Below are 225,274 nucleotides of genomic sequence, written 5' to 3'. Positions count from 1 at the left end.
ATCTTGTCGGCGCCGATCACCAGGGCGCGGGTGGCGGCACCGGCCCGCAGGGTGTGGTCGGCGGTGGCCAGGGCGTGGGTGAAGCCCGCGCACACGACGTTCAGGTCGAGGGCGGCCGGGGACGGGACGCCGAGCCGGCGGGCGACGCGGGCGGCCGTGTTCGGGGAGCGGTCGGTGGCCGTGGAGGTGGCGACGACGACGAGGTCGATCGCGTCGGCGGTCAGGCCGGCGGCGGCGAGCGCCTTGGCGGCGGCGTACGCGGCGAGCTCGTCGACGGGCTCGTCGGGCCCGCCGATGTGCCGGGTGCGGATGCCGACACGCGAGCGGATCCACTCGTCGTCGGTGTCGACCATCTCCGCAAGGTCCTCGTTCGTGAGGACGCGTGCGGGCTGGTAATGGCCGATGCCGACGATGCGTGAACCGTTCATGGGGCCCCCTTGGCCGATCAGTGGGCCCTCCAGTCTGGTCAGCGACTGACGAGTACGAGGTGACGTAAAGCGACAGGATTGGGGCGCACCTGTTGGAGAGTTCCACCCGGTCACCTGGTGAACACGTGTGCACCTTTTGTGCCGATTGGGGCTGCCGTCGGGCCGTGATCGAGCCGCCATCGAGTCGTCGCGGGGCGGGCGCCGGAACCGGTCATTGCGCGGACCCTTGTCGACCCAACTTCCATACTGTAGACAATATTCCATCGACCGTTCAACGGTCCTCCGTGCTTCCCGGACCGCCACTGCCCGTGCGAGCGGGGCGTATCCGGCACCCTCGACGAACGGAGCTCCAGTGAAAGTCGCAGTCCTCGGCGCCGGTGCGATCGGCGCGTATGTCGGAGCCGCTCTGCACCGGGCCGGTGCCGATGTCCATCTCGTCGCCCGTGGACCGCACCTCGCGGCCATGAGGCGCGACGGCGTGCGGGTCCTCAGCCCGCGCGGTGACTTCACCGCACGGGTGCACGCCACCGACGCCCCGGCCGACATCGGCCCCGTCGACCATGTCTTCCTCGGCCTCAAGGCGAACTCGTACGCGGCGTGCGGGCCGCTCATCGAGCCGCTGCTGCACGAGGGCACCTCGGTGATCGCCGCGCAGAACGGCATCCCGTGGTGGTACTTCCACGGGCACGGCGGGCCGCACGACGGGCACCGCCTGGAGAGCGTCGACCCCGGCGGCGCGGTCAGCGCCGTGCTCGCGCCCGAGCGGGCCGTCGGCTGTGTCGTCTACGCGGCGACCGAGCTGGCGGGCCCCGGGATCGTGCGCCACCTCGAAGGCACCCGGTTCTCCATCGGGGAGCCGGACCGGACCGTCTCGGCGCGCTGCACCGAGTTCAGCGAGGCGATGAAGGCCGGCGGGCTCAAGTGTCCCGTCGAGCCGGATCTGCGCGCCGACATCTGGATCAAGCTGCTCGGCAACATCTCGTTCAACCCCATCAGCGCGCTCGTGCGGGCCACGATGCGGCAGATGTGCCTGCACGGCGGCACCCGCCGGGTCATCGAGATCATGATGACCGAGACACTCGCCGTCGCCGGGGCCCTCGGCTGCAAGCCCGACATCTCGGTGGAGCGCCGCCTCGCCGGGGCCGAGCGCGTCGGCGACCACCGCACCTCCACGCTCCAGGACCTGGAGCGCGGCAAGCCGCTGGAGCTCGACGTGCTGCTCGCCGCGGTGGTGGAGCTGGCGGACATCACGGGCGTCGAGGTGCCGACCCTGCGCACCGTGCACGCCCTCTCGGACCTGCTCGCCCACGGTATGAGGAGGGACGCCGCATGAAGCAGAAGCGGCGCGACCGCACCCCGAAGACCTACACCCGGCTCACCCGCCCCCTGGTGCGGGAGGTGCCCGGCGACCGCACCTCGCCCTTCCGGACAGCCACCTGGGACGAGGCGCTCGACGCGGCGGCCGACGGTTTCGCCCGCACCCGCGCCGCGCACGGCCCGGACGCCTTCGCGATGCTGTCCTGCTCCCGCGCCACGAACGAGATGAACTTCGTGGCGCAGAAGTTCACCCGCGTCGTCATGGGCACCAACAACGTCGACTCCTGCAACCGTACGTGTCACGCCCCTAGCGTCGCCGGACTGTCCGCGGCGTTCGGATCGGGCGGGGGAACGTCCTCGTACGAAGAGGTCGAGCACACGGACCTGATCCTGATGTGGGGGTCCAACGCCCGCTTCGCGCACCCGATCTTCTTCCAGCACGTCCTGCGGGGGATACGGAACGGGGCGCGGATGTACGCCGTCGATCCGCGCCGCACCTCGACCGCCGAGTGGGCGGAGAGCTGGCTCGGGCTGAACGTCGGGACCGACATCCCGCTCGCGCACGCCGTGGCCCGCGAGATCATCGCGGCCGATCTGCACAACAAGGCGTTCGTGGAGCGCGCGACCACCGGCTTCGAGGAGTTCAAGGCGCTCGTCGAACCGTGGACCCTGTCGCTCGCCGAGAAGGTCACCGGGGTCCCGGCCGCCGCGATCAGGCAGCTCGCCCACGCCTACGCGACCGCCGAGCGGGCCCAGTTGTGCTGGACTCTCGGCATCACCGAGCACCACAACGGGACGGACAACGTCCGGGCGCTCATCAACCTCTCACTGCTCACCGGGCACGTCGGCCGGTACGGCGCGGGCGTGCAGCCGCTGCGCGGTCAGAACAACGTGCAGGGCGGCGGCGACATGGGCGCCATCCCCAACCGGCTGCCCGGCTTCCAGGACCTGCTCGACGACGGGCTGCGGCTCAAGTTCGAGAAGGCCTGGGAGACGGTGATCCCGCCGCGCTACGGGATGACGCTCACCGACATGTTCGAGGCCATGGAGGAGGGCTCGCTGCACGCGGTGTACTGCGTCGGTGAGAACCCGGCGCAGTCCGAGGCCGACAGCGAGCAGGCGATCCGCCGCCTGTCGACCCTCGACCACCTGGTCGTCCAGGACATCTTCCTGACGAAGACCGCCGAACTCGCCGACGTGGTGCTGCCCGCGACCGCCTCCTGGGCCGAGAGCGAGGGCACCACCACCAACAGCGAGCGGCGCGTGCAGCGGGTGCGGGCCGCGCTCACCCCGCCGGGCGAGGCGCGCGAGGACATCGACATCATCTGCGAGGTCGCGGGGCGGCTCGGCCACGACTGGAAGTACCCGGACGCGGAGACGGTGTGGAACGAGCTGCGGTCGCTGTCCCCCGACCACTTCGGGATGACCTACGACCGGCTCGCCGAGCACCAGGGCCTCCAGTGGCCGTGCCCCGACACCGACCGGCTGCCGTCCTCCTATCTGCACGGGCGGCTGTGGGAGAGCGACCCGGCGCGGCGCGGGCGGCTGGCCCCGTTCGGGCTCGTGCGGCACGATCCGCCGGTCGACCTGACCGACGAGTCGTACCCGATCCAGCTCACCACGGGCCGCCGCCTCGACTCGTACAACACGGGTGTGCAGAGCAGCGGGTTCGCGTCCCCGCTGCGGCGCGGTGAGTACGTGGAGCTGTGCCCGGAGGACGCCGAGCGGTACGGGGTCGTGGTCGGCGAGGAGGTCCGGGTGTCGTCGCGGCGCGGGACGGTGACCGCTCCGGTGTGGGTCGATCCGGGGCTGCGGCCCGGGCTCGCGTTCATGACCATGCACTTCCCCGACGAGGTGGACACCAACGCGCTGACGATCGAGGCGAACTGCCCGATCGCCGGGACGGCGGAGTTCAAGGCGTCGGCCATCCGCATCGAGAAGCTGACGGATATCGAGAAGCTGACGGTTAGGGGCTGAGCGGACGTGGATCTGCGCTTCGGTGACAGCAAGCCGACGGACGAGGAACGGACGGCGGTCGACGCGCTGCTCGGGCCGCCGGAGTCCGCCTGGGAGGGGGCCGACGACCGGTCGGACGCCGATCTGCGCTGGGCGCGGGGCGGGCGGGCCGCCCGGGACCGGCGGGATCAGCTGTTGCCGGGGCTGCACGCGATCAACGACCGGGTCGGCTGGATCAGCGAGGGGGCGCTCGCCTATCTGTGCCGGCGGCTCACAGTGCCGCCCGCGGAGGCGTACGGGGTGGCCACGTTCTACTCCATGTTCTCGATGCGGCCGCGTCCTTCCACGGTGCTGCAGGTGTGTACGGATCTGGCGTGTGCGCGGGTCGCCTCCGGCGGGTTGCCGGACGTTCCCGGGGTGCATGTCGAGGAGTCGCCCTGTCTCGGGATGTGTGAGCGGGCGCCGGCCGCGCTGCTGGTGCGGGCGGGGGCTTCCGCGTCAGCCACGCCTCTGGCACCGTTTCGGGGCTCCGCCCCGGACCCCGCTCCTCAATCGCCGGAGGGGCTTGAGGGTGCGGACCGGCTGGAAGGTGCGCATGGGACACAGGATGTGGCTGAGGCGCGGGCAGCCGTGCCGCAGGCCGGATCCCCCGACCTCGTCCTGCTCCGCCGCATCGGCACCGTCGACCCCGCCTCCCTCGACGACTACCGCGCCGAGGGCGGATACGCCGCCCTGCGGCGGGCGTTCGCGCTCGGGCCCGCCGGGGTCATCCGGGAGGTGACCGACGCGGGGCTCGTGGGGCGGGGCGGCGCCGCGTTCCCGACCGGGCGGAAGTGGCAGGCGACCGCCTCCCAGCCCGACGGGCCGCACTATCTCGTGTGCAACGCCGACGAGTCGGAGCCCGGCACCTTCAAGGACCGGGTGGTGATGGAGGGCGACCCGTACGCGCTCGTCGAGTCGATGACGATCGCCGCGTACGCCACCGGCGCCCACCACGGATACCTCTACCTGCGCGGCGAGTACCCGACCGCCCTCGCCCGGATGCGTCACGCCGTCGAACAGGCCCGCGCCCGCGGCCTGTTGGGGGACGACATCCTCGGCCAGGGCTTCTCCTTCGACATCGAGATCCGGCGCGGGGCGGGCGCGTACATCTGCGGTGAGGAGACGGCTCTCTTCCAGTCCATCGAGGGGTATCGCGGGGAGCCGCGCTCCAAGCCGCCGTTCCCGGTCGAGAAGGGCCTGTTCGGCAAGCCGACCGCCGCGAACAACGTCGAGACGCTCGTCAACGTCCTGCCGATCCTGACCATGGGCGCCCCGGCGTACGCGGCCGTCGGCACCGGACGGTCGACGGGGCCGAAGCTGTTCTGCGTGTCCGGCGCCGTCGAGCGGCCCGGCGTGTACGAACTCCCCTTCGGTGCCACGCTCGGCGACCTGCTCGCCCTCGCCGGCACCCCGAACCCGCTGAAGGCGATCCTGCTCGGCGGCGCGGCGGGCGGCTTCGTGCGGCCCGACGAGCTGGACATCCCGCTCACCTTCGAGGGGACGCGCGAGGCCGGCACCACGCTCGGCTCGGGTGTCGTCATGGCCTTCGACGACACGCTGCCGCTGCCCCGCATCCTGCTGCGCATCGCGCAGTTCTTCCGCGACGAGTCGTGCGGGCAGTGCGTGCCGTGCCGGGTCGGGACCGTGCGCCAGCAGGAGGCGCTGGAGCGGATCGCGGCGCGCGAGGGCATCGCGGCCGACGACGACATCGCCCTGTTGCGCGAGGTGGGCCGCACCATGCGGGACGCCTCCATCTGCGGTCTCGGGCAGACCGCCTGGAACGCCATCGAGTCCGCGATCGACCGTCTGGGGGCGTACGCGTCATGACCGCTGTCGAGCTGGGGATCCCCCGGCGGCTGCTCGAGTTCACGATCGACGGGGAGCCCGTGCGGGTGCCGGAGGGGGCGACGATCCTCGACGCCTGCCGGGCCGTCGGCAAGGACGTGCCGACGCTGTGCCAGGGCGACACGCTCACCCCGAAGAACGCCTGCCGGGTGTGTGTCGTCGAGGTCGAGGGCGCGCGCACGCTGGTGCCGGCCTGCTCGCGGCAGGCCGAGCCGGGCATGGAGGTGCGCACGGACACCGAGCGGGCCCGGCACAGCCGCAAGGTCGTCATCGAACTCCTCGCGTCCTCGGTCGACCTGTCGACGACGCCGCGGATCGAGGAGTGGATCGCGGAGTACGACGCGAAACCGGACCGGTTCGGCCCGGACGCGGAGCGGCTCGGCGAGGAGCCGCGCGTCGACAACGACCTCTACGTCCGCGACTACGACAAGTGCATCCTCTGCTACAAGTGCGTGGACGCGTGCGGCGACCAGTGGCAGAACACGTTCGCGATCGCGGTCGCGGGCCGCGGCTTCGACGCGCGGATCGCCGTGGAGCATGACGCTCCGCTGACCGACTCGGCGTGCGTGTACTGCGGGAACTGCGTCGAGGTGTGCCCGACGGGCGCGCTGTCCTTCAAGTCGGAGTTCGACATGCGGGCCGCCGGGACGTGGAACGAGGCGGCGCAGACACAGACGACGACGGTGTGCGCGTACTGCGGCGTCGGCTGCAATCTCACCCTCCACGTCCAGGACAATGAGATCGTCAAGGTCACCTCCCCGCACGACAATCCGGTGACCCACGGCAACCTCTGCATCAAGGGCCGCTTCGGCTACCAGCACGTACAGAACCGGGACTGATCGGGACATGGGACGAGTCACGCAGCGGCGCAAGGTGATCCGGATCAGGGACGGCCAGGTGTCGTCGCGGCCGGACACCCTGGTCGCCGAGGAGCCTCTGGAGATCCGGCTGAACGGGAAGCCGCTCGCCATCACGATGCGCACCCCGGGCGACGACTTCGCGCTCGCGGCGGGCTTCCTGGTGAGCGAGGGGGTGCTGGGCGCCGCCGCGGACCTCCAGAACATCGTGTACTGCGCGGGCGCCACCCAGGACGGCTCCAACACGTACAACGTGGTGGACGTGCGGACCGCGCCCGGCGTCGTCCTGCCGGACATCACCCTCGAACGGAACGTGTACACGACGTCCTCGTGCGGGCTGTGCGGCAAGGCGAGCCTCGACGCGGTGCGCACGACGGCCCGCTTCCCGATCTCCGACACTCCCCCGGTCCGGCTCGAACCGGAGGTGCTCGCGTCGCTCCCCGACCGGCTGCGCGAGCGCCAACGGGTCTTCGACCGGACCGGGGGCCTGCACGCGGCCGCGCTCTTCGACGAGGAGGGGAACCTGCTCGACGTGCGGGAGGACGTGGGCCGGCACAACGCGGTCGACAAGCTGGTCGGCCGCGCCCTGCGGGAGGGGAACCTGCCCCTGTCGCGCTCGGTCCTGATGGTCTCGGGCCGGGCCTCGTTCGAGCTGGCGCAGAAGGCGGTCATGGCCGACATCCCGATGCTGGCGGCGGTCTCCGCGCCGTCCTCGCTCGCCGTGGACCTGGCGGCCGAGACGGGGCTGACGCTGATCGGCTTCCTGCGGGGCTCCTCCATGAACGTGTACGCGGGCGAACACCGGGTCGCGCTGCGAGCCGCGGCCGCTCACTGATCCCGGTGCCACCCGCTGCACGGCGGCGGGGGCCCGGACCGGCGGGGAGCGCCCCCTGCGCCGGCCGGGCCCCTACGCCGACGTCCGCGCCCATGTCTACATTCGCGCGGTGATCCGGCGCAGCATGTCCATGAAGGCCGCTCGCTCGTCCTCGTCGAGCGGGGCGAGGAGTTCGTCGTTCGCGGTGCGGGCGGCGCGGGCACAGGTGGCGACGAGCCGGGTGCCGTCCTCGGTGGCGGTGACCGCGTTCTTGCGGCGATCCCCCGGGTCGGGGCGGCGCTCGACGAGTCCCGCCGCCTGGAGGTCGTTGAGGACTCCGACCATGTCCTTCGGGTCCAGCTGGACGCCGCGCACGAGATCGGCCTGGGCGACGGGCTGTTGATCGGCGACGGCGCACAGGACGACGTGGTGCCACATCTTCAGTCCGTGCTCGGCGAGCGCCTCGGCGACGAGGGCGCGGCCGCGGGCTGCGGCGCGGCCGAGCAGCCAACTGGGCAGGTCGCGGATGGTGCTCGGGACGGCATTCATGGACCCATCTTAACGAGAATTCATTGGACTCCCCAATGAACTTGCCCTACCGTTGGTGCTCCCAATGAATCGCGTCCTAGACCTGACCTGAGGCGGTGACGGCGCATGCGTCGTGTCCGGTACGAGCACAGCGGCGGGCCCGAGGTTCTGTTCCTGGAGGACACGCCCGTCCCCGAGCCCGGTCCGGGTGAACTCCTGGTTCGCGCCGAGGCGATCGGCGTGACGCTGCCCGTCGTGCGCAAGGTCCGCGAGGCCCGGGAGCCGATTCCGCTCGGCGGGGAGGTCGCGGGCGAGGTGGTGGCGGTGGGGGCGGGCGTGACACGGTTCGGGATCGGCGACCGGGTCACGGGGCTGGTGTTCGGGCACGGTTACGCGGAGTTCGCCGTGTTGCGGGACGCCATGGCCTCGCCGGTGCCGGAGGGGGCGGGTGCGGTCGCCGCGGTGGCTCTCGTGCGCAGCGGACTCGTCGCCTACGGGGCCCTGCGGGCGGCGCGGCCGGAGCCGGGCGAGCGGGCGCTCGTGACGGCGGCGGCGAGCGGGGTCGGCCATCTGGCGCTCCAACTGGCCCGGATCCAAGGGGCGTCGTGGATCACCGCGGCGGTGTCCGACGCGGGGAAGGCGGACTTTCTGCGCGGGCTCGGGGCGGACGCGGTGGTCACGTACGACGCGGAGTCCTGGGGTGATCCGGTGGACTACGCGCTGGACGCGGTGGGCGGGGCGCTGCTGAAGCCGGCCGTCGGGGCGCTGGGAGCGTACGGGCGGCTGGTGGCGTACAGCTCGGGGGGCGGGACGGTCGAGGCGTACGACCTGCTGGTCGGGGCGAAGTCGGTGATCGGGTTCCAGATGGCGCTGATCGCGCGGGAGCGGCCGGACCTGTACGAGGCGTGGCGCAAGGAGCTCTGGGACCTTCACCTGACGGGCCGTCTGACTCCGGTGGTGCACGGACAGTTCGCCCTGGAGGAGGCGGCTGCCGCGCACGCCCTGATCGAGTCCCGCGGCAACCTGGGCAAGGTGGTCCTGGTCCCTTAGGGCGCGGGGCCGGGATTCGGCGCGGGCGGTGGGCTGACCGAGGTCCGGCGGAGCCACTAGCGTGGCCCGTGTGGCGGACGGGCCGGGGACAGCGCGGGCGTGGGTGGCGGTGATCGCCGCGGCCGTGCTGCTCGGCGGGCTGGTCGCATGGCTCGGGGAGCGCCCCGGGGACACCGTGGACGGCGCCCGCTCCTGCGCGGGGCGGGGCATCACCTCCTGGCGGGAAGAGCCCGCGACGACCGGGGACTTCGCCCGGTACGGGGACGATCCGGCGCGGGTCGACGACTGGTCGGGCGGGGACGGCACGCATTCGGTGCGGCTGCCGGACGGCCGGACGCTGTGGCTGTTCTCGGACACGTTCCTGGGCGCGGTGCACGCACCGCCCAACCCCGCCGGGGAGCCGTACACCTGGCGGGACCCGAGCGCCCCCTTCGTACGGAACTCGGCCGTCGTCATGACCCCGGCCGACCGCATCGAGCGGACCCTGCCCGCCCCCCTGTTCCCCGACAGCGGCGTCGGGGAATGGCGCTGGCCCGTGTCCGCGCGGGTCGAACCGCGCGCGCCGGGCTCGCGCGAGAAGGTCGTACGGGTGCTGCTGTGGACGCGGGCCAAGGGCGTCGGGCCGTATGTCTACGGCGTGCCGGCGGCGACCGAGGTGGCCACGCTGTCGCTGCCGGACCTGCGGCTGACCGGCATCACCCAGGTGCTCGACCAGCGGCAGGTGGCCGACCCGGCGCGGCGCGTGCTGTTCGGCACGGCGGCGGTCGACGCGGGCGGCTGGACGTACGTGTTCGGCGCGGACGAGGGCCAGGCCCCGGCCCACCGGGCCTACGCGGCGCGGGCCCCCCGCGGCCGGCTCGGCGACGTAGGGGCCTGGGAGTACTGGGACGGCGACCGCTGGCGGGCGGAGGGAGGGCGCCTCGCGCCGGTGCTCGGCGACGGGCAGCGCCGCGGCGTGGGCAGCGCGTTCACGGTCGTCCGGGACGCCGGGACGTACGTGCTGTTCACGATGGCGGCGGGCCCGGCGGGGCTGCGGACGATCACCTCGTACTGGTCCTGCTCCCCCACCGGCCCCTGGCACGGCCCCGCGCGGGGCATCACGCCGCCGCTGCCGGACGCGACGGTCGCCGCGTACAACCCGCAGGCGCACCCGGCGCTCGGCACCGGGGGCCGCGTGGTGCTCAGCTACGACGTGAACCGGCTCGACGCGGCGCCAGGGACCGGGCAGGCGGAGCTCAACGCGAACGTGGCCCGGTACCGGCCGCGGTTCGTGTCCGTGCGGCTGGGGCCTCCGGCGCCGGGCTGAGCGCGGCCTCCTGCGGCTCCTCCGGGTCGTGCGAGCGGCGCTTGGCGATCACGGCGCAGACCATGAGCTGCATCTGGTGGAACAGCATCAACGGCAGCACGGCGAGCGAGGCGTGCGCCCCGAACAGCACGGTCGCCATGGGCAGTCCGGACGCGAGGGACTTCTTCGATCCGGCGAACTGGATCGCGATGCGGTCCGCGCGGTCGAAGCCGAGCGCCTTCGCCCCGTACCAGGTGACGGCCAGCATCACGGCGAGCAGCACCGCCTCCACGACGAGGAGCCCGGCGAGACGCACGGCGCTGACCTGGTGCCAGACGCCCTGGACCATGCCTTCGCTGAACGCGGTGTAGACGACGAGGAGGATCGCGCCGCGGTCCACGTAGCCGAGGACCTTCTTGTGGCGGGTGAGGAACCCGCCGACCCAGCGCCGCAGCAACTGGCCCGCCATGAACGGCACGAGCAGTTGCAGCACGATCTTGACGAGCGAGTCGGCGGAGAAGCCGCCGCCGGTGCCGCCGAGCAGCGCCGCGGCGAGCAGCGGGGTGAGGACGATGCCGGCGAGCGAGGAGAAGGAGCCCGCGCAGATGGCCGCCGGTACGTTGCCGCGCGCGATCGAGGTGAACGCGATCGAGGACTGGATGGTGGAGGGGACGAGGGTCAGGAAGAGCAGGCCCGCGTACAGGTTCTGCGGCATGAGCACCGGGACGAGCCCGCGGGCGGCCAGGCCGAGCAGCGGGAACAGTACGAAGGTGCAGGCGAGGACGGCGACGTGGAGGCGCCAGTGGCGCAGTCCGTCGAGGGCCTCGCGAGTGGAGAGCCGGGCCCCGTACAGGAAGAAGAGGAAGGCGACGGCCGCGGTGGAGGCGCCGGACGCCACGTCGGCCGCGCCGCCTCGGGCGGGGAGGAGCGCGGCGACGCCGACCGTCGCGATCAACGCCAGGATGTACGGGTCGATCGGCATCCAGGACGGCCAGGTCAGGCGTTTCATCGGTTCCTTGCTCTCGGTTCAGGTCGTGCCCTCTCCATGGTCCCCCTCGGGGCTGTGATCGGGAATCCTGCATACCGTTCTGACTGTCATCACGCATCTCGATGACCGGAGGTAGGGTGGCGGAATGTACGACCCGGGGCAGTTGAGGACGTTTCTGGCCGTCGCGCAGACGCTGAGCTTCACGCAGGCGGCGCGGCGGCTCGGGCTGCGGCAGTCGACGGTGAGCCAGCATGTGCGGCGCCTGGAGGACGCGACGGGCCGCACCCTCTTCACGCGGGACACCCACTCCGTGGAGCTGACCGAGGACGGGGAGGCGATGCTCGGCTTCGCCCGCCGGATCCTGGAGGTGCACGAGCAGGCGACGTCCTTCTTCACGGGGACCCGGCTGCGCGGACGCCTCCGGTTCGGGGCGTCGGAGGACTTCGTGCTGACGCGGCTGCCGGAGATCCTGGAGGCGTTCCGCGTCGAGCACCCCGAGGTCGATCTGGAGCTGACCGTCGAGCTGTCGGGGACGCTGCACGCGCAGCTGGACGCGGGCCGGCTCGACCTGGTGCTCGCCAAGCGGCGCCCGCAGGACCCGCGGGGCACCTCGGTGTGGCGGGACCGGCTGGTGTGGATCGGTTCGGAGCGGCTGCGGATCGACCCGGAGCGTCCGGTGCCGCTGATCGTGTATCCGCCGCCGGGGATCTCGCGGGCGCTGGCCATGGAGGCGCTGGAGCGGCACGGGCGGGCCTGGCGGATCGCCTGCACGAGCGGCTCGCTGAACGGGCTCGTGGCGGCGGCCCGGGCCGGCCTCGGCGTGATGGCCCACTCGCGCGGACTCGTGCCGCCGGGCCTGGTGCGGGTCCCGGAGCGGGCCGGACTGCCGGAGCTCGGCGAGGTCGACTTCGTCCTGCGGGGGACCAAGGAGGAGGGGCCCGCGCGGGCCCTGGGCGCCGCGATCCTCGCGGGCGGCGACCGGCTGCGCTGACACCGGCGGCCCGCCGCGACTCATGATCACGGACCTGGTACTGTCCTGCCGACCCGTAGCGGAACTGACCACTCCGTCCAAAAGTGCGGGTGAACGGGCCGGGGTGCCCTCTCCGTACAGATTCGGTGGAGACCCGTGAAGGCGGCCGGGAGATTGCGGCACCGAAACTTACTGAAGCGTAAGTAATCTGTCCCGCCCCTTCCCTTGTGGCCCCATTTAAATGGCTGACCTGTGCATATTCCGGGTGTCCGGGAACGGAGGCACCCCCTCCCGCCGGGCCGCGCGGTCCGGTACCGTCACCGACGCTGTGCGGAGCGCCACAAGGAGCAACATGCGCGAGATCACCACCCCTGCCCTGGCGTCGGCGCCGCCGGTGGGCGGCCTGGCCGACGCCGTGTTCGACCGCGCCCTGGACGACCCGGGGCACATCGCCCTCGGCCGCAAGGACGCCGCGGGCCAGTGGCACGACGTCACCCAGGCCCGGTTCCGCGACGAGGTCCTCGCGCTGGCCAAGGGCCTGCTCGCCCAGGGCATCCGGTTCGGCGACCGCGTCGCGATCATGTCCCGTACGCGCTACGAGTGGACCCTGTTCGACTTCGCGCTGTGGACCATCGGCGCCCAGGTCGTCCCGGTGTACCCGACCTCGTCCGCCGAGCAGGTCTTCTGGATGATGTACGACGCCCAGGTGACGGCGGCGATCGTGGAGCACGAGGACCACGCGATGACGATCGCCACGGTCATCGACCGGCTCCCGCACCTGCGCCGGCTGTGGCAGCTGGACGGCGGCGCGGCCGAGGAGGTCGCCGCGTCGGGCACCCACATCGACGACGAGACGGTGCAGCGGCACCGCCGCGCGGTCACCCCGGAGTCCGTCGCCACGGTCATCTACACCTCGGGCACGACGGGCCGCCCCAAGGGCTGCGTGATCTCGCACGGCAACTTCATGTTCGAGGCGGACACGGTCATCGAGCGCTGGGAGCCGGTGTTCGCCTCCAAGCGCGAACGCATCCCCTCCACCCTGCTCTTCCTGCCGCTCGCCCATGTCTTCGGGCGGATGGTGCAGGTCGCGGCGGTGCGCGGCGGGGTGAAGCTCGGCCACCAGCCGCAGCTGAACGCGGCGGCCCTCCTGCCCGACCTCCAGGCCTTCAAGCCCACCTTCATCCTCGCCGTGCCGTACATCTTCGAGAAGGTGTTCAACGCGGCCCGCCGCAAGGCGGAGAAGGAGGGCCGCGCGGGCGCCTTCGACAAGGCCGTGGAGTGCGCGGTCAAGTACGCGGACGCCCAGGAGGCCAAGGCCTTCGGGACCGGCCCCGGCCCCTCCGCCTCGCTGCGCATGCAGCACTCCCTGTTCGACAAGCTCGTCTACTCCAAGGTGCGCGAGGCGATGGGCGGGCGGGTGCGGCACGCGATGTCCGGCGGCTCGGGCATGGACCGCCGGCTCGGCCTGTTCTTCGCGGGCGCCGGGGTCGCGATCTACGAGGGCTACGGGCTGACCGAGTCGACCGCCGCGGCCACCGCGAACCCGCCCGAGCAGACCCGCTACGGCACCGTCGGCAAGGCGATCCCCGGCACCACCGTGCACATCGCGGACGACGGCGAGGTCTGGCTCTACGGGGGCAACGTCTTCCAGGGCTATCTCAACGACCCCAAGGCCACCGACGCCACGCTCCACGAGGGCTGGCTCGCCACCGGCGACCTGGGCGCGCTCGACGAGGACGGCTATCTGACCATCACCGGCCGCAAGAAGGAGATCCTCGTGACCTCCGGCGGCAAGAGCGTCTCGCCGCAGCAGCTCGAGGAGCGGGTGCGCGACCATCCGCTGGTCGCGCAGTGCATCGTCGTCGGCAACGACCGCCCGTACATCGCGGCGCTCGTCACGCTGGACTCCGAGGCCGTCGAGCACTGGCTCGGCATGCGCCACAAGCAGCCGATGAGCCCCGCGGACCTGGTGCGCGACCCGGATCTGGAGATGGAGGTGCGGCGCGCCGTCGTCGCCGCCAACACCCTGGTCTCGCAGGCCGAGTCGATCCGCACCTTCCGGATCCTGGCCCACCAGTTCACCGAGGAGCACGGGCTGCTCACGCCCTCGCTGAAGCTGAAGCGGAAGGCGATCGAGACGGTGTACTCGGCCGAGGTGGACGCCCTCTACCACGCATGATGGCGGGAAACCACGGTTACTGACGGTTCATCATTTTTCGATGCGTCAGTTATTGACGGTTCATCAGGTCGCCCACAGAATCACCCTCACTCCGACGGAGGGGGCTCGACCGTGTCGCGATCGATCCGCGCCATCACCGCCACCGTGGCGGCACTTCTGCTCGCCACCGCCTGCAACTCCACCGCCACGAACAACTCCCCGGAAGGCAAGGGGAGTTCGGCGCGCGGGGTGACCGCCGACAGCATCAAGGTCGGCGGCATCGTCTCCATGACGACCGCGAGCGGCTACAGCAAGAAGGACACCGACCTGGGCGCGAAGGCCCGCTTCGCGCGGGCCGACGCCGAGGGCGGGGTCAACGGCCGCCGCATCGACTACCTGGGCGCCGAGGACGACGGGCAGGACCCGGCGAAGAACCTCGCCGCGGCCCGCAAACTCGTCCAGCAGGACAAGGTCTTCGCCATCGCGCCGATGAGCTCGGTGACCTTCTCCGGCGCCGACTTCCTGCAGAAGCAGCGCGTCCCCACCTTCGGCTGGGGCACCCTGCCGTCCTTCTGCGGGCCCACCTACATCTACGGGTTCAGCGGCTGCCTCGTCCCGATGCCGGGCGGCACCATCTCGCAGACCTGGCCCGAGGGCCTCAAGAACGTCACCGGCGGCTCCAAGGGCAGGACCGTCGCGATCCTCGCCAACGACAACGACGCGGGCACGTTCGCCATCCGCACCTACAAGCAGTCCTTCGCGTCGGCCGGCTACAAGGTCACCTACGCCAAGGCCGCCGTGCCCGCGACCTCCGTGCCGAGCGACTGGTCCGCGTACACCAAGGAGATGCTGCGCAGCGACGGCGGCAAGGCGCCCGACGCGGTCGTCTCCGTGATGCAGACCCCGTACAACATCGGCCTGTTCACGGCGGTCAAGCGCACCGGGTTCAAGGGTGTGCTCACCGACCCGACCGACTACGACCCGGGGCTGCTCACCAAGAGCGCGACCCGGCAGGCGCTCGACGGGGTGCACGTGCTGCTGTCCTTCGAACCCTTCGAGTCGGCGACGGCTGACATGAAGCAGTTCAAGGCGGACATCAAGAAGGCGGCCGGCGGCAAGGACGTGCCGCTCAACATGCACATGCTGACGGGCTACATGTCCGCGGACCTGTTCCTCGCCATCGCCGAGAAGGCCGGCAAGGACCTCACCGTCGCCTCCTTCCAGCAGGCCGCGAAGGGCTTCTCCGACACGAAGACGCTCGTCGGCGACCGCCAACTCCCGCGCGGACAGAAGGAGTCCTTCGGCTGCGGCGCGCTCGTGCAGCTCAAGGACGGCAAGTACCGGGTGTCGTCCCCCTTCGAGTGCTACCCGCCGATCCCGTTCAAGTAGGAGGGCACCGGCATGGCTGACCTGCTCGCCTTCGTCCTCAGCGGGCTGGTGTCGGGCGCCCTGTACGCGCTGCTCGCCACCGGACTCGTCCTGTCCTACACCGCGTCCGGGCTGTTCAACTTCGCGCACGGCGCCACCGCCTACGTGTGCGCGCTCGGCTTCTACGAACTCCACTCGGGCTTCGGCTGGCCCGCGGTGCCCACCGCGCTGCTCCTCGTCCTCGTGGTGGCGCCGCTCATCGGCTGGGGCCTGGACCGGCTGATGTTCCGCAAACTGGCGCGGGTCGGCGAGACCGCGCAGATCGTCGCCACGATCGGGCTGCTCGTGGCGCTGCCCGCGCTCGGCCTGTGGCTGGTCGAGCTGCTCGACGACCTGTGCGCGCCCGTGAAGCCCGCCGAGAACCAGTTCGGACTGCCCGGGGTCGGCCCGAGCCCCGCGAAGAACTGGCAGATCCTGGACGGGGTCGGCATCGACTCCGACCAGCTGATCACCTGGGTCACGACGGCCGTCGTCGCGCTCGGCCTGTGGGTCCTGCTGCGCCGCACGGCCCTCGGCCTGCGGCTGCGCGCCGTGGTCGACGACCGCTCGCTCGTCGAGCTGCGCGGACTGAGCGCCGACCGGCTCTCGTCGGTGGCGTGGATGCTGTCGTCCGGGCTCGCCGGGCTCGCGGGCGTGCTCGCCACGCCCCTGCTCGGCCTGTCCGCGCACGACTTCACCCTGTTCCTGTTCGTGTCGGCGACCGCCGCGGTCCTCGGCCGCTTCATGTCGATCCCGCTCGCCTTCGCGGGCGGGCTCGGCCTCGGCGTGCTGCAGAACCTGGTCGCTGGGTACGCCTCGTTCGCCGAGAAGATCACCGGGTTCCGCACGGCCGTCCCGTTCCTGATCCTGTTCGCCGGGCTGCTGCTGCTCACGCGGCGGCAGCGGACGGCCGGGACGGCGGCCACGGACGTGCCCCCGGTGGACTATCTGGCGGGGCGCCCCTGGCCGCGCCGCTGGGGGCCGTGGGCGGTGGCCGGGCTGCTGCTCGGGATCGCCTTCTACACGGTGACCACCCCGTTCTGGAGCGGCATCCTCTCGCAGGGGCTCGCGATCTCCCTCGTCTTCATGTCGTTCACCGTCGTGACCGGGCTCGGCGCGATGGTCTCGCTCGCGCAGGCCACGTTCGTGACGGGCGCGGCGCTGGTGGCCGGGCTCCTGATGAGTCACGGCTGGCCGTTCCTCGGGGCGGCGCTCGTCGGCACCTGCGCGGCGGCGGTCCTCGGCGCCCTCGTGGCGCTGCCCGCGCTGCGGCTCGGCGGCCGGTCCCTGGCGCTCGCCACCCTCGCGCTGGCGTTCCTCGCCGACCAGGTCCTGTTCCAGACCGGCTGGTTGAGGAACGGCGACACCGGCTGGGAGATCCCGCGCGCCGTGTTCGGGCCCGTCGACCTCGGCGACGACCGGGCGATGGGCGTGGCCATGCTCGTGCTGTGCGCGGCGGCGGTGGCGGGGCTCAGCGCGCTGCGCGGCTCGCGGGCCGGGCGGGCGATGCTCGCGGTGCGCTCGGCGCCCGCCGCGGCGATGGCCTCCGGTGTCTCCGTCGTCCGCACGAAACTGCTCCTGTTCACCCTGTCCGCCGGGCTCGCGGGCTTCGGCGGCGTGATGTACGCGTCGTACAACACCCGCATCACGGCGACCGACTTCACCGCGATGACCGGCCTGATCTGGCTCGCCGTGGTCGTCGCGGCCGGGGTGCGGCGGCCCCAGTTCGCGGTGGTCGCCGGGCTGACCTTCGCGGTGGTGCCGCATCTGCTGGCGGACCACGTCACCGAGTCGGCGCAACTGCCGGTGATCCTCTTCGGCCTGGCCGGGCTCGCGCTCGCCAACGATCCGGACGGCTACTGCGCCGCGTTCTCGGTGCGCCGCCACCGGCGCGCGGCCGCGGGCGCCCACCCCGAGCCGGTGCACGAGCCGGGTCCCGCGGATCCGGAGGCCGCGCTCCAGCTCAGCGGGGTGCACGCCGGGTACGACGGGGCGCCGGTCCTCCAGGGCGTCGACCTGACCGTGCGGCCCGGCGAGATCGTCGCCCTGCTCGGACCGAACGGCGCCGGCAAGTCGACGGCGTGCAAGGTCGCGGCCGGACTCCTGACTCCGCTGCACGGCGAGGTGTACGCGTCCGGGCGCGCCGCCGGCCGGGAGGGCGCCGTGCGCCGGGCCCGCTCCGGGATCGTGCTCGCGCCCGAGGGACGGGGCGTCTTCCCGTCGCTCACCGTCGACGAGAACCTCGCCCTGCGCCTGCCGTCGAAGACGGACCGCGCCGCCGTGTACGAACGGTTCGCGGCGCTCGCGGCCCGGCGCACCGTACCGGCCGGTTCGCTGTCCGGCGGCGAGCAGCAACTCCTCGCCCTGTCCCCGCTGTTGCACCGGCCGCCGCGCGTCCTCATCGCGGACGAGCCCTCGCTCGGGCTCGCGCCGCAGGTCGTCGACGAGGTGTACCGGCTGCTCGCCGAGCTGCGCGACGCGGGCACGGGCCTGCTGCTCGTCGAGGAGAAGGCGTCGGAGATCCTCGGCGTCGCGGACACCGTCGCGTATCTCGCGCAGGGGCGGGTCACCTGGTGCGGGCCGCGCGACCAGGTCGAGGAGCAGCGGCTGACGGACGCGTACCTGGGGATCGCGGAGGAGGCGGAGAAGGCATGAGCGGCACGAGTGACACGAGTGTGCTCCGGGCCGAGGACGTCGGCGTCCGGTTCGGCGGGGTGCGCGCCCTGGACGGGGTCGGGCTGCGGCTCGCGGCGGGCGAGGTGTGCGGCCTGATCGGGCCGAACGGGGCGGGCAAGACGACCCTGTTCGACGTCCTGTCCGGCATCCGGCGGCCGGACGCGGGCCGGGTCCTGCTCGACGGGGCCGAGGTCACGCGGCGCTCACCGGTGTGGCGGGCGCGGCACGGGATGCGGCGCACGTTCCAGCGTCAGCAGCTGTTCGGGCAGCTGACGGTCGCCGACAACCTGCTCGTGGCGCAGGAGTCGCGGCGCGGCGGCGCGGACCCCGGACGGGCCGGTGAACTGCTGCGGGCCTGCGGTCTGGAGGCGCTGTCGGGCACGTACGCGGGGACACTGCCGGTCGGACGGGCGCGGATGGTGGAACTGGCGCGGGCCGCCGCCGACCGGCCCCGGGTGCTGCTCCTGGACGAACCGGCGTCCGGGATGACGGCCGACGAACGGGACCGGCTCGCCGCCGTGGTGCGGGAGCTCGCCGCGGACGGCTGCGCGGTGCTGCTGGTGGAGCACAACGTGGCGTTCGTGATGGAGCTCTGCTCACGGGTCGTGGTGCTCGACCTGGGGCGGGTCCTCGCCGAGGGCACCCCGGCCGAGGTACGCGCGGACGCACGCGTCCGGGAGGCGTATCTGGGCACCGGGGACCCCGCGCGGACGGCGCCGGACGCCCCAGGAATGCGCGGACGCGCGTGATCGTTGACGATGGGAGGACGCGGCGCGGACCTCCGCGCGCCGCTGAAGACCAGACGACCTAAGGACCGACACCTCGTGAGCAAGGTTCCCCCGATCATCCTGAACAACGGCGTCGAGATGCCCCAGCTCGGCTTCGGCGTGTGGCAGGTGCCGGACGACGAGGCCGAGAAGGCGGTCACGACGGCCCTGGAGGCCGGGTACCGCAGCATCGACACCGCCGCGATCTACGGCAACGAGGAGGGCACGGGCCGCGCCATCGCGGCGTCGGGCGTGCCCCGCGAGGACCTCTTCGTCACGACGAAGCTGTGGAACGCCGACCAGGGCCGCGACGCGACGCTCCGCGCGTTCGACGCGTCGCTGGCCAAGCTGGGCCTCGACCGTGTGGACCTGTACCTGATCCACTGGCCGCTGCCGTCCAAGGGCCTGTACGTGGAGACGTACAAGGCACTGGAGGAGGTCCTCGCGGACGGGCGGGCGCGCGCCATCGGCGTCTCGAACTTCCTGCCCGAGCACCTCGACCGGCTGACCGACGAGACGAACGTGATCCCGGCCGTCAACCAGATCGAGCTGCACCCGCAGCTGCAGCAGCGGGTCGCCCGTGAGCGGCACGGGGAGCTGGGCATCGCGACCGAGGCCTGGTCGCCGCTCGGCTCCGGCAAGGGCCTCCTGGAGGTCCCGGCGATCATCGCGATCGCGCAGAAGCACGGCCGCACGCCCGCGCAGGTCGTGCTCCGCTGGCACGTCCAGACGGGCAACGTGGTGATCCCCAAGTCCGTGACCCCGTCGCGGATCAAGGAGAACATCGACGTGTTCAGCTTCGAGCTGGACGCCGAGGACCTCGGCGCGATCAGCGCGCTCAACGAGGACCGGCGCCTGGGCCCGGACCCGGCCACGTTCGACGTCGTCTGAGCGGCAGGCACCAGGAGGCCCGGACCGGGAAACGGTCCGGGCCTCCGGTACGTCCGGGGGCGGTTGGTCGTGCGAGCAGCCCTGCGGTCAGCCCTCCTTCACGGCCGTATGGACCGTGTGCGCGGTGAGCAGGAACAGGTCCTTGCGGCGGTGCAGGCTCTGCGGGTCCTCCGGATCGAGCAGCCGGTCGAGCACGGCGGCGTCCTGTGCGGAGACGCTCTCGGGGAGCGTGTCGCGGCGGCGGCGCCACAGCTCGACGACCAGCTCGCGCGCCCGGGGGTCGAGCGGCGCCGGCAGGTCGAGCAGGAAGGTGCGGGAGGCCGGGCGCACCAGGCCCGCGTCCGTGAGCAGCTCCGCCCAGTCCTCAGTGTCGGGCTTGGAGTCCGGCACGGACGCGCGCATGTCGGCGAACCAGTCCTCCTCCAGGACGTCCATCCGGGTCTGCAGCCCGGCCCGGCCCATCCCGAAGTCGCGGGGCAGACAGCGCCAGGGCAGCCCGCCCTCGATCAGGGCGAGGGTGCCGCCGGGGGCGAGCCGGCCGGCCAGCGCGGCGATCGCGGCCCGCTGGTCACCCACGTGGTGCAGGGAGCGCGCCGCCCACATCAGGTCGGCGGCCGGCAGCTCGTCCATCGCGTGCGGCAGCTCGACACGCAGGGTGCTCACGCGTTCGGCGAGCCCCTCGCGCGCGGCCCGCTCGGCGGCGCGGGCGAGCAGGCCCTCCTCGGGGTCCGCGGCGACGACCCTGGCCTGCGGGAACTCGGCGGCGAGCTGGCAGGAGACCACGCCGGGGCCGCTGCCCACGTCGACGATCACCCCGGTGCCGCCCGGTCGCGTCCCGCGCAGCCACTCCATGGCCTGCGTGTACAGGGGCGCGTAGACCTCCGCGTTCCGCTCCAGGTGCGGGATCATCGCGACCCAGTCCAGGTGCGTGCTGTCGTGCCCGCCGTGTCCGTGACTCTGGTGTCCATGGTCCTGGTGTCCGTGGCCCTGGTGTCCGTGCTGGTGCCGGCCCTCTGCCATGCGTGCGTCGCCGCCTTCCTCGCTCACCGTTCTCGTCCAGGCCCAGCGTGCGCCGCACGACACGGAGGGGCAAGCTCGTTTGCCGTCCGAGCAAAAACGGCTCAGGGTGCCGGGTGACCGGGCCCCGCCGGAATCCCCGTGGCCCAGTCGTCCAGGCACGCGAAGTCGGCGTCGACGAGACCGATCCGGGGGCTGACGTGGTAGAGGAGGGCGGGCGCGGGGTGCCGGGCCGCCACGTAGCGGCGGTCGGCGTCCGTGACCTCGTCGTCGACCCAGGCGAAGGGACGGCCCGCCGCCCACCGCACGACGTGCTCCGTCTTCCAGAACCGGCCCTCCCCGCCGAGCCGGAGCGCGTCCTCGGGCCAGGCCACGTACGGCAGCCGGGGCAGTCCGAGGTGCGGGCCGATCCACTCGTTGGCCTCGTCCTGCCAGGTGGTGCACCAGACCAGCTCGTACGGCAGGGCGAGCAGGGCCGGGCCGTGCGCGGGGTCGAGCCAGACGCGCAGCGGCTTCACCCAGGGCTGCTCCCAGCCGGTGGGCCGCATCCGGTGTGTGCGGTACCCGGCGGGGCGCCGCTCGGGCTGCGCGGCGTAGGGATTCAGCGGGCCGTCCACGTCTATGAAGAGAAGAGGCTGCACCAGGCGATTATGCGCGGTGGCGCTTGACTTCGAGTGCGCTCCAACACGTTGACTCCTGTCCGTCGCCCGGCGCGCAGCAGGCCGCCGGGCCCGGCGAGGGGGAAGCGCATGAAGTACCGCACGATCGGCACCGACCCGGCGAACCGGCTCGAGGTGAGCGTGCTCAGTCTGGGCGCCATGCTGTTCGGCACGGCGACCGACGAGCGGACCGCGTTCGCGCTCCTCGACCGGTACGTGGAGGCCGGCGGCACCTTCGTCGACACGTCGAACACGTACGCCTACTGGTTCCACGACACGGTCGGCGGCGAGAGCGAGACCGTGCTGGGCAACTGGCGGCGCAGCCGGGGCGTCGGGGACGAGGTCGTGATCGCGACGAAGGTGGGGGCGGCGCCGAGGAAGGCCGGGACCGGGTTCGTCGACAACCGCGAGGGCCTGTCCGGGCCGACGATCCGGGCGGCCGTCGAGGGCAGCAGGAAGCGGCTCGGGCTCGACCGGCTCCCCGTGCTCTATGCCCATGTGCCGGACCCCGAGACCGAACTCGCGGAGACGGTACGGGAGTTCGGGGCGCTCGTCCGGGAGGGCGCGGTCGGACTGCTCGGGGTGTCCAACCACTGGGCGTGGCAGGTGGAGCGGTGCCGGGCGATCGCGCGGGCCGAGGGGCTGCCCCGCTACGAGCTGCTCCAGTACCAGCACAGCTACCTGCGCCACCGCACCGATCTGCCCAGCCCGCTCTCCCCGGACGGCGAACTCGGCACGGCCGACGGCAATCTGCTGAGCATGGTGCGCGCGGAGCGGGATCTGACGCTGGTCGCGTACTCGCCGCTCCTGTCGGGCGGCTATGTGCGCGAGGACAAGCCGCTGGGCCCCGGGCACGACCACGGCAGCCGGGACGCGCGCCTCGCGGCGCTGCGCGAGGTCGCGAAGGAGACGGGAGCGACGGTCAACCAGGTGGTGCTCGCCTGGCTGATCGGCGCGGAGGTCCCGGCGATCCCGCTGGTCGGGGCGTCGTCGGTGGCCCAGCTGGAGGAGAGCCTCGCTGCGGTCGACCTGGAGCTGACCGAGGACCAGCGGACGCGGCTGGCGGCGGCCGGCTGAACGAGGCCGGGGCTGAGCGGGGCCGGGGCGGGCCCGGCCGCGCGCGGGGTCAGCTCGCCTGGTGGCCCGGGGCCAGCGCCTCCACCCTGCGGGCCAGCTCGAAGTCCTTCTCGGTGACGGCGCCGCCCGCGTCGTGCGAGTTCACGGCGAGGGCGACCGTGTTGTAGCCGAGAGTGAGGTCGGAGTGGTGGTTCAGCTCCTCCTGGGTCTGGGCGATGTGCACGACGAGGGCGGTCGCCGCGAAGTGCGAGCCCAGGCGGTAGGTACGGGTGATCTTGGCGCCGTCGAGCGACCAGCCGGGCAGCTCGGTGAGACGGTCCTCGATCTCCTTCTGGGAAAGCGGTTCTGTAGCCATGGCTCCAGCCTGCCACCGCGACCGGGTTACGGTCGTGTCATGACGACTGCGGCGCGCAAGAACACGTCAGAAGTGGGCCGTCTGCTGCGCGGGTGGCGGGAGCAGCGGCGGGTCAGCCAACTGGAGCTGGCGCTGCGGGCGGACTCCTCGGCGCGGCACATCAGTTTCGTGGAGACGGGGCGGTCGCGGCCGAGCGAGGAGCTGATCCTGCGGCTGGCGGAGCACCTGGACGTGCCGGTGCGCGAGCGCAACGCGCTGCTCCTCGCGGCCGGTTACGCCCCGCGCTTCACCGAGACCTCGCTGGACGACCCGTCGCTGGGCGCGCTGCGCGAGGGCCTGGAGCGGCTGCTGCGCGGGTACGAGCCGTACCCCGCGTTCGTCGTCGACGCGACCTACAACGTCGTCGCGGCGAACAACGGCATCGCGATGCTCATGGACTCTCTGCCCGAGCATCTGCTGACCGCGCCGCTGAACGCGATGCGCCTCACCCTCCACCCGGAAGGGCTCGCCCCGCGCATCCGCAATCTCCGCGAGTGGCGCGGGCATCTGCTCGCCCAGATGGAGCGGCAGATCGCGCTGTCCCGCTCCGAGGCGCTGCGCGAGCTGTACGAGGAGGTGGCGGCGTATCCGGTGCCCGAGGACGCGGGGCAGGAGCCCGAGGAGCCCGTGCCGTACTTCGCGCTGCCGATGGTGATCGAGCACGAAGGCCACGTGCTGTCGTTCGTGGCGTCGATCTCCACGTTCAACACCCCGATGGACGTGACCGTCGCCGAGCTCGCCATCGAAACCCTACTCCCGGCGGACCCGGCCACCGTGAAGTACCTTCAGGCGGCCGCGGGCTGACAGCGCCCGGTCGCGGGGTCATGCGCCCCAGGACGAGGGTCGGCCGATTCGTGGGCGGCTACCGCTCCGGTGGGGGCTGGTCGCGCAGTTCCCCGCGCCCCTGAAATGCAGACCCTTCGGGTCGCATTTCCCCGACGGGGCACCGCCCGATGAGATCGCGCACGAAGTGCGCATCTCCAGGGGCGCGGGGAACTGCGCGGGAAGCCCCACCCACCCGCACCCGGCAACGGGACGCGCACCCGTACGGACCAGCCCGGTCGTGCTCCCGGCGGGCGCCGCTTAGCGTCCGGAGGAGGGATGACTAGGGAGCGCAGACGGTGACTGCTGACACGACGGGGACGCCCACCGAACCGGCCGCCGCACTGCTCCGCGCGGGCCGGTTCTTCCGGCGGGGCACAGCCGCGCCCGATCTGCACAGCGTGCAGATCAAGGGAGGCCGGGACGGCGACGTCTTCTACCGGGACCGCTGGAGTCACGACAAGGTCGTGAACTCGACCCACGGAGTGAACTGCACGGGTTCCTGCCGGTGGAAGGTGTACGTCAAGGACGGCATCATCACCTGGGAGACGCAGCAGACGGACTACCCGAGCGTCGGCCCCGACCGCCCGGAGTACGAGCCGCGCGGCTGCCCCCGCGGCGCCGCGTTCTCCTGGTACACGTACTCGCCGACCCGCGTGCGCTACCCGTACATCAGGGGCGTGCTCCTGGAGATGTACCGGGAGGCCAAAGCCCGACTGAAGGACCCGGTCGAGGCGTGGGCCGACCTCCAGAGCGACCCGGAACGCCGCCGCAGGTACCAACTGGCGCGCGGCAAGGGCGGGTTGGTGCGGGCCACCTGGGACGAGGCCGTGGAGATCGTCGCCGCGGCGCACGTGCACACCATCAAGAAGTACGGGCCGGACCGCGTCGCCGGGTTCTCCCCCATCCCCGCGATGTCGATGGTGTCGCACGCGGCCGGGGCGCGATTCATGTCGCTGATCGGCGCACCGATGCTGTCGTTCTACGACTGGTACGCCGACCTGCCCGTCGCCTCGCCGCAGGTGTTCGGCGACCAGACCGACGTACCGGAGTCGGGCGACTGGTGGGACGCCGCGTATCTGATGATGTGGGGCTCGAACGTCCCCGTGACCCGGACACCGGACGCGCACTGGATGGCGGAGGCCCGCTATCGCGGCCAGAAGGTCGTCGTCGTGGCGCCGGACTACGCCGACAACGCGAAGTTCGCCGACGAGTGGCTGCACCCCCATCCGGGCACGGACGGCGCCCTCGCACTCGCGATGGGGCACGTGATCCTCAAGGAGTTCTTCGTCGACCGGCAGACGCCGTTCTTCACCGACTACGTCAAGAAGTTCACCGATCTGCCGTTCCTGGTGACGCTGGAGCAGCGGGACGGCGCGTTCGTCCCGTCGAAGTTCCTGCGCGCCGCCGATCTGGGACAGAGCGGCGAGGGCGCCGACTGGAAGACGGCGGTGCTCGACGAGACGACCGGGCAGCCGGTCGTGCCGAACGGTTCGCTGGGCTTTCGCTGGACGGAGTCCGGCAAGGGCAAGTGGAATCTCGAACTGGGCACCATCAGCCCGCAGTTGAGCCTGCACGGCTCCGACGTGTCGACCGGCGTCGAGGTGCTGCTCCCCCGCTTCGACACCGACGGCGGCGACCACGGCCAGGGCGCCGCTGACACCGTGCGGCGCGGCGTCCCGGCGACCCGGCTCGGCGGCCAGGACGGGCCGCTGGTCACGACGGTGTTCGATCTGCTGCTCGCGCAGTACGGCGTGGGCCGCGAGGGACTTCCGGGGCAGTGGCCGTCCTCGTACGAGGACGGGGACACGCCTGGCACCCCGGGCTGGCAGGAGGCGCTCACCTCGGTGCCGGCCGCGAAGTGCGTGAAGATCGCCCGGGAGTTCGCCGCGACGGCCGAGAAGTCGCGCGGGCGCTGCATGATCCTGATGGGCGCCGGCACCAACCACTGGTTCCACTCGGAGACCATCTACCGGGGCTTCCTCGCGCTGCTCCAGCTCACCGGCTGCCAGGGCAGGAACGGCGGCGGCTGGGCGCACTACGTCGGGCAGGAGAAGTGCCGGCCGTCGACCGGCTGGGCCTCGCTGGCCTCGGCGAACGACTGGTCGCGACCGCCGCGGCAGATGATCGGCGCCGCCTACTGGTTCCTCAACGCCGACCAGTGGCGCTACGACCGCTTCGGCGCGGACGTGCTGGCCTCCCCGCTCGGCAGCGGCGCTTTCAAGGGCATGACGGGAGCCGACTGCCTTGCTCTGTCCGCGCGTTCGGGCTGGATGCCCTCGTACCCGACGTTCGACCGCAACCCGCTGGAGCTGGGCGAGCAGAGCGTCGAGGAGACCGTCGGCCAGCTCAAGGCGGGCACGCTGAAGTTCGCCTGCGAGGACCCGGACGCGCCGGAGAACTGGCCGCGTGTGCTGACTCTGTGGCGGGCGAACCTGCTGGGCTCGTCGGCGAAGGGCGCCGAGTACTTCACCAAGCACCTGCTCGGCACCCAGTCCTCGCTGCGCGCCGAGGAGGCCTCGCCCGAGGAGCGGCCCTCCACGGTGACCTGGCGGGACGAGGCCCCGGAGGGCAAGCTCGACCTGCTGCTCTCGCTCGACTTCCGGCAGACGTCCTCGACGCTGCTCTCCGATGTCGTGCTGCCCGCCGCGACCTGGTACGAGAAGCACGACCTGTCGTCGACGGACATGCACCCCTACGTCCACTCGTTCACCCCGGCCGTGGACCCGCCCTGGCAGGCCCGTACCGACTTCGACACGTTCAAGGCGCTCGCGGAGAAGCTGAGCGAACTGGCGGCCGGTCATCTGGGCGTGCGCAAGGACCTGGTGGCGGCGCCGCTGCAGCACGACACCCCGGGCGAGATCGCGCAGCCGGGCGGGGTCGTCCTGGACTGGCGCAAGGGCGAGTGCGAGCCGGTGCCGGGCAGGACGCTGCCGAACCTGGTCGTGGTCGAGCGGGACTACACGGCGATCGGCGCGAAGTTCGCCGCGCTCGGCCCGCTCGTCGAGAAGCTCGGCCTGCCCGCGAAGGGCATCGCGCTCCACCCCGACCAGGAGGTCGAGGAGCTGCGCGAGCGCAACGGCACGGTGCGCGGCGGCCCCGCCGACGGCAGACCGGCCCTGGACACGGCGGTCAAGGCGGCGAACACGATCCTCGCGCTGTCCGGCACCACCAACGGCCGGCTCGCCACCCAGGGCTTCCACACCCTGGAGGAGCGCACCGGCCAGGAGATGGCGCATCTGGCCGCCGAGCACGAGGGCAAGCGGATCACGTACGCGGACACGCAGGCCGCGCCCGTCCCGGTGATCACCTCGCCGGAATGGTCGGGCAGCGAGGCGGGCGGGCGCCGCTACACCGCGTTCACCCTCAACACCGAGCATCTCAAGCCCTGGCACACGCTCACCGGGCGGCAGCAGTTCTTCCTCGACCACGACTGGATGCACGAGCTGGGCGAGGCGCTGCCCGTGTACCGGCCGCCGCTCGACATGAACCGGCTGTTCGGCGAGCCGCGCCTCGGGGCGGACGGCGAGAAGGAGGTGACGGTCCGTTACCTCACCCCGCACAACAAGTGGTCCATCCACTCCGAATACCAGGACAACCTGTTCATGCTCGCCCTGTCGCGCGGCGGCCAGTCGATCTGGATGGCGCCGCAGGACGCGGACGCGATCGGGGTGAAGGACAACGACTGGATCGAGGCGGTGAACCGCAACGGCGTCGTCGTCGCCCGCGCGATCGTCTCGCACCGCATGCCCGCCGGCACCGTCTACATGCATCACGCGCAGGAGCGCACCGTCAACGTCCCCAAGGCGGAGGCGAGCGGCAAGCGCGGCGGCATCCACAACTCGCTGACCCGGCTGATCCTCAAGCCATCCCATCTCATCGGCGGATACGCCCAGTTGTCGTGGGCGTTCAACTACCTCGGCCCGACGGGCAACCAGCGCGACGAGGTCACCGTCATCCGGCGCCGCAGCCAGAAGGTGGAGTACTGACTCATGCGCATCATGGCTCAGATCGCGATGGTCATGAACCTCGACAAGTGCATCGGCTGCCACACCTGCTCGGTCACCTGCAAGCAGGCGTGGACCAACCGCAACGGCATGGAGTACGTCTGGTTCAACAACGTCGAGACGCGGCCCGGCCAGGGCTATCCGCGCCGCTACGAGGACCAGGACAAGTGGCGCGGCGGCTGGGAGCTGAACAAGAAGGGCGCCCTGAAGCTGAAGGGCGGCGGCCGGTTCCGCAAGCTCGCGGGCATCTTCTCCAACCCGAAGCTGCCCGAGATCAAGGACTACTACGAGCCCTGGACGTACGACTACAAGAACCTCACCGACGCCCCGCTCGGCGACGACTACCCGGTGGCGCAGCCGCGTTCGCAGATCACCGGCAAGCCGATGAAGATCGAGTGGTCCTCGAACTGGGACGACAACCTGGGCGGCGCCCCGCAGTACGGCGACCTCGACCCGATGGTCCAGAAGACCCGCGAGAAGGCCGCGGAGAAGGTGCGGTTCGCGTTCGAGCAGACCTTCATGTTCTATCTGCCGCGCATCTGCGAGCACTGCCTCAACCCGTCGTGCGTGGCGTCCTGCCCGTCCGGCGCGATGTACAAGCGCGCGGAGGACGGCATCGTCCTCGTCGACCAGGACCACTGCCGGGGCTGGCGCATGTGCGTGACCGGCTGCCCGTACAAGAAGGTGTACTTCAACCACCGCACCGGCAAGGCCGAGAAGTGCACGATGTGCTACCCGCGCGTCGAGGTGGGCCTGCCGACGGTCTGCTCCGAGACCTGCGTGGGCCGGCTCCGCTATCTCGGGGTGATCCTCTACGACGCCGACAAGGTGACGGCGGCGGCCGAGACGCAGGACGACACGGCGCTGTACGAGGCTCAGTTGGGCGTCTTCCTCGACCCGGACGACCCGGAGGTGCGGCGGGCCGCCGAGGAGGCGGGCATCCCCTTCGACTGGATCGAGGCGGCGCGCCGCTCCCCCGTGCACGCGCTGATCAGCAAGTACAAGGTGGCGCTCCCGCTGCATCCGGAGTACCGGACGATGCCGATGGTCTGGTACATCCCGCCGCTGTCCCCGGTCGTCGACGCGCTCAGCGAGACCGGCCACGACGGCGAGGACCACGCGAACCTGTTCGGCGCCATCGACACGCTGCGCATCCCGCTGGAGTACCTGGCGGAGATCTTCACGGCCGGTGACGTCGGCCCGGTGCGGGCGTCCCTGGAGAAGCTCGCCGCGATGCGCTCGCACATGCGGGCCGTCAACCTCGGGGACCGCCCCGAGGCGTCGATCGCCGAGTCGGTCGGCATGTCGGGCACCGAGATCGAGGAGATGTACCGGCTGCTCGCGATCGCCAAGTACGAGGACCGGTACGTGATCCCGACGGCGGCGGTCGGCGACGCCCAGCGCCTGGAGGAGTCGGCGCTGCCCGACTCCTGCTCGCTCGACTACGAGGACGGGCCGGGGATGGGCGGCGAGGGCCCCTTCGGCGGCGACTCCGGGAACACCACGACGGGCGGCCGCAAGCTGCTGCCCGTCGTCTCCGTGGAGAGCTTCCATCTGACGAAACGCCGCCAGACCGCCGACCAGCAGGAAGAGGCCTGATGACCGACCGTACCGCGCTGCTGCACCAGGCGGCGGCGCTCTGTCTCACGTACCCGGACGAGGAGCTGTACGGCCGGCTGCCGCTCGTGCGGGCGGCGGCCCCGGCGCTCGCCCCGTTCGTGGACCACGCCGAGGCGACGCCCCCGCAGGAGCTGGCCGCCCACTACGTGCGGGTCTTCGACTTCAAGAACCGGCACAGCCTGTACCTGACCTGGTGGCGGGACGGGGACACGCGCCGGCGCGGGATGTCCCTGGTGCGCATGAAGGAGATCTACCGGGAGCACGGCATGGAGTTCACGGGCGAGGAGCTGCCCGACTTCCTGCCGGCCGTCCTGGAGTTCTCGGCGCAGGCCGGGCCGTTCCTCCTGGAGGAGCACCGCAGCGGCCTGGAGCTGCTGCGGATCGCGCTGACCGACCACGGCACCCCGTACGCGGCGGTCCTGGACGCGGTCTGCGCGACGCTGCCGGGGCCCTCCCCGAAGGACCGGGCCGCGGCGCTCGCGCTGGCCCGCTCGGGCCCGCCGCGCGAGGACGTCGGTCTCGAACCCTTCGGCTTCCGCCCGGAGCTCGGCGAACTGCCGCTGCTGGTGAAGGAGCACGCCCCGTGACCACCCTGATCTGGGGCGTCCTGCCCTACGTCGCCTTCGTCCTGCTCGTCGCGGGCACGATCTGGCGCTACCGCTACGACAAGTTCGGCTGGACGACCCGCTCCTCGCAGGTCTACGAGTCGAAGCTGCTGAACATCGCCTCGCCGGTCTTCCACTACGGCATCCTGTTCGTCCTCGTCGGCCATCTCGTGGGCCTGTTCGTCCCCATGTCGTGGACGGAGAACGTGGGGATCAGCGAGCACACGTACCACTTGTTCTCGCTGATCGGCGGCACCTTCGCGGGCGTCCTCACGGTCTGCGGGATCTTCCTGCTGGTGTACCGGCGGCGCACGAAGGCTCCCGTCTTCAGGGCGACGACCCGCAACGACAAGCTCATGTACGTGTTCCTGCTCGGCGCGATCGTGCTCGGCATGGTCGCCAAGCTGACCCACTCCTCCGGGGACGGCTACAACTACCGCGAGACGATCGGCCCGTGGGCCCGCAGCCTGTTCACGCTGAGCCCGGACACCGGCCTGATGAACGGCGTGCCGGTGCTCTACCAGATCCACGCTGTAGTAGGCATGTCACTCATCGCGCTGGTACCGTTCACCCGGCTCGTGCATATGTTCAGCGCACCGGTGCAGTACCTGTTCCGACCGTACGTGGTCTACCGCAGCCGCGACCCGCGGCGCCTGGCCGCGCGGCCGGAGCGTCGGGGGTGGGAGCGCACCGGATCGTAGCCGCCGCTCGTCTTCGGCCGGCACGTGGGGAGACGTGACGTGAGTGAACGACGGCCCGCCCCCACCGTGGGTCAGGTCGTCCTCGGCAGACGCCTGCAGGACCTGCGCGAGGCCAAGGGCCTCAAGCGGGACGAGGCGGCCCGCGCGCTGCGCGTGACCGGGGCGACGATCCGCCGCATGGAGACCGCCGAGGTCGCTCTCAAGATCCCCTACGTGCAGATGCTCCTGGAGCTCTACGAGGTTCCGGAACCGGAGATCGAGGCGTTCGTCGCGCTGGCCGAGGAGGCGAACCTGCCCGGCTGGTGGCAGCGCTTCCACGACGTGCTGCCCGACTGGTTCAGCCTGTACGTGAGCCTGGAGGGCGCGGCCGAGCTGATCCGCTCCTACGAACCGCACTTCGTGCCGGGCCTGTTGCAGACCGAGGAGTACGCGCGGGCGGTGTTCGACGCCGGGACCGTGGGGCGCTCGCGGCCCGAGGAGATCGAGCGGCACGTGTCGCTGCGCATGGCGCGCCAGTCGCTGCTCACCCGCGAGGACGCCCCGCACCTGTGGGCGGTCATGGACGAGACGGTGCTGCTGCGGCCGCCGGGCGGACCCGGGGTGCTGCGCGGCCAGCTGGACCGGCTGATCGAGGCGGCGGCGCTGCCGCACGTGACGCTGCAGCTCGCGGAGTTCTCGGCGGGGCCGCACCCGGGCACGTACGGGCCGTTCAGCCTGTTCCGCTTCCCGGTGCGGGAGCTGCCGGACATGGTGTTCAGCGAGTACGTGACCGGCGCCCTGTACCTGGACTCTCGGGACGAGGTCAGCGCGCATCTGGAGGTCCTGGACCATCTGGCGGCCCAGGCGGCGAGCGCGGAGCGGACGCTGGAGATCCTGCGCAAGTTCCGCGCCTCGCTCGGCTGACGCGCCGCACTCGGCTGACGCGTCCTGCCCGGCCGACCTGCGCCGCGGCGGACCGCGGCGCAGGGTCCGGGGTCAGGCCAGCTTGGCCGTCAGGGTGATCGTCGTGCCGGTGAGCGCCTGGCTGACCGGGCAGTTCTTCTTCGCGTCCTCGGCGGCGGCCTGGAATCCCTGCTCGTCGAGGCCCGGTACCTCGCCCTCGACGGTGAGGTGGATGCCGGTGATGCCCTCGCCGGGCTGGAACGTCACGTCGGCCGAGGTGACCAGCTTGGTGGGCGGGTTGCCGGCGCCGGCCAGTCCGTGCGAGAGCGCCATGGAGAAGCAGGACGAGTGCGCGGCGGCGATCAGCTCCTCGGGGCTGGTCTTCCCGTTCGCCTGCTCGGCGCGGGAGGGCCAGGACACCGGCTGCTGACCGATGCCGGAGGAGTCGAAGGTGACGATGCCGCTGCCCTCGAGCAGGTTGCCTTCCCACACGGTGTGGGCGGAGCGCGTGGTAGCCACGATGGGTCCCTTCCCTCGGATGCCCGTCCGGAAGTGTCTCCGGGAGGCGTGCGCTCCCCATCCGACCACATCCCGCGGCGTCGTACCTGTCATCCCGTCGGACGTCACCTGGCGCGTCACGTAAGGTGCGGTGTCGCCGATCATCCGACTGTCGTGAAGAGGCACCGATGGAAGCTGTGGGACGTGTGTCGATCGTCGACGTCGTGATCCGGGAGCTGAAGACGGAGATCGCCCGCGGCACGTGGAAGGTCGGCGAGAAGATCCCGTCCGAGGGGCGGCTCGCGGACACGCTCGGGGTCAGCCGGCTGTCGATCCGGGAGGCGGTCCGGGTGCTGGTGCACATGGGGCTGCTGGCCACCCGTCAGGGCGCGGGCACCTTCGTCACCGCCTCCGAGGCCGACCAGACGCTGCTGCGCCGCCATCTCGCGGGCTCGGCCGAGACCGACATCCTGGACGTGCGCCGGGGCCTGGACATCGTGGCCGCCCGGCTCGCGGCCGTCGCCCGGACCGCGGCGGACGTGGACGCGCTGCGCGAGGCCCTGGAGCGCCGGGCCGCCGCGCGGGAGGCCGCCGACGTCGACGCGTTCACCGACGCCGACGTCGACTTCCACGTACGGATCGCCGAGGCCTCGCACAATCCGCTGCTGCGAGACCTGTACCGGAACATGAGCGAGGCGCTGCGCGCGACGGTCCGGTCGAGCCAGTGCATCGACGCCGGGGACGAGCCCTTCCACGACGAGCTGTTCGCCGCCGTGGACACCGGGGACGCGGGCGCGGCCACCGCCGCCGCCCTGGCGATCCTGGAGGGCTGGCCGCCGCCCCCGTCCGAGTCGGCCTGACCCGCGCGGCGCCTCACGCGCCGGGCACGGACCCGAGGATCGTGAGCGCGGCCTCGGTGGCGGCGAGCGGGTCACCGGCCTCGATCGCGACGGCCAGCACCTCGTGCCGGTCCTCACCCCCTGCGCCCGCCACAGCCAGGCAGCCGCCCGCGCGGACACTGTCGGCGAGCGCCTCCCAGCCGGCCTGACCCGCGCGGCGCCTCACGCGCCGGGCACGGACCCGAGGATCGTGAGCGCGGCCTCGGTGGCGGCGAGCGGGTCGCCGGCCTCGATCGCGACGGCCAGCACCTCGTGCCGGTCCTCACCCCCTGCGCCCGCCGCAGCCAGGCAGCCGCTCGCGCGGACACTGTCGGCGAGCGCCTCCCAGCCGGCCTGACCCGCGCGGCGGCTCAGACGCCGGGCACGGACCCGAGGATCGTGAGCGCGGCCTCGGTGGCGGCGAGCGGGTCACCGGCCTCGATCGCGACGGCCAGCACCTCGTGCCGGTCCTCACCCCCTGCACCGGCCGCAGCCAGGCAGCCGCTCGCGCGGACACTGTCGGCGAGCGCCTCGGTGAAGGTCGCGTACAGCTCGAACAGCAGCTCGTTGCGGGCGGCGCGGGCCACCCCGAGATGGAAGTCCACGTCCGCGGCGACGAACGCCGCCTCGTCGGGCACCTCCCCCGCCGCGGCCCGGCGCCGGGCCAGCGCGTCGCGCAGCATGGCGAGGTCGGCGTCGGTGCGGCGCGTCGCCGCGAGCCCCGCGGCGATCAGGTCCAGGCCGCCGCGCACCTCCCGGGCGTCGCCCCGGGGCGCTTCGGCCAGCCGGCGCCGGATCGCCACCTCGGTCGCGTCCCTGGCCGCGACGTAGGTCCCGTCGCCCTGCCGCGCGGCGAGCAGTCCCACCTCGACGAGGCCGTGGACGGCCGCGCGCACCGAGACCCGGCTGACCTCGAGGGTCGCGGCGAGTTCGTGCTCCGAGGGGATACGGGTGCCGACCGGCCATGCGCCGCCGGCGATGCGCTCCCTGAGCCGGTTCGTGACCACCTCGACCAGAGTGGCCCGCTCGATTTTCTTCATCCCACCCCTTCAAAAAGTCATCAGATGACTGCTAACCATGTCACTGTCGCCGAACCGTACGTTGCAAGGAGCGCAAGTGAACCGCAAGCCGCTGCTCGTCCTCGACCGCGCCCAGGTCGCCGGCCTGCTCGACATGGCGCAGGTGATCGCCTCCGTGGAGCAGGCCCACGCGGCGCTGTCCACCGGCGCGGCGCGTCAGCCGGAGCGCGAGGGGCTCTCGCTGCCCGGCGACGCGAGCCTGCTGATACCCATGGCGGCCGCGGTGGACCCGCTGGGCGGCGCGGGGGTGAAGCTCCTGACGGACACCCCGGGCAACGCGGAGCGGGGCCTTCCGGTGCAGCAGTCGATCATCACCCTGATCGACCCCGAGACGGGCCAGTACGAGGCGCTGCTGTTCGGCGCGCCGGTCACGCAGGTCCGCACGGCGGCGGCGTCCGCGGTGGCGACGAAGCACCTGGCGCGGCCCGGTGCGCGCACGCTCGGGCTGATCGGCGCGGGCGCGCAGGCGCGGACGCATCTGGCCGCGCACGCGCTGGTCTGCGACCTCGACGAGGTGGTGGTGTGGAGCCGCTCCCGGGCCACGGTCGACGCGTTCGCCGCGCACGCCCGCGAGGCGGGGTTCGCCGTCAAGGTCGCCGACGGACCGGAGCAGGTGGCCCGCGAGGCGGACGTGCTGTGCACGCTGACGCCCTCGCGCGAGCCGCTCGTGCGCGGCGCGTGGTTCCGGCCGGGGCTGCACGTCAACGCGGTGGGCGCGCCCCCGCGACCGGACCACCGGGAGATCGACACGACCGGCATCGTGCGCAGCCGCGTGATCGTGGACAGCTTCTCGGTGGCCTGCGGCGAGTCGGGCGAGGTACTGATCCCGCTGGCCGAGGGCGCGATCACCGAGGACCACTTCCGCACCGAGCTGGGCGACGTCATCACGGGCCGCGCCGTGGGACGCTCCGCGGAGGACGAGGTGACGCTCTACAACTCCGTGGGCCTCGGCATCCAGGACGTGGCCGCCGCCCGCCTGGTCGTCGACGCGGCCCGCCGTCAGGGCATCGGCACGCTGGTCGAGCTGTCCTGACGGGCGGGCCCGGCGCCCCGGGGTCAGGCCCGGGGCGCCGGAGTCTCGGCGGTGCGCTTCTTGCGGGCGGCCATGCACGCGTACACGAGGACGCCCGCGAAGAGGAACAGCACACCCTGGTAGACGGCCGCGTAGCCGGCGCCGCCGACCAGCCACATGGAGAAGCCGAACGCGGCGCAGGCGAGCACCAGGTCGCGGACCAGTCGGGCCGGCTGGACGCGGTCGCGGCGGCCGGACAGCAGGAAGTAGATCTGCGCGGCGGTGGCCAGGAGGTAGGGGACGGTGGCCGTGAACGTGGTGACCAGGACGAGCGTCTCGAAGACCCCGGCCGAGCCGAACGTGTAGTTGTAGACGGTCAGCAGGGAGGCGAGGCCGACGGCGACGACGACGCCGAAGGTCGGGATGCCGCGGCTGCGCCGGGTGAACGCGGCGGGGAAGAGCCCGTCCTTCGCCGCCGCGTACGGGGTCTGGGCGCTGAGCAGCGTCCAGCCGTTGAGCGCGCCGACGATGGAGACGATCGCCGCGATCGCGACGGCGGTGCCGCCCCAGGTACCGCCGAACATGGCGTTGACGGCGTCGGAGAGCGGGGCGTCGGAGTCGACGAGTTTGCCGTGCGCGACGGTGCCGAACACGGCGACGGTGCACAGCAGGTAGAGCACGGCGGCGAGGGTGGTGCCGAGGACGGTGGCGCGGCCGACGTTGCGCTGCGGGTCGCGGACCTCGCCGGCGCTGACGGACGCGGACTCGACGCCGATGTAGCTGAAGAGCAGGATCGCGGCGGACGCGGAGACGGCGCCGAGCGCGGAGTCGCCACTGGCCTGGAACGGGCCCAGGTTGTCGGCGTCGAAGAAGAACAGGCCGCCGATCGCGACGAGCAGCAGCGGCGCGAACTTCAGGATCGTGGAGACGAGCTGGACCGCTCCGAACCAGCGGGTGCCGGCGAGGTTCGACAGGGCGGGCAGCCACTGGCAGGCGAGGGCCGCGACGATCGTCCACAGGGTGGAGCCGTTCAGCGGGAACAGCACGTCGAGGTAGCCGACGGCGGCGACGGCGAGCGCCGCGTTCGACACCCAGGCGGTGATCCAGTAGCTCCACGCGGCGAGGAACCCGGCGAAGTCGCCGAAGGCCTCGCGGGCGTAGACGTAGGGGCCGCCGGTCTTCGGGTGCCGGTGCGCGAGCCGCCCGAAGACGAGCGCGAGCGCGATCGCGCCGACGGTGAGGACGCCGAAGGCGAGCAGGCTGATCGTGCCGTACGGGGCCACGGAGGCGGGGAGCAGGAAGATGCCGCCGCCGATGATGTTGCCCATGACCAGGGCCGTGGCGATCGGCAGTCCGAACCTGCGGGTGTGCCGGCTCTCGCCCTGCGGGGTCCGCGGGTCACCGGACGGGGGCTGCGCGGCCTCCCCCTGGTCGAGCTTCGCCGAGACCTGGAGTGAGGTTCCGGTGTCGTGCATGTGGGGAGTGCCTCTCGGTCGTGCCGTCACCGCCGCGGGATCGCCGGGCGACGCACCATGGTCCGGCGGGTGGGCACCGGCCGCCAAATCAGGCGGATTCCTCCCGCGGCTCGGGGGGAGCGACCGTAAAAGATGCGATGTCGGCGCCGCCCGCCGGGGAATTCTCCACCGGCACCTGCGGGCCGTCGCTCTCGCGCAGCCAGCGGCGCAGCACGTGGTGGACCTGCTCGGCGCCGACGAGTTCGGTGCCGTCGGCGACCGGCGGGGACAGGTCCGGCGGTGAGAGCAGGAAGGGCCGGCCCTGGGCGCCGCCGAGCCCGCCGTGCGAGCCGATCTGCTCCTCGAAGGCGAGCACCTCGCCGTCCACCGGGTCGTGGAAGGAGTTGACCATGATGTCGGCGGTGTGCGGGAAGGAGTGGGTGCGGCGGACGGCGTCGGCGGCGCCCGGGCCGAAGTCGGCGAGCGGGCCCTTGCCGTCGGCGAGCGTGTCGAGCGGTGCCTCGGTGCCGCGCGCGCCGAGGACGACGCCGCCGTGCTCGGCACTGCTCACGAGCAGGAAGCCGATGCCGGGGTGGTTGGCGAGGGTGGCGAGGAGCGCCGGGTGGCGGCGGTCGATCTCCTCCTTCGTCATGCGGTGCGGCACGTCGGGGAAGGAGACCAGGCCGAGGTTGCCGGAGGCGAGGACGACGGGCTCGCCGCGCCGGCCCCGGAAGACGGGCGGTTCGGTGCGCTCGACGGGCCGGTGCAGGGCGGCACGCACGGCGGACCTGGCCTCGGCGCCGCTGCGGGTGCGCCGCACCTTGCGCGGCACGGGCAGCCCGCAGCCGGCCCGCACCAGGTCCTGGAGGGTGAGTCCGTAGCGGGAGTGGAAGGTCTCGCCGGGGCTCTGGCCGTGGTCGGACAGGACGACGATCCGGTACGGGCGCGGCGCGTGCTCGGCGACCTTCGCGATCAGGGCGAGCGAGCGGTCGAGGCGTTCGAGGACCTTCTCGGCGTCGCGGCCGAACGGGCCGGAGTGGTGGGCGACCTCGTCGTAGGCGACGAGGTCGGCGTAGACGGCGCTGCGGCCGGCGAGGAGGTCGCCGATGACGGCGGCGACGACGACGTCCCGTTCGACGACGGTGGCGAAGGCGCGGATGAAGGGGTAGAGCCCGCCGCGGCCGACGCGCGGGCGTTCGCCGCGGACGCGGGCCCGGGTGGACTGGCCGATCTCGCGGCCGACCTCGGCGCAGAAGGACAGGGCGGTGCGCACCGCGTTGGCCGGGTCGGAGAAGTAGGCGAAGTAACCCGCGCGGGAACGGTTCTCCTTGCCGCGGCGGGCGGCGACGGACAGCACGAGGGCGACCTGCTCGGCGCCGCCGCTGAAGAGGTTGCCGCGGCTGGCCCCGTCGAGGGTGAGCAGTCCGCCGTCGCCGGTGCGCTCGACGGCCCGGCGCTGCAGCTCGGTGGCGCTGGTCGGGCGGTTGGACACCTGGATCTCACCAGTGTCCTTCTCGTACCAGCGGAAGGCGGGCACGTCCCAGGTGGAGCCGTGCAGGATGCCGAGCTGGCTGGCGCCGGTCTGGCTGGACCAGTCGGTGCGCCAGGGGGTGAGCCGGTGGCCGCCCTCGCGCAGCCAGGCGCCGACGGTGGGCATCAGGTCCTGGTCCGCGGCCCGCCTCAGGAGGTCGTGGCCGACGCCGTCGAGCTGGAGGAGGACGGTGCCGGGGGTGGGCGGGCAGGTGGCGTCGGGTCCGGCCCTGCGACGCCGCCGGGCGGCGAGCCGGTACAGGCGGCGCCGGTAGGCGTCGTCGTCGCGGACAGCGAGGGCGCCGCCGGTCGCCGACGCGACGGCGGACATCACGGCGGCCACGACGACGGCGGTCTCCGCGTTGATCTCGCCCCGGCCGTCGGGGACGAGTTGCAGGGCGACGAGCAGCACGCCGCCGTTGAGGAAGAAGACGACGAGGCCGAGGACGAGCGCCGGGACGAGGAGCAGGGCGCGGACCAGGAGCGGCCAGACCAGGGCGGACAGGACGGCGAAGGCACCGGCGCCGTACGCGGCGGTGATCGCGACCCGGGTCATGCTGTCGCCGCTCGCCGACTGCAGCTGGAAGTCGGGCAGGAGTCCGGCGAGGACCATCATCGTCAGGGTGCTCGCGGCCCACACCGTCAGGGAGCGCCACACCGTGCTCGCCGCCCGCCGCCACCACCGGCCCGATGCCACGTCTCCGGCTCCCCTCGCCCGATCCGCCCCGTTCGTCCTGTCGTCGGCCAGGCTTTCACACGGCCCGGCCCGATCGGTCCGGCCGCACCGACGTGGCCGGATTCAGCAGCCGTCGTACCCGGCGGTGGGCATCGACAGACGGCGGTGGACGCGGGCCTTCATCTCCGTGTCGTACGCGGGCTCGGCCAGGCCCGCCGTCTCCATCCGCACCCCGCGCCGCGCGCATTCCTTGGTGAAGGCCTCGGGCGAGCGGAGGGCCGCGTTCAGGACGCGGTCGCAGGGGACGACGAACAGGTCGACCAGGCCCGCGTCCACGTCGTCCCAGAGCACCTCGTGGTCGGGGCGCAGCGCGTGCACGAGCAGTTCACGTGTGACGACGTAGCCGCGCTCGGCGGCCCAGCGGGCGCACATGGCGTGCTGGCTGCGGGAGTCGACGAGGAACGGGTCCGCGTCCAGCTCCTCCAGCGGAGTCAGGCTGGCGATCGACGCGACCCGCAGCGGACCGGGTCCCGAGCCGTCCGGTGCGCCCATGGCGCCCATGGTGTCCCCCTCACCTCGTCTTTCGGGCTCGACCCTACTCCTGCACGTAGGCTCGGGGCAGTCGCACGGAGGAGGCAACGGGTGCCGGTGGAGATCACCTGGTGGGGTCATGCCACGTGCACGGTCGAGGACACGGGGACCCGGGTGCTCACCGATCCGCTGTTCACGCGGCGCCTCGCGCATCTGCGCCGGCGGCGCGGCGCGCCCCCGCCGCCGAGCGCCGCCCGTGCCGACGTCGTCCTCGTCTCGCATCTGCACGCCGACCATCTGCACGTGCCGTCGCTCGCGCGGCTCGCGCCCGGCACACAGGTGCTCGTGCCGCGCGGCGCGAGCCGTTCCGTGCCGGGGCTGCGCCGGCTGACCGCCCTGCGGATCACGGAGGTCGGGCCCGGTGACGTGGTCGAGGCGGGCGGCGTCTCGGTGCGGGTGGTGCCCGCCGAGCACGACGGGCGGCGGCTGCCGGTGGGCCCGCACCGCTCCCCCGCGCTCGGTTTCGTGGTGACGGGCGAGGCGCGGACGTACTTCGCGGGCGACACCGGCCTGTTCGACGGCATGGCCGAGGCGGTGGGCGCCGTGGACGTGGCGCTGCTGCCGGTCGGCGGCTGGGGCCCCTACCTCGGCCCGCACCATCTGGATCCGGCGCGGGCCGCCGAGGCGCTGGCCCGGATCGGGCCGCGCAGCGCGGTGCCGGTGCACTACGGGACGTACTGGCCGATCGGGATGGACGCGGTGCGGCCGCACGAGTTCCACACGCCGGGCGACGAGTTCGTGCGGCAGGCCGCGCTGGCGGCGCCGCAGGTGGCGGTGCACCGGCTCGGGCACGGCGAGAGCGTGCGTCCGGAGGTGGCCCGTTGATCCTCGCCACCGCCACGCAGGTGGCGCCGGAGTCCACCCAACAGGCCATCGGCTACCCGTCCTTGTTCCTGCTCGTGTTCGTCGGGGCGCTGGTCCCGGTGGTGCCGACGGGCGCGCTGGTGAGTTCGGCCGCGGTCGTGGCCTTCCATCAGACGGCTCCGCTGTCGCTGCTGTTCGTGTTCCTCGTCGCCTCGTTCGCGGCGTTCCTCGGCGATGTCGTCCTGTACTGGCTGGGGCGGCGCGGCATGGGGTCCCGCAACGGGTCGCGGTGGCTGGAGGCGATCCGCTCGCGGGCACCGGAGGAGCGGCTGGCCCAGGCGCGGGACAAGCTCGCCGACCACGGGGTGCTCGTCCTGGTGCTGTCGCGGCTCGTGCCGGCCGGGCGGATCCCGGTGATGCTGGCGTGCCTGCTGGCCGGGATGCCACTGCGGCGGTTCGCCCGCGGTGACGTCCCGGCCTGTCTGGCCTGGGCGGCGACGTACCAGGTGATCGGCATCCTCGGCGGCTCCCTGTTCCCCGAGCCGTGGCAGGGCGTGGTCGCGGCGGTGGCGCTGACCCTGGTGATCAGCGTGGCGCCCGGGCTGTGGCGCAGGCTGCGGGGCCGGGAGTCAGGCGGTCAGCACGCGTGAGCCGCCCACCGGCAGGTCCCACAGCGCGGCGCGGGACAGCCCGGCGCGTTCCCAGGCGGCCCGCAGCCGGGTGAGCGGCTCCAGGACCGGCTCGGCCGACAGGAGGAAGGTGGCCCAGTGCATGGGCGCCATCCGGCGGGCGCCGACGTCCTGCGCGGCGCGCACCGCGTCCTCGGGGTCGCAGTGCACGTCCCGCAGCCACCAGCGCGGGTCGTAGGCGCCGATGGGCAGCAGGGCGAGGTCGATGTCCGGGTGGCGGCGGCCGATCTCGCGGAACCAGTGGCCGTAGCCGGTGTCGCCCGCGAAGTAGATCCGCTGTCCGTCGCGGTCGGTGAGGACCCAGCCGCCCCACAGGGTGCGGCAGGTGTCGGTGAGGCTGCGCTTGGACCAGTGGTGGGCCGGGACGAAGTCGAAACGGACGCCCTTCAGCTCGGCGGCCTCCCACCAGTCGAGCTCTGTGACGTGGGTGAAGCCCCGCCGGGTGAACCAGCGGGCCAGTCCGGCCGGGACCAGGACCGGGGTGTCGCGCGGGAGGCGCTTGAGGGTGGGCCAGTCGAGGTGGTCGTAGTGGTTGTGGCTGATGACGACGGCGTCGACCGGGGGCAGCGCGCTCCAGGCGATCCCGGGCGGGGTGACGCGGGCCGGGGTGCCGAGGATCTTGCGGGACCAGACGGGGTCGGTGAGGACGGTCAGACCGCCGACGCGGATGATCCAGCTGGCGTGGCCCACCCAGGTGACGGCCAGGGTCCGGGTGTCGACGTCGGGCAGCGGGCCCGGCGCGAACGGCAGGTTCGGGATGTCGGCCAGGCCCTCGGCGGAGGGCCGCACCCGGCCCTCGCGGGCGAACCGGGCGAAGCCGCGCAGGCCCGGCAGCGGCGCGGTCAGCCGGTGCGCGAAGGTCTTGGGCCAGCGGCGCGGGATCCGCAGGACGTCCGCTCCCCCGCCGAGCGGCCGTGGTTCGGCGAGGGGCCGTGGCTCGGCGAGGGGCGGCCGGACCGCCGTGGCATCGGCCCGCGGTGCGGGCTCCTCCGTCGTCGGCGCCTCGGACGCTTGCGTCATCGCCGGTACTCCCATCCTTCGCCTGCCGGTCCACCGCCCGCGGGGCCCGCCGGGCCCGGCTCGCCGCGGATGTCGCCGAGCGCCGACCCCACCATGCTCAACAGCCTTTCCACATACGGCAATTCCAGGGGCTCCGGTGAGGTGAGAGACGCGGCCCGCTCCTGCGGGGTTGAACCGGCCAGCGGACCCGTGGACAGGCGCACCCGCAGGGCGGCCGGGGCGTCGCCGAAGCGGTGGCCGCCGGGGGCGGGCATGCCGAGCCGGCCGGTGAGGAAGTCCTCCAGCTCCTGGGCGTCCGTGACCCCGCGGGCGGCCAGGTGGGGGCGCAGCGGTTCCAGGTCGGCGTACAGGTGGCGGCCCGCGCGCGGGGGCCGGGCCAGTGCTCCGGCCGCGAGGACGGCCTCGTCCAGGGCGCCGGCGAGCCGGGCGTGCAGGGCGACGGCGGCGGTGCGGCGGGCGGTGACCGCCTCGGGTTCGCCCAGGACGTGGCCCGCGGCGGCCGCGACGGGGGCGGCGAGGAGGGCGCCGGTGGCGGTGAGGACGTCGCGGACCCGGTCGGCGAGCCGGGCGCCCTCGGCGGTCGCCGGGAAGCGGGCGCAGGCCGCGGGGAGCGAGGGCGGCAGGAAGGCGCCGGTCAGATCGGTGAGGACGGTGACGGCGTCCGGGTACATCTCGGCGGGCCCGAACAGGACGGTGTCGGCGCCCGGGTGCACGGTGTCCCGCCAGGTCTCGTCGCTGAGCACGTGCAGGCCCTCGGCCACGGCGGCCTCGACCGCCTCGTGCAGCACCTCGGGCGGCGGCACGGTCGCGGTCGGGTCGTCGGGGACGGCCAGGACGAGCAGCCGCGGGTCCCCGCCCTCGGCCCGCACCCGGCGCACCGTCTCCAGCAGGGCGTACGGGTCCGGGACGCCGCCGCACTCGGCGGGCGTCGGCACGTGGAAGACGTCCCGGCCGAGCAGCCGGGCCTGCGGCACCCACCAGGCGGGGCAGGGCCGGGGCACCAGGACGTCGCCGCCGAGCGCGGCGGTGACGGCGAGCAGGAGCGGGGCCCCTCCGGGGGCGGCGGTCACCTGGGTGCGCTCGGTCGGCAGGCCCCGGCGGCGCCAGTAGCCTCCGGCGGCCTCCAGGAGGGGTGGGGGGCCGCCGGGCGGTTCGGGCGTCTGGCGGCCGGCCGCCGCGGCGACGATCGCGCTCAGCTCCGGCAGTACGGGGAGTCCCGGCTCGGGCAGCACGGGCCCGTACCGCACCGGTCCCCGGTCCTCCGCACGCACCATCGGGCCTCCTGGGTTCGCCTGCCCCCAGGGTGGCATCCGGGCGGGATCCCGGCGCGCCGTAGCTCCGCCGGACGGTCGGCGACCACCGGGCGGTGGGGTCTGGTCGCGCAGTTCCCCGCACCCCTGGAGATGCGCACTTCGTGCGCGATCTCCATCGGGGCGGTCCCCCATCGGGGAAATGCGGCGCGAAGCGCCATGCATTTCAGGGGCGCGGGGCTGTGTCGATATGCGGCTCCGCCGCGTGGGCGCGAGAAGCCCCACCGGGCGGCACCCGGCGACGAAACCGGCGGAGCTACGGCGCTAGCGGGCCCGCTCAACCCTCCGCTCGTCCCACACAGGCTCCGGCGTCTCGCGGACCTGGCCGTCGGACCCGAACACGAGGAACCGGTCGAAGGACTTGGCGAACCACCGGTCGTGGGTCACGGCCAGCACCGTCCCCTCGAACGCCTCGAGCCCCTCCTGAAGGGCCTCGGCCGACTCCAGGTCGAGGTTGTCCGTCGGCTCGTCCAGAAGGAGAGCCGTCGCACCGGCCAGCTCCAGGAGCAGGATCTGGAAACGCGCCTGCTGCCCGCCGGACAGCCGCTCGAACTTCTGCTCGGCCTGCGCGGTGAGCTCGTAGCGCCGCAGGAGACTCATGGCCGCGCCCCGGTCCTTGGCGTGGTCGCGCCACAGGATGTCGAGCAGGAGCCGCCCCTGCAGCTCGGGGTGCGCGTGGGTCTGCGCGAAGTGGCCGGGCTCGACGCGGGCGCCGAGCTTCCAGGCCCCGGTGTGCGCCACGGACTCGTCGCCGGCGAGCAGCCGCAGGAAGTGCGACTTGCCCGAGCCGTTGGACCCGAGGACGGCGACCCGCTCGCCGTAGAAGACCTCCAGGTCGAAGGGCTTCATGAGGCCGGTCAGCTCCAGGCCCTGGCAGGTGACGGCCCGGATGCCGGTGCGGCCGCCCTTGAGCCGCATGGTGATGTCCTGGTCGCGCGGCGGCTCGGGCGGCGGCCCGGCCTCCTCGAACTTGCGCAGCCGCGTCTGGGCGGCCGCGTACCGGGACGCCATCTCGTGCGAGACGGCGGCGGCCTGCCGCAGGTTGAGGACCAGCTTCTTGAGCTGGGCGTGCTTCTCGTCCCAGCGGCGGCGCAGCTCCTCGAAGCGGGCGAAGCGCTCGCTCCGGGCCTCGTGGTACGTGGCGAAGCCGCCGCCGTGCACCCAGGCGTCGGCCCCGCCGGGTCCCGGCTCGACGCTCACGATCTTCTCGGCGGAGCGGGCGAGCAGCTCACGGTCGTGGGAGACGAACAGGACGGTCTTGCGGGTCTCGCGGAGCTTCTCCTCGAGCCAGCGCTTGCCGGGGACGTCCAGATAGTTGTCCGGCTCGTCGAGGAGCAGGACCTCGTCGGTGCCGCGCAGCAGCGCTTCGAGGACGAGCCGCTTCTGCTCGCCGCCGGAGAGGGTGCGGACCTCGCGGAACTGGGCCCGGTCGTAGGGCATGCCGAGCGCGGCCGTCGTGCACATGTCCCAGAGCGTCTCGGCCTCGTAGCCGTGGGCCTCGGCCCAGTCGGAGAGGGCCTGCGCGTACGCCATCTGCGCGGCCTCGTCGTCGACGGTCATGATCGCGTGCTCGGCCTTGTCGACGGCGCGGGCGGCCTCCCGGATGCGCGGACCGGAGACGGAGACGAGCAGGTCGCGCACGGTCGTCTCGTCGCGCACCGAGCCGACGAACTGGGGCATCACGCCGAGGCCACCGCTGATGGTGACGCCGCCTCCGTGCGGCTGCAGCTCGCCGGAGATCAGCTTGAGCAGTGTCGTCTTGCCCGCCCCGTTCGGCCCGACGAGGGCGACGACGGCGCCCTCTCCGACGCGGAACGACACATCACCGAGCAGCGCCCTCCCGTCCGGCAGGTAGTACTCGAGATGCGCGGCTTCCAGATGTCCCATGGTTCCGCATTCTGTGCGGCCGGGCGTGTCGCGGGCAAATGGCTTTCCCCCGGAACCGTGCCGTCCCGGTGGTCCCGGGACTCCGGGTGACGTGCCGGCGGGCTGCGCGGGTACACGTCCGGCATGCGATCCCTGCGTGACCTCACGTCCACGGGCACGGGCGGACCCGGCACCGGCCGGTCTCCGCGCGGCCGCCTCGCCGCCCTCGACCTGCGTCTCTTCGAGTTCGCCGCCGGAGCCCACTGGCCCGGCGCGGAGCGGATCCTGCCACGGCTGAGCCGGGCCGCGAACCACGGGGTGCTGTGGTTCGCGGCGGGCGGCGCCCTGGCGGCGACCGGTTCGCCCCGGGCCCGGCGCGCGGCGGTGCGCGGGGTGGCCTCGCTCGCGCTGGCCTCCGCGACGATCAACACGCTCGGCAAGCGGTCGGTGCGCCGGCCGCGTCCCGCGCTCGACGCGGTGCCCCTGGTGCGACAGCTGCACCGGCAGCCGTTCACGACCTCGTTCCCCTCCGGGCACTCCGCCTCGGCGGCGGCCTTCGCGACGGGCGTGGCGCTGGAGTCGCGCGGCTGGGGCGCGGCGCTCGCGCCGGTGGCGTTCTCGGTGGCGGCGTCCCGGGTCTACACAGGCGCGCACTTTCCCGGGGACGTCCTCGCGGGCGCGGCGCTGGGTGTGGGCGCCGCGTACGCGCTGCGCGGCCTCGTGCCGACCCGCGACCAGCTGCCGTCGCCGGGCAAGCCGGTGGTCGACGGGGTGCCGGCGCTGCCGGGCGGCGAGGGGCTCGTCATGGTGGTGAACAGCCAGGCCGGGAGCCCCGAGCGGGTCCGGGCGCTGGAGGACGCGCTGCCCCGCGCCGAGTTCGTGCACTGCACGGGTGCGGAGCTCGCGGCGGAGCTGGAGAAGGCGGCGCCGCGGGCCCGCGCGCTCGGCGTCTCGGGCGGCGACGGCTCGGTGAACACGGCGGCCGGGGTCGCGGTCCGGCACGCGCTGCCGCTGGTGGTCCTGCCCGGCGGCACCCTCAACCACTTCGCGTACGACCTGGGCATCGAGGACCCCGGGGACCTGCTGCGGGCGGTCGAACGGGGTCAGGCGGTGGCCGTGGACGTGGGCCGGTTCCGCTCGGGCGACACGTCCGGGATCTTCCTCAACACGCTGAGTCTGGGCGCGTATCCGGAGCTGGTGCGCGAGCGCGAGCGGTGGTCCGGGCGGGTCGGCGGTCCGCTCGCCGATGTCGTGGCGGCGGTCCACGTGCTGCGCCGGGACCATCCGCTGGAGGTGCTCGTCAAGGGCCGCCGGCGCCCGCTGTGGCTGCTGTTCGCGGGCAACTGCACGTACCGGCGCATGGGGTTGACCACGGGTCGGCGCACGGATCTCGCCGACGGGCTGCTCGACGTCCGCACGGTGGACGGCGGCCGGCTGCCGGGTCTGCGGCTGCTCGCGGCGGCCCTCGCGGGCCCGCTGTCCCGTTCCCCGTTCCACGCCGCGACCCGGCTCACGCGGCTCCACGTCGACGGCGTGACGCCCGGCACCCCGCTGGCCTACGACGGTGAAGTGACCGTGTGCGACGGCGCGTTGACGGTGCACAAGGAGCACGAAGGCCTGCGCGTGTACTGCCCGCCGACCGGAATCTGACACCCGATCACTTCACCTTCCCGCCCTGCGCTTGTCCACATCTCAAGACGGGTATCTCATCATGCGGCCGACCGGGCGTACGGTGATCACACACCCCGGGGCGTCCGCTCCGGGTGAGCCGTCGTTCCGTGAAAGGACCGGGCCATGTCGCAGGAGACCGCCGTGTACACCCACGGCCACCACGAGTCCGTACTGCGTTCGCACACCTGGCGCACCGCCGCCAACTCCGCGGCATACCTGCTCGGTTCGCTGAAGCCGCACATGAAGATCCTGGACATCGGCTGCGGGCCGGGCACCATCACCGCGGACCTGGCCGCGCTGGTCCCCGACGGGCACGTCACGGGCGCCGACCACGCCGAGGGCATCCTGGAGCAGGCCCGCGCCACCGCGGCCGAACGGGGCCTGACGAACGTCGACTTCACGACCGCCGACGTGCACGCGCTGGACTGGCCGGACGACACGTTCTGCGTCGTACACGCGCACCAGGTGCTGCAGCACGTCGGCGACCCGGTGCAGGCCCTGCGCGAGATGCGGCGCGTCACGAAGCCCGGCGGCATCGTCGCCGTGCGGGAGTCGGACTACGCGGCGATGACCTGGTACCCCGAGTCACCGGGGATGACGGCCTGGCAGGACCTGTACCAGCGGGTCGCACGGGCCAACGGCGGGGAGCCGGACGCCGGTCGGCGGCTGCGGTCGTGGGCCCTGGAAGCCGGTTACGGCGCGGCGGACGTCACGTCGTCGGCGAGCGTGTGGTGCTACGCGGCGCCGGACGAGATCGACTGGTGGCGCGGCCTGTGGGCGGACCGCACGGTGGCCTCCGCCTACGCGGACCGAGCGATCGAGGGCGGTCACGCGACGCGCGAGGAGCTGACAGCCGTGTCCGAGGCGTGGCGGGACTGGGGCACGCACGAGGACGCGTGGTTCATGGTGCCGCACGGGGAGATCCTGTGCCGTGAGTGAGCGCCGGGCGCGGGCGGTTCACTCGGGGTCCGCGGGCGGCGCGGGTCCCGGCTCGACGAAACTGTACGGCGGCAGCGGGCCGTTGACCTGGACCTCGACGTGCGGGTGGGTGCGCCGCACCTCCTCGACGGCGGTGAGCAGCGGTCCCGCGGCGCGTTCGTCCACGAGGAAGGACAGGTTCGCGAGGCCGCCCGTGTCGGCCGGTCCGGCGACGGTCGCGTCCGCCGCGGGTTCCAGCAGGTGCCGCAGCGCGGCGGCGTCCTGCTCCTCCCGCGCCCGCACGGCCGCGACGACGGTCTCGCCGAGCCGCTGCCGGTCCTCGTGCGTGCCGCCGCCCGCCGTGCGGTTACTCTCGGCCAGGTCGCGGATCCGGGTGTCCTCCGCCATGAGCCGGTGCAGGACGGCCTGTTCGTCGTGCTGCGCCCTGACGTTGTACTCGACCTTGCCGTCCAGCGCCCGCAGCCGCTCCAGCCAGTGTTCGGCACGCTCGGCGAGCACCGCCGCGACGGTCTCGTCGTCGGGGGCGACGCTGCCGAACCGCATCGGCAGCACCGGCCCGCCCCGCACCGTCCGGGAGAGCACCTTCTGGTGGGCGAGGAGGTCACGGCGCTCGGGGCGCAGCCCGTCGGGTGCCTCGCTGACGACGGCGGTCAGCGGGCCCCGGGTGACGGTGCGCACCGCGCGGGCCGGTTCGCCGATGCCGGCCAGGCCGTCGGGCAGGGCCGGGTGTTCCGCGTTGACGATTCCGTAGACGTAGGTGCCGGTCACTCGTACTCCTCCTGTCGACTGGTGCGACGTACAGACGGGCGACGTAGAAGCGGGCGAGGTACGGACGGTCACGCTCATATGCGTCCGGCGCCGGCCGGTGCGATCTCGTGCTCGACGAGCAGCTCGACGGCGGCCACGATCGACGCGGCGTCGATGCCGGCCTCGTGCAGCTGTTCCTCGGGGGTCGCGGAGCCGGGCGTCGAGCGGACACCGAGGCGGACCAGGCGCGGGGTCGGGGAGCCGTCGGAGAAGGCCTCGGCCACGGCGTCGCCGATGCCGCCCTCGGGGCGGTGGTCCTCGACGGTGAGCAGACAGCCGGTGGCGTCCGCCGCCTCGCGCAGCGTCTCCCGGTCCACGGGCTTCACGGAGTACAGGTCGACGACCCGCACGGGGATGCCGGTCCCGGCCAGCCGGTCGGCGGCGCGCAGCGCCTCGTGGACGGTGACGCCCGCGGCGACGACCGTGACGCGGTCGTCCTCCCCGGAGCGCAGCACCTTGCTGCCGCCGACGGGGAAGTCCTCGTGCGGCGGGTAGATCACGGGGGTGGCGCCGCGCAGGGTGCGCAGGTAGCGGATGCCGTCCAGGTCGGGCATGCGGGCGGTGAGCCGGGCCGTCTGGTTGGCGTCGCAGGGGTGGAGCACGGTCGAGCCGGGGATCGCGCGGAACATGGCGAGGTCCTCCAGGCCCATCTGGGAGGGGCCGTCCTGGCCGATGGCGACGCCGGCGTGCGAGCCGACGAGGTTGATGGAGGCGTCACTGACGGAGGCCATCCGCAGGAAGTCGTGGGCGCGGGTCAGGAACGCCGCGAAGGTGGCCGCGAACGGGGTCCAGCCCCGGGAGGCGATGCCGACGCTCGCGGCGACGAGCTGCTGCTCGGCGATGTAGCACTCGATGTACCGCTCGGGGTGGTCCTCGGCGAAGAGGTCCGCGCGGGTGGAGTCGCCGACCTCGCCGTCGAGCACGACGACGTCGCCGCGTGCGGTGCCGAGCGCGGCGAGGGCCCGGCCGAAGGCGTCGCGGGTGGCCACCTCGTCGCCGACCTCGTAGCGGGGCAGGTCGACGCGGTCGCGCCGCGCGGGGTGGCGGACCTGCACGGCGGGCGGCCGGGCCACCGCGACGTGGACGGCGCGGTCCCCGCCGAGCTCCTCGATCGCCGCGGCGGCGTCGGGCAGCGGTTTGCCGTGCCGGCCCTCCTTGTCCTCGACCTCGGCGACTCCCCTGCCCTTGAGGGTGCGCGCGAGGATCGCCGTGGGCTGCCCGACGGTCGCGCGGGCCTCGCCGAAGGCGCGGTCGATCGCGGCGACGTCGTGGCCGTCGATCTCGACGGTGTGCCAGCCGAACGCCCGGAAGCGGCGTCCGTAGGCGTCGAGGTCGTGGCCGTGCCGGGTGGGGCCGCGCTGACCCAGCCGGTTCACGTCGACGATCGCCACGAGGTGGTCGAGATGTTCGTATCCGGCCATCTCGGCGGCCTCCCAGACGGAGCCCTCGGCGAGCTCGCTGTCACCGCACAGCACGTACACGCGGAAACCGGCGTGGTCGAGGTGCTGTCCGGCGAGGGCGGTGCCGACGGCGACGGGCAGGCCCTGGCCCAGCGAGCCGGTCGCCGTCTCGACCCAGGGCAGCCGGCGCGGGGTCGGATGTCCTTCGAGACGGCTGCCGAGCCGGCGGAAGGTGAGCAGTTCGGTCTCGCCGATGGCCCCGGCCGCCTTGTACGCGGCGTAGAGCAGCGGTGACGCGTGGCCCTTGGACAGGATGAAGCGGTCGTTGCCGGGGTGGTCGGGGCGGGCGAAGTCGTAGTGCAGGTGGCGGGCGAGCAGCACGGCCATGAGGTCGGCGGCGGACATGGACGAGGTCGGGTGTCCGGAGCCGGCGGCGTCCGCGGCACGGACGGCGTCGACGCGCAGCTGTCGGGCGAGCGCCTGCAGTTCTGTATCGGTCTGGATGGTCACGACGGCCTCCGGTGTACGGGTCCGGTGGACGGGGCCGGGCGCGCGGCCGGCCAGGCTCTCCGCGTCCCCCTGCCTCGGGGTGTCAAACGTGCGCCGGTCCTCTCCCCCGGCGGCTTGCGGGAAGTGATCACGCGGCCGGAGCCCGCCAACTAGGCTTCCGGGCATGGAGATCCTGGGAACCACGCTGCGCATCTGCGTCGAGGACCTGGAGTCCTCGGTCGCCTTCTACGAGCGGCTCGCCGGCACCCCCGCCCTGCGCTTCGAGCGCGGCGGGGTCTCGGTGGCGGCTGTCGGCTGCTTCCTGCTGATGAGCGGCCCGGAGCGGGAGCTGGAGGTGCTGCGCAAGGTGTCCGCGACGATCGCGGTGCGGGACGTGGACGAGGCGAAGGACGCGCTGACGGCCTCGGGCGCCCAGGTCCTCGCCGGCCCCGTGGGCACCCCGGCGGGGCGCAACCTGATCGCGCTGCACCCGGACGGCTCGGTGTTCGAGTACGTGGACCGGCAGGCGGCCGAGACGGCCTGATCCGGCGGCCGCGCCACGTATCCTCGCCCCGAGTACGAGGGTGAAGGACGGGGTGCAGACATGGCCGGGAGCGCTAAGGACCGAGGGCGTGCGGACGGGACCGGGAAAGAGTCCGGGAACGGGCCCGCGAAGGACTCGAAGGACGCGAAGGAGAGCGGGAGCGGGGCCGGGAACGGTCAGGGGCACGTCTCCCTGAGCGACCGGGCGCGCGAGGCGGTGCGGGAGCGGATCGTGGACCGCCGCTACCCGATGGGCTCGCGCCTCGTGGAGCGCGAGGTCGCGGCCGAGCTGGACATGTCCCGCGTGCCGGTGCGCGAGGCGCTGCGCGCGCTGGTCGCGGAGGGCCTGCTCGAACTGCTGCCGCGCAGCGGTGTGCGGGTGCGCAGCCTGGAGCGGGCCGACGTCCGGCATCTGTACGAGGTGTGGGAGCCGCTCGCGGTGCAGGCCTCGCGGCTCGCGGCCCGCAAGGTGGCGGCGGCCGGTGCGGACGAGGAGCAGGTCCTGGCCACGCTGCGCGCCACGCTGGAGACGGCGGAGCGGGCCGCGGCGGCGGACCGGGGCAAGGAGGAGGTGGCCGCGCACACCGCCTTCCACGAGGAGATCGTCGCGCTGTGCGACAACCCGCTGCTCGCCCGCACGATGGAACAGCTCAGCTGGCAGTTGCAGCTGGTGTTCGGGCTGCGCGAGGAGCCGGCGCACATGCGGGCCCAGCACGCGGACATGTTCCGGCACATCGCGGCGGGCGACGCGGAGTCGGCCGCGGCCAGCACGCTGCTGCACGTGCGGGACAGCCGTGCGGTGGCCGAGCGCTCCCTGTTCGGCACGGCCGGTGTCGACGGTGGCGACGGTGACGGCCACATCGACGCCGAGCTGTATACCAAAACGGAGGAGGCCGCGCCCCCGAAGAAGCGAAAGTCCCGGCAATCGTCGTGAAATCCCCCTGAGCACTGCCATCCCTCGGACAGATCCTTGCCGCGCCTTCCCCGATTGGTATACCAATAGGCCAGCAAGACGATCCGCCCCCGAGGAGTCCGCAATGTGCGTCGAATCGACCCCGCCGCCGTCCGCCCGTCTGACCCGCCGCGGTGTGCTCGCCGCCTCCGCCGCCCTGGCCGGCACCGCGACCGCGTTCGCCGCCGGTGCCTCGCCCGCCTCGGCGGCCTCCGGCGGCGCCGCGCGCCGCTCCGAGAACCCCGGCCGCAGCGGTGACCTGGTCGTCGAGGGCGGCGCGCTGCTCGACCCGGCGACCGGCGACGTCGTCGAGGACGCGGTCGTCGTCATCCAGGGCGGCGTGGTCCGCGCGGCCGGCCGCCGCGGCCGCGTCGACGTACCGAAGGACGCGCCCCGGCTGGACGCGCAGGGCAGCTGGGTGCTCCCCGGTCTCGTGGACTCGCACATCCACATCAACACCGTGGCCGAGGCCAGGTCCGCGCTGCGTCAGGGCGCCACCACCGCGCGCAGCGGCTCCACGAACTTCTACCAGGACATCGCCGTGCGCGAGCTGGCCCGGCAGGCGCCGGAGCTCGCGCCGCGGCTGCGCGCCGCCGGTGTGTTCGTCTCGCCCGACCTCGGCGACACGATCCTCGGCGACCCCGACCTCACCGCGCTGGCCCGCCTCAAGGGCGGCGTCGTGTCCGCCGCGGCGCTGCGCCGCGTCGTCGAGGTGAACGTGGCGCGCGGCGCCGACGTCATCAAGACCCGGTCCAACCCGCGCGCGGGCCTCGCCGAGCAGGACCCGCTGGAGCAGGTCTACACGTACGAGCAGCTCTCCGAGATCGTCTCGACCGCCAAGAAGCACGGCAAGGGCGTCCTGTGCCACAGCTACAGCGAGCAGGGCTGCCACGACGCGGTGACCGCGGGCATCCGCTCGCTGGAGCACGGCGCGTTCGTCGGTGAGCGCACGCTGCACGAGATGCGCCGCCGCGGCACGTACTTCACGCCGACCATCGGCGCCATCGCCGGCATGATCGGCGACAAGGACCCGGTCCTCGACGAGCGCGGCCGCACCTACACCCCGCTGCTGAAGAAGGCAGCCCTCGCCGCGCACCAGATGGGTGTGCCGGTGGTCTCCGGCACGGACTCCTCCGGCGGCACCGTCGAGCCCATCGGCGGCGAGATCGAGCTCATGCACTCGGCCGGGTTCAGCCCGCTCGACGCGATCCGCACCGCCACGGTCAACGCGGCGAAGCTGCTCGGCCTCTCCGACACCGTGGGCCGCCTGGCCCGGGGCTTCGCCGGTGACCTGATCCTCGTGTCCGGCGACCCGCTGGCCGACCTCTCGGTCCTCAAGACCCCCACCCGCGTGGTGCACTCGGGCATCGCGGTCTGAAGCCCGCCGCCACGCACGACCCGTACGTCTCTCACACCCCCATGAGGAGCAACGTATGACTCCCCCTTCCCTGTCCCGTCGCGGTGTCCTGGCGGGCGCCGCGTCCCTCGGCGCGGCGACCCTCGCCCCGGCGGGGGCGGCACAGGCCGCGTCCGGCAGCGGGCGCGCGGAGCCGCGCAAGGCCGTGGTGTTCCGCAACATCCGGCCGTTCGGGGCCGACGAGGCCGTGGACCTCACGGTCATCAACGGTGTCTTCTCGGACGAGCCGGCGCCCAAGGGCGCCAAGGTCGTCTACGGTGACGGCCGCATCGCGCTGCCGTCGCTGGTCGACGCGCACATCCACCCGGACAAGACGAGCTGGGGCGGCTCCTGGGTGACCCGCAAGCCGGCGAACTCCATCGCCGAGTTCTGCGAGCAGGACGTCGAGCTGTTCAAGGCGCAGAAGCGTCCCGTCGGTGAGCGTGCCTACGGTCTGATGGCGCACGCCGTCACCCGCGGCACCCGCGCCATGCGGGCGCACGCCGACGTGGCGCCGGCCTTCGGTCTCGCCGGGCTCGAGGGCATCGCCGAGGCGCGGGAGCGGCTCGCCGACGCGCTCGACGTGCAGCTCGTGGCCTTCCCGCAGCACGGTGTCGTACGGACGCCGGGCACGGACAAGCTCCTCGCGGAGGCGGCCCGCACGGGGCTGATCGACATGGTCGGCGGCATCGACCCGATCAGCTTCGACCACGCCCTCGACGAGCAGCTCGACTTCGTCTTCGACCTCGCGGACAAGCACGGCATCGGGGTGGACATCCACCTCCACGACCGTGACGAGAAGGGCACGAAGGTGCTGCGCGGCATCATCGACCGTACGAAGGCGCTGTCGCTGCGCGGCAAGGTGACGGTCAGTCACGTGTTCTGCCTGCCGTACCTGTCGGAGGGCGAGCTCGACACGATGGCCGGCGAGCTGGCGGCGCAGGACATCGCGCTCACCACGGTGGCGCCGGGTCCCAACACGGTGCTGCCGATCGCCGCGCTGCAGAAGCACGGGGTACGGGTCGGGCTGGGCTCGGACGGGGTCCGGGACTCCTGGAGCCCGTTCGGCAACGCGGACATGCTGCACCGGGCGCACATCCTCGGCCAGATCACGGACGTCCGCCTCGACGAGGAACTGACCGCGTGCTACACGGTCGGTGCGAACGGCTCCGCCGACGTGATGGGCCTGCCCCACGTCGACTTCAAGCCCGGGTCGCCGGCCGACTTCGTCCTGGTGCGGGGCGAGTGCGTGCCGCAGATCGTGGTCGACATGCCGCAGCGCGACATGGTCGTCCACGGGGGCCAGGTAGTGGCCCGCGCCGGCGAGCTCGTCTGACCCGTCACCGCTAGCTCGCCAGTTCCCCGCGCCCTGGGGCTCAATCGCCGGAGGGGTTTGAGTGCGGCTCTCCCGCCGCGGGGGCTGGTCGCGCAGTTCCCCGCGCCCCTGAAGGCATGCGCTGCGCGCAGCCTTCCCCTGAGATGGCGCACGAAGTGCGCATCTCAGGGGCGCGGGGAACTGCGCGAGAAGCCCCACCGGGCCGCACCCGGCGACGATTCCGCAACCCGCAACGGCGCCGCCCCCCTCACGCGTCGGGCCGCATCCGGAAGTCGTACGCCGGAGGCAGAGGCTCGTCGGGGGCCACCCGAGCCCAGAGATCGGCCAGAACTTCCGCACCCTCGCGGAGATCTGCCACCTCGAACCCGGCCACGAAAACCTCCCGCGCCCCCGGGACGTCCCCCTCGGCCAGCAGCAACTCGGCCTCCAGCAACCGGAACCGCCCCCGCGCCCGCGTCTCGGGGTGCACCCGATCCCAGACATCCCGGGCCGCCTGAACCCGCCCCACGGACAAGAGCGCCGAGATGGCCTCCCGCCCGAGCGCCGCGGACACCGCGACCCAGACCTCACCCCCGTCACGCCGCTCCGCGCACAGGTCGTCGAACGCCTCCGCGTACCGGTCCGCGGCCCGTTCCGCGAACCCCTCCGCCGCGTCCGCGACCGCGAGACACCGCAGCAACGGCCAGAGCGACGGGGCGAGTTCGAGCCCGCGCTCCCAGCTCCGCACCGCCTGCGCCCGATCCCCGGCGTGCCACTGCGCGACCCCGAGGTGGTACTCGGACAGCGGCCTGGCCGGGGCCGTCTCCAGCATGTCCCGCCACTCCGGCGCGACGAGCGTGGGCCCGGGCGGCCCGACCCGCCGCGGCTCAGGGAACGCCCCGGTCTCGAGCAGCTCCCGCCACGGCTCCTGAGCCGCCCCGAGTGTCGACTCCTCGAACGGCGTTCCCGCCAACTTCCCACCCGTACGCAGCAGTTCGAGCGCACCCCAGCCCGACCCGTCGGCCAGCCGCTCCCCGGGTTCGGCGTCGGCGCACGGCAGCCACGCCGCGTACGCCGCGTCCACGTCCGCCCGCGGCAGCACCTCCCCGAGCCGCCGCTCGACCTCGCCGACGGCCGCGCCCCAGTCCCCCGCACCGTGCACGAGTGCCGGGTCGGCGGCCATCGGCCCGTAGGCCTCCAGCCAGCTGAACTCGCCCTCGGCCTCCAGGCGTACGTGCTCCAGCTGGGTCCGGGCGAGCCCCGCCTGGATCTCGCAGTAGCCCCCGGTGCCGGGCTCGGTCAGCCAGTCCTGCCAGCGCCGCCCTCCGGTGCCGCCGCCCCACACGAAGAGCTTGCGGCCGCGCAGCGCGTCGGTCGAGGTCTGCACGAGCCCGTGCCCCGCGTCGTCGAGCGCGGCGACCCAGCGCCGCCGCCCGTCCTCGACCTCGTAGAACCAGTCGGCGGGGTACTCGCTGTTCAGCGGGTACGTGCGGTCGGCGCCCTCGGAGACGGGGACCGGGACCCGGCGCAGAGTGTGGGTGTACCCGAAGTGCCAGGCCTCCTCGGCGGGGGCGAGGACGCGGCGCTCCTCGGGCACGGCGATGTTCGACCACCAGTACACGGGCGCGGGCTTCTCGTGCGGATTGCGGATCCGCACGCCCACGTAGAGGAAGTCGGAGCCGTCGGGGAGCCACAGGTCGACCTGGAAGGGGAGGTCGCGCAGTCGTTCCCACTCCCACAGGCGCAGCATCGCGGTGCCGTCGGGCGCCTCGACCCGGGCGGCGTGCAGTGGCGCGCAGGACAGGGTGGTGTGTCCGGTGGCGCCGATGTTCCATTCGATGCCGCCGGAGAACCAGGCCCCGTTGAGCGCGAAGTCGGCGGGCTGGAACACCGGGTTGCGGTACAGGAGTTCGCGCTCGGTGGGCTTGTGCCACAGGGAGGCGACACGGCCGCCGAGGCCGGGCAGGACGGTGGCGCGCAGCCGGTCGTTCTCGATGACGATCGTGTCGAGGGTGACGGGCGCGCGGTCGCGCCCGTAGCCGTCGCGGATCCGCTCGGGCAGGACGCTGGTCAGCGGCCGGTAGCCGAGCTGCCGGGCCATGCCGAGCGGCAGGCCCTCGCGGGAGCGCTCGTCGATGCGGTGCGCCTCGTCGAGGGGGTGCAGGGGTGGCAGCGGGTTCGTGGGTCCCAACGCGACGCCCGGCAGGGTCAGTGCCTCGCGGCGTATGTCGGTCACGGCTGCCTCCCGTCGCCTCGGGGCGCGGCCCGCCCCGATGACCATGGAACATGCTCATCGGGACGGTGACCAGGGGCCGCTCCGGTCAGGATTGCGCAAAGGCCGCGACGACGAGGTCGGTGAGCAGCGCGCCGGCCGTGCCGTCGGGGTCGAGGTCCGGGTCGTAGATCGTGATGTTCATGCCGACGCAGCGCGGGGAGGCGAGCAACGGGCGGAGCAGCGCGAGGAGTTCGTCGGGCAGCAGGCCGTCCGGGTCGGGGCTGTCGACGGCGGGCATGACGGACGGGTCGAGCACGTCGGCGTCCAGGTGCAGCCAGAACCCGTCGAGGACGGGGGTCTCCAGGCTCAGGACATGGCCGCGCACCAGCTCGTCGACGCCCCACTCGCGCAGTTCGCCGACCGTCGTGTTCGGGATCTTCAGCGCGGCCAGTTCGGCCCGGTCGTCCTCGAAGGCGTCGCGTCCGCCGAACAGCCGCACGTCCTCGTCCCGCAGGTACGGGCGCAGACCCTCGATGTCGGTGAGGTCGCTCTGGCCGCGTCCGGTGCCGAGCGCGAGCTCCTCCCCTCCGGCGGCGCCGATCCGGTCGGAGTTGCCGGGGTGGCGGAAGTCGGCGGAGGCGTCGACGGCGGCCAGTCCGTAGCGGCCGACGCGGCGCAGGGCGAGGGCCGCGCCGAGCTGGATCGAGCAGTCGCCGCCGAGCACGAGCGGGAAGTCTCCGGCCCACACGTGTCCCTCGATGCGGTCGGCCAGCTTGATCGTGTACGCGCGCAGGGCGGCCGCGTTGAAGACGCCGTCGCCCTCCTGCCAGTCGCCCCGGTCGTAGCGCGGCGGGACGACCACGCCGCCTTCGAGAGCGCCGAGCCGGCGCACGATGCCCTGCTCGCGCAGCGCTCCGGCCAGCTTGTAGACCCCGGGGACGGTGCCGGGGGCGGGCGGGCGCAGCCCCAGGTTGGAGGGGGCGTCGAGCGCGACGATATTCCGCATGCGCCTCACCCTGATCGACGTACCCTGGCCCCGTCAACGGACTCGTCGGCCCGCCGACGCCCCGTTCGCACCCCGCATCCCCCCGCCCGCCCCCAGAGGAGCACGACCCGTCATGGCCGAGCAGCACACCTACCGCGTGATCGTCCGCGGCACCTTCGACGGCCTGACCGAGGCGGCGCGCGAGCGGCTGCTCGCCGAGGTCGCGGAGCACGAGGGCATAGCCGGGATGCGTTTCGGCCCCGAGGGCTCGCTCGCCTACGACCGGGCGCTCAAGCACTTCTCGATGCGCTACGTCGTCGCGTCGGACCCGGCGGACGGGGACGAGATGGCGGGCGCGCTCGCGGAGGAGAGCGCCGGGACGTATCTGCGCGAGCGCGGGTACGGGCACGGGGAGCTGCGCTCGACGGTGACCGACATGGACACCATGAAGATCAACCGGAAGGCCGGCCGCTCCGCGCGCTGAGCAGCTGCCTGTCCCGCATCTGGGTGGTGAGCGCCCAGCGCTCGTGGTCGCGCCAGGCTCCGTCGATGAAGAGGAACTCGGGCGAGAAGCCTTCGAGGCGGAACCCGGCGCGCCGGGCGAGGGCGATGGAGGCCGCGTTGCCGGGCTGGGCGTTGATCTCCAGGCGGTGCAGCCCGAGCGGCCCGAAGGCCTGGTCCACGACGAGCGCGAGGCCCTCGCTCATGAGGCCGCGCCCCGCGGCGTGCGCGAAGGCCCCGTAGCCGAGGGCGCCGCAGCGGAAGGCGCCGTGCACCACGTTGTTGATGCTGATGTATCCGGCGAGGGCGCCGGTGTCCCGCTCGCACACCACGAATCCGTGCCGGTCCGGGGCGTCGATCAGCCGGTCGGCGTAGGTGGCGAAGGCGGCGGTGTCGGTGGGCGGGAAGAGCCAGGGGCGGTGCAGGTCCCGGCTCTCGCGCGCCCGCGCGACGAACTCGTCGCAGTCGTCGAGGGTGAGGGGCCGTATCGCGACGCGCGCGCTCTCGGCGGCAAGATCGTTCATCGGGCCAGCCTACGGATCTACTTGCGCCGCCTGCGCGTGAAATAGGCGCCGCAGCCCGCGCCGATGAGGGCGACCGCGGCCAGCGCCAGGTAGAGCGGCATGGACACCTCGGGGATCAGCAGCCGGATCTTCACCTCCTGGGTGTTCTCGAAGATGAAGACCAGGACGAGGACGGCGAGGACCAGCATCGCGATCCGGCCCGGCGTGAACATGCTGGTGCCGCGGCTCTTCGTGCTGCTCGCGGTGTCCTTGGGGCTCATCGGCCGTCCCTTCCCGTACCCGCCGGTCCCCCGGCGGCCGTCACCGTCTCCCCGCCCAGCATGGGCGGGGAGCGGGTGATCGCGCAGCGGCCGGGGGCCGTACGGGTGACGGGGCTGTTCGGGCTGTCCGGGGCTCAGGGGGCGACGACGGGCAGCTCCAGGGTGCCGGTGTCCTCGGGGGCGCTGACGACGGTGACGGGCTTGACGCCCTTGTTGCCGCCGTACGCGTCGTCGCTCGCCGCGATCACGAGCCGGATCCGGTGGCCCTTCTCGTAGCGGTGCACGATGCCGGGGAGCGTGACGGTGAACGGGCGGGTGACGTCCGGCACCCGGACGGGGGCGACGAGCCGGTGCACGAGCGTCTTCTTCCCGTCGGGCGCGACGTCGTACAGCTTCGCGAAGAGGACCAGCTTGTCGGCGGCGTCGCCGGAGTTCTGCACGCGTTCGCTGCGCGGCGACACCACCTTCAGGGTGGCCTTCGGCGCGCCGACGACGTCGGTGGGGCCGGTCAGCGGCTCGGTGGTCCAGTCGAGGTAGGTGCCGCGGATGTCGTACGGGGCCGGGTCGGGGAGCCCGATGATGCCGGCGAGGGAGGACTCGGAGTGGCTGGTCGGGACGAGCCAGTTGCGGTACTCGCGGCTGCCCCGGGCGACCTTCCGGCGGTTGTCGACGAGCTTGCCGTCGCCGGACAGGTACAGCTTCCGCGACAGGGCGGGCACGTCGGCGGCCGTGGCGTACGTCCCGTTCGGGTCGCCGATCCAGTCGCGGTAGTAGGCGAACGCGGGGCCGGTGTCGACGCCCTTCTCGTGGCGCAGGTACCGGTCGAACCAGGCGAGGACCCGCCGGCCGACGTAGCTCGTCTCCAAGTTGCCCTGCCCCAGGTTCAGTTCACCGCTCGCCGGGTCGGTGAGGCCGCCGCTGTGCCCCCAGGACTGCCAGATCATCTTGGCCGTGGTCCCCTGCGCGCGCAGGGTGTCGTAGGTCGCCCTGGCCTCGTTCAGGTTGAACAGACTGTCGGCCTGCCCCTGCACGAGCAGGGTCGGCGCCTTCACGTCCTTGAGGTACGAGACCGGGGACACGCTGCGCGCGTAGGCGAGCAGGTCCTTCGTCCGCTCCGCGGGGTAGCGGCCCGAGTTGAGGGTGCGGATCGTCTGGCAGGCGTCGTCGACGAAGTGCAGGCAGCCGAGCTTGTTGATGCGGGACGGGTCGAGGTTCGGCACGATGAGGGGCTGGCCCTCGCCCATGAGGAAGAAGCCGTTGCTCCACTGCCACTTGAAGGCGCCGGGCACCTCGCGGTCGGCCGCGTTCTGCGGGTCGAGCGAGTAGGCGAGGTCGTTCCAGGTGATGAGGGGGACGAGGGCGTCGACGCGGTGGTCGACGGAGGCCGTGGCCAGTTGGATCGCGCCGCCGTAGGAGCCGCCGATCATGCCGACGCGCGGGTCGCCCTCGCCGTCCTTCGTCACGTAGTCGGCCTTCGTGCCGTCGTTGGCGGCGCGGGTCCCGGCGAGGAAGTCGACGAGGGCGGAGGCGGCCTTGCCGTCGATGCGCGGGTCGTCGAGGGAGACGAGGCAGCCGGACTTGCCGAAGCCGAGCCCCGAGTAGACGAGCCCGACGTAGCCGCGCTGCGCGAAGGCCTTCCCGGTCGCGTCGGTGGACCCGTCGGACTTGCTGCCGCCGAAGCCGTTCGTGGTGAGGACGGCGGGGGCGGGGTGCGCGGCGTCCACGCCGGCGGGCCGGTACAGGTCGGCGTCGACGGTGCAGGTGCGGGTGCCGGTCTGCACGGTGAACTTGAGGGCGGTGACCGTGTACTGTCCCGTCGCCGCGGCGGGCGTGGCGCAGACGAGCGGAGTCGCCAGGGCGGCCGCGGCGGCGCCGAGGGCGATGGCCGGCTTGAGACGGGCTCTGGACACGGGGCCTCCACGCGGGCTTGTACCGACCGGTAAGTATGCGGGCGGAGCCATGGTGTGACACGTGTCATGGAGCGGTCAATGGGTGTGCGGGGGGATTTTGAGGCGGGCCGGAGCCTTCAAGCTCCGTTGCACGAACGGGAGTTGGGTCACGCGCGGGCCGGTGGGGGCTGGTCGCGCAGTTCCCCGCGCCCCTGGAAGGCATGCGGCTTCGCCGCGCCTTCCCCAGATGAAAGGCGCCCCGCACCTTGATCGGGGAAATGCGACCCGAAGGGTCTGCATTTCAGGGGCGCGGGGAACTGCGCGACCAGCCCCCACCGGACCCGCAGCCGCACACCAAGCACACCCCGCAGACGAAGACGCGCTCAGCGCAACGCAGGCTCGGCCAGACTGAGCGTGCCGGACTCCGCGTCGAGAACCGCCCGCACCCCCAAGGGCACGGTCAAAGACCCCACCCCGTGCCCGAACCCAAAGTCGTCCACCACAGGAACCCCGAGCCCGCCCAGCCGGTCCACGAGAAGATCCCGCACGGGCTCACACTCCGCCCAGGACCCGAGAACGAACCCCGCGGCCCCGTCGAACCACCCCGCCCGCGCCAACTGCGTGAGATACCGGTCGATCCGGTACGCCTCCTCCCCCACGTCCTCCAGACACACCAGCCCGCCCCGCGCGAAGGCCCGCACCGCCGGCGCCCCCAGCTCCGCCGCGAGCAGACACAGGCATCCGCCGAGCAGCAGCCCCTCCGCGACCCCGGGCACGAGGACCCGGTGATCCCCCAAGGCGGCGATCGTCCGCACCGACTCCGGTTCGAACAGCGTGGCCCACAGATGCTTCTGCGCCCGGTCGTCCGTGGGGAAGTTCGCCGCCGCAACCATCGGCCCGTGCAGCGTCGACACTCCGAGCCGGACCGCGAACGCCTCGTGCAGCGCGGTGATGTCGCTGAACCCGACGAACACCTTGGGCCGGGCCGCCCGCATCGCCTCCCAGTCGAGCAGCTCGACCATGCGCTGCGCCCCGTATCCGCCGCGCGCGCAGAACACGGCGTCGATGTCCGGGTCGCACCAGGCCGCCTGAAGGTCGGCGGCGCGGCCCGCGTCGGAGCCGGCCAGGTAGTCGAACTCCGGGTGGGAGTCGAGGACATGGGCGCCCACCACGGGTTCCAGGCCCCAGCCGCGCAGCACGTCGAGGCCCGCCGCGAGCCGCTCCCCGGGCACGGGCCCGCTCGGCGCGACGACGGCGACCCGGGCCCCGGGGGCGAGCCGCTCGGGACGGAGCAGGGACTCCGGCAAGGTCACTTGTTCAGCTCCAGGGTCGGGATCCCGGCCGGATGCAGCCCGAACACCTGGGCGTACAGGGAGAGTTCGGCCTCCAGCGCCCTTCTCATCGTGTCCGCCCTGCGGAATCCGTGGCCCTCGCCCTCGAACGCGATGTACGCGTGCGGCACCCGCCGCCCCTCGCTCTCGATCCGCGCGAGGAAGCGCTCGCACTGGGCGGGCGGGCAGATCACGTCGTCGAGTCCCTGGAGCAGCAGGAACGGGACGGTGATCCGCTCGGGGTGCTCGGCCGGGGAGCGCTCGGCGTAGCGGGCGCGGACCTCGGCGAGCGGTCCGACGAGCGACTCCAGGTACCGGGACTCGAAGTCGTGGGTCTCGCCCTCGGCCCAGCCGGTGAGGTCCAGGATCGGGTAGATGACAGTGCCGCACGCGTACACGTCCGTGCTCGTCAGGGACGCCGCGCTGGTCCAGCCGCCGGCGCTGCCGCCGCGGACGGCGAGCCGGTCCCGGTCGGCGGTGCCCTCGTCGGCGAGCGCGAGGGCTACGGCGGCGCAGTCCTCCACGTCGACGACGCCCCACTGCTCGCGCAGCCGCTCGCGGTACTCCCGCCCATAACCGGTCGAGCCGCCGTAGTTGACCTCGGCGACGCCGATGCCGCGCGAGGTGAAGTAGGCGATCTCCAGATCGAGGACGAGCGGGGCGTGCCCGGTGGGGCCGCCGTGCGCCCACACGACGTACGGCGGGAGCTCGTCGTCGGGGGCCGCGTGGGCGGGGCTGTGCGGCGGGTAGATGTGCGCGTGGACGTCCCGTCCGTCAGGTCCGGCGAAGGTGCGGATCTGCGGCTCGGGGTAGTACGCGGGGTCGACCGGGTCGTCGTGCGCGGCGCCGATGACGCGGGCCCGCCCGGTGCAGGTGTCGAGCTCGACGACCTCGGCGGCGGTGCGGGGGCTGGCGGCGACGCCGACGACGCGGGTGCCGTGCGCGGCGAGGGTCGAGCCCCAGGCCGTCCAGGGTCCCGCCGCGTCGACGACCTCGCCGGTCTCGGGGTCGAGGATGCCGAGCGCGGTGGAGCCGACGCCGTGCACGACGGCGATCAGCCCGCCGGGCAGCGGCGTGAACCAGTTGAGGCCGATCTTCCACAGCGGCCCGCCGAACTCCTCCTCGCGCGGACACAGCGGCCGGGCCGGCACCGGGTCTTGCCGTCCCGAGCGCAGGTCGAGGCAGTACAGGTTCCACCAGCCGTCGGCGTCGCCGGAGTACAGGAGTGCGCCGTCGGCGGTCCAGTCGGCCTGGCAGACGGATTCCTCCGGACCGCCGGCGACGACCTGCGCGGGGCCGAAGGTGCCGTCCTCGCGGACCTCGGCGAGCAGCAGTTCGGTGCCGTCCCAGGGCATGCGCGGGTGGTCCCAGGCGATCCACGCGGCGCGGCGGCCGTCCGGGGAGAGCCGGGCTCCGGTGACGAACCGGTGGGCGCCGTCGGTCAGTTCACGCACCGCGCATCGGTCCTCGGCGGCCGATCCGTCGAGCGGGACGGCGGCGACGACGCGGCGTACGTCGCCGGGGCCGTCGCCGGTGTACTCCTCCAGGACGCACCACACCTCGCCCCGCTCGGGGTGGAACACCGGGTCGGCCCAGCGCAGGCCGCCGCCGACGGCGGACACCGGGGTGAGCGGGCGCGGCTCGGCGTCCGGCGCGTCGGGCTCGTAGGCGTACAGGCGCTGGTCGGCGAAGTGCACGAAGACGACGAGGGGGCCTTCGGGGCGGTCGGTGCCCGCCCAGGGGACGCCGCCGTACTCGATGACGCGGCTGCGCACGTTCCACGGCGCGGGCAGCACCGAGTGCTCGGTGCCGTCGGGCCTTCGGCGCACCAGGGCGCGGCGGCCGCCCTCGGCCGGCCGCGGTTCGGTCCACCACGCCTCGTCGCCGACGTAGCCCACGTACTCCGGCCGGCCGTCGTGCGCGGCCGCCAGCGCGGCGTCGATCGGCGACGGCCACGATCCGTACGACTGGATCTCCACCATCTCGTCCCCGCCCCCCATGTGTCCTGAGGCCTCCATGTCCTTCGCGTCCGCCATCTTCGCCCAGTCCGTTCGCTTCTGTCTGCCTCGTGCGCTCAGGCCGTGCGCAGGAACCGGTCGAGGACGCGCACCCCGAAGTGCAGCGCCTCGACCGGAACCCGCTCGTCCACTCCGTGGAACAGGGCCTGGTAGTCGAATCCCTCGGGCAGCTTGAGCGGCGCGAAGCCGTAGCCCGTGATGCCGAGCCGGGAGAACTGCTTGGCGTCGGTACCACCCGACATGCAGTACGGGACGACATGCCCCTCGGGGGCGAACTCCTCGACGGCGGCCCGCATCTTCGCGAAGGCGGGCGCGTCGACCGGCGCCTGGAGCGCGACCTCGCGGTGGTGGTACTCCCAGTCGACGTCGGGCCCGGTCAGCGCGTCGAGCGTGGCCCTGAACTCGTCCTCGGTGCCCGGCAGGTACCGTCCGTCGACGTGCGCGGTGGCCTCGCCGGGGATCACGTTGATCTTGTAACCGGCGGACAGCATCGTCGGGTTGCTGCTGTTGCGGACGGTCGGCGCGACCAGGTCGGCGGCCGGGCCGAGCTTGTCGAGCAGCGTGTCGACGTCGAAGTCCGGTGCGTCGACGTCGGTGTCGATGCCGTAGACCTCGGCCATCTCGGCGAGGGCGGCGCGGACGGTGGGCGTGAGCCGCACCGGCCACCGGTGGTCGCCGATCCGGGCGACGGCTGCGGCGAGCCGGCTCACCGCGTTGGCCGGATTGACCTTGGAGCCGTGGCCCGCCTTGCCGCGCGCGGTGAGCTTCAGCCAGCCGGTGCCGCGCTCGCCCGCCGCGATCGGGTAGAGCTGCCGGCCCGCGCCGTCGTGGAAGGTGAAGGCGCCGGACTCGCTGATGCCCTCGGTGCAGCCCTCGAACAGCCCGGCGTGCTCCTCGGCGAGGAAGCCGGAGCCGTCCTCCGCGCTGGCCTCCTCGTCGGCCGTGAAGGCGATGACGATGTCCCGCCGGGGCCGGAAGCCGACCCGCGCCCAGTTCCGCACCGTCGCGAGGATCATCGCGTCCATGTTCTTCATGTCGACGGCGCCGCGGCCCCAGACGACGCCGTCGCGCACCTCGCCGGAGAAGGGATGCACGCTCCAGTCGGCGGCCTCGGCCGGGACGACGTCGAGGTGGCCGTGGACCAGGAGGGCGTCGGCGCCCGGGTCGGTGCCCTCGATGCGGGCGACCACGTTGCCACGCCCCGGGGTGCGCTCCAGGAGCGTCGGCTCGAGGCCCGCCTCGGACAGCAGCGCGGCCGCGTACTCGGCGGCGGGGCGCTCCTTGCAGTCGCCGCCGCCGCGGTTCGTGGTGTCGATGCGGATGAGGTCGGACGTGAAGGTGACGACCTCGTCGAGCGCCTGCTGATCGACGGCGCCGAAGTGGGTGGGCTGCTCAGCCATACTGCTCCTCCACCGCGGCCGAGGCGATCGTGGTGACCGCCTTGAAGGTGCGGATGCCCTCGTACATGGTCTCGTGGGTGTAGGCGATGCGGCGCTCGCCGGTGCGCTCGACGCCGGGCACGACGGTCGACGCCATGGCGAGGTGCTCGGCGTCGAACTCGACCTCGACGGTGAACGGCCCCGCCTGCACCGGCTCGTGCCGCACGGCGATCGACGCGGCGTCCTTGGCGGCGGCGCGGATGTCGGCGGCGGTGCGGGCCGGGGTGCGGCACACGGCGGCGTACCGGGAGACATGGTCCTTGACGGCGACCTTGCGGGCCTCCGGCGCGTACCCGAGCGCGTCGTCGCACGCGTGGTCGTCGCCGGTGACCAGCACGACGGGGACGCCGTACTCGGCGACCACGTGCGCGTTGAGCAGGCCCTCGCTCGCGCGCGCTTCGTTGACCCACACGCCCGTGATCTGGTTCGCCAGGTACGTGTGGGCGAGGACGCCCTCCATGCCGGCGCCCGCGTGGTAGCCGACGAACGCGATGCCGTCGACGTCCCCGTGCTGGACGCCCTCCACCATGGACAGCGACTTGTGCCGTCCGGTGAGCATCTCGACGCGCTCGTCGAGCCGCTCGAGGAGCAGATTGCGCATGCTCCAGTGCGCCTCGTTGATCAGCACCTCGTCGGCGCCGCCGTCGAAGAAGCCGAGCGCCGCCGCGTTGACGTCCGAGGTGAACATCGCGCGGCAGCGCTCCCACTGCGGGGTGCCCGGAAGCACGTCGGCGGGCCAGGTGACTCCGGTGGCGCCCTCCATGTCGGCGCTGATGAGGATCTTCATGGCCAGCACCGTACGCGGATCGGGCCGCCCCTCACCAGGCCTGTGGACAACCCCCAGTGGTGTAGTCCAATGTCCCACCCGGAAGGCCCAGTTCGCGCACGTCACAGCCCTGCGAACGGAAGGCTCAGGGGCGCCGGCCCACGACCATCCACGTCGACGGCAGCTCCAGCCACGCGCCGTCCGCGGCGCGCTCGGTCGTGGTCAGCGGCAGTTCGCCGGCGGCGAGGACGTCCAGGCCCGCGGCGGCCACGTACTCGGGGACCGCCGCGTCGGACACCTCGCCGGGCGCGATGCCGTGCGCGAAGACGGGGGCCAGCTTCGGCGGCGGGCCCGACGGCGACTGGGCGAGCCCCTGCAGGATCGGCCGGGCCCGCTCGGACAGCTCGACGACGAAGCCGCAGCCCCGCTCGCCGACGAGCGCCGCGACCGCGTCGACGAGCCGCTGCCGGTCGGCGGGGTCGCTCTGGTGCAGGACGCCCCGCATGTAGACGTTCACGTCGCCCAGTTCGGCGTGCAACATGCCCACCTGGTCGTTGTCGGTGCCGTCGATGCGCCGGTACTCGGCCTGTTCGGCGCGGTCGGCGGCGCGGGCCCGGTCGACGGCGGCGACGGACAGGTCGACGCCGACGACCTTGCGGTAGCGGTCGGCGAGGAAGCGGGTCTGCGTGCCGTTGCCGCAGCCGAGGTCGACCACGGGAAGGCCGGGAGACGCCAACCGCGGTTCGAACAGGGCGACATGGAGGGCGGCGGTGAGGGCGGGCTCGGCGTCCCAGAAGACGCCGCCCGGCTCTTCGGGCGCGTTCTCCCAGAAGCTCTCCCACGCATCCTTGTAGCGCTCGGTCACGCTCATGGGCCCTCCCGGTGGTCCGCACAGCGCCGTCGGTCGACGTGTCCGATCGGTCTACCGTGCCCCGCGCCGTCCCACAAGCGGGCCTCGGCCGGGCGCCCGGGTCAGCGTGCCGTCAGCTCGAACCAGACGGTCTTCCCGGTCGCGGTACGGCTCGTGCCCCACTCCCGCGCGAGGCGGGCGACGACCCGCAGACCGCGCCCGAACTCGTCGCCCGGACCGGCGTTGAGCAGCGTCGGCAGGGTGTGCTCGGCGTCCTCCACCTCGCACAGCAGGGTGCCGGACCGGATCAGGCGCAGCTGCACCGAGCCGCCCCGCGCGTGCCGCACCGCGTTGGTCACGAGCTCGCTCACCATCAGCTCGGCGGCGTACTCGGCACCCGGCAGCCCCCACAGGGCGAGCCGCTCCCGGACCAGGGCGCGCGCCCGCGCCACCTGGGCGGGCTCGGCGGGCAGCTCCCAGTGCGCGACGTCCCCGCCCTCGATGCCGGCCATGCGGACCATGAGGAGCGCGACGTCGTCCTTGCGTCCGCCACGCGTGGCGAGCGAGCGGATGATGGTGTCGCAGGCGTCGTCCATGGAGGCCGCCGGGTGCGCGGCGGACTCGCAGAGCGTCGCGAGCCCCACGCCGATGTCCTCCCCGCGCACCTCGACCAGGCCGTCGGTGCACATCACGAGGCGGTCGCCGGGCGCGACGGGCACGGTCACCGACTCGAAGGGGACGCCGCCCACGCCGATCGGCGCCCCCGTCGGCAGGGCGAGCAGCTTGCTGCGGCCGTCCTCCGCGCGCACCACCACGGGCGGGATGTGCCCCGCGTTAGCCAGGTGCAGCTCGCCCGCGATCGGGTCGTAGACGGCGTAGAGACAGGTCGCGAGGTAGGTGTCGCCGAGGCGGTGCGCCAGGTCGTCGAGGTTGCGCAGGAGCTGGGCGGGCGGCAGGTCGAGGGCGGCCATCGTCTGCACGGCGGTGCGCAACTGGCCCATCATCGCCGCCGAGTTGAGCCCGTGTCCCATCACGTCGCCGACCACGAGCGCGGTCCTGGCCCCCGGCAGCTTCACGGCGTCGAACCAGTCGCCGCCGACCCGTCCGAGCAGCGTGCCCGGCAGGTACCGGGTGGCGATGTCGCAGCCCGGCAGGCGCGGCGCGATGCGCGGCAGCATGCTGTCCTGCAGCGTCTCGGCCACCGACTCCTGGTACGTGTACATGCGGGCGTTGTCGAGCACGAGCCCGGCCCGCGCGGCGAGTTCGGCGCCGGTGACGCGATCCATGTCGTTGAAGACCGGCCGCTCCCGGTGGCGCAGCAGGATCATGAACCCGAGGACCACGTTGCGCGCCTTGAGCGGGACGACGAGCATCGAGCGGTGCGTGATCAGCGGCCGGATGTCCCGCTTCTCGAACTGGCTCGCGATCGCGTTGCCCATCTCCTCGGAGATGTACGGGACCAGGACCGGATCCCCGCTGGTCATGCACTGGAAGAACGGGGTGTGCACGGGGAACGGCATGGACTCGCCGACCGGCACCACGTCGTCCCAGCGCCCCGGTTCGTCGGTGTGCTCGAGGGCGACGCGGTGCCACAGCGTCGTCGCGTCGGGCGGCCCTTCGGGGAACCCCTCGCCCGCCACCACCTGCTCGCGCAGATAGGTGCCGGCCACGTCGGTGAAGCGGGGGACGACGGCGCGGCTGACCTCGACGATGGTGCGGGACAGGTCGAGGGAGGAACCGATGGCCCCGCTCACCTCGTTGAGGAACTCGAGGCGCTCACGCACCGCCACGTACTCGAGGTCCTCAAGATCCTCGGCATTCTCGGCGTTCTCGGCGTTCTCGGCGTCGTCGAGCGGACTGCGCGGCGACGGCAGCCCGGCCGCGGCGGCGCGGGCCGCCTCCGCGCGCCGCTGCTTGCGCTCGGTGCGGCGCGAGACACCCCAGTCGGCGGTCACGGGCACACGGTCGTGGTGGCTGAACTCCAGGACTGGATAGCCCAGTTCGAGCACCTGAGCGGCGATCCGGGCGCTCTCCCCGACGCTCATGCTCGGCAGGATCTCCGGGAGCGCCCGGGCCAGTTCGTCGGCGGCCGGGAAGTCGGTGTGCCGGGCGAACCCCGGGGCGAGCTGCTCGCTCACCGGTCCCGCACCGGCCGCGTCCGCCGCGAGCACGAGCAGCCGCTCGGGCCCCGGGCCCGCCAGGGGGTACGCCCACCAGAGCACGTCGATCCGGTCCGGGTGCCCCGCGCCCGCGTCCAGCCGGGCCCGCCCGCAGGCCGGGTACGCGGCCCGCCCGTCCTGCGGCAGGGCGCCGCTCACGGGCAGCAGATCGGTGGCGGGTCGGCCGACGGCGTCCTCGCGGGCGGGACCGAACAGGCGGCGGGCGCCGGTGCTCCAGTGGGTGACGTCGCCGGTGTGGTCGATGACGACCACGGCGAGCGGAACGTGGCCCTGCGGGGCTTGACCCGTTCCATTCATCGCCGCGCTCCCTCCGTCTGGCCGCCCTCTATTCACGGTACGGGTGGGATGACGGGCCCGGGGCCCGGACGCCGAAATTCGTCCGCGGCTCCGGTGGGGGCTGGTCGCGCAGTTCCCCGCGCCCCTGAAATGCAGACCCTTCGGGTCGCATTTCCCCGATGAGGCGCAGCCTCATCAGGGGCGCGGGGAACTGCGCGAGAAGCCCCACCGGCCGTCAGCCGACAACGAGAGGGTCGAAGTTACGGCGCGTCAGTCCTCGTGGCCGAGCTGGAGGTCCCGCTCGGTGCGACCGCCCCCGGCAACCTGAAGCACGGTAGCCACCGGAGGGTAACCCGCCGCGATCACCGTGTACTCCCCGGACGAAAGGTCGACGAACCGGAACGCCCCGTCCCCACCGGTGGTCAACGTGTCGACGACGTTCCCGGCCGCGTCCAGCAGCGTCACCCGCGCGTCCTCGACCGGCCGCCCCCCGAGCGCCCGCACCGTCCCCCGGAGCACCGCCCCGCCCGCGAGCTCGACGTCCTGCCGGGTCTCCCGCGCGGCCATGACCGTGACGGGCAGCGCGGCGGGCCGGAACGCGGGCGCGCTGGCGGCCAGCGTGTACTCCCCGGCGACGAGTTCGGAGATGACGTAGCCGCCCTCGCGCCCGCTGCGGGTGGTCGCGACGACCTCTCCGTGGACGTTCGTCAGCGTGACCGTCGCCTCCCGGACGGGGGATCCGTCGGCCGTGACGACGGACCCGGCGAGCCGTCCCGCGCCGCCGAGGACCACGTCGAGCTCGACGGGCCGCTCCCCCACCGTGACGGTGACGGCCTGCGGCTGGTGGCCCCCGGCCGCGGCGATCAGCACGTACGAGCCGGAGCCGGGCGTCGAGAGGGCGTACCGCCCGTCGTCGCCGCTCGCACCGCGCCCGATCTGGGTGCCGCCGACGTCGATGAGGGTGAGCGCGGCGCGCGCCACGACGGTGCCGTCGGGGTGCTGGACCGTGCCGCAGACCGGGATTCCGGCGGCGTGCGCGGCCCGCTCCTGGGCCGGGATCACCGGGTGCGCGGAGGAGGAGGTGGAGGCGGCGCTGGACAACAGAGGTGTCTCCTTGAGGAAGAAGGCGAGCAGCAGGCCGAGGACGAGGACCGGCACCAGGTAGAGGAAGATCCGGGGCATCGCGTCGGCGTACGCCTCGATGTACGGGGTGCGCAGCGCCTCGGGCATCGCGTGCACGAGCTGCGGGGTGATCGATTCGGCGTCGGGGCCGTGGCCGCCGGCGGGCAGCCGGTCGGCGAGGGAGTCGGCGAGCCGGTTCGCGAAGAGCGTGCCGAAGATGGCGGCGCCGACGCTGCCGCCGATCTGCCGGAAGTAGTTGTTGGCGCTGGTGGCGGTGCCGAGGTCGGTGGGCCGTACGGAGTTCTGCACGGCCAGGACGAGCACGGGCATGATCAGGCCGATGCCGGCGCCGAGGACGGCCATGTAGACGCTGTACTCCAGGCGCGGGGTGTCGACCTCGAGCCGGGAGAGCAGATACATGCCGAGCGTGGACAGGGCGCTGCCGAGGATCGGGTAGATCCGGTAGCGGCCGGTGCGGCTGATGAGCTGGCCGGAGAGGACGGAGGCGCCGACGACGCCGCCCATCATCGGGAGCATGAGGAGCCCGGACTCGGTGGCGCTGGCGCCGTCGACCATCTGCAGGAAGGTCGGCAGATAGCTGGCGGCGCCGAAGAGGGCGACGCCGACGACCATGCCGACGAGCCCGCTGAGGTTGAACACGGAGTCGCGGAACAGCCGCAGCGGGATGAGGGGTTCGGCCGCGTACTTCTCGGCGACGACGAAGAGCACGGCGCAGACGGCGGCGCCCGCGCCGAGTCCGACGATGACCCGGTCGCCCCACGCGTACTCGGTGCCGCCCCAACTGGTCAGCAGGACCAGGCAGGTGGAGGCGGCGGCGAGCAACAGGGCGCCCAGGACGTCGAGTCGGGCCTTCTTCGTCGGCTTGGGGAGTTTGAGGACCGCGGCCGTGACGGCGAGGGTGACCAGGCCGAAGGGCACGTTGATGTAGAAGCACCAGCGCCAGGACAGGTGGTCGGTGAAGTAGCCGCCGAGCAGCGGTCCCGCGACGGAGGCGAGGCCGAAGGCGGCGCCGATCAGGCCCATGTAGCGGCCGCGTTCGCGCGGCGGAACGATGTCGCCGATGATCGCCTGCACACCGATCATGAGGCCGCCGGCGCCGACGCCCTGGACGGCGCGGAAGGCGATGAGCTGGTCCATGCTCCCGGCCCGGCCCGCGAGTCCTGAGCCGATGATGAAGACGACGATCGCGAAGAGGAAGACGCCCTTGCGGCCGAAGAGGTCGCCGAGCTTTCCGTAGATCGGCAGACCGATCGTGGAGGTCAGCAGGTAGGCGGTGATCGCCCAGGACATCTTGTCGAGGCCGTGCAGCTCGCCGACGATCTTCGGGAGCGCGGTGGCGACGATCATCTGCTCCAGCGCGGCGAGCAGTAGCGCGAGCATCAGGCCGACGAAGACCATGCGCACCCGGCGCGGGCTCAGCCCGTGCCCGGGGAGCGGAGGCGGGGCGGCTTCCTGCGGCGGGTCGGCCGCGGTGACCGGTTCCGGGGCGGGGGCCGTCACCGGACTCCCCACCGGCTCGGTCTCCAGCGTCGTCGTGCCCACCTGCCACTCCCCTCGTCGCCCTTGCGCCGCCCATTTCTCGCATTACGCGACAACGGGGGGCAAGCGCGACGAGATGCCGCTCAGGAGGACAGGGGAGGCGAATGCGCCGGTCGGAGCCCTACGGCGTACAACCGGCGCGAAACGAAAACCACTCGAAACGGTGAGCGGTGAATCGGTGCGCGAGGCGCTTCTGCCGGGCTACTTCTCCACCTGGGTGGCGAGCTTGGCGAGGACGGCGTCGTAGATGCGGCCGAGCCCCTTGGGCGCGAAGGTCTTCTCGAAGAAGCCGCCGATGCCGCCCGCACCGTTCCACACGGTCGTGACGACGACGCGGGACTGCCCCTCGCCGGCCGGGGTGACGCGCCAGGTCGTGACCATCGAGGAGTTGCGGTCCTTCTCGACGAGCTCGCCGTCGGTGGGCTCGGTGACCTCGAGCAGGCAGTCGCGGACGCGCTTGCTGGTGGCCTGGAGCTTCCAGTGGACGAGGGTGCCCTCGCCGTCGCCGCCCTCGCGGACCTCGTACTCGCTGAAGTGCTCGGGCAGCAGCTTCGCGCGGGTGCCGTTGTAGTCGGCGAGGGCGTCGAACACGTCGTCCGGCTTCGCGGCGACGACACGCTCCGTGATGGCCTCGACCTGCGCCATGACTCTTCCTCCAGCACTTGAGTTCTTCAGGGGGTTCTTCAGGGGTCACCCCTTGACTGCGCCCAGCCAACCACCCGGCACAGCGGCCACCAAATCCGGCCCCGGAAAGGGTTCGCACGATCAAGGGAACATGTGTTCTATTCTGTGGCCAGTGCTAGCGAGGAGGCGTCATGCGCTGGGAGAACCTCACGGACCCCACGAGCTCCACGGACCCCACGGAGCCCACGGACGACGGGCGGACCGAACACGGCCGCGCGCCCGACGCCGCGCTGTTCGGCGCGGACGCGGTCACGACCCGCACGATCGACACCCCCGAGTTCGCCGGCGTCACGTTCCACGAGATCCGGGCCCGCTCGATCGTCAACCGGGTGCCGGGCGCGTCCCGGATGCCGTTCGAGTGGACGGTCAATCCGTACCGCGGTTGCACGCACGCGTGCGTCTACTGTTTCGCCCGCAACACCCACCGCTATCTCGACCTGGACACCGGCCTCGGCTTCGACAGCCAGATCGTGGTGAAGGTGAACGCGCCGACGCTGCTGCGCCACCACCTCGCCTCGCGCCGCTGGCACGGCGACCACATCGCGATGGGCACCAACGTCGACTGCTACCAGCGCGCGGAGGGCCGCTACCGCCTGATGCCGGGCATCCTGGAGGCGCTGCGCGACTACGCGAACCCGTTCAGCATCCTGACGAAGGGCACGCTGATCCTGCGTGACCTGCCCCTGCTGCGGCAGGCCGCCGACGTGACCGACGTCGGGATCTCGGTGTCGGTCGGCTTCGTCGACCAGGAGCTGTGGCGCACGGTGGAGCCGGGCACGCCCGCGCCCGAGCGCCGGCTCGACGTCGTCCGGGCGCTCACCGACGCGGGGATCGACTGCGGGGTCCTGATGGCCCCGGTGATCCCCTTCCTCGGGGACCGGCCCGAGCAGCTGCGGGCCACGGTGCGGGCGGTCGCGCAGGCCGGCGCCACCTCCGTCACCCCGCTCGTGCTGCACCTGCGCCCCGGGGCCCGCGAGTGGTTCATGGCCTGGCTCGGACGGCACCACCCGTATCTGGTGCGCCGCTACGAGCGGCTGTACGCAGAGGGCGCGTACGCCCCGAAGTGGTACCAGCGGCGGGTCACCCGTCAGGTGCACGAGCTGGCGGAGGAGTTCGGGATCGGACCGTCCCGGGCGGCGCTGCGGCGCCGGGTGCCCGAGCCGGAGCCGGAGGCGGAGCCCGGACCCGCGACACCCACTCAGCTGACGCTCCTGTGACCGCAATCGGGTCAAATTCCCACCGAACAGGTTCTTCCGGGCGCCCACTCCGGGACGATGCGGCTGGGCCGTGGACTCGCGGTCCTCCCCTTCACCCTGGGAGGCTCCATGAAGAAGCGCGCAGTCGCACTGTGCGGCGTCGCCGCCCTGGCCGCCGGTGCCGTCACCCCCGTCACCGCCGCCGCGGGCCCCGCGTCCACCCCGTCCACCGCCGCTTCCCCCACCTGGAAGAAGTGCGGCACCAAGAGCTACCCGACCCTCCAGTGCGCCTCCCTGAAGGTGCCGCTGGACCACGACGATCCGCACGGCCGGCAGATCACCATCGCCCTGTCCCGCGTCCCGCACACCGCGAAGAAGTCGCAGGGTCCGCTCCTGGTGAACCCCGGCGGCCCCGGCGGCAGCGGCCTGACCCTCGCCGGGTTCGTCGCGTCGAGTCTGCCGAAGAAGATCGCCGCCCAGTACGACGTGATCGGCTTCGACCCGCGCGGCGTCGGCAAGAGCAAGCCGGCCCTGGACTGCAAGCCGGGCCACTTCGACCCGGTACGCCCCTCCAGCGTGCCGACGACGCAGGCGATCGAGACGGCGAACCTGAACCGGGCCCAGGCCTTCGCGCGCGCGTGCGGCGAGAAGTACGGGGACCTCCTGCCGTTCATGGACACCGTCTCCAGCGTCAAGGACATGGACGCGATCCGCCGCGCGCTCGGCGCCCCGAAGCTCAACTACTTCGGCTACTCGTACGGCACCTATCTGGGCGCCGTCTACGCCAAGTACTTCCCCGAGCGGGTGCGGCGCTTCGTGCTCGACTCGATCGTGGATCCGACCGGGGTCTGGTACCAGGACAACATGTCCCAGGACCTCGCCTTCAACGCCCGCCACCAGGCCTTCCTCGCCTGGGTCGCCCGGCACGACGCCACGTACAAGCTGGGCAAGGACCCGGCCGTGATCGAGGCGAAGTGGGACGCGATGCGGGACGCGCTGGCGAAGAAGCCGGCCGAGGGGAAGGTCGGCGCCGGCGAGCTGGAGGACACCTTCCTGCCGGGCGGCTACTTCGACGGCTACTGGCCCTTCCTCGCCGAGGCCTTCGCCGCGTACGCGAAGAAGAAGGACACGGACCCGCTGGTCGAGGCGTACGAGAACTTCGCGGCGGTCGACGCGGCGGGCGACAACGGCTACAGCGTCTACACGGCGGTGCAGTGCCAGGACGCGCGGTGGCCGCGCAACTGGAACCGCTGGAGCGTCGACAACCGGCACATGAACGAGAAGGCGCCGTTCTCGACATGGAACAACGCCTGGTACAACGCGCCGTGCGCCTTCTGGCCGACGCGTCCCGGGCATCCGACGGACGTCGTGAACCACGCGGTGCCGCCGGTGCTGCTGTTCCAGGCGACGGACGACGGGGCGACCCCGTACGAGGGCGGCGTCGAGATGCACCGGCAGCTCGCCGGTTCGAGCCTGGTCGTCGAGGAAGGCGGCGGCAACCACGGCATCACGCTCAGCGGCAACGACTGCCTCGACGACCACCTGTCCGCCTACCTGGCGACCGGGAAGGTCCCGCGCGGTGACGGCGGCGCGGCGGACGCGGTCTGCAAGAAGCTGCCCGACCCCAAGCCGCGCACCACGAAGGTGCTCCCCCGCTCCTCGGGCGGCACCGCGCTGCACGGGCTGCTCGGCTTCCGCGGCTGAGAGCCCTCCCGCCCCCTCCCGCGCTCCCGGTCTCCGTCAGGAGGCCGGGAGCCGGGCCAGTGCCGCGGCCGCCGCCATCGCGAGCCGCGGATGCGCGCTCGCCTCGGTGAGCACCTCGCGGGCCCGGGGGTCGGCGAGACTGCCGAGGCCCTCGACGCAGGCGAGCGCCACCTTGCGGTACGGGTCGTGCGGGGCGAGGCGCCGGCGCAGCGTGGCGATCAGGGCCGGGGCCGATTCGGGGGCGCGCAGCCGGGTCAGCAGCCGGACCGCGTGGAGCGCGTAGGCGACGCGCAGTTCGTTCGTGGCGAGGGCGGCCGCCGCCCGGGCGGTGCGCGGGTCGCGTAACGCGGCGAGCGCGTCCGCGGCGGCCGCGCAGCGGTCCGGATCCCGGTGGTTGAGCAGCAGGACGAGGGCCTCGAACGCGCGCCGGTCGCCCGCGCACCCGAGCCGGTGAGCGGCCAGCTCCCTCGCCCACAGCGGCTGTTCGGGCGCGGTGAGCACCGCGGCCAGGGAGTCGCGGTCCTCGGTCGCGGCGAGCCGCTCGAAGGCGGGCGTCCCACCGGCTTCCTTCCGGATGCGTTCCGTCACCGTTCGCGACTCTTCGTCCATGGCGGCCAGGGTAGACGCGCCCGGCCTGCGGCGACATAGATCACAGCGAAAGACCAACCCCGAGGACTGGCGCGCTCGTTACTGGGTGGTTAAGCTCAGTTGAGCGGGGCACACTCTCCCGCAGCACCACTCCAGCGGCCTGGTGACGCAGCCGCCCGAGTGTCAGTCGGTTCGGTACCGCACTTCGCAGTACCAGCACTGCTTTTCTCAGTACGGCACGGCTCCGGGACAGGGCCGTCCGGCTTCGCCCCGCGACCCGCCCTGCACGGCCGGTCGCGCGGATCAACTCCCGTACGCCCTCCGCCTTCCCGGCGTCCGCGTACGACCCCTCAGTCGTCACCCTCACTCCTGGAGTTCCCGGATGGACGCTCCCCTGTCCCCTCTTTCGACGATCGCCGTCGTCGGTCTCGGCACGATGGGCACCGGCATCGCCGAGGTGCTCGCCCGCGCCGGCCGCGAGGTCATCGGCATCGACATCAGCGAGGCCGCCACGGGGCAGGCCGTCGCCGCCCTGGAGGCCTCGACGGCGCGTGCGGTGCGCCGTGAGCACCTCACCGAGCAGCAGCGCGCGGACCTGCTCGCCCGCTTCCGTACGTTCACCGACCTGCAGGCCGCGGCCGACGCCGACCTGGTCATCGAGGTCGTGCCCGAGTCGTACGAGATCAAGCAGCAGGTCTTCCGGGACCTGGACGCGATCGTGCGGCCCGAGACGATCATCGCGACGGGCACCAACGCGCTGTCCGTGACCCGGCTCGCCGCCGACTCGGCCCGCCCCGAGCGCGTGCTCGGCCTGCACTTCTTCAACCCGGCGCCCGCGATGAAGCTCGTCGAGGTCGTCTCCAGCGTGCTGACCGCGCCGACCGCGGTCACGGCCGTCACGGAGCTCGCCGTCGAGCTGGGCAAGGAGCCCGTCGCGGTCGGCGACCGTCCCGGTTTCGTCGCCGACGGCCTGCTCTTCGGCTACCTCAACCAGGCCGCCGCGATGTACGAGGCCAAGTACGCCTCCCGCGAGGACATCGACGCCGCGATGAAGCTCGGCTGCGGTCTGCCGATGGGCCCGCTGGAACTGCTCGACCTGATCGGCATCGACACCGCGCGCACCGTCCTGGACGCGATGTACGCCGAGTCCCGCGACCGGCTGCACGCCCCCGCGCCGATCCTCAAGCAGCTCGCCGAGGCGGGCCTGACCGGCCGCAAGGCGGGCCGCGGCTTCTACTCGTACGAGGAGCCGGGCAGCGAGGTCGTCGTGCGGGACGCGCTGACGCCGCTGACCGACGCGGACGCGACCGCGACCCGCACGGTGCGCTCCGTCGGTGTCGCCGGGTCCGGCACGATGGCCTCCGGCATCGTCGAGGTGTTCGCGAAGGCCGGCTACGACGTCGTGCTCGCCGCCCGCAGCGAGGAGAAGGCGGAGAAGGCCAAGGCCCGGATCGCCAAGTCGCTCCAGCGCTCCGTCGACAAGGGCCGGATGACCGCCGAGACCGCGGAGCAGACGCTCGCGCGGATCACGCCGGCCGGCACCTACGAGGCGTTCGCCGATGTCGACCTGGCGCTCGAGGCCGTCGCCGAGGACCTGGAGATCAAGCAGCAGCTGTTCGCCACGTTCGACAAGGTCTGCAAGCCGGGGGCGATCCTGGCGACGACCACCTCGTCGCTGCCCGTCGTCGCCTGCGCCCGCGCCACGTCGCGACCGCAGGACGTGATCGGCATGCACTTCTTCAACCCGGCCCCGGCGATGAAGCTCGTCGAGGTCGTGCGCACGGTCCTGACCGGCGACGACGTGCACGCGACCGTGCGCGACCTCACGCTGAAGGTCCGCAAGCACCCGGTGGACTGCGGCGACCGCGCCGGCTTCATCGTGAACGCTTTGCTGTTCCCGTACCTGAACAACGCGATCAAGATGGTGCAGGAGCACTACGCGACGCTGGACGACATCGACGCCGCGATGAAGCTCGGCGGCGGCTACCCGATGGGTCCGTTCGAACTGCTCGACGTGGTGGGCCTGGACGTGTCCCTGGCCATCGAGAAGGTCCTGCACCGCGAGTTCCGCGACCCCGGGCTCGCGCCGGCGCCGCTCCTGGAGCACCTGGTGGCCGCGGGCTGCCTCGGCCGCAAGACGGGCCGTGGCTTCCGCGAATATGCCCGGCGCTGAGTCGGGGACGGGAGTCGCGTCGGACGCGGGTTCGGACGCGGGTTCGGACTGGGGCGGGCTGCTCGGGGAACCGGGCGGCCCGCTGACCGGGGAGCGTTTGGGAACGTACATGCAGTACGTTCGGGTCATGCCCAAGGCCGATCAGACCTCTCGTACCCCAGCTCAGCCCGACGCTCCGGCGGAGATGAGCGCCGCGGGCACCCGCGCCGCCGCCCAGCGGCTCAAGATGCGCCGCGAGCTGGCGGCCGCGGCGATGGAGCTGTTCTCCACCAAGGGGTACGAGGCGACGACGGTCGACGAGATCGCGGCCGCGGCGGGCGTCGCCCGCCGCACCTTCTTCCGGCACTTCCGCTCCAAGGAAGAGGCGATCTTCCCGGACCACGACGACACGCTCGTGCGCGCGGAGGCGGTGCTCAACGCGGCGCCGCCGCACGAGCACCCGCTCGACACGGTCTGCCGGGGCATCAAGGAAGTCATGAAGATGTACGCGTCGTCGCCGACGGTCGCCGTCGAGCGGTACCGGCTGACGCGTGAGGTGCCGACGCTGCGCGAGGCGGAGATCGCCTCGGTGGCCCGGTACGAGCGCCTCTTCACCCGGTACCTCCTCGGGCACTTCGACGAGCAGGCCCACCACGACGGCAACGACGACCCGCTGCTCGCGGAGGTCGCCGCCTCCGCCGTCGTCACGGCGCACAACCACGTGCTGCGGCGCTGGCTGCGGGCGGGTGGCCAGGGCGATGTCGAGACCCAGCTCGACCACGCCTTCGCGATCGTGCGCCGGACGTTCGGCACGGGCATCGGCGCCGGCCGCACCCCCGCCTCCCCGCCGCCGGCCCAGGTCTCGACCTCCGGGGAGGTCCTGGTCACGGTGGCCCGCACGGACGCGCCCCTCTCCGAGATCATGCACACGATCGAAGAAGCCCTGCACAACCGCTGAACCCGGCCCCGGAGGCCCGCCCGGCCTCCGGGGGCTCGGACCGAGCGAGGACGAGGGACTCATGGAGACGAAGCCGGGGCACGTCCCGCAGCGCCAGGCCGCCGCTCTCGCCCTGTGGCGGTGGCGTGCGCCGCTGCTCCTGTTCGAACCCGACGCGGAGTGGGGCCTCGACCGGTCCGTGCTGGAGTCACTGTTCCGGCTGGCCGCATCGCCTCCCGGTGAGCAGTCGGACCGCGCCTACCTGCACGCCATCGCGGAACTGCGCACGGCCCCGCTCTTCACCTCCGAGGTCGACCCGGACACGGTCCAGCTCTTCCAGCTGGAGACCATCAGCAATCTGCTGACCTTCGGCGAGCTGCTCGACGAGCCCGCCGGGGACGCGGCCGACCGCGTGGTCGAAGCCTCCGCGAGCCTGGCGCACTACCTCGACGAGCTCGTCGAGGGCTCCTTCCACGCCCACCCCGCCGAGGAAGCCCACCACGCGTACCTCGCCGGCCTGACGGACCAGGTGCGCGGCGGCTACTTCGCCTCACGCCACGCCACCGTCGAGACCGCCTGCCACGACGCTCTCGGGGGTCTCCCCGATGCCGACCCCACCGGCCTGACCGACTCACCCGCGGGCCGCGCGCTGCTCGCCCTCTGCGAGAACTTCGGCGAAGAGCTCGTCACCACGATGCGCTGGCTCCGCACGACGGGTCACTAGCGATCACGCCCTGAGCCTGAGCCGGATGCCGCGGGCGCGCCGCCGGGGGAACGCTCCCGGGCAGCGTGCGCGCGGCGACCCGACGGCACAGCCCCACCGCACCCCCGTCACCCCCGTCACCCCATCGGCAGAACCCCCCGTGTCGCCGCCCGTGTCGCCCCCACCCCCACTGGCACGCAGTGCCATACATTCCGCGCCCTCGACACCCCGCCCCACCCCATCCCCGCCACCCGTGATCGATCATCGATCCCTTTCGGCGCCCGGAAACCCCCTCTGACCACGGATGATCGATCATCGCTCAGCTGGGGCGCAAAGATTTCAGCTGAGCGAAATTGATGGCACGCAGTGCCTTGTGCACCGTCACGGCGTGCCATACGTTGAAGGTGTCCGGGCGGCCGGCGTGCAGAGAACTTCCGTACGCCGGCTGTCCCCGCAAGCCTCGACCGACCGTGGCTCGCGCGCCCGGACGCCTGCGTCACAGGCAACCTTCCGCGCCACACCAAGCGCTGCCAGAGCACCACCCGCCGAACCGACGGCACCGCACCACCACCCGCAGCAGCCCCATACCGACCCCGACTCAGCGTTCCCCTCAGACGCTCATCGCCGGAGGCACCACCGTGAAGGAAATCCTGGACGCGATTCAGTCGCAGACCGCCACGTCTGCCGACTTCGCCGCCCTGCCGCTGCCCGACTCGTACCGCGCGGTCACCGTGCACAAGGACGAGCAGGAGATGTTCGCCGGGCTCGCGAGCCGCGACAAGGACCCGCGCAAGTCGCTGCACCTCGACGACGTCGCGCTGCCGGAGCTCGGCCCGGGCGAGGCCCTGGTCGCCGTCATGGCCAGCTCCGTGAACTACAACTCGGTCTGGACCTCGATCTTCGAGCCGGTCTCCACCTTCGGCTTCCTGGAGCGTTACGGCCGGCTCAGCGAGCTCAGCAAGCGCCACGACCTCCCGTACCACGTCATCGGCTCCGACCTCGCGGGCGTCGTCCTGCGCACCGGCCCGGGCGTCAACGCCTGGAACCCGGGCGACGAGGTCGTCGCGCACTGCCTCAGCGTCGAGCTGGAGTCCTCGGACGGCCACAACGACACGATGCTCGACCCCGAGCAGCGCATCTGGGGCTTCGAGACGAACTTCGGCGGCCTCGCCGAGATCGCCCTGGTCAAGTCGAACCAGCTGATGCCGAAGCCGGACCACCTGAGCTGGGAGGAGGCCGCGGCCCCGGGCCTGGTGAACTCCACCGCCTACCGCCAGCTGGTCTCCCGCAACGGCGCCGGCATGAAGCAGGGCGACAACGTCCTGATCTGGGGCGCGAGCGGCGGCCTCGGCTCGTACGCCACCCAGTTCGCGCTGGCCGGCGGCGCCAACCCGATCTGTGTCGTCTCCTCCCCCGAGAAGGCCGCCATCTGCCGGGCCATGGGCGCCGAGGCGGTCATCGACCGCAACGCCGAGGGCTACAAGTTCTGGAAGAACGAGCACGAGCAGGACCCGCGCGAGTGGAAGCGCTTCGGCAAGCGCATCCGCGAGCTCACCGGCGGCGAGGACGTCGACATCGTCTTCGAGCACCCGGGCCGCGAGACCTTCGGCGCCTCCGTCTACGTCACCCGCAAGGGCGGCACGATCGTCACCTGCGCGTCGACGTCCGGCTACAACCACGAGTACGACAACCGCTACCTGTGGATGTCGCTGAAGCGGATCGTCGGCTCGCACTTCGCGAACTACCGCGAGGCCTGGGAGGCCAACCGCCTCATCTCCAAGGGCAAGATCCACCCCACCCTGTCGAAGGTCTACTCCCTCGAGGAGACCGGCCAGGCCGCCTACGACGTGCACCGCAACCTCCACCAGGGCAAGGTCGGCGTCCTCGCGCTGTCCCCCGAGGAGGGCCTGGGCGTCCGCGACCACGAGAAGCGGGCCCAGCACATCGACGCCATCAACCGCTTCCGCAACATCTGATCCGCTGGGGAGTACGAGCAGATGACTGAGCGTCAGAAGGACCGGCCGTGGCTCATGCGCACGTACGCCGGTCACTCCACGGCGGAGGCGTCCAACGAGCTGTACCGGCGCAACCTCGCCAAGGGCCAGACGGGTCTGTCGGTCGCCTTCGACCTGCCGACCCAGACCGGCTACGACCCGGACCACGTCCTCGCCCGCGGCGAGGTCGGCCGGGTCGGCGTCCCGGTCTCGCATCTCGGTGACATGCGACGGCTGTTCCAGGACATCCCCCTGGAGCAGATGAACACCTCGATGACCATCAACGCCACCGCCATGTGGCTTCTGGCGCTCTACCAGGTCGTCGCGGAGGAGCAGGGCGCGGACATCGCGACGCTCCAGGGCACGACGCAGAACGACATCGTCAAGGAGTACCTCTCGCGCGGGACGCACGTCTTCCCGCCGGGCCCCTCCCTGCGTCTGACGACCGACATGATCACCTACACGGTGTCCCACATCCCCAAGTGGAACCCGATCAACATCTGCTCGTACCACCTCCAGGAGGCGGGGGCCACACCGGTCCAGGAGATCGCGTACGCGATGTCCACCGCCATCGCTGTTCTCGATGCCGTACGCGACTCAGGGCAGGTCCCCGAGGAGAAGTTCGGGGACGTCGTGGCCCGCATCTCCTTCTTTGTGAACGCGGGAGTCCGCTTCATCGAGGAGATGTGCAAGATGCGGGCGTTCGGGCGGATCTGGGACCAGATCACGCGCGAGCGGTACGGCATCGAGAACGCGAAGCAGCGCCGGTTCCGCTACGGCGTGCAGGTCAACTCCCTCGGCCTGACCGAGGCCCAGCCGGAGAACAACGTCCAGCGGATCGTCCTCGAGATGCTGGCCGTCACCCTCTCCAAGGACGCGCGCGCCCGCGCCGTCCAGCTGCCGGCCTGGAACGAGGCCCTGGGCCTCCCGCGGCCGTGGGACCAGCAGTGGTCCCTGCGCATCCAGCAGGTCCTCGCCCACGAGAGCGACCTGCTCGAGTACGAGGACATCTTCGCGGGCTCGCACGTCATCGAGAAGAAGGTCGACGAGCTCGTCGCGGAGTGCCTCGCCGAGATCGACCGGATCCAGGAGATGGGCGGCGCGATGGCCGCCGTCGAGTCCGGCTACCTCAAGTCGCAGCTCGTCTCCTCGCACGCCGAGCGGCGCGCCCGCATCGAGGCCGGCGACGACAAGATCGTCGGCGTGAACATCTACGAGTCGACCGAGCCGAACCCGCTCACGGCCGACCTGGACGCCGCGATCATGACCGTCGACCACGCCGTCGAGGCCAAGGTCGTCCGGGCCATCGGCGACTGGAAGACCACCCGTCAGGAGTCCTCCGACCGCCAGGGCATGGGCGACCCGTTCCACTACCCGACCACCGGGCAGGCCCTGGAGCGCCTCAAGGAGGCCGCGGCCGGCACCGAGAACCTGATGGAGGCCACGCTGGAGTGCGCCCGCGCGGGTGTCACGACCGGCGAGTGGGCCGGCGCGCTGCGCGAGGTCTTCGGCGAGTTCCGCGCCCCCACCGGCGTCTCGTCCGCCCCGGTCGCGGTGACCGCCGAGCCGGGCACCCCGCTCGCCGAGGTCCGCGAGAAGGTCCGCCGCACCGGCGAGGAGCTCGGCGGCAAGCTGCGCCTCCTGGTCGGCAAGCCGGGCCTGGACGGCCACTCCAACGGCGCCGAGCAGATCGCCGTGCGGGCCCGCGACGCCGGGTTCGAGGTGGTCTACCAGGGCATCCGGCTCACCCCCGAACAGATCGTGTCCGCCGCGCTCGCCGAGGACGTGCACTGCGTCGGCCTGTCGATCCTCTCCGGGTCGCACGCCGAGCTGGTGCCCGACGTCCTGGAACGGATGCGCGAGGCGGGCGCCACCGACGTCCCCGTGATCGTCGGTGGCATCATCCCCAACGCCGACGCCGAGGACCTGAAGCAGGCGGGAGTGGCCGCCGTCTTCACCCCCAAGGACTTCGGCATCACCGAGATCATCGGCCGTATCGTCGACGAGATCCGGAAAGCGAACCAGCTCGACCCTCTGGAGGTCCCCGCATGACTGTGAACCGTCTCCGTCCGCGCCGCTCCTGCCTCGCGGTGCCCGGAAGCAACCCCCGCTTCCTGGAGAAGGCCCAGGGTCTCGCCGCCGACCAGGTCTTCCTCGACCTGGAGGACGCCTGCGCCCCGCTCGCGAAGCCGGACGCCCGGCACACCATCGTCAAGTTCCTGAACGAGGGTGACTGGACGGGCAAGACGCGTGTCGTGCGGGTCAACGACTGGACCACCGAGTGGACCTACCGCGATGTCGTCACGGTCGTCGAGGGTGCGGGCCAGAACCTCGACTGCATCATGCTCCCGAAGGTGCAGACGGCCGACCAGGTCGTCGCCCTGGACCTGCTGCTCACCCAGATCGAGAAGACGATGGGCTTCGAGGTCGGCAAGATCGGCATCGAGGCGCAGATCGAGAACGCCAAGGGCCTCAACAACGTCAACGCGATCGCGGAGGCCTCGCCCCGCCTCGAGACGATCATCTTCGGCCCGGCCGACTTCATGGCCTCCATCAACATGAAGTCCCTGGTCGTCGGCGAGCAGCCGCCCGGCTACGGCGCCGACGCCTACCACTACATCCTGATGAAGATCCTGATGGCCGCCCGCGCCAACGACCTCCAGGCGATCGACGGCCCCTACCTGCAGATCCGCAACGTGGACGGCTACCGCGAGGTCGCCCAGCGGGCCGCCGCGCTCGGCTTCGACGGCAAGTGGGTGCTGCACCCCGGCCAGGTCGAGGCGTCGAACGAGATCTTCTCGCCCTCGCAGGAGGACTTCGACCACGCCGAGCTGATCCTGGACGCGTACGACTTCTACACGTCCGAGGCGGGCGGCAAGAAGGGCTCGGCCATGCTCGGCGACGAGATGATCGACGAGGCCTCCCGCAAGATGGCCCTGGTCATCTCGGGCAAGGGCCGCGCGGCCGGCATGCAGCGCACCAGCAAGTTCGAAGCCCCGGAGGCGTAAGCACCATGCAGTTCGGCCGCACCTACGAAGAGTTCACCGTCGGGGACGTCTACAAGCACTGGCCCGGGAAGACGGTCACCGAGTACGACGACCACCTCTTCTGTCTCCTGACGATGAACCACCACCCCCTCCACATGGACACGAACTATGCGGAGAAGACGACCGACTTCGGCAAGAACGTCGTCGTCGGCAACTACATCTACTCCCTGCTGCTCGGCATGTCCGTCCCGGACGTCTCCGGCAAGGCCATCGCCAACCTGGAGATCGAGTCGCTGAGGCACGTGGCGCCGACCTTCCACGGAGACACCCTCTACGGCGAGACCACGGTCCTCGACAAGACGCCGTCGAAGTCGAAGAACGACCGCGGCATCGTCTACGTGGAGACCAAGGGCTACAAGCAGGACGGCACGCTCGTGTGCGTCTTCCGCCGCAAGGTGATGGTGCCCACCGAGACGTACATCAAGGAGCGCGGCGGCGAGCAGCCCGGCCGCCCGGACCTTCAGGAGAAGCAGAAGTGAGCCGACTCGCCCAGACCCACGGCCTGACGGATGTGCAGCAGGAGATCCTGTCCACCGTCCGGGACTTCGTGGACAAGGAGATCATCCCCGTCGCGACGGAGCTGGAGCACCGCGACGAGTACCCGCAGCAGATCGTCGACGGCCTCAAGGAACTGGGTCTGTTCGGTCTCATGATCCCCGAGGAGTACGGGGGTCTGGGCGAGTCGCTGCTGACGTACGCCCTGTGCGTGGAGGAGATCGCGCGCGGCTGGATGTCGGTCTCCGGCATCATCAACACGCACTTCATCGTGGCGTACATGCTCAAGCAGCACGGTACGCAGGAGCAGCGGGAGTACTTCCTGCCGCGGATGGCGCTGGGCGAGGTGCGCGGCGCGTTCTCGATGTCCGAGCCGGCGCTCGGCTCCGACGTCTCGGCGATCTCGTCGAAGGCGGTCAAGGACGGCGACGAGTACGTCCTGAACGGTCAGAAGATGTGGCTGACCAACGGCGGAACGTCAACGCTCGTGGCGGTTCTCACACGAAGTGACGAAGGACACCCCGAGGGCACGGCCCCGCACAAGTCGATGACGACCTTCCTCGTGGAGAAGGAGCCCGGTTTCGGTGAGGTCCGTCCCGGACTCACGATCCCCGGCAAGATCGACAAGATGGGTTACAAGGGCGTCGACACCACCGAGCTGGTGATGGACGACCTGCGCATTCCGGCCAATCGTGTGCTCGGCGGCGAGACCGGCCGAGGGTTTTACCAAATGATGGACGGCGTCGAGGTCGGCCGCGTGAATGTCGCGGCGCGTGGCTGTGGTGTCGCGCAGCGTGCCTTCGAACTGGGTGTCTCGTATGCCCAGCAGCGCCACACTTTCGGCAAGCCGATCGCCCATCACCAGGCCATCCAGTTCAAGCTGGCCGAGATGGCTACCAAGGTCGAGGCCGCCCATGCGATGATGGTGAACGCGGCACGCAAAAAGGACTCCGGGGAACGAAACGACCTCGAAGCGGGAATGGCCAAGTACCTGGCCTCCGAATACTGCAAGGAAGTCGTGGAGGACGCGTTCCGGATCCATGGTGGATACGGGTTCTCGAAGGAGTACGAGATCGAGCGTCTCTACCGTGAGGCTCCGATGCTGCTGATCGGCGAAGGTACCGCCGAAATCCAGAAAATGATCATTGGTCGTCGACTGCTCGAAGAGTATCGGTTCCAGGGCTGAGCCTGGGCGCGATGTCCGGTTACGGGGTGTTTTCTTCGCAAGGAAGATCACACCCCGTCAACACTCTTCGGCCGTCGACTCGGCTTCCTGGCTTGCCCAGTTGTGGCTCGCAACCGATAGCATCCCCGGAAAAGCCGCCGTCCCCCCGTAACCAGCGCGGCCTCATCCGCTACGAAGGTCATCCATGCCCCACAGCCAAACCTCTGCACCACGCGACGGCTTCCTCGGTGGTCGCCTTGCGCGCGGAGCATCGCCGTGGCTCCTTCCGACCGTCGCCACGGCCGCCCTGAGCCTGGCCCGTTCGCGTCGGTCCAAGAAGGCCGCAGCACTCGCCGTCCCGACCACCGCTCTGGCGGCCGGCATGCTGTGGTTCTTCCGCGACCCCGAGCGCGAGATCGCTTCCGGCCGGGTCATCTCCCCGGCCGACGGTGTGGTGCAGAGCATCATGCCGTGGAAGGACGGCCGCACCCGCGTCGCGATCTTCATGAGCCCGCTGAACGTCCACGTGAACCGCGCGCCGCTCTCCGGCACCGTGACCTCCGTCGAGCACATCCCCGGCGGATTCGTCCCGGCGTTCAACAAGGAGAGCGAGAACAACGAGCGCGTCGTCTGGCACTTCGACACCGAGCTCGGTGACATCGAGATGATCCAGATCGCCGGCGCCGTCGCCCGCCGCATCGTGCCCTACATCCCCCAGGGCACGAAGGTCGAGCAGGGCGAGCGCATCGGTCTGATCCGGTTCGGCTCGCGCGTGGACATCTACCTGCCCGAGGGCGTCGAGGTCGACGTCGAGGTCGGGCAGAAGACGGTGGCTGGGGTGACTCGCATTGACCGTGACTGATCCTGAGACCCAGGCCTGGGCCTCCGACGCCGACGGCGCGGATGAGGCGGAGGAGATGCCGCTCTCACTGCGTCTGTCGATAGCGGACACGCTCACGCTCGGCAACGCCACGTGCGGCTTCATGGCGGTCTACTTCACGACGACCGGCATCCTGATCCCGCACATCCAGGGCAGCAACGACTCCGGCATGGCGCGGCACTCCGCCGCGACCGCCGTGATCCTGATGCTGGCCGCCGCGATCTTCGACCTGTTCGACGGTCTGGTGGCCCGCAAGCTGCGTTCGTCGCCGATGGGCGCGGAGCTGGACAACCTCTCCGACCTCATCAGCTTCGGGCTCGCGCCCGCCTACTTCGTGCTCGTCTACGGCATGGTCGCCGACGACGCGCACCAGAGAGTGGCCGCGGTCGGAGCGATCGTGGTGCTCCTGGCGGTGGTGCTGAGACTCGCGCGGTTCTCCTGCGTGACCGTGAAGGACGGCACGTTCCAGGGCATGCCGTCGCCGTTCGGCGCGCTGACCGTCGTCTCGATCGTTCTCCTCGAGCTGCCCTTCGTGGCGACGCTCCTGGCGATCATCGGTACGGCGTGGCTGATGGTGAGCCGGGTCGAGTACCCGAAGCCGCGGGGCCGCACGGCCGTCGCGATGCTGTCGTGGATCGTCCTGAGCATGGCTCTGCTGGCCGCGTGGGCCTTCGACGCCCCCGGGGGCCAGCTGCTCCTCCAGACGGGCTGTGCGCTCCAGCTGGTGCTCGGAGCGGTCATCCCGCTGTTCGCCACGGCTCGCCGCGTGAACAACTTCCGCGACAACCGCCGCGAGGCGCGTGCCGCGCAGCTCCCGTAGTTCGCCGGGTACGCATTTTTGAAGGGCCCCGAACCTTTGAGGTTCGGGGCCCTTCTGTATGCCCTCACGCGCGGCCCCGGTGGGGGCTGGTCGCGCAGTTCCCCGCGCCCCTGATGAGGCTGCGCCTCATCGGGGAGATGCCACCCGAAGGGTGTGCATCTCAGGGGCGCGGGGAACTGCGCGAGAAGCCCCACCGGGCTGCACTCATCGGCAGACCGGCGGAGCTACGGCGATGAAGCCCGGGTCAGCTCAGGAAGTCCCGGGCGATGCGCTCCGCCACGTCCTCCAGGATGGGCCCCGCCTCGGCGATGCAGCGAGCCACATCCGGCTCCAGATCCGTCAGCGCGTAGGCCCGGCGAATACCGGCCCGCCCGAGCGCCTCCGGCGGAAGCGCGAGCCGCCCGCACACCGCGACGACCTCGACCCCGGCCGCCCGGGCCGCCGCCGCGACACCCGCCGGCGCCTTCCCGTGCAGGGTCTGCTCGTCCAGCGACCCCTCACCGGTGATCACCAGCGTCGCCTTCGCGAGCGCGGGCGCGAACCCGAGGACGTCGAGCATGACCTCGATGCCGGGCCGGAAGCTCGCGCCGAGGCCGACCAGGGCCCCGTACCCGATACCGCCGGCGGCACCCGCCCCCGGCGACGCCGCGTACTCGAGCGCGGCGGGCCCGACGGACTCGCCGAGCACCTTCGCGAAGTGGTCCAGGGCGGCGTCCAGCTCGGCCACGTCCTCGGGCGTCGCGCCCTTCTGCGGGCCGTACACCGCGGGCGCGCCCTTCGGGCCCGTCAGCGGGTTGTCCACGTCGCTGGCGAGCACGATCTCGACGTCGGCGAGGCGCGGGTCGAGGCCCGACAGGTCGGCCGAGGCCAGCGTGGCCAGCGGACCGCCGCCGGGTGCGACCGGGTTACCGGACGCGTCCAGGAAGCGGGCGCCGAGCGCGGCGAGCATGCCCGCGCCGCCGTCGGTCGTGGCGCTGCCGCCGACGCCGAAGACGATGCTGCGCGCGCCCGCGTCCAGCGCGGCGAGGAGGACCTCGCCGGATCCGTACGTGGTCGACGTCAGCGGGGCGAAGACGCCCTCGGGCAGCAGCTGGAGGCCGGACGCCTCCGCCATCTCGACGACCGCGGTGCCCTCGCGCAGCGCGTACGCCGCCGTGACCTTCTCGCCGAGCGGCCCGGTCACCTCGACCTCACGGCGCTCGAAGCCCGCCGCGACGGCCGCCGCGACGGTCCCGTCACCGCCGTCCGCGACCGGCACCGACTCGACCTCGACATCGGGCGCGATCCGGCGCAGTCCCGCCGTCACACGCTGTGCGACCTGCACCGCGGTCAGCGAGCCCTTGAACTTGTCCGCCGCGATCAACACGTGCCGCGCGGCCTGTGCAGCGTCCGCCACCTTGCTCTCCCCTTGCTTTTCGGGCCTTGCTCGAAACAAGGCAGTCGCGCCGCTGCGACCTTAACCGCAGGAGGGCCTCCCTGCCCATGGTCGTCCGCCTCGCGGAACGCCCTCGCGCCCGGATAAGTCGGGGCATATGCGTTCACAGTAGGGTGTCCGGACCTGCGAAACGATCGATCAAGTGGCCCCGCGCTCGCTAGGCTGAGCCGGATGAGCACCCTGGACTACGCCACGTACATCGCCGGACTCCCCCGTGTCCTGGTCGGCGCCGCCGCGCTGTTCCGGGACGAGCGCGGGCACGTCCTGGTGGTCGAGCCGAACTACCGCGAGGGCTGGGCGCTGCCCGGCGGCACCGTGGAGTCGGACGACGGGGAGACGCCCCGGCAGGGCGCCCGGCGCGAGACGCTGGAGGAGATCGGGCTCGACGTGGACCTCGGGCGGCTGCTCGTCGTGGACTGGGTGCCGGGCCCGGGGCGGCCGCCGATCGTGGCCTATCTCTACGACGGAGGGGTGCTGGACACCGAGCGGATCGCCGCGATCCGGCTCCAGGAGGAGGAACTGCTGTCGTGGCGGTTCGTCCCCCACCACGAGCTGGGCAGCTACCTCCTGGGCACGCTGCACGGCCGGGTGAGCACCGCCCTGGACGTCCTCTCCTCCGGCTCCGGCACCGTCGAGCTGGAGAGCGGGCGCCCCATCGGCTGACCTCGGCCGCCGGTGCCCGAAATCGGTGGACGCCGGGCCGGGTGCCTGGTCTGATCTGTCCCCATGAGCGCCTCGACCGGAAAACCCCTCGTCGCCCTTCTGACCGGCGCCGGCATCAGCACCGACTCCGGCATCCCCGACTACCGCGGGCCGAAGGGGCTGTGGCGCGAGGATCCGGCTGCCGAGAAGCTCGTCACGTACGAGTACTACATGAACGACCCGGAGATCAGGCGACGCTCCTGGCTGATGCGGCTGCGGACCGGCGCCCTGAACCCCGAGCCGAACGCGGCGCACCGCGCGATCGTGGACCTGGCGGCGTCCGGGGTCCCGGTGCGGGTCGTCACGCAGAACGTGGACGGGCTGCACCAGCAGGCCGGGCTGCCCGACCGTAAGGTGATCGAACTGCACGGGTCGGCCCGCCGCGTCGTCTGCACGGCGTGCGGCGAGCGCGGGCCCATGGAGGCGGCGCTGGCCCGCGTCGAGGCGGGCGAGGACGATCCGGGCTGCCCGGTGTGCGGCGGCATCCTCAAGCCGGCGACGGTGATGTTCGGCGAGCGCCTCGACCCGATGGTGATCGGCGAGGCCGCCGCGATCACGAAGGCGTGCCAGGTGTTCCTCGCGGTCGGCTCCAGCCTCCAGGTGCACCCGGCGGCGGGCCTGGCCGGACTGGCCGCCGAACAGGGGGCGCGCCTGGTGGTGGTGAACGCGGAGCCGACGCCGTACGACGACGTCGCCGACACGGTCGTACGTGAGCCGATCGGGACGGCCCTGCCCCGGCTGCTGCGGGAGCTCGCTTCCTAGAAGCGTCTAGAACAGGGCGGTGCCGCGCTCGAAGTCGAGCAGGCGGCGCTTGCGGGGCAGTCCGCCTCCGTAGCCGGTGAGACTGCCGTCCGCGCCGACCACCCGGTGGCAGGGCACGATGACGCCGACCGGGTTCTTCCCGTTGGCGAGGCCGACCGCGCGGGAGGCCCCCGGTCTGCCGAGCGCCTCGGCGAGCTCGCCGTAGGTGCGGGTCTCGCCGTACGGGATCTTCCGCAGTTGCGCCCACACGGACCGCTGGAACGGGGTGCCGTGCAGGTCGAGCGGCAGGTCGAACTCCTTCAACTCGCCCTGGAAGTAGGCCTCCAGCTGCTCGACGGCGGCGCCGAAGGGCCGGTCGTCGCGCTCGCCGAAGGTCTCCTCGGCGGGGCGGTGGCGCTGGCCGGTCATGTAGAGGCCGGACAGGACGCCGTCGGTGGCGACGAGGGTGAACGGTTCGTACGGGGTTTCGATGACGGTGTGCTGTCTGCTCTGTCCCATGATGTTCGCCTTACGCGGGCAGGAAGTTGATCGGGTGGTCGTCGGTGGCCCAGAGGTACTGGGTCGCGTACGCGCGCCAGGGCCGCCAGGCCGCCGCCCGCGCGGTGAGCGCGGCCGGGGTGTGCGGCAGGCCCAGCTGCTGTGCGGCGCGGCGCATGCCGAGGTCGGTGGGCAGGAAGGCGTCCGGGTCGCCGAGGGCCCGCATGGCGATGGCCTCGACCGTCCAGGGGCCGAAGCCGGGCAGCGCGGCGAGCGCGGCCCGCGCCTCGTCCCAGTCCGACTCGGGGCCCAACGTGAGCCTCCCATCGGCCAGTTGCCGTACGAGTGTCAGCAGGGTGGTGCGGCGGGTACCGGGCAGTGCGAGGGACTCGGGGTCGAGGCAGGCGAGGGCGTCCGGGGTCGGGAAGAGGTGGGTGAGGCCGCCCTCGGGGTCCTCGACGGGGTCGCCGTGGGCGATGACGAGCCGGGCCGCGTGGGTGCGGGCGGCGGCCGTGGACACCTGCTGTCCGAGCACGGCGCGCACCGCGAACTCCGCCTCGTCGACCGTGCGGGGCACGCGGCGTCCCGGCGCCTTGTCGACGAGGGGGGCGAGCAGCGGGTCGGCGCGCAGCTGGTCGTCGACGGCGACGGGGTCGGCGTCGAGGTCGAGCAGGCGGCGGCAGCGGCTGATGGCGACGGTGAGGTCGCGCTGGTCGGTGAGGATCAGTCGGCAGCCGATGTGCTCGGGGCCGGGCGTCAGGGCCACGATCCCGTACCCGTACGGCAGGCGCAGCGTGCGCCGGTAGGCCCCGTCGCGCCACTCCTCGACGCCGGGCACGGCGGTGGCGGCGAGGTGGCCGAAGACGTTGTCGGGATTGAGTGGCGCACGGAACGGCAGGCGCAGGGTGATGGCCCCGGGCGCCCCCGTCCGGGCCCGCGGCGCCCGGTCGCGCAGTTCGCTCGGCGACAGGGCGAAGACCTCGCGGACCGTGTCGTTGAACGAGCGGACCGAGGCGAACCCGGCGGCGAAGGCGATGTCGGCCATCGCCAGACCGGTCGTCTCGATCAGCAGCCGCGCGGTCTGGGCGCGCTGGGCGCGGGCCAGGGCGAGCGGGCCCGCGCCCAGCTCGGCGCGGAGCTGGCGCTCGACCTGGCGCTCGCTGTAGCGCAGCCGGCGCGCGAGTCCGGGCACGCCCTCGCGGTCCACGACGCCGTCGCCGATCAGCCGCATGGCGCGGGCGGTGAGGTCCGCGCGCTGGTTCCACTCGGGCGAGCCCGGGGTCGAGTCGGGCCGGCATCGCTTGCAGGCCCGGAACCCGGCCTGCTGGCAGGCGGCGGCGCTCGGGTAGAACACCATGTTCCGGGGCCGGGGCGGTACGGCGGGGCAGCCCGGCCGGCAGTAGATCCGGGTCGTCACGACGGCGGTGAAGAACACTCCGTCGAACCGGCTGTCCTTGGCCTGCACGGCCCGCACGCACCGCTCGGTATCGGTGTACATGCCTCAAGCATCGGTCACGGAGGAAGCGCCCCGCTGGCGAAATTCCGACATGTACGTGCGGACGGGTCAGGGCCGCCGGTCACTCCATGTGTCCCGAGAACGCCTCGAAGGCCCGCTCGTCGAAGACCACGAACCGGACCTCGTCCAGCCCCGCCTGCCCGGGCCCCACGAACGCCCGCACGGCCCCGACAGCGACCCGCGCGCCGTCGTCCAGCGGCCAGCCGTAGATGCCGGTGGAGATCGCCGGGAACGCCACGCTCCGCGCCCCCAACTCCGCGGCCACCCGCAGCGACTCCCGGTAGCAGGACTCCAGCACCGCGCTCCGGTCCTCCGAAGCGGACCAGCGGGGCCCGACCGTGTGGATGACCCACCGCGCCGGAAGCCGCCCCGCCGTGGTCGCCACGGCCCGCCCGGCCGGCAGCCCCTTCCCGTAGTGCGAGGCGCGCAGCGCCCGGCAGGCCGCGAGGATCTCCGGTCCGCCCTTGCGATGGATGGCCCCGTCGACGCCTCCGCCGCCGAGCAGCGAGGAGTTCGCCGCGTTGACGACCGCGTCGACCTCCTGCTCGGTGATGTCGCCCCGTACGAGAGTGATCCGGGTGTCGCGTGTGTTCATGACCGGTCCCTCAGCCTCCGCCAGACGGCCTTCGCCGCGTTGTGCCCCGACATGCCGTGCACGCCCGGGCCGGGCGGCGTGGACGACGAACAAATGAAGACCGCCGGGTGCGGGGTCGTGTACGGGGAGAGGGACAGCTTGGGCCGCAGCAGGACCTGGAGCCCGGCCGCGGCCCCGGCGGCGATGTCCCCGCCCACATAGTTCGCGTTGCGCGCGGCGAGCTCGGGCGGGCCCATCGTCGCGCGGGCCAGCACGAGATCCCTGAACCCGGGTGCGAAGCGCTCCAGTTGGCGCTCGATCGCGTCGGTCAGATCCCCGTCCCACCCGTTCGGCACGTGCCCGTACGCCCAGAACGTGTGCTTGCCCTCGGGCGCCCGCGTCGGGTCGGCGAGGCTGGACTGCACGGTGATGAGGAACGGCGTCTCGGGCGCCCGCTCCCCGCCGGAGGCCTCCCGCAGCGCCCGCCCGATGTCGGAGCGGTACGGGCCGACCTGGACCGTGCCGGCGGATCTGGCCTCCTTCGCGGTCCACGGCACGGGCCCGTCGAGCGCGTAGTCCACCTTGAAAACGCTGGCCCCGTACCGGAACCGGTCGTAGTAGCGGCCGAGCCCCGCGATGCGCGCGAGGGCGGTCGGAGAGGTGTCGAAGACGTAGGCGCGGGCGGGCGGCAGGTCGTCGAGCCGCTTGACCTCGTAGCCGGTGTGGATCTCGCCGCCGAGGTCCTTCAGGTACGCGGCGAGCGCGTCGGCGACGGCCTGGGAGCCGCCGCGGGCGACGGGCCAGCCGCGGGCGTGCGCGGCGAGGGCGAAGACGAGGCCGATGCCGCCGGTCGCGAGGCCGTTCAGCGGGGCGATGGTGTGCGCGGCGAGACCGGAGAAGAGGGCGGGCGCCCGCTCGTCGCGGAAGCGCCGCATGAGCCAGGTCGCGGGCAGCAGTCCGTTCACCCCGAAGCGGGCGAGGCCGACCGGGTCGCGGGGCAGCGCGCTCAGCGGCAGCGACATGAAGTCCCGTACGAGGGTGTCCCAGCGATGCAGGAGCGGCTCGACCAGGCGGCGGTACGTGCCCGCGTCGCGCGGCCCGAACGAGGCCGCGGTCTCCGCGACGGAGCGGGACAGGACGGCAGCGGTGCCGTCGGGGAACGGATGGGCCATGGGCAGGTCGGCGTGCACCCACTCGAGGCCGTACCGGTCCAGCGGCATCGCCCTGAACGCCGGGGAGTTGATGCCGAGGGGGTGGGAGGCCGAGCAGGGGTCGTGGCGGAAGCCGGGCAGCGTCAGCTCCTCGGTGCGGGCTCCGCCGCCGATCGCCTCCCGCGCCTCGAACAGGGCCACGGAGAAGCCTCTCCTGGCCAGTTCGACGGCAGCGGTCAGCCCGTTCGGCCCCGCACCCACCACGACGGCATCGAACATCGACGGCACCTTCGGGCTCCTTCGTCAGGCGACGGCCACTGCCCGCCCAGGATATGCCGGGGTGCCGACAGCGCCGGGGTCAGGCCCCGGCCGACAGCGCCTGCACCACGCGCCGCGCGGTGGCGGCGTCCCGGGCGGCCGTGAAGGGCAGCACATTGCCGCCGGTCACGGCGAAGGGGACGCCCGCGCCGGTGAGGTGGGCGCCGCCCGCCTCCTCGACGAGGAGCAGCCCCGCGGCGTGGTCCCAGGCGAGCTCCCAGCTGAACGCGGTGGCGTCGAGCGCTCCGCGGGCGACCGCGAGGTACTCCAGGCCGGCCGAGCCGCACGGGCGCGGTGCGAAGCCGTCCGCGCGCAGGCCGAGCAGGGCGCGCTTCTGGTCGTCCGTCGTGTAGTCGGGGTGCGAGGTGGCGATGCGCAGGTCCTCGCCGGGGGCCGGGGAAGCGGAGACGAGCAGCTCGCCGTCGAGCCGGGCGCCGCGGCCGCGGACGGCGACGGCCATCTCGCCGAGCGCCGGCGCGTACGTCCACGATGCGAGGACGATGCCGTCGAGCGCGAGGGCGACGAGGGTGCAGAAGCCGGGGTCGCCGTGGACGAACTGGCGGGTGCCGTCGACGGGGTCGACGATCCAGACGGGGGCGGAGCCGCGCAGCGCCTCGTACGTCGTCGGGTCGGCGGCGACGGCCTCCTCGCCGACCACGACGGAGCCGGGCAGCAGCGCGGGCAGCTCGCGTGTGAGGTACTCCTCGGCGCGCTTGTCGGCGACGGTGACGAGGTCGTGCGGGGCGCTCTTCTGCTCGATCTCGTGCGGGTCGAGCTGCCGGAAGCGCGGGGTGATCTCGGCGGCGGCCGCGGCGCGGACGATCCGCTCGACGTCCGTGACGAGCCGGTCGGTGACATGGCGGGACAGAAAGTCGTCGATGCTTTCCGTGATGGTTTCGATCATGCGTCCATGAGAACACGCCCCACTGACATCGCGTTCCCGCGGGGTGAACCGGCGGTGGAATCGCCTTGAAATCGCGGTTCCACCGCCGTCCCGTGCCCGGGGTGGTCAGCGGCCGACGGCGTAGCCCTGCATGCCGCGCGGGTTCGCCGCGGCCGACAGGACGCCGGTGCGCGGGTCGCGGGCCACGGCGCACAGCCGGCCCTCCGACCAGGCGTCCCCGACGGTCACGTCGTGGCCGCGCCGGCGCAGCTCGGCGACGACGTCCTCGTCCGTGCGCGACTCGACGGTGAGGGATCCGGGCCGCATGCCGCGCGGGAAGAACGAGCCGGGGAAGGCGTCGGTGTGCCAGTTCGGGGCGTCGATCGCGCCCTGGAGGTCGAGTCCGCCGCGCACGTTGTCGCGCAGCGCCACCGCGAGGAAGAAGTGCACCTGCCACTGGTCCTGCTGGTCGCCGCCGGGCGTGCCGAACGCCATGACGGGGACGCCGTCCTTGAGGGCGAGGGAGGGGGTGAGCGTGGTGCGGGGGCGGCGGCCGGGGGTGAGGGAGTTCGGCAGGCCCTCCTCCAGCCAGGTCATCTGGAGCCGGGTGCCGAGCGGGAAGCCGAGCTCGGGCACGACGGGGTTGGACTGGAGCCAGCCGCCGGACGGGGTCGCGGCGACCATGTTGCCCCAGCGGTCGACGATGTCGAGGTGGCAGGTGTCGCCACGGGTCAGTCCGTCCTCGCGCACGTCGGGCTCGCCCGGCACCGGGGACGTCGGGCTCTTGGCGACCGTCGGCTCGCCCGCGCCCGCTACGCCGAGTGCGTCGAAGGCGTCCTCCCCGGCGGCCACCGCGCGGGCGTGCGCGCTCAGCCGCGGCTCCTGCCCCAGCGGGCTGCCGGGCCGCAGCTCGTACGAGGCCTTCTCGGGGTCGACCAGGGTGCGCCGGGCCGCGTTGTAGGCGTCCGAGAGGAGGGCGTCGACGGGGACCTCGGCGGCGTCCCCGTACCAGGCCTCGCGGTCGGCCATGGCGAGCTTGCAGCCCTCGACGAGGAGGTGGACCCAGTCGGCGGAGCCGTACGCGGGCAGCTCGGGCGGGAGCAGGGCGAGCTGCTGGAGGAAGGCCGGGCCCTGGCTCCAGCCGGCGGCCTTGCACAGGGTCCAGCCGCGCCAGTCGTAGGTGGCGGGCGCCTCGTAGGTCGCCTCCCAGGAGGCGAGGTCGGCGGCGGTGAGGGTGCCGGTGTGGCGGGCGCCGCTGGTGTCCAGGGTGGGGCGGCCCGCCTGGCGGGCCAGGGCCTCGGCGATGAAGCCCTCGCGCCAGACGCGGCGGGCGGCCTCGATCCGGGCCTCGCGCCCGGCGCCGCCCGCCTCCTCGGCCTCTTCCACGAGGCGCTGCCAGGTGGCGGCGAGCTGCGGGTTGCGCAGCAGCTCACCGGGGCGCGGGGACGCGCCGTCGACGAGGTAGATCTCGGCGGACGAGGGCCATTCGGTCTCGAACAGCTCGCGCACCGTCTCGACGGTCTCGCCGACCCGCTCGACGGGGGCGTGACCGTCGCGCGCGTATCCGATCGCGTACGAGAGGACGTCGGCGAGCTCCATGGTGCCGTGGTCGCGCAGGAGCAGCATCCAGGCGTCGAAGGCGCCGGGGACGGCGGCGGCGAGGGGGCCGGTGCCGGGGACCAGGTCGAGGCCGAGGGAGCGGTAGTGGGCGACGGTGGCGCCGGCCGGGGCGACTCCCTGTCCGCACAGCACGCGGACCTCGCCGCCGGCCGGGGCGAGGATGATCGGCACCTCGCCCGCGGGCCCGTTCAGGTGCGGCTCGACGACGTGCAGCACGAAGCCCGCGGCGACCGCCGCGTCGTACGCGTTGCCCCCGCGCTCCAGGACCGCCATCGCGGACTGGGAGGCGAGGTAGTGCGTGGAGGACACCATGCCGAAGGTGCCCTGCAGAGTCGGCCGGGTCGTGAACAAGAAGGCTCCTCGTGCTGCGCGGCGGCGTGCGGCGAACAAGCGGAACGTATTGCTCATCCCCCGCGTGCGACAAGGGACTTGTCCGCATCCCGGACCATCTCGCCGCGCCGGCCGGGCGCGGTGCCGGCAGGGCCTTCGGTCAGCTGTCGACCCAGCCGTGCTTGCGGCCGTTCTGCACCAGTTCGCGGCGCACGGCGAGGATCTGCTCGCCGGTGAGGGACGGGGCCGCGCGCAGCAGCAGCTCCGTGATCTCGTTCGTGAACTCGTCGACGCGCAGCACGTCGCACAGGACGTCGTCGCCCTCGGCGGCCACGTGCCGGCCCGGGGCCGGGGCGGTCGCGCCGTCGGCGAGGCGCACGGACGAGGCCTTGGGGCCGCGGTCGCCGTCCTCGATCTCGAACTCGACCTTCAGGCCTGTGCGCAGATACGACTCGGGGATGAGGAGGTCGTTCACATGCAGGAAGACGTCCTCGCCGCCGTCGTCCGGCGCGATGAACCCGTACCCGCGCTGTCCGTCGAAGCGCACCACTCGTCCTGCCGTCATGCCGACCACCCCCAACCACCTCGGCGGACCAGCCGTCCGTGTCCGCACCGATTTCTGCGGATCCTAGCGGGCCCGGTCCCGGGTGTGCGTCAGGGCGGGGGTGTCAGGGGCTGCGCCAGGCCGTGGTGCCGAGTTTCCCGGTGCTGCCGAGGTCGAAGGGCGCGTACGGGGTGAGCGTGGTCGTGCCGCGGCCGAGGCCGGGGTCGACGGTGACGTGGGGTGCGGTGACGGGGGCGCGGCTCGTGTCGTCGTAGGTGTTGCGCCAGACGAGGCTGGTGACGGCGCCGGCGCGGGGGCGCACGGTGATGCGGCGTGGGCCGTCGTCGCGGATGCCGGTGGTGATCTCGTCGGTGCCTTCGAGGACGGTGACGTGCTCGACGGGCTCGCGGTCGGCGTCGAGCAGGGTCAGGCGCGGGTAGCCGTTCAGCTCGACGGTGGTCCGGCCGCAGTTGGTGAGGGTGACGCGCAGGGCGCGCAGGCCCGAGGCCGCCTCGGTGGGCCCCGTGGTCAGACGGATGCCGGAGTCGGGGCAGGGGCGGGTGCTCGGCGCCACCTCGATGGTGTCGGGCGGTGCGGCGCTGTCGCAGCCGGCCAGGAGCAGGGTCGCCGCGGCGAGTGCCGCCGCGCGGGGCCTGAGCGTCATACGGTGATCCTACGGAGTGTCCACGGCGCCCCGGGTGCGGGCCGTGACGAGGCCCGACTCGTAGGCGAACACGACGAGTTGGGCACGGTCGCGGGCGCCGAGCTTGGTCATGGCGCGGCTGATGTGGGTCTTGGCCGTGAACGGGCTGATCACCATGTGCTCGGCGATCTCCTCGTTGGTGAGGCCGCGGGCGGCGAGCGCGGTGACCTCGCGCTCGCGCGGGGTCAGGCACTCCAGGCCCGGCGCGGTCGCGCGGTCCGGCGGCCGGGCGACGAACTCGCCGATGAGCCGGCGGGTGACGGACGGCGACAGGAGGGCGTCGCCGCGCGCCACGACGCCGATCCCGGCCAGCAGGTCCTCCGGCTCGCTGTCCTTGAGCAGGAAGCCGGAGGCGCCGGCGCGCAGCGCGTCGAAGACGTAGGCGTCGAATCCGTAGTTGGTGAGCATGACGACGCGGACGTCGGCGAGAGCCGGGTCCTCGGCGATGCGGCGGGTCGCCTCGATGCCTCCGGTGCCGGGCATCTGCACGTCCATGAGGACGACGTCGGGCACGACGCGCCGGACGAGCGCCACGCCGCTCTCCCCGTCCCCTGCCTCCCCCGCCACCGTGATCCCGTCCTCGGCGTCGAGCAGGGCCCGGAACCCGGCCCGCATCAGTGCCTGGTCGTCGACGAGCACGACCCGGATCACCGCTCGGCTCCCGCCACCGGTACGGGCTCGGGCGCGGGATCCGCGGCGCGGGGCTCCTGAAGCTGCCCCGGGTCGGGCGTCGGCCCTGGCGCGAACGGCAGGCGGGCCCGTACCTCGAAGCCGCCCTTCGGCCGGGGCCCGGCGACGAGCGTGCCGTCGAGCGCCTCTACGCGCTCCCGCATGCCGGTCAGACCGGTGCCCTCGACCGGCGGCCGGGCCGGGTCGGCGGCCCCGTCGTCGGTCACGTCGACGCTCAACTCCTGTGCGCCGTAGGTGATACGGACGTCGATGTGCGCGTCGCGGCCCGCGTGCCGGGCCGCGTTCGTCAGAGCCTCCTGCACGATCCGGTACAGGGTGCGCTCCACGGGCGCCGGCAGCGGGCGCTCGGTGCCCTCGATGCGCAGTGCCACCGACAGGCCCGCCGAACGGGCCCGCTCGACGAGCGGCTCGGGTCCTCCGGTGGGCTCGTCGGCGCGCAGCACGTCGAGCGTCGCGCGCAGCTCGCGCATCGCCTCGCCGCTCGCCTCCTGGATGGCGAGCAGCGCCTGCGGCACCTCCTCGCCGCGCTTGCGGGCCAGGTGCGCGGCCACGTTCGCCTGCAGCTTGACGATCGAGATGCTGTGGGTGAGGGAGTCGTGCAACTCCCGGGCGATGCGCAGCCGTTCCTCACCGGCCCGGCGCAGCGCGGCCTCCTCGCGGGTCCGTTCGGCCTCCAGGGCGCGCTGCTCGGTCTGGTGCAGATACCGCTGCCAGTTCCGGTCGGCGAGGCCGGTGACGACCGCGCACACGAACCAGCCGGCGAGCAGCATGCCGCGGTCGGCGGCGCCGTCGGCCGCGAGCGAGTCCCGGATCACGTAGAGGGTGAGAAACAGCCCGGCGATCGTCGCGCCGAGTCCCCGGTGCCCGGCCCGGGACGCCGTGTGCACGGCGCCGATCACGGGCAGCGCGGCGAGCGGGGGCGGGGCGGCGTGCACCACGTACACCGAGGTCAGGGCCGCGGTGACCAGGAGTACGGCGCGGGGTGCTCGGGCGTACGCGGCGAGCGGCGCGGCGGAGGCGGCCATGAGGACGTAGTCGACGGGGGCGGCTCCGTGGCCGATGGCCGCCCCGAACACGACGACGGCGCCCAAGGCCAGGGCGAGGGCGACTCCGGCCAGCGGGACCGGCCCCCCGGCCGGCTGCGGCGCGGCGTCGGCCGCTTCGCCCCTCGGCTCCTCGGTCACCTCGCGCCTCGCTTCTCCGCCCAACTCACGCATCGGCTCTCCGGCCAACTCGTGCCTCGACTCTCCGGCCACGGAGCCCCTTTCACGGTCGACTGCGGGCGTCCACGAGCAGGCTAGCGGGATCCGCGGCCCCGGCCACTCCCCCGTGGGGACCGTCCCGGTCCCCGATCTACTCCCCCGGGAGTAGGCGCAGCTGGGCTCCGTCGTACGACGCGCCGGCCGGGGCGGAAGAGCGAGGCTGAGCGGGTCCGGAGCACCCTGCCCGGCGGACCGACGAAACGAACGAGGAGCCCGTCATGCCCGGCCCGTACCGCTACACCTCCCCGCCCGCCCCCAAATCCGCCACCGGCACCACCGCGGCCGTCTACGCGCAGTCGACCACCGACTTCGGCATCGCCCACCCCGTACCGCTGGTCGCCCTGTCCTCCGCGCCCGAACTGCTCGCCCCCACCTGGGCGTTGATGCGCGAGTCGCTGATCGCGGGCGGCGGTTCGCGGACCGACCGGGAGCTGGTCGCGTCCGGCGTCTCGCTGGCGAACCGGTGCCCGTTCTGTGTGCAGGCGCACGCCGTGCTGCTGCATGCGAACGGCGACCACGAGCTCGGCACGGCCGTGGTCCGGGACGAGCGGCCCCGCGACGAGCGGGCGGCCCGGCTCCTGGACTGGGGCCGCGCCACGCGGGTCCCCGGCTCGCCGCTGCTGACCCCGCCGCCGTTCGGCCGCGCCGACCTCGCGTCGTCCGTGGGCACGGCGCTGTCCTTCCACTTCATCAACCGGATCGTGTCGGCACTGACCAAGGACAGACTGCTGCCCGGCGGGGGCGCGCAGTTCCAGGCCGTACGGTCCCTCGCGAGCCGGGGCATGTCCGAGGTCGTGCGCGCCGAGCACGCTCCGGGCGCCTCCCTCCCGCTCCTGGACGCGCCGGGTGCCGGTCCTGCGTGGGCGGCGGGCACGACGGTCGGGCCCGCCTACGACGCGCTGCGCAGCGCCGCGACGATGGGCGCGGGGCTCCTCGACGACGCGGACGTGGCGCTGGTGCAGGAGACCGTCGCGCGGTGGGACGGCACGCACCCGCCGGCCGGCTGGTCGGGGCTGCCGGACCGCGAGGACCGGCCGGGGGCACGCCTCGCGATCCTCGCCGCGCTCGCCCCGTACCGGATCACGGACCAGGACGTCGCCGCGTGGAAGGTGCCGCCCTTCACGGACCACTGTCTGGTGCATCTGATCGCGTACGGCGCGTTCGCCGCCGTGGACCGGATCGAGTCGGCGTTGCCGGTGGAGGCGCTGCTGTCCGCGGACGATGCCGCAGTGTGATGCGGATGTGACGGAAGTGGGCGTATACCCGCGCGGCAACTCGTGTGAGACTGACGGTCCCCCACCCCCCGATGTAAGGACGTACACCGTGCGTTCTCTGCCGCTCCCGGTCGCTCTGACCGTCCGGCTGCTGCCCGTCGCCGTGCTCGCCTGCGCCGGCTGGGCGTACTCCACCGGCCCGATGTCCACGCCGGACGACACCGAGAACAAGGCGGCGCCGCAGTCCTCGGCGCCGCGGAGTCCCAGTGCCAAGGTGGCGGCCAAGACATACGCCGAGCCGCCCGCGCCGTGCGGCACCGTGTCCGCGAAGACGGTCTCGGCGCTGGTGCCGGGGGCGAAGGCGGCGGGCAAGGAGCTGTCGGCGACGGACGCGAAGGTGCGGCGCGGCTGCTCGTGGAGCGCGCTGAAGGGGTACGACTACCGCTGGTTGGACGTCACCTTCGAGGTGAAGAGTTCCGACGCCCTGGCGAAGCAGCTGTTCGCCTCCGCCGGGGACGCGGCCGGGGCCGGCTCCGGGGCCAAGGCGCAGGACATCGGGGACGAGGCCCGGCTGACGACCGAGCTGATGAAGAAGGACGGTCAGGAGACCCGGGAGGCCGTCGTCACGGTGCGCAAGGCGAACGTCCTGGTGACGGTCACCTTCAACGGCAGCGACTTCGAGTCCAAGGGCGCGCCCTCGGCCGACACGATGACCGAGGGCGCGGTGCGGGCGGCGCGGGACGCGGCCGCCGGACTGGGCCCGGACAAGGGCTGAGCCCGGGGAAAGACCGAGCCCGGAGAAGGGCTGAGCGGGACCGCGGGGCGGGGTCAGGGTGCCGCGGTGAGCGAGGCGGTCTCCCAGGCGAAGCCGTCGGGGTCGGTGAACGGGCCGGACGCACCGCCGAGCACGATCCGGTGCGAGCCGGAGCCGTCGGCGGGCACCCCGGCGTCCTTGGCGAGGGCGGGCCGCTTGTAGAGGGCGAGCTTCACGGTGCCGGGCGCGGAGACGAAGTCGACGTACTTGCCGCCGAAGCTCTTGCCCACCGCCAGGCCCTGTTCGACGTAGAAATGCTTGCTGGCCTTGACGTCCTCGACGCCGAGCAGGAGCACGACGTCGTCGATCACGCCGGTGGCGGGGCCGGTGTTCTTCTTCGCGGAGCTGGCGAGCTTCCAGATGGTTCCGTCGGGGGCCTGGACGACTCCGCCGTAGCCCCAGAAGGACTTGGCGGCGGGCTTGAGCACAGTGGCGCCGGCGGCGAGGGCGGCGTCGACGAGGCGGTCGACGTCGGCGGGCTGGGCGACGGTCAGCGACAGCGTGAAGCCGCGGAAGCCCTCGCTCGGGGCCTCGGCCGCGCGGACCCGGATCTGCTCCGGGTCGAGGCCGAAGGCGCTGGTCAGGAAGGTGGCGGCGGACGCGGGGTCGGTCGCTTCGATGGTGAGGGACGCGAGGGAGTTCATGCGCTTCACGCTAGGCGGGGAGGTGGGGTCGGTGCTTCTCGATTCCTGACCGACTCGGGGAACGGGGCCGCCCAGGTGCCGGGCCCGCCCAGGTGCCCGGCCGGCTCAGGTGCCCGGCCGGCTCGGGAGTCGGACCGTGACGAGGAGGCCGCCGGACGGGCGTGCGGTGAGGTCGAGGGTGCCGCCGTGGGCGCGGACGACGCTGTGCACGATGGCCAGGCCGAGGCCGACTCCGGGGTGTTCGCCGGTGCGGACGCGTTCGGCGCCGCGCTGGAAGGGTTCGGTGAGGGTGGGCAGCAGGTCCGGGGCGATCGGGCGGCCCGTGTTCTCGACCGTCAGCACGCTCGTGTCGCCGTCCTGCGCGGTGTGGACGGTCACCGTTCCGCCGGTGGGGAGGTTGTGCACGACGGCGTTCTGGACGAGGTTCGTCATCATCCGGAGCAGGAGTTCCGGAGAGCCGTCGGTGCGGGTCGGTGAGCCGGTGACGTCGAGGATGGTCCCGCGCTGTTCGGCGAGCGGGAGCAGGGTCTCGACGGCCTCCTCGGCGACGAGGGAGAGGTCGACGCGTTCGCGGGTGACGTGGCCGCGGTCGCTGCGGCTGAGCAGCAGAAGGGCCTCGGTGAGGTCGATGGCGCGGGTGTTGACGGACTGCAGGCGGGCCAGGACCTCGTCGCGGTCCCGGGTGGGGTCGCGGCGGGCGACGTCGAGAAGGGTCTGGGTGACGGCGAGCGGGGTGCGCAGTTCGTGGGAGGCGTTCGCGGCGAACCGCTGCTGTTCGGCGACGTGCGACTCGAGCTGTTCGAGCATGGCGTCGAAGGTGTCGGCGAGTTCGCGGAACTCGTCCTGACGGCCTGCCATATGGATGCGGTGGGAGAGCGATCCGGTCCCGGCGGTCCGGGCCGCGTCGGTGATCCTGGTCAGCGGTGCGAGCATCCGGCCGGCCAGGAGCCAGCCGCCGACGAGGCCGAGGACGAGCAGGCAGCCCATCGCCGCGGCGGCTCGGGGGAAGAAGATGCGGACCAGGAGGTAGCGGTTGGGCGAGATCCCGAGCAGGCCCTTCTCCTTGTCCGGGACGTAGCGCAGCAGGTACAGCCACACCACGGCCATCAGGAGGGCGCCCGCGAGGGCGAGGAACCCGGCATAGCTGAGGGTGAGTTTCATCCGGGCGCTGAGCCCGGGGCGCCTAGCCATCGGTGCCGCCGGTGTCGGTGCCGCCGGCGTCGATGCGGCCCGTCTCGGTGCGGCCCGGGTCGGTGGCGCCCGTGTCGGTGCGGCCCGTCTCGGTGGCGCCCGTGTCGATGCGGTAGCCGACGCCGGGCACGGTGGCGATGACCCAGGGCGCGCCGAGCCGTTTGCGCAGGGCGGAGACGGTGATGCGTACGGCGTTGGTCAGCGGGTCGGCGTGCTCGTCCCAGGCCCGCTCCAGGAGTTCCTCGGCGCTGACGACGCCTCCCTCGGCGGTGACGAGGACTTCCAGGACAGCGAACTGTTTGCGGGTGAGCGCGACGTGCCGCCCGTCGCGGAAGACCTCGCGGCGGAACGGGTCGACGCGCAGTCCCGCGATCTCCCGCACGGGCGGCCGGGAGTGGGCGCGCCGGCGGTCGAGCGCGCGCAGCCGCAGCACCAGCTCGCGCAGTTCGAACGGTTTGGTGAGGTAGTCGTCGGCGCCGAGTTCGAACCCCGAGGCCTTGTCGTCGATGCGGTCGGCGGCGGTGAGCATGAGGATCGGGATGCCGCTGCCGGAGGCGACGATGCGCCGGGCGACCTCGTCGCCGGAGGGGCCGGGGATGTCCCGGTCGAGGACGGCGACGTCGTAGGCGTTGACGTCGAGCAGCTCCAGGGCGGTGTCGCCGTCGCCCGCGAGGTCGGCGGCGATCGCCTCGAGGCGCAGCCCGTCCCGGACGGCCTCGGCGAGGTAGGGCTCGTCCTCCACGATCAGTACGCGCATGTCCGCAGCCTAGGCAGCGGCGCGTATCGCCGCCGTATGCGCGGTCCGCACACGCCACAGGCGGCGGGAGGCGAGTCCGGCGAGAACGGCGCCCGCGGCGTTGACCAGGACGTCGTCCACGGAGGACACCCGGTCGAGGCGGAACACGTACTGCGCGGTCTCGATCAGGACCGAGCAGCCGACGCCGAGCGCGAGGATCCGCGGCAGGCTCGCGACGGCCGCCCAGCGCATCGGGGCGAAGAAGCCGAGCGAGGCGAGGACCAGCAGGTTGCCGCCGATGCCGAGCGGCCCCATCGTGACGAGGTCGCGCAGCGGCACCAGGCTCACCCGGGGCGGCGCGACCCCGACCCCGCCGCCCGGCATCAGGGTCATCCAGAGAAAGGGCAGCGTCCCGTGCACCATGCCCACCTCGGCCAGCGAGAGCCGCCACGCGTCCGGCACCCCGGCCGCACGGCGCCGGCTCGCCAGGGCCCACGCCACGAGCAGGGCGACGGGCAGCAGGACGAGCGTCATGAGCACCACACCGTTGAACGTGCCGAGGCAGCCCTGCCACCGCCCGGCCACACACGCCGGGGCGGCCATCATCAGCGGCCCGCGCAGCACGACGAGCACGGCGACGAGCACGCCGGCCGCGAGACCGGGCCCCAGAAACCTGCGGACCCGGCCGGGCGACGGCACGGTCAGAGATGTCTCGTGATTCATGCCTCCATTGGAGAGGGCGGGCTGTTGCGAGGGCGTATGCGGTTTTCGATACGCGGACGACAACCGGTCATCGGCTCGCGGGCTCGCCGCAGGTGGGGCGCAGCGGCCGCTCGGCGGTCTCTGTCGCCGGGCGTGCGCCGACGCCGCGCCGCCGGGCGGAGACCTCCCGGTGCGGACGCGCCGGGAGACCGGTCGCCGCAACCCCCGCGGGCCGGTCGGTGCCGGAGTCGACCAGTGTGTTGATCCGCTCCGCGAACTCCGATCCCGGCATGGGCAGGTCCATGTCCGGCTCCCTCAGATAGCCGGACGCGACCGCCGTGGGGATGTAGGCCATGAGATCGCTGACCACCGCGGAGCGTGGTCGCTGCGCCGCCCCGGCGAGCTGCCGCAGGACCCGCAGGACCGTGCCGGTGGTGGACGGGTCGATCTGGTGCAGGCCGGCCTGCCATTCGGCGGCGGCCGTCTCGCCCTCGGGCTCGGGAAGCGCCGGTGCCACCGCTCGGGGATCGCCGGAGGGCGGGCACTCGGCCTCGTCGGTCTGCGTGTGCCACCAGTCGGCGGTGTCCCGTTCGCCGAGCGCGAGGTGGTGGAGGTAGAGGCAGTAGGCGGCGGCGGGCTGCCCCGCACCGGCGGCGTACTCCCACCAGGACCGGGCGCCGTCGTGGGTGTCCGTCAGTTGGAGCACACAGGCGAGGACGAGGGCGCTGCGCGGCTGAGGAACCTGGTCGGTGACGAAGTCGGCCACCGCGGAGGCCGGCGTGTGGGTGACGACGGTCTCGCAGAGTGCGCGCAGATCCTCGGCGGCCCGGTCGGCCGCCGGTGTTCCACCGTGGTGCCGTGCATGTCCGGCGTCGACGGCGACGGGGCCGGACGGGACGACGTCGCAGGGGACGCTTCGCTCACGGACGAGGAGCGCCCTGGACAGGAGTTCGTCGATGTGACTCATGGTGAAGGGTTCCCTTCGACAGTCGGCGGGCAGTGGGTCTCCAGGAATCTGCGGGCGTGACGTTCGTCCGACCTCACGGCGGCGAGGGAGACGCCCAGCAGCGCCGAGGTCTGCCGGGTGGTCAGACCGCAGAGGTGCCGCAGGACGATCACGTCCTGCTGGTGGGCCGGGAGGTGGCTGATCGCCCTGAACAGTCGCAGCGTCTCGGCCAGTTGGGACTCCCTGGACTCGTCGGTCTCCGCCGCCCTCAGTGCGACCGTGTCGAAGGCGGCCGGTCCGAGTTCCGGCCTGCCGTCCAGGTGGTGGGTGCGGGACATGACGGTGGCCCGTACGACGTCCCAGCCGTAGCGCCGTGTGTCCGGGCTGGCGAGGGCGTTGTTCCAGCACAGCCAGAGGATGGCGAAGGAGTCGGCGACCGCGAGAGCGCTGAGTCGGTCGTCGAGGAAGCAGCGGGCGTACCGCAGATAGTGCTGCTCGACGAGCTCGCAGAACGCGGCGTGGTCCAGGGGCTGGGCGGCGGGTGAGGTGGTCAGGGCCGTCCTCTCGCCGGACCGCTCGACCCATTCGCGGCTCTTGTGCGCCTCCAGGGCCGCCTGCCGCCAGAGCCGGTGCAACGGCCAGTCGGGCAGGTCCAGTACGGCCGCGAGGCTCAGCACGATCTCCCAGCGGGGGTAGAGCCCGGTGCCCCGCAGAAGTTCGGAGAGCTTGGACTTGGCCAGCGTCACGCGCAGGCTGAGGTCGCCGAGGGTCTGACCGCTGGCGAGGTGAGCCTCGCGGACCGGTTCCAGCCATGCACGGTGAGCGCTGCCGACGCTGTCGGCTATGGGCCCGAGTTTGCGCCCGGGCCGGGCGTGGGGCCGGCCGGAGGAGACCGGCGGGGTCGGGGTCGTGGGGCTCGTCACGGGGCGTGCCCCTCCTTGTCGTGGAGTGCCGCCCCGAGTTCGGCCCCGGCCCGGGTGTGATCTCCCCGCGAGGCCTGGACTATCTGCTGGATGGTCAGCCCCAGCGCCGGCGCGAGCGTGGCGACGGCCGCCACCTGCCCCAGCGCGACCAGGACGATGCTCCAGACGAGCACCGCCACCGTGGCAGCGACAAGCCCTGCCTGTTTGCCCTTCATACCAACTCCTCATCGAATCGGCCTTGTTCGAGCCCCGCACCCCATCCGGAAATCGCGGGAGCTCTCCAGGAGCCGGGTGCCGTCCGACCCCTGGAGAGGTCAACCAGCATGGAGGGAAGGGAAGTTGGTATGCCACCCGATCATGAATTCACGGAACATTGACGGCCACACCGCGATCAGCGGACGGACGATCCCGAACCGTTGTGGGCAAGCCGACACGCCCGGGTGGAAGTTCCCGGCTTTCCTTGCGCTCCTCCCCCCGGCCCCCGTCCAATGGAGGAGGACGCCATCGGCGTCGGCCTTCCATCCGGAAGGGCTTGCTCCCGTGCCGAGCAGTGGGGAGTGGGCACACCGCTCTCGCCCGACCGTTTCCGACGATCGGGCGAGAGCGGGCCCGGAGGAGTCACGGCCCGGAGGAGTCGCGGGCCCGGGCTCACCGCACCGTGCGCCGCCCCGCCATGAGCACCACGTACACGAGGAGCGACGCCGAGAGGCCCACCGCCCAGCCGTAGTCCGCGAGGGGTTTCAGGAACGGGATCAGGCCGTCGACGGGGAACGGGCCGGCCTTCTCGCCCTTCGCGTCCAGCGTCGAGTAGGAGCCGCCGACCGCGAGGACGCCGCCGATGAGGAACGCGGCGACGGCCCGAAGGTTCCAGCCGCCCGTGTACCAGTAGCGGCCGCCGGCCACGTACAGGTCGGCGAGGTGGAGGACGGTGCGGCGGATGATCCAGTAGTCGGCGATGAGGATGCCCGCGACGGTGCCGAGGAGGCCGCCGACGACGCCGAGCCAGGTGAAGATGTACAGCTCGGGCGTGGAGGTGAGCTTCCACGGCATGACCAGGACGCCGATGACTCCGGTGATGATCGCGCCGGTGCGGAAGCTGATGAGCTTGGGCGCGAGGTTGGCGAGGTCGTAGGCCGGGGAGACGACGTTGGCCGCGATGTTCACGGAGATCGTCGCGACGAAGACGGTGATGAGAGCGAAGAGCAGTCCGAAGACGTTGTCGGTCTTGCCGGCGAGCGCGACCGGGTCCCAGATCGCCGCCCCGTAGACCTTCTCCGAACCGGCCGTGACGAGGACGGACATCAGGGCGAAGAGGGTCATCGTCGTGGGCAGTCCGAGGGTCTGGCCCCAGACCTGGGCGCGCTGCCCCTTCCCGAAGCGGGTGAAGTCGGGGATGTTCAGGGACAGGGTCGACCAGAAGCCGATCATGCCCATGAGGCCGGGGAAGAAGACCTTCCAGAAGTCCGGGCCCCAGCCGACCTTGGACGGCTCGTGGAGCAGCGGGCCGAAGCCGCCCGCCTTGTTCGCGATCCAGACGAGGAGGACGACGGCGCCGACGAGGACGAAGGGCGCCGCCCAGTTCTCGAAGCGGCGCAGGGTGTCCATCCCCCGGTAGATGATGGCGAGTTCGAGCACCCAGAAGACGACGAAGCACAGCCACAGAGTCCATGGGTAGCCGCCGACCTCGGAGGCACCGGCCCAGCCACCGAAGATCTTGCCGAGCAGGACGAAGATGCCCTGGCCGCCGATCCAGGTCTGGATGCCGAACCAGCAGCAGGCGACCGCCGCCCGCACCATGGCGGGCAGGTTGGCGCCGCGGATGCCGAACCCGGCCCTCGCGAGGACCGGGAAGGGTATGCCGTACTTGGGTCCGGCGTGGCCGGTGAGCAGCATCGGCAGGAGCACGATGACGTTGGCGAGGCCGATCGTGAGGACCGCCTGCTTCCAGTCCATGCCGAGCGCGACGAGCCCGGAGGCCAGCGTCCAGGACGGGATGCAGTGGGCCATGCCGATCCACAGGGCCACGAAGTTGTACGTGGTCCAGCGGCGTTCGGCGAGCGGGACGGGCCGCAGGTCGTCGTTGGCGTAGCGGCTGCCGGACGGGTAGGTGTCGGCGGTCAGTTCGACCGCGGGGGCGGTCGGCGGGGCCGGCGGGACGGTGTCGGTCATGGGCAGTCCGTTCACTGGCGGGCCCCGGCCGGGTGGGCGGGGCCCTGGGAGGACGGGGATACGGGGTGGCCGTGGGGATGCCGTGAACTGCCGTGCCTGGTACGGGTGTTACTACTGGTACAGGTTTTACCAGCGGTGCGGGTGGTGCGGACCGGGATAAGTCGGGGGCCTGCTCGGGCCCGTTCACGCGTTCACCGCCGGGATCACGTCCCGGCCGTAGAGATCGATCACCGCCTCCTTCGCGTCGTGCATGGCGTACACGGCGAACTGGTCGACGCCCAGGGCGCGCAGGGCGTTCAGCTTCTCGATGTGCGCCGACGGCGGGCCGATCAGGCAGAAGCTGTCGACGATCTCGTCGGGGACGAACGCGGTGTCCGGGTTGTCGGTGCGGCCGTGGTGGGAGTAGTCGTAGCCCTCGCGGGACTTGATGTAGTCGGTGAGGGCGTCGGGGACCATGCCGGAGTGGGCGCCGTAGCGGGAGACGAGGTCGGCGACGTGGTTGCCGACCATGCCGCCGAACCAGCGGCACTGTTCGCGGGCGTGGGCGAGCGCCTCGGGCGAGTCGTCCTCGGTGACGTAGGCGGGGGCCGCGACGCAGATCTTCACCTCGGACGGGTCGCGTCCGGCGGCCGCGGCGGCGTCGCGCACGGCCTTGACCATCCACTCGGTGAGGAAGAGGTCGGCGAGCTGGAGGATGAAGCCGTCGGCCTCCTCCCCCGCCATCTTGAGGGCCTTGGGCCCGTAAGCGGCCATCCACACCGGCACCTCGGCGCCCTCGCCGACCCAGGGGAAGTGCACGACGGTGCCGCCGAGGTCGGCCTCGTCGCCGCGGCCGAGCGCCCGGATCACCTTCATGGCCCCGCTGATCCGGGCGAGGGTGTTGGGCTTGCGGCCGGCGACGCGCATCGCGGAGTCGCCGCGGCCGATGCCGCACACCGTGCGGTTGCCGTACATGTCGTTGAGGGTGGCGAACGTGGAGGCGGTGACCTCCCAGGTCCGGGTCCCGGGGTTGGTGACCATGGTCCCGACCTTCAGGTGCCGGGTCTCGGCGAGGATGCGGCTGTAGATGACGAACGGCTCCTGCCACAGCACGCACGAGTCGAAGGTCCAGCCGTACGTGAATCCGGCGTCCTCGGCGCGGCGCATCAGGTCGACGACGGCGGAGGCCGGCGGGTCGGTCTGCAGGACGAGTCCGAAGTCCATGGTGCGGTTCCTCGTTCTTTCAGTTCAGGTACTGACAGGTGCCGCGCGGGGTGTACGTGCCGTGGCCGGCCCGCCCGGTGAACTCCCGCTCGGTGATGACGGGTTCGCCGCGCGAGAGGACGGTCTCGACACGTCCGGTCAGCCGCTTGCCCTCGTAGGCCGAGTAGTCGACGTTCATGTGGTGGGTGGCGGCGCCGAGGGTCTGCTCGGCGTGCGGGTCGTAGATCACGAGGTCGGCGTCGGCGCCGGGCGCGATGGTGCCCTTCTTCGGGTAGAGGCCGAACATGCGGGCCGGGGTGGCGCAGGCGATCTCGATCCAGCGGCGCCGGGTGATGTGCCCGTCGACGACGGCCTGGTGGAGCAGGTCCATGCGGTGTTCGACGCCGGGCATGCCGTTGGGGATCTTCGAGAAGTCGCCGCGGCCCAGCTCCTTCTGGCCGGTGAAGCAGAAGGGGCAGTGGTCGGTGGAGACGACCTGGAGGTCGTTCGTGCGCAGGCCGCGCCAGAGCGCCGCCTGGTGCTCCTTGGACCGCAGGGGCGTCGAGCACACGTACTTGGCGCCCTCGAAGCCGGGCTCGGCGAGGTTGTCGGTGGACAGGAACAGGTACTGGGGGCAGGTCTCGCCGAAGACCGGGAGGCCCTCGTCGCGGGCCCGGGCGAGTTCGGCGACGGCCTCCTGCGCGGAGACGTGGACGACGTAGAGGGGGGCGCCGGCGACCTGGGCGAGCTTGATGGCGCGGTGGGTGGCCTCGGACTCCAGGAGCGCCTTGCGGACCTCGCCGTGGTAGCGGGGGTCGGTCTCGCCGCGGGCCAGGGCCTGTTCGACGAGGACGTCGATGGCGATGCCGTTCTCGGCGTGCATCATGATGAGGCCGCCGTTCTCGCCGGCCCGCTGCATGGCGCGCAGGATCTGCCCGTCGTCGGAGTAGAAGACGCCCGGGTAGGCCATGAACTGCTTGAAGGACGTGACGCCCTCGCTGACGAGGAGGTCCATCTCCTTGAGCGTGTCCTCGTTCACGTCGGAGACGATCATGTGGAAGCCGTAGTCGATCGCGCAGTTGCCGTCGGCCTTGGCGTACCAGGCGTCGAGGCCCTCGCGCAGGCTGTGGCCCACGGTCTGGATGGCGAAGTCGACGATGGTGGTGGTGCCGCCCCAGGCGGCGGCGCGGGTCCCCGTCTCGAAGGTGTCGGAGGCGTACGTGCCGCCGAACGGCATCTCCATGTGGGTGTGCCCGTCGACGCCGCCCGGGATGACGTACTTCTGGCTCGCGTCGATGACGCGCGCGTCCGTCCAGGACGCGGCGGTGTCACTGCCGGTGGCCGCGAGGGCGACGACGCGGCCGTCCTCGATCAGGACGTCGGCGTGCATCTCGTCTGCGGCGGTGACGACGAGTCCGCCGCGGACGACGGTACGGACGGCGCTCATGCTCTCCTCCAGGAACTCCGGTGCTCGGGGTGCTACGGGCGGGTCAGCGGCTCGTACGCGTGCGGGGCGCGGTCGCGGTAGAACTGCCAGCGGTCGCGGACCTCGTGCAGCTTGGCGAGGTCGAGGTCGCGGACGACGAGTTCGGGCGCCTTGTCGTCGGCGACCTCGCCGACGAACTGGCCCTCGGGGTCGACGAAGTAGGAGGTGCCGTAGAAGTCGTTGTCGCCGTACTCCTCGACGCCGACGCGGTTGATGGCGCCGACGAAGTACTCGTTGGCGACGGCGGCGGCCGGCTGCTCCAGCTGCCACAGGTAGCGGGACAGGCCGCGGCTGGTGGCGGACGGGTTGAAGACGATCTGGGCGCCTTCGAGGCCCAGCGCGCGCCAGCCCTCGGGGAAGTGCCGGTCGTAGCAGATGTAGACGCCGACCTTGCCGACGGCGGTGTCGAAGACGGGCCAGCCGGAGTTGCCCGGCCGGAAGTAGAACTTCTCCCAGAAGCCCTTGACCTGCGGGAGATGGGTCTTGCGGTACTTGCCGAGGTAGCTGCCGTCGGCGTCGATGACGGCGGCCGTGTTGTAGAGGACGCCGGGCTGCTCCTCCTCGTACATGGGCAGGACGAGGACGATGTGGTGCTCGCGGGCCAGCTCCTGGAAGCGGCGCACGATCGGTCCGTCGGGGATGGCCTCGGCGTAGGCGTAGAAGGCCGGGTCCTGCACCTGGCAGAAGTACGGGCCGTAGAACAGCTCCTGGAAGCACAGCACTTGGGCGCCCTGGGCGGCCGCGTCGCGCACGGCCTGCTCATGCACCTTGATCATGGATTCCTGGTCGCCGGTCCATGCGGTCTGGAAGATCGCGGCGCGGATCACGGAACTCATCGGGACCTCCTGCGAGAGACGACAGAGGGGAGGGCGGCGGGGACGAGAGGTGTGCCAAGGACGATAGGAAGCGCGCCGCCGCCGGCCGAGTCGCACCGTGTCACGTCCGCCGCCCGCCGCCGTTGCACCGTGTCACGCCCCGGTCTGCGCGTCGTGCGCGAGCAGCGCGATGTGCACGGAGGCCGCTTCCTCGAAGTCGTCGAGGTCGACGCGGAGCAGGGTCTCGATGGCCTCGATGCGGCGGTACAGGGCGGGCCGGCTCATGTGGTGGAGCTGGGCGGTGCGGGACTTGTTGCGGCCGGTGGCGAGGTAGGTACGCAGGACCGGGAGCAGGGCCTCGCCCTCCTCGGCGTACAGCAGCCCGTCCAGCTCGCGTTCGGCGAAGGACTGCACGCGCGGGTCGTCGCGCAGCATCCGCATCAGGCCGCGCAGCCGTACGTCGCCGAGGCGGACGACGGCGGGCAGGCCGGGCGGGGCTCCGGCGACGGCGTCGCAGACGTGGAGGGCCTCGCGCAGGCCGTCGGGGACGTCGTCCCAGGCGGGGCCGGCGGGTCCCGCGGCGACGACGGGCGCGGCGCCGGTCTCGGCGCGCAGCCGGGCGGCGAAGTGGGCGGCGAGCGGTACGGGGTCCTGGTCGTGGGCGAGGCTGAGCAGGACGGTGGTGGCGTGCTCGGTCAGGTCGGCGACGAGCGCGGACAGGCCGAGCAGGCGCAGGACGCGGTCGAGGCGGGCGGGGTCGGTGTCGCGGACGGCGAGCGGGACGAAGGTGCGCCGGTTGACGGGGAGACCGGCCGCGCGGGCGCGCGGGAGGAGTTGGCGGGCGGGCACGGCGCCGGAGACGAGGTCGTCGAGCAGGCGGCGGGCGGACTGTTCCTCCCAGCTGACGGCGGTGCCGGACAGCAGGTGATGCAGGACGAGGGACTCGGCGGCGCGGTCGGCGAGCAGCCGGCCCGAGGCGCCGTCGCCCCGGTAGCCGCACAGCACGACGGAGCCCCAGCGTTCGCCGCGGCCGCCGAGTTCGGCGCGCAGCCAGCCCTCGCCGTCGACGCCTCCGGGCTGCCGCGCGATGCGGTCCCAGTCGCGCAGGACGTCGTCGACGGCGGGCCGTTCGCCCGCGGTGGCGAGGACGCGGTGGGCGAGGTTGGTGACGACGACGGGGCAGGCGCTGTGCGCGGCGATCTCGTCGAGGAGGCGCTGGAGCGGGGCGCCGGCCGTGACGAGCGCGGTCAGCGCGGTGCGGATGCCCTCGGAGAGGCGGACGGCGGCGTACTTGCGGCGCACGAGCCGGGACTGGACCTCCTCGGTGAGCTCGGCGAACGGGAAGGGGCGGTGGAGCACGACCATGGGCAGTCCGCAGCGTTCGGCGGCCCGGCACATGTCGCGGGGCGGGGAGGGAAAGGCGCGGCCGAGGCCCAGGACGAGGGCCGCGGCCTCGGCGCGGTGCAGGGACTCGATGTAGGCGGTGCGGCCGTGCGGGTCGCCGCCCGCGAGGAGCACGCCGGTGGTGAGGACCATCTCGCCGCCGCTGAGCATGACGCCGACGTCGGCGGCCTCGGCGACGTGCACCCAGCGGACGGGCCGGTCGAGGTGCTCGGCGGCGGCGACCACCTCGGGCTCGCCCGCGGCGACCCGTTCCAGGGCGAGTATCTGCCGTACGGACAGGGCGTGTTCGGGGGCCGTCGTGGAGGTGGTCATGGCGCCGCGCCCGCTACGAGGCGTTCCGGAGGGCCTGTTCGAGGATCGCCGCGCCCTGTTCGGCCTCGGCGACGGTCAGGGTGAGGGGCGGGGCGATGCGCAGGACGCTGGTGCTGTGGCCGCCGCCCTTGCCGATGAGCAGTCCGTGCTCGCGGCACTCCTCCAGGACGGCGGAGGCGGCGTCGGGGTGCGCCTCGTCGGTGCCGGGCTTGACGAGCTCGATGCCGATCATGAGGCCCCGGCCGCGCACCTCGCGGACGCAGGGGGTGCTCGCGCCGATGGCCCGCAGCCGCTCGATGAGGAGACCGCCGACGCGGCGGGCGTTGCCCTGGAGGTCGTGCTCCAGCAGGTACGAGAGGTTGGCGAGGCCCGCGGCCATGGTGACGGGGCTGCCGCCGAAGGTGGAGATGGAGTTGGCGTCGAGGCAGTTCATGACCTCGGCCCGGGCGACGACGCCGCCGATCGACATGCCGTTGCCGATGCCCTTGGCGAAGGTGAGCAGGTCGGGCGGGCCGGACGCGGCGTGCGCCTGCCAGCCCCAGAAGTGCTCGCCGGTGCGGCCCCAGCCGGTCTGCACCTCGTCGGAGATCCACAGGATGCCGTGCTCGGCGAGGATCTCGCGGAAGCGGGCGTACAGGCCGTCGGGCGGCGAGGTGAAGCCGCCGACGCCCTGGATCGGCTCGGCGATGAGCGCCGCCACGTTCCCGCGGGTCTGGCCGAGCATGTCGCGCAGGTCGGCGACGCAGGCCTCGGTGAACTCGGCGTCGGACAGGTGGGCGTAGGGGCCGCGGGTGCGGACGCCGCCGTGCACGTACAGGGTCTGCAGGGGCGAGAGGCTGGTGGGCGACCAGCCGCGGTTGCCGGTGATGCCGACGGCGGAGAAGGAGCGGCCGTGGTAGCTGTTGCGCATCGCCAGGATCTGGTTCGAGCGGCGGTACGCGGTGGCGAGGAGCAGCGCGGTGTCGTTGGCCTCGGTGCCGGAGGTGGTGAAGAAGACGCGGGCGTCGGGGATGCCGGACAACTTGGCGACACGTTCGGCGAGTTCGACCATCGGCCGGTTCAGGTAGAGCGTCGAGGAGTGGACGATCCGGGACGCCTGCTCGCTGACCGCCTTGGTGACCTCGGGCAGGGCGTGCGCGGTCATGGTGGTGAGGATGCCGCCGAAGAAGTCGAGGTACTGCTTCCCGTCGGCGTCCCAGACCTGGCGGCCCTCGCCGTGGGTGATCTCGATCGGCCGGTCGTAGTACAGGGCGAGCCAGTCGGGCAGGACCGCGCGGTGGCGTGCGTGGAGGTCAGGGGTCATCACGGCTGCGGAGTCCCTTCGTCGGTCACGGCTGAACGGATGTCGGGCGTACGTACGGGGCCCGCGTACGGATTCAGGGCTGGACGAGTCCGTCGTAGGCGTCGGGGCGGCGGTCGCGGTAGAAGGCCCACTGCTGTCGCACCTCGTCGATGACGTCGAGGTCGAGGTCGCGCACGAGCAGTTCCTCGTCCCGGTCGTCGGCCGCGTCCCCGACGAGCTGCCCGCGCGGGTCGACGAAGTACGAGGTGCCGTAGAAGTCGTCGTCCCCGTACTCCTCGACGCCGACGCGGTTGATCGCGGCGACGTAGTACGCGTTGGCGACGGCGGCCGCGGGCTGTTCGAGGCGCCACAGGTGGGAGGAGAGGCCGCGGCTGGTCGCGGACGGGTTGTACACGATCTGGGCGCCGTTGAGGCCCAACTGGCGCCAGCCTTCGGGGAAGTGGCGGTCGTAGCAGATGTAGACGCCGACCCGGCCGACGGCGGTGTCGAAGACGGGCCAGCCCAGGTTCCCGGGCCGGAAGTAGTACTTCTCCCAGAAGCCGGGGAGCTGCGGGATGTGGTGCTTGCGGTACTTGCCGAGGTAGCTGCCGTCGGCGTCGATCACGGCCGCCGTGTTGTAGTAGAAGCCGGGCTGCTCGACCTCGAAGACGGGGGCGACGATCACGAGGCCCGTCTCGCGGGCGAGTTCACGCATCCGGGTGACGGTGGGGCCGTCCGGCACGGGTTCGGCCCAGCGGTGGTGCTCGGGGTCCTGGACCTGGCAGAAGTACGGGGCGTTGAACACCTCCTGGAAGCCGATGATCCGGGCTCCCCGGCGGGCCGCCTCGCGGGCGTGCTCCTCGTGCTTGGCGATCATGGATGCGGTGTCGCCCGTCCAGGAGGCCTGGACGAGTGCGGCGCGAACGACGTGGGCCATGAGCCGCTCCTCAGCGTTGAACCTCTACGCCTGTAGAACGGGGCGTAGAGGGACGAACGTAAGCCCGCCCGGAGACCTTGCCAAGACCATCGTCGTCAACCCGCTGGAACGATCATGTTTCGGCACCCGTGCGGGTGATCCCGCGTTTCATCACACAGACTCCGGGGCTCAGGCGGGCTGGAGCGCGCAGTGCACGATCAGCTCGTCCATCGAGAGGCCCAGCTCGCGGGCGAGGGCCGCGACCGTGAAGAAGGCCGGGGTGGGGGCGCGCCCCGTCTCGATCTTGCGCAGCGTCTCGACCGAGACGCCCGCGCCGGCGGCCACCTCGGTCATGCTGCGCCCCTGCCGTGCCTCGCGCAGCAGCCGGCCGAGCCGCTCGCCGCGCTCGCGCTCTTCGGGGGTCAGGGGAGTTCGGACCATGCGCCCAGTCTAGCCGAGACTCAATTTCTGTACCGGATTTAAATACCGGTATAGTAATTGGCATGGTGGAACTGAAGACCGAACCGCAGATCGACGCGATGCGCGAGGCCGGCCGCATCGTCGCCCAGGCCCTGGCCGCCGCCCGCAAGCACGCCGCACCGGGCGTCACCCTCCTCGAACTGGACGAGGTGGCCCACGACGTGCTGCGCGACGCCGGCGCGTCCTCCCCCTTCCTCGGGTACCGCCCGCCGTTCGCCCCGACCCCCTTCCCCGCCGTCCTGTGCGTCTCCGTCAACGACGCGATCGTGCACGGCGTCCCGAACGGCACCCGGCTGCGCGACGGCGATCTCGTCTCGGTCGACTTCGGGGCCGAACTGGGCGGCTGGGTCGGCGACTCGGCGATCAGCTTCACCGTGGGGACCGCCCGGCCCGAGGACACCCGGCTGATCGAGACCGCCGAGCGGGCCCTGGCCGCCGGCATCGCGGCGGCCGTCGTCGGGAACCGGATCGGCGACATCGCGCACGCCATCGGCACCGTCTGCCGCACCGCCGGGTTCGGCGTCCCGGACGGCTTCGGCGGACACGGCATCGGGCGCCGCATGCACGAGGACCCGGGGGTGCCGAACGAGGGGCGGCCCGGGCGCGGCATGCGGCTGCGGGCGGGCATGGCCCTGGCCATCGAGCCGATGGTGATCGCGGGCGGCACGGACGACTACCACGCGGACCCCGACGGCTGGACGCTGCGCACGAACGACGGCTCCCGGGCCGCGCACGCCGAGCACACCGTGGCGATCACCGACGCGGGGCCGCGCATCCTGACCGCGCTCTGAGCCGCTTGCCGCTCCGGGCGTCAGCGGTCCTGCCGGTCGAGCACGTCCACGACGTAGAGCACCGGGACCCCGGGCGGCTGTTCGAGGCCGCCGGGGGTGCGGTGGAAGTCGGGGCGGTAGCGGGCGGGCACCGCCAGTTGCAGCCGGCTGCCGACCCGGATCCCCTTCAGCGCCTCGTACATCCCGGGCAGCAGCGCGGGCCGGGCGAGCACCATCCCGCTCGGGCCGCTGTCCCCGTACGTCGAGCGGAACGGGCGGTCCTCGCCCCAGGACCAGCCCGCGTACTGCAGCACCGCCACGTCGCGGTCCTGGAGCACCGGGCCGCGGCCCTCGCTGAGGGTGCGCACGTGCAGTTTCACCGGCGGGCCCGCGCCCCAGCTGACCACCTTCGGCATCCCGCCCGCGGGGAAGTCGACGACGGCCTTCGCCTCGCGGGCGCCCCCGGCGCCCGGCATCCCGCCGCTGCCGTGCGGCACCGGCACCCGCTGGTCGCGGTCGTAGCCGCCGATCAGGTCGAACACCAGGACCATGTGGTCGTCCGGGGCGATCCTGGCCGCCGCGGCGCTCCTCGGTCCGGCGGCGCGCGCCGCCGGAGCGATCATCAGGACGCGGCTGCCGCCCCTGCGGCCCACGAGCGCCTCGGCCCAGGACCGTTCGCCGACGGGCGAGACGGTCGTCGGCTGGGCCAGGCCCCACGAGCTGAGCAGCTCCTTCTTCCCCTCCCAGCTGCGCATCTCGACGTCGGTGACGGCGACCTGCCCCTTCTTCACCGCCGGGCCCGTACCGGCGCGGAGCACCTTCAGGCGGGCGGCCGCCGGGGCGGGCCGGTCCGGGATCGTGATCACGGGCCGGGTTCCGGCGGCGCCGGTGACCTTCGGGACGTTCTCGGGGCCCGGGTCGGGGGCGGCGCAGGCCGCGGCCGCCGCGAGCAGGACGGTTACGGCTCCGGTGCGCAGGACGGGTCTGGGGTCCACCGGTGACCTCCTTGGCGTGGGGGTGTCGCCAAGGAGCGTTCCGGTCTCCGGGGTGCGGGTGACGGACCTGCGGGGCGACACACCGAGGGGCGTACGTCCGCCGGGTGTACGAGGCCGCGCCCCGGGCCCCGGACGGGCCAGGGAGGGGAACGGCGCGACCAGGCCCGAGGCGGGGCGCCGCGCCGATGCTCGGAGCCGGTCAGCGACTCGGGGCGACCAGGCCCAACTCGTATGCTGTGATGACCAGTTGGACCCGGTCGCGCGCGGCGAGCTTCGTGAAGAGGCGGGCCACGTGGGACTTGGTGGTGGCGACGCTGATGAAGAGCTCCTCGGCGATCTCCTGGTTGGAGCGGCCGAGCCCGACCAGGGTCAGGACCTCGCGCTCGCGCTCCGTGATGCCCTCCACGGGCCGCTGCGACCGCGCCGCGACCGGCCCCCCGCGCTGCACGAAGTCGGCGATGAGACGCCGGGTGACCCCGGGCGCGATGAGCGCGTCCCCCGCGGCGACGATCCGGATCGCCGCGAGCAGGTCGTCCAGCGGCATGTCCTTGACTGCGAACCCGGCGGCGCCGGCCCGCAGCGCCCCGTACACGTAGTCGTTCTCGTCGAACGTGGTCAGGACGAGGACGCGCGCGCCCTGCCCGGAGTCGACGATGCGCCGGGTCGCCTCGATGCCGTCGACGCCGGGCATCCGGATGTCCATGACGACGACGTCGGGCGTGAGCCGCGCCGTCTGCGCGACGGCTTCGGCCCCGTCCCCCGCCTCGCCGACGACCTCCAGGTCGTCCGTGTCGCCGATGAGGGTGCGCAGCCCGGAGCGGACGAGCGGCTGGTCGTCGACGAGCAGCACCCGGACCCGCGCCGTCACGCGACCGCCTCCTCGGGCAGCGGTATCCGCGCCGTCACCCGGAAGCCGCCCTCCGGCCGCGGCCCCGCGCCGAACTCCCCGTGCAGCAGGCGCACCCGCTCCTCCATCCCCGTGATCCCGAACCCCGTGCCCGACGATCGTGCCCCGGCTCCCCGCCCCGCGTCCACGATCTCCAGGAACAGTTCGGCGTCCTCGTACGCGACACCCACCCGGCAGGCGGCGACGTCCGCGTGCCGGACGACGTTGGCGAGGGCCTCCTGGACGATGCGGTAGGCGGAGCGGTCCACGTCGGGCGGCAGGGGGCGCTCGGTGCCGGTGCGGGACAGGTCGACGCGGACGCCGGCGTCGGCGGTCTGCGCGATCAGCACGTCGAGTTCGGCGAGGCCGGCGCCGGGGGTGAGCGGCGCGTCGCCGTCCGGTTCGGCCCGGCGCAGGGCGACGAGGGTGCGGCGCAGGCCGCGCAGGGTCTCGCGGCTGGTCTGTTCGATGGCTTCCAGCGCGACGCGGGCCTCGGCCGGGCGGGTCTCGACGACGCGGGCGGCGACCCCGGACTGGATCGTGATGACGCCGATGCCGTGGGAGACCATGTCGTGCAACTCCCGTGCGATCCGGAGCCGTTCGGCGGTCACGGCCTCGGTGACGGCGCGGCGGCGCAGCGCGGAGGCGTGTTCGGCGCGCTCGCGGACGAACAGGCCGATCATGCAGGAGACCAGCAGGGCGAGCAGCGCGATGGTGGCGAGCGCCGCGAGGTTCTCGCCGCGTGCGAACACGGCGATGCCGCCGGCCTGCGCGAGGACGCTGAGCACGACACCGGTGACCCATTGGCGCGTGGGCCGGCGGGCGACGAGGAGGCCGAGCAGGATGTCGGCCACGACGAAGGCGAGCAGCGTCACGGACCGGCCCCCGTCGTACCCGCCGACGGGGTCGACCGGACCGGCCGGACCCAGTGGCCCGGTGGGATGGTACGGGCTGCCGCTGGGCTGCACCGCGGTCGCCACGAGCGTGCCGAGCAGGACGACGACCAGCGCGAGCAGCGGCGTCCGCCGGGCCACACCCACCAGGAGCACGGCGGCGAGGGCGACGCCCAGGGCGCGCAGCAGCGGCACCGTGTCCGGTGAGGCGAACAGCGGCAGGGTCAGCACGAACGGGTAGAGGGCCAGTCCGCACCAGGCGGCTGTCCCCCGGGATCCGGTTGTCTCGCTCATGCCGATGAGCGTACGAGCGCCGCCGGGCGCGGACATCGGCCCGCGGGATGCATCCCGTGGGCCGATCCCCGGCTGGTCAGGGTGTCAGTGGCCGGGTTCGACGACCATCGCCGAGCCGCCGCCGCGCCGTACCTTCTCGGCGGCGGCGAGCCACCGCCCGTCGGGCAGCCGCTGGACGCCGGTCGCGGCGCCGATCTCGGGGTTGAGTTTGAAGGAGTGCCCGATCGCCTCCAGTTCCGTGCGCAGCGGGCTGTCGTAGAGGCCGGGTTCGAGCTCGGTCTGCGCGGCGTTGCGCTGGCTGGCGCGCGGGGCCGCGATGGCGTCGACGAGCGGCAGGCCCCGGTCGAGGAAGCCGGTCAGGGTCTGCAGCACGGTGGTGATGATGGTGGCGCCGCCGGGCGAACCGACGGCGACGACCGGCTTGTTCGCCCGGTCGAGGACGATGGTCGGCGCGATGGACGAGCGCGGCCGCTTGCCGGGGCCGGGCAGGTTCGGGTCGTGGACGGCCGGGTTGGCCGGGGCGAAGGAGAAGTCGGTCAGCTCGTTGTTGAGCAGGAAGCCGCGGCCGGGCACGGTGATGCCGCTGCCGCCGGTGGACTCGATGGTGAGGGTGTACGCGACGACGTTGCCCCACTTGTCGGCGACCGTGAGGTGCGTGGTGTTCTCGCCCTCGTACGTCGTCGGCGCGGCCTGGTCGCCGCTCTTGCCGCAGGTCCCCGGGTGGCGGGGGTCGCCGGGGGCGAGCGGGCTGGTGAGCACCGCGTCGTCCTTGATCAGGCAGCCGCGCGCGTCGGCGAAGCGCTGGGAGAGCAGCTGCCTCGTGGGCACGTCCTCGGCGGTCGGGTCGCCGACCCAGCGGCCCCGGTCGGCGAACGCCACGCGGCCGGCCTCGATGAAGCGGTGCAGGTAGCGGGCCTGGGAGGCCTTGGAGAGGTCGGTGCGCTCCAGGATGTTGAGCGCCTCGGCGACGGTGGTGCCGCCGGAGGAGGACGGTGCGATGGAGTAGACGCCGAGGCCCCGGTACGAGGTCCTGGTCGGGGTCTGGAACTTGGCGGCGTAGGCGTCCAGGTCCTTGGCGGACAGCTCGCCGGGGCGGGCGTTCCAGCCGGAGGCCGGGTCGACGGGCGGCGCGTTCACCGTCTTGACGACGTCGGCGCCGATGTCGCCGTGGTAGACCGCGCCGACGCCCTCGCGGGCGAGCTGCGCGTAGGTGCGGGCGAGGTCGGGGTTGCGGAAGGTCGAGCCGACGACGGGGAGCTGTCCGCCGGGCAGGAAGAGCCGGGCGGTGTCCGGGAAGTTCCGGAAGCGGGCCTCGTTCGACGCGGTCTGGGAGCGGAAGGTGTCGTCGACGGTGAAGCCGTCCCGGGCGAGGCGCTCGGCGGGCCTCAGGACGGTGCCGAGGCCCTTGCTGCCCCAGGCGTCGAGGGCGGAGGCCCAGGTCGCCGGCGTGCCGGGGGTGCCGACGCTCAGGCCGCTGCTGACGGCGTCCGCGAAGGCGAGCGGTTTGCCGTTCTCCAGGAACAGGTCGGAGCCGGCGCTCAGCGGCGCGGTCTCGCGGCCGTCGATCGAGTGCACCTGCCGGGTCTTCGCGTCGTAGTAGACGAAGTAGCCGCCTCCGCCGACACCGGCGGAGTAGGGCTCGGTGACGCCGAGCGCGGCGGCGGTGGCGACGGCGGCGTCCACCGCGTTGCCCCCGTTCCTGAGGACCTCGATGCCGGCCGCGGAGGCGTCGGCGTCGACACTGGCCACGGCGCCGCCGTGCCCGACGGCTACCGGAACCTTCTGCGGCGCCCCCGGGGAGCCGCCGGAAGCGGACGAAGGGGGCGCGGCCGCCCCGACCGCCACCATGCTCACCGCAAGGGCACAGAGGGACAGATTCCGTGCAACTGAACGTCTCATCAGTACCTCCAGTCAACAACCGTCCGCGCAGCGTAACTTGCCTTCACCGCACCGTCAGGACCCCCTCGAACACCGGTACGCCGGTTGGCTAGAGTGCGCCCCCATGACTGAAGACGTGCGCAACATCGTCCTCGGCCTGATCGCAGCGGGCATCAGCGCCTCGCTGGGCTGGCTCGCCCGCACCTATCTGTGGAAACGGAAGCTCCGCCGCAAGCAGGCCTTCTTCGGGCTGCCCGACAACGCGGAGTCGCTGCTCGTGGTGAACCGCGACGCGGGCGGCCCCGAGCTGGCCGTCAAACGGCACGACGTGTTCGCGCTGCTCGAACTGGCGGCGATCGTCAAGGACTGCGGGGCGCACGCCCAGGTCGTCGCGCACGACACGGCCCAGCAGGGCTTCGGCGAGCGCACCGAGTTCTGTGTCGGCGGGCCGGCGTCCAACCGGCGGATGGCGGCGCACATGGTGAGCCTGCTGCCGGGGATCCGGGTCAACACGGACCCCGAGCCGGGTCCGGACCGCGGTGCGTTCCAGGTCGGCTCCGAGCGCTACCGGGTCGAGCCGGGCCGGACGGAGTACGTGATCCTGGCGCGGCTGACGGCCGGTGAGTCGCGGGAGGCGCGGCCGGTGTTCCTGTTCTGCGGGCAGCTGCCGATCACCAATCAGGCGGCGACCCGGTATCTGGCCCGGCATCACGAGCGGCTCGCGCGCAAGCACGGCAACGCCTCGTTCGTGCTGCTGCTGAAGGTCGTGAACTCGGGGGCGTACGGCCCGGACGTCGTCGAGCTGGTCTCCGACGTGACGCGCGCGGCCCAGCAGCCGCTGCCGGCCTCCGCGACCCCGCGCAACTCCCACCGCGCCAAGTAGGGGGCCTCGACCAAGGAAGAGCGGTACCCCGGCCGCGTACGAATGCGGCAGGGGCCCGCTCGGCCTCGGCAAGCAGGCGGCCCGTCCGTCCCGCACGCAGCTGACCTTCTCCTCGCGAGGAGTGATCTCCGACTGCGGCCGGGCGTGGACGGCCGACGCTCTGTGGCTACTGCACTCCGGGCAGCAGCGTCCCTGGTTCGGCCGGGGCGACCTCCGCGGCCTCGGTCTTGGGATTGCGCCGCTGACGCTTGGCCACCCACTGGGCGAACCACGACAGCAACATGCACATCCCGATGTAGATCGGCGAGATCACCATCACCACGGGGATGAAGGGCAAATCGTAGTCGAGGTTCGACGCGATGAGCTTCCCGGCGTGGAGAAACTCCTCATAGGTGATCAGATACCCCAGCGAGGTGTCCTTCAGGGCGACGACCAGCTGGCTGATGATGGCGGGCAGCATGGCCCGCACCGCTTGCGGCACCAGGACCTGCGCCATCACCTGCGTCTTGCGCATGCCGAGCGCGAACGCGGCCTCGCGCTGGCCGCGTTCGACCGCGTTGATGCCGGAGCGGAAGACCTCGGCGAGCACCGAGCCGTTGTAGAGGGTCAGTCCGGCGACGAGCGCGGGCAGCGGCTCGACCTTGAGGGCCACGTAGATGAAGAAGATCATCACGAGGACCGGCATCGCGCGGAAGAACTCGACGAACAGGGTGGCGAGCCAGCGCACGGGCCGGTGGTCGGAGAGGCGGCCCACGGCGAGGATCGTGCCGAGTGCCAGGGAGAGGGCGGCCGCGATGGCGAAGGCCTTGAGCGTGTTGCCGAGGCCGCGCAGCAGCAGTTCCTGGATGCCCTTGTACTCGAAGGGCGTCCATTTGGTGCTGGTGAACTGGTCGGTGTCGAAGAGCAGGTAGAGGATCCAGCCGACGAGTGCGAGAAGGATCACGGTGGAGATGAGCCCGTACAGCTTGTGCCGGCGCTCGGTGTTGGGGCCGGGGATGTCGTAGAGGGCGGTGGCGCCGTGGTCGAGGGCTTTCATCGGGCGACTCCCCAGCGCTTTTCCATGAGGTTGAACACCGCGCTGATGGCGAGCGTGATGATGAGGTAGCCGACCGCGATCCAGACGAAGGTCCAGATGATGTTGAAGCCGAGCTCGCTGAGCGTCTTGTAGGTGCCGAGCAGTTCGGTGACGCTGAAGGCGCCGGCGATCGCCGAGTTCTTGGCGAGGGCGATGAGGTTGGAGCCGACGGGCGCGATCACCGAGCGGAACGCCTGCGGCAGGATCACCAGGGTCAGGGTCTGGCCGAAGGACATGCCGAGGCTGCGGGCGGCCTCGCCCTGGCCCTTGTGCACGGTGTTGATGCCGGAGCGCAGCGCCTCGCAGATGAACGCGGAGGTGTAGCAGCCGAGCGCGAGCACCGCGAAGACGGTGAAGGGCAGCACGAGCCCGAAGCGCGGCAGGCCGAGCAGGACGGCGAAGAACAGCAGGGTCAGCGGGGTGTTGCGCAGGACGGTGACCCAGGCGGTGCCGAAGGCGCGGAAGGAGCCGACGGGCGCGACGCGGAACGACGCCATGAGGAAGCCCAGCACGAGGGCGAGGATCGAGGCGTAGACGGTGAGCTCGACCGTACCGAGGAAGCCCTTCCAGTAGGTCGAGAAATTTTCGGTCAGTACGTTCACGGTGCGGGTCCTCAGCTCGCCGGATAGCGGTCGATGGCGGGCGGTTTCGGTGCGGGCACGCCGGACAGGCCGAGCGTCGCGTCGTACGCCTTCTTCCAGTCGCCGTCCTTCTCGCGCTGCGCGAGCGCGGTGTCGACGGCGAACCGCAGCGCGTTGTCGGACCGGGGCACGCCGATGCCGTACGGCTCCTTCGAGAACGGCTTGCCGACCAGCTTCAGTTCGTCGGGCACCTTGGCCGCGTAGCCGAGCAGGATCGCGTCGTCGGTGGTCACGGCGTCGACCTGGTAGGTCAGCAGGTTGTCGACGCAGACCGAGTAGGTGTCGTAGGCGACGAGTTCGGCCTTGGGGTAGTCGGCCTGGATGCGCTGGTACGGGGTCGATCCGGCGGCCGAGCAGACGCGTTTGCCGTCGAGGTCCTGGGGGCCGTGGATGTCGTCCTCGTCGGTCCGTACGAGCAGGCTCTGGCCGGCCATGTAGTACGGGCCGCCGAAGCCGACGAGCTTCTTGCGGTTGTCGTTGATGGTGTACGTGCCGACGTAGTAGTCGATCTGGCCGTTCTGCAGGGCCGTCTCGCGGTTGGCGGAGGCGATCGTCTTGAAGGAGATCTTCTTCGGGTCCATCCCGAGCGAGGCGGAGATCATCTTGGCGATCTCGATGTCGAAGCCGGAGTAGACGCCGTTGGCGGGGTTCTTCTCGCCGAGGTAGGGCTGGTCCTCCTTGGCGCCGACGACGAAGTGGCCCCGCTTGTTCGCCTTCTTCCAGGTCTTGGAGTCGGGCAGCGAGAAGCCCTGCGCCACCTGGTAGGTGGGGAGTTCGGCGGCCGAGGGGCCCTTGACGGGCGGCGTGCCCTCCTTGCCGCAGGCGGTGGCGGCCAGGGCGGCCACCGCGAGGGCGGTGAGCAGCCTGAGCGACTTTACGATCATGAGGTGCTGCACTCCCCCGGTCAGTGCTTGAGGATCTTGGAGAGGAAGTCGCGGGCGCGCTCGCTCTCGGGATGCGTGAAGAAGTCCTCGGGGGCGCGGTCCTCGACGATCTTCCCGTCGGCCATGAACACGACGCGGTCGGCGGCGGTGCGCGCGAAGCCCATCTCGTGGGTGACGACGACCATGGTCATGCCGTCGCGGGCCAGCTGCTGCATGACCTCGAGGACCTCGTTGATCATCTCGGGGTCGAGGGCCGAGGTCGGCTCGTCGAAGAGCAGGGCCTTGGGGTCCATGGCGAGGGCGCGGGCGATGGCCACGCGCTGCTGCTGGCCGCCGGAGAGCTGAGCGGGGAACTTGTCGGCGTGGGCCGCGAGCCCGACCCGGTCGAGGAGTTCGCGGGAGCGGTGGTCGGACTCCTCCTTCTTGCGCTTCCTGACCTTCACCTGGGCCAGCGAGACGTTCTGGAGGACGGTCTTGTGCGCGAACAGATTGAAGGACTGGAAGACCATCCCGACCTCGGCGCGCAGTTGCGCGAGCGCCTTGCCCTCCTCGGGCAGCGGCTTGCCGTCGAGCTTGATGGTGCCCGACTGGATCGTCTCCAGCCGGTTGATCGTCCTGCAGAGCGTCGACTTGCCGGACCCCGAGGGGCCGATGACCACGACCACCTCCCCCTTGCCGACGGTGAGGTCGATGTCCTGGAGGACATGCAGCTCCCCGTAGTACTTGTTCACGTCACGCAGCTCGATCAAAGGATCGACGGCCATGGCAGTCCTGCCCACTCTCAGCTGTCTCGGTTTGCGCAAACTATCCATGCAGATAGGGGACTTAACCGACGACACGCACGTATGGGCATTAACCGTATTTGCGGTTCAGGGCCTTGCGCCTCAGGACTCGGCGGCCTCCGCGTAGAACTGGGAGAGTTCCGGGGCGCCGCTCTCCGCCCACTCCTGCCCCGCCTCGACGACCTCGATCTCGCGGCCCGACTCCAGGAGCACGACGGGCTGGCCGTCCGGCCGGATCAGCCAGGCGGCGCCGGGTACATGACGCACCAGGACCGTACCGAGGTACAGGCCCGCGTCGTTGCCGAGCCAGGGCAGCACCTCGGGGTCCTCGCGCCAGCGCGGCACGAGCTGGTCGAGCTTCTCCAAGGACCGTACGGAGTCGTCGAGTTCGATGCCCGCACCGGCTGCCTGCGAGCGCAACAGCTCGCACTCCGAGAGCAGTTCGGCGAGTCCGTCGACGCCGCCCGTGCCACCGGACCCCGCCCCGCCGCCGTCGGGCGCGGCCGTCGCGACGGCGAGGACGGGCTCATGCTTCTTGCGCCAATTGTCCACGAACGGGATCTTCATACCGTCCAGCCTCGCATTCCCCCTGGCCCCGGCACCACAGGGCGCGCGGACCCGCTGTTCGCGGTGCGTTCACGGCGGCTTCCTCCGCGCCTCATTGACGCGTCCCTGCCCCCTTCCTACGTTCATGGCACACCTGTCACGCCAGCCGCACCACGGAGGGAGCCGGCCGTGCGCCGACGCACCTGGGGAACAGCTGTCCTACTGGCGGTCTGCGCGGGCCTCGCCCCCGCGACGACCGCCGAGGCCGCCGCCCCGCACAGACCCGAGCCGCTCCCCCTGGAGCGGCTCTTCGACAATCGGGCGGTCAGCGACGACGACACGCCCGCCGAGGCCGACTTCGACGGCGCGGGCGGCTCGCTGTCCGCCCAGGACCTGGCGGCGGCGGGCTGGACCCCCGGGCGCCGCCTCGGCGTCCAGGGCGCCGAACTCCACTGGCCGCGCACGGCGGGCGACGGCCCCGACAACGTCCGGGCGGACGGCCAGCGCGTCCGGCTGCGGGGCGCCGGGAACGCGCTCGCCTTCCTCGTCGCCGGGACCGGCGGCGACGCGAGCGGCACGGGCACGGTCCGCTACACGGACGGCTCCCGCTCCCGGTACACGCTCACCGCCCCGGACTGGCGCACCGGCCCGCTCGCCACGAAGTCCGTCGCGCTCCCGCACCGCAACACCCCGCAGGGGCAGGTCCCCGACCGGCCCCGGCTGTACGTGGTCACCGTGCCGGTCCGCGCGGACCGGGCGATCAGCTCCGTCGACCTGCCCGGGGCGCCGGACGAGACCGGCCGCGCGCTGCACGTCTTCGACGTCTCCGTGCGCCGGGCGACACACGGCTGGACGGGCACCTGGGCGGCGTCGACCGCCGGGTACACGACGGTCGGCCCGTGGGCGGACCGCACGGTGCGGCTCGTCGTGCACACGAGCACGGGCGGCCCCCGGGTCCGGATCCGGCTCGACAACACCTTCGCGTCGACGCCCGTACGGATCGGGAGCGCGTCGGTGGCCGTACGGGAGGCCGGGGCGGCGACACGCGGGGCGCCCGTCCCGCTCACCTTCCGCGGCGCCCCGGGGACCCAACTTCCCGCCGGCGCCCAGGCGTTCAGCGACCCGGTCGACTTCGACGTGCCGGCGGACTCCGACCTCCTCGTCAGCTTCCACCTGCCCGACCCGGTGCTCAGCGCGCCCGTGCACAGCCAGGCGCTCCAGCGGTCCTACGTGAGCGAGCCCGGGGACCACGCGACGGAGGCGGCCGGTACGGCCTTCACCTCGACGATCACCTACTGGCCGCTGCTCACCGGGGTCGACGTGGGCGGCGGGCCCGGGTCCGTGGTGCTGCTCGGGGACTCGATCACGGACGGGGTGAAGTCGACCCAGGACGCGAACCGGCGGTGGCCGAACGTACTCTCCCGGCGGCTGCTCGGGCAGTCGGAGGTGCCGCGCTACGGGGTGCTGAACCAGGGGATCTCGGCGAACAAGGTCGTCGGGGACCGGTACCCGGGCGACGGGGTGTCCGTGGACACGGGCGGGGTGAGCGCGCTGCACCGGATCGACCGGGACGTGTTCGCCCAGACCTCGGCGCGGACCGTCGTGGTCTTCCAGGGGATCAACGACCTGCGGTGGGGCGCGAGTGCCGACCAGGTCGTGGCGGGGCTGCGCAAGGTCGCCGCGCTGGCGCGGGCGCGGGGGTTGCGGGTGGTCGGGGCGACGATCACGCCCTGCGAGGGGGAGGCGCTGTGCACGGCTGCCGCCGACGCGGGGCGGGTCGAGGTGAACCGGTTCCTGCGCGGGCCCGATTCGGGGTTCGACGCGGTGCTGGACTTCGACGCGGTGCTGCGGGATCCGGGGCGGCCCGCCCGGATGCGGGCCGAGTTCGACAGCGGGGATCATCTGCATCCCGGCGATGCGGGGCTCGCTGCGCTGGCCTCTTCGGTCGACCTGGGCCTTCTCGCGCCGTAGCTTCGCCGGTTCGTCGGCGGGTGCCGGCCGGTGGGGCTTCTCGCGCAGTTCCCCGCGCCCCTGAGATGCACACCCTTCGGGTGGCATCTCAGGGGCGCTACACGTCGAGGTCGACCACCACGGGGGCGTGGTCCGACGCCCCCTTGCCCTTGCGTTCGTCGCGGTCGACGTAGGCGTCGGAGACGGCCTTCGCGAACGGGGCGTTCCCGTAGACGAGGTCGATCCGCATGCCGCGGTTCTTGGGGAAGCCGAGCTGGCGGTAGTCCCAGTAGGTGAAGGGGTGGTCGTACTTCAGGGGGCGCGGCACGACGTCGCTGAGCCCCGCCTCCCGCAGCGACGCGAGCGCGGCCCGCTCGGCCGGCGTCACATGCGTCGCGCCCTCGAAGACGGAGATGTCCCAGACGTCGTCGTCGGTCGGCGCCACGTTGTAGTCCCCCATCACCGCGAACGGGCGGGCGCCCTGCGCGTCGCCGGCCACGGCCGCCTTCAGCGCCTCGAACCACTGGAGCTTGTACGCGTAGTGCGGGTGGTCGACCTCCCGCCCGTTCGGCACGTAGACCGACCAGACGCGGACCGGGCCGCAGGTCGCGGAGACGGCGCGGGGCTCCTCGGCCCCGTCGTAGCCGGGGTCGCCGGGCACGCCCTTGACGACATCCTCGAGGCCGACACGGGAGAGCAGCGCCACCCCGTTCCACCTCCCGTTCGCGTTGACCGCCGACTCGTAGCCGAGCTCGCGCAGCTCCTCCGCCGGGAACTGCTCGGCCGAGCACTTGGTCTCCTGGATGCACAGCACGTCCGTGCCGCTGCTCTCGAGCCAGGCGAGGAGCCGGGGCAGGCGGGCGGTGATCGAGTTCACGTTCCAGGTAGCGATGCGCATGTCCCACAACCTACCGGGCGGGTACGACAACGGCCTTTTCGACAGGTAGCCTGTCGAAATATGAGTGACAGCAGCCTCCCCGCCGCGACCCTGGACGAGCGCCCCGCCCTCGTCCTCATCGACCTCCAGCAGGGCATTCTCGGCCTGCCGACCGCCCCGCACGCCGCGGACACGGTGCTCAAGAACGCGGCGCGGCTCGCCGACGCGTTCCGTGCCCGGGGCCTGCCGGTCGTCCGGGTGCGGGTCGCCTGGTCACCGGACGGCGGCGACCTGCCGGTGAGCCGGGCCGCGACGCCGGGCCTCACCCAGGCCCCGCCCGCGGAGTTCGCCGCGTTCCCCGACGAGCTGGGCCCGCTCGGCGACGACATCGTGATCACCAAGCGGCACTGGGGCGCCTTCACCGGTACGGAGCTGGATCTGCAGCTGCGCCGGCGCGGGGTGACGCAGTTGGTGCTCGGCGGCATCTCGACGTCGATCGGCGTGGAGTCCACCGCGCGCTCGGCCTTCGAGCTGAGCTACCACCTGCTGCTGGTCGAGGACGCGACGACCGACACCGACGCCGCGTCCCACGCCCACACCTTCGGCAAGATCTACCCGCGCATCGCGGAGCCGGTCACGACGGACGAGGTGCTGGAGCTGCTCGCGCGCTGACGCCGGGTCACAGCCGGACGGTGTCGCCCGGCGTCAGGCGCAGATGCCGGGTGCCGCCGAGCGCGCCGATCTGGTTGTCGTAGATCGGGCGCGCCAGGTCGGTCAGGAGCGCGTCGTGGATGTCGTAGGCGCGGCTCGGCTTCACCTCGCGTACGTAGTCGATCACTTCGGAGATCTTGTTCCAGGGCGCCATGACCGGGAGCATCAGCGTCTCGACGGGCCGGTCGGGGACGGTGAGCGCGTCGCCGGGGTGGAAGACCGTGCCGCCGTCGAGGAGGTAGCCGACGTTCGTGATGCGCGGGATGTCCGGGTGGATCACGGCGTGCAGTTCGCCGTGGACCTGGACGTCGAAGCCGGCGGCGGTGAACGTGTCGCCGTGTCCGACGGTGTGGACGCGGCCGGGGAAGGCGGCGGAGAGCCGGTCCGCGACGGAGCGCAGGGTCCAGATCTCCGCGCCGGGGCGGGCCTCCAGCCCGGCGCGCAGCCGGGCCTCGTCGAAGTGGTCCGGGTGCTCGTGGGTCACGAGGATCGCGTCGGCGCCGACCGCCGCGTCCTGCTCGGAGAACCCGCCCGGGTCGACGACGAGGACCTGTCCGTCCTTCTCGAGGCGGACGCAGGCGTGGGACAGCTTCTGGAAGGTGAGCGTCATGGTCCCATCCTGCTCGGTCATTCCTGCGGTGTGGTCTCCTCGCGGATGACACGCTGGGCGACCTTGAACGCGGAGTTCGCCGCGGGCACGCCGCAGTAGACGGCCGTCTGCATCAGGATCTCCTTGATCTCGTCGGCGGTCAGGCCGTTGCGCAGGGCGGCGCGGGTGTGGAAGGCCAGCTCGTCGAGGTGGCCGCCCGCGACGAGGGCCGTCAGCGTCACCGAGGAGCGCATCCGGCGGTCGAGTCCCGGGCGGGACCAGATCTCGCCCCACGCGTAGCGCGTCATGAACTCCTGGAACTCGCCGGAGAAGTCGTCCGCCTCGGCCAGCGCGCCGTCGACGTGCGCGTCGCCGAGCACCTCGCGGCGCACCTTGAGGCCCGTGTCGTGCGGGTCGGGCCGGACGGCCGCCTCGGGCTGCTGCGCGGCCGGGGCGATCTCGGCGACGGGCCCGGTCGGCGCGGGCGGGGCCAGGACCGGCTTGACGGGCGGCGCGGGGATGGCGTGCTGGCCCGTGTCCTGGGCGGGCTGCCAGGCCGTGGAGAAGTGCCGGACCAGGAGATCGGTGACGGCGGCGGGCTGCTCCACCGGGGCCAGGTGCGAGGCGCCGGGCACGACGGCGAGGCGGGCGTCCGGTATCCCGGCGACGAGGGTGCGGGCCTCGGCCGGCCCCGTCACCTGGTCCTCCGAGCCGACGAGGACGAGCGTGGGGACACCGATGGCGCCGAGCTCGGCGCGGATGTCGAACGCGGCGAGGGCCTCGCACGCGGCGATGTAGCAGCCCGGGTCGGTCGTCCGGACCATCTGCACGGCCCAGTCCGTGATGGCGGGCTGGGCGGCCGCGAAGCCGGAGGTGAACCAGCGCTCGGGCGACGTACGGGCGATGGGGTCCAGGCCGTTGCTGCGCACGATGACGCCGCGCTGGCGGAACTCGTCGGCGGTGCCGAAGCGGGGCGAGGCCGCGATCAGGGCGAGGGACGCGACGCGCTGCGGGTTCCGCAGGGCCAGTTCGGCGCCGATCGCGCCGCCCAGCGAACAGCCCGCGTAGCCGAAGCGCTGCACGCCGACCTCGTCGAGCGTGGCGAGCAGCCGGGCGGCGAGGTCCCCGACGGAGTCGACGGGGTACGCGGGGGCGCCGCCGTGTCCGGGAAGGTCGAAGCGGAACACCCGCCACTGCTTGACCAGCTCGGGGATCTGGCGGTCCCACATGTGCCAGGTGGTGCCCAGTGAGGGACCCAGGATCAGGACCGGGGCGTCCTCCGGTCCGTCGAAGCGGTATTGCAGCGTGCTCTTCGGTGTCTCACTCACTCGCCCGACCCTCTCATCCGCCGCGACCCGACCCGTCGCCGGGGTGGATCTGGCGGCCCTCGCCCCGCTCCGGATCGGCGATCCGGTAGCCCACGCCGGGCTGTGTGGTGATGACGGGAGGTGCGCCGAGTTTGCGGCGCAGGCGGCTGACCGTGACCGCGACCGTGTTGGTGAAGGGGTCGGCGTGCTCGTCCCAGACCTGTTCGAGGAGGTTCTCCGCGCTGAGGAAGGCGGGGCTCGCGGTCAGGAGCGCCTCGAGGACCGCGAACTCCTTGACGGAGAGGTCGAGTCGGTGACCGTCGCGGTCGGCCGTGCGGCGAACCGGATCGAGTGCGACGCCCGCCGCGCTCAGGGTGCGCGGCCTGGCGGCGGGGCGGCGGCGGGCCAGGGCGCGGACGCGCAGGACGAGTTCGGGAAAGTGGAAGGGCTTGGCCAGGTAGTCGTCGGCGCCCAGGGTCAGGCCGCTGACGCGGTCGCCGGGCGTGTCGGCGGCGGTCAGCATCAGGACCATCACGCGGTCGTCCCGCTCGGTGATCATCTGGCAGAGGGTGTCGCCGTGGATGCCCGGCAGGTCGCGGTCGAGCACGACCACGTCGTACGCGGTGCCGTCCAGCTTGGCCGCGGCGTCGAGCCCGTCGTGGGCCACGTCCACGGCCATGCCCTGGTCGCGCAGCCCCTCGGCGACGACCTCGGCCAGGGCGCGGGCGTCCTCGACGACCAGGACCCTCACCGCGCCGCCCCCGTCTCCGCGCCGTGCGTACGGGGAAGAGTGACCGTGACGCTCAGTCCGCCCTCGGCGCGGGCGTGCAGGTCGAGGGTGCCGTGGTGGGCACGGGCGACGGCCGCGACGATGGACAGGCCGAGGCCGCTGCCCGGGCCGCTGCCGGTCCGGTCGGCGCCGAGGCGGCGGAAGGGCTGCGCGAGGTCCGCCACCCGCAGCGGGTCGAGGACCGGGCCGCCCGACTCGACGACGAGCGACACCGTGTCCGCGCCGTCACCTTCGCCGTCGCCGTCCCTGTCGGCCCGTACCGCCACGCTGATCCAGCCTCCCGGGTCGTTGTGCGTGATCGCGTTGTCGATCACGTTGTCGGCCACGCGGTGCAGGAGTGCCCGGCTGGCCCACACCCACGCGGCGTCGTCGATCCGGTTCTCGCGGACGGTCAGGCCCTTGGCCGCGAGGTCCTCCGCCCGGCCGGTCAGAGCGGCCCGCGCGACGTCGCCGAGGGCGAGGCGCGCCGCGTCGGTGAACGCGCCGTGCTGGGTGCGTGCCAGGACGAGAAGGCTCTCCAGCAGCCGGTCCGTCCGGTCGAGTTCGGTGCGCATCCGGGCGGCGAGCGTGGCCGTCGTCTCCGGTACGGGACCCGGTTTGGCGAGGGCCACGTCCAGGGAGGCCCGCATCGTGGTGAGCGGGGTGCGCAGCTCGTGGGAGGCGTTGGCGACGAAGCGGCGCTGGGCGTCGAAGGAGCCCTCCAGGCGGCCGAGGAGGTCGTCGATGGTGTCGGCGAGGTCCTTCACCTCGTCGCCGGGGCCGTCGACGGCCAGGCGTTCGTGGAGGCTGTCGGCGGTGATCCGGCGGGTGGCCGCGGTCATGACGCGCAGCGGGCGCAGCACCCGGCCGGCGACGAACCAGCCGAGGCCGACGGAGACCACCGCCATGACGCCCAGGGCGATGGCGGAGCCGATCACGAGCTGCCGGGACCGGGTGTCCTGCGCCTGGGCCAACTGCCGTTCCAGCACCTCGATGCGGTCGTGGGCCTGTGCGGCCGTGGCGGGCCGGTCGGTGCCGCCGCCGGGGGCCGTCCGGCTGGAGCTCGATCCGCCGGAGGCGACCACGGCCGCGAGGGCGAGCAGGGCCGTTCCGGACAGCAGGAACAGGGCCACGTACAGGGCGGTGAAGCGGGTGCGGGCCGTGCCGCGGCGCAGGCCGAGCCGAGCGGTCAGACCCGCGAGCCGTCCGGGCACACCCGATGTCATCCGCATGCTCCCTCTCCCGCCACCCCGTCGGTCCCCGTACCGGGACACCGGCGGGACACGTGCCGGGCCAGGCTATGCGCAGGTGCCTAACAGCGGGATGACAGCGGCCGTTCGGCCCCTGTAAGCCGCTCCGTCCCACGGTGGGGCCATGAGTGACGAGAGCGACGAGAGTACGAAGGCGACGATCGAGGTCGTCGGTCTGCGCAAACGCTTCGGGGCGCAACCGGCCCTGGACGGGATGACGTTCACCGTGCGGCCCGGACGGGTGACCGGTTTCGTCGGCCCGAACGGCGCGGGCAAGTCCACCACCATGCGCGTGATCCTGGGCCTCGACGCCGCCGACGAGGGCACGGCCCTGGTCGGCGGGGTGCCGTACCGCAGCCTGCGCCGTCCGCTGCGGCACCTGGGGGCGCTGCTCGACGCCGCCGCGCTGCAGCCGGGCCGCACCGCCCGCAACCACCTGCTGTGGCTGGCCCACTCCCAGGGCGTACCGGCCCGGCGCGTGGACGAGGTCGTCGAACAGGCCGGTCTGGGCGCGGCCGCCCGGCGCAAGGCCGGCGGCTTCTCGCTGGGCATGCGCCAGCGGCTGGGGATCGCGGCGGCGCTGCTCGGCGATCCCCCGGCGGTCATGCTGGACGAGCCGTTCAACGGCCTGGACCCCGACGGCATCGTGTGGATGCGCGGATTCCTGTCGTCGCTGGCCCGGCAGGGGCGCACGGTCCTGGTCTCCAGTCACCTGATGAGCGAACTGGAAGGCACCGCGGACCATCTCGTGGTGATCGGCCGCGGCCGGGTCGTCGCGGACACCGCTGTGTCCGAGCTGCTCGCCCGCGCGTCCGGGGACCGTGTCACCGTGCGCACCTCCGCGGTGTCCCGCGCCGCCGGGGTCCTGAGCGGCGCGGGCGGCGCCGTGCTCGCCGCCGGCCCCGACACCCTCGGTGTCACGGGTCTGCCCGACGAGGAGGTCGTGGCGCTGCTCGCCCGGGACGGGGTGCCGTTCTCCCAGGTCTCCGCGCACCGGGCGACGCTGGAGGAGGCGTACATGGAACTGACCCGGGACGCGGTGGAGTACCGGGGCGTCCCGGCGGAGGGGGCCGCGCGATGACGACCACCCTCACTCCCCGTCCTCCGGCCACGCGTCGCGGCGACCGGGGCGGGTTCCTCAGGACGCTGCACGCCGAGTGGACGAAGTTCCGTACGGTACGCGGCTGGGTCCTCGCCATGGCGGGGGCGCTCCTGGCGACGGTCGTGGTCGGCCTGCTCGCCACGGCCGCCCCCTCCCCCGGCGGCTCCGGCGCCGCCGCGTACCCGACGGGGCCCGGCGGCGAGGCCGTCAACGACAGCTTCTACTTCGTGCACCGGACGCTCACCGGCGACGGCACCCTCACCGTTCCCCTGCGGTCGCTGACCGGGGTGGCCGACACCGGGACCGGCCGGACGACCCGGGGTGTCCAGCCCTGGGCGAAGGCCGGGATCGTCGTGAAGGAGAGCCTGGACCATGGATCCCCGTACGCGGCGCTGATGGCCACCGGCGGGCACGGCGTGCGTCTGCAGTACGACTACACGCACGACACGGCCGGTCCGTCCGGCCGGGTCACCGAGAAGTCCCCGCGCCGGCTGCGCCTGGTCCGCTCCGGCGACACGCTCACGGCCTCCGTCTCCGTCTCCACCGGCGGATCCGACTGGACCGAGGTCGGCCGGGCGAAGCTGCCGGGGCTCGCGCGCACCGTTCGCGCCGGGCTGTTCGTGACGTCGCCGCAGGCGAAGCAGGACACCGCGGCGGGCACGGGCTTCAGCCCCGCCGTGGCCACCGGCGTCTTCGGCCGTCCCAGCCTCACCGGGGGCTGGTCCCCGGGGGCGTGGCGCGGCACGCAGGTGGGCGGCGACGCGGGCACCTCCGGCAGCTATACGAACTCCACCGGGGGCGGGTTCACGCGGACCGGCGGCGGAGGGTTCACCGTGACCGGGGCCGGTGACATCGCACCGGTCGTCGGCGGGCCCGTCATGGGACCCGGTTTCTCGGTCGAGAACTTCCTGGTCGGCACCTTCGCCGGACTCGTCGTGGTGATCGCCGTGGCCGCGGTGTTCGTCACCGGCGAGTACCGGCGCGGTCTGATGCGCACGACCGTGGCGGCGACCCCTCGGCGGATCCGGGTCCTCGGCGCCAAGGCGCTCGTGGCCGGGGGCGTGGCCCTCGTCGTCGGCGTGGTGGCCGCGGCGATCACCGTCCCCGTCGGGGAGCGCAGCGCGCGCGGCAGGGGGTTCCACGTCTTCCCCGTCACGTCGGCGACCGAGGTGCGCGTCGTGGTCGGCACCGGTCTGCTGTGCGCGGCCGCCGCCGTGCTCGCGCTCGGCGCCGGGGCCCTGCTGCGGCGGGCCGGCACGGCGGTCGCGCTGGTCGTGGCGTCGCTCGTGCTGCCCTTTCTCCTCGGCACCTCCGGTGTCCTGCCCGCGGGCGTCTCGGAGTGGCTGCTGCGGGTGACACCCGCCGCGGGTTTCGCCGTCCAGCAGACCCTGCCGCGGTACGCGCAGGTGCTCAGCGTGTACGAGCCGTCGACCGGCTACCACCCGCTGGCGCCCTGGGCGGGCCTGGCCGTGCTGTGCGGGTACGCCGCGCTCGCCTTCGGACTGGCCGCGGTGCGGCTGCGCGGGAGGGACGTATGAGTCTCCGGGGCACGGCCCGGCGCACGGGCGCCGGGCACGGGAACTTCGGGCGCGCCCTGCGCGCGGAGTGGACGAAGCTGCGGACCGCCGGGGACACGGGCCGGACGCTGCTCCTCGCCGTCGCGCTGACGGTGGCGGTCGGCTGCGGCACCGCCCGGGCCGTGAAGTGCCCGGACACGGGGTGCGGGCGGGACGCGGTCCGGCTCGCCCTGACCGGTGTCACCGTCGGGCAGGCGGTCGTCGCCGTCCTCGCGGTGCTGGCCGTCAGCGGGGAGTACGGCACCGGGATGATCCGCACCTCGCTCACGGCGGTGCCGGGCCGTCTCACCCTGCTGTCCGCGAAGGCGACGGTCCTCACGGCGGTCGTCCTCGCCGCCGGGACGGCCGCCGTCCTCGGCTCCCTCCTCGCCGGTCGCTTCCTGCTGCCCGGCAGCGGATTCACCGAGGCGCACGGCTATCCGCCGCTGTCCCTGGCCGACGGTCCGACCCTGCGCGCGGCCGTCGGTTCGGTCCTCTACCTCGCCCTCGTCGCCCTGATCGCCCTCGGTGTGGCGGCGGCGGTGCGGGAGGCCGCGGCGGGCATCGGGATCGTGCTCGGGTTGCTCTATCTCTTCCCGGTCGTCACCCAGGTGGTCGGCGACCCGGAGTGGCAGCGCCGCCTTCAGCAGATCGCGCCCATGCCGGCCGGACTCGCGGTCCAGGCCACGGTCCAGGTGCGCGAGCTGCCCATAGGACCGTGGGCTGGGCTGGGCGTACTCGCCGCGTGGGCCGCGGCCGCGCTCCTGGCCGGCGGCCTGCTGCTGCGCGGGCGGGACGCGTAGGGTCTCCCGTCGGTCCGGGAGCGGCGCCCGCCTGGGGGAACAGCGGTGGCAGGGCGGAACACCCGCTCATAGCTTCGGCTTGTGACCAAACGACAGATTGTGGGTCTCGCCTGTGCCGCGGCCGCCGTCGCGTCGGGCCTGGGGGCCGCTTCACCGGCCGCCGCCGCCCCGACGGTGCACCACGTGAAACCGGGCGAGTCCATCCAGAAAGCCATGAACTCCGCGAAGCCGGGGGACGTCGTCCTCCTCGCCCCCGGCACCTACCACGAGAGCGTCGACGTCGGCGTGTCGGGCGTGACCCTGCAGGGCTCCGGAGCCCGGTCCACCGTCCTCGTCCCCGCCGCCTCCGAAACCTCCGAAACCTCCGAAACCTCCGCCACTTCCGAGACCTCCGCCGCCTCCGACAAGTCCGCCGCCGACAGCGCCTGCGCGAAGGCGGGCAACGGCGTCTGCGTGACCGGCACCGAGGCCGACCCCGTCAAGAACGTCACCGTCCGCTCCCTGACGCTGCGCGGCTTCTCCAAGTCCGGTCTGTGGGCGACGGGGACCGACCGGCTCAGGGTCGAGAAGGTGACGTCGGAGAAGAACGGCCAGTGGGGCATCGCCCAGGAGCGGTCCCTGCGCGGTGTGTTCCGCGGCAACACCGCGACGGGCAACGGCGACGCCGGGCTCTTCCTCGCCAACACGGTCTCCGCCGAGGAGGGGGCCGTGGACACCCGCAGGGCGGTGATCAGCCACAACCGCCTCCGGGACAACCGGATCGGCCTCACGGTGCGGCGGCTGCGGAACCTGACGGTCGACCACAACGAGGCGACCGGCAACTGCACCGCGATGTTCCTCGTCGGCGACGAGAACACGCCCCGCCCCGGTGAACTGCGCGTGGTGGCCAACGACGTCCACGCCAACAACAAGTACTGCGCGAAGACCGCCCGGCTCCCCTATCTGCAGGGTTCGGGGATCATCCTCACCGGCGTCGAGGACTCCCTGGTGGCGGGCAACCGGGTCGAGGACAACGTGGGCGAGGCCCCCATGTCGGGCGGCATCGTGCTGGCCAAGAACTTCAAGAACGCCCTCAACCAGCGCAACGCGATCCGCGACAACGTGGTCGTGCGCAACGGCACGGCCGACCTGGCCGTGCAGGACGACGGCGAGGGCAACACCTTCCGCGACAACACGTGCGCGACCTCCCGGCCCGGCGGATTGTGCTGACCCGTGCCGCTCCTCAGGACAAGTCCCCACCCTCATCACCACCCCCGACACGAGCCCCATCACGCGCCGCATCACGCGGGCAGAAGCGAGGCACCACATGACGACCGTCGATCCGGCACCCGCGCCTGATCTCGCTCCCCCGCCACCCATGCGGCTCAGGGAGCTCGTATTCGGCGCGGCGTGCGCCGCCGCCGTCCGCGCGGCGGCCCGCCTGGGTGTCGCCGACGCCCTGGAAGACGTCCCCATGAGCGTGGACGATCTGGCGGCGGCGGTGAAGACCCAGCCGCGCACCCTGCGCCGGCTGCTGCGCGCGCTGTCCAGCCAGGGCGTCTTCGCCGAGCGCCCCGACGGGACGTTCGCGCACACGGAGATGTCCCGGCTGCTGCGCGAGGACGATCCGCACAGCCTGCGGTACATCGCCCTGTGGTGCACCGAGCCGTGGACGTGGAACGTGTGGCCGAAGCTCGACGAGGCGGTGCGCTCCGGCCGGAACGTCTTCGAGGACGTCTACGACCGGGAGTTCTTCACCTACCTCAACACCGAGGCCCCCGAGTCGGCCCACGTGTTCAACCGGGCCATGACGACGTCCAGCAGGCAGTCGGCGCAGGACGTCGCCGAACTCCTCGACCTGCGGGACGCGACCTCGGTCGCGGACATCGGCGGCGGTCAGGGGCACGTGGTGGCCAGCCTACTGGAGAAGCACCCCGGGATGCACGGCACCCTGCTCGATCTGCCGGGCGTCGTCGAGAACGCCGATCCGCGGCTGCGCGAGGGCGGCGCCCTCGCCTCCCGCGTGCGCGTCGTCCCCGGGGACTGCCGCGAGGCCATCCCGGTGGAGGCGGACGTCTACATCATCAAGAACATCCTCGAGTGGGACGACGAGAGCACGCGCCGGACGCTGGCCAACGTCCGTGCGGCGGCGCGGCCCGGGGCCCGGGTCGTCGTCATCGAGAACCTCGTGGACGACACCCCGTCGATGAAGTTCACGACGTCGATGGACCTGCTGCTGCTCCTCAACGTCGGCGGCGCGAAGCACACCCGGCAGAGCATGGTGGAGCGGCTGACCGACGCCGGGCTCGCGATCGGTGAGATCCGCCCCGTCAACGCGTACCTCCACGCCTTCGAGTGCACCGTGCCCGCCTGAGCGGGCCCGAACCGAGGCCGCCGGCCCCGCGTCCCACGCGGTGGCCGGCGGCCTCGTGTCGTTCCCCGGCGCCCGGTCAGGACGGGGCGCCCCGCTCCCAGCGGTAGAAGCAGTGCGCCATGGCGTCCTTGGGGCTGCGCCAGGTCGTCGGGTCGTACGCGCTGACGTACGCCGAGAGCTGCTCGCTGACACTGCGGAACTCGGGGTGCCCGGCCGCCTTCGCGATGGCGGCCGCGGGGTCCTGCTCGGACTCGATGAGGTGCAGGTACACGTCGCCGAACTGGAACAGGCTGCGCCGGTCGACACCGATGAGGTGCGGGAGTTCACCGCGGTCGGAGGCGGCGAACACGTCGGAGATCGCGGGCGCCGAACCGGGCGCCATGCGGGCGACGATCAGGGAGTGGTGCATCGGTCTTCCTTCCTCGCCCGGCCGTCAGCGCGGCGTGACGGACGCCTTCTGGCGCTCCCGCGCGGCCTTCTCGATCTTGTCGCGGATGAGGGCCATCTGCGTGACGGAGTTCCGGTTGATGTTGTCCGTCATCCAGGAGTCGTCGACGGGGGCCTCGGGCTTCATCGCGAAGTCCTGCACCCAGTCCATGCGGGTGCCCTCCGGGGTCTGCGCGTAGTCCCACCGGATGTTCATGTGGGCGAAGGGGCCGGTCTCGACGCGGCGGGCGCGCACGGTCCGCTCGGCGCGGTTCACGGTCCGCTCCGAGATCCAGCTCCAGACCTTCCCGTTGTCGTCCGGGTGCATGGTCAGGCGGAAGGTCGTCGTGTCGCCGTCGCGGGAGAGGACGTCGAGGGACGCGTACTCGCTGAAGAGCCGCGGCCAGTTCTCGATGTCGTTGGTGATCTCCCAGACGAGGTCGAGAGGGGCGTCGATGGTGATGCTGTTCTCGGTGTGTGCCATGTCAGGCTCCGGCCTTGAGGGCGTTGTTGACGAGGTCGAGGAACGCGCGGGGCGTCTTGCAGCGCTCCGAGTCGGGAGGCAGGGACCGGCCGTAGCGGTTCTCGATCTCGCCGACGATGCCGAGCAGGCCGAGCGAGTCGATGCCGCGCGCGTCGAAGGGGGCGTCGGGGTCCTGCGCGAGTTCCCGGGGGTCGACGGTGATCCCGGCCGCCTTCTTCATCAGGCCGGCCAGTTCGTCGTAGGTGACTTCGGTGGTGATCATGCGGGTGTTCTCCTTCCCGCCCGGTGCTACCGGGCGGATCCGTCGCCGCGGCGCACTACGAGCGCCGCGTTGGAGCCCATGAGTCCCCGGCTGAGGACCAGGGCCGTGCGCAGCTCGGCGGGGCGAGCGCGGGACATCACCAGATCCAGGTCGTGGCAGATGTCGAACACGTTGGGCGTGGGGGGTATCTGGCCGTGCTCCAGGGCGTACACAGCCGCCGTCACGTCCAGGACGGACGCCGCGCAGTAGGCGCGCCCGATGCCGCTCTTGGGGGCCGTGACGGGGACGCGGGTGCCGTGGGCGCCCAGGGCGTCGGCGAGGGCCAGCGCCTCTGCGCGGTCCGCCTCCGGGACGCCGAGGGCGTCGGCGAACACGACGTCGATCTCCTCGGGGGCGCAGCCGGCCTCGTCGAGGGCGCCCCGGATCGCGTGGGCGAGACCCTCTCTGGAGCGCTCCCACCGGGACGCGCCCGTGAAGGTGGCGGCGTGCCCGGCGACGACGGCGCGCACCGGCGCGTCCCGGTCGCGGGCCCGGCTCTCCTCCTCCACGACGAGGACGGCGCCGCCCTCGGCGGGCGAGAACCCCCGCGCCGCCGTGGTGAAGGGCAGATAGGCGCGTTCGGGTTCCTCGGCGGTGCTGAGCTCCGGGTATCCGAGCTGGCACACCATCGAGTACGGGGCGAGCGGGGCCTCCGTGGCGCCGACGACGAGGGCCTCGGTGCCGCGCCGCACGGCGCGGGCCGCGTGCGCGATCGCGTCCAGGCCGCCGGCCTCGTCGCTCGCGACGACCCCGCACGGTCCCTTGAAGCCGCTCCAGATGGAGATCTGGCCGGTGCTGGCCGCGTAGAACCAGGCGATGGACTGGTAGGGGCCGACGAACTTGGAGCCCTGGCCCCACAGTTTCTGCAGTTCGCGCTGGCCGAACTCGCCGCCGCCGGACCCCGCGGCGGTGAACACGCCGATGGAGTACGGGTCCTCGGGTGCGCCGCGGCCGATGCCCGCGTCGTCGAGTGCCTGGGCGGCCGCGGCCATCGCGAAGTGGCTGAACCGGTCCGTCTGGACCAGGAACGGCTCCTCGATCCGGTCCTCGGCGTCGAAGCTGCGGACCTCGCCGCCGACGCGCAGCGGCAGGTTCTCGCAGCCCTCGCGGGTGATCCGGTCCAGGACGAACAGGCCTTCCCGGACGGATTTCCAGTACGCGTCGGCGTGCAGTCCGTTGGGCGCGATCACACCGATGCCGGTGATGACCGCCCGCCGGGGGCGCTGACCGCTCATCGTGTCCTCCCACCTGGCCCGGCCAGGAGCACCGCCGACTGGAAGCCGCCGAATCCGCTGCCGACGGAGAGCACGTTCCTCAGCTTCCGGGGGCGGGCGGTGCGCGGTACGTAGTCCAGGTCGCACTCGGGGTCGGGCGTCTCGTAGTTGGCGGTGGGCGGCACCACCTGGTGCTGGAGCGCGAGGACGCAGGCGGCCACCTCGATCGCGCCGATCGCGCCCAGGGAGTGGCCCACCATGGATTTGATGGAGCTCATCGGGGTGTCGTAGGCGTGGGCGCCCAGGGACAGCTTGACGGCGGCCGTCTCGTGCCGGTCGTTCTGCCGAGTGCCGGAGCCATGGGCGTTGACGTAGTCGATCAGCGTGGGGTCGAGCCGGGCCTGCCCGAGGGCGGTGTCGATCGCCCGGGCCATCTCCCGGCCCTCGCTGGTCAGACCGGTCATGTGGTAGGCGTTGCCGTAGGTGGCGTAGCCGCTGATCTCGCAGTACACGTGGGCGCCGCGCGCCCGGGCGTGCTCGGCCTCCTCCAGGACGAGGACCGCCGCTCCCTCTCCCATGACGAAGCCGTTGCGGTCCGCGTCGAAGGGTCTGGAGGCGTGCTCGGGGTCGTCGTTGTTGGGTGAGGTCGCCCTGATCGCGTCGAAGCAGGCCATGGTGATCGGTGACACCGGGGAGTCCGAGGCACCGGCGATGCAGACGTCGGCTCGGCCCTCCTGGACGGTGTGGAAGGCGTAGCCCACCGCGTCGAGTCCGGAGGTGCAGCCGGTGGAGACGGTCTGTACGGGGCCCTGGGCGCCGAACTGTTCGGCGACGACCGCGGCGAGGGTGCTCGGCGCGAAGGCCAGATGGAGTTTCGGTTCGGCCGCGCGGTGGTCCACGTCCCAGCGCTTGCCGCGGTCGCTGACGAGGACGTAGTCGTGCTCCAGGCGGGTGGTCCCGCCGATGGCGCTGCCGAGGGAGACGCCGATCCGCCAGGGGTCCTCGCGGCCGGTGTCGATCCCGGAGTCGCGCACGGCCTCTCCGGCGGCGGCGACGGCGAACTGGATGTACCGGTCCGTGTGGTCGCGCACGTCGAGGGGCAGGCCGTGGGCGTCCGGGTCCCAGTCGCACTCGGCGGCGATCCGTGAGCGCAGGCCCGCCGGGTCGAACAGCGTGATGCCGCGGGTCGCCGTCCGTCCGTTGGACAGGAGGTCCCAGAACGCCGTGGCGCCGATCCCCCCGGGAGCGACCACCCCGATGCCGGTGACCGCCACCCGCCGGGTCACCTTATGACCTCGCTTGGTTCGGGCTCCTCGGTGTCGACGTGGCCGAGGCGCGGTTCCGGGGCGAGCGGGCCGAGGTGGAAGACCATGCGGGCCTCCACGTCGCCGACGTTGCGGAAGCGGTGCCGCACGTCGATCGGGATCAGCAGTCCCTGGTCCGGCCGCAGCTCGTGCGTGTCCCCGTCCAGGTCCACCTCGAGGGCGCCCTGCACGACGTACACGAACTCCTCGGAGTACGGGTGGTAGTGCTCGCCGATGCGCTCTCCGGGCTGGATCAGGGCGAGGCCCATGAAGCCGCTGGTGGAGCCGACCGTGGCGGGGGTGAGCATGGCCCGCAGGTCACCTCCGCGCCGGCGGTTGGGCTCGGTCTCGCTCAGGTCCACGATGCGTGGATGCTTGATCATGCGTGATACCTCCGGTGGGGTGGTGGCGTCGCGGGTCCGGCCCGCGGACGCCGGCGGGGTCCGTCAGGAGCCGGCCGAGCTGCGGTCGGTGACCGGCGTCATGTCGATGTGCGACAGGAGCCGGTTGATGTTCCGGTCCGTGTGCAGGGAGCCCTCCACACCGATCGCGGCGAGGTCGATGAGGCGCTCGGCCTCCCCGTCCCCCTCCAGGCCCTTGAGGCCGACGGACGCCACGGGGTCGGAGTCGAGTTCGCCCGTGATGTCGATGAGGCGCACCACGGTGTCGTCGCGCTGGAAGACCGTGGCCGCGTACACGGGGCTCGCCGGGTCGTCGGCCGCGGCCGCGTCCTGGAGGGCGAGCAGCCGGGCCAGGTCCATCCCGCGGCCTTCCTTGGCCGGGTAGTGGAGCGCGTGCCGGCTCAGGCCCTCGGGGGCCGGCCGGTCGGACACGACGTGGTGGACGGCCGGGAGCGCGGCGCGGGTGAAGAAGACGCGCGCCGACTCGGGGTCGGTCAGGTCCCGGTCCTGCTCCAGGTAGGGGTTGACGGCTTCCTCGACGGCCCGGATCTCCGGCTGGCGGGCGACGTGGCGCAGCGCCGCGAGGAGGTCTCCCTCGACTTCCACGGCGCGTACGACGCGGTTGCCGTGCATGAAGAGCGAGGTGCGGCGCAGCCGCGTGGTGTCGTCGACCTGGGCCTGGGGCGAGCGGTACGCCGCGAGGATCTCCGCGACCTTCGACTCGGAGCCCGGCTTGACGGTGAACGTGAGGGCGTGGCGCGCCGCGCCGTCGCCGACCCGGGCCTTCGCCTGCGTGGTCGCCGCCGCCGGCTCGGGGGTGGTCGGCCCGGCGGGGGTGGTCTCGCGCAGGATGCTGTAGCGCATCGACCGGGTGTCCCGGACGCAGCTGTGCATCGGGCGGACGGTCTCGACGTGCTCCTCGCTGTTCACCCAGGCGAGGAACGGCGGGGCGCTCTCCCACTCGCTGGTGATGAGCCACTGCGAGGGGTTCTCGATCGACTGGCAGAGCTGGTCACTGAGGTGACCGGGGACCGAAGCGACCTGGTTGCGCATGTGCTCGTACGCGTCGAGGAACTGCTGCTGGGCTCCTTCGTACAGGTCGAGCAGGAGGATCACCCGCAGCCTGGAGCCGTCGAACGCCGACTGCGATATGCGTCCTGAGATGGACATACCGGCACGCCTCTCTCTTTTTCGTCGAGGGTCTGGTGCGACTCTTCGTCGAGGGTCTGGTGCGACCGTCGCGTCCGAAACAGCGCGGTCGCCATGAGCCGATCGTCGACGCGGGTCCCGACCTCGCGCGAACCGCACGGTCCGGTCGGGTGAATTAGGTGCCCGGCAGGTGCTTCCGACGCGCGAAGTGGTACAGCGCGGCGTGCAATGTGGGCGACATCCCTCACTCATGTCGCAGGTGACGCTGGAGGCAGTCACATGACCCGTTCGCACGAGGCCCCCGAGGCCGTGCAGCACACACCCGTACTCATCGTCGGCGGCTCCCTCGTGGGCCTGTCGACCTCCCTGTTCCTGGGACGCCTGGGCGTCCCGCATCTGCTCGTCGAACGCCATTCGGGCACGTCGATCCATCCGCGCGGGCGCGGCAACAACGTGCGCACGATGGAGTTGTTCCGCGTGGCCGGGGTGCGGGAGCGCATCGAGGAGGCCGCGTCGGTCCTGGCCGGCAACCACGGAATCCTCCAGACCCCGACGCTCGTGGGTGACGCCGGCGAGTGGCTGTTCAAGGAGATCGACCCCGGGGGCGGGCTCGCCCGCTTCAGCCCGGGCAGCTGGTGCCTGTGCAGCCAGAACGACCTGGAGCCGGTGCTGCTCGACAGCGCGCGGGAGCTGGGCGGCGATCTGCGGTTCGGCACGGAGCTGATGTCGTTCGAGCAGGACGCCGAGGGGGTGACCGCGCGGCTCAAGGCGCGGGACACCGGCGAGCACACGACCGTCCGCGCGGACTACCTGGTCGCGGCGGACGGGCCGCGCAGCCCGGTCCGTGAGCACCTCGGCATCGGGCAGAGCGGCCCCGGCGACCTGTTCCACAACGTGAGCGTCACGTTCACCTCGCGCGGCCTCGCCGACGTCGTGGGCGACCGGCGCTTCATCGTGTGCTACCTCACCGACCCGGAGGCGGACGGCGCGCTGCTGCCCGTCGACAACCGCGAGCACTGGGTCTTCCACGCTCCCTGGCACCCCGAACACGGCGAGACGCTGGAGGAGTTCACGGACGAGCGGTGCGTCGCGCACATCCGGCGGGCCGTCGGGGTGCCGGACCTCGACGTGGAGATCACCGGCCGGGCCGCGTGGCACGCCGCCGAGCGGGTCGCCGAGCGGTACGGGGAGCGGCGGGTGTTCCTCGCCGGTGACTCGGCCCACGAGATGTCGCCCACCGGGGCGTTCGGCTCCAACACCGGTATCCAGGACGCGCACAACCTCGCGTGGAAGCTGGCCGCCGTGCTGGGCGGCTGGGCCGGGCCCGGCCTGCTGGAGACCTACGACGCGGAGCGGCGGCCCGTCGCGGAGGCGACGAGCGCGCGGGCTTCCTCGCGCTCGGTCGAACACAGCCATCCCGGCTACACGCCCGGCCCGGAGGCCGGCGGTCCGGGCGGACCCGGCGGCGGGCCTGGCGGCTCAGGCGGCTCCGGTGGCCCGAGTGGCGGTCCCGGTGGCGGTCCTGGCGGCTCCGGTGGCCCGAGTGGCGGACCTGGTGGTCCCGGTAGCGGTCCTGGTGGTCCCGGTGGCGGACCCGGTGGTCCGAGTGGCAGCCCCGGCGGGCCGGGCGGCGGTCCTGGCGGTCCCGGTAGCGGTCCCGGTGGCCCGGGTGGCAGCCCCGGCGGTCCCGGTGGCAGCCCCGGTGGTCCCGGCGGCGCACCCGGTGGCTCGGGTGGCGGTCCCGGCGGACCCGGTGGCGGTCCGGGTGGCAAGAAGGGCGGGATCCTCAACGTGGCGCTCGCCTACCGCTACCCGCGCGGAGCCGTCCTCGGGACCGACCCGGCGACCCCGGTCGTGCCGGACGGCGTACGGCTGACCGGCGAGCCCGGAAGCCGCGCCCCGCACGTGTGGCTGGACCGCGCCGGGGACCGGATCTCCACCCTCGACCTGTACGAGCGGTCGCTGGTGCTCCTCAGCTCGGAGGGCAGCGGCGCCGGCTGGCACACCGCGGCGGGGCGTCTCGCGGCGGCGATGTCCGTACCGCTGGACTCCTACCGGATCGGCACCGGTCCCGCGGCCGAGCTGTCGCCCGCGTCCGACACGGACTGGGCCGAGGCGCACGGCGTCGGCGGGGACGGTGCGGTGCTGGTCCGCCCGGACGGATTCGTCGCGTGGCGGTCCGAAGGATCGGTCGCGGACCCGGAGTCGGCACTGCGGGAGGCGCTCACCGCGATCCTGGCCCGCGCCTGAGGGCCCGCGCCCGAGGGTCCGCGCCCGAGGGTCCGGCCGGCTCAGACGAGGTGGGCGAAGACGACGAGGTTGTCGGTGTAGTCCCGTACCGAGCGGTCGTAGTCCCCCGCACAGGTGATCAGCCGGACCTGGGCCTGCGGGGTGTCCGCGTACACGCGCTTGTCGGGGAAGTCGTCCTTCGCGAAGGTCTCGACGCTGTCCACGACGAAGGAGGCGGTCCGCCGGTCGGACCGCTTCACGGTGAACCGGTCGCCCTTCTTCAGGTCGCTGAGTCCCGCGAACACCGCGGGGGACGTCTTCGTGTCGACGTGCCCGGCGATGATCGCCGTGCCCACCTCGCCCGGTGACACTCCGTCGGCCTGCCAGCCGACCAGGTTCGTGTCGTCGGCGGGCGGGGGTTGCAGCTGGCCGGTGGGGCCGATGGAGAGGCCGGTGAAGGGGGCGTCGACGCCGATCTTCGGGATGAGCAGCCGCTTCGGCCGGGCCCGCGGCAGGTGTTTTCCGAGGGCGCGGGGGGCCGCCGAGGGCGGTGCGTGCGTCGCCGAGGACGGGGCGTGTGTCGCGGGGGAACCGGTCGTGACCGAGGGTCCGGACGGTTCGTCATGACCGCCGAACAGGCTCACCGCGAGGACGAGCAGGCCGAGGGCCCAGGCGGCCCACACGCCGGGACGGGACCCGTTCGCGGGCGGCTCGGGATCGGGCTCAGCGGAGGAAGGCGACCGGGCTGCCATCAGAGACCACCTCAAGGGAACGAGCGGAGCGGAGGAGCAAGAGAAGCGGGAGGAACGTGCCCGGCACTGCCGGGAGGGGGAGAAGCGAAGGGCCAGCCGGGCCGCCGCGCGAGGTTCAGGCGGCGGCCCCGGCCGCTATGACAGGCACCGGTCAGGACGCGTCGGACGCGCTCTTGCGGCGCATCGCGAACAGTCCGGCCGCGGCGACACCCAGGACCGCCAGACCGCCGGCCGTGACACCCGGGTTGGCGAGCGCGCCGCCACCGGTGTGCATGCCACCGGTCGGCTTCTCGTGGTCGGAGCCACCCCAGGACTCGCTGTCGCTGTCGTTCTTGTACGTCTCCGGGTCGTACTTCTCCTTGTCCTTCGTCCAGTCGTCCGGCTTGTCCGCCGTCAGCGCGCCACCGCCGGTGTGCATCCCACCGCTCGGCTTGCCGTGCTCCTCCTCGCCGCCCCAGTCCTTACGCTCGTCGCCGCCGGACTCCGAGCCGCCCTTCTCCTTGTCCTTCGTCCAGTCGTCCGGCTTGTCCGCCGTCAGCGCACCGCCGCCGGTGTGCATCCCGCCGCTCGGCTTGCCGTGCTCCTCCTCGCCGCCCCAGTCCTTGCGCTCGTCGCCGCCGGACTCCGAGCCGCCCTTCTCCTTGTCCTTCGTCCAGTCGTCGGGCTTGTCGGCCGTCAGCGCACCGCCACCGGTGTGCATCCCGCCGCTCGGCTTGCCGTGGTCGCTGTCCTTGCCGTGCTCCTTGCTGTAGGAAGAGTCGTCGTTGTTGTTCCAGTCGCCCCCGGAGGCGGCGAAGGCGCCGGGCGCGGCGATGGCGAGAGCGGCCGTGGCCGTCGCCGTGGCGAGAAGAATGCGGGCAGAACGCATCGTCGGAATTCCTTCCGCCGCGGCCAGGCCGCTGACCCCTTGTCAGCTGTCGACCAGCCCCGGCGTGATCACCGTCAGCCAGACCTGACCCGCGCACCACTCGAGCCGTCCACCCGGATCACCCCACCGGGGCCTTGCGCCGGGTGCCACCCCTCGGCCGGTCCCGGCCCAGCCACCCGCCCTGAGCTGGCATTTAACGGCGTGTGAGAACGCGTACGCGATCCGCGGCGCGCCGCGCGTACAACCCGATCGGCGGCGACACGACTGCGCGCGGCCCGTCCCCCGAACGCCCGGCCACACTCCCGGTCGCTGACGATCCGTCCGCAGGAGGGCCGAGAAGGCGACGCGCCACGACCACCACCTGGCCAGGCGTCAACTGGGCCCGGACCAGGGCTACTTGGCGGCGGGGGAGCAGCTCGAGGCGGCCCGGAAGGATCCCCCGTCAGGCGTAACAGCCCTCGGCCCCGACCAGGACCGAGGTGACGCAAGACGCGCGTGGTGGAGACCCGGCCCTCCCCCGGCCACCGCGGCTCGACCCGTCGCGCGGCGGGTCGAGCACCAGGTGCGTCGTTCGGTCCTACTTCTCCTGTCCGGTGAGCAGCGTGGTGATCTCGTCGGCGAGGTCCTCGCCGAGTTCGCCCCAGCCGTCCTTGTATCCGTAGACGCTCGCGAGGGTGCGGGCGTCGTAGTCGCCGTTCATGATCTCGATGTCGTTCGCGGTGATGAGCGAGGGGTGGGCGACGCCGACGGCGCCCGAGACCTTGAGGAGTTCCTTGCGCAGGGTGCGCAGGTAGACGGCGGCCCGGGTGGACTTCGAGGCGGGGTCGACGCCGCGCACCAGCCAGGGGTCCTGGGTGGCGATACCGGTGGGGCACTTGTCGGTGTGGCACTTCTGGGCCTGGATGCAGCCGATGGACAGCATCGCCTCGCGTCCCACGTTGATCATGTCGACGCCGAGGGCGAAGGCGACGGCGGCGTTCTCGGGCAGGCCGAGCTTGCCTGAGCCGATGAAGGTGACGGAGTCGGTCAGGCCGCGCTCGGCGAAGGTGCTGTAGACGCGGGAGAAGCCCATGCGGAAGGGCAGCGACACCGAGTCCGTGAAGATGAGCGGGGCCGCGCCGGTGCCGCCCTCGCCGCCGTCGATCGTCACGAAGTCGACGCCGCGGTCGCCGCTCGACATCAGCGTGGCGAGCTCCTGCCAGAAGTCCATCTCGCCGACCGCGCTCTTGATGCCGACCGGCAGACCGGTCGCGTCCGCGATCCGTTCCACGAAGTCGAGCATCGAGTCGACGTCGTGGAAGGCGGTGTGCCGGGACGGGGACGCGCAGTCCTTGCCGGCCGGGATACCGCGTATGGCCGCGATCTCGGGGGTCACCTTGGCGCCGGGCAGCATGCCGCCGAGGCCGGGCTTGGCGCCCTGCGACAGCTTGATCTCGATCGCCTTGACCGGGGCGCCCGCGACGACCTCCTTCAGCTTGTCGAGGTCGAACATGCCGTTCTCGTCGCGGCAGCCGAAGTACGAGGTGCCGATCTGGAGAATCAGGTCACCCCCGCTCCGGTGGTACGGGGAGAGGCCGCCCTCGCCCGTGTTCTGCATCGTGCCGGCGAGCGCGGCGCCCTTGTTGAGCGCGGTGATGGCGGCGCCGGAGAGCGAGCCGAAGCTCATCGCGGAGATGTTGACGACGCTGGCGGGGCGGAACGCCTTGGCGCGGCCGCGGGGCCCGCCGAGGACCTTGGCCGAGGGCAGCGGGGCCTGCGGGTCGTGCAGGTCGGGCAGCGGCCCGGCGAAGGTGCGCTGCTTCACGTACGCGTGCCCCTGGATGTGCTCCACGTCGACGTCGGTGCCGAAGCCGAAGTAGTTGTTCTCCTCCTTCGCCGACGCGTAGATCCAGGTGCGCTGGTCGCGGCTGAAGGGGCGCTCCTCCTCGTTGGAGGTCACGACGTACTGCCGCAGCTCGGGGCCGATCGTCTCCAGGAGGTACCGGGCGTGCCCGATCACCGGGAAGTTCCTGAGCAGCGCGTGCTTCTTCTGGACGAGGTCCCGGGCCGCCACGAGGGCCACCGCCGTGACCGCCGCCGCACCGATACTCCGAGCACGCATGAATGGTTCCTCTCCTGGACTGACGTCGTGACCCCCGCGGGCGATCGTAGAGGCCATGTGCGGAGACGCTCCGCGAGGGGCGCCGGTTCGGGGCGCCGGGCCCCGGCTCAGCCGGTCGCGGACTCAGCCGGTCGCGGGCTCGCCCCAGCCGAGCGGGTGCGGCAGACCGGCCGGGTCGTCGGCGAGCGGCGCCGGGGGCTCCCCGACCGCCTCGCCGAAGGCGGTCAGCGCGTCGATGAGGGCGGTGCGCCGCTCGGGGGCCAGCCGCTGGACGATCGCCGCGATCTCCTGGCGGCGGCGCGCGGTGACGTGCTCGACCGTGCGCCGGCCCTCGTCGGTGAGCTGGAGGATGGTCTCGCGGCGGTTGTCCGGGTTGATCCGGCGGTCGGCGAGACCGGCCGCGATGAGCCGGTCGACCATCCGCATGGCGGTCGACGGCGCGACCCCCAACAGCTCGGCGAGCGCCACGAGTTTGGTCGCCCCGCGGGTCGACAGGACGACCAGCATGCGGAACTGAGGGAGCGTCACCCGGTCCTCGACCTCGGCGAGGGAGCGGGCGGAGAGCGCGACGAGCACCCGGGAGGCGGTCAGCACGGCACGCGTCACGGCGTCGACATCGTCGAGGTCACCGTCCCCGTGCCCTGAACCGGCCTCGCGTCCGGTGCGCTCCGCTGCTGTGCCGCGCTCCGCCGGAGCCGCTTTCCTGGCCATGGCACCTTTCTACCCTGCGTCCCCGTCCGGTACGGCGACGGCCCTCACGTCACACGGAGTCCGGGGTGGGCCGGCCGCGTCCTGCCGCGTTCCGGGCCCGGCAGGCGGCGAGGGCGTCGGCGAGGGTGGGGTGCAGTCCGCCGGTCAGGCGTCCGGCGCCCGCGGCGAGGAGGGCGCGGCGCACGGTGGTGCGGGCCACGACGGCGAGCACGGCGCCGCCCGCTCCCATCCGCAGGGCGGCCTCGGCGAAGCGCAGGGCGCCGTCGGCGTGCACCGACTCGACGGCCGCGAGGTCCACGACGAAGTGCCGCTGGCCGATCCGCGCCATCCGCAGGAGCGGCCCGCACAGCCGGTCCGCCCGGTCCGCGTCGAGCTCACCCGTGACATCGACGACGAGGATGCCGCCGTCCTCCCAGTGCGCGCTGTCGGCCGGTCGCGGTGGCACCACGCGTCCCCCTCGGTCCCGGGGCCGACGTCCGGTCGCGGGCCCACCTCTGCGCACCTGCCCATCCCCGGGCGTCCCACACCGGACCCGCTGTCGGTCAGGGGTGGGTCGTCGAGACGACGAAGACCATGGGGTGGTCGGGGTTGGACCGGTTCACGACCACGCTGAGGGTGGGCGCGGGGTCCTTCTGGTCGTGCGTGAGGCCGTACCAGGGGCCGGGGCCGGTGAAGTCCCAGCCGGCGACGTGCCGGTCCCGCGCGCCGATCGCCTCGTCGTCCCGCTTCAGCTTGGACGGGTCGGAGCCGACGTTGCGCAGGAAGCTGTCGAGGCCCGTGTTGCTCGTGAGGAACTGCGCGTACAGGCGGCTGACCTTGTAGTTGTTGGTCTCGTAGTACGCGACGTCCCGCGAGTAGGCCGGTACGGGTATCTGGTAGAGGCGGCGCTGCACCTTCGACGGCCAGCCGATGGTGAGGCCCGTCGCCGAGTACTTCTCCTCCTTGTCCTTGCCGCTGTCCCGGCTCTGGTTCGCCGAGATCACCAGGTAGCCGGCGGGGATGCCGATGAGCAGCCCGATGGTGAGGAGGGTGAGGGCGCGGCGGCGGATCACATGGCCGCGGGCCTCCGCCTCGCGCGGCGGTTCCGCGTCGGGGGCCGGGGACGGGCGGGACGTGGTCATGCTGGGGTTTCCTGTCACTTCACTACGGTCTCGGTCGGCTGTCCGGTCAGTCCTGGTCACCGCCGGTGCGCGCCTGGGAATAACGCTCGTAGCGCTCGTAGCGTTCCACCCGGCGGCGCTTGGCCCGGCGGAAGCGGCGGGCGACGAGCCGGGACAGGTCCGCGGCGCCGACCATGCCGGCCTCGGGGCCGAGCTGGGCGCGGGCGATACGGGCCTCGGGGCGGTAGCCGCGGCCGGTCAGCTGGCGCTTGAACGCGTCGCGGGCCGGGCCGATCAGCAGGTCGTCGGCCGCGGACACGCCGCCGCCGATGACGAAGCAGGAAGGGTCGAGGGCCGCGGCGAGGTTGGCGATGCCGACGCCGAGCCACTGGCCGATGTCCTGGAGCAGCTCGACGCACATGGCGTCGCCCTCGCGGGCCAGCTCCGTGATGAGGGGGCCCGTGATGTCCGGGACATGGCCCTTGACCCGCTCGATGATGTTGTACGCGACCGGGGAGTCGGCGGCGGCCAGCTCGCGAGCCTCCCTGACCAGCGCGTTCCCCGAGCTGTACTGCTCCCAGCAGCCGCGGTTGCCGCACGGGCAGCGGTGCCCGCCGGGCACGACCTGCATGTGGCCGAACTCACCGGCGACGCCGAACTTGCCGCGCTTGACCTGGCCGTCCTCCAGGATCGCGCCGCCGATGCCGGTACCGAGCGTGATCATGACGAGGTGGTCCTCGCCGCGCCCGGCGCCGAAGCGCCACTCCGCCCAGGCGGCGGTGTTCGCGTCGTTGTCGACGAGTACGGGGACCGAGAGGCGGCCGGAGAGGCGGTCGCGCAGGGGTTCGTTGCGCCAGGACAGGTGCGGGGCGAACAGGACGCGGTTGCGGTCCGCGTCGACCCAGCCGGCGGCGCCGATGCCGACGGCGTGCACGTCGTGGCGGTCGGACAGGTCCAGGACGAGCTCGACGATGGTGTCCTCGACGACCTTCGGGCTCTTCGACTTGTCCGGGGTCTCGGTGCGCAGCGTCTCCAGGATGGTGCCGTCGGCGTCGACGACGCCGGCCATCACCTTGGTGCCGCCGATGTCGATGCCGACCGTGGGGACGCGGGGGGCGGTCAGGTGCGAGCGTCGTTCCCTCGTGCCGACCGTTCGCAGGACGGTCGCGCGGGCGCTGCCACGGTAGGTACTCATTGCCGCGATTCTGCCACGGGGGGCACTCCGTTTCGCGGGATGCCCATGGCCCGGGGGCCGTCGCCGTCGTGTCGCGGCTGCGGGCCGGTGGGGCTTCTCGCGCAGTTCCCCGCGCCCCTGAAATGCAGACCCTTCGGGTCGCATTTCCCCGATGAAGGCGCGGCGAAGCCGCATGCCTTCAGGGGCGCGGGGCTGTGACATCAGCGGCTCCGCCGCGGTGCGCGACCAGCCCCCACCGGGCCGCGGCCGCGATCCAGCCACCGCCCCCGGCGACTACGCGGCGCCCGGACCGCCCAGGTGGCGCGGGGCGGGGGCCCGTTCCAGGGCGTGACGGAGGTCATCCAGCTCGCTGCCCCCGGCCATCTGCCGGGTCAGCTCGTCCAGCGAGATCTCGTCCCGCGCATGGCTCCCGAACATCGCCCCGCGCTTGAGCAGGATGAAGTGATCGCCGACCAGATAGGCGTGGTGCGGATTGTGCGTGATGAGCACCACGCCGAGCCCCGCGTCCCGCGCCGCGGCCACGTACTTGAGGACGACCCCGGACTGCTTCACGCCGAGCGCCGCCGTCGGCTCGTCGAGCACGAGCACCTTCGCGCCGAAGTACACGGCACGGGCGATGGCGACACACTGCCGCTCACCGCCGGACAGCGTGCCGATGGGCTGGTCCACGTCCCGCAGGTCGATCCCCATGCGGAGCAGCTCCGCGTGGGCCGTGCGGCGCATGAAGTCGACGTCGAGCCGCTTGAACGGCCCGCTCCCCTTCGTCGGCTCGGAGCCGAGGAAGAAGTTCCGCCACACCGGCATCAGCGGCACCACGGCCAGGTCCTGGTACACGGTGGCGATGCCCCGGTTGAGGGCGTCGCGCGGATTGGCGAGCTTCGTCTCCTCGCCCTCGATCGCGAACGAGCCGGCGTCGTGCTGGTGCAGCCCCGCGATGATCTTGATGAGGGTGGACTTGCCCGCGCCGTTGTCGCCGAGGACGCAGGTGATGTCACCCGCGTTCACGGTCAGCGAGACGTCCTCCAGCGCCCGGATGTTGCCGTAGTGCTTGCTGACCCCGGCCAGCTCGACCAGCGGCACGCTCGCGCCCTTCTTCACGTCCCCGCTCTTCTCGTCCCCGCTCTTCCCGTCCCCGCTCTTCCCGTCCCCGCTCACTTGATCGCCTCCGCGCGCTTGCGGACCCACGCGTTGAGCAGGGTCGCGAGGAGCAGCATCGCTCCGAGGAAGAACTTGAACCAGTCCGAGTTCCACTCGGCGAACACGATGCCCTTGCTGGTCATGCCGAAGATCAGCGCGCCGATGGCGGCGCCGACCGCGGAACCGTAGCCACCGGTGATGAGGCAGCCGCCGATGACGGCCGCGACGATGTAGATCAGCTCGTTGCCGACGCCCTCGCCGGACTGGACGACGTCGAACGAGAACAGCAGGTGCTGGCCGGAGATCCAGGCGCCGAACGCGACGCCCATGTAGAGGCCGATCTTGGTCTTGTTGACCGGGACGCCGACCGCGCGGGCGGAGTCGACGTCGCCGCCGACCGCGAAGATCCAGTTGCCGACGCGGGTGCGCAGGAGCAGCCAGGTGGCCACGAGGACGAGGGCCAGCCACCACAGGATGGTGATCTTGAAGTCGACGCCGCCGATCGTGATCGTGGAGGCGAAGACGTCCTTGGCGGAGCCGAAGCCCTCCATGTCGGAGATCGACTTGGTGGAGACGGTGCCGCTGATCAGCTTGGTGAAGCCCAGGTTCATGCCGGTCAGCATCAGGAAGGTGCCGAGCGTGATGATGAAGCTGGGCAGTTTCGTCCGGGTCAGCATGAAGCCGTTGAACGCGCCGATGGCGAGCGTGACCAGCAGGGACACCCCGACGCCGACCCAGACGTTCGCCGTCATCTGGTAGCTGAACATCGACGAGACCAGCGCGGACGAGGTCACGAGGACACCGGCCGACAGGTCGAACTCGCCGCCGATCATCAGCAGCGCCACCGGCACGGCCATGATGCCGAGGGTCGAGGACGCGTAGAGGACGGTCGCGAGGCTGGAGGCGCGCAGGAAGCTGTCGGCGAAGATCGAGAAAAAGACGAAGACCGCGAGGGCGCCGACGACCGAGCCGAGCTCGGGCCGCCCCATCAGTTTCTTCAGCGGCGAGGTCTTGATCAGGCGTTCGTCGAGTCGCTCCGCGGGCTCGCGCCCGGGCTGCTTCTCGGGAACCGTGGTGGTCATCGTGTCCCCCGCTTCGCGAATTCCTCCAGCTCGGCGGCCTGATCCTTGGTCACGATCTGCGGGCCGGTGAGGACCGGTCGGCCGCCGCCGAGCACGTTGGCGTTGTACCGGTAGAGCCAGAGCAGGTCGACGGCCTCGTAGCCCTGGAGGTAGGGCTGCTGGTCCACGGCGAAGCCGAGGTCGCCGCTCCTGAGGCCCTGGGCGACCTTCTCGTTGAGGTCGAAGGTGTCGATCTCGGCCTTGCTGTCCGCGTCCTGCTTCGCCTTGACGGCGGTGGCGGCGAACGGGGCGCCGAGCGTGACGACCGAGTCGATCGACTTGTCGGACTGCAGCTTGGCCTCGATGGAGGACTGCACGTCGGGCATGTTGGTGCCCTCGACGTACAGGTTCGACATCTTGCCGTCGAAGGTCGACTTGGCTCCCGCGCAGCGCTGCTCGTGGCCGACGTTGCCCTGCTCGTGCAGGACGCACAGGGCCTTCTTGCGGCCGCGCTTGTTGAGCTCCTCGCCGACGGCCTCGCCCGCGATCGTCTCGTCCTGCCCGATGTGGGTGAGGGCGCCGAACTTCTTGGACTCGGCCGAGCCGGAGTTCACCGTGATGACGGGGATGCCGGCCTTGCGGGCGCGGGCCACGGCCGCCTTCATCGCGTCGGGCTTTGCGAGTGTGACGATGATGCCGTCGACCTTCTTGTCGACGGCGGCGTCCACGAGCTGCGCCTGCTGCTGGGCCTCGTCGTTGTGCGAGTAGACGAAGTTGATGTTGTCCTTGCGCGCGGCCTCCTCGGCCCCGCTCTGGACGATGTCCCAGAAGGTGTCGCCATCGCCCGAATGGGTGATCATGGCGAAGGTCCAGCGCGGGGTGCTCACCGCCGCCTTGCCCCGCGCGGCACTGGCCTTGCGGGCGTCCTCCGCCCGCTTGCCGCCGGTGCTGCTGCATCCCGCCAGCGAGAGGCCGAGCGCCCCCGCTACGGCGATGCTCACCCAGGTCCGAAACCGTGCCACGAGGCCGTGCCCTTCTTGGTCTGCTGCGTCGTTCACCGGGACCGGCGCGCGGCCCGTCCCGGCGGACCGTTCACCGGTCCCCGGGGACCGCTTCGCGGTCCCAAACGCACAAGTATGGGTCACGGGGATCATGCATCCGTTCACCGGGTACCGCGCGCGGTGTACTTCTCCAGGCGCGGTACGTCCTTCCCGGTGACGAGCGCGGGACCGGTGAGGACGGGCTTGCCGCCGCCCAGCACGTTGGCGTTGGTCCGGTACAGCCACAGCTCGTCGACGGCGAGGTACCCCTGGAGGTACGGCTGCTGGTCGACGGCGAAGCCGACCTCCTTCGCCTTGAGGCGGCGTACCACCTCGGCGTTCAGGTCGAAGGTGGCGATCTCCGCCTTGCTGTCCGCGTCGTCCTTGGCCTTGACGGCGAGCGCGGCGATCGGGGCGCCGAGTGCGACCACGGCGTCGATCGACGGGTCGGCCTGGAGCTTGGCCTCGATGGAGGACTGGGAGCTCGGCGCGTTCGTGCCGTCGACGTTCAGGTTCTCGACGTCGCCGTCGAAGGTCTTCTTGACGCCGGCGCAGCGCTGTTCCAGCGAGACGTTGCCCTGCTCGTGGATGACGCAGAGGACCTTCTTGCGTCCCTCCTTGCCGAGCTGAGTGCCGACGGCCTCGCCGGCGACGCTCTCGTCCTGGCCGATGTGGCTGAGCGCGCCGAACTTCGCGGAGAACTCGGAGCCCGAGTTGATCGACACGACCGGGATGCCCGCCTGCTCCGCCTTCTTGAGGACGGCCTCCATGGCCTCGGGCTTGGCGAGCGTGACGACGATCCCGTCGACCTTCTTGTCGATCGCGGCCTGGACCAGCTCGGCCTGGCCCTTGGCCTCCTTGTCGTTCGAGTAGAGGAAGTCGACGTTGTCCTTGGCGGCGGCCTGCTTGGCCCCCTTCTGCACGATGTCCCAGAAGGTGTCGCCCTCGCCGGAGTGTGTGATCATCGCGATCTTGAGGCGCGGGGTGTCGACGGCCTTGCCGCCCTGCGCGCCGTCACTCGTGTCCTCGGAGTCCTTGCCGCCCGAGCCGCTGCATCCGGCGGCGAGCGCGATCACCGCGACGAGGGCCGCGGCCGTACGGGCCGTACGCGTCGTGAGCATGGTCGAGCCACCTCTCCTCCGCCGCCCCGTGCGGCTGGAGGTGTTTTTAGCGGGGGCCGCGCGGCGCGGTCAATGGAATTGTCAGAACATTCGGACCCCGCAGGGCCCCGGCACCAGGACCTCAGGTCCTCATGCCCTCTGGACCTCAAGACCTCAGGGCCGCACGAGGAGTTGGAACTCGAAGGAGTAGCGGGAGGCCCGGTAGACGTGGGCGCCGAACTCGACGGCGCGGCCGGTGGCGTCGAAGGTGGTGCGCCGCATGGTGAGGAGCGGCGCGCCCTCCGCCTCGCCCAGGTGTCCGGCCTCGGCGGCGCCGGCGGCACGCGCCCCGATGGACTGGCGGGCGCTGTGCAGGGTGAGGCCGGCGGAGCGCATCAGCCGGTACAGGCCGGTGGCCTCGAGGCGGGAGTCCTCCAGGCCGAGCAGTCCGGTGGGCAGGTGGTTGCACAGGTACGCGACGGGCTCGCCGTGGGCCAGCCGCAGCCGCTCGACGCGGTGCACCAGCTCGCCTTCGGCCACACCGAGTTCGGCGGCGACCTCGGCGGTGGCGGGCACGAGGATGTTGGCGTGGACGCGGGTCTCGGGGCGCTGTCCGGCGGCGGCGAGGTCGTCGTAGAGGCTGCTGAGTTCGAGGGGGCGGCGGACCTGGCTGTGCACGACCTGGGTGCCGACGCCGCGGCGGCGCACGAGCAGCCCCTTGTCGACGAGGGCCTGGATGGCCTGGCGGACGGTGGGCCGGGACAGGCCGAGCCGGCCCGCGAGGTCGATCTCGTTGCCGAGCAGGCTGCCCGGGGTCAGCGCGCCGCGCTCGATCGCCGCCTCCAGCTGCTGGGACAGCTGGAAGTAGAGCGGCACCGGGCTGCTGCGGTCGACGCCGAGCTCCAGGGTGCCGGTCGGGTCGGCTACGGGTTTGGCCACGCGGGCGAGGTTAGCGGCGGGAACGGTTGACGGGAAGTCCGGTTGTCCGGACAAAACGGCTGGGAGACGGCGGGCCGGGCGGACGGGTGTTTGTCAGGACAAAGGATTGACAGCACCTCGGCGGGGCGGCACGTTGAGTCCCATGCGCATCGGACTGATCGGAACGGGCCGGATCGGCACCTTTCACGCGGGGGTTCTGGAGCGTGAGGTGGGCTCGATCGTCGTCACCGACGCCGAGCCCGGGCGGGCCCAGGCGCTCGCCGAGCGGATCGGCGCGACGGCCGCGCCGAGCGTCGACGAGATCTTCAGGTGGGGCGTGGACGCGCTGGTGATCACCGCGGCGACCTCCGCGCACGCGGAGCTGATCGGGCGGGCCGCGCGGGCCGGTCTCCCCGTCTTCTGCGAGAAGCCCATCGCCCTCGACCTGCCGGGGACGCTGGCCGCGCTGCGGGAGGTGGAGGCGGCGGGCACCGTGCTGCAGCTCGGGTTCCAGCGGCGCTTCGACGCCGGGTACACGGCGGCGCGGGCCGCCGTGCGCGACGGCCGGCTCGGCCGGGTGCACACCGTGCGGGCGATGACCTCGGACCCGGCGCCGCCACCGGCCGCGTATCTGCCGCTGTCCGGCGGGCTGTACCGGGACTGTCTGGTGCACGACTTCGACGCGCTGCGCTGGGTCACCGGCCGGGAGATCGTCGAGGTGTACGCGACGGGGTCGGACGCGGGTCCGCCCATGTTCCGCGAGGCCGGGGACGTGGACACGGCGGCGGTCGTCCTGACCCTGGACGACGGGACGCTCGCGACGGCGACGGCGACGCGATGCAACGGCGCGGGGTACGACGTGCGCATGGAGCTCTCGGGCGAGCGGGACACGGTCGTCGTCGGCCTCGACGACCGTACGCCGATCGCCTCCACGGAACCGGAGGGGCCGCGGGCCGCGCCCAAGCCGTGGCCCGGATTCCTGGAGCGGTTCGCCCCGGCGTACGAGGCGGAGCTGAAGGCGTTCGTGGGGGTGGCCCGGGGCGAGCGGGACAATCCGTGCGACGGGTGGGAGGCGCTGGCCGCTCTGCGGGTGGCCGAGGCGTGTGAGCTGTCCCGCGCGGAGCGCCGCGTTGTCCGCCTGGACGAGGTACGCGGCGCCTGATGCGCGGCTGCGGGTCCGGTGGGGGCTGGTCGCGCAGTTCCCCGCGCCCCTGAAATGCAGACCCTTCGGGTCGCATTTCCCCGACGGGTGACCGCCCGATGGAGATCGCGCACGAAGTGCGCATCTCCAGGGGCGCGGGGAACTGCGCGACCAGCCCCCACCGGGGCCGCACCCGGCACACACGCGGAACCCGCCGAGCTGGAAGCCGAAGCCGCCGCCCCCCCTACCAGCGGACCCGGAGCGAGCGCACCCCGCGCATCAGCATCCCCGGCAGCCACTCCCCAGGCACCTGCTCCAGGCGGAGCCCAGGGCACCGTTCGAGCAGCGCCCGCAGGGCGACCCGTCCCTCCAGCCGGGCCAGCGGAGCGCCGAGGCAGTAGTGGATGCCGTGCCCGAACGCCAGATGCCCGCGCGCGTCCCGCCGGATGTCGAACGTGTCCGGCGCCGCGAACCGCTCCGGGTCCCGCCCACCCGTCCCGATCCCGATGAGCACCGGCTGCCCCTCCGGAATCACCGTGCCGCCGATCTCGACCGGCGCCGAGGAGAAGCGGTACGTGGAGGTCTCGACCGGCCCGTCGTAGCGCAGCATCTCCTCCACCGCCCCGTCGAGCAGCGACATGTCGTCCCGCAGCGCGGCGAGCTGCTCGGGGTGGTCGAGCAGCGCGCGTACGCCGTTGCCGATCAGGTTCACCGTCGTCTCGTGGCCCGCGATGAGGAGCAGGAAGGCCATGCCGCGCAGTTCGGTGGGCGAGAGCCGGTCGCCGTCCTCGGCGGTGGTGCGGATGAGGGCGCCGAGCAGGTCGTCGGCGGGTGCGGAGGACCGCTTGTCCTCGATCAACGCGTCGAAGAACTCGATGAGTTCCAGCATCAGCGTGCCGTCGGGCGCGGCGGTCGGCGCGACGACCTCGGTCGACATGCGGCGGAACCGGTCGCGGTCGATGTCGGGCACGCCGAGCAGCTCGCAGATGACGGCGAACGGGAGCGGGAAGGCGAGGGCCTCGATGAGGTCGGCGGAGCCGAGCGGCACCATCGCGTCGAGCAGCTCGTCGGTGATCTTCTGGATGCGCGGGGCGAGCGCCTCCACCCGGCGGGGGGTGAACTCGCGGGTCACGAGGGCGCGCAGCCGTCCGTGCTCGGGCGGGTCGGCGACCAGGAGGTGGCGGCCGATCGGGTCCATCTCCCGTACGCCGGGGGTGGTCTTGACGAGGCGGGGGTCGGTGAACGCGGCGCGGGAGGCCTCGTGCCCGACGACGAGCCACAGGTCCTGGCGCGGCTCGGGGCCCGGCACGCGTACGTGGTGGACGGGGCCGAGCTTCCGCAGCCGCTCGTACGTGGGGTACGGGTCGGCCCAGAATCCCTCGGCTCCGTCCGCGTACTCCTCCAGGTCCACCGGTCCTCGTGCTGCGCCCATGTGCCGTGGCCTTCCTCTCGCCGTCTGTCCGGTCGTCCCTTGTCCAACTCCCCCGGCCCGCCCGGGGTTCCCCGAACATCCTTGGACCGGCCGGGAATTGAACGGGTCAGGGCGCGTCGAGCAGGTCCGCGTCGTGCACGAGCAGGGCGATCTGCACCCGGTTGTTGAGGTCCAGCTTCGTCATGACGCGGGAGACGTGGGTCTTGACGGTGGCGACGCTCATGTAGAGGGTCGCGGCGATCTCCGCGTTGGACTTGCCGCGGCCGACCTCGAGGGCGACGTCGCGCTCGCGGTCGGCGAGCAGGCCGACGCGCGCGCGGGCCCGCGCGGAGCGGGTCTCGCGCTCGGACGCGGCGGCGTGGGTCATCAACTGCCGGGTGACGGCCGGGGAGAGGACGGGGTCGCCGGCCGCGACGCTGCGCACCGCGCCGAGGATCTCGGCCGGTGTGGCGTCCTTGAGGACGAAGCCGGCGGCGCCTGCGCGCAGGGCGCGCAGGACCTGTTCGTCGGCGTGGAAGGTGGTGAGGACGACGACCTCGGGGGCGTCGGGCGCCGCGCGCAGCCGTTCCGTGGCGGTGAGCCCGTCCATGACCGGCATCCGGATGTCTATGAGGACGACGTCGGGCCGTGCCGTGGCGGCGAGTTCGAGGGCCCGCGCCCCGTCGGAGGCCTCTCCGACGATCTCGACGTCGTCGGCGCCGCCCAGCATGAGGGTGAGGCCGGAGCGGACGAGGGCGTCGTCGTCGACGAGCAGCAGTCGGATCGGGTTCATGGCCCCACCGTAGTCATCACCGGGATCACGAAGATCAAGGTCGGCGAAAGCGGCCGGAGCGGTTCACCGGCGCCGCGCCGGGGTGTCATCCGGGCCATGGGAGCCAGGCCCGCACGGCGAAGCCCCCGTCGGGGCCGGGGCCGTGGTCGAGGCGGCCGCCGGCGAGGGTGGCGCGTTCGGTGAGGCCGATCAGGCCCTGTCCCGAGCCGGGCACGTGCGGGACCGGGCCGGGCGGCGGCGGATTGGTGACGGCGACCGTGAGGCCGTCGCCGGGGGCGCCGTCGACGGTGACGGTGACCTCGGCGCCGGGCGCGTGCTTGCGGGCGTTGGTGAGGCCCTCCTGGGCGATGCGGTAGGCGGTGCGTCCGACGGAGGCGGGGACGGTCGCCGGTTCGCCCACCCGGTGGTCGAGTTCGACCTTCATGCCGGCCTCTCGGGACTCGGCGACGAGCCCGTCGAGTGCGGCGAGCGTGGGCTGCGGGCGCCCGGGTTCGTCGCCCTGGTCGCCGGCGCGCAGCACGCCGATGATCTCGCGCAGGTCCTGGAGCGCCTCGTGCGCGCTCTCGCGGATGACTCCGGCGGCGCGCGCGATCTCCGCGCGGGGTGCGTCGGGCCGGAACTCCAGGGCGCCCGCGTGCACGCTGAGCAGGGTGAGCCGGTGGGCGAGGACGTCGTGCATCTCGCGGGCGATGGCCTCCCGGGCCAGGCGCTGGGCCTGTTCGGCGCGGAGTTCGGCCTCGGTCTCGGCGCGCGTGGCCCGTTCACGCAGCGACAGCAGGAGCTGGCGCCGGGAGCGGACGAACATGCCCCAGCCGACCACCGTGATCATGATGACGGCGGTGAACGCGACGGAGACCCCGTACGAGGTGTCGGCCTCGGGCCGCCACCAGAAGAAGAACGGCAGCAGGGCCGCCGAGACGCCCGTGACCCAGGCGGCGTCGCGGAACGGGCGGTGCACGGCGACGGTGAAGATCGAGATCATGACGGCGCCGGCCGCCGTGTCGGAGAGGAATCCGGCGGGGATCATCGCGACGGCGTAGCCGAGCGGCCAGCGCCGCCGCAGCCAGACTCCCGCGCAGGCGAGGGCGCCGACCGCCTGGTCGAGGAGGGCGAGGGCGCGCGGCAGGTCCGGTTCGTCCCAGACCTCCTGGGAGAAGGTCAGGCCGAGGAGGACGGCGACGAAGAAGCAGCCGAAGTCGACGGCCCAGTCACGGGCGGTGCGCCGGCGGCGGCCCGGCCGCCCCTCGGAGTCGAGGTCGAGTTCGTCGGCGACGGCGGAGGACGTCGGCCGGCGGCGCCAGGGCGGACGCGTCCGCTCCGCCGGCTCCGGGAGCGTGATCTGCCGGTTTGCTTCCATGGTCGACAAATCTACGCACGGGAAACGGCCCGGACCGCTTCTTTCGCCCGGCGTGCGACCGAAGTCGTACGAGGAACAACTTCGGTCGCACGCGCACCGCCGGGGAGGCGACTTGTGGTGGACGTGCCTCGCCCCGCGGCCGATGTGGGTGGGGGGTCCGCGGGGCGAGAGTCCTCGGTATGGACAAGACGGAGAAGAAGCGGCTGCGCAAGGCTCTGGAGATCGTCGGCGGGATCATGCTCCTGCAGGGCGTCGCGGGGCTCGTGAACGAGTTCACCGGGCGGCTGACCTGGGGTCTGATCCAGCACATCGGTTTCCTCGAAGGCCGCGAGGTGTACGGCAGCGTCGCGCTGATCGTGCTGGCGATCGCCGTCCTCGCGGCCACCGAGAGCCGCCTGGGCGAGCGGCCGGAGTCCGCCGGCTAACAGCCGAAGTCGACCAGGTCGAACGTCGCGTAGTGGTCGGCGGTGTAGTAGTCCTCCTGGCTGCGCTCGCCGGTCACGATGCGGCGGGCGCCGCGGGTCGGGGAGCCCGGGGTGATGACCGTGTACTCGTGGTAGTAGCCGGTGGACTGCTGGGGCAGGACGCCCTCGCGGTTCTGGAAGACGGTGCCGTCCTGGTCGTACGGGTACGGGCCGCCCTGCTCGATGAGATCCAGGGTGTCGTGCGCCTGCGAGGGCAGGGCCGAGTAGCAGATGTCGCCGACGGCGGCGGTGGACAGGACGGACGCGGAGACCGGGGCCGGGGCGGCCTCGGCGGCGACGGTGGCGGGGCCGCCGAGGAAGAGGGCGGCTGCGATCGCGGCGACGCTGATGAAGCGTGGGGGAATCTTCATGCCTTCAGTGTGACGCGCGTAGAGCAACCGTCAACACCAACTGCGCCTTGTTTTCCAGGAGTTAACCCGTCGCACTGACACCCCGTGAGCCCGTGCGGCGACGGCGTCCGATTGCCGCCAGCTTCCGCCGCCGGAGCCGACTGGAATGGCGGGGCAGGAAGACGACAGCCGACGACACGCCCTGGAGGCGGACATGAACGGCAAGGTGGCTCTGGTGACCGGCGGCGGCCGCGGGATCGGCGCGGCGACGGCGCTGCGGCTGGCCCGCGACGGTTTCGACGTGGCCGTGACCTACGTACGGGACAAGGAGGCGGCCGAGGAGGTGGTGCGCGGGGTCGAGGCGGCGGGGCGCGGCGGGCTCGCACTGCGGGCCGACTCGGCGGACGCGGCGGAGGCGGCCGGGGCCGTGGAGACGGTCGCGGACCGGCTCGGCGGGCTCGACGTGCTGGTCAACAACGTGGGCGTCGGGGTGCTCGGCCCGCTCGACGGGCTGACGCTCGCGGACGTGGACCGGGTGCTCGCGGTGAACGTGCGGGGCGTCTTCCTCGCCTCGCAGGCCGCGGCGCGGATGCTCGGTGCGGGCGGCCGCATCGTCACGATCGGCACGTGCATGACCCAGCGGGTGCCGGGCCCCGGCGGCACGCTCTACGCGATGAGCAAGTCGGCGCTGACGGGTCTGACGAAGGCGCTGGCCCGGGAGCTCGGCGGGCGCGGGATCACGGCGAACATCGTGCATCCAGGGCCGATCGACACGGACATGAACCCGGCCGGCGGCCCGTTCGCGGCGGGCCAGGCGCAGATGACGGCGCTCGGCCGGTTCGGCACGGCCGACGAGGTCGCGCGGACGGTCGCCCATCTGGCGGGACCGGGCGGGAGTTACGTAACGGGCGCCGAGTTCGCGGTGGACGGCGGGCACGCCGCTTAACGCGCCGGACAGGAGCGTGAGAATGCGGGGCGCACCGGTGCTGTCAGGCCGGTGCGCCCCGCAAGTCCTGTGCGGGACCGCTTACTTGGTGCGGTCGAGCAGCTTGCCCTGCGGCTCGGTGAACTCGCCGTCGGCGACGATGCGCTCGCCGCGCAGCCAGGTCGACTTGACGACACCGTGCAGGGTCTTGCCGGCGTAGGCGGTGACGCGGTTGCGGTGCTGGAGCTCGGCCGGGTCGACCGTGAAGGTCTCCTCGGGGGCGAGGACGGCGAAGTCGGCGTCGCGGCCGACGGCGATGGCGCCCTTGCGGTCGTCGAGGCCGACCAGCGCCGAGGTGCGCTCGGACATCCAGCGGACGACGTCCTCGAGCGAGTGGCCGCGCTTGCGGGCCTCGGTCCAGATCGCCGACAGGCTCAGCTGGAGGCCGGAGATGCCGCCCCACGCGGTGGCGAAGTCGTCGGTCTTCAGGTCGGCGGTGGACGGCGAGTGGTCGGTGACGACGCAGTCGATGGTGCCTTCGGCCAGCGCCTGCCACAGCAGGTCCTGGTTGGCCGCCTCGCGGATGGGCGGGCAGCACTTGAACTCGCTGGCGCCGTCCGGGACCTCCTCGGCGGTGAGGGTGAGGTAGTGCGGGCAGGTCTCGACGGTGAGCTTGACGCCCTCGGCCTTGGCGGCGGCGATCAGCGGCAGCGCGTCGGAGGACGACAGGTGCAGGATGTGGACGCGGGCGCCGATCCGCTTGGCGGTGTCGATCAGGCCGCGGATCGCGACGTCCTCGGAGACGCGCGGGCGGGTCGCCAGGTAGTCGTCGTACTTCGGGCCGCTGTTGTGCGGGGCGACGTCCAGCTCGTGCGGGTCCTCGGCGTGCACGATGAGCAGGCCGCCGAAGCCGGCGATCTCGGCCATGGAGGCGGTCAGCCGGTCCGCGTCGAGGTGCGGGAACTCGTCGACGCCGGACGGCGACAGGAAGCACTTGAAGCCGAAGACACCGGCCTCGTGCAGCGGGCGCAGGTCCTTGACGTTGTCCGGCAGGGCGCCGCCCCAGAAGCCGACGTCGATGTGCGCCTTGGCCGCGGCGACCTCCTGCTTGGTGCGCAGGTTGTCGACCGTGGTGGTCGGCGGCAGCGAGTTGAGCGGCATGTCGACGAGGGTCGTGATGCCGCCGGCCGCGGCGGCGCGGGTGGCCGTCCAGAAGCCTTCCCACTCGGTGCGGCCCGGGTCGTTGACGTGCACGTGCGTGTCCACGATGCCGGGCAGCAGCACATGGTCGCCGAAGTCCTCGAGGCGGGCACCGGCCGGCACCTCGGCGTCGTGCGCGAGCACGCCGACGATCTTCCCGCCGGCGACGGCGACCGAAGCGGGCCGCGTCCCTTCGGGGGTGATGACGCGGCTCGAGCGCAGTACCAGTTCGACGTCCGACACCGTGGACCTCCTCATTTCAACGTTCTGTTGAAGGAGTTTTCACTCCGACATGCGAGCCGTCAAGGCTCTAGATGTTTCCACAAAGTGGAATTATGATTCCGATACGCAGAACGTAGCTACCGACGAACTTAGGGGTCAAGGCAGGACCCGGAAGGAAACCGCCGGGTAGGCTGCACCATCGCCTGCCTGTCCTCGAAAGGAACGCGCCGTGCCGACGTCGTCCCACGCCAGCACCACTGAGCCCGCAAAACCCGCGGCCGGTGGTGTCCAGTCCCTCGAGCGCGCCTTCGACCTGCTCGAGCGGATGGCCGACGCCGGCGGCGAGGTCGGCCTGAGCGAGCTCTCCGCCAGCAGCGGCCTGCCGCTGCCCACGATCCACCGCCTGATGCGCACCCTGGTCGCCTGCGGCTACGTACGCCAGCAGCCGAACCGCCGCTACGCGCTGGGCCCCCGCCTGATCCGCCTCGGCGAGTCGGCCTCCCGGCTGCTCGGCACCTGGGCGCGCCCCTACCTCGCCCGCCTGGTCGAGGAGACCGGCGAGACGGCGAACATGGCGCTGCTCGACGGCGACGAGATCGTCTACGTGGCCCAGGTCCCCTCCAAGCACTCGATGCGCATGTTCACCGAGGTCGGCCGGCGTGTGCTGCCGCACTCGACCGGCGTGGGCAAGGCGCTGCTCGCGCACACGCCCGCGGATGAGGTGCGGGCGCTGCTCGCCCGTACGGGGATGCCGGCGGCGACCGAGAAGACGATCACGACGCCGGACGGGTTCCTTGACGCGCTGGAAGAGGTGCGCGGGCTCGGGTACGCGGTCGACGACAACGAGCAGGAAATAGGAGTCCGGTGCCTCGCGGTGCTCGTGCCGGACTCGCCGACGGCGGCGGCGATCTCCATCTCCGGCCCCGCGGGCCGCGTCACGGAGGCCGCGACGGACAAGATCGTCCCCATCCTCCAGCAGGTCGCCAGCGAACTCTCCGCCGCGCTGGCCAACACGGGTAACGGCAACGGGGCGGGGCTTTAGGTCTCGTCGCCGGGTGCCGCTCGGTGGGGGCTGGTCGCGCAGTTCCCCGCGCCCCTGAAATGCAGACCCTTCGGGTCGCATTTCCCCTATGAGCGCGCGCCCCTGGAGATCGCGCACGAAGTGCGCATCTCCAGGGGCGCGGGGAACTGCGCGACCAGCCCCCACCGAGCCGTCAGCCGACCACGGCTCGGCTCAGGCTCCCGTCCACCATCTCGACGACCTGGTCGGCAACCCCGAGATGCCCCCGGTCATGAGTCACCAGCACCGTGGCCGTCCCGCGCTCCCGCGTGAGCCCCCCGATCAACTCCAGCACAGCCACCCCCCGTTCATGATCCAGCGCACTGGTCGGCTCGTCGACCAGCAGCACCCGCGGCCCGTTCATGAGCGCCCGCGCGATATTGACCCGCTGGCGCTGCCCGCCGGACAGCTGATGCGGCCGCCGGTGCGCCTGCTCGGCCAGCCCGACGGAGTCGAGCAGCTCCGCCGCCCGCGCCCGTACGTCCCGGGGCCGGCCCCCGCCCAGGTGGGCCATGACCTGCAACTGTTCCAGCGCGGTCAGCGACGGCAGCAGATTGGGCTGCTGGAAGACGATCCCGACGGCCCCGCGCCGCAGCGCCGCCGCGTCGGCCCGGCTGAGCCCCGTCGCCTCCGTACCGTCGATCACGACCCGCCCGCTGTCCGGCGTGACCAGCGTCGCGGCGACCGCGAGGAGGCTGGACTTCCCGGAGCCCGAGGGGCCGACCACGGCGGTCAGCGTCCCGGCCGGAACCTCCAGGCCGACCCGGTCGAGCGCGGTGAGCCGCCCGTCCCCGTCCGGGTAGGTGAGCGTGATGTCGTCGAGCAGCAGGGTCATCGGGCGCTCCCGAGGGCGGTGAGGGGGTCGACGGCGGTGATCCGCCGGACGGACAGGGCGGCGCCGACGAGACCGAGCACGGTCATCACCGCGGCGGGGCCGAGCGCGGTCACGGGTTCGAGGACAAACGGCACACCGTCCGGCACGAACGCCCCGAAGAGCGAGGCGAGCAGGGTCCCGACGGCCGTGCCGCCGACGAGCATCACGACGGCCTGCCCGAGCGCGTCGCGCAGCAGATAGGGCGTGGAGGAGCCGAGCGCCTTCAGGACGGCGATGTCACCGCTGCGCTGGATCGTCCACACGGTGAAGAACGCGCCCACCACGAGCGCCGAGATCACGAAGAGGAAGCCGCGCATCAGCTGCAGCGAGCCGTTCTCCGCCTGGTAGGAGCCTATGGCGGACAGCGCGCCCTCGATGGTCGCCGACTCCGTGCCGGCGGCCCGGTCGGCGGCGGCGAGGTCCGCCCCGGCCGAGGTGCGCAGGGCGACGACCGTGGCGCCGGTCGAGTGCGCGAGGGACTGCCAGTCGCCGAGATCGGCCCAGACGACGGGTGTGTGGCTGTAGGAGTCCTGGCCGGACACGGCGGCGACGGTGAGCCGCTGCCCGCCCAGCTCGATCCGGTCGCCGCGGGCGGCGCCGAGCTCGTCGGCGGCCTTCGTGGAGAGGACCACGGCGCCGGGCCCGGTGGCGGCGGGCGCGAGTCCGGACTCCGGCCGCACGCCGAACACGGACACGGCCGCGCTCTGCCGCCCCGCCTCGGCGTTGACGGTACGGATCCCGATGGGCTCGGCGCTGTCCACCCCCGGGCGCCCGCCGAGCTCCCGCCACTGTTTCTCCGTGACGTCGGAGCCGGTGAAGGACACCGACTGCCCGGCGGCGGGCCGGGCGAAGGCGAGGTGGTCGGCGGGCAGTGCGGTCAGCGCGGACGTGTTGTCCCGGGCCAGGCCCGCGGTCAGTCCCGACAGCAGTCCCACCAGCAGCGTGATCAGTACGATCACGGTCCCCATCAGGGCGAACCGGCCCCTGGCGAACCGTAGGTCTCTCCATGCGACGAACATGAGGTCCACCCTCCTGCCAGGGACCCCGCGCGGGCATCGCGCCACAGCACGCTTCACCCGAATCGAAGGAGGGAGGCGGCTTTCAAACTTTCGGTTGACCGCACCGTCGCGCCCGGCTCCGTACGCTGGTGAGCGGTATGGATCCACGTTCACTCACCCCCGCCCTGCGCGTCCTGCGCCTCTGCCTGCATCTGCTGACCGCGGGGCTGCTCGCGCTCGTCGTGGTCCGCGCGGCCACGGGACGGTCCGACGAGCCGGCCGGGGCGGTGGTGGCCGTCGCCGTCGCGATGGGCGTCGTCTACGCGGCGGGCTCCCTGGTGCCGGCCGTGCGGAACGCCCGGACGGGCGCCTCGCTCTGGCTGGCCGCCCTCGGCACGGTGTGGGCGGTGCTCCTCGTCCTGTCGCCCGACGCGCTGTGGCTGGCCTTCCCGCTGTACTTCCTGCTGCTGCACCTGCTGCCGGCCCGCTGGGCGGTCCCCGCGGTGGTGCTCGCGGCGGGCGCGGCCATCGCCTCGTACGTGGGGCACGACGGGGCGGTGAACCCGGGCGCGTTCATCGGACCGCTGCTCGGGGCCGCCGTCGCCGTGGCGACCGTGCTCGGCTACCAGGCGCTGTACCGGGAGAGCGAGCGCAGGCGGCGGCTGATCGAGGAGCTGATCGCGACCCGGGCCGAGCTCGCCGACGCGGAGCGTGCCGCGGGCACCCTCGCGGAGCGGGAGCGGCTCGCCCGCGAGATCCACGACACGCTGGCGCAGGGCCTGTCCTCGATCCAGCTGCTGCTGCGCGCGGCCCAGCGCGACCTGCCCGGGGACTCCCCCGCCGCCGCGCACATCGAGCAGGCGCGGGCGGCGGCGCAGGACAATCTCGCCGAGGCCCGCCGTTTCGTCCGGGCGCTCACACCGCCGGATCTCGCGCACGGTTCGCTGGCCGGGGCGCTGGAGCGGCTGTGCGCGACCGCGCCGGGCCTGACCGCCCGGTGCACGGTGAGCGGCACTCCGCTGGAGCTGCCGACCCCGTACGAGGTGGCGCTGCTGCGGATCGCGCAGTCGGCGCTCGGCAACACGGTGCGGCACGCGCACGCGCGCCGCGCGGAGATCACACTCAGCTTCATGGAGACCTCGGTGGCCCTGGACGTGGTGGACGACGGAGACGGCTTCGATCCGGAGCGGGCGGTCTCCGGCGACGGCGGCTTCGGCCTGCCGGCGATGCGGGCGCGGGTGCGCGAGCTCGGCGGCACGTTCACGGTCGAGTCGGCGCCCGGGCACGGCACGGCCGTCGCGGTGACCCTGCCGGTGCCGGTGCCCGTCGGGGGTGACGCGTGATCCGGCTGCTGCTCGCCGACGACCATCCCGTCGTACGGGCCGGACTGCGGGCCGTGCTCGACGCGGAGCCCGACTTCGAGATCGTCGCGGAGGCCGCCACGGCGGAGCGGGCGGTCGAGGTGGCCGGTGCGGGCGGGATCGATGTCGTGCTGATGGACCTGCAGTTCGGCACGGGGATGCACGGGGCGGAGGCCACGCAGCGGATCGCGGCGCTCGAGGGCGCGCCGCGCGTCCTGGTCCTGACGACGTACGACACGGACGCGGACATTCTGGCGGCGGTGGAGGCGGGGGCCTCCGGCTATCTGCTGAAGGACGCGCCGCCGGAGGAGCTGGCGGCGGCGGTGCGGACGGCCGCCTCGGGGCGTTCGGCGCTGGCCCCGGCGATCGCGCTCCGCCTGATGGACCGGATGCGGGCGCCCTCCGAGGCGCTGAGCCGGCGTGAGCTGGAGGTGTTGCAGCTCGTACGGGACGGACTGTCCAACGCGGAGATCGCGGGTCAGCTCTTCCTCAGTCAGGCCACGGTGAAGTCCCATCTGGTGCACATCTACGCGAAGCTCGGGGTGGAGTCGCGGACGGCTGCGGTTGCGCGGGCGACGCGGCAGGGGTTGCTGCGGCCGTAGCGTCGGCGGCTGCGGGCCGGTGGGGGCTGGTCGCGCAGTTCCCCGCGCCCCTGAAATGCAGACCCTTCGGGTCGCATTTCCCCGACGCGCAAGCGCCCGATGAGATCGCGCACGAAGTGCGCATCTCAGGGGCGCGGGGAACTGCGCGAGAAGCCCCACCGGGCCGCACCCTCCGAGGAGACGGGTCGGACCGAGCTCTCAGTGGCTCAGGTCGAAGTCCGACGGAGTCGCCCGGCGCAGGGCACGCAGCTCCGCGCGGGGAACAACCCGCAGCGGAACCGTCAAGACAGGACACACCGCCCCCCGCCGCACCCCACGAACGACCCGCCCCCGACGCAGGCGGCGCGGCCGGACGCCGACGACGAGGAGGTCGTCGGGCTGATCGGCGAAGGACAGGAGCGCCGGCGCGGGCCGCTCGCGGACCACCCGGAGCTCCACGTCCAGCCCCTCCGGAACCCCGCCGAGCGCACGCGACACCGCACGGGCCAGCTCCCGCCGCGCCTCCCCGTACCAGTGCCGCGCCCACTGAGGATCGGGCCAGCGCCGGTACAGCCCCTCCCCCTCGGGCGGCTCCCAGGCCAGCACCACGACGAGCGCCCGCCCCGACCGCCCCGCCTCCGCGGCAGCGACGCGCAAGGCCCCCAGGCTCGCGGCCGATCCCCCGACGCCGACCACGACCCGACCGCTCCTGCCGGTCCCCATGCCCCTGCCTCCTTCACTCCCGTACCAGGCCACTGGCTTGGATTCTGTAGGCTGATTGGTCTGGACGGCAGGGCCAATATCGGAGATGTGGCATGGCAGGTGGCGGCGTGGACGGTTCGGCGGTCGTACTGGGCAGCAGACGGCTCGGCACGCTCGTGACGGGGGTGACCGGCGAGCGCCCCGGCTACCGGGCCCTGGCCCAGGGCGTACGGACACTGCTGCTCGACGGCCGGATCGCCCTGCACGCCCGACTGCCCGCGGAGCGCGAGCTCGCGGCGGCGCTCGGGGTGAGCCGGGCCACCGTGACCGCCGCGTACGACCTGCTGCGGGAGAGCGGTTACGCGCGCAGCAGGCGCGGCGCCGGCACCTGGACCGAGCTGCCCGACGGGGTGCGGCCGACGAGCGTGGCGACCCCGGCGGCGGGCGACGACGTGATCGACCTGGCGATCGCCGCGCCGGGCGCGCTCGCGGACGAGCTGTCGGCGGCCTACCTGGCGGCGGCGCCCGACGTGACCCGGCACGCGGAGACCGCGGGCTACCACCCGTACGGGCTTCCCGAGCTGCGGGCCGCGATCGCCGAGCGGTACACGCGGCGCGGGCTGCCGACGCTGCCCGACCAGATCCTCGTCACGACCGGCGCCCAGCAGGCGGTGTCGCTGACCCTGACCCTGCTCGGCCGCCCCGGCGACCGGATCATGGTCGAGAATCCCTCGTACGCGAACGCGCTCTCGGTGATCCGGCGGCTGGGGCTGCGCACGGTGCCCGTGCCGGTGTCGGCGGACGGCTGGGACTCCGAGTTGATGGAGGCGACGCTGCGGCAGGGCGCGCCCCGGCTCGCGTATCTGATCCCCGACTTCCAGAACCCGACGGGCCGGGTGATGCCGACCGAGACGCGGCAACGGCTGCTCGCCGCGGCGCGGGCGACCGGCACCTGGCTGGTCATCGACGAGACGGTGGCGGACATCGCGCTCGACGTGCCGACGCCGCCGCCGTTCGCGGCGCTGGCCACCGGGGGCGGCGGCGAGCAGATCGTCACCGTCGGCTCGCTGAGCAAGGGACACTGGAGCGGGCTGCGGGTCGGCTGGGTGCGGGCGGGGACGCGGCTCATCACCGAGCTCACGACGCTCCGCGTGACGGCCGACATGTCGGGCTCGGTGCTCGATCAGCTGGTCGCGGGGCGGCTGCTCGAGCGGGAGGAGGAGATTCTGCGGCGCCGGCTGCCGATCCTGCGGGCGCAGCGGGATCATCTCGTGGAGCGGCTCGGTGAGGTGTTTCCCGAGTGGCGGTGGCGGTTGCCGGCGGGGGGTCTGTCGCTGTGGGTCGATCTGGGGCGGCCGATCGCGTCGGCGCTCGCGCAGGGGGCCCTCCGGCACGGGGTACGGATCGAAGGCGGGTCCCGCTTCGGGGCGGATCCGGGGACCTTCGAGCATCGGTTGCGGTTTCCCTATACGCAGCCGGCGGAGGTGGCTGAGGAGGCGATCCGGCGTATCGCGACGGGTCTCTCCGAGGGTTTGGCGGGGGGTGACGTTGCCCCGGGCCGGCCCCCGTGGGTGGCCTGATGCGTCCATTGCCGGGTGCGGGCCGGTGGGGGCTGATCGCGCAGTTCCCCGCGCCCCTAGAGGCGAGCGGCTTCGCCGCTCAGCCTCTATCGGGGAAATGCCGCCCGGAGGGCGTGCATTTCAGGGGCGCGGGGAACTGCGCGAGAAGCCCCACCGGCCCGCACCCGGCGACGAGACGATCAACCCCGCGGCGGGCCGCCGAACAGCTCCACTGCGCCCCGCACCTGAGCCAGCGCAGCGGAAAGCGCCGAGACCGAACCGACGGCCCCCGCGACAAGGAGCAACGACCGGCGTAACCGGGGAACCTCCGGCACCCCGCCCCGGGCCATCGCATCGAGCGCCGCCAACTCGTCCTCCGCGATACCCCGGTCCGGAAACTCCACGGCGTACCCGGCGAGTTCGCGCCGCAGCCGGGACACCGCGGTGCGCAGCTCGGCCACCCGCGGATCCTCGCCGCTGCCCGTCACCCGCCCCTGCTCCACGCTCCGCAACACAGCTCTCCCCCTCGCACATCGTTGTGCGTGCACCCCTGGCGGACGTCACCCAAAAAGCTCAACCGGGCTTTGTGGGCGCCCAGTTAACGCCACACATGGCCGCTCCGCCAGCCCGTTGCGCAAGGCAACCTCATCGGGTGCGGTATGCAGGAGCCATGACGACGAACAAGGCGCAGGTGGCGGGGCTGTTGCTGGCGGCGGGCGGTGGCCGGCGGCTCGGCGGGCGCCCGAAGGCTCTGTTGACGCATCGCGGCCGGCCGCTGGTGGAGCACGCGCTGGAGGTGCTGCGGGCGGGCGGTTGCGGCCCGCTGCACGTGGTGCTCGGGGCGGCGGCCGACACCGTACGGGAGCGGGCACGGCTGGACGGGGTGACGGCGGTGACGAATCCGGAGTGGGCCGAGGGCATGGGGTCCTCGCTGCGGGCGGGTCTGGAGTCGCTGGCGGCGACCGGCGCCGACGCGGCGCTCGTCCTCCTGGTGGACCAGCCGGGCATCGGGGCCGCGGCGGTGGCCCGGGTCCGGGAGGCGTACCGCTCTCCTGCCTCCCTGGTGGCGGCCTCGCACAACGGGGAACGGGGGCATCCGGTGCTGTTCGGACGGGAGCACTGGGCGGGGATCACGGCGAGCGCCACCGGGGACCGTGGTGCGCGGGCCTATCTGAAGGAGCACCGTGGTGCCGTGGAGCTCGTCGAGTGCGGGGACGTCGCGGAGGCGTTCGACATCGACACCGAAGCCGATCTCGGCCACCTTGAGTAAGAGAGGTGGCACCGAGCGCCACGTTCTGTCGACTCAGAGAATCTCGACATCAACAAACCTTGAACTTCCACGATAAGGAAACTAGTATCCACTTCTCAGAAGGGCCGGTCCCCGGAAGCGGGGCCAGCAGCCATACCCAGGCGCCCCGGCACCGAGTGCCGCACGCGTCCGTTCGCTGAAGGAAGTGACAGCCTCATGTCCGCACCAGCGCCGTCCCCGCTGGCCATCGTCGACGCCGAGCCCCTGCCCCGGCAGGACGAGGTGCTCACCGATGCGGCCCTCGCCTTCGTGGCCGAGCTGCACCGGCTGTTCACGCCGCGGCGTGACGAGCTCCTCGCCCGCCGCGCCGAGCGCCGCGCCGAGATCGCCCGCACCTCCACGCTCGACTTCCGCCCCGAGACCGCCGCGATCCGCGCGGACGACTCGTGGAAGGTCGCCGAGGCCCCGGCCGCGCTGAACGACCGCCGCGTCGAGATCACCGGCCCCACCGACCGCAAGATGACGATCAACGCCCTGAACTCGGGCGCCCGCGTGTGGCTGGCCGACTTCGAGGACGCCTCGGCCCCCACCTGGGAGAACGTCGTCGGTGGTCAGCTGAACCTGACCGCGGCCTACAACCGCTCCATCGACTTCACCGACGAGCGCACCGGCAAGTCGTACGCCCTCAAGGACGCCGACCAGCTCGCGACCGTCGTGATGCGCCCGCGCGGCTGGCACCTCGAGGAGCGCCACGTGGTGGACGAGAGCGGCAAGCCGGTCCCCGGCGCCCTCGTCGACTTCGGCCTGTACTTCTTCCACAACGCCAAGCGCCTCATCGAGCTCGGCAAGGGCCCGTACTTCTACCTCCCGAAGACGGAGTCGTACCTGGAGGCCCGCCTCTGGAACGACATCTTCGTCTTCGCCCAGGACTACGTCGGCATCCCGCAGGGCACCGTCCGCGCCACCGTCCTCATCGAGACGATCACGGCCGCGTACGAGATGGAGGAGATCCTCTACGAGCTGCGCGACCACGCCGCGGGCCTGAACGCCGGCCGCTGGGACTACCTGTTCTCCATCGTCAAGAACTTCCGTGACGGCGGCGCCAAGTTCGTCCTGCCGGACCGCAACCTGGTCACGATGACCGCGCCGTTCATGCGTGCCTACACCGAGCTGCTCGTGCGCACCTGCCACAAGCGCGGTGCCCACGCCATCGGCGGCATGGCGGCCTTCATCCCGTCCCGCAAGGACGCCGAGGTCAACAAGGTCGCGTTCGAGAAGGTCCGCGCCGACAAGGACCGCGAGGCCGGCGACGGCTTCGACGGCTCCTGGGTCGCCCACCCCGACCTGGTCCCGATCGCCATGGAGTCCTTCGACAAGGTCCTCGGCGACAAGCCGAACCAGAAGGACCGCCTGCGCGAGGACGTCTCCGTCGCTCCCGGCGACCTCATCGCCATCGACTCGCTCGACGCGAAGCCCACGTACGACGGCCTGGTCAACGCCGTCCAGGTCGGCATCCGCTACATCGAGGCGTGGCTGCGCGGCCTCGGCGCCGTCGCCATCTTCAACCTGATGGAGGACGCCGCCACCGCCGAGATCTCGCGCTCGCAGATCTGGCAGTGGATCAACGCGGGTGTCGTCTTCGAGAACGGGCAGACCGCGACCGCCGAGCTGGCGCGCACCGTCGCCGCCGAGGAGCTCGCGAAGATCAAGGCCGAGATCGGCGAGGAGGCCTTCGCGGCCGGCAAGTGGCAGCAGGCCCATGACCTGTTGCTCCAGGTCTCCCTGGACGCCGATTACGCGGACTTCCTGACCCTTCCCGCGTACGAGCAGCTCCGCTGACCGACCCGCACCATTGGCCCCCGGCACCGCACAGCGCCGGGGGCTTTTGCGTTGCGTGGCGTCTGCGGGCCGGTGGGGGCTGGTCGCGCAGTTCCCCGCGCCCCTGAAATGCACGCCCTTCGGGCGGCATTTCCCCTATAGAGGCTGAACGGCGAAGCCGTTCGCCTCTAGGGCGCGACCAGCCCCCACCGGGCCGTCAGCCGAGATGCACCGACCAGTCCTGCTCGGCGCCGGGCTTGCCGTGGAGGTCGGGCACCCGCTTCAGCCAGGCCGGACGATCCCGCTCCATGGCGGCAGCCCGCTTCGCGTCGGCGGCCGCCAGCTCGTCCCGGGACGGGAACTCCGTGGGCAGCCAGGAGGCCGAGCTCCGGGCGCGGGCCAGCAGAAAGGCGACGTACGCGTCCCGCACCGCGTCGGGCCCGTCGAACCCGGGCTCGTCCACCAGCCAGGCGTCCGGCACCAGCGCGAGAATCTCCCGCAGCAACGACTCGGTCACCAGCGGCGCGAGCTCCGCGTCCGCGGCCCGCACATCGGGCCCGTACACCCCCAGCGCGTGATGCCGGAAGTCGTACGCCTTCTCCGGTGCGGCCCCGTCCCAGCGGTGGTGGAAGACGAGCGCCGCCCCGTGATCGATGAGCCACAGGCGCGGCGGCGCCGTGCCGAAGGTGGGCCACACCATCAGGTTCGAGCTGTGGACGGTGCGGTCCACGTTCACCGTCAGCGCGTCGAGCCAGACGATCCGGCCGGCCTCCAGCGGGTCGACGGGGAACACCCCGGCGATCTCGGGCGTGAAGTCGGCGGCGCCCGGCAGGAAGTCCATGCCGAGGTTGATCCCGGCGCTGGCCCGCAGCAGGTCCTGCACCTCCTGGTGCGGCTCGTCCGCGGCGACGGCCGGGTCGAAGTGCGCGAGCACCAGCTCGGGGAAGCGCAGCCCGAGCCGTCGCGCCAGCTCCCCCACGACGATCTCGGCGACGAGCGCCTTCACGCCCTGCGCCGAGCCGGTGAACTTCAGGACGTAGGTGCCGAGGTCGTCCGCCTCGACCACACCGGGGACCGAACCTCCGGTGTGCAGCGGGTTCAGATAACGGACGGCAGTCACTTCGCGCAGCACAGCGCCACTGTAGATCAGGGGACGCGGCCGGTTCCTGTCGGTTTCCGCGCGGCGGGGGCCCGGGGCTGGAAGGATCACGCGCGGTGTCGTCGACCGCAGGGAGTGGGCATGCGCAGGGGTCAGGGTCCGTCCGTCGCCGTCGTGGGCGGAAGCATCGCGGGGTGCGCGGCGGCGCTGGCCCTGCGGCGGGGCGGAGCGGGGGCGGTGACCGTGCACGAGCGGGCGGCGGGCCCGCTGGACGCGCGGGGTGTCGGCGTGGCCCTGCACGACGACCGGTACGCGGAGCTGGCGGCGTCCGGCTATGTCGATGTGTCGATGCCGTGGGTCCAGATGAGGAAGCGGCGCTGGTACGTGCGGGAAGAGGCGGCCGCCGCGCCGCTCGGCCGCGAGCTGTGGGCGACGCCGTTCCCGTTCCGCGCCTACAACTGGGGTTCCCTGTGGCGGGAGCTGCGGCGCCGGGTGCCCGCCGATGTGGAGGTGCGGTCGGGTTCGCCGGTGCGGGAGGTGACCGCGGATCCGGGCGGGGACGGGGTGTTCCTTCAGGCCGGGACGGGCGCGTCCGAGCGGTTCGACCTGGTGGTGGGCGCGGACGGGTACCGGTCGGTGGTGCGGGCCGCCGCCTGTGGTGACGTACGGCCCGAGTACGCGGGGTACACGGCGTGGCGCGGCGCGTTCCCCGTCGAGCGGCTCGCGGCGCCCGGCCTCTGGCCCGAGGACGAGTGCGCGTACGTCGTCTTCCCCGGCGGGCATCTGATCGTGTACCGCATCCCGGACGGGTCCGGCGGCGGGCAGCACGCCAACTGGGTGCTGTACACGACGCCGCCGCCCGGTCACGCTCCGGCGCCCGACTCGCCGGTGAGCCTGCCGCCGGGCACCGCGCCCGCCCCGCTGCGGGAGCATCTCGCGTACGTCGCCGAGGAGTTGCTGCCCCCGTACTGGGGCGATCTGGTCCGGCTGACGACGCCGGAGGAGCTGATCCTGCAGCCGCTGTACGACTTCACCGCCGAGCGGTACACGGCGCCGGGGATGGCGCTGACGGGCGACGCGGCGACGGTGGCCCGGCCGCACACCGGTGCGGGCGCGGTGAAGGCGTTGCAGGACGCGACGGCCCTGGAGTCGGCGCTGTCCGGCGCGCCCACCCTGTCCACCGCCCTCGCCGCGTACGACGCCGACCGCGCCGCGGTGGGCCGCACGATGGTGACGCTCGGGCGCCGGCTCGGCCGGGAACTGGTGGAGCGGACCCCGCGCTGGGGGGACATGGACCGCGCGGAGCTGGAGAAGTGGTGGGGCGGGCTCGACGGTTCCGGCGCGTTCGGCGGGCGCAGTCTCACGCGGGGAAACAGCGGGGGAAGCGGCTGACGGCGGGCCCTTCGAAGTACGGCGGGACACAAAGCGGCTGATCCCCTATCAGAACCCGGTCGCCGTTTTGGCATCGACGCGCCCGGCTCCATAGGATCCGCCGATGATCACTAGAAAACGGCTGGCGGCGGGCGCGAGCGCCCTGCTCGCCGCCGTCGCCCTCGGCGGGTTCGGTCCCGTCGGCAGCGCGGCGGCCGCCGACGAGCCCGCGGGGGACAAGCCCGCCCCCAAGGTCGAACTCGTCCTGGACGTGAGCGGGTCCATGCGGGCCCGCGACATCGACGGCGACTCCCGGATGGCCGCCGCGAAGCAGGCGTTCAACGAGGTGCTCGACGCGACCCCCGAGGAGGTCGAGCTCGGCATACGCACCCTCGGTGCGAACTATCCCGGCGAGGACCGCAGGACGGGCTGCAAGGACACCGCGCAGCTCTACCCCGTGGGCCCGCTGGACCGCACCGAGGCGAAGACCGCCGTGGCGACGCTGCGGCCGACCGGCTGGACGCCGATCGGTCCGGCGCTGCTGAAGGCGGCCGACGACCTGGAGGGCGGTGACGGCACCCGCCGGATCGTCCTCATCAGCGACGGCGAGGACACCTGTCAGCCGCTCGACCCGTGCGAGGTGGCCCGCGAGATCGCGGCGAAGGGCATCGGCCTCACCATCGACACGCTCGGCCTCGTGGCCGACGCCAAGACGCGGGCGCAGCTGTCCTGCATCGCGGACGCCACGGGCGGCACGTACACCTCCGTCCGCCACAAGGACGAACTGACCGACCGTGTCGGCCAGTTGGTGGACCGGGCCGCCGACCCGGTCGTGACGCCGGTCGCGGTCGAGGGCGCGGCGCAGTGCGCGAGCGCCCCGCAGCTCAAGCCCGGCCTGTACACCGACCGGGAAAAGTTCGGTGAGCACCGCTACTACCGGGTGGACGTCGAGCCCGGCAAGGAGCTGCGCGCCGCGGTGAGCGTCGCCGCGGACCGGGCCGTGAACCGGGACTACGGGGTGCTGCTGCGCGCCGTCACCACGCACGGCCGGGAGATCGTGCGCGGCCAGGGGGCCGGGGACGGGCGTACGGACGTCGTCTCGACGGGCCTGCGCTACCCGAAGCCGGACACCGACTCCGGCACGGACTCCGGCTCGGACTCCGGCTCGGACTCCGATGAGCCGCAGGCCGAGACGGTGTGCCTCCAGGTGTCCAACTCCTACTCCGCGCCGGCCTCCGTCAAGACCACGCCCGGCCTGCCGGTCGAGCTCACGGTCGACGTCGTGGACGGGCCCGACGGCTCCTCCGACGTGGCCGCGTTCGGTCTGGGCCGCGGCTGGTGGCTGCTCGGCGCGCTCGTCGTGGTCGGGTTCCTCGCCGGTGTGATCTGGGGCTGGCTGTCGCGCTGGCGCGTGGCCGTCTGGAGGACGAACTGATGCGACGCACACGAATTCTGACGGGTGCCCTGCTGGGCGGCCTGGTCTCCCTGCTGGCGTTCGCGGGCCCCGCGGCCGCCGAGGGCGAGGACACGGAGCAGAAGGCGCCGACCGAGGCGGGTACGTCGTTCCGTACGGCGACCCCGTTCGAGCAGGGCCAGAAGGCGACGGCGAGCGCGTCGACCGGCGACTACCTGTACTGGTCGTTCCCGGCGGACTCCGGGCAGCGCCCGACGGTCCGGGCGAGTGTCGCGCTCCCCGAGGCGCAGGCCCGGCACGGGGCGCAGAGCTGGCGGATCGATGTGTACGACGGGCTGCGGCGCCGCCAGTCGTGCATGTACGGGACGCAGGCGCGCACGGTGCCGGCGGACGCGGCGAAGGTCGAACTCGCCTGCACGCTGCGGACGGTGCGGGCCTGGTCCGAGCCCTGGGCCGATGATCCACTGCCCGGCTCCTACTACGTGCGGCTCACGGTGACGGGGCTCGACGACGCGGACCTGGGTCTGCCGGTGTCGGCGTCGCTGGAGGCGACGTCGAAGGAGATCGGCGCCGCCGCGGCGGTCGACGGTGCGCTCTCCGAGCCCCTGGTCGCGCCCGGCGCGCCGGACGACCACGACTGGTCCTCTCCGTGGTGGACCACCCGCTGGCTCTGGACCGCGCTCGGCGCGGCGCTCGCCTCACTGGCCGGCATCTGGGGCTACGTCCTGACCCGTCCCCGCCGGGCCTGAGATCAACGCCCCTGGGAGCACGCGAAGCGCGCCTCCCGGGGGCGCGGGGCTGTATCGATCTGCGGCTCCGCCGCGCGGGCGCGAGAAGCCACGCCGCTCGCGTCACCCGACAACGAACCGGCCCCCGCCTCAGCGGCCCGCCCCTGGGGCGCACGAAGTGCGCCTTCAGGGGCGCGGGGAACTGCGCCAGAAGCCCCACTGACCCGCACCCGGCGACGAATGCGCAACCCCCAACGGCGGCACCCCCAGGGGCTCCGCCCCGGCCCCCGCTCCTCAAACTCCCCCAGACTCCGTCCGGGGGGACCCCCAAGGGGCTTGAATTGCCGAACCGCCGCTGTCAGCCGCGCGCAGGGTCGGCCATGAGGGCCTTCGCCAATGCCCCCTCACCCGTGACGCTCACCGCCCCCTCCCGCGCGGCCGCGACCACATCCCGCTCCCCGCGAGCGATCGCCCCGGCCACCTCCGCGTCCAGTACCAGCCGCACATCGGCCTCCCCAGCCCCGAACACGCCCTCCCCGTACGGCTCCCCGTCCAGACCGACCCGTACGAAGAACTCCCCCTCGTCGACCCGGACGGCCACGACCCCGCTCTCCCCCAGCCCCGAGAGCCCGCGCAGCACGGGGAGCGCGAACCAGTGGGCCCGCACCGCGTCCGTGGCGCGCCGCTCGGCGAGCAGGGGCCCGCCCCACTCTCCGAGCGCCTGCAGCACGGGCAGCAAATCCCGCCCCCGCTCCGTGAGTTCGTACACGTACGAGGAGGCGGGCGGTGCGAGCCGGCGCCGTACGGCGACCCCGTCCCGCTCCAGGTCCTTGAGCCGCGTGGCCAGCATGTCCGTGCTGACGCCGGGCAGATCGGCGTGCAGATCCGTGTAGCGGCGCGGCCCGGCGAGGAGTTCCCGCACGATCAACAGCGTCCAGCGGTCCCCGACGACGTCGAGAGCGCGGGCGGCGGCGCAGTACTGGTCGTAGCTTCGGCGGCTCATGACCGGCAGTCTATGCAACTTGTTGGACTTTCCAAGCTCCAGCTTGGTAAAACCAAGTACCCCAGCAAGGAGGCACGCACATGGAGTTCCGGCAGTCGAGCAAGCTGAGCGAGGTCTGCTACGAGATCCGCGGCCCGGTGATCGAGCACGCCAACGCGCTCGAGGAGGCCGGCCACAGCGTGCTGCGCCTCAACACCGGAAACCCCGCGCTCTTCGGATTCGAGGCGCCCGAGGAGATCGTCCAGGATATGATCCGGATGCTCCCGCAGGCACACGGGTACACCGACTCGCGCGGCATCCTCTCCGCCCGCCGCGCCGTGGCCCAGCGCTACCAGGCGCTCGGCCTGGAGGTGGGCGTCGACGACGTGTTCCTGGGCAACGGCGTCTCCGAGCTGGTCTCCATGGCCGTGCAGGCGCTCCTGGAGGACGGTGACGAAGTCCTGATCCCCGCCCCGGACTTCCCGTTGTGGACCGCGGTCACGACGCTGTCCGGCGGCAAGGCCGTGCACTACCTGTGCGACGAGCAGTCCGAGTGGTACCCGGACCTCGACGACATGGCCGCGAAGATCACGGACCGCACCAGGGCCGTCGTCATCATCAACCCCAACAACCCCACCGGCGCCGTCTACCCGAAGGAGATCGTCGAGGGCATCCTCGATCTCGCCCGCCGGCACGGCCTGATGGTGTTCGCCGACGAGATCTACGACCAGATCCTCTACGACGACGCGGTGCACCACAGCGCCGCCGCCCTCGCCCCGGACCTGGTCGTGCTCACCTTCTCCGGGCTCTCCAAGACGTACCGGGTGGCGGGCTTCCGGTCGGGCTGGCTGGTCGTCACGGGCCCGCGGCAGCACGCGAAGAGCTACCTGGAGGGCCTGACGATGCTGGCCTCCATGCGCCTGTGCCCGAACGCGCCGGCCCAGTACGCCATCCAGGCCGCGCTCGGCGGCCGCCAGTCGATCCGTGAACTGACCGCGCCGGGCGGCCGGTTGCACGAGCAGCGCGACAAGGCGTGGGAGAAGCTCAACGAGATCCCGGGCGTCAGCTGCGTCAAGCCGAAGGGCGCGCTGTACGCGTTCCCGCGCATCGACCCGGCCGTGCACCCGATCGTGGACGACGAGAGGTTCGTCCTGGACCTGCTGCTGCGCGAGAAGATCCAGGTGGTGCAGGGCACGGGCTTCAACTGGCCGCGCCCCGACCACTTCCGCATCCTCACCCTCCCCTACGCCGACGACCTCGACGCCGCGATCAGCCGCATCGGCCGCTTCCTGAGCGGCTACCGGCAGTAGGTCACCGCCCGGCGGATCCGGCCGCCGCCTCGACGACGAAGAACAGGAAGCAGGGCCGCGTCGCGAGCTTCTCGAAGTCGTCGGGGAAGAGCGCGCGGGCGGCCGGGTCGGGCCGCGGCTCGCTCAGGGCGGTGACGCGGAAACCGGCGGCGACGAAGGCCTCGGTCATCGCGTGGATCGGCCGGCGCCACAGCCGCATCGGCAGACTCCGGCCGCCGAACTCCCACGTGAAGGCGTAGCTGCTGGTCGCGAAGTAGTCGGGCCGCGTGCCCGGGTGCGTGTACGCGACGAAGGGGTGGTCCACGGACGCGATGAGCCGGCCGCCGGGCCGCAGCACGCGGCGCAGTTCGGCGAGGGCCGGTCCCCAGTCCTCCAGGTAGTGCAGCACCAGGGAGGCGACCACGTCGTCGAACGCGCCGTCGCCGAACGGCAGCGGGTCGCCCAGGTCGCCCACGTGCAGGTCGGCGCCGTCCCCGAGGCGGCGGCGGGCGAGCGCGATCATCGCGGCGCTCGCGTCGATGCCGGTGACCTCCGCGCCGCGCTCCGTCAGCGCGGCGGACAGCGGGCCCGCGCCGCAGCCGGCGTCGAGGATCCGGCGGCCGGTCACGTCACCGGCGAGGCCGAGCACGGCGGGCCGCTCGTAGTAGGCGTTCACGAGGCTGTTCTCGGTGGCCTCGGCATACACCTCGGCGAACCGGTCGTACTCGTTCTCCGTCGTTCCCGTCGTTTCCTTCGTGCCCGTCAGAGGATCCATCGGGGCAGCCTACGGGCCCGGCCGGAAGCCGAGGGGGGCTGAACGGCCCGTTCCGGGTGCGGGTTACGGTCGGGGGATGGAGAACGTACTGCGTCCGCTGATCGTCCTCGGCGGTTCCGTCGTGCTCACACTCCTCGTCGGGTGGGCCGTCGACCGTCTGCTGCAGCGCGCCGACCGGCGCCACCCCGAGACCCCGCTGTGGGATCTGCTGCGCCGCTGCCGGCTGCCGTACCAGTTGGTGCTGTGCTCGGCGCTGCTGCGCGGCTCGTACGACCAGGCACGGGTCGCCCGGGACCACACCGCGGTCATCGGCCAGGTGCTGAGCCTCGTCCTGATCGGCGCCACCGCGTGGCTCGTGGTGCGGATCGCGACGGCGGTCGTCGAGTCGACCTACACGCGCTACGCCGACCAGCACCGGGACGCGGCACGGGTCCGGCGCGTACGCACCCAGATCACGCTCATCCAGCGGATCGTGACCGCGGTCGTCGGCGTGGTGGCGGTGGCCGCGATGCTCCTGACGTTCCCGTCGTTCCGCGCGGCCGGGGCCTCGCTGCTCGCGTCCGCCGGCATCATCAGCGTCGTCGCCGGTGTCGCGGCGCAGTCGACGCTGGGCAATCTGTTCGCCGGGTTCCAGATCGCGTTCGGCGACATGGTGCGCATAGGCGACACCGTCGTGGTCGACGGTGAATGGGGCACCATCGAGGAGGTCACGCTGACCTACCTCGCCGTACGCACCTGGGACGAGCGGCGGATCACGATGCCGGTCTCGTACTTCACGTCGAAGCCGTTCGAGAACTGGTCACGGGGCGGCGCCCAGATGACCGGCACGGTCTTCTTCCACCTGGACCACAGCGCCCCGATCGACGCGATGCGCGCGAAGCTCCACGACATCCTGCGCGAGTGCCCCGCCTGGGACGGCCGCAACTGGGGCCTGGCCGTCACCGACACGACGCCGAGCACGCTCCAGGTCCGCGCGGTGGTCACCGCGAAGGACGCGGACGACATCTGGACGGTCCGCGTCACGGTCCGCGAACACCTGGTCCGCTGGCTCGCCGACCAGCACCCCTACGCCCTCCCCCGCGTCAACACGGCCGCGGCCGTCCTTCCTCCGGACACGGACGCGGTGGTCTCCCTGAGCCGCGACGGCCGCCCGCCCCGCACCGGCCGCGGCTGACGCCGCACACCCGCACTCGACAGCGGTGGACCGATCGGGTTGAGTTCGTGCCGGCCGGTGTTCGGTGAGTCGAGGGGTGCGAGGCGATGGAAGCGGCGCTGATAGCCGTGCTGGGAACGCTGTTGGGGTCCGTGGTCACGCACTTCTTCCAGGGGCGGGCCACCGTGCGCAGCGCCGAACTGGCGCGCAACGAGCAGATGCGGCAGGAGCGGATCTCCTGCTACAGCGCGTTCGCCGGAGAGCTGCACGACTACCGGCGGGCCCAGAACGACCGCTGGTACCGGGCCTACGAGGACGGCCCCGGCAGCACCGCCGACGCCTCCCGCTACGCCTCCTACGAGGCACGGATCGCGGCCCGGGCCGCGCTCACCCGCGTGCAACTGGTCTGCGCAGACCCCGCCCTGCGTGAACTGGCCGCGCAGGCCTTCCAGTTCACCCACTGCATGCACGAGGCGACCGACGAGGCCGACCGCGACCGCCGCTCCCGCCAGGCGAAGGCGGCCCTGGACACGTTCGTCACCCGGGCCGCACCGACCGTCCACCGGTGACCTGCGGTCAGGTGAGGCCGAGCAGGGAGTCGAGCGCCGACACCGGGTCCGCGGACGGTTCGCCGCGGGGCCACCAGTCCTCGCGGCCGGGGTCGGACTCGTAGCCGTACCAGCGGCCGTCGCGGCCCAGACGGAGCTGGAGGGACGGGGTCGAGAGGTAGTTGCGGCGCGGACGGAACTCGGGGTGGCCCGTGGCCAGGAGCGCGGGGCGGGCGCGGTCGAAGGGGCCGGCCGGCGGGTCCCACTCCTCCTCCAGGACGTTGAGGCCCGCGAACCCGCCCTGCCGCCAGGCGGCGACCGCGCGGGCGAGGTCGGCGGGGGTGCGGCCGGTGCCGCGGGCCAGGGACGCGTACAGGGTGCGGGTCGCCGCGGTGAGGCCGGAGCCGGGGTGCGCGGCGGCGAGCCGGACCGCGTCCTGCCAGGGGGTGAATCCGGCGAGCGGGTCGCGGCCCGTGGTGAGCAGGGCGTGGGCGCGGGCCGCCGCCTCCGTGGCGAGCAGGTCGAGGGCGAGCGGGTCGGGGGCGCCGGGCGCCTCCGGGTAGGACGGCGGGCGCTCGGGGTGCGCGGGCGGCGGGAACTCCGGTGGCAGGGCGGGCAGTCGGGCCGAGTCCCGCGCGAACACGTCGCGGGCGGGGAGCGAGTCGAGCTCGGGACCCGAGGCCTCCGCGCCGGACTCCTGCTGCTCGCGCGCCGTGTGCGTGGCGTGCCGCCGGGTCAGGTCAGCGAGCAGCTCCTGCTCGCCGCGGCCGCGCAGCAGGAAGAGGACGAAGGGGTCCTCGTCGATGAGCCGCGCCGTCTGGTAGCAGAGCGCCGCCGCGTGCTTGCACGGGTGCGCGCGGTCCGGGCAGGTGCACTCGGGGGTGAGGTCGTCGACGGCCGGAAGGAGGTCGGCGGACGCGGCGAGCGCGTGCGGCACGTCCTTGTCGAGCAGGGACGCCATGTGGTCGGGGCGGGAGACCGCGGTGTCCAGGAAGCGCTCCCAGGCCTCGTCCGGCAGGGTGCGCAGCCGCAGTTCGGCCCGGTAGGGGCGGGGGCGCGAGCCGTGCACGTACGCGACGACGCGGCCGGGCGTGACGGTGATCGCGTCGACGTGGCCCCGGTCCGCGTAGGCACGGCCGCGGGCGAGGCGGGCCGGGTCGAGGGCGGTGTCCTCCAGGGCGTCCACCCATGCGTTGCCCCACCAGGTGAGCGCGAACGCCGCGCTCGGCCGGGCGCGGGGCGGCAGCGGCGGGAAGGTGCGGCGGGTGTCGGTGTGCCGGGCCTGGGCCTGCTCACCGGACCGGGCGCGGCCGGGAATGTGCGCGGCGGGCCGCCGGGCACGGGCGGGGCTCATGTCGGGTCACTTCCCTTCGCGCTCACGACGGTTCGCTTCCCGTGCGCGCTCATGACGCCTCCCGGCGCAGGGAGACCAGGTCGGTCAGCTCGCGGTCGGACAGCTCGGTGAGGGCGGCCTCGCCGGAGCCGAGCACGGCGTCGGCCAGCGCCCGCTTGCTCGCGAGGAGTTCGGCGATGCGGTCCTCGACGGTGCCCTCGGTGATGAGCCGGTGGACCTGGACGGGCTGGGTCTGTCCGATGCGGTAGGCGCGGTCGGTGGCCTGCTCCTCCACGGCCGGGTTCCACCAGCGGTCGAAGTGCACGACGTGGCCCGCGCGCGTCAGGTTGAGCCCGGTGCCCGCGGCCTTCAACGACAGCAGGAAGACGGGGACTTCGCCGGCCTGGAACCGGTCGACCATGCGCTCGCGCTCCGCGACGGGGGTGCCGCCGTGCAGCAGCTGGCAGGGGATCGCGCGGGTGGCCAGGTGGGTGGCGAGCAGCTTGGCCATGGACACGTACTGGGTGAACACGAGCACCGAGCCGCCCGAGCCGTCCTCGGCGACGATCGTGTCGAGGAGTTCGTCGAGCAGGGCGAGCTTGCCGGAGCGGCCGGCGAGCCGGGGGCGGCTGTCCTCGGCCTCCTTCAGGTACTGCGCCGGATGGTTGCAGATCTGCTTGAGGGAGGTCAGCAGCTTCATGACGAGGCCCCGGCGGCCGATGCCCTCGGCTGCCTCGATCTGCGCCATGGACTCGCGGACCACCGCCTCGTACAGCGAGGCCTGCTCGCGGGTGAGCGGGGCCGGGTGGTCGGACTCGGTCTTGGGCGGCAGCTCGGGGACGATGCCGGGGTCGGACTTCTTGCGGCGCAGGATGAACGGGCGGACGAGCCGGGACAGCCGCTCGATCGCCTCCGGGTCGGTGCCGCCGTGCCCCTGGAGCGGGACCTCGCCCTCGACCACGCGCGCGTGCCGGGCACGGAACGCCTTGAGCGGGCCGAGCAGTCCGGGGGTCGTCCAGTCGAGCAGGGCCCACAGCTCCGACAGGTTGTTCTCCACCGGGGTGCCGGTGAGGGCCACGCGCGCGGGGGCGTCGATGGTGCGCAGCGCCTTCGCGGTCGCCGAGTGGGGGTTCTTGACGTGCTGGGCCTCGTCGGCGACGACCATGCCCCAGGTGTGCGCGGCGAGTTCGGCGGCGCGGGTGCGGACGGTGCCGTACGTGGTGAGGACGAAGCCGCTGGAGTCGAGCGTGCGGGCGCTGCTGTGGAAGCGGGTCACGGGGACGCCGGGGGCGAACTTCTCGATCTCGCGCTGCCAGTTGCCGAGCAGGGAGGCGGGGCAGACGACGAGGGTGGGGTGCGGGCGGGCGCGGCGCAGGTGGAGGGCGATGAGGGTGACGGTCTTGCCGAGGCCCATGTCGTCGGCGAGGCAGCCGCCGAGTCCGAGGGAGGTCATGAGGTCGAGCCAGGCGAGGCCGCGCAGCTGGTAGTCGCGCAGGGTGGCGGCGAGGCCCGGGGGCGGCTCGACGGTGTCGAGGCCGCGGGTGAGGCGGTCGCGCAGCTCGGCGAGGCGGCCGGTGGGCACGGCGGGGACCCGCTCGCCGTCGACCTCGGCCTCGCCGGTGAGCGCGACGGCCAGCGCGTCGACGGGCTGGAGCAGCCCGAGCTCGCGCTTGCGGGCCTTGCGCACGAGGTCGGGGTCGACGACGACCCACTGGTCGCGCAGCCGGACCACCGCGCGGTGGGACTCGGCGAGCCGGTCCATCTCGCGCTCGGTGAGCGGGTCTCCGTCGAGCGCCAACTGCCAGTTGAACGCGAGCAGTTCGTCGCTGTCGAAGAACGGGGTGCCGTCGGTCGCGGAGCCGGGCGCGGCCTGGGCCCGTACGACGGCGGTGGCGGTGAGGGAGCGGGCCAGCTCGCGCGGCCAGTGGACGGCGACGCCTGCCTTCGCGAGGCGTGCGGCGCCCGGCCCGAGCAGATCGATCAGCTCGCTCTCGCTCAGGGCGAGGACGTCGGGCACGTCCTGCTCCATGAGGCGGCCGAGCGGCGGCCATGCGGCGACGGCACGGCGCACGGCGAGCACCGCGTCGATCCGGGCGCGCGGTCCGAAGTGCTCGTCGGCTTCCCCGGCCCACAGGGCGGCGGCGTCGACGACACGTGTGGGGTCGGCGAGGCTGTGCACCTGGACGACGGCGGCCCCGGCGCGCCGCTCCCCCGACTCCTGCGGCGAGGCGTCCTCCTCGGCCGCGTCGAAGAGGGCGTGCTGTGCGAGGTCGAGCCGGAGCGAGACCTTCACCCCGGCGTCGAGTCCGGCGGCCGCCTCGACGGCCCAGGGGCGCGCGTGCGGGAGGTACTGGGCGGCGGCCGCGGCGAACGGCGCGCCGGCCGCGTGCGCCGCGGCCGGGGTGCGGGGCAGCGTGTCGGCGACGGCGTCGAGGAACGCGCGCACGAGCGCCTGCGGCTCGGGCAGCCGCAGCGGGCGGCGGCCCGGGAGCGGGGTCGCGTACCCCTCGGGCGGCAGGGCGGCGGCGATGCCCCGGATCTGGGCGACGTCGTCCTCGTCGAGCGGGCCCGCGCGCCAGGCGTCGTGGTCGGAGGCGGTGAGTCCGGGCAGCAGCCGGCCGCGGGCGACCAGGTGCAGGGCGTGCGCGGCGGCGGCGCCCCAGGCGGCGGTGGCGGGGTGGGCGGCGCGGGTGCGGCGGGCCCGCAGGAGCAGCGGCAGCGCGTCGGCCACGGGCAGGACGCGCGCGGGGACCTTGCGGGAGCGCACGCCGGTGCCGTGCGGCCGCACCACCGTGATCTCCTCGTCCGCGCCGGGCGGCCCGGCGCCGTCCGGGCACCAGAGGGCGATGCGGCCCTCGCGCGGCAGCGGGGCGGGCAGGAAGACGGCGGCGACCTCCGCGCCCACGCCCTGCGGCTCCGGCAGCGTCACGCCACGTCACCTCCTCCTACTGACTGCTCACGTCCGGTCCGCGTCCCGTGCGGCCGGTCTCCACGACCCGTACGACCTTACGGGCCGGGTCTGACAATCACGGTCCGCGCTCCCCGGTCCGCGCCGGCGGCCGGCCTCGGGGAGAATGGCCCCGGACCTGCACGAGACCTCATGAACAGGCGTGAACCTTGGGTGATCTGCTCCTCGTCCGGCACGGCGAGACGGAATGGGCGCTGAACGGACGGCACACGAGCTGGACGGACATCCCGCTCACGGAGAACGGCAGGGAGCAGGCGCGCCGGGTCGCGCCGCTCGTCGGCAGTTATCACGTGGGGGCGGTGTTCACGAGCCCGATGCGGCGCGCCCGGGACACGGCGAAGCTCGCGGGCCTGGACCCGGCCGCGGTGGACCCGGACCTGTGCGAGTGGGACTACGGCGGCTACGAGGGCGTGACGACGCTGGAGATCCATCGCACCCGGCCCGACTGGTTCCTGTTCGACGACGGGGTGGCGCCGGGCCCGCCGGAGCATCCGGGCGAGACGCCGGAGCAGGTGGGGGCGCGCGCGGACCGGATGCTGTCGAAGGTGGACGCGGCGCTCGCGAACAACGAGGGCAGTGTCGTGCTCGTCGCACACGGCCATTTCCTGCGGGTGCTGACCGCGCGGCGGCTCGGCCTGCCGGCGTCCGAGGGCGCGCACTTCCTGCTGGCGACGGGCACCGTGAGCCGGATCAGCACGGAGCACGGCCGGCCGGTGATCGCGGGCTGGAACCTGCGGCCCTGACCCCGGCGCCCGGCGCAGCACCGTCGGGGCGTCGGCGTTGTCAGTGGTCCCGTGCACCATCGTGGTCAGGAGGTGTGCCATGACCAGACCGCCGACCGCCGTGCAGCGGCGGATCATCGACGCGGCCGATCCGGAGACGGGCCGGATCACCGGGAGCGAGGCCCAGCTGGCGCGGCTCGTCGTGCTGAAGCTGGCGTTCCGGCATCCCCGGCCGCCGCACGCCCACTTCCTGACCCCGGAGGGGCACCGGCTGCGCGAGGCGGGCACTGAGCCGCCGTCGCCGTCGCCCGCGCCGGAGGCCGAGCGGGACGGGCGGTTCCGGGCGCGGCTGGGCGGCGAGCCGGACGCCGTGGTCTCGCCCGCGCGGGCGCGCGAGGTGCGCACGGCCTGGCAGGGGCTGCTCGAGATACGCCGGATGACGAATCCGGACGGTGCGCTCGACCGGCCCTGCGCCTGGGAGCGTGGCCGTCTCGAGCACGCGGCGGCCCTCGCCCTGGAGGCGGCGGGCCGGGAGCCGGCGAGCGGGGCGGCGCCGGGGTACCGGGTGACGTCGACCCCGCAGCCCGAGGCGGTGTCGGTGCACCATCCGGACGCGGCGGGCCTCGCGGCCTGCGCGGCGACCCTGGCCGCGGCCGGCTGGCAGGTCAGTGAGCACGCCGGGAAGCGGGGCGAGCGCTGGCTGCTCGCCTCACCCAGACGCACGTAGCGCGATCCGCCGGTCCGGGCGGTGGTGAGGAATGCGGGGCCGGTCCCGGCTGTTGGCCCCGTCGAGAGGCCTGAGCAAGCGCTCAGGCACCGGGGCAGGCAGGCAGCGCAGGGCGCGCAGCGAGAGGAACATCGTGACTGATCCGCACAACAGCGAGCCGTACTCCGTCCACATCCAGGTCAGGGGCTACGAGACCGACTCCCAGGGACACCTGAACCAGGCGGTCTACCTCCAGTACGCGGAGCACGCGCGCTGGTCGGCGCTGCGCCACGGCGGCATCGAGCAGGGCGACCTGCTGGCCCGGGGCGTGGGCCCGGTGGCGCTGGAGACGACCATCCGCTACCTGCGCGAGCTGCGGGCCGGGGACGAGGTGGACGTGGACTGCGTCTTCGAGTGGGGCGAGGGCAAGACGTTCCGCATGCGTCAGACGGTCCGCAAGGCGGACGGCACGGTCTCGGCGGAGGTGACCGCCGTGGGCGGGATCCTGGACCTGAAGGCGCGCAAGCTGGTGCCGGACCCGCGGCAGATCTTCAAGGAGCTGTCGGCGAACCCGGACGTGTTCGGCCTGTAGACCGGACGTCCGGGCCCGCCTGCCGCTCCGGGGCTCAGTCCGCCGTCATCCGGCGGGCCGGGACGATCTCCTGTTCCTGGTCCGGGCCGGACCAGAGGAGCTTCATGTGGGCCTCGCCCGTGTTCTCCGTGTAGTCGATCCGGATCGCGTGCCGGGTGCCGGCCGTGAGGCGCACCGTCCCCTTGTCGACGCGCGGGCCGTGCGGATCCGAGGCGTCGACGACCAGCTTGCCGTCGATCCAGACGCGGGCGGTGTCGTCGGAGACGGTGGTGAGGGTGTACGTCTCGGTGCGCGGGGCGGTGAGGTGCCCGCTCCAGCGGACGGAGAAGGTGTCCGCCGGGATGCTCGCGTCGGGTGAACCGGCGTATTTCCAGGCGTGGTTGACGGTGGGGTCGACGCGGGTGATCTTCGGGGCGCCGCTGAGCGTGGCGTTGTCGAAGATCTCCTGCTTGAGCCCGTGGCCCGTGCTCGTGGGCGTCTCGGGGCCGGTGTCGACGGTCAGCCGGACGACGGTCGCGATGTCGTTGGTGGGCCCGCCGGACGGCGTGAGGTCGAAGCCGTCGCCGGAGCGAGTGACGGTGACCTCCTGGTCGCTGCCGAGCACGCGCGCGTGCGCGATCTTGAAGTCGGTGCGGGCCTTGAGGTGCAGCGGCTGTCCGGCGGCGGGCCAGTCGGTGACGGCGGCGTACAGCACGTCGCCCTTGCGGCTGACCGAGCCCCAGGCCGGCTCGTCGACGAGGCCTCCGTAGCGGGCCCCGTACACGGCCTCGCCCTGGCCGTCCGCGCGCAGCCAGTCGCCCATCTGCTTCAGGCGGTCCACCGATTGCTGCGGGATGCGGCCGCGGCTGTCGGGGCCGACGTTGAGCAGGTAGTTGCCGCTGCGCGAGGAGGTGGCGAGCAGGTTGCGGACGAGGCTGCCGGGAGTCTTCCAGTTCTGGTCGTAACGGGCGTAGCCCCAGTGTCCGTTGAGGGTCATGCAGGACTCCCAGAGCTGGCCGTCGACCGGGGCGTCCGGGATGGTCTGCTCGGGGGTGCCGTAGTCGCCGTCGACGACGCGGCGCTTGCCGACGCGGTTGTTGACGACGAGCTCCGGGTCGAGGTCGTGGAGGTAGGCCTCCAGGCGTTCGCCGTCGCGCGCGGTCCACGGGTTGTGCGGGTCCTCGGTGTCCCATTCGCCGTCGAACCACAGCAGGGCGGGGTCGTAGTTGTCGACGAGCTCCTTGAGCTGGGCGTACATGCGCTTCTCGTACTTCGGGAAGGTCGCCGGGTCCGGGAAGTCCGGGTCGTGCCAGTCCCAGATCGAGTAGTAGAAGCCGAGCTTGATGCCCGCGTCGTCGGCGGCCTTCTTGAGTTCGGCGAGGATGTCGCGGTTCTTGTCGAAGGACGAATGGTCGCGCAGGTTCCAGGAGTTGACCTTCGTGGGCCACATCGCGTAGCCCTCGTGGTGCTTGGACGTGATGACGATGTACTTCATCCCCGCGTCCTTGGCGGTCTTCACGACGGCCTTCGCGTCGAAGTCGGCGGGGTCGAAGCTCGCCGCCTTCTTCTCGTACGCGTCCTTGGAGATCCTGCACGAGCGCTGGATCCACTCGGCGTCGCGGCAGAGGCTGCCGTCGGCCCGCGGGTACTCGCCCTCCCAGTTCGAGTAGGCGCCGAAGTGGATGAACATGCCGAAGCGGTCCTGCCGCCACCAGTCGGTGCGTCCGGCGGTGAAGGGGTCGTCGTGGGCGTAGTCCGTGCCGGGTCCCGCGACGGTGGCGGCCGGTGGCGCCGCGGACGGGGCGGCGGCGACCGGCACGGCGGCCGTGGCCGCCAGGGTCGCGGCGAGCAGGACGGCGAGTCCCGCGATGCTTCGCTGGATGCGCATGGTGCGGCTCCCGGGGTGTGGGTACGTCGGTGCATGCGTGGCGCGTGGGACCTGAGGCGAACCAAACGCATCGGAACGTAGAGGCGCATACATCGGATGTCAATGCGTCCCGCTCCCAGCAGTCACCCCCGAACAGTGCGTGAATCAGCCATCCTGGCGGAACCACATCCGATGAATCATTGGATGCCTCACGCACGATCCGGCCGCGGCCTGCGGGGGTCGTTCACCTGTCTCCTCCCGGGGCTTCGGCATGGCGTCACCTCCGGCGGGGGTCGCGCCGGGTATGCAGGAGCCATGCCGCTGGCTCGCCGTACGCTCCTGACCGCGCTCGCCGGATCGGCCGCGGTGTCCTGCACCGCCGGGGCCGACCGCGCCGACGCCCTACCCTTCTCCGCCGCGACCGTCGGCGCCGCCGCACGTGCCGCACGCCGGCTGCTCGGGCCCGCCGCGGACCAACTGGACTTCGGCCCGCCGGGCGGCGCGCACGACACGTACCGGGTGGCGGCCTCGGGTGGCCGGATCCGGGTGACGGGCTCCTCGCCGGCCGTCCAACTCGCCGGTCTGCGCCGGTACTTGAAGGACGTCGCGCACGCCAACATCTCCTGGGCGGGCGAGCAACTCGACCTGCCGGACCGGCTGCCGCTGCCTGCGCGGGCGCTGACCGGGCACGCGGGTGTGCCGCACCGGTTCGTCCTCAACGACACGAACGACGGCTACACCGGGGCGTACCACGACTGGGCGTACTGGGAGCGCGAGCTGGACGTGCTGGCGCTGCACGGGTTCAACGAGGTGTTCGTGCAGGCCGGCGCGGACGCGCTGTACCACCGGGTGTTCCGCCGGTTCGGGTACACGGACGCCGAGCTGCGGGCGTGGATCCCCTCCCCCGCGCACCAGCCGTGGTGGCTGCTGCAGAACATGGCGGGCCCGGCGGGCGGTCCCGTCTCGGCGCAGTTGCTCGCGGCGCGGGCCCGGCTCGGGCGCCGGATCGCGGACCGGGTGCGGCAGTTGGGCATGGAGCCGGTCTTCCCCGGCTACTTCGGGACGGTGCCGCCGGGCTTCGCGGACCGCAACCCGGGGGCGCACGTGGTGCCGCAGGGCGACTGGTACGGGTACCGGCGCCCCGAATGGCTGGATCCGCGCGGCCGGCAGTTCGCCGCGGTGGCCGCCGCGTTCTACCGGGACCAGGAGGAGCTGTTCGGTCCCGCCCGGCTGTTCAAGATGGACCTGCTGCACGAGGGCGGCAGCGCCGGCGACGTCCCGGTCGGGGACGCGGCGCGCGGCGTCGAGCGGGGTCTGCGCGACGCGCGCGGCGACGCGGTCTGGGTGATCCTCGGCTGGCGGCACAATCCGCCGCGGGCGATCGTGGACGCCATCGACAAGCGGCACATGCTGGTGGTCGACGGGCTCTCCGACCGGTTCACGAGCGTCACCGACCGGGACGCCGACTGGGGCGGCACACCGTACGCGTTCGGCTCGATCTGGAACTTCGGCGGGCACACCGTGCTCGGGGCCAACACCCGGGACTGGGCGGAACTGTTCCCGGCCTGGCGGGACCGTCCGGGCAGCGCGCTGCGCGGTACGGCGCTGCTGCCGGAGGCGGCCGACAACAATCCGGCCGCCTTCGAGCTGTTCTCCGAACTCGCCTGGACCGACGGCGCGTTGGACCTGAAGAGCTGGTTCGAGGCGTACGCGGTGGCCCGGTACGGGGGACGGGACGCGCGGGCCGTCGCCGCCTGGGACGTGCTGCGGCGCACCGCGTACGGGACGACGCGCGCGGACGAGTGGGCCGAGGGCGCGGACGGGCTGTTCGGGGCGCGCCCCTCGCTCAAGGCGGTGTCGGCGGCGACGTGGTCGCCGAAGCGGCTGCGCTACGACGCGGGCGAGTTCGAGAAGGCCCTCGACCATCTGCTGGCGGTGCGCTCGGGGCTGCGCGGCTCGTCGGCGTACCGCACCGACCTGCTCGACGTGGCGCGGCAGGCCGTGTCGAACCGCAGCCGGACCCTGTTGCCGCGGATCAGTGCGGCGTACGAGGCGAAGGACGCGGCCGGGTTCGACCGGCTGTGCGCGGACTGGCTCTCCCTCATGACCCTGCTCGACCGGCTGCTCGCCACTGACTCCCGGCACCTGCTGGGCCGTTGGGTCGCCGAGGCGCGGGCCTGGGGCGCCGACACGGCCGAGCGGAACCGGCTCGCGCAGGACGCGCTGTCGATCGTGACGGTGTGGGGGACGCGGTCGGGTGCGGCGGCGGGCCTGCACGACTACGCGAACCGGGAGTGGGCGGGCCTGGTCGGCGGGCTCTACCGCAAGCGCTGGGCGGCGTACTTCACCGAACTGCGGGCCGCGCTCGGTGCGGGGCGGGCGCCCGGGAAGCAGGACTGGTACGCGTTCGACTCTGCGTGGATCCGTGATCCGGGGGCGCTCGCGACGCGGCCGAGCGGAAGCACGTACGACCTGGCGGTTCAGGTGCGGGACCGGCTGCGGCGGGGCTGAGCGGGACCGCTCCGCAGACGTCCGACGAGACATCTGACGGGTGCTTGACGGGTATACGTCACGCCGGATCTCTGGTAGGAAACCTTCCTAACAGTCGGCGGAACGTTCAACTCCCCTAGGAGGAACCGTGCCCACCCCCCACATACGCACCTCCCGTCGTACGCTGCTCACCCTCATCGGCGCCACCGTCGTGGCGGCGCCTCTCCTCACCACCCAGCTCGCCGGGGCCGCCGGACTGCCGGCGCGCGCGGTCGGGCTCGACGACCCGGCGAAGAAGGAGATCGCCATGCAGCTCGTGTCGAGCGCCGAGAACTCCTCGCTCGACTGGAAGGCCCAGTACCGGTACATCGAGGACATCCGCGACGGCCGCGGCTACACGGCGGGCATCATCGGGTTCTGCTCCGGCACCGGCGACATGCTCGACCTCGTCGAGCTCTACACCCGGCGCAAGCCGGACAACCCCCTCGCCGAGTATCTGCCCGCCCTGCGCGAGGTCGACGGCAGCGACTCGCACGAGGGCCTGGACCCGGGCTTCCCCGACGCCTGGGCCGAGGCCGCCCGCGACAGCGCCTTCCGCAAGGCGCAGGACGACGAACGGGACCGGGTGTACTTCGATCCGGCGGTAACCCGCGGCAAGGCCGACGGGATCGGCACGCTGGGGCAGTTCGCGTACTACGACGCCATCGTGATGCACGGCGACGGATCGGACTCCACGAGCTTCGGCGGGATCCGCGCGCGGGCGCTCCGCGCGGCGCAGCCGCCGGCGCGGGGCGGGGACGAGGTGGCCTGGCTCAACGCGTTCCTCGACGCGCGGGTGTGGGCGATGAAGCAGGAGGAGGCGCACAGTGACACGAGCCGGGTCGACACGGCTCAGCGGGTTTTCCTCCGGAAGGGGAACCTGGGGCTCGAGACGCCGCTCGACTGGAAGGTGTACGGGGATGCTTATCACATTGGGTGAGTTGGTGTAGGCCCCGCTGGGGTGCGGGGAGTCGGTCTGCGCGGACTCGCCTGCCTGGTCTGGCGAGTCCGCGTCTGCCGGTCGCGTCGTGGCTGGTCGCGCCCACGCGGCGGAGCCGCAGATCGATACAGCCCCGCGCCCCTTCGGGGCGCCCCTGGCGGGGCTCTTCCTGCACGGCTCCCCGCTCTTAGCCGATGGTCACCACTCGGGCCCAGTCCGGGGGGCCGTCGGGCTCGTAGTCCTCGTCGTTCTCGTTCACCGGGCGGGCGGGGCGGGGGAAGAGGCCCACCACCGTGCGGCACGGGGGGCGTTCCGAGGGCCAGGGGGTCTGGCCGTCGGTCAGGGCGACGATCACGTCAGGGACCGGGGTGCGGCGCAGGGCCCGCGCGAAGCCCGAGCGCAGGTCCGTGCCGCCCCCGCCCATCAGTTCCAGGCTCTCCGCACGGCACAGCGGGACCGCTACCCCGACCGCCGCGTCGCACGAGACGACCGAGACGAGGTCGCGCCGGCCGCCCACCGCACGGGCGATCGCGGCCACCTCCAGCAGGGCGCTGCCGAGTTCGGCGTCGCTCACCGAACCGGACGTGTCGATGACCACGCAGACCCGGGGCGGCGTGCGGCGCAGGCTCGGCAGGATGACGCCGGGCAGCGAGGCGGAGCGGCGCGAGGGCCGCCGGTAGCTGTGGTTCTCGCCGACGCCGGGCGCGCCCGCCGCCGAGCGGATCGCGGCGCCGAGCAACTGCCGCCAGGGCTGCGGGGGTTGGAACGCCTCGTCGGCCCAGCGCCGCCAGCCCGCGGGGGCGTCGCCGGGGGCGCCCTTGATCGCCTCGGTCACCCGGAACCGTACGGCGTCCCGCTGCTGGCGGGTGAGGCCGTGGGCGCCGTCGGGGCCCAGCTCCCACGGGCGGGGCTCGCCGTCGGCGCCGCTGCCGCAGTCCAGCCAGGCCAGGTCACCGGCGAGGCCCTTCATCGAGGCGGTCCGCAGGTACTCCTCCATCAGCAGGCCGTCGCTGAGCCTCAGGCACGAGGGCAGGACGACTCCGGCGGGCGTCGGGAGGCCGTCGCCGTAGATGTCGTCGTTGATCTCGAAGTCGGCGGCGATGTTGCGGCGCAGTCGCTGGAAGGCGCCGTGCTCCTCGTGTTCCCGGGCGTAGCGGGCGCCGCGTTCGTGGTGGTCGCGCAGCAGGTGGGACACCTCGTGCACCCAGACCCCGGCCAGGTCCTCGACGCTCGTCCGGGCCACGAAGGCGGGCGAGACGTAGCAGCGCCAGTGCGCGTCGACGCCCATGGTCGGCACGGACCGGTCCTCGACGATCCGCAGCGCGAACAGGGCGGCCGCGAGGTAGGGCCGGACCTTCACGGCGTGCAGCCGCGCGGCGAGCAGCTTCTCCATGTCGAGCGGGAGCCCGGAGGTGTCGCGGGTCCGGGCGGGCGGCCGGGTGAGCGGGGCCTTCACCGGGCGCGGGGGCGGCGGTGGGGCCATGGGCCGGGGCAGGGGGCGTGGGGCCGGGTTCGTGGTCGTCATCGGCGCGCTCCGTTCGCCGCGGAGCGGACGCGGTCCACCGAGCGGTCGGCCGTCCGGGCGATGCCGATGACGTCGGCCAGGCGTTCCATCGCGGCCGGGACCTCCCAGGAGTCGCGGCGCAGGCCGGCCAGGGCCGTCGCGGGGGCGACCAGGAGGTCGGGGGCGCCGGTCTCCAGTGCCCGTACGAGGACGGACCAGGCCGCGTCCCAGCGGGCCTGTTCCGGGCGGGCGCCCACGGCGGCGACCACCGCTTCGAGCGCGGCCTGGCGCAGGTCGCCGCGCTCGGGGAGCTCCGCGCGGGGCGGCTGGGCGAGGAGGTCCTCCGGGTTCGGCAGGTCCATCCGGTCGAGGTGGGCGAGGAGTTCGAGCCCGGGGCCGTCGCCGACCGCGCCCCGCACCAGCAGGGCCAGCACGTCCCGGGAGACGTCGGCCGCCGTGCCGAACGCCAGCAGGGTCAGCGCCGCCTCCCAACTGCGCGGTGAGGGCCAGGCGCCGCCGCGCCGGGTCTCGGAGTTGGGCAGCCGGTGGATCAGGGTGGGGCGGGCCTCGAGGAAGCCGCAGACCGCGCGCCGGGCGAGCGCGACGGCGTCGGCGAGCCGGTCCGGGTCGAGGCGCGGCAGGGTGGCCCGGGGCCAGACGCCGCCCAGACCCCGCACGACCACCTCGCGGTCGTGCACCCAGTACAGGTGCACGAACCGGTTGGCGAGCGGCGGGCTCAGTTCCCAGCCGTCGGCGGCGGAGGCCCGCGGGTTGGCGGCGGCCACGATCCGTACGCCGGGCGGCAGTTGGAGCGATCCGACGCGGCGCTCCAGGACGACCCGGAGCAGGGCCGCCTGCACGGCCGGGGTCGCGGTGGACAGCTCGTCCAGGAAGAGCAGTCCGCGCCCGGCCCGCACCAGTTCCACCGCCCACTGCGGCGGTGCCATCGGCACGCCCTGCGTGGCGGGGTCCTCGCCGACGATCGGCAGCCCCGAGAAGTCGGACGGCTCGTGCACGCTCGCGATCACCGTGGTGAGCGGCAGTCCGAGCGACTCGGCGAGCTGGTTCAGCGCGGCGGTCTTCCCGATGCCGGGCTCGCCCCAGAGCAGCACGGGCAGGTCGGCGGCGACGGCGAGCGTCAGCGCCTCCAGCTGTTCGTCGGGCCGGGGCTCGGTCGTGGTCCGCCGCAGCAGCGTCAACAGGTCCCCGGCTACGGCGAGTCGGGAGGCAGGGCCCTCCGGGTGCGCGGGCGCAGGGGTGGGGGTGGAGGTGGGCGTGGGCAGAAGGGTGCTGAGAGTCATGGGCATCACCAGGGGTGTTCGGGGACGGGACGCACGCCCGCCCAGGGTGCGGAAGAAGATCAGGAGAGGATCAGGCGGCGTCGGCGGACGCGGGCTGCGTCATGGCCGGTCGCGCCCACGCGGAGGAGCCGCACCTCGATGCGGTCCCGCGCCGCTTCGGGGGCGCGGGCCGGCGACGGCCGGTCACCTGCTCGGCGCTCGCCGCCGGCCGTTCCGTCGCCCCCGCTTCAGGAGGAGTTCGGGCGGGAGGCTGCGGGCGAGGCGCCGACGGGCACCGGGACCTGCGGCCGCGCCGGGGTGGTCCTCGGGGAGGCCGGAACGGAAGAGGCCGTGGTCGACCCGGCCCGCCGCGGCCTGTTCCAGGGCGTCGCGGAGCGGACCGGCACGGAGCATCGCTCCCGGGCCGAGCAGGCCTTCGACGACATCGAGCGCTCCGCCCACGTCGCCGTGTCCGAGCCGTTCCCGTACGGCCGGCAGGGCCTCGGGCGTGCGGTGGACCGCGTCGATGGCGCGCAGGCAGGGCAGCGGCGGGCCGCCGAGCGCCACCAGGAGGTCCTCGCGGCGCAGTTGCTCGGCGTCGTGGTCGACCGCGGTAAGGACGCCGTCGCGCAGGGCGATCCGGTGGATCTCGCCCCGGCACTCGACCCGGTGCGGGTCGCCCTGTTCGGCGTCGGCGTCGAGCGGCAGCGGTGGTTCCGGCCCCGCGTACGGGTGCAGGGCCGCCGCGACCAACGGGTGGAGCCCGCCGAGGGAGACGAGTCCGGCGCGCAGGAGGGCCAGGTCGGGGGCCTCGTGGACGGCCGCTTCGGGGAGCGTGGGCAGTGCGGCGGCCTGGCGGGCCGGCACGGCGTCACGCAGCGGGCGGACCGTGGGGACGTGGCTGTCGTCGGGGGCGACGAGTTCGAGCACGGCGCGGCGGCGGGCGTCGAGCCGTACGGTGAACGCCCCGCGCGGGTGGCCGGTGGCGTCGCGCAGCAGCAGCTCCGCCTCGCGGGCCCGGTCGGCACGGGCCCGTACCGCCAGTTCGCCGCTGCGCTCCGCGTCCCAGAGGTGGCGGTGCAGGTCGAGCCGGAAGCGGCGGTCGGGGTGCGGATGCGGGTGGTCGCCGAGCGGGGCGCCGCCCGAGCCCTCCCACAACGCCAGCGAGAGGCGCTGGCCCGCGTCGGCGCGGACCGGCATGGTCCGTACGACGAGGTGCAGGGGCGGGTCGCCGGGTGCGCCGTAGCGGACGAGCGGGACGGTGAGGCCGGGGCGCAGCCGCCCGTCGGGGGCCATGCGGGGCAGGTGCCAGCGCAGCAGGTCCGGCGCGAGACGGCGCAGGTCCGCGCGGAGGCGGGCGGTCTGTTCGGTGCCGTGGCGACGGCGCACGGCGCGCAGATCGAGGTCGAGGTCGACGCGGGCGGCGGCGCAGGCGCCGGCCCAGTCGCCCGCACCGCGGCGTGCGGTGGCGGTCTCGATCATGGACGGTGGCACGGCGTAACGGCGTACGCGCTGCCACATCAGCAGGTGGGGTGGAATCCCGTCCGGGAGGTGATGTGCCATCAGCACTCACCTTGCGTGGACGGTTCCCCCAATCGGTGCGAGGAGGTGTTCAGCATCGCGGGCATCGTAATCACACACGCGATGATCTGTCAGTCGGGTTTTTCGCCGGACTTCTTTTCCGGCGGACTTCTTTCCGGCGGACTTCTTTCCGGCGGCGGAGAACCGGCGGGGGTCGGTGCCTTGTCATCGGCACCGACCCCTCCGTGTTCCGCCTCCGTGCGGGCTGTCAGTGCGCGGCGGCCGCCGAGTGCCCCGTGCGCTGTTCCGCGATGGCGTCGCCGGACTCCATCGGCGAGGTGACGTCGTCGGCGTCGCGGCCGCGTCCGAGGTGGTTGAAGAGGATGTTGAGGACCACCGCGGCGACGCAGCCGGTCGAGATGCCCGAGTCCAGGATGATCTTCGCGTTCTCCGGGAACGCGTGGTAGAACTCCGGCTCCGCGATCGGGATGAGGCCGACGGCGAGCGAGACGGCGACGATGAGGACGTTGTTGTCCTTCTCCATGCCCGCCTTGACCAGGGTCTGGATGCCGCTGGCCGCGACCGAGCCGAACAGGACGACGCCGGCGCCGCCGAGCACCGGGCGCGGGACCACGGCGATGAGCGAGGCGGCCATCGGGCACAGGCCCATCAGGACGAGGAAGCCGCCGCCGGCCGCGACCACGAACCGGCTGCGGATCTTGGTCATGGCGACGAGGCCGATGTTCTGCGCGAAGGCGCTGCACATGAAACCGTTGAACAGCGGGCTGATCGCGGTGCCGAGGGTGTCGGCGCGCAGGCCGGCGGCGATGGTCTTCTCGTCGGCGGGGCGGCCGACGATCTCGCCGAGGGCCAGCATGTCGGCGGTGGACTCGGTCATCGAGACGACCATGACGACGCACAGCGAGACGATGGCTGCTCCGGCGAACTGCGGGGCGCCGAAGTGGAACGGGGTCGGGAAGCCGACGATCGAGGCGTCACCGACCGGGCCGAAGTCCGTCACGCCGAACGGGATCGCGATGAGGGTGCCGACGACCAGGCCGAGCAGGACCGCGATCTGCTTGACGAAGCCGGTGGTGAAGCGGCGCAGCAGCAGCACGATGAGCAGGGTGATGCCGGCGAGCGAGAGGTTCTTCATCGACCCGAAGTCGGATGCCGCGGGGTTCGGTCCCTGGGCCCAGCCGAAGGCGACGGGCATGAGGGAGACGCCGATGAGGGTGATGACGGTGCCGGTGACGACCGGCGGGAAGAAGCGGACCATCTTCGAGAAGAAGGGCGCCGCGATGAATCCGAGGATGCCCGCGACGATCACCGCCCCGAAGATGACGGGCAGCGCGTCGTTCTTGTCCTTCGTGGAGGCGACGACGGCGAGCATGGGGGCGACGCCGGCGAAGGTGACGCCGTTCACGAAGGGGAGCCGGGCGCCTATCTTCCAGAAGCCGAGCGTCTGGAGGAAGGTCGCGAGGCCTGCCGTGAACAGGCAGGCGCCGGTGAGGAAGGTGAGATCCTTCGGGCTGAGTCCGATCGCGGCGCCGACGATGAGCGGGGGCGCGACCACGCCCGCGTACATGGCGGCGACGTGCTGGAGGCCCGTGGTCGCCATCTTCAGCGGCGGGAGGGTCTCGTCGACCGGATGTTTGGTCTGCTCCGCGCCCTCGGGTGCGGAGGTGGTGCCTTGCTTGGTGAACCTGGGCTTCGTCGCCACTGCGGCTCCTCCGTTTGTTTTCCGGCACCGGGCTCTCGCCGGTGCTTTTCGCTTCATGGAGGTGGTGCATGGTGATGCAAGGTGCAAGGTGCTGACCGATGTTCAGTTGTTGTGCGCCCAGGTAGTGCTGACCGCCCCGGGAACGTGAGGCTTTGGGCCACGTTCCGGGGCGGCACCCGAACTGCCCGCTCGGCAGCTCGGGTCCCCGGTCAGGGGCCGTCCCCCCTGACCGGAGTCGGTGAATCAGGCCTGCGCGACGATCCGCGCGAGACGCTGTGCCTCGTCCCGCGTGGAGCGGGCGATGGCGTCCTCGTCGGCGTGGAGGAGGCGGCTGTTCTCCACCACCGGCTTGCCGTTGACGAGGGAGAGGGTGACCGGTGCGGCCGCGCCGAAGACGAGCGCGGTGACCGGGTCGGCGATCGACGAGTGGGCCAGGGTGTCCAGCTTCCACAGGACGAGGTCGGCGAGCTTGCCGGCTTCCAGAGATCCGATCTGGGAGGCCCGGCCGAGGACCTGGGCACCGCCGTACGTCCCCAGGCGCAGGGCCTGGCGGGCGTTGAGGGCGGCCTCGCGGTGGGCGCCGAGGCGGTTGATGAGCAGCGCGTTGCGCAGTTCGGTGTGCAGTTCGCCCGACTCGTTGGAGGCGGTGCCGTCGACGCCGAGGCCGACGGGGACGCCGGCCGCGAGCATGTCGGGGACGCGGGCGATGCCGGCCGCGAGGCGGGCGTTGGAGGACGGGCAGTGGGCGACGCCCGTCCTCGTCCGGCCGAACGCGGCGATGTCGGAGTCGTTCATGTGGACGCTGTGCGCCATCCACACGTCCTCACCGAGCCAGCCCGTCGACTCGAAGTAGTCGGTGGGGCCCATGCCGAACAGCTCGTGGCAGAACTTCTCCTCCTCGACGGTCTCGCTGCCGTGGGTGTGCAGCCGTACGCCGAGCCGGCGCGCCAACTCGGCGCCCTGCTTGAGGAGTTCGGTGGACACCGAGAACGGCGAGCAGGGGGCCACGGCCACCTGCGTCATCGCGTCGAAGGAGGCGTCGTGGTGCTTGTTGACGGTTTCCTCGGTGGCGGCGAGGGCGCCTTCGAGGGTCTCGACCGCGAAGTCCGGCGGCAGGCCGCCGTCCTTCTCGCTGCGGTCCATGGAGCCGCGGGCCAGGGTGAACCGCACGCCCATCTCGGAGGCGGCCCGGATGATCGATCCGGAGATGTCGCCCGAACCCTTGGGGAACACGTAGTGGTGGTCCATGGCGGTGGTGACACCGCCGCGGGCCATCATCGCGAGCGAGCCCTGCGCCGCCGCGTACGTCATCTGCTCGTCGATGCGCGCCCAGGTCGGGTAGAGCGCCACCAGCCAGTTGAACAGGTTGTGGTCCGTCGCCAGGCCACGGGTGATCCACTGGTAGAAGTGGTGGTGCGTGTTGACCAGGCCGGGCGTGGCCAGGTGGCCGGTCCCGTCGATGCGGCGGACGACGTTCTCGAGGTCCTTCGGGGCCTGTCCCGCCCCGATGGACTCGATCCTGTTGCCGCTGACGACGATGTGGCCCGAGGCGTACTCGGTGTCCTGTGCGTCGACCGTCGCGATCGCGACGTTCTCGATGACGATGCGGTCTGCCGAAGAAGGTGCCATGGTGCTTCCTTCATTTCGTGTGTGGCGATGTGGGCACGGCAGGACCCTAGGAGGATTTGAGTGCCGCAGCGGTGCCGCCACGGGTGCCGAGATGATGGAAGAAGAGATTCAGCGATACGGCGACGAGTGCGCCGGCGCTGATGCCGGAGCCGAGCACGGTCTGCGCCCAGGCGGGGAAGTCGGCGTAGAAGCCGGGCGCGGCGAGCGGGATGATGCCCGCGCCGAGCGAGACGGCGACCAGGATGATGTTGGAGCTGTCGTCGAGGCCCGCCTCCGAGAGGGTGCGGATGCCGCTGACGGCGATGGAGCCGAAGAGGACGATGCCCGCGCCGCCGAGGACCGGCATCGGGACCATGGAGACCACCGCGCCGAGCACCGGGAAGGCGCCGAGGATCAGCAGGGCGCCGCCCGCGACGGCGACGACGTAGCGGCTGCGCACCTTGGTGAGCGAGACGACGCCGACGTTCTGGGCGAAGGCGGAGGTCGGGAAGCCGCCGAAGATCGGGCCCAGGAAGGTCGCGATGCCGTCGGTGCGCAGACCACGGGTGATGGTCTTTCCGTCGCAGTCGCGCTCGCAGATCTCGCCGATGGCGAGCATGCCGGCGCTGGACTCGGTCATCAGGACGAGCATGACCAGGCACAGCGAGATGATCGCGGCGGGCTGGAACTCGGGCGCGCCGAAGGCGAAGGGGGTGGGCAGCGCCGCGACGGGCGCCGACCTGAGGGCGCTGAAGTCGGCCATGCCGAACGGGATGGCGGCGAGTGTGCCGATCAACAGCCCGAAGAGCAGGGCGACTTGCTTGACGAAGCCCCTGCCGAATCGCTGGATGAACAGGATGACGGCGAGGGTGAAGCCGGCGAGTGCGAGGTAGCGCATGTCGCCGTAGTCGGCGGCGGTCCGGTCGCCGCCCTGGGCCCAGCTGACCGGCACGGGCATCAGGGTCACACCGATGAGGGTGATGACGACGCCGGTGACGAGCGGTGGGAAGAAGCGCAGGAGCCGGCCGAAGAACGGTCCGATGGCGAGACAGAAGACGCCCGCGACCATCACGGCCCCGTAGATGGCGGGGAGTTGGTCGCCCTTGGCGTTGGTCTCGGCGATGGCGAGCATCGGTGCGATGCCCGCGGAGGACGCGGCGTTGACGAAGGGCAGCCGGTTTCCGACGAGTCCCTTGACGCCGAGCGTCTGGAGCAGGGTGGCCACACCGGCGATGAGCAGGGACGCGGCGATCAGCCGGGTCTGGCCCGCGGTGTCGAGGTGGACGGCCTGGCCGATGATGAGCGGCGGGGTGACGACGCCCGCATACATGGCGGCGATGTGCTGGAGTGCGGCGGGGACGAGCCGCGACGGGTGGAGCTTCTCATCCACCGGGTGGACCGCTTCGGCGGTCTCGATGGTGCTTTCCGGTGGGGTGGAACACGGGCCTTCGGCTGCCGCCGGCCCTTTTGCTGGCACTGCCATTGCTTTGTTCCCTCCGGTGTGGCGCGCCCCCGCCCACTGCGGGGCGGACGGGGGCGCGCGCCCCGCGTCAGAGGTTGGTCATGTCCACCGGGATGCGCTGGTCGGCGCCGTCCCGCAGGATCGTGGCCTCGATGAGGCCGTAGGGGCGGTCGGCGGCCCAGTACACGGCACCGTCCTTCGCCTCGTTCTCCAGGCCGAAGGACGAGAGGTCCTGGCGGAAGTGGTGCTTGTTCGGCGCGGAGAAGCGGATCTCGTCGATCTCGGTGCGGTTGTTGATGATCCGCGAACCCATCTGGAAGAGGGTCTGCTGCAGCGAGAGCGAGTACGTCTCGACGAAGGCCTCGAGCATGTGCTTCTTGGCCTGGTCGTAGGACTTGTTCCACTGGGGCGTGCGCTCGTCGTCGGACGTCCAGTTGTGCCGCCACCACGTCGACAGGGACGTGGCGAGGATACGGTCGTAGTCCTCCTGGAGCGTCGTGTACTTGTCCTTGATGAAGCCCCAGAACTCCGAGTTGGTGGAGTTCATGACGGTGAGGTCCTTGAGGCCGGAGAGGACCTCGAACTTCTCGCCGTCGTAGGTGACCTGCGCGAGGCGGATCTCCTGGCCCTTGCGGACGAAGGAGTGCTTGACCTCGTCGGCGCCGATGAACTTGGAGCCCGCGTCGGAGCCGGCGATCCGCTCCCAGGCGTACTCCTCGAGGCGGATGCGGGCCCGGGTGATGGACGGCTGGCTGTCGACGAAGTGGCGGGCGAGCTCGATGCCGTACTGCTCGATCGAATCGATCCCGTACTCCTTCGCGAAGGCGAAGCAGGTGTTCTTGGTGGTGTCCGTCGGCAGGCAGTTGGCGTTCGACCCGGTCAGGTGGACGTCGTCGAGGTCGCCGCTGAGGGCGACCGAGACGTTGACGTCCTTGATGTGGTGGGTGTCGCCGTCCCGCGTGATCTTGACAACGCGGTTCTCCGCCTTGCCGTACTGGTTCTGGCCCAGGATCGTAGGCATGTCTGCTAGCTCCCTCGGTAAACGGAGTAGCCGAACGGGTTGAGCAGCAGCGGCACGTGGTAGCGCTCGCCCGGGACGACGGCGAACGTGATCGCCACCTCCGGGAAGAACACCGCGGACGCGTCGCTGTCCCGATTCGCGGGGGCGTCCTGCTGCGCATCGGCTTGCTTCTTGGAAAAGTACGTCTCGGTGTCGAAGTCGAGGCGTACGTGGGTGGTGTCTGCCGGCAGGACCGGCAGGTTCTTGCAGCGTCCGTCCGCGTCGGTGGCCGAGGAGCCGAGCCTCACCCAGTCGGCGTCCGAGCCGGAGCGCGCCGCGACGGTGACCGCGACGTCGACGGCCGGGAGGCCGATGCTGGTGTCCAGGATGTGCGTGGACACATAGGGGGCGGTCTTCTCGGTGCTCATCAGGCGTTCTCTCCTTGTTCCACGAGGCTCGTGAGGCGGATGCGGTTGATCTTGCCGAGTTCGGCGCGGACGATCTCCCACTCCTGGTCCGGCGTGTTCGCGATCCGGACCTTGAGCGCGTCGCGCATCTGCTCGCCGGTCAGGCCGGTGGCGCAGATGAGGAAGACATGCCCGAAGCGGTCCTGGTAGCCCAGGTTGAGCTCGAGCATCTCCGCCTTGAGTTCCTCGGAGGCTCCGGCCATGCCCCGCTGCTCGCGGGACGAGGTCGGGTCGCCGGGCTTCGGGCGACCGATCGGCGGGTGCCCCGCCATGGCCTCCGCGAGGTCCTCCGGGGACAGCTCGGCCATGGCGGCGTCACTGGCGGTGAAGAGAGTCTCTGCGGAAGCGAACGGGCGCTGGGCGATGATCTTGCGCCCCCACGCCGATGAAGTGCACACCTCGTGGAGCTCGGCCTGGGCCGCGCTCTCGTCCGAGGTGTTGAACCGGGTCAACCCCCGTGGGGTGGCTGACGAACCTGAAGTCACGGGACTGCCTCCGTGGCCTTGTGCTGGACGGGCTGCGGATAGCTAACGCCCTTGGAAACACCACGTCAACAGTTTGTTGAAAAGTTGGTGTAACGAAAGACCGCCGTCCGGAATCCGGACGGCGGTCGGGGCCTTCCGCGGCTGCCGCCGCATCACTCCAGGTCAGGCGGGGTCAGGAGGTCTTCTCCCGGTTGAGGTAGTTGTAGACGGTGAACCGTGAGACACCCAGGGCGCCCGCCACGGTCTCCACTCCGTGCCGTACGGAGAAGGCGCCGCGCCCCTCCAGGACGCGCACGATCTCCTGCTTCTCCCGGCGGTCGAGCTCGGCCAGCGGCCGCCCCTTCACCCGCTGCATGGCGGCCAGGATGTGATCCAGGGAGTCGGCGAGCTGCGGCAGGCGCACAGCGGCGACGTCCGCCCCCTGCCAGCTCAGCACGACATCGTCCAGACCGGCGTCGGCCGGCGGGACCAGCTCGCCACCCATCGCGTCGACCAGCGGCTTCACGGCCGTGATGAAGGCCTCGCCGGAGGCCTCGCCCCCCGTGTTCGTCACGCCTCGTCCTCCCCCGTCACATTGATCTGCAGCGAGATACGGGTGGCGCCGGTCGCGAGACTCTCGCGCAGCAGGGCGTCGACCGCCTTCAGGACCGCGTCGGCCCCGCCCTCCGCCGTGTTCCCGAACGGGCCGACGTCGACCGCGTCCAGTTCCGCCGCCTCGATCACCCGGCGGGCGGCCACCGCGTGCGCGGGCGCCTCGTCGAGGTCGAAGGGCTCCGTCGTGAATTCCACTCTCAATCGCACCTGGTCAACCTAACCCGCGACGCCCCCCTTTGGACCAGGTCGCGCCCAGCCCCTTGACAGAGGCGAGCCCTTCCAGGCAATCTTCCATCACGCAGAAAGAAACTTCCGCAATACGAAATTCAACGTCATGCGGAACACGGACCAGAAGGGAGCGCCGACCCCGATGGGATTCGTAGACCAGCGCTTCAACGTCAACCTGTCGATCCTCTTCACGGAGCTCCCGCTCCTGGAGCGCCCGGCCGCCGCCGCCGCGGCCGGCTTCACGGCGGTCGAGCTGTGGTGGCCGTGGGTCGACGCCCCCACCCCCGAGCAGTCCGAGCTCGACGCGCTGCGCAGCGCGATCCAGGACGCGGGAGTCCAGCTCACCGGCCTGAACTTCTACGCCGGCCGGCTGCCCGGCCCGGACCGGGGCGCCCTGTCGATCCCCGGCGAGGAGAGCGAGAAGTTCCGCGCCAACATCGACGTGGTGGCCGACTTCGCGCAGTCCCTCGGCTGCAAGGCGCTCAACGCGCTGTACGGCAACCGGGTGGAGGGCGTGGACCCCGCCGTCCAGGACAAGCTCGCCCTGGAGAACCTGGTGCTCGCGGCCCGCGCGGCCGACCGCATCGGCGCGGTGCTGCTCATCGAGGCGCTGAACAAGCCGGAGTCGCCCGCCTGCCCGATCGTGAGCGCCCCCAAGGCCATCGAGATCGTGGACAAGGTGAACGAGGCCACCGGCCTCGGCAACGCCAAGTTCCTCATGGACCTGTACCACCTGTCCATGAACGGCGAGGACCTCCAGCAGGTCATCAGCGCGTACACCGACAAGACGGCGCACGTGCAGATCGCCGACAACCCGGGCCGCGGTGCGCCGGGCACGGGCTCGCTGCCCCTCGAGGAGCTCCTCGACCAGCTCCGCAAGGCCGGCTACGACGGCTACGTGGGCCTGGAGTACAAGCCGGGCGACGCGCCGAGCGCCGAGTCCTTCGGCTGGCTGCCGCACGAGGCCCGCGCCGCGCGCCACTGAGCCGCGCGCCCCCGCCGGCGCGCCAACTCACCCACGTATCACAGCTTTTCTGAGTTTTTTGGAGTCACCCTCATGAGCAACAACCTCCCCAAGGTCGCGTGGATCGGTCTCGGCATCATGGGCTCGCCCATGTCGGAGAACCTGATCAAGGCCGGCTACGACGTCACCGGCTTCACCCTCGAGCAGGACAAGCTGGACCGCCTCACCGCGGCCGGCGGCACCGCCGCCACGTCGATCGCCGCGGCCGTCAAGGACGCCGACGTCATCGTCACCATGGTCCCGGCCTCCCCGCAGGTCGAGGCGATCTCCTACGGCCCCGAGGGCATCCTGGAGAACGCGAAGTCCGGCGCGCTGATCGTCGACATGTCGTCGATCACCCCGCAGACCTCGGTCGACCTGGCGAAGAACGCCAAGGAGAAGGGCATCCGCGTCATCGACGCGCCCGTCTCCGGTGGCGAGGCCGGTGCCATCGAGGCCGTCCTGTCCATCATGGTCGGCGGTGAGCAGGCCGACTTCGACGAGGCCAAGCCGCTCCTCGACGCCCTCGGCAAGACCATCGTGCTGTGCGGTCCGCACGGCTCGGGTCAGACCGTGAAGGCCGCCAACCAGCTCATCGTCGCCGTGAACATCCAGGCGTGCGCCGAGGCCGTGGTCTTCCTCGAGAAGTCCGGCGTGGACCTCACCGCCGCGCTCGACGTGCTCAACGGCGGCCTGGCCGGCTCGACCGTCCTGACGCGGAAGAAGGACAACTTCCTCAACCGCGACTTCAAGCCGGGCTTCCGCATCGACCTGCACCACAAGGACATGGGCATCGTCACCGACGCCGCCCGCAACGTGGGTGCGGCCCTGCCCGTCGGCGCCGTGGTGGCCCAGCTGGTGGCCTCGCTGCGCGCCCAGGGCGACGGCGGCCTGGACCACTCCGCCCTGCTGCGCGCCGTCGAGCGCCTCTCGGGCAACCAGGTGGCCTGACCCCCGAAACTTCCGGGCCGTGGCGGCGCTGACACCTGTCCTGTCGCGCCCAGGCGTCGCCACGGCCCGGAACCCATACCCACCTGTTCAACAAAATGTTGAAAAAGGTCGCCCGGAACTTCAACAAACTGTTGACGTAGCTGTTCAGGGGTACCTACGCTCCCCCCATCGTCAGCAGCCATTGCACGGAAGGTCGCCTCCACCCCATGCCCAAGCGTGTGCTCACGACCGAGTCCGGCGCCCCTGTCGCCGACAACCAGAACTCCGCGACCGCCGGCGCCGGCGGCCCGCTTCTGATCCAGGACCAGCACCTGCTGGAGAAGCTCGCCCGCTTCAACCGCGAGCGCATCCCGGAGCGTGTCGTGCACGCCCGCGGTTCCGGCGCCTACGGTTACTTCGAGGTGACGGACGACGTCACCGGCTTCACCCACGCCGACTTCCTCGACACGATCGGCAAGCGCACCGAGGTCTTCCTGCGCTTCTCGACCGTCGCCGACAACCTCGGTGGTGCGGACGCCGTCCGTGACCCCCGCGGTTTCGCGCTCAAGTTCTACACCGAAGAGGGCAACTACGACCTCGTCGGCAACAACACCCCGGTCTTCTTCATCAAGGACCCGCTGAAGTTCCCCGACTTCATCCACTCCCAGAAGCGTGACCCCTTCACGGGCAAGCAGGAGCCGGAGAACGTCTGGGACTTCTGGGCGCACGCCCCCGAGGCCACGCACCAGATCACCTGGCTCATGGGCGACCGCGGCATCCCCGCCTCGTACCGTCACATGAACGGCTACGGCTCGCACACCTACCAGTGGACGAACGAGCAGGGCGAAGCCTTCTTCGTGAAGTACCACTTCAAGACGAACCAGGGGATCCGCTCCCTGTCGTCGGAGCAGGCCGCCGAGATCGCGGGCAAGGACCCGAACTCGCACCAGACGGACCTCCTGCAGGCCATCGAGCGCGGCGTGAACCCGTCCTGGACCCTCTACGTCCAGCTCATGCCGGCCGCCGAGGCCGCGGACTACCAGTTCAACCCGTTCGACCTCACCAAGGTGTGGCCGCACAAGGACTACCCGCTGCAGCGCGTGGGCCGACTGGTCCTGGACCGCAACCCCGACAACGTCTTCGCCGAGGTCGAGCAGGCCGCCTTCTCCCCGAACAACTTCGTTCCGGGTATCGGCCCCTCCCCCGACAAGATGCTGCAGGGCCGCCTGTTCGCCTACGCGGACGCGCACCGCTACCGCCTGGGCGTCAACCACACCCAGCTCGCGGTCAACGCCCCCAAGGCGACCTCGGCGGACAACTACGGCCGCGACGGTCTGATGGCCGCCAACGCCTACGCCCGCAGCCGCAAGAACTACGAGCCGAACTCCTTCGACGGCCCGGCCGAGACCGGCCGCGCGCTCTCCGCGCCGCTCGCGATCTCCGGCTACACGGGTACGCACGAGGCGCCGGCCCACACCAAGGACGACGACTTCTACCAGGCGGGCGAGCTGTACCGCCTGATGTCCGAGGACGAGAAGGGACGCCTGGTCGCGAACATCGCGGGCGGCCTCTCCCAGGTCTCGCGCGACGACATCGTGGAGAAGAACCTCGCCCACTTCCACGCCGCCGACGCCGACTACGGCAAGCGCGTCGAGGAAGCGGTCCGCGCCCTGCGCGAGGACTGATCCGCGGGAACTCCCCAGACCGCGTACGGGGATTGACGGGAGGTCAGCCCCCGTACGCATGGACCCGCACCTGCCGCGTGACCCGGATGAGGGGTGGTCACGTGGTGGGTGGCGGGACGACGAGGATCGCGGCGGCTCGTGCGAGCCAGTGCGGTGGTGAAGGCCTCCCCGTCCCCCTTTCGACCTGAGGAAGGGTGACCGGGAAGCCGTCGCACGGCCGCCGCGGTCCCGACCGATGCTCCGTCCGGCAGCGCGCATGCATGTTTCGCCAGTCGCGCGAGGTCGGACGGAATCCACCTCCCAGAACCAGAGCCCCGGGTACGACGGTCCGTACCCGGGGCTCTTCTCTGCGTTCTGCGCCTTGAGCCTCAGGCCCGTCTCCGCCGCGCGGGGGAGGCGGTTCGGCGCCCTGGCGGACGCCGTGCGCGGCGCCGCGCGGGAGCGTAAGAGGCATGACGACGACGGCAGTTCACCCCTCCCCCGCCCGCATGACGGAGCGTCCCGTGCCCCGCTGGGCCGAGCGGGTCGCCCATCTGATCCCGCTCGTGCTGCTCCCCCAGTGCCTGTGGCGGCTGCCGTTCGCCTTCGGCTTCGACATGGGCACGGGCAACGGCTCCCTCGGCAGCCTCTGGATCTCCGTGCCGTACATCTTCGGGCTCAGCCTGCTCACCGAGGCGCTGGCGCTGCTCTGTTTCGGGCTCGTACGGGGGTGGGGCGAGCGGGTGCCGTCCTGGATCCCGCTGGTGGGCGGGCGACGGCTGCCCGTGCCGGTGGTCGTGGTGCCGGCCCTGCTCGGTGGGCTCGGGGCCACGATGATGTGGGGCGGGTTTCTGCTCAGCATCCTGGGTGTGCCCGGATATGAGGCGCCGCCGGCGGACAGCCCGGCCTGGGAGCTCCTCTTCGACGTCTGCGTGCTGCCTGCGACGCTCTGGGGACCCTTGGTGCTGGCGCTGACCGTCCAGTACGCCGTCCGGCGCCGGCGGGTCTGAGCGCCTACGAGGCGGGGTCCCCTGGCCGTCGGGCGAGTGCAGCCCGGCGGGGCTTCTCGCGCAGTTCCCCGCGCCCCTGAAATGCAGACCCTTCGGGTCGCATTTCCCCCACGGCAAAAGGGTGGGCCCCGGTTCCGTAGAACCGGGGCCCACCCTTGCTACCCGCCCCGACAGGGGCTCGGGATCAGACCTTCAGGGGACGGATGGCCGTCGGCGCGTGGCCCGGCTCCGTCGCGATCTCCTCGAACTCCTTGACCGCGCTGATGTCGGCCGTGGGGCTCATCGCGATGTTCGTGATGCGCTCCAGGATCGCCTCGACGACGACCGGCACCTGGTGCTCCTGCGCGAGCTTCTTGGCCCGCTCCAGGGCCTCGCCCAGCTCGTTCGGGTCGGTGACGCGGATCGCCTTGCAGCCCAGGCCCTCGGCGACCTTGACGTGGTCGACGCCGTAGACACCCAGCTCGGGGCTGTTCTGGTTCTCGAACTCCAGGTTGACCTGGAAGTTGATGTCCAGGCCGATCTGGGCCTGGCGGATCAGGCCCAGGTAGGCGTTGTTGACCAGGACGTGGACGTACGGGATGCGGTGCTGCGCACCCACCGCCAGCTCCTCGATCATGAACTGGAAGTCGTAGTCACCGGACAGGGCGACGACCTGGGTGTCCGGGTCGGCCTTGGCGACACCGAGCGCGGCCGGGATGGTCCAGCCGAGCGGGCCGGCCTGGCCGCAGTTGATCCAGTGCCGCGGCTTGTAGACGTGCAGCATCTGGGCGCCCGCGATCTGCGACAGACCGATGGTCGTGACGTAGCGCGTGTCCTTGCCGAACGCCTTGTTCATCTCCTCGTAGACGCGCTGCGGCTTCATGGGGATGTTGTCGAAGTGCGTACGGCGCTGGAGGGTCTCCTTGCGCTCCAGGTGGGAGGCGACCCAGGCGGAGCGGTCGGGGAGCTTGCCCGCGGCCTTGAGCTCCTTGGCGACCTCGACGAACAGCTCGAGGGCGGCCTTGGCGTCGGAGGTGATCCCGTAGTCCGGGGCGAAGATCTTGCCGATCTGGGTCGGCTCGATGTCGACGTGGACGAACTTGCGGCCCTCGCGGTACACGTCCAGCTTGTAACCGGTGTGACGGTTGGCCCAGCGGTTGCCGATGCCGAGGACGAAGTCCGACTCGAGGAACGTGGCGTTGCCGTAGCGGTGACCGGTCTGCTGACCGACCATGCCCGCGTTCAGGTCGTGGTCGTCCGGGATGGTGCCCCAGCCCATGAGCGTGGGCACGACGGGCGTGTTGGTGATCTCGGCGAACTCGACCAGCAGGTCGGAGGCGTCGGCGTTGATGATGCCGCCGCCGGCGACGATCAGCGGACGCTCGGACTCGACGAGGAGCTTGATCGCCTTCTCGATCTGGGCCCGCGTGGCGGCCGGCTTGTAGACCGGCAGCGGCTCGTAGGTCTCCGGGTCGAACTCGATCTCGGTCTGCTGGACGTCGATCGGCAGGTCGATGAGGACCGGGCCGGGACGGCCGGAGCGCATCAGGTGGAAGGCCTGCTGGAAGACGCCGGGGACCTGCGCGGCCTCAAGGACCGTGACGGCCATCTTCGAGACGGACTTGGCGATCGTGGCGATGTCGACGGCCTGGAAGTCCTCCTTGTGCAGGAGGTGGCTCGGCGCCTGGCCGGTGATGCACAGGATCGGGATGGAGTCACCGATCGCGGAGTACAGGCCGGTGATCATGTCGGTGCCGGCGGGGCCGGACGTACCGATGCAGACACCGATGTTGCCCGGGTTCGCCCGCGTGTAGCCCTCGGCCATGTGCGAGGCGCCCTCGACGTGGCGGGCGAGGGTGTGGTCGATGCCACCGCTCGCCTTGAGCTCCTTGTAGAAGGGGTTGATGGCGGCACCGGGCACGCCGAACGCGTTGCTGACGCCTTCGCGCTTGAGGATCTCAACGGCCGCGCGGGCGGCGGTCATACGAGCCATGAGTGCTCTCCCGACTTGTGCTGTGACTGCTGTGTCTTTGTCCGGCTGTCGGATTCGCGCTCCCGTCGCGCCCCCGCGGCGAGCTGTGAAGTCCGTTTACTGCTTCGCTAAGCCCCAGCCCCTCATCACTTCCATGATGCGGAAACTAGGTTCTGCTATATGGAAGCAATGTAGAGGGGGGTCTCGGAGGCCGTCAAGGTGGATGATGAGACTCACGTCGTCGCGGAGGGCTACGGAATCCGCAGCGGAATCCTTGGGGCAGCAGGGCGGAGGGGGTGTTTCATGGCCGAGCGGGTGCACGTCAGATGTCCGGCCTGCCGGCGCGAGCACCTCTTCGCACCCCCCGTGCTGCCCTGCGCCTGCGGCGCGCCCGTGGCCCCGCCGGTGGTGCGCGGCGCCGATCCGGAGCCGGTGAGCGAGCGGACCTGGGCCGACGACTGGGTCACCCTGCGCTGCCCCGTGTGCGGCCGGCACGACCGCTGGCCGCGCCCCGAGCTGGGCTGCGACTGCGGCACCCTGCTGCGCGTCCCCGTCCAGGGCGACCCCGCCCCCGTGGCCCCCGCGCACATCCCGCTGCCCCGCACGGCGCCCGCGCCCCGGGCCGCGTTCCAGCCCGTCGCCATCCGCACCGCACGCGACGCCGTCACGGCCGCCGCCCTGTATCTGCGCTGGCTCGGCTACGGGGACGTGCGCCGCGCCGACCAGCGCCCGCCGTCCGGCGTCGGGCTCGCCGCGCGCGGGGTCGTCGCCCAGGTCGAGCCGTCGGTGCGGCCCGCGACCCTGCGCGACGTGGAGTGCCTGTGGCTGCAGGCGATGACGGAATCGGCGGCCTGTGTCTACTTCTCGCTGGCCGGATACGCGGACGCGGCCCGCAGCCGCGCGGACGAGCTCGGGGTCCCGCTGTTCGTCCTGGACCTCGCGGGCGTACCGCAGCCGGTGAACAGCCCGGCGGACGAACTCCTCGCGGGCGGGGCGTAGCGGTCCGGCGGCTTCATACTGGGCCGGTGATCATCCGTAGCGCCGAGTCGGCGGACCTGCCCCGGCTCCAGGACATCGAGGTGGCCGCGGGCGAGCTGTTCCGCCCGCTCGGCATGACGAGCGTGGCCGACGACGAGCCGCCGGCCCTCACCGAACTGGAGCGGCTGCGGCGCACGGGCGAGGCCTGGGTCGCGGCCGGGGACGACGGGACGCCGGTCGCGTATCTCGTCGCCGAGGAGGTGGACGGCGCCCTGCACATCGAGCAGGTCACCGTGCATCCGGAGGCCGCCCGGCGCGGCATCGGCCGCGCGCTGATCGAGCGGGCCGCCGTCCGGGCGGGCGAGCGGGGGCTGCCCGCGCTCACCCTCACCACGTTCCGGGACGTGCCGTGGAACGCCCCGTACTACGCGCGGCTCGGCTTCCGCGTGCTCGCGCGGGAGGAGCTGACCGGCGGCCTCGTGCGGATCCGCGCGGCCGAAGCGGCGCACGGCCTCGACCGCTGGCCCCGCGTGTGCATGCGGCGGGACGTGTGAAGGCCCCACCGCACCGACGCCCGTACGGCAGCTACTCGCCGTAGCCCTCGCGGAGTTCGATCTTGCGGACCTTGCCGCTGACCGTCATCGGGAACGAGTCGAGGATCCGCAGCCGGCTCGGCACCTTATAGTGGGCCAGCCGGTCCTTGCAGTACGCGCGCAACTCGTCGAGGGTGAGCCCCTGCTCCGGGTCGCGCAGGATGACGCAGGCGAGGACCTCCTCCCCGTACTTCTCGTCGGGGACGCCCACCACCTGGACGTCGGCGATCCTCGGGTGCGCGTAGAGGAACTCCTCGATCTCGCGCGGATAGACGTTCTCGCCGCCGCGGATGATCATGTCCTTGATGCGGCCGACGATCTGCGCGTAGCCGTCCTCGCGGAGCACCGCGAGGTCGCCGGTGTGCATCCAGCGGCCCGCGTCGACGGCCTCGGCGGTCTTCTCGGGCTCCTCCCAGTAGCCGAGCATCACGCTGTAGCCGCGGGTGCACAGCTCGCCCGCCTCGCCGCGCGGCAGGGTGACGCCGGTGACCGGGTCGACGACCTTGACCTCGATGTGCGGCAGGACCCGTCCGACGGTGCCGGTGCGGCGCTCCAGGTCGTCGTCGCGGCGGGTCTGGAGCGACACCGGCGAGGTCTCCGTCATGCCGTAGCAGATGGACACCTCCGCCATGTGCATCTCGGCGACGACCCGCTTCATCACCTCGACCGGGCAGGGCGAGCCGGCCATGATGCCGGTGCGCAGGCTGCTCAGGTCGTAGGAGGCGAAGTCGGGCAGGTTCAGCTCGGCGATGAACATCGTGGGCACCCCGTACAGCGAGGTGCAGCGCTCGTCCTGGACGGCGCGCAGGGTCGCCGCCGGTTCGAAGGACGGCGCCGGGATGACGATGCAGGCGCCGTGCGAGGTGGCGCCCAGGTTGCCCATGACCATGCCGAAGCAGTGGTAGAAGGGCACGGGCAGACAGACCCGGTCCTCCTCGGTGTAGGCGATGGTCTCGCCCACCCAGAAGCCGTTGTTCAGGATGTTGTGGTGGGAGAGGGTGGCGCCCTTCGGGAATCCGGTGGTGCCCGAGGTGTACTGGATGTTGATGGGGTCGTCGCAGCTCAGCTCGGCCTCGCGGGCGGCGAGCCGGGCCTTGTCCACGGCGCTGCCGGCCGCGACGAGCGCGTCCCAGCTGTCCTCGCCGATGAAGACCCGCTCGCGCAGCGCCGGGCACTCCCCCGCGACCTGGCGGACCAGCTCGCGGTAGTCGGTGCCCTTGTGCCCGGTCGACGCGACGAGGAGGGAGATGCCGGACTGCTTGAGCACGTACGCGAGCTCGTGGGCGCGGTAGGCCGGGTTGATGTTGACCATGATCGCGCCGATGCGGGCGGTGGCGTACTGGACGAGGACCCACTCGGCGCAGTTGACCGCCCAGATGCCGACCCGGTCGCCCTTGCCGAGGCCGCGCGCGAGCAGGCCGAGGGCGAGGCGTTCGACGTCGGCGCCCAGTTCGGCGTACGTCCAGTGGCGGCCGGACGGCACGTCGACGAGCGCCTCACGCTCCGGGAAGGCGGCCACGGCGCGCTGGAGGTTGGCGCCGATGGTGTCGCCGAGCAGCGGCTGCCCGGCGACCCCGTGCGCGTAGGACAGTTCGGTCACCGGAAGTCCTCCTCGCGGTACTCGGCGGACGACCCGGCGGCCGTCGCCTCGCGCAGCTCGATCCGGCGGATCTTGCCGGAGACGGTCTTGGGCAGCTCGCCGAACTCGATCCGGCGCAGCCGCTTGTACGGGGCGAGGACGGCGCGGGAGTGCTCGAAGAGGAGCTTCGCGGTGTCCGGGCCCGGCTCGTACCCCTCGGCGAGCACGACGTACGCCTTCGGGACGGCGAGCCGCAGCTCGTCCGGCGCGGGCACGACGGCCGCCTCGGCGACCGCCTCGTGCTCCAGGAGGGCGCTCTCCAGCTCGAAGGGGCTGATCTTGTAGTCGCTGGCCTTGAAGACGTCGTCGGCGCGGCCCACGTAGGTGAGGTAGCCGTCGGCGTCGCGGGAGCCGATGTCGCCGGTGCGGTAGTAGCCGCCCGCCATGGCCTCGGCGGTGCGCTCCGGGTCGCCGTGGTAGCCGACCATGAGGCCGACGGGGTGGGCGGACAGGTCGAGGCTGATCTCGCCCTCGTCGGCGCCGGGCGCGCCGGTGACCGGGTCGAGGAGCTCGACCTTGAAGCCGGGGCTGGGGCGGCCCATGGAGCCGGACTTGAGGAGCTGGCCGGGGCTGTTGGACACCTGCACCGCGGTCTCGGTCTGGCCGAAGCCATCCCGGATGGTGACGTTCCAGGCCCGCTTGACCTGCTCGATGACCTCGGGGTTGAGCGGCTCGCCCGCGGCGACGACCTCGCGGGGCGGGGTGCGCAGCTGGGTGAGGTCGGCCTGGATGAGCATGCGCCACACGGTGGGCGGGGCGCAGAAGGAGGTGACGCCCGCGCGGTCCATCGCGGCCATCAGCTTCCCGGCGCCGAAGCGCGTGTAGTTGTACAGGAAGACGGTCGCCTCGGCGTTCCACGGGGCGAAGAAGTTGGACCAGGCGTGCTTGGCCCAGCCCGGCGAGGAGATGTTGAGGTGCACGTCGCCGGGGCGCAGGCCGATCCAGTACATGGTGGCGAGGTGGCCGACCGGGTACGAGACGTGGGTGTGCTCGACGAGCTTGGGGCGGGCCGTCGTGCCGGAGGTGAAGTACAGCAGCAGCGCGTCGTCGGCAAGGGTCTCCCCGTCGGGCGTGAAGGTGTCCTCGGCGCCCGCGCTGTCCTCGTACGCGGACCAGCCCTCGTCCGCTGCCCGGGAGCCGACGACGGTCCGGGTGTAGTCGCCGGGCACCTCGGCGAACTTGGCGACGTCCTCGGGGCGCACGATCACGTGCCGGGCGCGGCCGCGCTCGACGCGGTCGGTGAGGTCGGCGGGGCCGAGGAGCGGGGTCGCGGGGATGACGACGGCGCGCAGCTTCATCGCGGCGAGCATCACCTCCCACAGTTCGACCTGGTTGCCGAGCATGAGCAGGATGCGGTCGCCGGCGCCGACGCCCCGGTCGCGCAGCCAGTTCGCGACCTGGTTCGAGCGGCGGCGCAGGGTGTCGAAGGAGAAGCGGGCCTCGTCGCCGGCCTCCTCCACGATGTGCAGGGCCGTCTTCTCGTTGCCGTCGGCGATGGCGTCGAACCAGTCGAGGGCCCAGTTGAAGCGGTCGGGGCGGGGCCAGGCGAAGCCCTCGTACGCGGACTCGTAGTCGCGGGCGTGCTCCAGCAGGAAGTCGCGGGCCGTGCGGAACTGCTCCGTGGGACCGTTTCCCGTCGTCATGTGCGCTCCTGTCGTTCGCTTGTCCCGCGCCGTCGCTCTTGTCCCGCGCCATTGCGGACCGTGCCCGTCATCGTGTAGTCCGTGACACAGGTCTCACTACCCCCGAACGGGGGTGAAGGCGGCAGGGAACTCCGGACAGGACCTGGGAGGGTGACGGTGAGCGCAGAGGCGGCCGACGCGGTCGAGCTACGCGCCGCACTGGTGCGGCTGCGCCGGGGCACGGGACTGCCCGTGGCGTTCGGCGGGATCGTCGCGACGCCGGGGCAGGTGCGGATCGCGGAGCTGAGCGGCGCGGCGACGAACGCGCTGCGCGGGCTCGCGATCGTCGCGGGCAACGGTCTTGGCGGCAAGGCGCTGAGCCTGGCGCGGGCCTGCGCGGTCACCGACTACCGGGACTCGCGGCACATCAGCCACGAGTACGACGGCGCGGTCGAGGCGGAGGGCCTGCGCTCGGTCCTCGCGGTCCCGGTCGTCGTGCACCGCCGGGTGCGGGGTGTCCT

At 72.5% G+C, this 225,274-nt stretch carries 203 protein-coding genes (2 of these 203 only partly in view); 84 read left to right on the top strand and 119 right to left on the bottom strand.

Features of this window, described 5'->3' with window-relative positions:
* Positions 1-428: the 5' end (the start) of a beta-ketoacyl-ACP synthase III gene (locus ACIBTU_RS14765; RefSeq protein ID WP_399126469.1), read on the bottom strand. Its footprint begins 520 nt before the window's first position; 428 of the gene's 948 nt are visible here — the first part of the coding sequence; the start codon lies at positions 426-428; the stop codon falls past the left edge of the window.
* A gap of 352 nt (positions 429-780) precedes the next feature.
* Between ACIBTU_RS14765 and ACIBTU_RS14760 the strand changes: the two genes are divergently transcribed.
* Genes ACIBTU_RS14760 through fdhD form a run of 5 tightly spaced genes read left to right on the top strand, consistent with a single transcriptional unit; the run spans position 781 to position 7,280 of the window.
* Positions 781-1,761, top strand: a complete 981-nt coding sequence (locus ACIBTU_RS14760) for a 2-dehydropantoate 2-reductase (protein WP_399126468.1) — start codon at positions 781-783, stop codon at positions 1,759-1,761.
* Complete coding sequence (locus ACIBTU_RS14755) at positions 1,758-3,722, top strand: molybdopterin oxidoreductase family protein (RefSeq protein WP_399126467.1); 1,965 nt, start codon at positions 1,758-1,760, stop codon at positions 3,720-3,722. Before ACIBTU_RS14760 ends, ACIBTU_RS14755 begins: the two co-directional genes overlap by 4 nt.
* Positions 3,723-3,728: 6 nt before the next feature.
* Complete coding sequence (locus ACIBTU_RS14750) at positions 3,729-5,570, top strand: NADH-ubiquinone oxidoreductase-F iron-sulfur binding region domain-containing protein (protein ID WP_399126466.1); 1,842 nt, start codon at positions 3,729-3,731, stop codon at positions 5,568-5,570.
* A complete protein-coding gene (locus ACIBTU_RS14745) occupies positions 5,567-6,427 on the top strand; it encodes a 2Fe-2S iron-sulfur cluster-binding protein (protein WP_399126465.1) in 861 nt (286 codons plus the stop codon). The genes ACIBTU_RS14750 and ACIBTU_RS14745 overlap by 4 nt, the downstream gene beginning before the upstream one ends.
* A gap of 7 nt (positions 6,428-6,434) precedes the next feature.
* Complete coding sequence (gene fdhD, locus ACIBTU_RS14740) at positions 6,435-7,280, top strand: formate dehydrogenase accessory sulfurtransferase FdhD (RefSeq protein ID WP_399126464.1); 846 nt, start codon at positions 6,435-6,437, stop codon at positions 7,278-7,280.
* 96 nt (positions 7,281-7,376) lie between these two features.
* Here the strand turns inward: fdhD and ACIBTU_RS14735 are convergent, their stop codons facing one another.
* The gene (locus ACIBTU_RS14735) at positions 7,377-7,808 is read right to left on the bottom strand and encodes a MarR family winged helix-turn-helix transcriptional regulator (protein WP_399126463.1); all 432 of its coding nucleotides are present in this window, start codon (positions 7,806-7,808) and stop codon (positions 7,377-7,379) included.
* Positions 7,809-7,913: 105 nt separating this feature from the next.
* Between ACIBTU_RS14735 and ACIBTU_RS14730 the strand changes: the two genes are divergently transcribed.
* Together ACIBTU_RS14730 and ACIBTU_RS14725 are read left to right on the top strand one after the other, a co-directional pair.
* Positions 7,914-8,837, top strand: coding sequence for a zinc-binding alcohol dehydrogenase family protein (locus ACIBTU_RS14730; protein ID WP_399126462.1), 924 nt, complete (start codon positions 7,914-7,916; stop codon positions 8,835-8,837).
* A 61-nt stretch (positions 8,838-8,898) separates the two neighbouring features.
* Positions 8,899-10,143, top strand: coding sequence for a hypothetical protein (locus tag ACIBTU_RS14725; RefSeq protein ID WP_399126461.1), 1,245 nt, complete (start codon positions 8,899-8,901; stop codon positions 10,141-10,143).
* Here ACIBTU_RS14725 and ACIBTU_RS14720 read toward each other — a convergent pair.
* Positions 10,073-11,131, bottom strand: coding sequence for a bile acid:sodium symporter family protein (locus ACIBTU_RS14720; RefSeq protein WP_399126460.1), 1,059 nt, complete (start codon positions 11,129-11,131; stop codon positions 10,073-10,075). The two genes, ACIBTU_RS14725 and ACIBTU_RS14720, sit on opposite strands and share 71 nt — an antisense overlap.
* 124 nt (positions 11,132-11,255) lie before the next feature.
* Here ACIBTU_RS14720 and ACIBTU_RS14715 point away from each other — a divergent pair, with 124 nt between their 5' ends.
* From ACIBTU_RS14715 to ACIBTU_RS14690, 6 genes are all read left to right on the top strand, one after another.
* On the top strand, positions 11,256-12,101 hold the full coding sequence (locus ACIBTU_RS14715) for a LysR substrate-binding domain-containing protein (protein WP_399126459.1): 846 nt from the start codon (positions 11,256-11,258) through the stop codon (positions 12,099-12,101).
* A 331-nt stretch (positions 12,102-12,432) separates the two neighbouring features.
* Positions 12,433-14,259 carry an AMP-dependent synthetase/ligase gene (locus ACIBTU_RS14710; RefSeq protein WP_399126458.1) on the top strand — a complete coding sequence of 609 codons (1,827 nt, stop codon included), beginning with the start codon at positions 12,433-12,435 and terminating at the stop codon, positions 14,257-14,259.
* A gap of 111 nt (positions 14,260-14,370) precedes the next feature.
* Entirely contained in the window at positions 14,371-15,627 is a 1,257-nt protein-coding gene (locus ACIBTU_RS14705) for an ABC transporter substrate-binding protein (protein ID WP_399126457.1), read from the top strand.
* A gap of 12 nt (positions 15,628-15,639) precedes the next feature.
* Positions 15,640-18,300 carry an ATP-binding cassette domain-containing protein gene (locus ACIBTU_RS14700; protein ID WP_399126456.1) on the top strand — a complete coding sequence of 887 codons (2,661 nt, stop codon included), beginning with the start codon at positions 15,640-15,642 and terminating at the stop codon, positions 18,298-18,300.
* Positions 18,297-19,070, top strand: a complete 774-nt coding sequence (locus ACIBTU_RS14695; protein WP_399126455.1) for an ABC transporter ATP-binding protein — start codon at positions 18,297-18,299, stop codon at positions 19,068-19,070. Before ACIBTU_RS14700 ends, ACIBTU_RS14695 begins: the two co-directional genes overlap by 4 nt.
* Before the next feature lie 117 nt (positions 19,071-19,187).
* Positions 19,188-19,979, top strand: a complete 792-nt coding sequence (locus tag ACIBTU_RS14690) for an aldo/keto reductase (protein WP_399126580.1) — start codon at positions 19,188-19,190, stop codon at positions 19,977-19,979.
* An 87-nt stretch (positions 19,980-20,066) separates the two neighbouring features.
* Here ACIBTU_RS14690 and ACIBTU_RS14685 read toward each other — a convergent pair whose 3' ends face one another.
* The gene (locus ACIBTU_RS14685) at positions 20,067-20,999 is read right to left on the bottom strand and encodes a class I SAM-dependent methyltransferase (protein ID WP_399126454.1); all 933 of its coding nucleotides are present in this window, start codon (positions 20,997-20,999) and stop codon (positions 20,067-20,069) included.
* Positions 21,000-21,100: 101 nt separating this feature from the next.
* Positions 21,101-21,640 carry a hypothetical protein gene (locus tag ACIBTU_RS14680; RefSeq protein ID WP_399126579.1) on the bottom strand — a complete coding sequence of 180 codons (540 nt, stop codon included), beginning with the start codon at positions 21,638-21,640 and terminating at the stop codon, positions 21,101-21,103.
* Between the two features lie 105 nt (positions 21,641-21,745).
* On the opposite strand from ACIBTU_RS14680, the gene ACIBTU_RS14675 reads away from it, so the two are divergent.
* Positions 21,746-22,732: an aldo/keto reductase gene (locus ACIBTU_RS14675; RefSeq protein WP_399126453.1), complete on the top strand. Its 987-nt coding sequence runs from the start codon at positions 21,746-21,748 to the stop codon at positions 22,730-22,732.
* Positions 22,733-22,781: 49 nt separating this feature from the next.
* Here ACIBTU_RS14675 and ACIBTU_RS14670 read toward each other — a convergent pair whose 3' ends face one another.
* A complete protein-coding gene (locus ACIBTU_RS14670; protein ID WP_188335993.1) occupies positions 22,782-23,087 on the bottom strand; it encodes a 4a-hydroxytetrahydrobiopterin dehydratase in 306 nt (101 codons plus the stop codon).
* Between the two features lie 39 nt (positions 23,088-23,126).
* Here ACIBTU_RS14670 and ACIBTU_RS14665 point away from each other — a divergent pair, with 39 nt between their 5' ends.
* The 6 genes from ACIBTU_RS14665 (at position 23,127) to ACIBTU_RS14640 (ending at position 31,784) form a co-directional block, all read left to right on the top strand.
* Entirely contained in the window at positions 23,127-23,930 is an 804-nt protein-coding gene (locus ACIBTU_RS14665) for a helix-turn-helix domain-containing protein (RefSeq protein WP_399126452.1), read from the top strand.
* A gap of 317 nt (positions 23,931-24,247) precedes the next feature.
* Entirely contained in the window at positions 24,248-27,937 is a 3,690-nt protein-coding gene (locus ACIBTU_RS14660) for a nitrate reductase subunit alpha (protein WP_399126451.1), read from the top strand.
* A 3-nt stretch (positions 27,938-27,940) separates the two neighbouring features.
* Positions 27,941-29,554: a nitrate reductase subunit beta gene (gene narH, locus ACIBTU_RS14655; RefSeq protein ID WP_399126450.1), complete on the top strand. Its 1,614-nt coding sequence runs from the start codon at positions 27,941-27,943 to the stop codon at positions 29,552-29,554.
* Positions 29,554-30,162: a nitrate reductase molybdenum cofactor assembly chaperone gene (narJ, locus tag ACIBTU_RS14650; protein WP_399126449.1), complete on the top strand. Its 609-nt coding sequence runs from the start codon at positions 29,554-29,556 to the stop codon at positions 30,160-30,162. Before narH ends, narJ begins: the two co-directional genes overlap by 1 nt.
* A complete protein-coding gene (narI, locus tag ACIBTU_RS14645) occupies positions 30,159-30,881 on the top strand; it encodes a respiratory nitrate reductase subunit gamma (protein ID WP_399126447.1) in 723 nt (240 codons plus the stop codon). Before narJ ends, narI begins: the two co-directional genes overlap by 4 nt.
* Before the next feature lie 39 nt (positions 30,882-30,920).
* Complete coding sequence (locus ACIBTU_RS14640; protein ID WP_399126446.1) at positions 30,921-31,784, top strand: helix-turn-helix domain-containing protein; 864 nt, start codon at positions 30,921-30,923, stop codon at positions 31,782-31,784.
* 72 nt (positions 31,785-31,856) lie between these two features.
* On the opposite strand, the gene ACIBTU_RS14635 is transcribed toward ACIBTU_RS14640, so the two are convergent.
* Positions 31,857-32,282 carry an OsmC family protein gene (locus tag ACIBTU_RS14635; RefSeq protein WP_399126445.1) on the bottom strand — a complete coding sequence of 142 codons (426 nt, stop codon included), beginning with the start codon at positions 32,280-32,282 and terminating at the stop codon, positions 31,857-31,859.
* A 167-nt stretch (positions 32,283-32,449) separates the two neighbouring features.
* Here ACIBTU_RS14635 and ACIBTU_RS14630 point away from each other — a divergent pair, with 167 nt between their 5' ends.
* Positions 32,450-33,121, top strand: coding sequence for a FadR/GntR family transcriptional regulator (locus ACIBTU_RS14630; protein ID WP_399126444.1), 672 nt, complete (start codon positions 32,450-32,452; stop codon positions 33,119-33,121).
* 13 nt (positions 33,122-33,134) lie between these two features.
* Here the strand turns inward: ACIBTU_RS14630 and ACIBTU_RS14625 are convergent, their stop codons facing one another.
* Both ACIBTU_RS14625 and ACIBTU_RS14620 read right to left on the bottom strand, forming a co-directional pair.
* Positions 33,135-33,326, bottom strand: a complete 192-nt coding sequence (locus ACIBTU_RS14625; protein ID WP_399126443.1) for a hypothetical protein — start codon at positions 33,324-33,326, stop codon at positions 33,135-33,137.
* A gap of 184 nt (positions 33,327-33,510) precedes the next feature.
* Positions 33,511-34,179: a FadR/GntR family transcriptional regulator gene (locus ACIBTU_RS14620; protein WP_399126442.1), complete on the bottom strand. Its 669-nt coding sequence runs from the start codon at positions 34,177-34,179 to the stop codon at positions 33,511-33,513.
* Between the two features lie 76 nt (positions 34,180-34,255).
* Between ACIBTU_RS14620 and ACIBTU_RS14615 the strand changes: the two genes are divergently transcribed.
* Positions 34,256-35,251: an ornithine cyclodeaminase family protein gene (locus tag ACIBTU_RS14615; protein WP_399126441.1), complete on the top strand. Its 996-nt coding sequence runs from the start codon at positions 34,256-34,258 to the stop codon at positions 35,249-35,251.
* A gap of 23 nt (positions 35,252-35,274) precedes the next feature.
* On the opposite strand, the gene ACIBTU_RS14610 is transcribed toward ACIBTU_RS14615, so the two are convergent.
* The 3 genes from ACIBTU_RS14610 to ACIBTU_RS14600 form a co-directional block, all read right to left on the bottom strand.
* Positions 35,275-36,705 (bottom strand): amino acid permease, encoded by a 1,431-nt coding sequence (locus ACIBTU_RS14610; RefSeq protein WP_399126440.1) that lies wholly within the window; start codon positions 36,703-36,705, stop codon positions 35,275-35,277.
* An 88-nt stretch (positions 36,706-36,793) separates the two neighbouring features.
* The gene (locus tag ACIBTU_RS14605) at positions 36,794-38,854 is read right to left on the bottom strand and encodes an alkaline phosphatase family protein (RefSeq protein ID WP_399126578.1); all 2,061 of its coding nucleotides are present in this window, start codon (positions 38,852-38,854) and stop codon (positions 36,794-36,796) included.
* A gap of 159 nt (positions 38,855-39,013) precedes the next feature.
* Complete coding sequence (locus ACIBTU_RS14600) at positions 39,014-39,451, bottom strand: hypothetical protein (protein WP_399126438.1); 438 nt, start codon at positions 39,449-39,451, stop codon at positions 39,014-39,016.
* Positions 39,452-39,532: 81 nt separating this feature from the next.
* Between ACIBTU_RS14600 and ACIBTU_RS14595 the strand changes: the two genes are divergently transcribed.
* Both ACIBTU_RS14595 and ACIBTU_RS14590 read left to right on the top strand, forming a co-directional pair.
* On the top strand, positions 39,533-40,306 hold the full coding sequence (locus tag ACIBTU_RS14595) for an MBL fold metallo-hydrolase (protein WP_399126437.1): 774 nt from the start codon (positions 39,533-39,535) through the stop codon (positions 40,304-40,306).
* Entirely contained in the window at positions 40,303-40,935 is a 633-nt protein-coding gene (locus ACIBTU_RS14590; protein WP_399126436.1) for a DedA family protein, read from the top strand. The genes ACIBTU_RS14595 and ACIBTU_RS14590 overlap by 4 nt, the downstream gene beginning before the upstream one ends.
* On the opposite strand, the gene ACIBTU_RS14585 is transcribed toward ACIBTU_RS14590, so the two are convergent.
* The 3 genes from ACIBTU_RS14585 to ACIBTU_RS14575 all read right to left on the bottom strand — a co-directional run bounded on the left by ACIBTU_RS14585 (position 40,915) and on the right by ACIBTU_RS14575 (position 45,191).
* Complete coding sequence (locus ACIBTU_RS14585; RefSeq protein ID WP_399126435.1) at positions 40,915-41,994, bottom strand: MBL fold metallo-hydrolase; 1,080 nt, start codon at positions 41,992-41,994, stop codon at positions 40,915-40,917. The genes ACIBTU_RS14590 and ACIBTU_RS14585 overlap by 21 nt on opposite strands.
* Positions 41,991-43,268, bottom strand: a complete 1,278-nt coding sequence (locus ACIBTU_RS14580; protein WP_399126434.1) for an aminotransferase class I/II-fold pyridoxal phosphate-dependent enzyme — start codon at positions 43,266-43,268, stop codon at positions 41,991-41,993. Before ACIBTU_RS14580 ends, ACIBTU_RS14585 begins: the two co-directional genes overlap by 4 nt.
* Before the next feature lie 300 nt (positions 43,269-43,568).
* Positions 43,569-45,191 carry an ABC-F family ATP-binding cassette domain-containing protein gene (locus ACIBTU_RS14575; protein ID WP_399126433.1) on the bottom strand — a complete coding sequence of 541 codons (1,623 nt, stop codon included), beginning with the start codon at positions 45,189-45,191 and terminating at the stop codon, positions 43,569-43,571.
* Positions 45,192-45,314: 123 nt separating this feature from the next.
* Between ACIBTU_RS14575 and ACIBTU_RS14570 the strand changes: the two genes are divergently transcribed.
* Positions 45,315-46,820, top strand: coding sequence for a bifunctional phosphatase PAP2/diacylglycerol kinase family protein (locus ACIBTU_RS14570; protein WP_399126432.1), 1,506 nt, complete (start codon positions 45,315-45,317; stop codon positions 46,818-46,820).
* A gap of 144 nt (positions 46,821-46,964) precedes the next feature.
* Entirely contained in the window at positions 46,965-47,780 is an 816-nt protein-coding gene (locus tag ACIBTU_RS14565) for a class I SAM-dependent methyltransferase (protein WP_399126431.1), read from the top strand.
* 18 nt (positions 47,781-47,798) lie between these two features.
* Here the strand turns inward: ACIBTU_RS14565 and ACIBTU_RS14560 are convergent, their stop codons facing one another.
* Together ACIBTU_RS14560 and ACIBTU_RS14555 are read right to left on the bottom strand one after the other, a co-directional pair.
* Positions 47,799-48,548, bottom strand: coding sequence for a GvpL/GvpF family gas vesicle protein (locus tag ACIBTU_RS14560; RefSeq protein WP_399126430.1), 750 nt, complete (start codon positions 48,546-48,548; stop codon positions 47,799-47,801).
* Positions 48,549-48,622: 74 nt separating this feature from the next.
* Positions 48,623-50,497: a transketolase gene (locus tag ACIBTU_RS14555; protein ID WP_399126429.1), complete on the bottom strand. Its 1,875-nt coding sequence runs from the start codon at positions 50,495-50,497 to the stop codon at positions 48,623-48,625.
* A gap of 163 nt (positions 50,498-50,660) precedes the next feature.
* Between ACIBTU_RS14555 and ACIBTU_RS14550 the strand changes: the two genes are divergently transcribed.
* From ACIBTU_RS14550 to ACIBTU_RS14535, 4 genes are all read left to right on the top strand, one after another.
* A complete protein-coding gene (locus ACIBTU_RS14550) occupies positions 50,661-51,020 on the top strand; it encodes a VOC family protein (RefSeq protein ID WP_399126428.1) in 360 nt (119 codons plus the stop codon).
* 60 nt (positions 51,021-51,080) lie between these two features.
* Positions 51,081-51,953 carry a GntR family transcriptional regulator gene (locus ACIBTU_RS14545; RefSeq protein ID WP_399126427.1) on the top strand — a complete coding sequence of 291 codons (873 nt, stop codon included), beginning with the start codon at positions 51,081-51,083 and terminating at the stop codon, positions 51,951-51,953.
* Positions 51,954-52,056: 103 nt separating this feature from the next.
* The gene (locus ACIBTU_RS14540; protein ID WP_399126426.1) at positions 52,057-53,349 is read left to right on the top strand and encodes an amidohydrolase family protein; all 1,293 of its coding nucleotides are present in this window, start codon (positions 52,057-52,059) and stop codon (positions 53,347-53,349) included.
* 55 nt (positions 53,350-53,404) lie between these two features.
* On the top strand, positions 53,405-54,703 hold the full coding sequence (locus tag ACIBTU_RS14535; protein ID WP_399126425.1) for an amidohydrolase: 1,299 nt from the start codon (positions 53,405-53,407) through the stop codon (positions 54,701-54,703).
* 247 nt (positions 54,704-54,950) lie between these two features.
* Here ACIBTU_RS14535 and ACIBTU_RS14530 read toward each other — a convergent pair whose 3' ends face one another.
* Together ACIBTU_RS14530 and ACIBTU_RS14525 are read right to left on the bottom strand one after the other, a co-directional pair.
* Positions 54,951-56,963, bottom strand: a complete 2,013-nt coding sequence (locus ACIBTU_RS14530) for a DUF5107 domain-containing protein (RefSeq protein WP_399126424.1) — start codon at positions 56,961-56,963, stop codon at positions 54,951-54,953.
* A gap of 40 nt (positions 56,964-57,003) precedes the next feature.
* Complete coding sequence (locus ACIBTU_RS14525) at positions 57,004-57,903, bottom strand: arginase family protein (RefSeq protein WP_399126423.1); 900 nt, start codon at positions 57,901-57,903, stop codon at positions 57,004-57,006.
* 112 nt (positions 57,904-58,015) lie between these two features.
* On the opposite strand from ACIBTU_RS14525, the gene ACIBTU_RS14520 reads away from it, so the two are divergent.
* A complete protein-coding gene (locus ACIBTU_RS14520; protein ID WP_399126422.1) occupies positions 58,016-58,366 on the top strand; it encodes a DUF6204 family protein in 351 nt (116 codons plus the stop codon).
* On the opposite strand, the gene ACIBTU_RS14515 is transcribed toward ACIBTU_RS14520, so the two are convergent.
* The 11 genes from ACIBTU_RS14515 to ACIBTU_RS14465 all read right to left on the bottom strand — a co-directional run bounded on the left by ACIBTU_RS14515 (position 58,335) and on the right by ACIBTU_RS14465 (position 73,243).
* The gene (locus ACIBTU_RS14515; protein ID WP_399126421.1) at positions 58,335-58,907 is read right to left on the bottom strand and encodes a GNAT family N-acetyltransferase; all 573 of its coding nucleotides are present in this window, start codon (positions 58,905-58,907) and stop codon (positions 58,335-58,337) included. The genes ACIBTU_RS14520 and ACIBTU_RS14515 overlap by 32 nt on opposite strands.
* 17 nt (positions 58,908-58,924) lie before the next feature.
* Positions 58,925-59,167, bottom strand: a complete 243-nt coding sequence (locus tag ACIBTU_RS14510) for a lipopolysaccharide assembly protein LapA domain-containing protein (RefSeq protein WP_399126420.1) — start codon at positions 59,165-59,167, stop codon at positions 58,925-58,927.
* A 134-nt stretch (positions 59,168-59,301) separates the two neighbouring features.
* Entirely contained in the window at positions 59,302-61,128 is a 1,827-nt protein-coding gene (locus tag ACIBTU_RS14505) for a CocE/NonD family hydrolase (protein ID WP_399126419.1), read from the bottom strand.
* A gap of 311 nt (positions 61,129-61,439) precedes the next feature.
* Entirely contained in the window at positions 61,440-62,369 is a 930-nt protein-coding gene (locus ACIBTU_RS14500; protein ID WP_399126418.1) for an LD-carboxypeptidase, read from the bottom strand.
* Entirely contained in the window at positions 62,366-64,369 is a 2,004-nt protein-coding gene (locus ACIBTU_RS14495; RefSeq protein WP_399126577.1) for an LpqB family beta-propeller domain-containing protein, read from the bottom strand. The genes ACIBTU_RS14500 and ACIBTU_RS14495 overlap by 4 nt, the downstream gene beginning before the upstream one ends.
* A 92-nt stretch (positions 64,370-64,461) precedes the next feature.
* Positions 64,462-65,805, bottom strand: coding sequence for a M20/M25/M40 family metallo-hydrolase (locus tag ACIBTU_RS14490; protein WP_399126417.1), 1,344 nt, complete (start codon positions 65,803-65,805; stop codon positions 64,462-64,464).
* Positions 65,798-66,631, bottom strand: a complete 834-nt coding sequence (locus ACIBTU_RS14485) for a M55 family metallopeptidase (RefSeq protein ID WP_399126416.1) — start codon at positions 66,629-66,631, stop codon at positions 65,798-65,800. Before ACIBTU_RS14485 ends, ACIBTU_RS14490 begins: the two co-directional genes overlap by 8 nt.
* Positions 66,632-66,755: 124 nt before the next feature.
* On the bottom strand, positions 66,756-67,481 hold the full coding sequence (locus tag ACIBTU_RS14480; RefSeq protein ID WP_399126415.1) for a class I SAM-dependent methyltransferase: 726 nt from the start codon (positions 67,479-67,481) through the stop codon (positions 66,756-66,758).
* 101 nt (positions 67,482-67,582) lie between these two features.
* Entirely contained in the window at positions 67,583-69,937 is a 2,355-nt protein-coding gene (locus ACIBTU_RS14475; RefSeq protein ID WP_399126414.1) for a SpoIIE family protein phosphatase, read from the bottom strand.
* A 249-nt stretch (positions 69,938-70,186) separates the two neighbouring features.
* Positions 70,187-72,601 (bottom strand): MFS transporter, encoded by a 2,415-nt coding sequence (locus ACIBTU_RS14470; RefSeq protein ID WP_399126413.1) that lies wholly within the window; start codon positions 72,599-72,601, stop codon positions 70,187-70,189.
* Between the two features lie 198 nt (positions 72,602-72,799).
* Complete coding sequence (locus ACIBTU_RS14465; protein ID WP_399126412.1) at positions 72,800-73,243, bottom strand: SRPBCC family protein; 444 nt, start codon at positions 73,241-73,243, stop codon at positions 72,800-72,802.
* Positions 73,244-73,413: 170 nt separating this feature from the next.
* On the opposite strand from ACIBTU_RS14465, the gene ACIBTU_RS14460 reads away from it, so the two are divergent.
* The gene (locus tag ACIBTU_RS14460) at positions 73,414-74,499 is read left to right on the top strand and encodes an Rv2578c family radical SAM protein (RefSeq protein ID WP_399126411.1); all 1,086 of its coding nucleotides are present in this window, start codon (positions 73,414-73,416) and stop codon (positions 74,497-74,499) included.
* Positions 74,500-74,607: 108 nt separating this feature from the next.
* Positions 74,608-76,182 (top strand): alpha/beta hydrolase, encoded by a 1,575-nt coding sequence (locus ACIBTU_RS14455; RefSeq protein ID WP_399126410.1) that lies wholly within the window; start codon positions 74,608-74,610, stop codon positions 76,180-76,182.
* A 36-nt stretch (positions 76,183-76,218) separates the two neighbouring features.
* On the opposite strand, the gene ACIBTU_RS14450 is transcribed toward ACIBTU_RS14455, so the two are convergent.
* Entirely contained in the window at positions 76,219-76,791 is a 573-nt protein-coding gene (locus ACIBTU_RS14450; protein WP_399126409.1) for an adenylosuccinate lyase, read from the bottom strand.
* Positions 76,792-77,152: 361 nt separating this feature from the next.
* Between ACIBTU_RS14450 and ACIBTU_RS14445 the strand changes: the two genes are divergently transcribed.
* From ACIBTU_RS14445 to pssA, 10 genes are all read left to right on the top strand, one after another.
* A complete protein-coding gene (locus ACIBTU_RS14445; RefSeq protein WP_399126408.1) occupies positions 77,153-78,943 on the top strand; it encodes a 3-hydroxyacyl-CoA dehydrogenase family protein in 1,791 nt (596 codons plus the stop codon).
* 109 nt (positions 78,944-79,052) lie between these two features.
* Positions 79,053-79,880: a TetR family transcriptional regulator gene (locus ACIBTU_RS14440; RefSeq protein ID WP_399126407.1), complete on the top strand. Its 828-nt coding sequence runs from the start codon at positions 79,053-79,055 to the stop codon at positions 79,878-79,880.
* Positions 79,881-79,941: 61 nt separating this feature from the next.
* Positions 79,942-80,583 carry a hypothetical protein gene (locus tag ACIBTU_RS14435; protein ID WP_399126406.1) on the top strand — a complete coding sequence of 214 codons (642 nt, stop codon included), beginning with the start codon at positions 79,942-79,944 and terminating at the stop codon, positions 80,581-80,583.
* Between the two features lie 617 nt (positions 80,584-81,200).
* Positions 81,201-82,538, top strand: a complete 1,338-nt coding sequence (gene ccrA, locus ACIBTU_RS14430) for a crotonyl-CoA carboxylase/reductase (RefSeq protein WP_399126405.1) — start codon at positions 81,201-81,203, stop codon at positions 82,536-82,538.
* 21 nt (positions 82,539-82,559) lie between these two features.
* The gene (locus ACIBTU_RS14425; protein ID WP_399126404.1) at positions 82,560-84,608 is read left to right on the top strand and encodes a protein meaA; all 2,049 of its coding nucleotides are present in this window, start codon (positions 82,560-82,562) and stop codon (positions 84,606-84,608) included.
* Entirely contained in the window at positions 84,605-85,564 is a 960-nt protein-coding gene (locus ACIBTU_RS14420) for an HpcH/HpaI aldolase/citrate lyase family protein (protein WP_399126403.1), read from the top strand. Before ACIBTU_RS14425 ends, ACIBTU_RS14420 begins: the two co-directional genes overlap by 4 nt.
* A gap of 5 nt (positions 85,565-85,569) precedes the next feature.
* Positions 85,570-86,082 carry a MaoC family dehydratase gene (locus ACIBTU_RS14415; RefSeq protein WP_399126402.1) on the top strand — a complete coding sequence of 171 codons (513 nt, stop codon included), beginning with the start codon at positions 85,570-85,572 and terminating at the stop codon, positions 86,080-86,082.
* Positions 86,079-87,284 (top strand): acyl-CoA dehydrogenase family protein, encoded by a 1,206-nt coding sequence (locus tag ACIBTU_RS14410; protein ID WP_399126401.1) that lies wholly within the window; start codon positions 86,079-86,081, stop codon positions 87,282-87,284. The genes ACIBTU_RS14415 and ACIBTU_RS14410 overlap by 4 nt, the downstream gene beginning before the upstream one ends.
* A gap of 184 nt (positions 87,285-87,468) precedes the next feature.
* Complete coding sequence (locus ACIBTU_RS14405; RefSeq protein WP_188336053.1) at positions 87,469-88,125, top strand: phosphatidylserine decarboxylase; 657 nt, start codon at positions 87,469-87,471, stop codon at positions 88,123-88,125.
* 55 nt (positions 88,126-88,180) lie between these two features.
* Positions 88,181-88,963 (top strand): CDP-diacylglycerol--serine O-phosphatidyltransferase, encoded by a 783-nt coding sequence (pssA, locus tag ACIBTU_RS14400; RefSeq protein WP_188341220.1) that lies wholly within the window; start codon positions 88,181-88,183, stop codon positions 88,961-88,963.
* A gap of 244 nt (positions 88,964-89,207) precedes the next feature.
* Here pssA and ACIBTU_RS14395 read toward each other — a convergent pair whose 3' ends face one another.
* Positions 89,208-90,359 carry a glycerate kinase gene (locus ACIBTU_RS14395; protein WP_399126400.1) on the bottom strand — a complete coding sequence of 384 codons (1,152 nt, stop codon included), beginning with the start codon at positions 90,357-90,359 and terminating at the stop codon, positions 89,208-89,210.
* A gap of 210 nt (positions 90,360-90,569) precedes the next feature.
* Here ACIBTU_RS14395 and ACIBTU_RS14390 point away from each other — a divergent pair, with 210 nt between their 5' ends.
* Positions 90,570-91,061: an NUDIX domain-containing protein gene (locus tag ACIBTU_RS14390; RefSeq protein ID WP_399126399.1), complete on the top strand. Its 492-nt coding sequence runs from the start codon at positions 90,570-90,572 to the stop codon at positions 91,059-91,061.
* Positions 91,062-91,124: 63 nt separating this feature from the next.
* Entirely contained in the window at positions 91,125-91,862 is a 738-nt protein-coding gene (locus tag ACIBTU_RS14385; RefSeq protein WP_399126398.1) for an SIR2 family NAD-dependent protein deacylase, read from the top strand.
* Positions 91,863-91,868: 6 nt separating this feature from the next.
* On the opposite strand, the gene ACIBTU_RS14380 is transcribed toward ACIBTU_RS14385, so the two are convergent.
* From ACIBTU_RS14380 to ACIBTU_RS14335, 10 genes are all read right to left on the bottom strand, one after another.
* Positions 91,869-92,360 carry a methylated-DNA--[protein]-cysteine S-methyltransferase gene (locus tag ACIBTU_RS14380; protein WP_399126397.1) on the bottom strand — a complete coding sequence of 164 codons (492 nt, stop codon included), beginning with the start codon at positions 92,358-92,360 and terminating at the stop codon, positions 91,869-91,871.
* Positions 92,361-92,370: 10 nt separating this feature from the next.
* On the bottom strand, positions 92,371-93,837 hold the full coding sequence (locus ACIBTU_RS14375) for an AlkA N-terminal domain-containing protein (RefSeq protein ID WP_399126396.1): 1,467 nt from the start codon (positions 93,835-93,837) through the stop codon (positions 92,371-92,373).
* A gap of 79 nt (positions 93,838-93,916) precedes the next feature.
* Positions 93,917-94,450 (bottom strand): O-acetyl-ADP-ribose deacetylase, encoded by a 534-nt coding sequence (locus tag ACIBTU_RS14370; RefSeq protein WP_399126395.1) that lies wholly within the window; start codon positions 94,448-94,450, stop codon positions 93,917-93,919.
* The gene (locus ACIBTU_RS14365) at positions 94,447-95,859 is read right to left on the bottom strand and encodes a phytoene desaturase family protein (RefSeq protein WP_399126394.1); all 1,413 of its coding nucleotides are present in this window, start codon (positions 95,857-95,859) and stop codon (positions 94,447-94,449) included. Before ACIBTU_RS14365 ends, ACIBTU_RS14370 begins: the two co-directional genes overlap by 4 nt.
* Before the next feature lie 79 nt (positions 95,860-95,938).
* Entirely contained in the window at positions 95,939-96,802 is an 864-nt protein-coding gene (locus ACIBTU_RS14360; RefSeq protein ID WP_399126393.1) for an inositol monophosphatase family protein, read from the bottom strand.
* A 105-nt stretch (positions 96,803-96,907) separates the two neighbouring features.
* A complete protein-coding gene (locus tag ACIBTU_RS14355; protein WP_399126392.1) occupies positions 96,908-98,752 on the bottom strand; it encodes a gamma-glutamyltransferase family protein in 1,845 nt (614 codons plus the stop codon).
* A 139-nt stretch (positions 98,753-98,891) separates the two neighbouring features.
* Positions 98,892-99,296, bottom strand: coding sequence for a cold-shock protein (locus ACIBTU_RS14350; protein ID WP_399126391.1), 405 nt, complete (start codon positions 99,294-99,296; stop codon positions 98,892-98,894).
* A gap of 103 nt (positions 99,297-99,399) precedes the next feature.
* Positions 99,400-99,939: a DUF4232 domain-containing protein gene (locus ACIBTU_RS14345; RefSeq protein WP_399126390.1), complete on the bottom strand. Its 540-nt coding sequence runs from the start codon at positions 99,937-99,939 to the stop codon at positions 99,400-99,402.
* 9 nt (positions 99,940-99,948) lie between these two features.
* Positions 99,949-100,629 (bottom strand): response regulator, encoded by a 681-nt coding sequence (locus ACIBTU_RS14340; RefSeq protein ID WP_399126389.1) that lies wholly within the window; start codon positions 100,627-100,629, stop codon positions 99,949-99,951.
* The gene (locus tag ACIBTU_RS14335) at positions 100,626-101,885 is read right to left on the bottom strand and encodes a sensor histidine kinase (RefSeq protein ID WP_399126388.1); all 1,260 of its coding nucleotides are present in this window, start codon (positions 101,883-101,885) and stop codon (positions 100,626-100,628) included. The genes ACIBTU_RS14340 and ACIBTU_RS14335 overlap by 4 nt, the downstream gene beginning before the upstream one ends.
* Before the next feature lie 263 nt (positions 101,886-102,148).
* Between ACIBTU_RS14335 and ACIBTU_RS14330 the strand changes: the two genes are divergently transcribed.
* Together ACIBTU_RS14330 and ACIBTU_RS14325 are read left to right on the top strand one after the other, a co-directional pair.
* Positions 102,149-103,165 carry a carboxymuconolactone decarboxylase family protein gene (locus ACIBTU_RS14330; protein WP_399126387.1) on the top strand — a complete coding sequence of 339 codons (1,017 nt, stop codon included), beginning with the start codon at positions 102,149-102,151 and terminating at the stop codon, positions 103,163-103,165.
* Positions 103,166-103,253: 88 nt separating this feature from the next.
* Positions 103,254-103,919, top strand: a complete 666-nt coding sequence (locus tag ACIBTU_RS14325; RefSeq protein WP_399126386.1) for a hypothetical protein — start codon at positions 103,254-103,256, stop codon at positions 103,917-103,919.
* Between the two features lie 53 nt (positions 103,920-103,972).
* On the opposite strand, the gene ACIBTU_RS14320 is transcribed toward ACIBTU_RS14325, so the two are convergent.
* The 15 genes from ACIBTU_RS14320 to ACIBTU_RS14250 form a co-directional block, all read right to left on the bottom strand.
* Positions 103,973-104,602 (bottom strand): glyoxalase, encoded by a 630-nt coding sequence (locus tag ACIBTU_RS14320; protein WP_399126385.1) that lies wholly within the window; start codon positions 104,600-104,602, stop codon positions 103,973-103,975.
* Positions 104,603-104,707: 105 nt separating this feature from the next.
* Complete coding sequence (locus ACIBTU_RS14315; RefSeq protein WP_399126384.1) at positions 104,708-105,793, bottom strand: sensor histidine kinase; 1,086 nt, start codon at positions 105,791-105,793, stop codon at positions 104,708-104,710.
* A complete protein-coding gene (locus tag ACIBTU_RS14310) occupies positions 105,786-106,550 on the bottom strand; it encodes a response regulator transcription factor (RefSeq protein WP_399126383.1) in 765 nt (254 codons plus the stop codon). The genes ACIBTU_RS14315 and ACIBTU_RS14310 overlap by 8 nt, the downstream gene beginning before the upstream one ends.
* Positions 106,551-106,559: 9 nt before the next feature.
* A complete protein-coding gene (locus ACIBTU_RS14305) occupies positions 106,560-107,252 on the bottom strand; it encodes a VanZ family protein (RefSeq protein WP_399126382.1) in 693 nt (230 codons plus the stop codon).
* Positions 107,253-107,319: 67 nt separating this feature from the next.
* Complete coding sequence (locus ACIBTU_RS14300; protein WP_399126381.1) at positions 107,320-108,198, bottom strand: hypothetical protein; 879 nt, start codon at positions 108,196-108,198, stop codon at positions 107,320-107,322.
* Positions 108,195-109,100 (bottom strand): sigma-70 family RNA polymerase sigma factor, encoded by a 906-nt coding sequence (locus tag ACIBTU_RS14295; protein WP_399126380.1) that lies wholly within the window; start codon positions 109,098-109,100, stop codon positions 108,195-108,197. Before ACIBTU_RS14295 ends, ACIBTU_RS14300 begins: the two co-directional genes overlap by 4 nt.
* Positions 109,097-109,315: a hypothetical protein gene (locus ACIBTU_RS14290; protein WP_399126379.1), complete on the bottom strand. Its 219-nt coding sequence runs from the start codon at positions 109,313-109,315 to the stop codon at positions 109,097-109,099. The genes ACIBTU_RS14295 and ACIBTU_RS14290 overlap by 4 nt, the downstream gene beginning before the upstream one ends.
* A 433-nt stretch (positions 109,316-109,748) precedes the next feature.
* Complete coding sequence (locus ACIBTU_RS14285; protein WP_399126378.1) at positions 109,749-111,269, bottom strand: NCS1 family nucleobase:cation symporter-1; 1,521 nt, start codon at positions 111,267-111,269, stop codon at positions 109,749-109,751.
* A 183-nt stretch (positions 111,270-111,452) separates the two neighbouring features.
* Positions 111,453-112,472 (bottom strand): TIGR03842 family LLM class F420-dependent oxidoreductase, encoded by a 1,020-nt coding sequence (locus ACIBTU_RS14280; RefSeq protein WP_399126377.1) that lies wholly within the window; start codon positions 112,470-112,472, stop codon positions 111,453-111,455.
* Positions 112,473-112,491: 19 nt separating this feature from the next.
* On the bottom strand, positions 112,492-113,898 hold the full coding sequence (hydA, locus tag ACIBTU_RS14275) for a dihydropyrimidinase (RefSeq protein ID WP_399126376.1): 1,407 nt from the start codon (positions 113,896-113,898) through the stop codon (positions 112,492-112,494).
* A gap of 32 nt (positions 113,899-113,930) precedes the next feature.
* On the bottom strand, positions 113,931-114,773 hold the full coding sequence (locus tag ACIBTU_RS14270; protein WP_399126375.1) for a nitrilase-related carbon-nitrogen hydrolase: 843 nt from the start codon (positions 114,771-114,773) through the stop codon (positions 113,931-113,933).
* Positions 114,774-114,905: 132 nt separating this feature from the next.
* The gene (locus ACIBTU_RS14265) at positions 114,906-116,468 is read right to left on the bottom strand and encodes a PucR family transcriptional regulator (protein ID WP_399126374.1); all 1,563 of its coding nucleotides are present in this window, start codon (positions 116,466-116,468) and stop codon (positions 114,906-114,908) included.
* Between the two features lie 13 nt (positions 116,469-116,481).
* A complete protein-coding gene (locus tag ACIBTU_RS14260; RefSeq protein WP_399126373.1) occupies positions 116,482-117,771 on the bottom strand; it encodes an aspartate aminotransferase family protein in 1,290 nt (429 codons plus the stop codon).
* A 73-nt stretch (positions 117,772-117,844) separates the two neighbouring features.
* Positions 117,845-118,687, bottom strand: a complete 843-nt coding sequence (locus tag ACIBTU_RS14255) for a nitrilase-related carbon-nitrogen hydrolase (RefSeq protein ID WP_399126372.1) — start codon at positions 118,685-118,687, stop codon at positions 117,845-117,847.
* Positions 118,688-118,855: 168 nt separating this feature from the next.
* Entirely contained in the window at positions 118,856-119,107 is a 252-nt protein-coding gene (locus tag ACIBTU_RS14250) for a helix-turn-helix domain-containing protein (protein WP_399126371.1), read from the bottom strand.
* A gap of 62 nt (positions 119,108-119,169) precedes the next feature.
* On the opposite strand from ACIBTU_RS14250, the gene map reads away from it, so the two are divergent.
* Positions 119,170-119,937, top strand: coding sequence for a type I methionyl aminopeptidase (gene map, locus ACIBTU_RS14245; RefSeq protein WP_399126370.1), 768 nt, complete (start codon positions 119,170-119,172; stop codon positions 119,935-119,937).
* Between the two features lie 20 nt (positions 119,938-119,957).
* On the opposite strand, the gene ACIBTU_RS14240 is transcribed toward map, so the two are convergent.
* The 4 genes from ACIBTU_RS14240 to ggt form a co-directional block, all read right to left on the bottom strand.
* Positions 119,958-120,911, bottom strand: coding sequence for an FKBP-type peptidyl-prolyl cis-trans isomerase (locus tag ACIBTU_RS14240; protein WP_399126369.1), 954 nt, complete (start codon positions 120,909-120,911; stop codon positions 119,958-119,960).
* Between the two features lie 199 nt (positions 120,912-121,110).
* Complete coding sequence (locus ACIBTU_RS14235; protein ID WP_399126368.1) at positions 121,111-121,779, bottom strand: response regulator; 669 nt, start codon at positions 121,777-121,779, stop codon at positions 121,111-121,113.
* Positions 121,776-122,984: a sensor histidine kinase gene (locus tag ACIBTU_RS14230; protein ID WP_399126367.1), complete on the bottom strand. Its 1,209-nt coding sequence runs from the start codon at positions 122,982-122,984 to the stop codon at positions 121,776-121,778. Before ACIBTU_RS14230 ends, ACIBTU_RS14235 begins: the two co-directional genes overlap by 4 nt.
* Before the next feature lie 84 nt (positions 122,985-123,068).
* Entirely contained in the window at positions 123,069-124,883 is a 1,815-nt protein-coding gene (gene ggt, locus ACIBTU_RS14225) for a gamma-glutamyltransferase (protein WP_399126366.1), read from the bottom strand.
* A 103-nt stretch (positions 124,884-124,986) separates the two neighbouring features.
* On the opposite strand from ggt, the gene ACIBTU_RS14220 reads away from it, so the two are divergent.
* The gene (locus ACIBTU_RS14220; RefSeq protein ID WP_399126365.1) at positions 124,987-125,745 is read left to right on the top strand and encodes a hypothetical protein; all 759 of its coding nucleotides are present in this window, start codon (positions 124,987-124,989) and stop codon (positions 125,743-125,745) included.
* A gap of 166 nt (positions 125,746-125,911) precedes the next feature.
* On the opposite strand, the gene ACIBTU_RS14215 is transcribed toward ACIBTU_RS14220, so the two are convergent.
* The 5 genes from ACIBTU_RS14215 to ACIBTU_RS14195 form a co-directional block, all read right to left on the bottom strand.
* On the bottom strand, positions 125,912-126,781 hold the full coding sequence (locus ACIBTU_RS14215; RefSeq protein WP_399126364.1) for an amino acid ABC transporter permease: 870 nt from the start codon (positions 126,779-126,781) through the stop codon (positions 125,912-125,914).
* A complete protein-coding gene (locus ACIBTU_RS14210; RefSeq protein ID WP_399126363.1) occupies positions 126,778-127,422 on the bottom strand; it encodes an amino acid ABC transporter permease in 645 nt (214 codons plus the stop codon). Before ACIBTU_RS14210 ends, ACIBTU_RS14215 begins: the two co-directional genes overlap by 4 nt.
* A gap of 11 nt (positions 127,423-127,433) precedes the next feature.
* A complete protein-coding gene (locus ACIBTU_RS14205) occupies positions 127,434-128,345 on the bottom strand; it encodes a glutamate ABC transporter substrate-binding protein (RefSeq protein ID WP_399126362.1) in 912 nt (303 codons plus the stop codon).
* Positions 128,346-128,365: 20 nt separating this feature from the next.
* A complete protein-coding gene (locus ACIBTU_RS14200; RefSeq protein ID WP_399126361.1) occupies positions 128,366-129,109 on the bottom strand; it encodes an amino acid ABC transporter ATP-binding protein in 744 nt (247 codons plus the stop codon).
* Between the two features lie 120 nt (positions 129,110-129,229).
* Positions 129,230-129,694 (bottom strand): DUF6278 family protein, encoded by a 465-nt coding sequence (locus ACIBTU_RS14195; protein WP_399126360.1) that lies wholly within the window; start codon positions 129,692-129,694, stop codon positions 129,230-129,232.
* A 168-nt stretch (positions 129,695-129,862) separates the two neighbouring features.
* On the opposite strand from ACIBTU_RS14195, the gene ACIBTU_RS14190 reads away from it, so the two are divergent.
* Positions 129,863-131,644 carry an SGNH/GDSL hydrolase family protein gene (locus tag ACIBTU_RS14190; protein WP_399126359.1) on the top strand — a complete coding sequence of 594 codons (1,782 nt, stop codon included), beginning with the start codon at positions 129,863-129,865 and terminating at the stop codon, positions 131,642-131,644.
* A 97-nt stretch (positions 131,645-131,741) separates the two neighbouring features.
* Here ACIBTU_RS14190 and ACIBTU_RS14185 read toward each other — a convergent pair whose 3' ends face one another.
* Positions 131,742-132,521, bottom strand: a complete 780-nt coding sequence (locus ACIBTU_RS14185) for an exodeoxyribonuclease III (protein ID WP_399126358.1) — start codon at positions 132,519-132,521, stop codon at positions 131,742-131,744.
* A gap of 60 nt (positions 132,522-132,581) precedes the next feature.
* On the opposite strand from ACIBTU_RS14185, the gene ACIBTU_RS14180 reads away from it, so the two are divergent.
* Positions 132,582-133,172: a hydrolase gene (locus tag ACIBTU_RS14180; protein ID WP_399126357.1), complete on the top strand. Its 591-nt coding sequence runs from the start codon at positions 132,582-132,584 to the stop codon at positions 133,170-133,172.
* A gap of 7 nt (positions 133,173-133,179) precedes the next feature.
* Here the strand turns inward: ACIBTU_RS14180 and ACIBTU_RS14175 are convergent, their stop codons facing one another.
* The 4 genes from ACIBTU_RS14175 to ACIBTU_RS14160 are packed head-to-tail and all read right to left on the bottom strand — an operon-like array spanning position 133,180 to position 137,102.
* The gene (locus tag ACIBTU_RS14175; RefSeq protein ID WP_399126356.1) at positions 133,180-133,821 is read right to left on the bottom strand and encodes an MBL fold metallo-hydrolase; all 642 of its coding nucleotides are present in this window, start codon (positions 133,819-133,821) and stop codon (positions 133,180-133,182) included.
* A gap of 17 nt (positions 133,822-133,838) precedes the next feature.
* Complete coding sequence (pcaC, locus tag ACIBTU_RS14170) at positions 133,839-135,128, bottom strand: 4-carboxymuconolactone decarboxylase (protein WP_399126355.1); 1,290 nt, start codon at positions 135,126-135,128, stop codon at positions 133,839-133,841.
* Between the two features lie 13 nt (positions 135,129-135,141).
* Positions 135,142-135,858, bottom strand: coding sequence for a response regulator transcription factor (locus ACIBTU_RS14165; RefSeq protein ID WP_399126354.1), 717 nt, complete (start codon positions 135,856-135,858; stop codon positions 135,142-135,144).
* Positions 135,855-137,102, bottom strand: coding sequence for an ATP-binding protein (locus ACIBTU_RS14160; RefSeq protein WP_399126353.1), 1,248 nt, complete (start codon positions 137,100-137,102; stop codon positions 135,855-135,857). Before ACIBTU_RS14160 ends, ACIBTU_RS14165 begins: the two co-directional genes overlap by 4 nt.
* Positions 137,103-137,250: 148 nt before the next feature.
* Between ACIBTU_RS14160 and ACIBTU_RS14155 the strand changes: the two genes are divergently transcribed.
* The 5 genes from ACIBTU_RS14155 to ACIBTU_RS14135 all read left to right on the top strand — a co-directional run bounded on the left by ACIBTU_RS14155 (position 137,251) and on the right by ACIBTU_RS14135 (position 142,940).
* Positions 137,251-138,207 (top strand): ATP-binding cassette domain-containing protein, encoded by a 957-nt coding sequence (locus ACIBTU_RS14155; RefSeq protein WP_399126352.1) that lies wholly within the window; start codon positions 137,251-137,253, stop codon positions 138,205-138,207.
* On the top strand, positions 138,204-139,766 hold the full coding sequence (locus tag ACIBTU_RS14150; protein WP_399126351.1) for a hypothetical protein: 1,563 nt from the start codon (positions 138,204-138,206) through the stop codon (positions 139,764-139,766). The genes ACIBTU_RS14155 and ACIBTU_RS14150 overlap by 4 nt, the downstream gene beginning before the upstream one ends.
* Positions 139,763-140,587: an ABC transporter permease gene (locus ACIBTU_RS14145; RefSeq protein WP_399126350.1), complete on the top strand. Its 825-nt coding sequence runs from the start codon at positions 139,763-139,765 to the stop codon at positions 140,585-140,587. The genes ACIBTU_RS14150 and ACIBTU_RS14145 overlap by 4 nt, the downstream gene beginning before the upstream one ends.
* Before the next feature lie 81 nt (positions 140,588-140,668).
* Positions 140,669-141,796: a nitrous oxide reductase family maturation protein NosD gene (locus tag ACIBTU_RS14140; RefSeq protein WP_399126349.1), complete on the top strand. Its 1,128-nt coding sequence runs from the start codon at positions 140,669-140,671 to the stop codon at positions 141,794-141,796.
* A 97-nt stretch (positions 141,797-141,893) separates the two neighbouring features.
* Complete coding sequence (locus ACIBTU_RS14135; RefSeq protein WP_399126348.1) at positions 141,894-142,940, top strand: methyltransferase; 1,047 nt, start codon at positions 141,894-141,896, stop codon at positions 142,938-142,940.
* A gap of 76 nt (positions 142,941-143,016) precedes the next feature.
* Here ACIBTU_RS14135 and ACIBTU_RS14130 read toward each other — a convergent pair whose 3' ends face one another.
* The 7 genes from ACIBTU_RS14130 to ACIBTU_RS14100 form a co-directional block, all read right to left on the bottom strand.
* Positions 143,017-143,349 (bottom strand): TcmI family type II polyketide cyclase, encoded by a 333-nt coding sequence (locus tag ACIBTU_RS14130; protein ID WP_399126347.1) that lies wholly within the window; start codon positions 143,347-143,349, stop codon positions 143,017-143,019.
* Between the two features lie 24 nt (positions 143,350-143,373).
* The gene (locus ACIBTU_RS14125) at positions 143,374-143,850 is read right to left on the bottom strand and encodes an SRPBCC family protein (protein ID WP_399126346.1); all 477 of its coding nucleotides are present in this window, start codon (positions 143,848-143,850) and stop codon (positions 143,374-143,376) included.
* A gap of 1 nt (position 143,851) precedes the next feature.
* On the bottom strand, positions 143,852-144,112 hold the full coding sequence (locus ACIBTU_RS14120) for an acyl carrier protein (RefSeq protein WP_399126345.1): 261 nt from the start codon (positions 144,110-144,112) through the stop codon (positions 143,852-143,854).
* A 26-nt stretch (positions 144,113-144,138) separates the two neighbouring features.
* Complete coding sequence (locus tag ACIBTU_RS14115; protein ID WP_399126344.1) at positions 144,139-145,386, bottom strand: beta-ketoacyl synthase N-terminal-like domain-containing protein; 1,248 nt, start codon at positions 145,384-145,386, stop codon at positions 144,139-144,141.
* Positions 145,383-146,651 carry a beta-ketoacyl-[acyl-carrier-protein] synthase family protein gene (locus ACIBTU_RS14110; RefSeq protein ID WP_399126343.1) on the bottom strand — a complete coding sequence of 423 codons (1,269 nt, stop codon included), beginning with the start codon at positions 146,649-146,651 and terminating at the stop codon, positions 145,383-145,385. Before ACIBTU_RS14110 ends, ACIBTU_RS14115 begins: the two co-directional genes overlap by 4 nt.
* Positions 146,648-147,052, bottom strand: a complete 405-nt coding sequence (locus tag ACIBTU_RS14105) for a cupin domain-containing protein (protein ID WP_399126342.1) — start codon at positions 147,050-147,052, stop codon at positions 146,648-146,650. Before ACIBTU_RS14105 ends, ACIBTU_RS14110 begins: the two co-directional genes overlap by 4 nt.
* A 63-nt stretch (positions 147,053-147,115) precedes the next feature.
* Positions 147,116-148,240, bottom strand: a complete 1,125-nt coding sequence (locus ACIBTU_RS14100) for a SchA/CurD-like domain-containing protein (RefSeq protein WP_399126341.1) — start codon at positions 148,238-148,240, stop codon at positions 147,116-147,118.
* Positions 148,241-148,498: 258 nt separating this feature from the next.
* On the opposite strand from ACIBTU_RS14100, the gene ACIBTU_RS14095 reads away from it, so the two are divergent.
* Positions 148,499-150,469 carry an FAD-dependent oxidoreductase gene (locus ACIBTU_RS14095; RefSeq protein WP_399126340.1) on the top strand — a complete coding sequence of 657 codons (1,971 nt, stop codon included), beginning with the start codon at positions 148,499-148,501 and terminating at the stop codon, positions 150,467-150,469.
* A 41-nt stretch (positions 150,470-150,510) separates the two neighbouring features.
* On the opposite strand, the gene ACIBTU_RS14090 is transcribed toward ACIBTU_RS14095, so the two are convergent.
* From ACIBTU_RS14090 to ACIBTU_RS14035, 12 genes are all read right to left on the bottom strand, one after another.
* Complete coding sequence (locus ACIBTU_RS14090; protein WP_399126339.1) at positions 150,511-151,200, bottom strand: class F sortase; 690 nt, start codon at positions 151,198-151,200, stop codon at positions 150,511-150,513.
* A 151-nt stretch (positions 151,201-151,351) separates the two neighbouring features.
* The gene (locus ACIBTU_RS14085; RefSeq protein ID WP_399126338.1) at positions 151,352-152,068 is read right to left on the bottom strand and encodes a hypothetical protein; all 717 of its coding nucleotides are present in this window, start codon (positions 152,066-152,068) and stop codon (positions 151,352-151,354) included.
* A gap of 577 nt (positions 152,069-152,645) precedes the next feature.
* Positions 152,646-154,169 carry an FMN-binding glutamate synthase family protein gene (locus ACIBTU_RS14080; protein WP_399126337.1) on the bottom strand — a complete coding sequence of 508 codons (1,524 nt, stop codon included), beginning with the start codon at positions 154,167-154,169 and terminating at the stop codon, positions 152,646-152,648.
* A gap of 123 nt (positions 154,170-154,292) precedes the next feature.
* Positions 154,293-154,880, bottom strand: a complete 588-nt coding sequence (locus ACIBTU_RS14075) for a MarR family winged helix-turn-helix transcriptional regulator (RefSeq protein WP_399126336.1) — start codon at positions 154,878-154,880, stop codon at positions 154,293-154,295.
* A gap of 49 nt (positions 154,881-154,929) precedes the next feature.
* Positions 154,930-155,328 carry an STAS domain-containing protein gene (locus ACIBTU_RS14070; RefSeq protein ID WP_399126335.1) on the bottom strand — a complete coding sequence of 133 codons (399 nt, stop codon included), beginning with the start codon at positions 155,326-155,328 and terminating at the stop codon, positions 154,930-154,932.
* Between the two features lie 94 nt (positions 155,329-155,422).
* A complete protein-coding gene (locus ACIBTU_RS14065) occupies positions 155,423-156,001 on the bottom strand; it encodes a sugar kinase (RefSeq protein WP_399126334.1) in 579 nt (192 codons plus the stop codon).
* Positions 156,002-156,047: 46 nt separating this feature from the next.
* Positions 156,048-157,175, bottom strand: a complete 1,128-nt coding sequence (locus ACIBTU_RS14060) for an ROK family glucokinase (protein WP_399126333.1) — start codon at positions 157,173-157,175, stop codon at positions 156,048-156,050.
* Positions 157,176-157,448: 273 nt separating this feature from the next.
* Positions 157,449-158,273, bottom strand: a complete 825-nt coding sequence (locus tag ACIBTU_RS14055) for an ATP-binding cassette domain-containing protein (protein ID WP_399126576.1) — start codon at positions 158,271-158,273, stop codon at positions 157,449-157,451.
* A gap of 53 nt (positions 158,274-158,326) precedes the next feature.
* The gene (locus ACIBTU_RS14050; protein WP_399126332.1) at positions 158,327-159,394 is read right to left on the bottom strand and encodes an ABC transporter permease; all 1,068 of its coding nucleotides are present in this window, start codon (positions 159,392-159,394) and stop codon (positions 158,327-158,329) included.
* Positions 159,391-160,395 carry a sugar ABC transporter substrate-binding protein gene (locus tag ACIBTU_RS14045; RefSeq protein WP_399126331.1) on the bottom strand — a complete coding sequence of 335 codons (1,005 nt, stop codon included), beginning with the start codon at positions 160,393-160,395 and terminating at the stop codon, positions 159,391-159,393. The genes ACIBTU_RS14050 and ACIBTU_RS14045 overlap by 4 nt, the downstream gene beginning before the upstream one ends.
* A 140-nt stretch (positions 160,396-160,535) precedes the next feature.
* A complete protein-coding gene (locus ACIBTU_RS14040) occupies positions 160,536-161,534 on the bottom strand; it encodes a sugar ABC transporter substrate-binding protein (RefSeq protein ID WP_399126330.1) in 999 nt (332 codons plus the stop codon).
* A gap of 153 nt (positions 161,535-161,687) precedes the next feature.
* Entirely contained in the window at positions 161,688-162,452 is a 765-nt protein-coding gene (locus tag ACIBTU_RS14035; protein WP_399126329.1) for a GntR family transcriptional regulator, read from the bottom strand.
* 142 nt (positions 162,453-162,594) lie between these two features.
* Here ACIBTU_RS14035 and ACIBTU_RS14030 point away from each other — a divergent pair, with 142 nt between their 5' ends.
* A complete protein-coding gene (locus tag ACIBTU_RS14030; protein ID WP_399126328.1) occupies positions 162,595-163,593 on the top strand; it encodes a Gfo/Idh/MocA family oxidoreductase in 999 nt (332 codons plus the stop codon).
* 223 nt (positions 163,594-163,816) lie between these two features.
* On the opposite strand, the gene ACIBTU_RS14025 is transcribed toward ACIBTU_RS14030, so the two are convergent.
* The 3 genes from ACIBTU_RS14025 to ACIBTU_RS14015 form a co-directional block, all read right to left on the bottom strand.
* A complete protein-coding gene (locus tag ACIBTU_RS14025; RefSeq protein WP_399126327.1) occupies positions 163,817-165,004 on the bottom strand; it encodes a cytochrome P450 in 1,188 nt (395 codons plus the stop codon).
* A 106-nt stretch (positions 165,005-165,110) separates the two neighbouring features.
* Complete coding sequence (locus tag ACIBTU_RS14020) at positions 165,111-165,776, bottom strand: response regulator (protein ID WP_399126326.1); 666 nt, start codon at positions 165,774-165,776, stop codon at positions 165,111-165,113.
* Between the two features lie 85 nt (positions 165,777-165,861).
* Complete coding sequence (locus tag ACIBTU_RS14015; RefSeq protein ID WP_399126325.1) at positions 165,862-167,133, bottom strand: histidine kinase; 1,272 nt, start codon at positions 167,131-167,133, stop codon at positions 165,862-165,864.
* A 179-nt stretch (positions 167,134-167,312) separates the two neighbouring features.
* Here ACIBTU_RS14015 and ACIBTU_RS14010 point away from each other — a divergent pair, with 179 nt between their 5' ends.
* Positions 167,313-167,558: a hypothetical protein gene (locus ACIBTU_RS14010; RefSeq protein WP_399126324.1), complete on the top strand. Its 246-nt coding sequence runs from the start codon at positions 167,313-167,315 to the stop codon at positions 167,556-167,558.
* Here the strand turns inward: ACIBTU_RS14010 and ACIBTU_RS14005 are convergent.
* The gene (locus ACIBTU_RS14005) at positions 167,555-167,968 is read right to left on the bottom strand and encodes a ribonuclease (protein WP_399126323.1); all 414 of its coding nucleotides are present in this window, start codon (positions 167,966-167,968) and stop codon (positions 167,555-167,557) included. The genes ACIBTU_RS14010 and ACIBTU_RS14005 overlap by 4 nt on opposite strands.
* Before the next feature lie 145 nt (positions 167,969-168,113).
* Between ACIBTU_RS14005 and ACIBTU_RS14000 the strand changes: the two genes are divergently transcribed.
* Positions 168,114-168,893 (top strand): SDR family oxidoreductase, encoded by a 780-nt coding sequence (locus ACIBTU_RS14000; RefSeq protein ID WP_399126322.1) that lies wholly within the window; start codon positions 168,114-168,116, stop codon positions 168,891-168,893.
* Between the two features lie 81 nt (positions 168,894-168,974).
* On the opposite strand, the gene allB is transcribed toward ACIBTU_RS14000, so the two are convergent.
* Positions 168,975-170,315 carry an allantoinase AllB gene (allB, locus tag ACIBTU_RS13995; protein WP_399126321.1) on the bottom strand — a complete coding sequence of 447 codons (1,341 nt, stop codon included), beginning with the start codon at positions 170,313-170,315 and terminating at the stop codon, positions 168,975-168,977.
* Between the two features lie 208 nt (positions 170,316-170,523).
* Between allB and ACIBTU_RS13990 the strand changes: the two genes are divergently transcribed.
* Complete coding sequence (locus tag ACIBTU_RS13990; RefSeq protein ID WP_399126320.1) at positions 170,524-171,336, top strand: IclR family transcriptional regulator; 813 nt, start codon at positions 170,524-170,526, stop codon at positions 171,334-171,336.
* Positions 171,337-171,508: 172 nt separating this feature from the next.
* Here ACIBTU_RS13990 and ACIBTU_RS13985 read toward each other — a convergent pair whose 3' ends face one another.
* Entirely contained in the window at positions 171,509-172,189 is a 681-nt protein-coding gene (locus tag ACIBTU_RS13985) for an ABC transporter ATP-binding protein (protein ID WP_399126319.1), read from the bottom strand.
* Positions 172,186-173,247, bottom strand: coding sequence for an ABC transporter permease (locus ACIBTU_RS13980; RefSeq protein ID WP_399126318.1), 1,062 nt, complete (start codon positions 173,245-173,247; stop codon positions 172,186-172,188). Before ACIBTU_RS13980 ends, ACIBTU_RS13985 begins: the two co-directional genes overlap by 4 nt.
* 137 nt (positions 173,248-173,384) lie before the next feature.
* On the opposite strand from ACIBTU_RS13980, the gene ACIBTU_RS13975 reads away from it, so the two are divergent.
* On the top strand, positions 173,385-174,569 hold the full coding sequence (locus ACIBTU_RS13975; protein ID WP_399126317.1) for a sensor histidine kinase: 1,185 nt from the start codon (positions 173,385-173,387) through the stop codon (positions 174,567-174,569).
* Positions 174,566-175,189: a response regulator gene (locus tag ACIBTU_RS13970; protein ID WP_399126316.1), complete on the top strand. Its 624-nt coding sequence runs from the start codon at positions 174,566-174,568 to the stop codon at positions 175,187-175,189. Before ACIBTU_RS13975 ends, ACIBTU_RS13970 begins: the two co-directional genes overlap by 4 nt.
* A 198-nt stretch (positions 175,190-175,387) precedes the next feature.
* Here the strand turns inward: ACIBTU_RS13970 and ACIBTU_RS13965 are convergent, their stop codons facing one another.
* On the bottom strand, positions 175,388-175,891 hold the full coding sequence (locus ACIBTU_RS13965; RefSeq protein ID WP_399126315.1) for a universal stress protein: 504 nt from the start codon (positions 175,889-175,891) through the stop codon (positions 175,388-175,390).
* Between the two features lie 92 nt (positions 175,892-175,983).
* Here ACIBTU_RS13965 and ACIBTU_RS13960 point away from each other — a divergent pair, with 92 nt between their 5' ends.
* On the top strand, positions 175,984-177,450 hold the full coding sequence (locus ACIBTU_RS13960; RefSeq protein ID WP_399126314.1) for a PLP-dependent aminotransferase family protein: 1,467 nt from the start codon (positions 175,984-175,986) through the stop codon (positions 177,448-177,450).
* Positions 177,451-177,629: 179 nt separating this feature from the next.
* Here the strand turns inward: ACIBTU_RS13960 and ACIBTU_RS13955 are convergent, their stop codons facing one another.
* A complete protein-coding gene (locus tag ACIBTU_RS13955; RefSeq protein ID WP_188341222.1) occupies positions 177,630-177,932 on the bottom strand; it encodes a DUF5955 family protein in 303 nt (100 codons plus the stop codon).
* A gap of 167 nt (positions 177,933-178,099) precedes the next feature.
* Here ACIBTU_RS13955 and ACIBTU_RS13950 point away from each other — a divergent pair, with 167 nt between their 5' ends.
* Both ACIBTU_RS13950 and aceB read left to right on the top strand, forming a co-directional pair.
* Positions 178,100-178,699, top strand: a complete 600-nt coding sequence (locus tag ACIBTU_RS13950; protein WP_399126313.1) for an NTP transferase domain-containing protein — start codon at positions 178,100-178,102, stop codon at positions 178,697-178,699.
* A gap of 195 nt (positions 178,700-178,894) precedes the next feature.
* Complete coding sequence (gene aceB, locus ACIBTU_RS13945; RefSeq protein WP_399126312.1) at positions 178,895-180,517, top strand: malate synthase A; 1,623 nt, start codon at positions 178,895-178,897, stop codon at positions 180,515-180,517.
* Positions 180,518-180,713: 196 nt separating this feature from the next.
* Here aceB and ACIBTU_RS13940 read toward each other — a convergent pair whose 3' ends face one another.
* On the bottom strand, positions 180,714-181,628 hold the full coding sequence (locus ACIBTU_RS13940) for a HipA family kinase (protein WP_399126311.1): 915 nt from the start codon (positions 181,626-181,628) through the stop codon (positions 180,714-180,716).
* 108 nt (positions 181,629-181,736) lie between these two features.
* Between ACIBTU_RS13940 and ACIBTU_RS13935 the strand changes: the two genes are divergently transcribed.
* From ACIBTU_RS13935 to ACIBTU_RS13925, 3 genes are all read left to right on the top strand, one after another.
* Positions 181,737-182,987 (top strand): FAD-dependent monooxygenase, encoded by a 1,251-nt coding sequence (locus tag ACIBTU_RS13935; protein WP_399126310.1) that lies wholly within the window; start codon positions 181,737-181,739, stop codon positions 182,985-182,987.
* A 103-nt stretch (positions 182,988-183,090) separates the two neighbouring features.
* On the top strand, positions 183,091-184,401 hold the full coding sequence (locus ACIBTU_RS13930; protein WP_399126309.1) for a VWA domain-containing protein: 1,311 nt from the start codon (positions 183,091-183,093) through the stop codon (positions 184,399-184,401).
* Positions 184,401-185,129, top strand: coding sequence for a hypothetical protein (locus ACIBTU_RS13925; protein ID WP_399126308.1), 729 nt, complete (start codon positions 184,401-184,403; stop codon positions 185,127-185,129). The genes ACIBTU_RS13930 and ACIBTU_RS13925 overlap by 1 nt, the downstream gene beginning before the upstream one ends.
* 337 nt (positions 185,130-185,466) lie before the next feature.
* Here the strand turns inward: ACIBTU_RS13925 and ACIBTU_RS13920 are convergent, their stop codons facing one another.
* Entirely contained in the window at positions 185,467-186,111 is a 645-nt protein-coding gene (locus tag ACIBTU_RS13920) for a winged helix-turn-helix transcriptional regulator (RefSeq protein ID WP_399126307.1), read from the bottom strand.
* Positions 186,112-186,191: 80 nt separating this feature from the next.
* Between ACIBTU_RS13920 and ACIBTU_RS13915 the strand changes: the two genes are divergently transcribed.
* Positions 186,192-187,400, top strand: coding sequence for a pyridoxal phosphate-dependent aminotransferase (locus ACIBTU_RS13915; RefSeq protein ID WP_399126306.1), 1,209 nt, complete (start codon positions 186,192-186,194; stop codon positions 187,398-187,400).
* Position 187,401: 1 nt separating this feature from the next.
* On the opposite strand, the gene ACIBTU_RS13910 is transcribed toward ACIBTU_RS13915, so the two are convergent.
* Entirely contained in the window at positions 187,402-188,154 is a 753-nt protein-coding gene (locus ACIBTU_RS13910) for a class I SAM-dependent methyltransferase (RefSeq protein ID WP_399126305.1), read from the bottom strand.
* A gap of 76 nt (positions 188,155-188,230) precedes the next feature.
* Between ACIBTU_RS13910 and ACIBTU_RS13905 the strand changes: the two genes are divergently transcribed.
* Positions 188,231-189,328, top strand: coding sequence for a mechanosensitive ion channel family protein (locus ACIBTU_RS13905; RefSeq protein WP_399126304.1), 1,098 nt, complete (start codon positions 188,231-188,233; stop codon positions 189,326-189,328).
* A gap of 86 nt (positions 189,329-189,414) precedes the next feature.
* A complete protein-coding gene (locus tag ACIBTU_RS13900) occupies positions 189,415-189,876 on the top strand; it encodes a hypothetical protein (protein ID WP_399126303.1) in 462 nt (153 codons plus the stop codon).
* 7 nt (positions 189,877-189,883) lie between these two features.
* Here the strand turns inward: ACIBTU_RS13900 and ACIBTU_RS13895 are convergent, their stop codons facing one another.
* Positions 189,884-191,209, bottom strand: a complete 1,326-nt coding sequence (locus ACIBTU_RS13895; protein ID WP_399126302.1) for an SWIM zinc finger family protein — start codon at positions 191,207-191,209, stop codon at positions 189,884-189,886.
* Positions 191,210-191,258: 49 nt separating this feature from the next.
* Positions 191,259-194,117 (bottom strand): SNF2-related protein, encoded by a 2,859-nt coding sequence (locus ACIBTU_RS13890; protein ID WP_399126301.1) that lies wholly within the window; start codon positions 194,115-194,117, stop codon positions 191,259-191,261.
* A 188-nt stretch (positions 194,118-194,305) separates the two neighbouring features.
* On the opposite strand from ACIBTU_RS13890, the gene ACIBTU_RS13885 reads away from it, so the two are divergent.
* The 3 genes from ACIBTU_RS13885 (at position 194,306) to ACIBTU_RS13875 (ending at position 196,176) form a co-directional block, all read left to right on the top strand.
* A complete protein-coding gene (locus ACIBTU_RS13885; RefSeq protein ID WP_399126300.1) occupies positions 194,306-194,899 on the top strand; it encodes a histidine phosphatase family protein in 594 nt (197 codons plus the stop codon).
* A 79-nt stretch (positions 194,900-194,978) separates the two neighbouring features.
* The gene (locus tag ACIBTU_RS13880) at positions 194,979-195,605 is read left to right on the top strand and encodes a hypothetical protein (RefSeq protein ID WP_399126299.1); all 627 of its coding nucleotides are present in this window, start codon (positions 194,979-194,981) and stop codon (positions 195,603-195,605) included.
* Positions 195,606-195,738: 133 nt separating this feature from the next.
* Complete coding sequence (locus ACIBTU_RS13875) at positions 195,739-196,176, top strand: acyl-CoA thioesterase (protein WP_399126298.1); 438 nt, start codon at positions 195,739-195,741, stop codon at positions 196,174-196,176.
* Positions 196,177-196,210: 34 nt separating this feature from the next.
* Here the strand turns inward: ACIBTU_RS13875 and ACIBTU_RS13870 are convergent, their stop codons facing one another.
* The gene (locus ACIBTU_RS13870) at positions 196,211-198,043 is read right to left on the bottom strand and encodes an alpha-L-fucosidase (RefSeq protein WP_399126297.1); all 1,833 of its coding nucleotides are present in this window, start codon (positions 198,041-198,043) and stop codon (positions 196,211-196,213) included.
* A gap of 294 nt (positions 198,044-198,337) precedes the next feature.
* Between ACIBTU_RS13870 and ACIBTU_RS13865 the strand changes: the two genes are divergently transcribed.
* Positions 198,338-200,533: an alpha-N-acetylglucosaminidase gene (locus ACIBTU_RS13865; protein ID WP_399126296.1), complete on the top strand. Its 2,196-nt coding sequence runs from the start codon at positions 198,338-198,340 to the stop codon at positions 200,531-200,533.
* 127 nt (positions 200,534-200,660) lie between these two features.
* On the top strand, positions 200,661-201,491 hold the full coding sequence (locus tag ACIBTU_RS13860) for a chitosanase (protein WP_399126295.1): 831 nt from the start codon (positions 200,661-200,663) through the stop codon (positions 201,489-201,491).
* Between the two features lie 187 nt (positions 201,492-201,678).
* On the opposite strand, the gene ACIBTU_RS13855 is transcribed toward ACIBTU_RS13860, so the two are convergent.
* The 11 genes from ACIBTU_RS13855 to ACIBTU_RS13805 all read right to left on the bottom strand — a co-directional run bounded on the left by ACIBTU_RS13855 (position 201,679) and on the right by ACIBTU_RS13805 (position 213,342).
* Positions 201,679-202,884: a VWA-like domain-containing protein gene (locus ACIBTU_RS13855; RefSeq protein ID WP_399126575.1), complete on the bottom strand. Its 1,206-nt coding sequence runs from the start codon at positions 202,882-202,884 to the stop codon at positions 201,679-201,681.
* 128 nt (positions 202,885-203,012) lie between these two features.
* Positions 203,013-204,296, bottom strand: a complete 1,284-nt coding sequence (locus ACIBTU_RS13850; protein ID WP_399126294.1) for an AAA family ATPase — start codon at positions 204,294-204,296, stop codon at positions 203,013-203,015.
* 183 nt (positions 204,297-204,479) lie between these two features.
* Positions 204,480-205,838, bottom strand: coding sequence for a hypothetical protein (locus tag ACIBTU_RS13845; RefSeq protein WP_399126293.1), 1,359 nt, complete (start codon positions 205,836-205,838; stop codon positions 204,480-204,482).
* A gap of 226 nt (positions 205,839-206,064) precedes the next feature.
* Positions 206,065-207,417 carry a nucleobase:cation symporter-2 family protein gene (locus ACIBTU_RS13840; protein ID WP_399126573.1) on the bottom strand — a complete coding sequence of 451 codons (1,353 nt, stop codon included), beginning with the start codon at positions 207,415-207,417 and terminating at the stop codon, positions 206,065-206,067.
* Positions 207,418-207,762: 345 nt separating this feature from the next.
* Complete coding sequence (locus ACIBTU_RS13835) at positions 207,763-209,148, bottom strand: 8-oxoguanine deaminase (RefSeq protein ID WP_399126292.1); 1,386 nt, start codon at positions 209,146-209,148, stop codon at positions 207,763-207,765.
* 46 nt (positions 209,149-209,194) lie between these two features.
* The gene (locus tag ACIBTU_RS13830; protein ID WP_399126291.1) at positions 209,195-210,610 is read right to left on the bottom strand and encodes a nucleobase:cation symporter-2 family protein; all 1,416 of its coding nucleotides are present in this window, start codon (positions 210,608-210,610) and stop codon (positions 209,195-209,197) included.
* A 67-nt stretch (positions 210,611-210,677) separates the two neighbouring features.
* Positions 210,678-211,610, bottom strand: a complete 933-nt coding sequence (pucL, locus tag ACIBTU_RS13825) for a factor-independent urate hydroxylase (protein WP_399126290.1) — start codon at positions 211,608-211,610, stop codon at positions 210,678-210,680.
* 5 nt (positions 211,611-211,615) lie between these two features.
* Positions 211,616-212,017 (bottom strand): hydroxyisourate hydrolase, encoded by a 402-nt coding sequence (gene uraH, locus ACIBTU_RS13820; protein WP_399126289.1) that lies wholly within the window; start codon positions 212,015-212,017, stop codon positions 211,616-211,618.
* Positions 212,017-212,541: a 2-oxo-4-hydroxy-4-carboxy-5-ureidoimidazoline decarboxylase gene (gene uraD / locus ACIBTU_RS13815; RefSeq protein WP_399126288.1), complete on the bottom strand. Its 525-nt coding sequence runs from the start codon at positions 212,539-212,541 to the stop codon at positions 212,017-212,019. Before uraD ends, uraH begins: the two co-directional genes overlap by 1 nt.
* 172 nt (positions 212,542-212,713) lie before the next feature.
* Positions 212,714-213,025: a helix-turn-helix domain-containing protein gene (locus ACIBTU_RS13810; RefSeq protein ID WP_188341226.1), complete on the bottom strand. Its 312-nt coding sequence runs from the start codon at positions 213,023-213,025 to the stop codon at positions 212,714-212,716.
* Between the two features lie 65 nt (positions 213,026-213,090).
* Positions 213,091-213,342, bottom strand: coding sequence for a hypothetical protein (locus ACIBTU_RS13805; RefSeq protein WP_399126287.1), 252 nt, complete (start codon positions 213,340-213,342; stop codon positions 213,091-213,093).
* 163 nt (positions 213,343-213,505) lie between these two features.
* On the opposite strand from ACIBTU_RS13805, the gene ACIBTU_RS13800 reads away from it, so the two are divergent.
* The 4 genes from ACIBTU_RS13800 (at position 213,506) to ACIBTU_RS13785 (ending at position 217,970) form a co-directional block, all read left to right on the top strand.
* On the top strand, positions 213,506-214,348 hold the full coding sequence (locus ACIBTU_RS13800; RefSeq protein ID WP_399126286.1) for a TIM barrel protein: 843 nt from the start codon (positions 213,506-213,508) through the stop codon (positions 214,346-214,348).
* 72 nt (positions 214,349-214,420) lie between these two features.
* Positions 214,421-215,317: a 2-hydroxy-3-oxopropionate reductase gene (locus tag ACIBTU_RS13795; RefSeq protein WP_399126284.1), complete on the top strand. Its 897-nt coding sequence runs from the start codon at positions 214,421-214,423 to the stop codon at positions 215,315-215,317.
* A gap of 206 nt (positions 215,318-215,523) precedes the next feature.
* Positions 215,524-216,981 (top strand): catalase, encoded by a 1,458-nt coding sequence (locus ACIBTU_RS13790; RefSeq protein WP_399126283.1) that lies wholly within the window; start codon positions 215,524-215,526, stop codon positions 216,979-216,981.
* Positions 216,982-217,433: 452 nt separating this feature from the next.
* A complete protein-coding gene (locus ACIBTU_RS13785) occupies positions 217,434-217,970 on the top strand; it encodes a hypothetical protein (protein ID WP_399126282.1) in 537 nt (178 codons plus the stop codon).
* A gap of 184 nt (positions 217,971-218,154) precedes the next feature.
* Here the strand turns inward: ACIBTU_RS13785 and gcl are convergent, their stop codons facing one another.
* Positions 218,155-219,942: a glyoxylate carboligase gene (gene gcl, locus ACIBTU_RS13780; RefSeq protein WP_399126281.1), complete on the bottom strand. Its 1,788-nt coding sequence runs from the start codon at positions 219,940-219,942 to the stop codon at positions 218,155-218,157.
* A gap of 282 nt (positions 219,943-220,224) precedes the next feature.
* Between gcl and ACIBTU_RS13775 the strand changes: the two genes are divergently transcribed.
* Entirely contained in the window at positions 220,225-220,920 is a 696-nt protein-coding gene (locus ACIBTU_RS13775) for a hypothetical protein (protein ID WP_399126280.1), read from the top strand.
* Positions 220,921-220,946: 26 nt separating this feature from the next.
* Positions 220,947-221,453, top strand: coding sequence for a GNAT family N-acetyltransferase (locus tag ACIBTU_RS13770; RefSeq protein WP_399126279.1), 507 nt, complete (start codon positions 220,947-220,949; stop codon positions 221,451-221,453).
* Between the two features lie 31 nt (positions 221,454-221,484).
* Here the strand turns inward: ACIBTU_RS13770 and ACIBTU_RS13765 are convergent, their stop codons facing one another.
* Positions 221,485-223,092, bottom strand: coding sequence for an AMP-binding protein (locus tag ACIBTU_RS13765; RefSeq protein ID WP_399126278.1), 1,608 nt, complete (start codon positions 223,090-223,092; stop codon positions 221,485-221,487).
* Positions 223,089-224,774: an AMP-binding protein gene (locus tag ACIBTU_RS13760; protein WP_399126277.1), complete on the bottom strand. Its 1,686-nt coding sequence runs from the start codon at positions 224,772-224,774 to the stop codon at positions 223,089-223,091. The genes ACIBTU_RS13765 and ACIBTU_RS13760 overlap by 4 nt, the downstream gene beginning before the upstream one ends.
* A 156-nt stretch (positions 224,775-224,930) precedes the next feature.
* Here ACIBTU_RS13760 and ACIBTU_RS13755 point away from each other — a divergent pair, with 156 nt between their 5' ends.
* A protein-coding gene (locus ACIBTU_RS13755) for a response regulator transcription factor (protein WP_399126276.1) crosses the window boundary here: on the top strand, positions 224,931-225,274 show its beginning. Its footprint extends 490 nt past the window's final position; the window shows 344 of its 834 coding nt (coding positions 1-344); its start codon is at positions 224,931-224,933; the stop codon falls past the right edge of the window.

Origin of the sequence: Streptomyces sp. NPDC050145, from assembly GCF_044460245.1 — a bacterium.
In the GTDB taxonomy this organism is placed as follows: domain Bacteria; phylum Actinomycetota; class Actinomycetes; order Streptomycetales; family Streptomycetaceae; genus Streptomyces.
The sequence above is the reverse complement of the archived record's forward strand: the minus strand, read 5'-3'. Positions and strand labels throughout refer to the sequence as shown.

What these genes read in the sequence shown, in the direction of transcription:
- ACIBTU_RS14755 (WP_399126467.1), top strand. Translation starts at nt 1,758, where the DNA reads ATGAAGCAGAAGCGGCGCGACCGCACCCCGAAGACCTACACCCGGCTC.
- ACIBTU_RS14745 (WP_399126465.1), top strand. Translation starts at nt 5,567, where the DNA reads ATGACCGCTGTCGAGCTGGGGATCCCCCGGCGGCTGCTCGAGTTCACG.
- fdhD (WP_399126464.1), top strand. Translation starts at nt 6,435, where the DNA reads ATGGGACGAGTCACGCAGCGGCGCAAGGTGATCCGGATCAGGGACGGC.
- ACIBTU_RS14735 (WP_399126463.1), bottom strand. Translation starts at nt 7,808, where the DNA reads ATGAATGCCGTCCCGAGCACCATCCGCGACCTGCCCAGTTGGCTGCTC.
- ACIBTU_RS14730 (WP_399126462.1), top strand. Translation starts at nt 7,914, where the DNA reads ATGCGTCGTGTCCGGTACGAGCACAGCGGCGGGCCCGAGGTTCTGTTC.
- ACIBTU_RS14720 (WP_399126460.1), bottom strand. Translation starts at nt 11,131, where the DNA reads ATGAAACGCCTGACCTGGCCGTCCTGGATGCCGATCGACCCGTACATC.
- ACIBTU_RS14715 (WP_399126459.1), top strand. Translation starts at nt 11,256, where the DNA reads ATGTACGACCCGGGGCAGTTGAGGACGTTTCTGGCCGTCGCGCAGACG.
- ACIBTU_RS14710 (WP_399126458.1), top strand. Translation starts at nt 12,433, where the DNA reads ATGCGCGAGATCACCACCCCTGCCCTGGCGTCGGCGCCGCCGGTGGGC.
- ACIBTU_RS14700 (WP_399126456.1), top strand. Translation starts at nt 15,640, where the DNA reads ATGGCTGACCTGCTCGCCTTCGTCCTCAGCGGGCTGGTGTCGGGCGCC.
- ACIBTU_RS14695 (WP_399126455.1), top strand. Translation starts at nt 18,297, where the DNA reads ATGAGCGGCACGAGTGACACGAGTGTGCTCCGGGCCGAGGACGTCGGC.
- ACIBTU_RS14690 (WP_399126580.1), top strand. Translation starts at nt 19,188, where the DNA reads ATGCCCCAGCTCGGCTTCGGCGTGTGGCAGGTGCCGGACGACGAGGCC.
- ACIBTU_RS14685 (WP_399126454.1), bottom strand. Translation starts at nt 20,999, where the DNA reads ATGGCAGAGGGCCGGCACCAGCACGGACACCAGGGCCACGGACACCAG.
- ACIBTU_RS14675 (WP_399126453.1), top strand. Translation starts at nt 21,746, where the DNA reads ATGAAGTACCGCACGATCGGCACCGACCCGGCGAACCGGCTCGAGGTG.
- ACIBTU_RS14670 (WP_188335993.1), bottom strand. Translation starts at nt 23,087, where the DNA reads ATGGCTACAGAACCGCTTTCCCAGAAGGAGATCGAGGACCGTCTCACC.
- ACIBTU_RS14665 (WP_399126452.1), top strand. Translation starts at nt 23,127, where the DNA reads ATGACGACTGCGGCGCGCAAGAACACGTCAGAAGTGGGCCGTCTGCTG.
- narH (WP_399126450.1), top strand. Translation starts at nt 27,941, where the DNA reads ATGCGCATCATGGCTCAGATCGCGATGGTCATGAACCTCGACAAGTGC.
- narJ (WP_399126449.1), top strand. Translation starts at nt 29,554, where the DNA reads ATGACCGACCGTACCGCGCTGCTGCACCAGGCGGCGGCGCTCTGTCTC.
- ACIBTU_RS14630 (WP_399126444.1), top strand. Translation starts at nt 32,450, where the DNA reads ATGGAAGCTGTGGGACGTGTGTCGATCGTCGACGTCGTGATCCGGGAG.
- ACIBTU_RS14620 (WP_399126442.1), bottom strand. Translation starts at nt 34,179, where the DNA reads ATGAAGAAAATCGAGCGGGCCACTCTGGTCGAGGTGGTCACGAACCGG.
- ACIBTU_RS14610 (WP_399126440.1), bottom strand. Translation starts at nt 36,705, where the DNA reads ATGCACGACACCGGAACCTCACTCCAGGTCTCGGCGAAGCTCGACCAG.
- ACIBTU_RS14600 (WP_399126438.1), bottom strand. Translation starts at nt 39,451, where the DNA reads ATGGGCGCCATGGGCGCACCGGACGGCTCGGGACCCGGTCCGCTGCGG.
- ACIBTU_RS14585 (WP_399126435.1), bottom strand. Translation starts at nt 41,994, where the DNA reads ATGACGCAAGCGTCCGAGGCGCCGACGACGGAGGAGCCCGCACCGCGG.
- ACIBTU_RS14580 (WP_399126434.1), bottom strand. Translation starts at nt 43,268, where the DNA reads ATGGTGCGTGCGGAGGACCGGGGACCGGTGCGGTACGGGCCCGTGCTG.
- ACIBTU_RS14575 (WP_399126433.1), bottom strand. Translation starts at nt 45,191, where the DNA reads ATGGGACATCTGGAAGCCGCGCATCTCGAGTACTACCTGCCGGACGGG.
- ACIBTU_RS14570 (WP_399126432.1), top strand. Translation starts at nt 45,315, where the DNA reads ATGCGATCCCTGCGTGACCTCACGTCCACGGGCACGGGCGGACCCGGC.
- ACIBTU_RS14565 (WP_399126431.1), top strand. Translation starts at nt 46,965, where the DNA reads ATGTCGCAGGAGACCGCCGTGTACACCCACGGCCACCACGAGTCCGTA.
- ACIBTU_RS14550 (WP_399126428.1), top strand. Translation starts at nt 50,661, where the DNA reads ATGGAGATCCTGGGAACCACGCTGCGCATCTGCGTCGAGGACCTGGAG.
- ACIBTU_RS14545 (WP_399126427.1), top strand. Translation starts at nt 51,081, where the DNA reads ATGGCCGGGAGCGCTAAGGACCGAGGGCGTGCGGACGGGACCGGGAAA.
- ACIBTU_RS14540 (WP_399126426.1), top strand. Translation starts at nt 52,057, where the DNA reads ATGTGCGTCGAATCGACCCCGCCGCCGTCCGCCCGTCTGACCCGCCGC.
- ACIBTU_RS14535 (WP_399126425.1), top strand. Translation starts at nt 53,405, where the DNA reads ATGACTCCCCCTTCCCTGTCCCGTCGCGGTGTCCTGGCGGGCGCCGCG.
- ACIBTU_RS14530 (WP_399126424.1), bottom strand. Translation starts at nt 56,963, where the DNA reads ATGGTCATCGGGGCGGGCCGCGCCCCGAGGCGACGGGAGGCAGCCGTG.
- ACIBTU_RS14525 (WP_399126423.1), bottom strand. Translation starts at nt 57,903, where the DNA reads ATGCGGAATATCGTCGCGCTCGACGCCCCCTCCAACCTGGGGCTGCGC.
- ACIBTU_RS14520 (WP_399126422.1), top strand. Translation starts at nt 58,016, where the DNA reads ATGGCCGAGCAGCACACCTACCGCGTGATCGTCCGCGGCACCTTCGAC.
- ACIBTU_RS14515 (WP_399126421.1), bottom strand. Translation starts at nt 58,907, where the DNA reads ATGAACGATCTTGCCGCCGAGAGCGCGCGCGTCGCGATACGGCCCCTC.
- ACIBTU_RS14510 (WP_399126420.1), bottom strand. Translation starts at nt 59,167, where the DNA reads ATGAGCCCCAAGGACACCGCGAGCAGCACGAAGAGCCGCGGCACCAGC.
- ACIBTU_RS14505 (WP_399126419.1), bottom strand. Translation starts at nt 61,128, where the DNA reads ATGGCTCCGCCCGCATACTTACCGGTCGGTACAAGCCCGCGTGGAGGC.
- ACIBTU_RS14495 (WP_399126577.1), bottom strand. Translation starts at nt 64,369, where the DNA reads ATGGTGGAGATCCAGTCGTACGGATCGTGGCCGTCGCCGATCGACGCC.
- ACIBTU_RS14490 (WP_399126417.1), bottom strand. Translation starts at nt 65,805, where the DNA reads ATGGCTGAGCAGCCCACCCACTTCGGCGCCGTCGATCAGCAGGCGCTC.
- ACIBTU_RS14485 (WP_399126416.1), bottom strand. Translation starts at nt 66,631, where the DNA reads ATGAAGATCCTCATCAGCGCCGACATGGAGGGCGCCACCGGAGTCACC.
- ACIBTU_RS14480 (WP_399126415.1), bottom strand. Translation starts at nt 67,481, where the DNA reads ATGAGCGTGACCGAGCGCTACAAGGATGCGTGGGAGAGCTTCTGGGAG.
- ACIBTU_RS14475 (WP_399126414.1), bottom strand. Translation starts at nt 69,937, where the DNA reads ATGAATGGAACGGGTCAAGCCCCGCAGGGCCACGTTCCGCTCGCCGTG.
- ACIBTU_RS14465 (WP_399126412.1), bottom strand. Translation starts at nt 73,243, where the DNA reads ATGGCGCAGGTCGAGGCCATCACGGAGCGTGTCGTCGCCGCGAAGCCG.
- ACIBTU_RS14460 (WP_399126411.1), top strand. Translation starts at nt 73,414, where the DNA reads ATGCGCTGGGAGAACCTCACGGACCCCACGAGCTCCACGGACCCCACG.
- ACIBTU_RS14455 (WP_399126410.1), top strand. Translation starts at nt 74,608, where the DNA reads ATGAAGAAGCGCGCAGTCGCACTGTGCGGCGTCGCCGCCCTGGCCGCC.
- ACIBTU_RS14450 (WP_399126409.1), bottom strand. Translation starts at nt 76,791, where the DNA reads ATGGACGAAGAGTCGCGAACGGTGACGGAACGCATCCGGAAGGAAGCC.
- ACIBTU_RS14445 (WP_399126408.1), top strand. Translation starts at nt 77,153, where the DNA reads ATGGACGCTCCCCTGTCCCCTCTTTCGACGATCGCCGTCGTCGGTCTC.
- ACIBTU_RS14440 (WP_399126407.1), top strand. Translation starts at nt 79,053, where the DNA reads ATGCAGTACGTTCGGGTCATGCCCAAGGCCGATCAGACCTCTCGTACC.
- ACIBTU_RS14435 (WP_399126406.1), top strand. Translation starts at nt 79,942, where the DNA reads ATGGAGACGAAGCCGGGGCACGTCCCGCAGCGCCAGGCCGCCGCTCTC.
- ACIBTU_RS14425 (WP_399126404.1), top strand. Translation starts at nt 82,560, where the DNA reads ATGACTGAGCGTCAGAAGGACCGGCCGTGGCTCATGCGCACGTACGCC.
- ACIBTU_RS14420 (WP_399126403.1), top strand. Translation starts at nt 84,605, where the DNA reads ATGACTGTGAACCGTCTCCGTCCGCGCCGCTCCTGCCTCGCGGTGCCC.
- ACIBTU_RS14415 (WP_399126402.1), top strand. Translation starts at nt 85,570, where the DNA reads ATGCAGTTCGGCCGCACCTACGAAGAGTTCACCGTCGGGGACGTCTAC.
- ACIBTU_RS14405 (WP_188336053.1), top strand. Translation starts at nt 87,469, where the DNA reads ATGCCCCACAGCCAAACCTCTGCACCACGCGACGGCTTCCTCGGTGGT.
- pssA (WP_188341220.1), top strand. Translation starts at nt 88,181, where the DNA reads ATGCCGCTCTCACTGCGTCTGTCGATAGCGGACACGCTCACGCTCGGC.
- ACIBTU_RS14390 (WP_399126399.1), top strand. Translation starts at nt 90,570, where the DNA reads ATGAGCACCCTGGACTACGCCACGTACATCGCCGGACTCCCCCGTGTC.
- ACIBTU_RS14385 (WP_399126398.1), top strand. Translation starts at nt 91,125, where the DNA reads ATGAGCGCCTCGACCGGAAAACCCCTCGTCGCCCTTCTGACCGGCGCC.
- ACIBTU_RS14380 (WP_399126397.1), bottom strand. Translation starts at nt 92,360, where the DNA reads ATGGGACAGAGCAGACAGCACACCGTCATCGAAACCCCGTACGAACCG.
- ACIBTU_RS14375 (WP_399126396.1), bottom strand. Translation starts at nt 93,837, where the DNA reads ATGTACACCGATACCGAGCGGTGCGTGCGGGCCGTGCAGGCCAAGGAC.
- ACIBTU_RS14370 (WP_399126395.1), bottom strand. Translation starts at nt 94,450, where the DNA reads ATGAACACACGCGACACCCGGATCACTCTCGTACGGGGCGACATCACC.
- ACIBTU_RS14365 (WP_399126394.1), bottom strand. Translation starts at nt 95,859, where the DNA reads ATGTTCGATGCCGTCGTGGTGGGTGCGGGGCCGAACGGGCTGACCGCT.
- ACIBTU_RS14360 (WP_399126393.1), bottom strand. Translation starts at nt 96,802, where the DNA reads ATGATCGAAACCATCACGGAAAGCATCGACGACTTTCTGTCCCGCCAT.
- ACIBTU_RS14350 (WP_399126391.1), bottom strand. Translation starts at nt 99,296, where the DNA reads ATGACGGCAGGACGAGTGGTGCGCTTCGACGGACAGCGCGGGTACGGG.
- ACIBTU_RS14345 (WP_399126390.1), bottom strand. Translation starts at nt 99,939, where the DNA reads ATGACGCTCAGGCCCCGCGCGGCGGCACTCGCCGCGGCGACCCTGCTC.
- ACIBTU_RS14335 (WP_399126388.1), bottom strand. Translation starts at nt 101,885, where the DNA reads ATGCGTGAGTTGGGCGGAGAAGCGAGGCGCGAGGTGACCGAGGAGCCG.
- ACIBTU_RS14330 (WP_399126387.1), top strand. Translation starts at nt 102,149, where the DNA reads ATGCCCGGCCCGTACCGCTACACCTCCCCGCCCGCCCCCAAATCCGCC.
- ACIBTU_RS14320 (WP_399126385.1), bottom strand. Translation starts at nt 104,602, where the DNA reads ATGAACTCCCTCGCGTCCCTCACCATCGAAGCGACCGACCCCGCGTCC.
- ACIBTU_RS14315 (WP_399126384.1), bottom strand. Translation starts at nt 105,793, where the DNA reads ATGGCTAGGCGCCCCGGGCTCAGCGCCCGGATGAAACTCACCCTCAGC.
- ACIBTU_RS14310 (WP_399126383.1), bottom strand. Translation starts at nt 106,550, where the DNA reads ATGCGCGTACTGATCGTGGAGGACGAGCCCTACCTCGCCGAGGCCGTC.
- ACIBTU_RS14305 (WP_399126382.1), bottom strand. Translation starts at nt 107,252, where the DNA reads ATGAATCACGAGACATCTCTGACCGTGCCGTCGCCCGGCCGGGTCCGC.
- ACIBTU_RS14300 (WP_399126381.1), bottom strand. Translation starts at nt 108,198, where the DNA reads ATGAGTCACATCGACGAACTCCTGTCCAGGGCGCTCCTCGTCCGTGAG.
- ACIBTU_RS14290 (WP_399126379.1), bottom strand. Translation starts at nt 109,315, where the DNA reads ATGAAGGGCAAACAGGCAGGGCTTGTCGCTGCCACGGTGGCGGTGCTC.
- ACIBTU_RS14285 (WP_399126378.1), bottom strand. Translation starts at nt 111,269, where the DNA reads ATGACCGACACCGTCCCGCCGGCCCCGCCGACCGCCCCCGCGGTCGAA.
- ACIBTU_RS14280 (WP_399126377.1), bottom strand. Translation starts at nt 112,472, where the DNA reads ATGGACTTCGGACTCGTCCTGCAGACCGACCCGCCGGCCTCCGCCGTC.
- hydA (WP_399126376.1), bottom strand. Translation starts at nt 113,898, where the DNA reads ATGAGCGCCGTCCGTACCGTCGTCCGCGGCGGACTCGTCGTCACCGCC.
- ACIBTU_RS14270 (WP_399126375.1), bottom strand. Translation starts at nt 114,773, where the DNA reads ATGAGTTCCGTGATCCGCGCCGCGATCTTCCAGACCGCATGGACCGGC.
- ACIBTU_RS14265 (WP_399126374.1), bottom strand. Translation starts at nt 116,468, where the DNA reads ATGACCACCTCCACGACGGCCCCCGAACACGCCCTGTCCGTACGGCAG.
- ACIBTU_RS14260 (WP_399126373.1), bottom strand. Translation starts at nt 117,771, where the DNA reads ATGACCCCTGACCTCCACGCACGCCACCGCGCGGTCCTGCCCGACTGG.
- ACIBTU_RS14255 (WP_399126372.1), bottom strand. Translation starts at nt 118,687, where the DNA reads ATGGCCCACGTCGTTCGCGCCGCACTCGTCCAGGCCTCCTGGACGGGC.
- ACIBTU_RS14250 (WP_399126371.1), bottom strand. Translation starts at nt 119,107, where the DNA reads ATGGTCCGAACTCCCCTGACCCCCGAAGAGCGCGAGCGCGGCGAGCGG.
- map (WP_399126370.1), top strand. Translation starts at nt 119,170, where the DNA reads ATGGTGGAACTGAAGACCGAACCGCAGATCGACGCGATGCGCGAGGCC.
- ACIBTU_RS14230 (WP_399126367.1), bottom strand. Translation starts at nt 122,984, where the DNA reads ATGAGCGAGACAACCGGATCCCGGGGGACAGCCGCCTGGTGCGGACTG.
- ggt (WP_399126366.1), bottom strand. Translation starts at nt 124,883, where the DNA reads ATGAGACGTTCAGTTGCACGGAATCTGTCCCTCTGTGCCCTTGCGGTG.
- ACIBTU_RS14220 (WP_399126365.1), top strand. Translation starts at nt 124,987, where the DNA reads ATGACTGAAGACGTGCGCAACATCGTCCTCGGCCTGATCGCAGCGGGC.
- ACIBTU_RS14215 (WP_399126364.1), bottom strand. Translation starts at nt 126,781, where the DNA reads ATGAAAGCCCTCGACCACGGCGCCACCGCCCTCTACGACATCCCCGGC.
- ACIBTU_RS14205 (WP_399126362.1), bottom strand. Translation starts at nt 128,345, where the DNA reads ATGATCGTAAAGTCGCTCAGGCTGCTCACCGCCCTCGCGGTGGCCGCC.
- ACIBTU_RS14200 (WP_399126361.1), bottom strand. Translation starts at nt 129,109, where the DNA reads ATGGCCGTCGATCCTTTGATCGAGCTGCGTGACGTGAACAAGTACTAC.
- ACIBTU_RS14195 (WP_399126360.1), bottom strand. Translation starts at nt 129,694, where the DNA reads ATGAAGATCCCGTTCGTGGACAATTGGCGCAAGAAGCATGAGCCCGTC.
- ACIBTU_RS14185 (WP_399126358.1), bottom strand. Translation starts at nt 132,521, where the DNA reads ATGCGCATCGCTACCTGGAACGTGAACTCGATCACCGCCCGCCTGCCC.
- ACIBTU_RS14180 (WP_399126357.1), top strand. Translation starts at nt 132,582, where the DNA reads ATGAGTGACAGCAGCCTCCCCGCCGCGACCCTGGACGAGCGCCCCGCC.
- ACIBTU_RS14175 (WP_399126356.1), bottom strand. Translation starts at nt 133,821, where the DNA reads ATGACGCTCACCTTCCAGAAGCTGTCCCACGCCTGCGTCCGCCTCGAG.
- ACIBTU_RS14160 (WP_399126353.1), bottom strand. Translation starts at nt 137,102, where the DNA reads ATGACATCGGGTGTGCCCGGACGGCTCGCGGGTCTGACCGCTCGGCTC.
- ACIBTU_RS14155 (WP_399126352.1), top strand. Translation starts at nt 137,251, where the DNA reads ATGAGTGACGAGAGCGACGAGAGTACGAAGGCGACGATCGAGGTCGTC.
- ACIBTU_RS14150 (WP_399126351.1), top strand. Translation starts at nt 138,204, where the DNA reads ATGACGACCACCCTCACTCCCCGTCCTCCGGCCACGCGTCGCGGCGAC.
- ACIBTU_RS14145 (WP_399126350.1), top strand. Translation starts at nt 139,763, where the DNA reads ATGAGTCTCCGGGGCACGGCCCGGCGCACGGGCGCCGGGCACGGGAAC.
- ACIBTU_RS14135 (WP_399126348.1), top strand. Translation starts at nt 141,894, where the DNA reads ATGACGACCGTCGATCCGGCACCCGCGCCTGATCTCGCTCCCCCGCCA.
- ACIBTU_RS14130 (WP_399126347.1), bottom strand. Translation starts at nt 143,349, where the DNA reads ATGCACCACTCCCTGATCGTCGCCCGCATGGCGCCCGGTTCGGCGCCC.
- ACIBTU_RS14125 (WP_399126346.1), bottom strand. Translation starts at nt 143,850, where the DNA reads ATGGCACACACCGAGAACAGCATCACCATCGACGCCCCTCTCGACCTC.
- ACIBTU_RS14120 (WP_399126345.1), bottom strand. Translation starts at nt 144,112, where the DNA reads ATGATCACCACCGAAGTCACCTACGACGAACTGGCCGGCCTGATGAAG.
- ACIBTU_RS14115 (WP_399126344.1), bottom strand. Translation starts at nt 145,386, where the DNA reads ATGAGCGGTCAGCGCCCCCGGCGGGCGGTCATCACCGGCATCGGTGTG.
- ACIBTU_RS14105 (WP_399126342.1), bottom strand. Translation starts at nt 147,052, where the DNA reads ATGATCAAGCATCCACGCATCGTGGACCTGAGCGAGACCGAGCCCAAC.
- ACIBTU_RS14100 (WP_399126341.1), bottom strand. Translation starts at nt 148,240, where the DNA reads ATGTCCATCTCAGGACGCATATCGCAGTCGGCGTTCGACGGCTCCAGG.
- ACIBTU_RS14095 (WP_399126340.1), top strand. Translation starts at nt 148,499, where the DNA reads ATGACCCGTTCGCACGAGGCCCCCGAGGCCGTGCAGCACACACCCGTA.
- ACIBTU_RS14090 (WP_399126339.1), bottom strand. Translation starts at nt 151,200, where the DNA reads ATGGCAGCCCGGTCGCCTTCCTCCGCTGAGCCCGATCCCGAGCCGCCC.
- ACIBTU_RS14085 (WP_399126338.1), bottom strand. Translation starts at nt 152,068, where the DNA reads ATGCGTTCTGCCCGCATTCTTCTCGCCACGGCGACGGCCACGGCCGCT.
- ACIBTU_RS14080 (WP_399126337.1), bottom strand. Translation starts at nt 154,169, where the DNA reads ATGCGTGCTCGGAGTATCGGTGCGGCGGCGGTCACGGCGGTGGCCCTC.
- ACIBTU_RS14075 (WP_399126336.1), bottom strand. Translation starts at nt 154,880, where the DNA reads ATGGCCAGGAAAGCGGCTCCGGCGGAGCGCGGCACAGCAGCGGAGCGC.
- ACIBTU_RS14065 (WP_399126334.1), bottom strand. Translation starts at nt 156,001, where the DNA reads ATGACCACGTCCCGCCCGTCCCCGGCCCCCGACGCGGAACCGCCGCGC.
- ACIBTU_RS14060 (WP_399126333.1), bottom strand. Translation starts at nt 157,175, where the DNA reads ATGAGTACCTACCGTGGCAGCGCCCGCGCGACCGTCCTGCGAACGGTC.
- ACIBTU_RS14050 (WP_399126332.1), bottom strand. Translation starts at nt 159,394, where the DNA reads ATGACCACCACGGTTCCCGAGAAGCAGCCCGGGCGCGAGCCCGCGGAG.
- ACIBTU_RS14040 (WP_399126330.1), bottom strand. Translation starts at nt 161,534, where the DNA reads ATGCTCACGACGCGTACGGCCCGTACGGCCGCGGCCCTCGTCGCGGTG.
- ACIBTU_RS14030 (WP_399126328.1), top strand. Translation starts at nt 162,595, where the DNA reads ATGCGCATCGGACTGATCGGAACGGGCCGGATCGGCACCTTTCACGCG.
- ACIBTU_RS14025 (WP_399126327.1), bottom strand. Translation starts at nt 165,004, where the DNA reads ATGGGCGCAGCACGAGGACCGGTGGACCTGGAGGAGTACGCGGACGGA.
- ACIBTU_RS14020 (WP_399126326.1), bottom strand. Translation starts at nt 165,776, where the DNA reads ATGAACCCGATCCGACTGCTGCTCGTCGACGACGACGCCCTCGTCCGC.
- ACIBTU_RS14015 (WP_399126325.1), bottom strand. Translation starts at nt 167,133, where the DNA reads ATGGAAGCAAACCGGCAGATCACGCTCCCGGAGCCGGCGGAGCGGACG.
- ACIBTU_RS14010 (WP_399126324.1), top strand. Translation starts at nt 167,313, where the DNA reads ATGGACAAGACGGAGAAGAAGCGGCTGCGCAAGGCTCTGGAGATCGTC.
- ACIBTU_RS14005 (WP_399126323.1), bottom strand. Translation starts at nt 167,968, where the DNA reads ATGAAGATTCCCCCACGCTTCATCAGCGTCGCCGCGATCGCAGCCGCC.
- ACIBTU_RS14000 (WP_399126322.1), top strand. Translation starts at nt 168,114, where the DNA reads ATGGCGGGGCAGGAAGACGACAGCCGACGACACGCCCTGGAGGCGGAC.
- ACIBTU_RS13985 (WP_399126319.1), bottom strand. Translation starts at nt 172,189, where the DNA reads ATGACCCTGCTGCTCGACGACATCACGCTCACCTACCCGGACGGGGAC.
- ACIBTU_RS13980 (WP_399126318.1), bottom strand. Translation starts at nt 173,247, where the DNA reads ATGTTCGTCGCATGGAGAGACCTACGGTTCGCCAGGGGCCGGTTCGCC.
- ACIBTU_RS13975 (WP_399126317.1), top strand. Translation starts at nt 173,385, where the DNA reads ATGGATCCACGTTCACTCACCCCCGCCCTGCGCGTCCTGCGCCTCTGC.
- ACIBTU_RS13965 (WP_399126315.1), bottom strand. Translation starts at nt 175,891, where the DNA reads ATGGGGACCGGCAGGAGCGGTCGGGTCGTGGTCGGCGTCGGGGGATCG.
- ACIBTU_RS13960 (WP_399126314.1), top strand. Translation starts at nt 175,984, where the DNA reads ATGGCAGGTGGCGGCGTGGACGGTTCGGCGGTCGTACTGGGCAGCAGA.
- ACIBTU_RS13950 (WP_399126313.1), top strand. Translation starts at nt 178,100, where the DNA reads ATGACGACGAACAAGGCGCAGGTGGCGGGGCTGTTGCTGGCGGCGGGC.
- aceB (WP_399126312.1), top strand. Translation starts at nt 178,895, where the DNA reads ATGTCCGCACCAGCGCCGTCCCCGCTGGCCATCGTCGACGCCGAGCCC.
- ACIBTU_RS13935 (WP_399126310.1), top strand. Translation starts at nt 181,737, where the DNA reads ATGCGCAGGGGTCAGGGTCCGTCCGTCGCCGTCGTGGGCGGAAGCATC.
- ACIBTU_RS13930 (WP_399126309.1), top strand. Translation starts at nt 183,091, where the DNA reads ATGATCACTAGAAAACGGCTGGCGGCGGGCGCGAGCGCCCTGCTCGCC.
- ACIBTU_RS13925 (WP_399126308.1), top strand. Translation starts at nt 184,401, where the DNA reads ATGCGACGCACACGAATTCTGACGGGTGCCCTGCTGGGCGGCCTGGTC.
- ACIBTU_RS13920 (WP_399126307.1), bottom strand. Translation starts at nt 186,111, where the DNA reads ATGAGCCGCCGAAGCTACGACCAGTACTGCGCCGCCGCCCGCGCTCTC.
- ACIBTU_RS13915 (WP_399126306.1), top strand. Translation starts at nt 186,192, where the DNA reads ATGGAGTTCCGGCAGTCGAGCAAGCTGAGCGAGGTCTGCTACGAGATC.
- ACIBTU_RS13910 (WP_399126305.1), bottom strand. Translation starts at nt 188,154, where the DNA reads ATGGATCCTCTGACGGGCACGAAGGAAACGACGGGAACGACGGAGAAC.
- ACIBTU_RS13905 (WP_399126304.1), top strand. Translation starts at nt 188,231, where the DNA reads ATGGAGAACGTACTGCGTCCGCTGATCGTCCTCGGCGGTTCCGTCGTG.
- ACIBTU_RS13900 (WP_399126303.1), top strand. Translation starts at nt 189,415, where the DNA reads ATGGAAGCGGCGCTGATAGCCGTGCTGGGAACGCTGTTGGGGTCCGTG.
- ACIBTU_RS13895 (WP_399126302.1), bottom strand. Translation starts at nt 191,209, where the DNA reads ATGAGCCCCGCCCGTGCCCGGCGGCCCGCCGCGCACATTCCCGGCCGC.
- ACIBTU_RS13880 (WP_399126299.1), top strand. Translation starts at nt 194,979, where the DNA reads ATGACCAGACCGCCGACCGCCGTGCAGCGGCGGATCATCGACGCGGCC.
- ACIBTU_RS13870 (WP_399126297.1), bottom strand. Translation starts at nt 198,043, where the DNA reads ATGCGCATCCAGCGAAGCATCGCGGGACTCGCCGTCCTGCTCGCCGCG.
- ACIBTU_RS13865 (WP_399126296.1), top strand. Translation starts at nt 198,338, where the DNA reads ATGCCGCTGGCTCGCCGTACGCTCCTGACCGCGCTCGCCGGATCGGCC.
- ACIBTU_RS13855 (WP_399126575.1), bottom strand. Translation starts at nt 202,884, where the DNA reads ATGGAGAAGCTGCTCGCCGCGCGGCTGCACGCCGTGAAGGTCCGGCCC.
- ACIBTU_RS13850 (WP_399126294.1), bottom strand. Translation starts at nt 204,296, where the DNA reads ATGACTCTCAGCACCCTTCTGCCCACGCCCACCTCCACCCCCACCCCT.
- ACIBTU_RS13845 (WP_399126293.1), bottom strand. Translation starts at nt 205,838, where the DNA reads ATGGCACATCACCTCCCGGACGGGATTCCACCCCACCTGCTGATGTGG.
- ACIBTU_RS13840 (WP_399126573.1), bottom strand. Translation starts at nt 207,417, where the DNA reads ATGGCGACCACGGGCCTCCAGCACGTCGCCGCCATGTACGCGGGCGTG.
- ACIBTU_RS13835 (WP_399126292.1), bottom strand. Translation starts at nt 209,148, where the DNA reads ATGGCACCTTCTTCGGCAGACCGCATCGTCATCGAGAACGTCGCGATC.
- ACIBTU_RS13830 (WP_399126291.1), bottom strand. Translation starts at nt 210,610, where the DNA reads ATGGCAGTGCCAGCAAAAGGGCCGGCGGCAGCCGAAGGCCCGTGTTCC.
- pucL (WP_399126290.1), bottom strand. Translation starts at nt 211,610, where the DNA reads ATGCCTACGATCCTGGGCCAGAACCAGTACGGCAAGGCGGAGAACCGC.
- uraH (WP_399126289.1), bottom strand. Translation starts at nt 212,017, where the DNA reads ATGAGCACCGAGAAGACCGCCCCCTATGTGTCCACGCACATCCTGGAC.
- ACIBTU_RS13810 (WP_188341226.1), bottom strand. Translation starts at nt 213,025, where the DNA reads ATGGGTGGCGAGCTGGTCCCGCCGGCCGACGCCGGTCTGGACGATGTC.
- ACIBTU_RS13800 (WP_399126286.1), top strand. Translation starts at nt 213,506, where the DNA reads ATGGGATTCGTAGACCAGCGCTTCAACGTCAACCTGTCGATCCTCTTC.
- ACIBTU_RS13795 (WP_399126284.1), top strand. Translation starts at nt 214,421, where the DNA reads ATGAGCAACAACCTCCCCAAGGTCGCGTGGATCGGTCTCGGCATCATG.
- ACIBTU_RS13790 (WP_399126283.1), top strand. Translation starts at nt 215,524, where the DNA reads ATGCCCAAGCGTGTGCTCACGACCGAGTCCGGCGCCCCTGTCGCCGAC.
- ACIBTU_RS13785 (WP_399126282.1), top strand. Translation starts at nt 217,434, where the DNA reads ATGACGACGACGGCAGTTCACCCCTCCCCCGCCCGCATGACGGAGCGT.
- gcl (WP_399126281.1), bottom strand. Translation starts at nt 219,942, where the DNA reads ATGGCTCGTATGACCGCCGCCCGCGCGGCCGTTGAGATCCTCAAGCGC.
- ACIBTU_RS13775 (WP_399126280.1), top strand. Translation starts at nt 220,225, where the DNA reads ATGGCCGAGCGGGTGCACGTCAGATGTCCGGCCTGCCGGCGCGAGCAC.
- ACIBTU_RS13760 (WP_399126277.1), bottom strand. Translation starts at nt 224,774, where the DNA reads ATGACGACGGGAAACGGTCCCACGGAGCAGTTCCGCACGGCCCGCGAC.